This window comes from Nocardioides scoriae, assembly GCF_900104965.1.
Taxonomy (GTDB): domain Bacteria; phylum Actinomycetota; class Actinomycetes; order Propionibacteriales; family Nocardioidaceae; genus Marmoricola; species Marmoricola scoriae.
In genome coordinates this window covers 3,064,377-3,290,006 of sequence record NZ_LT629757.1, presented here as the reverse complement: position 1 = coordinate 3,290,006, position 225,630 = coordinate 3,064,377, and the positions used below count along the sequence as shown (strand labels likewise).

At 74.5% G+C, this 225,630-nt stretch carries 209 protein-coding genes, 2 tRNA genes, 1 pseudogene and 1 riboswitch (2 of these 213 running past the window's edge); of the genes and pseudogenes, 86 read left to right on the top strand and 126 right to left on the bottom strand.

Annotated features, from left to right (window positions below; translation table 11 throughout):
* On the bottom strand, positions 1-798 hold the 5' portion of the coding sequence (locus BLU55_RS15595) for an iron-siderophore ABC transporter substrate-binding protein (RefSeq protein WP_091731542.1). Its footprint begins 237 nt before the window's first position; 798 of the gene's 1,035 nt are visible here — the first part of the coding sequence; its start codon is at positions 796-798; its stop codon lies off the left edge, out of view.
* Positions 799-923: 125 nt separating this feature from the next.
* On the opposite strand from BLU55_RS15595, the gene dcd reads away from it, so the two are divergent.
* The 4 genes from dcd (at position 924) to BLU55_RS15575 (ending at position 3,092) form a co-directional block, all read left to right on the top strand.
* Positions 924-1,499 (top strand): dCTP deaminase, encoded by a 576-nt coding sequence (dcd, locus tag BLU55_RS15590; protein WP_091731540.1) that lies wholly within the window; start codon positions 924-926, stop codon positions 1,497-1,499.
* Positions 1,500-1,503: 4 nt separating this feature from the next.
* Positions 1,504-2,298 (top strand): SGNH/GDSL hydrolase family protein, encoded by a 795-nt coding sequence (locus BLU55_RS15585; RefSeq protein WP_091731537.1) that lies wholly within the window; start codon positions 1,504-1,506, stop codon positions 2,296-2,298.
* 41 nt (positions 2,299-2,339) lie between these two features.
* Positions 2,340-2,415: transfer RNA gene (locus BLU55_RS15580), tRNA-Gly, on the top strand.
* Positions 2,415-3,092, top strand: a complete 678-nt coding sequence (locus tag BLU55_RS15575; protein ID WP_091731535.1) for a DUF2461 domain-containing protein — start codon at positions 2,415-2,417, stop codon at positions 3,090-3,092. The genes BLU55_RS15580 and BLU55_RS15575 overlap by 1 nt, the downstream gene beginning before the upstream one ends.
* A 260-nt stretch (positions 3,093-3,352) precedes the next feature.
* Here BLU55_RS15575 and BLU55_RS15570 read toward each other — a convergent pair whose 3' ends face one another.
* A complete protein-coding gene (locus BLU55_RS15570) occupies positions 3,353-4,441 on the bottom strand; it encodes a hypothetical protein (RefSeq protein WP_091731532.1) in 1,089 nt (362 codons plus the stop codon).
* Positions 4,442-4,528: 87 nt separating this feature from the next.
* The gene (locus BLU55_RS15565) at positions 4,529-4,987 is read right to left on the bottom strand and encodes an RrF2 family transcriptional regulator (RefSeq protein WP_091731528.1); all 459 of its coding nucleotides are present in this window, start codon (positions 4,985-4,987) and stop codon (positions 4,529-4,531) included.
* Positions 4,988-5,232: 245 nt separating this feature from the next.
* Here BLU55_RS15565 and BLU55_RS15560 point away from each other — a divergent pair, with 245 nt between their 5' ends.
* The 7 genes from BLU55_RS15560 to BLU55_RS15530 all read left to right on the top strand — a co-directional run bounded on the left by BLU55_RS15560 (position 5,233) and on the right by BLU55_RS15530 (position 12,078).
* Positions 5,233-7,113, top strand: coding sequence for an acyl-CoA dehydrogenase (locus BLU55_RS15560; protein WP_091731525.1), 1,881 nt, complete (start codon positions 5,233-5,235; stop codon positions 7,111-7,113).
* A 153-nt stretch (positions 7,114-7,266) separates the two neighbouring features.
* Positions 7,267-7,494, top strand: coding sequence for a DUF6458 family protein (locus BLU55_RS15555; RefSeq protein WP_091731522.1), 228 nt, complete (start codon positions 7,267-7,269; stop codon positions 7,492-7,494).
* Positions 7,495-7,558: 64 nt separating this feature from the next.
* A complete protein-coding gene (locus BLU55_RS15550; protein WP_091731519.1) occupies positions 7,559-8,431 on the top strand; it encodes a maleylpyruvate isomerase family mycothiol-dependent enzyme in 873 nt (290 codons plus the stop codon).
* On the top strand, positions 8,428-9,456 hold the full coding sequence (locus BLU55_RS15545; RefSeq protein ID WP_091731517.1) for an SDR family NAD(P)-dependent oxidoreductase: 1,029 nt from the start codon (positions 8,428-8,430) through the stop codon (positions 9,454-9,456). The genes BLU55_RS15550 and BLU55_RS15545 overlap by 4 nt, the downstream gene beginning before the upstream one ends.
* Positions 9,453-9,956, top strand: a complete 504-nt coding sequence (locus BLU55_RS15540; protein ID WP_231916906.1) for a GNAT family N-acetyltransferase — start codon at positions 9,453-9,455, stop codon at positions 9,954-9,956. Before BLU55_RS15545 ends, BLU55_RS15540 begins: the two co-directional genes overlap by 4 nt.
* A gap of 49 nt (positions 9,957-10,005) precedes the next feature.
* Positions 10,006-11,007, top strand: a complete 1,002-nt coding sequence (locus BLU55_RS15535) for an NAD-dependent epimerase/dehydratase family protein (protein WP_091731514.1) — start codon at positions 10,006-10,008, stop codon at positions 11,005-11,007.
* 186 nt (positions 11,008-11,193) lie between these two features.
* Positions 11,194-12,078, top strand: coding sequence for a hypothetical protein (locus tag BLU55_RS15530; protein WP_091731512.1), 885 nt, complete (start codon positions 11,194-11,196; stop codon positions 12,076-12,078).
* Here the strand turns inward: BLU55_RS15530 and BLU55_RS15525 are convergent.
* From BLU55_RS15525 to BLU55_RS15480, 11 genes are all read right to left on the bottom strand, one after another.
* Positions 12,071-12,874, bottom strand: a complete 804-nt coding sequence (locus tag BLU55_RS15525) for a hypothetical protein (protein WP_197681016.1) — start codon at positions 12,872-12,874, stop codon at positions 12,071-12,073. The two genes, BLU55_RS15530 and BLU55_RS15525, sit on opposite strands and share 8 nt — an antisense overlap.
* Complete coding sequence (locus tag BLU55_RS15520) at positions 12,871-13,833, bottom strand: ABC transporter ATP-binding protein (protein WP_091731509.1); 963 nt, start codon at positions 13,831-13,833, stop codon at positions 12,871-12,873. Before BLU55_RS15520 ends, BLU55_RS15525 begins: the two co-directional genes overlap by 4 nt.
* A gap of 116 nt (positions 13,834-13,949) precedes the next feature.
* Positions 13,950-14,075: a hypothetical protein gene (locus BLU55_RS20065; protein WP_269457923.1), complete on the bottom strand. Its 126-nt coding sequence runs from the start codon at positions 14,073-14,075 to the stop codon at positions 13,950-13,952.
* The gene (locus BLU55_RS15515; protein WP_091731506.1) at positions 14,072-14,923 is read right to left on the bottom strand and encodes a DUF4097 family beta strand repeat-containing protein; all 852 of its coding nucleotides are present in this window, start codon (positions 14,921-14,923) and stop codon (positions 14,072-14,074) included. The genes BLU55_RS20065 and BLU55_RS15515 overlap by 4 nt, the downstream gene beginning before the upstream one ends.
* A gap of 107 nt (positions 14,924-15,030) precedes the next feature.
* Complete coding sequence (locus tag BLU55_RS15510; protein ID WP_091731504.1) at positions 15,031-15,576, bottom strand: toxin-antitoxin system HicB family antitoxin; 546 nt, start codon at positions 15,574-15,576, stop codon at positions 15,031-15,033.
* A 179-nt stretch (positions 15,577-15,755) separates the two neighbouring features.
* Positions 15,756-17,318, bottom strand: coding sequence for a dihydrolipoamide acetyltransferase family protein (locus BLU55_RS15505; RefSeq protein ID WP_091731501.1), 1,563 nt, complete (start codon positions 17,316-17,318; stop codon positions 15,756-15,758).
* A 26-nt stretch (positions 17,319-17,344) separates the two neighbouring features.
* A complete protein-coding gene (locus tag BLU55_RS15500) occupies positions 17,345-18,325 on the bottom strand; it encodes an alpha-ketoacid dehydrogenase subunit beta (RefSeq protein WP_091731499.1) in 981 nt (326 codons plus the stop codon).
* Positions 18,322-19,479, bottom strand: a complete 1,158-nt coding sequence (gene pdhA / locus BLU55_RS15495; RefSeq protein ID WP_091731497.1) for a pyruvate dehydrogenase (acetyl-transferring) E1 component subunit alpha — start codon at positions 19,477-19,479, stop codon at positions 18,322-18,324. Before pdhA ends, BLU55_RS15500 begins: the two co-directional genes overlap by 4 nt.
* A gap of 282 nt (positions 19,480-19,761) precedes the next feature.
* Positions 19,762-20,385 (bottom strand): hypothetical protein, encoded by a 624-nt coding sequence (locus BLU55_RS15490; RefSeq protein WP_091731494.1) that lies wholly within the window; start codon positions 20,383-20,385, stop codon positions 19,762-19,764.
* Between the two features lie 95 nt (positions 20,386-20,480).
* Positions 20,481-21,245 (bottom strand): SDR family oxidoreductase, encoded by a 765-nt coding sequence (locus BLU55_RS15485; protein WP_091731492.1) that lies wholly within the window; start codon positions 21,243-21,245, stop codon positions 20,481-20,483.
* A complete protein-coding gene (locus BLU55_RS15480) occupies positions 21,242-22,222 on the bottom strand; it encodes a DMT family transporter (RefSeq protein WP_091731490.1) in 981 nt (326 codons plus the stop codon). The genes BLU55_RS15485 and BLU55_RS15480 overlap by 4 nt, the downstream gene beginning before the upstream one ends.
* A gap of 33 nt (positions 22,223-22,255) precedes the next feature.
* Here BLU55_RS15480 and BLU55_RS15475 point away from each other — a divergent pair, with 33 nt between their 5' ends.
* Entirely contained in the window at positions 22,256-22,777 is a 522-nt protein-coding gene (locus tag BLU55_RS15475; protein ID WP_091731488.1) for an SRPBCC family protein, read from the top strand.
* On the top strand, positions 22,774-22,986 hold the full coding sequence (locus BLU55_RS15470) for a hypervirulence associated TUDOR domain-containing protein (protein ID WP_091731485.1): 213 nt from the start codon (positions 22,774-22,776) through the stop codon (positions 22,984-22,986). The genes BLU55_RS15475 and BLU55_RS15470 overlap by 4 nt, the downstream gene beginning before the upstream one ends.
* A gap of 11 nt (positions 22,987-22,997) precedes the next feature.
* Here the strand turns inward: BLU55_RS15470 and BLU55_RS15465 are convergent, their stop codons facing one another.
* Entirely contained in the window at positions 22,998-23,879 is an 882-nt protein-coding gene (locus BLU55_RS15465) for a MarR family winged helix-turn-helix transcriptional regulator (protein WP_091731482.1), read from the bottom strand.
* A 116-nt stretch (positions 23,880-23,995) separates the two neighbouring features.
* Here BLU55_RS15465 and BLU55_RS15460 point away from each other — a divergent pair, with 116 nt between their 5' ends.
* Entirely contained in the window at positions 23,996-25,615 is a 1,620-nt protein-coding gene (locus BLU55_RS15460) for an MFS transporter (RefSeq protein WP_091731480.1), read from the top strand.
* Positions 25,616-25,654: 39 nt separating this feature from the next.
* Here BLU55_RS15460 and BLU55_RS15455 read toward each other — a convergent pair whose 3' ends face one another.
* The 3 genes from BLU55_RS15455 to BLU55_RS15445 form a co-directional block, all read right to left on the bottom strand.
* Positions 25,655-26,662 (bottom strand): glutathione S-transferase family protein, encoded by a 1,008-nt coding sequence (locus tag BLU55_RS15455; protein ID WP_091734062.1) that lies wholly within the window; start codon positions 26,660-26,662, stop codon positions 25,655-25,657.
* 151 nt (positions 26,663-26,813) lie between these two features.
* Positions 26,814-27,929, bottom strand: a complete 1,116-nt coding sequence (gene hisC / locus BLU55_RS15450) for a histidinol-phosphate transaminase (RefSeq protein WP_091731477.1) — start codon at positions 27,927-27,929, stop codon at positions 26,814-26,816.
* 77 nt (positions 27,930-28,006) lie between these two features.
* On the bottom strand, positions 28,007-28,903 hold the full coding sequence (locus tag BLU55_RS15445; protein WP_091731475.1) for a dimethylarginine dimethylaminohydrolase family protein: 897 nt from the start codon (positions 28,901-28,903) through the stop codon (positions 28,007-28,009).
* 171 nt (positions 28,904-29,074) lie between these two features.
* Here BLU55_RS15445 and BLU55_RS15440 point away from each other — a divergent pair, with 171 nt between their 5' ends.
* The 9 genes from BLU55_RS15440 to BLU55_RS15400 all read left to right on the top strand — a co-directional run bounded on the left by BLU55_RS15440 (position 29,075) and on the right by BLU55_RS15400 (position 37,026).
* Positions 29,075-29,758 carry a GntR family transcriptional regulator gene (locus tag BLU55_RS15440; RefSeq protein WP_091731472.1) on the top strand — a complete coding sequence of 228 codons (684 nt, stop codon included), beginning with the start codon at positions 29,075-29,077 and terminating at the stop codon, positions 29,756-29,758.
* Positions 29,759-29,781: 23 nt separating this feature from the next.
* Positions 29,782-30,165, top strand: coding sequence for a phage holin family protein (locus BLU55_RS15435; RefSeq protein ID WP_091731469.1), 384 nt, complete (start codon positions 29,782-29,784; stop codon positions 30,163-30,165).
* Positions 30,162-30,716, top strand: coding sequence for a low molecular weight protein-tyrosine-phosphatase (locus BLU55_RS15430; protein ID WP_231916905.1), 555 nt, complete (start codon positions 30,162-30,164; stop codon positions 30,714-30,716). The genes BLU55_RS15435 and BLU55_RS15430 overlap by 4 nt, the downstream gene beginning before the upstream one ends.
* A 63-nt stretch (positions 30,717-30,779) precedes the next feature.
* Entirely contained in the window at positions 30,780-31,826 is a 1,047-nt protein-coding gene (locus tag BLU55_RS15425; RefSeq protein ID WP_091731466.1) for a sigma-70 family RNA polymerase sigma factor, read from the top strand.
* Between the two features lie 4 nt (positions 31,827-31,830).
* Entirely contained in the window at positions 31,831-32,427 is a 597-nt protein-coding gene (locus BLU55_RS15420; protein WP_197681015.1) for a TIGR03086 family metal-binding protein, read from the top strand.
* 57 nt (positions 32,428-32,484) lie between these two features.
* Positions 32,485-33,342, top strand: a complete 858-nt coding sequence (locus BLU55_RS15415) for a fructosamine kinase family protein (RefSeq protein WP_091731464.1) — start codon at positions 32,485-32,487, stop codon at positions 33,340-33,342.
* 147 nt (positions 33,343-33,489) lie between these two features.
* Positions 33,490-34,203 (top strand): response regulator transcription factor, encoded by a 714-nt coding sequence (locus tag BLU55_RS15410; protein WP_091731461.1) that lies wholly within the window; start codon positions 33,490-33,492, stop codon positions 34,201-34,203.
* A gap of 13 nt (positions 34,204-34,216) precedes the next feature.
* Entirely contained in the window at positions 34,217-35,623 is a 1,407-nt protein-coding gene (locus tag BLU55_RS15405) for a sensor histidine kinase (RefSeq protein ID WP_091731459.1), read from the top strand.
* Between the two features lie 44 nt (positions 35,624-35,667).
* On the top strand, positions 35,668-37,026 hold the full coding sequence (locus tag BLU55_RS15400; RefSeq protein ID WP_091731456.1) for a S1C family serine protease: 1,359 nt from the start codon (positions 35,668-35,670) through the stop codon (positions 37,024-37,026).
* Positions 37,027-37,217: 191 nt separating this feature from the next.
* On the opposite strand, the gene BLU55_RS15395 is transcribed toward BLU55_RS15400, so the two are convergent.
* A complete protein-coding gene (locus tag BLU55_RS15395) occupies positions 37,218-37,673 on the bottom strand; it encodes an SRPBCC family protein (RefSeq protein ID WP_091731453.1) in 456 nt (151 codons plus the stop codon).
* 64 nt (positions 37,674-37,737) lie between these two features.
* Complete coding sequence (locus BLU55_RS15390) at positions 37,738-38,991, bottom strand: anthranilate synthase component I family protein (protein WP_091731450.1); 1,254 nt, start codon at positions 38,989-38,991, stop codon at positions 37,738-37,740.
* A gap of 49 nt (positions 38,992-39,040) precedes the next feature.
* Here BLU55_RS15390 and BLU55_RS15385 point away from each other — a divergent pair, with 49 nt between their 5' ends.
* Complete coding sequence (locus BLU55_RS15385) at positions 39,041-39,775, top strand: matrixin family metalloprotease (protein ID WP_157682903.1); 735 nt, start codon at positions 39,041-39,043, stop codon at positions 39,773-39,775.
* A gap of 3 nt (positions 39,776-39,778) precedes the next feature.
* On the opposite strand, the gene BLU55_RS15380 is transcribed toward BLU55_RS15385, so the two are convergent.
* From BLU55_RS15380 to BLU55_RS15350, 7 genes are all read right to left on the bottom strand, one after another.
* Complete coding sequence (locus BLU55_RS15380) at positions 39,779-40,348, bottom strand: anthranilate synthase component II (RefSeq protein WP_091731445.1); 570 nt, start codon at positions 40,346-40,348, stop codon at positions 39,779-39,781.
* 6 nt (positions 40,349-40,354) lie between these two features.
* Positions 40,355-42,274, bottom strand: a complete 1,920-nt coding sequence (locus tag BLU55_RS15375; RefSeq protein ID WP_091731441.1) for an anthranilate synthase family protein — start codon at positions 42,272-42,274, stop codon at positions 40,355-40,357.
* 334 nt (positions 42,275-42,608) lie between these two features.
* The gene (locus tag BLU55_RS15370; RefSeq protein WP_172833923.1) at positions 42,609-44,765 is read right to left on the bottom strand and encodes a HelD family protein; all 2,157 of its coding nucleotides are present in this window, start codon (positions 44,763-44,765) and stop codon (positions 42,609-42,611) included.
* A 110-nt stretch (positions 44,766-44,875) separates the two neighbouring features.
* A complete protein-coding gene (locus BLU55_RS15365; RefSeq protein WP_091731438.1) occupies positions 44,876-46,312 on the bottom strand; it encodes a VWA domain-containing protein in 1,437 nt (478 codons plus the stop codon).
* A 7-nt stretch (positions 46,313-46,319) separates the two neighbouring features.
* Entirely contained in the window at positions 46,320-47,189 is an 870-nt protein-coding gene (locus BLU55_RS15360) for an AAA family ATPase (protein WP_091731436.1), read from the bottom strand.
* 139 nt (positions 47,190-47,328) lie between these two features.
* Positions 47,329-49,041 carry a phosphatidylglycerol lysyltransferase domain-containing protein gene (locus tag BLU55_RS15355; RefSeq protein ID WP_197681014.1) on the bottom strand — a complete coding sequence of 571 codons (1,713 nt, stop codon included), beginning with the start codon at positions 49,039-49,041 and terminating at the stop codon, positions 47,329-47,331.
* Entirely contained in the window at positions 49,038-50,042 is a 1,005-nt protein-coding gene (locus BLU55_RS15350; RefSeq protein WP_091731434.1) for an aldo/keto reductase, read from the bottom strand. The genes BLU55_RS15355 and BLU55_RS15350 overlap by 4 nt, the downstream gene beginning before the upstream one ends.
* Positions 50,043-50,181: 139 nt before the next feature.
* Here BLU55_RS15350 and BLU55_RS15345 point away from each other — a divergent pair, with 139 nt between their 5' ends.
* From BLU55_RS15345 to BLU55_RS15330, 4 genes are read left to right on the top strand one after another with little or no spacing between them, the layout of a single operon-like run.
* Positions 50,182-51,219, top strand: coding sequence for a lysylphosphatidylglycerol synthase transmembrane domain-containing protein (locus BLU55_RS15345; RefSeq protein WP_157682902.1), 1,038 nt, complete (start codon positions 50,182-50,184; stop codon positions 51,217-51,219).
* The gene (locus tag BLU55_RS15340) at positions 51,219-52,439 is read left to right on the top strand and encodes a glycosyltransferase family 4 protein (protein WP_157682901.1); all 1,221 of its coding nucleotides are present in this window, start codon (positions 51,219-51,221) and stop codon (positions 52,437-52,439) included. The genes BLU55_RS15345 and BLU55_RS15340 overlap by 1 nt, the downstream gene beginning before the upstream one ends.
* Positions 52,436-53,263 (top strand): PIG-L family deacetylase, encoded by an 828-nt coding sequence (locus tag BLU55_RS15335; RefSeq protein WP_197681013.1) that lies wholly within the window; start codon positions 52,436-52,438, stop codon positions 53,261-53,263. The genes BLU55_RS15340 and BLU55_RS15335 overlap by 4 nt, the downstream gene beginning before the upstream one ends.
* Entirely contained in the window at positions 53,244-54,392 is a 1,149-nt protein-coding gene (locus BLU55_RS15330; protein ID WP_157682900.1) for a phosphatase PAP2 family protein, read from the top strand. Before BLU55_RS15335 ends, BLU55_RS15330 begins: the two co-directional genes overlap by 20 nt.
* Before the next feature lie 56 nt (positions 54,393-54,448).
* On the opposite strand, the pseudogene BLU55_RS19960 reads toward BLU55_RS15330, so the two are convergent.
* The 4 genes and pseudogenes from BLU55_RS19960 to BLU55_RS15310 form a co-directional block, all read right to left on the bottom strand.
* Positions 54,449-54,874: pseudogene (locus BLU55_RS19960) on the bottom strand (DedA family protein); the annotation flags it as partial.
* A gap of 229 nt (positions 54,875-55,103) precedes the next feature.
* Positions 55,104-56,516, bottom strand: coding sequence for a sensor histidine kinase (locus tag BLU55_RS15320; RefSeq protein ID WP_091731420.1), 1,413 nt, complete (start codon positions 56,514-56,516; stop codon positions 55,104-55,106).
* Between the two features lie 42 nt (positions 56,517-56,558).
* Complete coding sequence (locus BLU55_RS15315; RefSeq protein WP_091731417.1) at positions 56,559-58,490, bottom strand: KUP/HAK/KT family potassium transporter; 1,932 nt, start codon at positions 58,488-58,490, stop codon at positions 56,559-56,561.
* Between the two features lie 74 nt (positions 58,491-58,564).
* Complete coding sequence (locus BLU55_RS15310; RefSeq protein WP_091731414.1) at positions 58,565-59,266, bottom strand: response regulator transcription factor; 702 nt, start codon at positions 59,264-59,266, stop codon at positions 58,565-58,567.
* 167 nt (positions 59,267-59,433) lie between these two features.
* On the opposite strand from BLU55_RS15310, the gene BLU55_RS15305 reads away from it, so the two are divergent.
* Positions 59,434-60,654: a S1C family serine protease gene (locus tag BLU55_RS15305; RefSeq protein ID WP_091731411.1), complete on the top strand. Its 1,221-nt coding sequence runs from the start codon at positions 59,434-59,436 to the stop codon at positions 60,652-60,654.
* 172 nt (positions 60,655-60,826) lie between these two features.
* Here BLU55_RS15305 and araA read toward each other — a convergent pair whose 3' ends face one another.
* The 12 genes from araA to BLU55_RS15245 all read right to left on the bottom strand — a co-directional run bounded on the left by araA (position 60,827) and on the right by BLU55_RS15245 (position 74,844).
* Entirely contained in the window at positions 60,827-62,332 is a 1,506-nt protein-coding gene (araA, locus tag BLU55_RS15300) for an L-arabinose isomerase (RefSeq protein WP_091731409.1), read from the bottom strand.
* A gap of 67 nt (positions 62,333-62,399) precedes the next feature.
* Positions 62,400-63,077, bottom strand: a complete 678-nt coding sequence (locus BLU55_RS15295) for an L-ribulose-5-phosphate 4-epimerase (protein WP_091730056.1) — start codon at positions 63,075-63,077, stop codon at positions 62,400-62,402.
* Positions 63,074-64,879 carry a ribulokinase gene (gene araB, locus BLU55_RS15290; RefSeq protein ID WP_091731406.1) on the bottom strand — a complete coding sequence of 602 codons (1,806 nt, stop codon included), beginning with the start codon at positions 64,877-64,879 and terminating at the stop codon, positions 63,074-63,076. The genes BLU55_RS15295 and araB overlap by 4 nt, the downstream gene beginning before the upstream one ends.
* Complete coding sequence (locus tag BLU55_RS15285) at positions 64,876-65,961, bottom strand: LacI family DNA-binding transcriptional regulator (protein ID WP_197681012.1); 1,086 nt, start codon at positions 65,959-65,961, stop codon at positions 64,876-64,878. The genes araB and BLU55_RS15285 overlap by 4 nt, the downstream gene beginning before the upstream one ends.
* A complete protein-coding gene (yjfF, locus tag BLU55_RS15280; protein ID WP_091731403.1) occupies positions 65,958-66,989 on the bottom strand; it encodes a galactofuranose ABC transporter, permease protein YjfF in 1,032 nt (343 codons plus the stop codon). Before yjfF ends, BLU55_RS15285 begins: the two co-directional genes overlap by 4 nt.
* Positions 66,986-68,146 (bottom strand): ABC transporter permease, encoded by a 1,161-nt coding sequence (locus BLU55_RS15275; RefSeq protein ID WP_231916904.1) that lies wholly within the window; start codon positions 68,144-68,146, stop codon positions 66,986-66,988. Before BLU55_RS15275 ends, yjfF begins: the two co-directional genes overlap by 4 nt.
* Positions 68,139-69,788 carry a sugar ABC transporter ATP-binding protein gene (locus BLU55_RS15270; protein ID WP_091731400.1) on the bottom strand — a complete coding sequence of 550 codons (1,650 nt, stop codon included), beginning with the start codon at positions 69,786-69,788 and terminating at the stop codon, positions 68,139-68,141. The genes BLU55_RS15275 and BLU55_RS15270 overlap by 8 nt, the downstream gene beginning before the upstream one ends.
* Positions 69,789-69,874: 86 nt before the next feature.
* Positions 69,875-70,876 carry an ABC transporter substrate-binding protein gene (locus BLU55_RS15265; RefSeq protein WP_091731398.1) on the bottom strand — a complete coding sequence of 334 codons (1,002 nt, stop codon included), beginning with the start codon at positions 70,874-70,876 and terminating at the stop codon, positions 69,875-69,877.
* A 208-nt stretch (positions 70,877-71,084) separates the two neighbouring features.
* Positions 71,085-72,131 (bottom strand): aldose epimerase family protein, encoded by a 1,047-nt coding sequence (locus BLU55_RS15260; protein WP_091731395.1) that lies wholly within the window; start codon positions 72,129-72,131, stop codon positions 71,085-71,087.
* A 25-nt stretch (positions 72,132-72,156) separates the two neighbouring features.
* Positions 72,157-73,206: a LacI family DNA-binding transcriptional regulator gene (locus BLU55_RS15255; protein WP_197681011.1), complete on the bottom strand. Its 1,050-nt coding sequence runs from the start codon at positions 73,204-73,206 to the stop codon at positions 72,157-72,159.
* Between the two features lie 31 nt (positions 73,207-73,237).
* Positions 73,238-73,843: a cysteine dioxygenase gene (locus BLU55_RS15250; protein WP_231916903.1), complete on the bottom strand. Its 606-nt coding sequence runs from the start codon at positions 73,841-73,843 to the stop codon at positions 73,238-73,240.
* Positions 73,825-74,844, bottom strand: a complete 1,020-nt coding sequence (locus tag BLU55_RS15245) for an amidohydrolase family protein (RefSeq protein ID WP_091731392.1) — start codon at positions 74,842-74,844, stop codon at positions 73,825-73,827. Before BLU55_RS15245 ends, BLU55_RS15250 begins: the two co-directional genes overlap by 19 nt.
* A gap of 176 nt (positions 74,845-75,020) precedes the next feature.
* On the opposite strand from BLU55_RS15245, the gene BLU55_RS15240 reads away from it, so the two are divergent.
* A complete protein-coding gene (locus BLU55_RS15240) occupies positions 75,021-76,091 on the top strand; it encodes an NADH:flavin oxidoreductase/NADH oxidase (RefSeq protein ID WP_091731390.1) in 1,071 nt (356 codons plus the stop codon).
* A gap of 17 nt (positions 76,092-76,108) precedes the next feature.
* On the opposite strand, the gene BLU55_RS15235 is transcribed toward BLU55_RS15240, so the two are convergent.
* Positions 76,109-77,353, bottom strand: coding sequence for a glucose-1-phosphate adenylyltransferase family protein (locus BLU55_RS15235; protein WP_091731387.1), 1,245 nt, complete (start codon positions 77,351-77,353; stop codon positions 76,109-76,111).
* 58 nt (positions 77,354-77,411) lie between these two features.
* Here BLU55_RS15235 and BLU55_RS15230 point away from each other — a divergent pair, with 58 nt between their 5' ends.
* Entirely contained in the window at positions 77,412-77,807 is a 396-nt protein-coding gene (locus BLU55_RS15230; RefSeq protein ID WP_091731384.1) for a low affinity iron permease family protein, read from the top strand.
* Positions 77,808-77,831: 24 nt separating this feature from the next.
* Here the strand turns inward: BLU55_RS15230 and BLU55_RS15225 are convergent, their stop codons facing one another.
* Complete coding sequence (locus BLU55_RS15225; protein ID WP_091731380.1) at positions 77,832-78,320, bottom strand: DUF427 domain-containing protein; 489 nt, start codon at positions 78,318-78,320, stop codon at positions 77,832-77,834.
* A 48-nt stretch (positions 78,321-78,368) separates the two neighbouring features.
* Between BLU55_RS15225 and BLU55_RS15220 the strand changes: the two genes are divergently transcribed.
* On the top strand, positions 78,369-79,160 hold the full coding sequence (locus BLU55_RS15220; RefSeq protein ID WP_091731377.1) for an MBL fold metallo-hydrolase: 792 nt from the start codon (positions 78,369-78,371) through the stop codon (positions 79,158-79,160).
* Here BLU55_RS15220 and BLU55_RS15215 read toward each other — a convergent pair.
* Positions 79,157-80,224, bottom strand: coding sequence for an ArsO family NAD(P)H-dependent flavin-containing monooxygenase (locus BLU55_RS15215; RefSeq protein ID WP_091731374.1), 1,068 nt, complete (start codon positions 80,222-80,224; stop codon positions 79,157-79,159). The genes BLU55_RS15220 and BLU55_RS15215 overlap by 4 nt on opposite strands.
* Before the next feature lie 68 nt (positions 80,225-80,292).
* Here BLU55_RS15215 and BLU55_RS15210 point away from each other — a divergent pair, with 68 nt between their 5' ends.
* The 3 genes from BLU55_RS15210 to BLU55_RS15200 all read left to right on the top strand — a co-directional run bounded on the left by BLU55_RS15210 (position 80,293) and on the right by BLU55_RS15200 (position 81,955).
* On the top strand, positions 80,293-80,706 hold the full coding sequence (locus BLU55_RS15210) for a DUF302 domain-containing protein (protein ID WP_091731372.1): 414 nt from the start codon (positions 80,293-80,295) through the stop codon (positions 80,704-80,706).
* Positions 80,707-80,809: 103 nt separating this feature from the next.
* Positions 80,810-81,283 carry a DUF6153 family protein gene (locus tag BLU55_RS15205; RefSeq protein ID WP_091731369.1) on the top strand — a complete coding sequence of 158 codons (474 nt, stop codon included), beginning with the start codon at positions 80,810-80,812 and terminating at the stop codon, positions 81,281-81,283.
* A 90-nt stretch (positions 81,284-81,373) separates the two neighbouring features.
* A complete protein-coding gene (locus tag BLU55_RS15200) occupies positions 81,374-81,955 on the top strand; it encodes a DUF305 domain-containing protein (protein ID WP_091731367.1) in 582 nt (193 codons plus the stop codon).
* Positions 81,956-82,000: 45 nt separating this feature from the next.
* On the opposite strand, the gene BLU55_RS15195 is transcribed toward BLU55_RS15200, so the two are convergent.
* The 7 genes from BLU55_RS15195 to BLU55_RS15165 all read right to left on the bottom strand — a co-directional run bounded on the left by BLU55_RS15195 (position 82,001) and on the right by BLU55_RS15165 (position 86,885).
* Positions 82,001-82,582: a hypothetical protein gene (locus BLU55_RS15195; protein ID WP_091731364.1), complete on the bottom strand. Its 582-nt coding sequence runs from the start codon at positions 82,580-82,582 to the stop codon at positions 82,001-82,003.
* 163 nt (positions 82,583-82,745) lie between these two features.
* Positions 82,746-82,835, bottom strand: a tRNA-Ser gene (locus BLU55_RS15190).
* Positions 82,836-82,949: 114 nt separating this feature from the next.
* Complete coding sequence (locus BLU55_RS15185; RefSeq protein WP_091731362.1) at positions 82,950-83,540, bottom strand: LutC/YkgG family protein; 591 nt, start codon at positions 83,538-83,540, stop codon at positions 82,950-82,952.
* Positions 83,537-84,994, bottom strand: a complete 1,458-nt coding sequence (locus tag BLU55_RS15180; RefSeq protein WP_197681010.1) for a LutB/LldF family L-lactate oxidation iron-sulfur protein — start codon at positions 84,992-84,994, stop codon at positions 83,537-83,539. Before BLU55_RS15180 ends, BLU55_RS15185 begins: the two co-directional genes overlap by 4 nt.
* Positions 84,991-85,776, bottom strand: coding sequence for a (Fe-S)-binding protein (locus BLU55_RS15175; protein ID WP_091731359.1), 786 nt, complete (start codon positions 85,774-85,776; stop codon positions 84,991-84,993). The genes BLU55_RS15180 and BLU55_RS15175 overlap by 4 nt, the downstream gene beginning before the upstream one ends.
* Positions 85,777-85,831: 55 nt before the next feature.
* Complete coding sequence (locus BLU55_RS15170) at positions 85,832-86,326, bottom strand: nucleoside deaminase (protein WP_091731356.1); 495 nt, start codon at positions 86,324-86,326, stop codon at positions 85,832-85,834.
* A 55-nt stretch (positions 86,327-86,381) separates the two neighbouring features.
* Entirely contained in the window at positions 86,382-86,885 is a 504-nt protein-coding gene (locus BLU55_RS15165) for a tRNA adenosine deaminase-associated protein (RefSeq protein ID WP_091731351.1), read from the bottom strand.
* A 96-nt stretch (positions 86,886-86,981) separates the two neighbouring features.
* On the opposite strand from BLU55_RS15165, the gene upp reads away from it, so the two are divergent.
* Positions 86,982-87,623, top strand: coding sequence for a uracil phosphoribosyltransferase (gene upp, locus BLU55_RS15160; protein ID WP_091734023.1), 642 nt, complete (start codon positions 86,982-86,984; stop codon positions 87,621-87,623).
* 1 nt (position 87,624) lies between these two features.
* Here upp and BLU55_RS15155 read toward each other — a convergent pair whose 3' ends face one another.
* The 6 genes from BLU55_RS15155 to BLU55_RS15130 form a co-directional block, all read right to left on the bottom strand.
* Positions 87,625-89,718 carry a sensor histidine kinase gene (locus BLU55_RS15155; protein WP_091731348.1) on the bottom strand — a complete coding sequence of 698 codons (2,094 nt, stop codon included), beginning with the start codon at positions 89,716-89,718 and terminating at the stop codon, positions 87,625-87,627.
* A gap of 190 nt (positions 89,719-89,908) precedes the next feature.
* Positions 89,909-91,306: an NAD(P)(+) transhydrogenase (Re/Si-specific) subunit beta gene (locus tag BLU55_RS15150; protein WP_091731346.1), complete on the bottom strand. Its 1,398-nt coding sequence runs from the start codon at positions 91,304-91,306 to the stop codon at positions 89,909-89,911.
* The gene (locus BLU55_RS15145) at positions 91,303-91,635 is read right to left on the bottom strand and encodes an NAD(P) transhydrogenase subunit alpha (protein WP_091731343.1); all 333 of its coding nucleotides are present in this window, start codon (positions 91,633-91,635) and stop codon (positions 91,303-91,305) included. Before BLU55_RS15145 ends, BLU55_RS15150 begins: the two co-directional genes overlap by 4 nt.
* Positions 91,632-92,858, bottom strand: a complete 1,227-nt coding sequence (locus BLU55_RS15140; RefSeq protein ID WP_091731341.1) for an NAD(P) transhydrogenase subunit alpha — start codon at positions 92,856-92,858, stop codon at positions 91,632-91,634. Before BLU55_RS15140 ends, BLU55_RS15145 begins: the two co-directional genes overlap by 4 nt.
* A gap of 79 nt (positions 92,859-92,937) precedes the next feature.
* Positions 92,938-93,696, bottom strand: coding sequence for a VIT1/CCC1 transporter family protein (locus BLU55_RS15135; protein ID WP_091731338.1), 759 nt, complete (start codon positions 93,694-93,696; stop codon positions 92,938-92,940).
* A gap of 84 nt (positions 93,697-93,780) precedes the next feature.
* Positions 93,781-94,716, bottom strand: a complete 936-nt coding sequence (locus tag BLU55_RS15130; protein ID WP_091731335.1) for a 1,4-dihydroxy-2-naphthoyl-CoA synthase — start codon at positions 94,714-94,716, stop codon at positions 93,781-93,783.
* 61 nt (positions 94,717-94,777) lie between these two features.
* On the opposite strand from BLU55_RS15130, the gene BLU55_RS15125 reads away from it, so the two are divergent.
* Positions 94,778-95,221, top strand: coding sequence for a nitroreductase family deazaflavin-dependent oxidoreductase (locus BLU55_RS15125; RefSeq protein WP_091734021.1), 444 nt, complete (start codon positions 94,778-94,780; stop codon positions 95,219-95,221).
* Positions 95,222-95,242: 21 nt separating this feature from the next.
* Here the strand turns inward: BLU55_RS15125 and BLU55_RS15120 are convergent, their stop codons facing one another.
* Positions 95,243-95,875 (bottom strand): ACT domain-containing protein, encoded by a 633-nt coding sequence (locus tag BLU55_RS15120; protein WP_091731332.1) that lies wholly within the window; start codon positions 95,873-95,875, stop codon positions 95,243-95,245.
* Between the two features lie 96 nt (positions 95,876-95,971).
* Here BLU55_RS15120 and BLU55_RS15115 point away from each other — a divergent pair, with 96 nt between their 5' ends.
* Complete coding sequence (locus tag BLU55_RS15115) at positions 95,972-96,865, top strand: NAD(P)H-binding protein (protein ID WP_091731328.1); 894 nt, start codon at positions 95,972-95,974, stop codon at positions 96,863-96,865.
* A 19-nt stretch (positions 96,866-96,884) separates the two neighbouring features.
* On the opposite strand, the gene BLU55_RS15110 is transcribed toward BLU55_RS15115, so the two are convergent.
* Positions 96,885-97,631, bottom strand: coding sequence for a CPBP family intramembrane glutamic endopeptidase (locus tag BLU55_RS15110; protein WP_091731325.1), 747 nt, complete (start codon positions 97,629-97,631; stop codon positions 96,885-96,887).
* Between the two features lie 68 nt (positions 97,632-97,699).
* Between BLU55_RS15110 and BLU55_RS15105 the strand changes: the two genes are divergently transcribed.
* A complete protein-coding gene (locus BLU55_RS15105) occupies positions 97,700-99,049 on the top strand; it encodes a cryptochrome/photolyase family protein (RefSeq protein ID WP_091731321.1) in 1,350 nt (449 codons plus the stop codon).
* Here the strand turns inward: BLU55_RS15105 and thpR are convergent.
* Together thpR and BLU55_RS15095 are read right to left on the bottom strand one after the other, a co-directional pair.
* On the bottom strand, positions 99,028-99,636 hold the full coding sequence (gene thpR, locus BLU55_RS15100) for an RNA 2',3'-cyclic phosphodiesterase (protein ID WP_091731319.1): 609 nt from the start codon (positions 99,634-99,636) through the stop codon (positions 99,028-99,030). The genes BLU55_RS15105 and thpR overlap by 22 nt on opposite strands.
* A gap of 22 nt (positions 99,637-99,658) precedes the next feature.
* The gene (locus BLU55_RS15095; RefSeq protein WP_091731316.1) at positions 99,659-100,171 is read right to left on the bottom strand and encodes a VOC family protein; all 513 of its coding nucleotides are present in this window, start codon (positions 100,169-100,171) and stop codon (positions 99,659-99,661) included.
* Between the two features lie 80 nt (positions 100,172-100,251).
* Between BLU55_RS15095 and BLU55_RS15090 the strand changes: the two genes are divergently transcribed.
* From BLU55_RS15090 to treZ, 4 genes are all read left to right on the top strand, one after another.
* Positions 100,252-101,049, top strand: a complete 798-nt coding sequence (locus BLU55_RS15090) for an AraC family transcriptional regulator (RefSeq protein WP_091731313.1) — start codon at positions 100,252-100,254, stop codon at positions 101,047-101,049.
* 102 nt (positions 101,050-101,151) lie between these two features.
* Entirely contained in the window at positions 101,152-103,383 is a 2,232-nt protein-coding gene (gene glgX / locus BLU55_RS15085) for a glycogen debranching protein GlgX (RefSeq protein ID WP_091731310.1), read from the top strand.
* The gene (gene treY / locus BLU55_RS15080) at positions 103,380-105,755 is read left to right on the top strand and encodes a malto-oligosyltrehalose synthase (RefSeq protein WP_091731307.1); all 2,376 of its coding nucleotides are present in this window, start codon (positions 103,380-103,382) and stop codon (positions 105,753-105,755) included. The genes glgX and treY overlap by 4 nt, the downstream gene beginning before the upstream one ends.
* Positions 105,755-107,560, top strand: a complete 1,806-nt coding sequence (treZ, locus tag BLU55_RS15075) for a malto-oligosyltrehalose trehalohydrolase (RefSeq protein WP_091731305.1) — start codon at positions 105,755-105,757, stop codon at positions 107,558-107,560. Before treY ends, treZ begins: the two co-directional genes overlap by 1 nt.
* Before the next feature lie 103 nt (positions 107,561-107,663).
* Here treZ and BLU55_RS15070 read toward each other — a convergent pair whose 3' ends face one another.
* The 6 genes from BLU55_RS15070 to recC form a co-directional block, all read right to left on the bottom strand.
* Positions 107,664-108,350: a CE1759 family FMN reductase gene (locus BLU55_RS15070; protein WP_231916901.1), complete on the bottom strand. Its 687-nt coding sequence runs from the start codon at positions 108,348-108,350 to the stop codon at positions 107,664-107,666.
* Entirely contained in the window at positions 108,347-109,384 is a 1,038-nt protein-coding gene (locus BLU55_RS15065) for a CE1758 family FMN-dependent luciferase-like monooxygenase (RefSeq protein ID WP_091731303.1), read from the bottom strand. Before BLU55_RS15065 ends, BLU55_RS15070 begins: the two co-directional genes overlap by 4 nt.
* Positions 109,385-109,565: 181 nt before the next feature.
* Positions 109,566-111,188, bottom strand: a complete 1,623-nt coding sequence (gene betC, locus BLU55_RS15060) for a choline-sulfatase (RefSeq protein WP_197681009.1) — start codon at positions 111,186-111,188, stop codon at positions 109,566-109,568.
* Positions 111,185-113,005, bottom strand: coding sequence for an exodeoxyribonuclease V subunit alpha (gene recD, locus BLU55_RS15055; RefSeq protein WP_091731301.1), 1,821 nt, complete (start codon positions 113,003-113,005; stop codon positions 111,185-111,187). The genes betC and recD overlap by 4 nt, the downstream gene beginning before the upstream one ends.
* Positions 113,002-116,340 carry a UvrD-helicase domain-containing protein gene (locus BLU55_RS15050; RefSeq protein ID WP_091731298.1) on the bottom strand — a complete coding sequence of 1,113 codons (3,339 nt, stop codon included), beginning with the start codon at positions 116,338-116,340 and terminating at the stop codon, positions 113,002-113,004. Before BLU55_RS15050 ends, recD begins: the two co-directional genes overlap by 4 nt.
* A gap of 47 nt (positions 116,341-116,387) precedes the next feature.
* Positions 116,388-119,705, bottom strand: a complete 3,318-nt coding sequence (gene recC / locus BLU55_RS15045; protein ID WP_091731296.1) for an exodeoxyribonuclease V subunit gamma — start codon at positions 119,703-119,705, stop codon at positions 116,388-116,390.
* Positions 119,706-119,799: 94 nt separating this feature from the next.
* On the opposite strand from recC, the gene BLU55_RS15040 reads away from it, so the two are divergent.
* On the top strand, positions 119,800-120,363 hold the full coding sequence (locus BLU55_RS15040; RefSeq protein WP_231916900.1) for a PH domain-containing protein: 564 nt from the start codon (positions 119,800-119,802) through the stop codon (positions 120,361-120,363).
* A complete protein-coding gene (locus BLU55_RS15035) occupies positions 120,360-121,931 on the top strand; it encodes a PH domain-containing protein (protein WP_091731293.1) in 1,572 nt (523 codons plus the stop codon). Before BLU55_RS15040 ends, BLU55_RS15035 begins: the two co-directional genes overlap by 4 nt.
* A gap of 27 nt (positions 121,932-121,958) precedes the next feature.
* Here the strand turns inward: BLU55_RS15035 and BLU55_RS15030 are convergent, their stop codons facing one another.
* A complete protein-coding gene (locus tag BLU55_RS15030; RefSeq protein ID WP_197681008.1) occupies positions 121,959-122,720 on the bottom strand; it encodes an SDR family oxidoreductase in 762 nt (253 codons plus the stop codon).
* A 33-nt stretch (positions 122,721-122,753) separates the two neighbouring features.
* Positions 122,754-123,206 carry a MarR family winged helix-turn-helix transcriptional regulator gene (locus BLU55_RS15025; RefSeq protein ID WP_091731287.1) on the bottom strand — a complete coding sequence of 151 codons (453 nt, stop codon included), beginning with the start codon at positions 123,204-123,206 and terminating at the stop codon, positions 122,754-122,756.
* A 50-nt stretch (positions 123,207-123,256) separates the two neighbouring features.
* Here BLU55_RS15025 and BLU55_RS15020 point away from each other — a divergent pair, with 50 nt between their 5' ends.
* Positions 123,257-125,341, top strand: coding sequence for an MMPL family transporter (locus BLU55_RS15020; RefSeq protein WP_091731284.1), 2,085 nt, complete (start codon positions 123,257-123,259; stop codon positions 125,339-125,341).
* Positions 125,342-125,413: 72 nt separating this feature from the next.
* On the opposite strand, the gene BLU55_RS15015 is transcribed toward BLU55_RS15020, so the two are convergent.
* The 11 genes from BLU55_RS15015 to BLU55_RS14970 all read right to left on the bottom strand — a co-directional run bounded on the left by BLU55_RS15015 (position 125,414) and on the right by BLU55_RS14970 (position 138,122).
* Entirely contained in the window at positions 125,414-126,097 is a 684-nt protein-coding gene (locus BLU55_RS15015) for a class I SAM-dependent methyltransferase (RefSeq protein WP_231916899.1), read from the bottom strand.
* Between the two features lie 25 nt (positions 126,098-126,122).
* On the bottom strand, positions 126,123-126,803 hold the full coding sequence (locus BLU55_RS15010; protein WP_157682899.1) for a histidine phosphatase family protein: 681 nt from the start codon (positions 126,801-126,803) through the stop codon (positions 126,123-126,125).
* 5 nt (positions 126,804-126,808) lie between these two features.
* A complete protein-coding gene (locus BLU55_RS15005; protein WP_231916898.1) occupies positions 126,809-127,915 on the bottom strand; it encodes a phosphotransferase family protein in 1,107 nt (368 codons plus the stop codon).
* Positions 127,912-128,691 carry an SDR family NAD(P)-dependent oxidoreductase gene (locus tag BLU55_RS15000; protein WP_091731279.1) on the bottom strand — a complete coding sequence of 260 codons (780 nt, stop codon included), beginning with the start codon at positions 128,689-128,691 and terminating at the stop codon, positions 127,912-127,914. The genes BLU55_RS15005 and BLU55_RS15000 overlap by 4 nt, the downstream gene beginning before the upstream one ends.
* Positions 128,688-129,968: an acyl-CoA dehydrogenase family protein gene (locus BLU55_RS14995; protein WP_091734009.1), complete on the bottom strand. Its 1,281-nt coding sequence runs from the start codon at positions 129,966-129,968 to the stop codon at positions 128,688-128,690. Before BLU55_RS14995 ends, BLU55_RS15000 begins: the two co-directional genes overlap by 4 nt.
* 77 nt (positions 129,969-130,045) lie before the next feature.
* The gene (locus BLU55_RS14990) at positions 130,046-131,734 is read right to left on the bottom strand and encodes a DUF4012 domain-containing protein (protein ID WP_157682898.1); all 1,689 of its coding nucleotides are present in this window, start codon (positions 131,732-131,734) and stop codon (positions 130,046-130,048) included.
* 107 nt (positions 131,735-131,841) lie between these two features.
* A complete protein-coding gene (locus tag BLU55_RS19545) occupies positions 131,842-132,126 on the bottom strand; it encodes an LPXTG cell wall anchor domain-containing protein (RefSeq protein ID WP_157682897.1) in 285 nt (94 codons plus the stop codon).
* A 190-nt stretch (positions 132,127-132,316) separates the two neighbouring features.
* Positions 132,317-133,852, bottom strand: a complete 1,536-nt coding sequence (locus BLU55_RS14985; protein ID WP_091731273.1) for a hypothetical protein — start codon at positions 133,850-133,852, stop codon at positions 132,317-132,319.
* On the bottom strand, positions 133,827-134,540 hold the full coding sequence (locus tag BLU55_RS14980; protein ID WP_091731271.1) for an ABC transporter ATP-binding protein: 714 nt from the start codon (positions 134,538-134,540) through the stop codon (positions 133,827-133,829). The genes BLU55_RS14985 and BLU55_RS14980 overlap by 26 nt, the downstream gene beginning before the upstream one ends.
* 117 nt (positions 134,541-134,657) lie before the next feature.
* Positions 134,658-136,838, bottom strand: a complete 2,181-nt coding sequence (locus tag BLU55_RS14975; RefSeq protein ID WP_091731268.1) for a 3-hydroxyacyl-CoA dehydrogenase NAD-binding domain-containing protein — start codon at positions 136,836-136,838, stop codon at positions 134,658-134,660.
* Between the two features lie 69 nt (positions 136,839-136,907).
* Complete coding sequence (locus BLU55_RS14970) at positions 136,908-138,122, bottom strand: acetyl-CoA C-acetyltransferase (RefSeq protein WP_091731265.1); 1,215 nt, start codon at positions 138,120-138,122, stop codon at positions 136,908-136,910.
* A 180-nt stretch (positions 138,123-138,302) separates the two neighbouring features.
* Between BLU55_RS14970 and BLU55_RS14965 the strand changes: the two genes are divergently transcribed.
* Positions 138,303-139,733 carry a serine hydrolase domain-containing protein gene (locus tag BLU55_RS14965; RefSeq protein ID WP_157682896.1) on the top strand — a complete coding sequence of 477 codons (1,431 nt, stop codon included), beginning with the start codon at positions 138,303-138,305 and terminating at the stop codon, positions 139,731-139,733.
* Between the two features lie 38 nt (positions 139,734-139,771).
* Here BLU55_RS14965 and aroE read toward each other — a convergent pair whose 3' ends face one another.
* Entirely contained in the window at positions 139,772-140,659 is an 888-nt protein-coding gene (gene aroE / locus BLU55_RS14960; protein ID WP_197681006.1) for a shikimate dehydrogenase, read from the bottom strand.
* 69 nt (positions 140,660-140,728) lie between these two features.
* Here aroE and BLU55_RS14955 point away from each other — a divergent pair, with 69 nt between their 5' ends.
* Complete coding sequence (locus BLU55_RS14955; RefSeq protein ID WP_197681005.1) at positions 140,729-142,270, top strand: FAD-dependent oxidoreductase; 1,542 nt, start codon at positions 140,729-140,731, stop codon at positions 142,268-142,270.
* Between the two features lie 15 nt (positions 142,271-142,285).
* On the opposite strand, the gene BLU55_RS14950 is transcribed toward BLU55_RS14955, so the two are convergent.
* From BLU55_RS14950 to BLU55_RS14930, 5 genes are all read right to left on the bottom strand, one after another.
* Positions 142,286-143,068 carry a pentapeptide repeat-containing protein gene (locus BLU55_RS14950; RefSeq protein WP_091731260.1) on the bottom strand — a complete coding sequence of 261 codons (783 nt, stop codon included), beginning with the start codon at positions 143,066-143,068 and terminating at the stop codon, positions 142,286-142,288.
* Positions 143,065-144,234 (bottom strand): CaiB/BaiF CoA transferase family protein, encoded by a 1,170-nt coding sequence (locus BLU55_RS14945; RefSeq protein WP_091734003.1) that lies wholly within the window; start codon positions 144,232-144,234, stop codon positions 143,065-143,067. Before BLU55_RS14945 ends, BLU55_RS14950 begins: the two co-directional genes overlap by 4 nt.
* Positions 144,235-144,391: 157 nt before the next feature.
* Complete coding sequence (locus BLU55_RS14940) at positions 144,392-145,150, bottom strand: amino acid ABC transporter ATP-binding protein (RefSeq protein ID WP_231916897.1); 759 nt, start codon at positions 145,148-145,150, stop codon at positions 144,392-144,394.
* Positions 145,147-146,016, bottom strand: a complete 870-nt coding sequence (locus tag BLU55_RS14935) for an amino acid ABC transporter permease (protein WP_091731257.1) — start codon at positions 146,014-146,016, stop codon at positions 145,147-145,149. Before BLU55_RS14935 ends, BLU55_RS14940 begins: the two co-directional genes overlap by 4 nt.
* Positions 146,013-146,888 carry an ABC transporter substrate-binding protein gene (locus BLU55_RS14930; protein WP_091731255.1) on the bottom strand — a complete coding sequence of 292 codons (876 nt, stop codon included), beginning with the start codon at positions 146,886-146,888 and terminating at the stop codon, positions 146,013-146,015. Before BLU55_RS14930 ends, BLU55_RS14935 begins: the two co-directional genes overlap by 4 nt.
* A 149-nt stretch (positions 146,889-147,037) precedes the next feature.
* Between BLU55_RS14930 and BLU55_RS14925 the strand changes: the two genes are divergently transcribed.
* Positions 147,038-147,655: a PadR family transcriptional regulator gene (locus BLU55_RS14925; protein ID WP_091733999.1), complete on the top strand. Its 618-nt coding sequence runs from the start codon at positions 147,038-147,040 to the stop codon at positions 147,653-147,655.
* On the top strand, positions 147,652-149,667 hold the full coding sequence (locus tag BLU55_RS14920) for an NADPH-dependent 2,4-dienoyl-CoA reductase (RefSeq protein ID WP_091731252.1): 2,016 nt from the start codon (positions 147,652-147,654) through the stop codon (positions 149,665-149,667). Before BLU55_RS14925 ends, BLU55_RS14920 begins: the two co-directional genes overlap by 4 nt.
* 126 nt (positions 149,668-149,793) lie before the next feature.
* Here the strand turns inward: BLU55_RS14920 and BLU55_RS14915 are convergent, their stop codons facing one another.
* The 5 genes from BLU55_RS14915 to BLU55_RS14895 form a co-directional block, all read right to left on the bottom strand.
* Positions 149,794-150,789, bottom strand: a complete 996-nt coding sequence (locus tag BLU55_RS14915; protein ID WP_172833922.1) for a glycine betaine ABC transporter substrate-binding protein — start codon at positions 150,787-150,789, stop codon at positions 149,794-149,796.
* Positions 150,790-150,794: 5 nt separating this feature from the next.
* Positions 150,795-151,601 carry an ABC transporter permease gene (locus tag BLU55_RS14910; RefSeq protein WP_231916896.1) on the bottom strand — a complete coding sequence of 269 codons (807 nt, stop codon included), beginning with the start codon at positions 151,599-151,601 and terminating at the stop codon, positions 150,795-150,797.
* Positions 151,598-152,869 carry an ABC transporter ATP-binding protein gene (locus tag BLU55_RS14905; RefSeq protein ID WP_091731249.1) on the bottom strand — a complete coding sequence of 424 codons (1,272 nt, stop codon included), beginning with the start codon at positions 152,867-152,869 and terminating at the stop codon, positions 151,598-151,600. Before BLU55_RS14905 ends, BLU55_RS14910 begins: the two co-directional genes overlap by 4 nt.
* Positions 152,866-153,507 carry an ABC transporter permease gene (locus BLU55_RS14900; protein ID WP_091731246.1) on the bottom strand — a complete coding sequence of 214 codons (642 nt, stop codon included), beginning with the start codon at positions 153,505-153,507 and terminating at the stop codon, positions 152,866-152,868. Before BLU55_RS14900 ends, BLU55_RS14905 begins: the two co-directional genes overlap by 4 nt.
* A gap of 203 nt (positions 153,508-153,710) precedes the next feature.
* Positions 153,711-154,643 (bottom strand): cation diffusion facilitator family transporter, encoded by a 933-nt coding sequence (locus tag BLU55_RS14895; RefSeq protein ID WP_091733993.1) that lies wholly within the window; start codon positions 154,641-154,643, stop codon positions 153,711-153,713.
* Between the two features lie 52 nt (positions 154,644-154,695).
* On the opposite strand from BLU55_RS14895, the gene BLU55_RS14890 reads away from it, so the two are divergent.
* Positions 154,696-155,427 (top strand): pirin family protein, encoded by a 732-nt coding sequence (locus tag BLU55_RS14890; RefSeq protein ID WP_157682895.1) that lies wholly within the window; start codon positions 154,696-154,698, stop codon positions 155,425-155,427.
* 22 nt (positions 155,428-155,449) lie between these two features.
* Here the strand turns inward: BLU55_RS14890 and BLU55_RS14885 are convergent, their stop codons facing one another.
* The 5 genes from BLU55_RS14885 to BLU55_RS14865 all read right to left on the bottom strand — a co-directional run bounded on the left by BLU55_RS14885 (position 155,450) and on the right by BLU55_RS14865 (position 161,654).
* On the bottom strand, positions 155,450-156,712 hold the full coding sequence (locus BLU55_RS14885; RefSeq protein WP_091731240.1) for an NAD(P)/FAD-dependent oxidoreductase: 1,263 nt from the start codon (positions 156,710-156,712) through the stop codon (positions 155,450-155,452).
* Positions 156,713-156,879: 167 nt separating this feature from the next.
* On the bottom strand, positions 156,880-157,791 hold the full coding sequence (locus BLU55_RS14880) for an alpha/beta hydrolase fold domain-containing protein (protein WP_091731236.1): 912 nt from the start codon (positions 157,789-157,791) through the stop codon (positions 156,880-156,882).
* Between the two features lie 9 nt (positions 157,792-157,800).
* Positions 157,801-158,757, bottom strand: a complete 957-nt coding sequence (locus tag BLU55_RS14875) for an oxygenase MpaB family protein (protein WP_197681004.1) — start codon at positions 158,755-158,757, stop codon at positions 157,801-157,803.
* A gap of 53 nt (positions 158,758-158,810) precedes the next feature.
* Positions 158,811-160,739, bottom strand: coding sequence for a penicillin-binding transpeptidase domain-containing protein (locus BLU55_RS14870; RefSeq protein ID WP_231916895.1), 1,929 nt, complete (start codon positions 160,737-160,739; stop codon positions 158,811-158,813).
* A gap of 204 nt (positions 160,740-160,943) precedes the next feature.
* On the bottom strand, positions 160,944-161,654 hold the full coding sequence (locus tag BLU55_RS14865) for a GAF and ANTAR domain-containing protein (RefSeq protein WP_091731232.1): 711 nt from the start codon (positions 161,652-161,654) through the stop codon (positions 160,944-160,946).
* Positions 161,655-161,759: 105 nt separating this feature from the next.
* Between BLU55_RS14865 and BLU55_RS14860 the strand changes: the two genes are divergently transcribed.
* Both BLU55_RS14860 and BLU55_RS14855 read left to right on the top strand, forming a co-directional pair.
* Complete coding sequence (locus BLU55_RS14860) at positions 161,760-162,278, top strand: hemerythrin domain-containing protein (protein ID WP_091733989.1); 519 nt, start codon at positions 161,760-161,762, stop codon at positions 162,276-162,278.
* Positions 162,275-163,561: an MFS transporter gene (locus tag BLU55_RS14855; protein WP_091731229.1), complete on the top strand. Its 1,287-nt coding sequence runs from the start codon at positions 162,275-162,277 to the stop codon at positions 163,559-163,561. The genes BLU55_RS14860 and BLU55_RS14855 overlap by 4 nt, the downstream gene beginning before the upstream one ends.
* Before the next feature lie 13 nt (positions 163,562-163,574).
* On the opposite strand, the gene BLU55_RS20060 is transcribed toward BLU55_RS14855, so the two are convergent.
* Entirely contained in the window at positions 163,575-165,203 is a 1,629-nt protein-coding gene (locus BLU55_RS20060; protein WP_091731226.1) for a phospholipase D family protein, read from the bottom strand.
* A gap of 65 nt (positions 165,204-165,268) precedes the next feature.
* On the opposite strand from BLU55_RS20060, the gene BLU55_RS14845 reads away from it, so the two are divergent.
* Positions 165,269-166,243, top strand: a complete 975-nt coding sequence (locus tag BLU55_RS14845; RefSeq protein WP_091731223.1) for a YihY/virulence factor BrkB family protein — start codon at positions 165,269-165,271, stop codon at positions 166,241-166,243.
* Between the two features lie 24 nt (positions 166,244-166,267).
* Here BLU55_RS14845 and BLU55_RS14840 read toward each other — a convergent pair whose 3' ends face one another.
* Both BLU55_RS14840 and BLU55_RS14835 read right to left on the bottom strand, forming a co-directional pair.
* Positions 166,268-166,729, bottom strand: coding sequence for a DUF6328 family protein (locus tag BLU55_RS14840; protein WP_091731220.1), 462 nt, complete (start codon positions 166,727-166,729; stop codon positions 166,268-166,270).
* Positions 166,730-166,753: 24 nt separating this feature from the next.
* Positions 166,754-167,725, bottom strand: a complete 972-nt coding sequence (locus BLU55_RS14835; protein WP_091731216.1) for an SDR family NAD(P)-dependent oxidoreductase — start codon at positions 167,723-167,725, stop codon at positions 166,754-166,756.
* A gap of 80 nt (positions 167,726-167,805) precedes the next feature.
* Here BLU55_RS14835 and BLU55_RS14830 point away from each other — a divergent pair, with 80 nt between their 5' ends.
* Positions 167,806-168,615, top strand: a complete 810-nt coding sequence (locus BLU55_RS14830; RefSeq protein WP_091731213.1) for a TspO/MBR family protein — start codon at positions 167,806-167,808, stop codon at positions 168,613-168,615.
* A 220-nt stretch (positions 168,616-168,835) separates the two neighbouring features.
* Here BLU55_RS14830 and BLU55_RS14825 read toward each other — a convergent pair whose 3' ends face one another.
* Genes BLU55_RS14825 through BLU55_RS14815 form a run of 3 tightly spaced genes read right to left on the bottom strand, consistent with a single transcriptional unit; the run spans position 168,836 to position 172,075 of the window.
* Entirely contained in the window at positions 168,836-170,350 is a 1,515-nt protein-coding gene (locus tag BLU55_RS14825) for a cryptochrome/photolyase family protein (protein WP_091731211.1), read from the bottom strand.
* Positions 170,351-170,365: 15 nt separating this feature from the next.
* On the bottom strand, positions 170,366-170,794 hold the full coding sequence (locus BLU55_RS14820) for an SRPBCC family protein (RefSeq protein WP_091731208.1): 429 nt from the start codon (positions 170,792-170,794) through the stop codon (positions 170,366-170,368).
* Positions 170,795-170,803: 9 nt separating this feature from the next.
* Positions 170,804-172,075, bottom strand: a complete 1,272-nt coding sequence (locus BLU55_RS14815; RefSeq protein ID WP_157682894.1) for an FUSC family protein — start codon at positions 172,073-172,075, stop codon at positions 170,804-170,806.
* A 269-nt stretch (positions 172,076-172,344) separates the two neighbouring features.
* Here BLU55_RS14815 and mdo point away from each other — a divergent pair, with 269 nt between their 5' ends.
* The 4 genes from mdo to mftM all read left to right on the top strand — a co-directional run bounded on the left by mdo (position 172,345) and on the right by mftM (position 177,470).
* The gene (gene mdo / locus BLU55_RS14810) at positions 172,345-173,637 is read left to right on the top strand and encodes an NDMA-dependent methanol dehydrogenase (protein ID WP_091731201.1); all 1,293 of its coding nucleotides are present in this window, start codon (positions 172,345-172,347) and stop codon (positions 173,635-173,637) included.
* A gap of 96 nt (positions 173,638-173,733) precedes the next feature.
* Entirely contained in the window at positions 173,734-174,981 is a 1,248-nt protein-coding gene (locus BLU55_RS14805) for an AAA family ATPase (protein ID WP_091731198.1), read from the top strand.
* 9 nt (positions 174,982-174,990) lie between these two features.
* Entirely contained in the window at positions 174,991-176,532 is a 1,542-nt protein-coding gene (locus BLU55_RS14800; protein ID WP_091731195.1) for a VWA domain-containing protein, read from the top strand.
* Complete coding sequence (gene mftM, locus BLU55_RS14795; protein WP_091731192.1) at positions 176,529-177,470, top strand: mycofactocin oligosaccharide methyltransferase MftM; 942 nt, start codon at positions 176,529-176,531, stop codon at positions 177,468-177,470. Before BLU55_RS14800 ends, mftM begins: the two co-directional genes overlap by 4 nt.
* A gap of 473 nt (positions 177,471-177,943) precedes the next feature.
* Here the strand turns inward: mftM and larA are convergent, their stop codons facing one another.
* From larA to BLU55_RS14770, 5 genes are all read right to left on the bottom strand, one after another.
* Positions 177,944-179,242 (bottom strand): nickel-dependent lactate racemase, encoded by a 1,299-nt coding sequence (larA, locus tag BLU55_RS14790; RefSeq protein ID WP_091731189.1) that lies wholly within the window; start codon positions 179,240-179,242, stop codon positions 177,944-177,946.
* Between the two features lie 70 nt (positions 179,243-179,312).
* On the bottom strand, positions 179,313-180,008 hold the full coding sequence (locus BLU55_RS14785; RefSeq protein WP_269457921.1) for a MadR family response regulator transcription factor: 696 nt from the start codon (positions 180,006-180,008) through the stop codon (positions 179,313-179,315).
* Positions 180,005-181,462: a MadS family sensor histidine kinase gene (locus BLU55_RS14780; protein ID WP_231916894.1), complete on the bottom strand. Its 1,458-nt coding sequence runs from the start codon at positions 181,460-181,462 to the stop codon at positions 180,005-180,007. The genes BLU55_RS14785 and BLU55_RS14780 overlap by 4 nt, the downstream gene beginning before the upstream one ends.
* 37 nt (positions 181,463-181,499) lie before the next feature.
* Positions 181,500-182,834: an iron-containing alcohol dehydrogenase gene (locus BLU55_RS14775; RefSeq protein WP_231916893.1), complete on the bottom strand. Its 1,335-nt coding sequence runs from the start codon at positions 182,832-182,834 to the stop codon at positions 181,500-181,502.
* A gap of 61 nt (positions 182,835-182,895) precedes the next feature.
* Positions 182,896-183,165, bottom strand: coding sequence for a DUF4242 domain-containing protein (locus BLU55_RS14770; RefSeq protein ID WP_091731187.1), 270 nt, complete (start codon positions 183,163-183,165; stop codon positions 182,896-182,898).
* Positions 183,166-183,349: 184 nt separating this feature from the next.
* Here BLU55_RS14770 and BLU55_RS14765 point away from each other — a divergent pair, with 184 nt between their 5' ends.
* The 3 genes from BLU55_RS14765 (at position 183,350) to BLU55_RS14755 (ending at position 185,052) form a co-directional block, all read left to right on the top strand.
* Positions 183,350-183,859 carry a pyridoxamine 5'-phosphate oxidase family protein gene (locus BLU55_RS14765; RefSeq protein WP_091731184.1) on the top strand — a complete coding sequence of 170 codons (510 nt, stop codon included), beginning with the start codon at positions 183,350-183,352 and terminating at the stop codon, positions 183,857-183,859.
* A gap of 50 nt (positions 183,860-183,909) precedes the next feature.
* A riboswitch (cyclic di-AMP (ydaO/yuaA leader) is annotated at positions 183,910-184,085 on the top strand.
* 8 nt (positions 184,086-184,093) lie between these two features.
* Positions 184,094-184,579, top strand: coding sequence for a C40 family peptidase (locus BLU55_RS14760; RefSeq protein WP_091731181.1), 486 nt, complete (start codon positions 184,094-184,096; stop codon positions 184,577-184,579).
* Positions 184,580-184,608: 29 nt separating this feature from the next.
* The gene (locus BLU55_RS14755) at positions 184,609-185,052 is read left to right on the top strand and encodes a hypothetical protein (protein WP_091731179.1); all 444 of its coding nucleotides are present in this window, start codon (positions 184,609-184,611) and stop codon (positions 185,050-185,052) included.
* A gap of 64 nt (positions 185,053-185,116) precedes the next feature.
* On the opposite strand, the gene BLU55_RS14750 is transcribed toward BLU55_RS14755, so the two are convergent.
* Positions 185,117-185,512 carry a PPOX class F420-dependent oxidoreductase gene (locus BLU55_RS14750; RefSeq protein ID WP_091731176.1) on the bottom strand — a complete coding sequence of 132 codons (396 nt, stop codon included), beginning with the start codon at positions 185,510-185,512 and terminating at the stop codon, positions 185,117-185,119.
* 33 nt (positions 185,513-185,545) lie between these two features.
* On the opposite strand from BLU55_RS14750, the gene BLU55_RS14745 reads away from it, so the two are divergent.
* A complete protein-coding gene (locus BLU55_RS14745) occupies positions 185,546-187,363 on the top strand; it encodes a DUF429 domain-containing protein (protein ID WP_091731173.1) in 1,818 nt (605 codons plus the stop codon).
* A gap of 15 nt (positions 187,364-187,378) precedes the next feature.
* On the opposite strand, the gene BLU55_RS14740 is transcribed toward BLU55_RS14745, so the two are convergent.
* Positions 187,379-188,161 carry a hypothetical protein gene (locus BLU55_RS14740; protein ID WP_157682893.1) on the bottom strand — a complete coding sequence of 261 codons (783 nt, stop codon included), beginning with the start codon at positions 188,159-188,161 and terminating at the stop codon, positions 187,379-187,381.
* Positions 188,162-188,277: 116 nt separating this feature from the next.
* Here BLU55_RS14740 and BLU55_RS14735 point away from each other — a divergent pair, with 116 nt between their 5' ends.
* Positions 188,278-188,553 carry a GlsB/YeaQ/YmgE family stress response membrane protein gene (locus tag BLU55_RS14735; protein ID WP_231916892.1) on the top strand — a complete coding sequence of 92 codons (276 nt, stop codon included), beginning with the start codon at positions 188,278-188,280 and terminating at the stop codon, positions 188,551-188,553.
* Positions 188,554-188,631: 78 nt separating this feature from the next.
* Here the strand turns inward: BLU55_RS14735 and BLU55_RS14730 are convergent, their stop codons facing one another.
* From BLU55_RS14730 to BLU55_RS14715, 4 genes are read right to left on the bottom strand one after another with little or no spacing between them, the layout of a single operon-like run.
* Entirely contained in the window at positions 188,632-189,039 is a 408-nt protein-coding gene (locus tag BLU55_RS14730) for a hypothetical protein (RefSeq protein ID WP_091731167.1), read from the bottom strand.
* 25 nt (positions 189,040-189,064) lie between these two features.
* Positions 189,065-190,567 carry a fused MFS/spermidine synthase gene (locus BLU55_RS14725; protein WP_172833920.1) on the bottom strand — a complete coding sequence of 501 codons (1,503 nt, stop codon included), beginning with the start codon at positions 190,565-190,567 and terminating at the stop codon, positions 189,065-189,067.
* An 18-nt stretch (positions 190,568-190,585) separates the two neighbouring features.
* On the bottom strand, positions 190,586-191,017 hold the full coding sequence (locus BLU55_RS14720; RefSeq protein ID WP_091731164.1) for a VOC family protein: 432 nt from the start codon (positions 191,015-191,017) through the stop codon (positions 190,586-190,588).
* A gap of 32 nt (positions 191,018-191,049) precedes the next feature.
* The gene (locus tag BLU55_RS14715; RefSeq protein ID WP_091731162.1) at positions 191,050-192,261 is read right to left on the bottom strand and encodes a TerC family protein; all 1,212 of its coding nucleotides are present in this window, start codon (positions 192,259-192,261) and stop codon (positions 191,050-191,052) included.
* A 533-nt stretch (positions 192,262-192,794) separates the two neighbouring features.
* On the opposite strand from BLU55_RS14715, the gene BLU55_RS14710 reads away from it, so the two are divergent.
* Entirely contained in the window at positions 192,795-192,989 is a 195-nt protein-coding gene (locus BLU55_RS14710; protein WP_091731159.1) for a hypothetical protein, read from the top strand.
* Positions 192,990-193,183: 194 nt separating this feature from the next.
* A complete protein-coding gene (locus BLU55_RS14705; protein WP_091731156.1) occupies positions 193,184-193,840 on the top strand; it encodes a dihydrofolate reductase family protein in 657 nt (218 codons plus the stop codon).
* On the opposite strand, the gene dnaB is transcribed toward BLU55_RS14705, so the two are convergent.
* Complete coding sequence (dnaB, locus tag BLU55_RS14700) at positions 193,834-195,138, bottom strand: replicative DNA helicase (protein ID WP_231917189.1); 1,305 nt, start codon at positions 195,136-195,138, stop codon at positions 193,834-193,836. The genes BLU55_RS14705 and dnaB overlap by 7 nt on opposite strands.
* A 713-nt stretch (positions 195,139-195,851) precedes the next feature.
* On the opposite strand from dnaB, the gene BLU55_RS14695 reads away from it, so the two are divergent.
* Positions 195,852-197,207: an MATE family efflux transporter gene (locus tag BLU55_RS14695; RefSeq protein ID WP_091731152.1), complete on the top strand. Its 1,356-nt coding sequence runs from the start codon at positions 195,852-195,854 to the stop codon at positions 197,205-197,207.
* A 6-nt stretch (positions 197,208-197,213) separates the two neighbouring features.
* Here BLU55_RS14695 and BLU55_RS14690 read toward each other — a convergent pair whose 3' ends face one another.
* The gene (locus BLU55_RS14690; RefSeq protein ID WP_091731149.1) at positions 197,214-197,909 is read right to left on the bottom strand and encodes an SDR family NAD(P)-dependent oxidoreductase; all 696 of its coding nucleotides are present in this window, start codon (positions 197,907-197,909) and stop codon (positions 197,214-197,216) included.
* Positions 197,910-198,051: 142 nt separating this feature from the next.
* On the opposite strand from BLU55_RS14690, the gene BLU55_RS14685 reads away from it, so the two are divergent.
* The gene (locus BLU55_RS14685; protein WP_091731146.1) at positions 198,052-198,651 is read left to right on the top strand and encodes a hypothetical protein; all 600 of its coding nucleotides are present in this window, start codon (positions 198,052-198,054) and stop codon (positions 198,649-198,651) included.
* A gap of 33 nt (positions 198,652-198,684) precedes the next feature.
* Here the strand turns inward: BLU55_RS14685 and rplI are convergent, their stop codons facing one another.
* The 5 genes from rplI to BLU55_RS14660 form a co-directional block, all read right to left on the bottom strand.
* A complete protein-coding gene (gene rplI / locus BLU55_RS14680; RefSeq protein ID WP_091731143.1) occupies positions 198,685-199,128 on the bottom strand; it encodes a 50S ribosomal protein L9 in 444 nt (147 codons plus the stop codon).
* Positions 199,129-199,145: 17 nt separating this feature from the next.
* On the bottom strand, positions 199,146-199,382 hold the full coding sequence (rpsR, locus tag BLU55_RS14675) for a 30S ribosomal protein S18 (RefSeq protein ID WP_091731140.1): 237 nt from the start codon (positions 199,380-199,382) through the stop codon (positions 199,146-199,148).
* Positions 199,383-199,489: 107 nt separating this feature from the next.
* Positions 199,490-200,107, bottom strand: a complete 618-nt coding sequence (locus BLU55_RS14670) for a single-stranded DNA-binding protein (RefSeq protein ID WP_091731137.1) — start codon at positions 200,105-200,107, stop codon at positions 199,490-199,492.
* Between the two features lie 56 nt (positions 200,108-200,163).
* Positions 200,164-200,454, bottom strand: a complete 291-nt coding sequence (gene rpsF / locus BLU55_RS14665; protein WP_091731135.1) for a 30S ribosomal protein S6 — start codon at positions 200,452-200,454, stop codon at positions 200,164-200,166.
* Positions 200,455-200,556: 102 nt separating this feature from the next.
* Positions 200,557-201,015 (bottom strand): hypothetical protein, encoded by a 459-nt coding sequence (locus tag BLU55_RS14660; protein WP_091731132.1) that lies wholly within the window; start codon positions 201,013-201,015, stop codon positions 200,557-200,559.
* A 52-nt stretch (positions 201,016-201,067) separates the two neighbouring features.
* Between BLU55_RS14660 and BLU55_RS14655 the strand changes: the two genes are divergently transcribed.
* Genes BLU55_RS14655 through BLU55_RS14640 form a run of 4 tightly spaced genes read left to right on the top strand, consistent with a single transcriptional unit; the run spans position 201,068 to position 205,076 of the window.
* A complete protein-coding gene (locus tag BLU55_RS14655) occupies positions 201,068-201,874 on the top strand; it encodes a deoxyribonuclease IV (RefSeq protein ID WP_091731129.1) in 807 nt (268 codons plus the stop codon).
* Positions 201,850-202,758, top strand: coding sequence for an alpha/beta hydrolase family protein (locus tag BLU55_RS14650; protein WP_197681003.1), 909 nt, complete (start codon positions 201,850-201,852; stop codon positions 202,756-202,758). The genes BLU55_RS14655 and BLU55_RS14650 overlap by 25 nt, the downstream gene beginning before the upstream one ends.
* A 9-nt stretch (positions 202,759-202,767) precedes the next feature.
* Entirely contained in the window at positions 202,768-203,970 is a 1,203-nt protein-coding gene (locus BLU55_RS14645) for a lipid II:glycine glycyltransferase FemX (RefSeq protein ID WP_091731126.1), read from the top strand.
* On the top strand, positions 203,970-205,076 hold the full coding sequence (locus tag BLU55_RS14640; protein ID WP_091731123.1) for an alanine racemase: 1,107 nt from the start codon (positions 203,970-203,972) through the stop codon (positions 205,074-205,076). Before BLU55_RS14645 ends, BLU55_RS14640 begins: the two co-directional genes overlap by 1 nt.
* Here BLU55_RS14640 and BLU55_RS14635 read toward each other — a convergent pair.
* The gene (locus BLU55_RS14635; RefSeq protein ID WP_091731120.1) at positions 205,037-206,485 is read right to left on the bottom strand and encodes a glycosyltransferase family 87 protein; all 1,449 of its coding nucleotides are present in this window, start codon (positions 206,483-206,485) and stop codon (positions 205,037-205,039) included. The two genes, BLU55_RS14640 and BLU55_RS14635, sit on opposite strands and share 40 nt — an antisense overlap.
* Complete coding sequence (locus tag BLU55_RS14630) at positions 206,482-208,593, bottom strand: transglycosylase domain-containing protein (RefSeq protein WP_231916891.1); 2,112 nt, start codon at positions 208,591-208,593, stop codon at positions 206,482-206,484. The genes BLU55_RS14635 and BLU55_RS14630 overlap by 4 nt, the downstream gene beginning before the upstream one ends.
* Positions 208,594-208,950: 357 nt before the next feature.
* Between BLU55_RS14630 and BLU55_RS14625 the strand changes: the two genes are divergently transcribed.
* The 4 genes from BLU55_RS14625 (at position 208,951) to BLU55_RS14610 (ending at position 212,191) form a co-directional block, all read left to right on the top strand.
* Positions 208,951-209,616: a PadR family transcriptional regulator gene (locus BLU55_RS14625; RefSeq protein WP_091731114.1), complete on the top strand. Its 666-nt coding sequence runs from the start codon at positions 208,951-208,953 to the stop codon at positions 209,614-209,616.
* Between the two features lie 51 nt (positions 209,617-209,667).
* Positions 209,668-210,759: an inositol-3-phosphate synthase gene (locus BLU55_RS14620; RefSeq protein ID WP_091731112.1), complete on the top strand. Its 1,092-nt coding sequence runs from the start codon at positions 209,668-209,670 to the stop codon at positions 210,757-210,759.
* Positions 210,760-210,854: 95 nt separating this feature from the next.
* Complete coding sequence (locus BLU55_RS14615) at positions 210,855-211,757, top strand: hypothetical protein (protein WP_091731109.1); 903 nt, start codon at positions 210,855-210,857, stop codon at positions 211,755-211,757.
* Between the two features lie 11 nt (positions 211,758-211,768).
* Positions 211,769-212,191 (top strand): GntR family transcriptional regulator, encoded by a 423-nt coding sequence (locus tag BLU55_RS14610; RefSeq protein ID WP_231916890.1) that lies wholly within the window; start codon positions 211,769-211,771, stop codon positions 212,189-212,191.
* Here BLU55_RS14610 and BLU55_RS14605 read toward each other — a convergent pair.
* Both BLU55_RS14605 and BLU55_RS14600 read right to left on the bottom strand, forming a co-directional pair.
* Entirely contained in the window at positions 212,169-212,636 is a 468-nt protein-coding gene (locus BLU55_RS14605; protein WP_231916889.1) for an SRPBCC family protein, read from the bottom strand. The two genes, BLU55_RS14610 and BLU55_RS14605, sit on opposite strands and share 23 nt — an antisense overlap.
* Positions 212,637-212,761: 125 nt before the next feature.
* A complete protein-coding gene (locus tag BLU55_RS14600; RefSeq protein WP_091731105.1) occupies positions 212,762-214,189 on the bottom strand; it encodes a CCA tRNA nucleotidyltransferase in 1,428 nt (475 codons plus the stop codon).
* 101 nt (positions 214,190-214,290) lie between these two features.
* On the opposite strand from BLU55_RS14600, the gene BLU55_RS14595 reads away from it, so the two are divergent.
* From BLU55_RS14595 to BLU55_RS14550, 10 genes are all read left to right on the top strand, one after another.
* Entirely contained in the window at positions 214,291-216,534 is a 2,244-nt protein-coding gene (locus BLU55_RS14595) for a DUF6049 family protein (protein WP_091731103.1), read from the top strand.
* Positions 216,535-216,541: 7 nt separating this feature from the next.
* A complete protein-coding gene (murJ, locus tag BLU55_RS14590) occupies positions 216,542-218,254 on the top strand; it encodes a murein biosynthesis integral membrane protein MurJ (RefSeq protein ID WP_091731100.1) in 1,713 nt (570 codons plus the stop codon).
* Between the two features lie 43 nt (positions 218,255-218,297).
* Complete coding sequence (locus BLU55_RS14585; protein ID WP_157682892.1) at positions 218,298-220,322, top strand: protein kinase family protein; 2,025 nt, start codon at positions 218,298-218,300, stop codon at positions 220,320-220,322.
* Positions 220,319-220,990 (top strand): RNA polymerase sigma factor SigM, encoded by a 672-nt coding sequence (sigM, locus tag BLU55_RS14580; RefSeq protein ID WP_091731095.1) that lies wholly within the window; start codon positions 220,319-220,321, stop codon positions 220,988-220,990. Before BLU55_RS14585 ends, sigM begins: the two co-directional genes overlap by 4 nt.
* A complete protein-coding gene (locus BLU55_RS14575; RefSeq protein ID WP_091731092.1) occupies positions 220,987-221,763 on the top strand; it encodes a hypothetical protein in 777 nt (258 codons plus the stop codon). Before sigM ends, BLU55_RS14575 begins: the two co-directional genes overlap by 4 nt.
* An 11-nt stretch (positions 221,764-221,774) precedes the next feature.
* Complete coding sequence (locus tag BLU55_RS14570) at positions 221,775-222,587, top strand: transglutaminase-like domain-containing protein (protein WP_091733969.1); 813 nt, start codon at positions 221,775-221,777, stop codon at positions 222,585-222,587.
* A gap of 59 nt (positions 222,588-222,646) precedes the next feature.
* Positions 222,647-223,675: a thioredoxin-disulfide reductase gene (gene trxB, locus BLU55_RS14565; protein WP_407938433.1), complete on the top strand. Its 1,029-nt coding sequence runs from the start codon at positions 222,647-222,649 to the stop codon at positions 223,673-223,675.
* A 106-nt stretch (positions 223,676-223,781) separates the two neighbouring features.
* Positions 223,782-224,108 (top strand): thioredoxin, encoded by a 327-nt coding sequence (gene trxA / locus BLU55_RS14560; protein WP_091731087.1) that lies wholly within the window; start codon positions 223,782-223,784, stop codon positions 224,106-224,108.
* Between the two features lie 47 nt (positions 224,109-224,155).
* A complete protein-coding gene (locus BLU55_RS14555) occupies positions 224,156-225,304 on the top strand; it encodes an N-acetylmuramoyl-L-alanine amidase (protein WP_091731083.1) in 1,149 nt (382 codons plus the stop codon).
* Positions 225,304-225,630, top strand: the 5' portion of a protein-coding gene (locus BLU55_RS14550) for an SRPBCC family protein (RefSeq protein ID WP_091731080.1). It continues 159 nt past the right edge of the window; only the first 327 of its 486 coding nucleotides appear in the window; it begins with the start codon at positions 225,304-225,306; its stop codon lies beyond the right edge, outside the window. Before BLU55_RS14555 ends, BLU55_RS14550 begins: the two co-directional genes overlap by 1 nt.

Here is a 225,630-nt window from a genome sequence, read left to right as displayed (position 1 = left end):
CTCGGCCGAGACGGTGGAGTAGAACTCGCCGGGCTTGATCGCGTCGCCGACCGCCGGGGCGTCCTCGAGGCCGAGGTCGTGCATGAAGGAGACCCGCGGGTCCTGCGGGGCGTAGATGCCGATCGTCGACAGGTCGGTGGTGGCGACGTAGCCGAAGATCATCGACGCGCCCTGGAGGTCGGGGTTGTCCTCCTTGGCCTGGTCGATCTCCTCCCCGACCTGCGCGGCGACCTCCTCGGCCTGCGAGGTGCGTCCGAGCGCCTCGCCGACGGTCTCGAGCGAGGTCTGCCACGGCGTCGTCCACGGGGCCTCGGGGTAGGCCACGACCGGGGCGATCTTGGAGAGCTTCTCGTACTCCTGCTCGGTGATCCCGGAGTTCGTGGCCAGGATCAGGTCGGGCCGCGTCTGGGCGACCTCCTCGATCGGGGCACCGTCGGCGTCGTCGTAGCGCACCGGGGCCTCGCCGCCGAGCTCCTCGACGGCCGCGTCGAACCAGTCCGAGCTCCCGGTGTCGTTGCCGCCCCAGGTCAGCTTGGTCGCGCCGACCGGCACCACCCCGAGCGACACGGCGACGTCCTGGTCGGCCCAGCCGAGGGTGGCCACGCGCTCGGGCTCCTCGGTGAGGGTGGTCTCGCCGAACGCGTGCTGGATCGTCACGGGGTAGGCGTCGGCGTCGGTCTCGGTGGTGGCGCTGGAGGCCGCGGCGTCGCCGCCGTCCTCGGTCGAGCCGGTCGAGCAGCCGCTGAGGGCGAGCGCTCCGAGACCGGCGGCCAGGGCGAGGTGCCGCAGTCGCTTCATCAGGGTGTTCCTTCGGGAAGGGGGTCGGGGTCAGGTAAGCCTTGGCTTACTTAGGGCACCCTAATCTGCCCCCACGGCCCGGACGCAAGGGGTGCCCCCGACCCGGCTGGGTTAGGTTGGCGCCCGTGCTGCTCTCCGACCGCGACATCCTCGCCGAGATCGACCAGGGACGGATCGCGCTCGACCCGTACGACGCGGCGATGATCCAGCCCTCCAGCATCGACTTCCGGCTCGACCGCTACTTCCGGGTCTTCGAGAACCACCGCTACCCCCACATCGACCCGGCGGCCGACCAGTCCGACCTCACCCGCGAGGTGGTGGCCGAGGGCGAGGAGCCGTTCATCCTGCACCCGGGCGAGTTCGTGCTCGGCTCGACGTACGAGACCGTCACGCTGCCCGACGACGTCGCCGCCCGCGTCGAGGGCAAGTCGTCGCTGGGCCGCCTCGGCCTGCTCACCCACGCGACCGCCGGCTTCGTCGACCCCGGGTTCAGCGGCCACGTCACCCTCGAGCTGGCCAACGTCGCGACGCTGCCGATCAAGCTCTACCCCGGCATGAAGATCGGTCAGCTGTGCTTCTTCCGGCTCTCCTCCCCGGCGCAGCACCCCTACGGCTCGGCGAAGTACGGCTCGCGCTACCAGGGCCAGCGCGGCCCCACGCCGTCGAAGTCGTTCGCGAACTTCCACCGCACCCAGATCTGAGCGGATGACCCTGCAGCGCTACGTCGCCCTGGGCGACTCCTTCACCGAGGGCGTGGGCGACCACGACCCGGCGCGGCCCCACGGCCTGCGCGGCTGGGCCGACCGGGTCGCCGAGGTGCTCGAGGCCGAGGCGCGCTCCGAGGGGCTCGACTTCGGCCACGCCAACCTCGCGATCCGCGGCCGCAAGCTGCTGCCGATCCTGGCCGAGCAGCTCGAGCCGGCCCTGGCGATGGCGCCCGACCTGGTGACGATCCACGCCGGCGCCAACGACGTGCTGCGGCCCCGGGTGGACCTCGACGGTCTCGCTGCGGCGTACGACGAGGGCGTCGGCCGGCTCGCCGCGACCGGCGCCCGGGTGGTCGTCTTCACCATCTGGGACCCGGGCGGCTCGGGCATCTACGGCCCCCTGCGCGGCCGGATGGCGGTCTTCAACGAGCACGTCCGCGAGATCAGCGACCGCCACGGCACCGCGCTGGTCGACATGTGGCGGATGCGCGACCAGCCGGTCTCCGAGCTCATGGACACCGACCGGATGCACCTCAACGCCCGCGGCCACGACGCCATCGCCCGGGCCGTGCTCGCGGCCCTCGGCGTGGGCCACGCGATGCCGCCGCCGGAGCCGTTCGTGGCACCGTCGCTGTCGCGGCGCGAGCAGCTGCGCGCGGACGCCGCGTGGACGCGGGAGTTCCTGGTGCCGTGGGTGCACCGACGCCTGACCGGCCGCTCCTCGGGCGACGGCCTGGCCCCGCGCCGGCCCACCCTCGCACCGGTGCTGACCCCGGCCGACCGGGTCGGGTAGCCTTCCCTGCGGCGGCTCCCCTCGCGTGCGAGGACCGCCACGCGGATGTAGCTCAGTTGGTAGAGCGCGACCTTCCCAAGGTCGATGTCGCGAGTTCGAGTCTCGTCATCCGCTCCATGTCACCCTCACCCGCCCCCGCCGCTGCGTCCGGGCCGGTCCCGGTCGGCTTCCCCGAGGCCGCGCTCGACTTCTACGACGACCTCGAGCTCGACAACACGCGCTCCTACTGGGAGGCGCACCGCCACGTGTACGACGCCGCGGTCCGGGCGCCGATGCTGGCCCTCACCGAGGCGCTCGCGCCGGAGTTCGGCGCCGCGAAGGTCTACCGGCCCCACCGCGACGTGCGCTTCTCCAAGGACAAGACGCCCTACAAGGACCACCAGGGCGCCTTCGTCGCGGCCGGTCCCTCCACCGGCTTCTACGTCCAGGTCGGCGCGCCCGGCGTGCGCGTCGGGGCGGGTTTCTACCACGCCTCCAGCCCCGACCTGGCCCGGATCCGCACCGCCATCGACGTCGACCACTCCGGCCGCGAGCTGGAGCGGATCGTCGGGGGCCTGGTCGCCGAGGGCTTCGAGGTGCACGGCGAGAAGCTCAAGACCACCCCCCGCGGCTACGACCGCGACCACCCCCGCCTGGAGCTGCTGCGCCACAAGTCGCTCGCCCTGGGTCGCCCCTACGGCTTCGAGCCGTGGATCCACACCCCGGACCTGCTCGAGCACGTCCGCGACGACTGGCGCCGCCTGCGCCCCCTCATCGATTGGCTCACCACCCGCCTGGGAGCCCTCGGCAGCTGAGCCCGACCCTCCGGGCCCTGAGGTAGGACGAGGTCCTGTCTCGAAGGGGCCCCCGGTCCCTGAGGAAGGACGGAGTCCTGTCTCGAAGGGCCCCTCGGTCCCTGAGGAAGGACGAAGTCCTGTCTCGAAGGGCCCCTCGGTCCCTGAGGAAGGACGAAGTCCTGTCTCGAAGGGCCCCTCGAGACGGTCGCCAGGGCGACCTCCTCGGGGACCGAGCCGTCCGCGCCCCTCGCGGGGGCGACCTCCTCGGAGACCGAGCGTCAGGCGGTGGCCCGGGCGGCGCGCTTCCACTTGCGGCGCTTGCGGTCGAGGCGGTCGTTGTCGGCCTCGAGCTCGGCGACGCGCAGGCGCAGGGCGGAGTTGTCGGCGAGGGCCTCCCCGAGGGCGTCGACGGTGACGCCCAGCTGGTCGCGGGGACCCGGCAGCGGGGTGGGGTCGGCGTCGTCGAGCAGCGCCGACAGGTCGCCGCGGACGTCGTGGCCGGCGGCGGCGAGCCCGGTGCGCCAGCGGGCCACGAGCGGGGCCAGGGCCGACGTGGCGACCGTGGGCATCATCGCCCGCTCGGGGTCGGCGGCCGTCCCGGGGCGCACGGGGGCGGCGAGCAGGTCGGAGGTCGCGCGGGCCAGCGGGGCCTCGAGCTGGCGGTTGACGGTGCGCAGGACGGCCACGCCCGCGGGATCGGCGTACGCCGGGACGTGCGCGGGCAGCGCCGCCCGCAGCTGCGGCGTGGCGCGGGCGACGTCGAGGAAGGCCTCCCACTGGACGGCCGGGTCGGGGTCGACGACGACGTGCAGCCGGTCGGCGTGGAAGGTCCAGCCCCAGCGGGCGAGCAGCGAGGCCAGCTCGTGACCGGCCCAGAACGCCTCGGCCTGGCGGTGGCTGCGCTCGCCGCCGGTGGCGTGGTCGAGGACGCGGGCGGCGTACTTCTGCCAGCTGGTGGTGCGCCCGGCGCGGAGCTCGGCCAGCCAGGCGCCGTACAGCTGGGACGAGAAGGTGTCGAGCGAGACGACGAGGTGGACCTCGATGCCGATCAGCGGGTCGAGCGCGAGCCGCAGCTGGTCCTTGTCGGCCACCCCGAGGTCGGGGGTGGACAGCAGCGAGACGCCACGGTGGGCCCAGACCCGGTCGCAGATCCGCGCCCAGCGGCCCTCGACGTCGCGGCGACGCAGGTCGGCGTCGCGGTGGGTGCGCAGCAGCTCGTGGGTGGCGTGCGCCGCCTCCTCGGCGTCCGCGACCACCGGCAGGCCGGCCGCGGCGAGCGCGTCGGCGTGGTGGTCGAGGTTGGCCGGCAGCACGAGCCGGGCGGCCTGCGGGAGCCCGATGTGCCAGATCAGGGTGCGTCGAGACATGCACCCAGGGTGGACGGGCGCGACGACCCCCGCGTGAACACGGGGTGAAGCCGCGTCAGCGGCCCGCCCGCAGGTCTGCGAGCCGGCTCAGTGCGGCTGCCAGGCGTCCTCGTCGCGGGTGCGGACCTCGACCTCGTCGGGCAGCGACCGCGCGGCGAGCGCCTCGATGGTGACGTTCTCGAACACGTCGCGCAGCGCGCTGCGGGCCGCGATCCAGACGTGCTGGAGGATCTGCGCCGACTCGTTGTAGGAGACCGCCTCGGGCCGCAGGCCGTAGACGCTGACCAGCGGGCCGTCGACGGCCCGGATCACGTCGGCCACGGTGATGTCGGCGGACCGGCCGGCGAGCCGCCAGCCACCCGACTGGCCCCGCTGGCTGACGACCAGGCCGGCCCGGCGCATGTCGGCGAGGATGGCCTGCAGGAACCCGTGGGGGATCTCCTGCAGCTTGCCCAGCTCCTCCGCGCTGACGGGCCGGCTGTCGTCACGGTGGGCGATCTCGATGAGCGCCCGGAGGGCGTAGTCGGCTTTGGCGGAGACGCGCATGGCCCAAGTTTGGCAGATCGATCGTCTTGGCCGAGCTGATCGAGTTGGTCGTCCTTGTCCGCGGACGCTTCCGGACCCCTCCGCGGGCGGGTTTCGCCCTGCGGGCAGGGCGAAAGTCCGCCACGCGCCATCTGGGCGGTTCGCTTGCGCGGAGCGTCGGCGCGGCGGATACTTATGTTACTGGCTGGTAGAACCGGTCGGTAGCACCTCCCGACGACGGGTCCCCAGAACGAGAAGGTGGGTCAGTGAGCCACTACAAGACCAACATGCGCGACATCGAGTTCAACCTCTTCGAGGTGCTCGGCCGGGACGAGGTCCTGGGCCAGGGCCCGTTCGAGGCGATCGACGGCGAGACCGCGCGCTCCATCCTGGGCGAGGTCGAGCGGCTGGCGCGCGAGGACCTCGCGGCGTCGTACGAGGACAGCGACCGCAACCCGCCCGTCTTCGACCCCGAGACCCACACCGCCCCCGTGCCCGCGAGCTTCAAGAAGAGCTACGAGGCGTGGCGCGACGCGGAGTACTGGCGGCTGCAGCTCAGCGAGGAGCTCGGCGGCACCCCCGCGCCGGCCAGCCTGATCTGGGCCCTGGGCGAGATGGTGCTCGGCGCCAACGCCCCCATCTGGATGTACGGCGCCGGCCCGGCCTTCGCGGGCATCGTGCACCGCAACGGCAACGACCGCGACAAGCAGATCGCCCAGCACATCGTGGACCGCCAGTGGCACACCACGATGGTGCTCACCGAGCCCGATGCGGGCTCCGACGTGGGCGCCGGTCGCACCAAGGCCACCCCCAACGACGACGGCACCTGGAACATCACCGGCGTCAAGCGCTTCATCACCTCGGCCGAGAGCGACCTGACCGAGAACATCATCCACCTCGTGCTGGCCCGCCCCGCGGGCGTCGAGGGCGTCGGTGGTCCCGGCACCAAGGGCCTGAGCCTGTTCATCGTGCCGAAGACCCACTTCGACGTGGAGTCCGGCGAGCTGACCGGCGAGCGCAACGGCGTCTACGTCACCAACGTCGAGCACAAGATGGGCATCAAGGTCTCCAACACCTGCGAGGTCACCTTCGGCGACCCGTCGGTCGGCGGCGGCGAGCCCGCCCGCGGCTGGCTGCTCGGCGAGGTGCACGACGGCATCGCGCAGATGTTCCAGGTGATCGAGAACGCCCGCATGATGGTCGGCTCCAAGGCGATCGCGACGCTCTCGACCGGCTACCTCAACGCGCTGGAGTTCGCCAAGACCCGCGTCCAGGGCGCCGACCTGACCCGCGCGGCCGACAAGACGGCCCCCCGCGTCACCATCACCCACCACCCCGACGTGCGCCGCTCGCTGATGGTGCAGAAGTCCTTCTCCGAGGCGATGCGCTCGCTGGTGCTCTACACCGCCTCCTGGCAGGACCGGGTCCAGCTGGCCGAGCACCGCGGCGAGACCGACGAGCTGGCGATGCGGGTCAACGACCTGCTGCTGCCGATCGTCAAGGGCTACGGCTCGGAGCGCTCGTGGACCCTGCTCGGCACGGAGTCGCTGCAGACCTTCGGCGGGTCCGGCTTCCTCGCGGAGTACCCCCTCGAGCAGTACGTCCGCGACGCCAAGATCGACACCCTCTACGAGGGCACCACCGCGATCCAGGGCCAGGACTTCTTCTTCCGCAAGATCGTCAAGGACCAGGCCGTCGCGCTGGGCCACCTCGCCGGCGAGATCGAGGCGTTCCTCACCAGCGAGGCCGGCAACGGCCGGCTCAAGAACGAGCGCGGGCTGCTGGGCCAGGCGCTGCAGGACGCCCAGGCGCTGGTCGGCCTCATGATCAACACCCTGATGAGCGCCGACGAGTCGGCCGAGGGCGGCGACATCCGCAACATCTACAAGGTGGGGCTCAACACCTCCCGCCTGCTGATGGCGCTGGGCGACGTGGTGTGCGCGTGGCTGCTGCTGCGCGGCGCCGAGGTGGCGCTGCACGCGCTCGACGCGGGCGGCCACGGCCCGAAGGACACGGCGTTCTACGAGGGCAAGATCGCGGCCGCGCAGTTCTTCGCGCAGCACAACCTGCCGCGGCTGAGCGCCGAGCTCGCCATCGCCGAGGCGACCGACCTGTCGCTGATGGACCTCGACGAGGCGGCCTTCTAGCCCGCGGCTCCCACCCGCACCGGGCCCGTCCTCCTCCGGGAGAGCGGGCCCGCGGCCGTCGTACGCCCGGTTTCGGCGCATGGCGGGGGTCGCGATGGGGCACACTCCGAGCAGCCCCTGCTCCAGGCGGGCACACACACGAAGGAGATCGTCATGGGAATCGGACTCGGAATCGTCCTGCTGCTGGTGGGCCTGATCTTCGCGTTCGGCGTCATCGACCTGCCGGCCAGCGTCGACAACGCCATCGCCACCGAGACGCTCGGCTGGATCCTCATCGTCGTGGGCGCCCTGGCCATCGTGCTGGCCCTGGTGATGAACGCCCAGCGCAGCCGCACCACCACCCGCGTCGAGCACGACCGCACCGACGGCCCGCGCTACTGACGCCCTGCACCTGACGACCCGCTCCGCCTGCCCGGCGGGGCGGGTCGCCTCGTATCTTGGGCCCATGACCTCCCCCCGGACCCCTGCGGACGTCCCGGCAGACCCGCCGTCCGGCACCCCCGCCGGGGCCGACCCCGACCTGTGGCAGCTGGTGGAGACCTGGCGCGGCGCCTGTGCCGACCTCGTGGCGCTGGTCCGCGACCTCGACCCCGCGGTGGCCGACCTGCCGACCGACCTGCCCGGCTGGTCGGTGCGCGACAACGTCGCCCACACCGCCCACCTCGAGGCGGTCCTGGCCGGGACGCCCGAGGAGACGATCGAGGTCGCGCCCGCGCCGCACCTGCGCGGCGCGATGGGCCTCTACACCGAGGCCGGGGTGCTGGCCCGTCGTGACCGGAGCCTGGCCGAGCTGGCCGACGAGCTCGAGACCGCCGTCGCGACCCGGCACGCCGCCCTGGTCGCCGACCCGCCCCGCGACCCCGCCGCTCCCGCCCCCAAGGCACCCGCCGACGCCGGGTGGCCCCACGGCCTGCTGCTGCGCAACCGGCCCTTCGACGTCTGGCTCCACGACCAGGACGTGCGCCGCGCCGTCGGCCGCCCGGGCGGCTACGACACCCCGGCGGCCGCGCTCGCCCTGCACGTCCTGGGCCTGGGCCTGCCCATGGTCGTCGGCAAGCGGGTCGCACCGCCGCCGGGCACCACCGTGCGCGTGGTCGTCCCCGAGGCGGGCCGCACCTGGACGGTCGCGGTCGGGCAGGACGGCCGGGCCGCGCCGGGGGCCGACGACGTGCCCGCCACCACGACCGTGACGCTCAGCCCCGAGGACTTCGTGGTGCTGGGGGCCGGCCGACGACCGCCCGCGGCCACCCGCCCGGTCGTCGAGGGCGACGCCGAGGTCGCCGAGCGGCTGCTCGCCTCGATGGCGATCACCCCGTGAGCGACGAGCTCGGCTCGGGTCCGGACGGTCGGGGCGGTGGCGGCCGGCGCGGCTGGTCGCCCGACGAGGTCCCCGACCTGGCGGGTCGTCGCGCCCTGGTCACCGGCGCGACCGGCCCCACCGGCCGCGAGGTGGTGCTCACCCTGGCCCGTCACGGCGCCGAGGTCGTGGTGGCCGACCGCGACCTCGACCAGCTGGCGGCCCTGGTCCGCACCGTCGACGCCGACGAGCAGGTGCAGCGCCGCGGCACCGCCCGCCCGGTCGCGCTGCGGCTCGACCTGGCCGACCTCGACTCGGTCCGCGACGGGGCCGAGGAGGTGGGCCGGCAGGTGTCCGACCAGGTCGGTGGGGCCGCGCTCGACCTGCTGGTGCTCGACGAGGGCCACCGCGACCGCTCGGCCAGCACCACGGCCGACGGCTTCGACGCCGCGCTGGCGGCCCGCTTCCTGGGCCCGTTCGCGCTGGTCGGCCGGCTGCTCCCGCTGCTGACGGCCGCGCGGTCGGGCCGCGTGGTCACCGTCGTCAGCCCGACGCACAAGCTGGCCCGCGAGCTGTCCGCCGACGACCTGGCCGGCGGCGCCCACGGCGCGCTGGAGCGGCGCACCGCCTGGGCGGCCCCGGCCGAGGCCGCCCTGGCCGGCCTGCTGCTGGCCCTGGAGCTGGACCGCCGCGCCCGCGACCAGCGCGTCGGGTCGCTGCGCAGCGTGGCCGCGCTCGCCGGGCTCGACGCCTCCTCGGCGCTCGACCAGGCCGACGGCCTGCGGCAGCGCGTCCGCCGCGGCCCGAGCATCCTGCAGGCCGCCCTGGGCGCGGTCGAGCAGCGCAGCGCGCTGGCGCCCTGGCCGGTGCTGATGGCCGCCACGGCCGACCTGCCCGGCGGCACCGTCGTGGGACCGGGCGGACCGCTCGGCCTCAACGGCGGTGCCCGCATCGTGAACCCCCCGCGCACCGCGCGCGACCGCGAGCTGCGCGCGCAGCTGTGGACCCAGGCCGAGGAGGCCACCGACGTGAGGTACCTGTCGTGAGCGACCTGCGGCTGCGGCCGATCACCCCCGCCGACCACGCCGACGTGCTCGCGCTCAACGAGCGCCACGTCGAGCTGCTCGCCCCGCTCGACGAGCCCCGGCTGGTGCAGCTGCTCGGCTGGGCCGACCGGGCGCTGGTGCTCGACGTCGACGGCCGGTTCGCCGGCTTCGTGCTCACCTTCACCGACGGGTCGGCGTACGACGGGGAGAACTTCGGGTGGTTCTCCGAGCGCCACGACCACCTGGCCTACCTCGACCGGGTCGTGATCCACGACGACTTCCGGCGACGGGGCCTCGCGACCGCGCTGTACGACGACCTCGAGGCCGCCACCGACCGCCCGGTGCTGGCCCTGGAGGTCAACCTCGACCCGCCCAACGAGCCGTCGCTGGCCTTCCACCGCGCCCGCGGCTACGTCGAGGTCGGGCATCGCGAGTCCGGCGGCCACCTGGTCTCGATGATGGTCAAGGACCTGTCGGCGCCGACCGACGACCCGGCCTGAGACGCAGCGGGAGGTTGTGCCCGACGCCCTGACCAGGAAGGTTGTCCCCATGAAGCTGCTGGTGCTGGGAGGGACGCTGTTCCTGTCGCGGGCCGTGGCGGCCGAGGCCGTCGCCCGGGGCCACGAGGTCACGTGCGCGGCGCGCGGGCGCTCGGGCGAGGTCCCGGAGGGCGCGAGTCTGGTCTGCCTCGACCGCGACCGGCCCGACTGGGCGGGTCTCGACGACGACTGGGACGCCGTCGTCGACGTCGCGCGCTCGCCCCGCTGGGTCCGCGAGGCGCTCGAGCAGCTGGCCGGCCGCGCGCCGCACTGGACCTTCGTCTCGACCATCAGCGTGTACGCCGACACCACCACCCGCCACGGCACCCCCGACACCCTGCCGCTGCTCGAGGCGGCCCACGACGAGGCCGAGCAGGACACCCCGGAGGCGTACGGCGCGGCCAAGGTCGCCTGCGAGGAGCTCGTCCGCGAGCGGGCCGAGGAGGCGCTCGTGGTGCGCCCCGGGCTCATCGTCGGGCCCGGTGACCCGACCGGGCGCTTCAGCTACTGGCCCGAGCGGCTGGCCGAGGGCGGCGACGTCCTGGCCCCCGACTCCCCCGACCGCGACACCCAGCTGATCGACGTGCGCGACCTGGCGGCCTGGCTGGTCGGCTGCGCCGAGCAGCGGCGCACCGGCACCTACGACGCCACCGGCTACGTCACCACCCTGGGCGAGCTGCTCGAGGACGTGCAGCGCGGCGTCGAGGACGTCGGCACCCGCGGGCCGGCCACGCTCTACTGGGCCGCGCCCGCCTTCCTGCGCCGCCACCACGTCGAGCCGTGGGCCGGTCCACGCTCGCTGCCGCTGTGGCTGCCCGAGGAGGCCGCCGGCCTGGTCACCCACGACGTGGGCGCCGCCCACGAGGCCGGTCTCACCACCCGACCGATCGCCGAGACCGCCGCGGACACCCTGCGCTGGCTGCGCTCGGAGCAGGGCCGCGCCACCGTGACCGGCATGACCCGTGCCGAGGAGCAGGACCTGCTCGACGACTGGCACACGATCACCGGCTGACCGCCCGCCCACCGGTCCACCTGCGGCTCCCACCTGACCGCCGCCTGACTCCCCGCTCGGGCCCCGGCCGTGGTCTGGTCCAGGCGGTTTCCGGACTGCCCGGTCCCGCACGCGTGCGCCATGATCCGGTGGGCTCCCCCGTGGCCCACCCGGCCGTCCCGTCCGACGTCGAAGGAGCCCCGTGCCGTGCTGAAGCGTGTGCTGCGCCGCCTGCTGTCACCGCTGCTGGCGCTGGTCGTCGGACGGGCGGGTCGGGCCTACGTCACCGGCCGCACCCGCGACAGCGCGCTGCTGGTCGCGATGCGCCTGCTCGGGGCGGGGTACGCCGTGACGCTGGCCTACTGGGACTCCGGTGAGAGCCCTCGGCAGATCGAGGCCGAGGTGGCCGGGTGCATCGCCGCCCTCGCCGGCTGCGGGCGCGCCCCGCGGGTGGCGGTCAAGGCCCCGCAGCTCGGCTTCGACGCCGACGCGCTCGGCCGGCTCGCGACCCAGGCCCGCGAGGCCGGCGTCGGGCTGGTGCTCGACTCGCACGGCCCCGACGAGGCGACCCGCACCCTCGAGCTCGCCCGGGTGGTCCGCGACCACGGGGCCGACACCGGCGTGGCCGTCGCCGCCCGGTGGGACCGCAGCCCGGACGACGCGCGTGCCGCGGCGGCCGACGGGCTCGGCGTACGCGTCGTGAAGGGGCAGTGGGCCCAGCCCGGGCGGCGCGAGGACGACCCCCGGCTGCGGGAGGCCTGCGACCGGGTCCTGGCCGCCCTGCCCGCCGGGGCCGCCAGCATCGCCACTCACGACACCCGGCTGCTGGAGCGGGCCGTGGGCGACCACCGGCCCGCGGGCGTCGAGCTGCTCTTCGGCCTGCCCGCGCGCCGGGCCCTGGCGCTCGCCCGGCGGCACGACCTGCCGGTGCGCTTCTACGTGGCGTACGGCGCGCCCACGACCGGCTTCAGCCCCAGCGAGGTGCTGCGACGCCCCCGCCTGGGCCGCGACCTGGCTGGCGGGGCGGTGACCGCCGGCCTCAACCCGCGACGCCGCCTCGCCGAGGCGCTGCGCGGGGCGCGGGTCAGCTGACGTCGCGCCGGGTGGTCAGCAGCGACCCGATCCCGGCCAGCACCAGCGCCCACGCCGCGAGCGCGAGCGCGCCGGCCCACCACGACAGCCGCACGTCGTCGGGCGAGTTCTGGACGGCGTTCACGATCGCGCTGGTCGCCTGGCTGGGCAGGTACGGCGCCACGTGCTCGCGGCCGAAGTCCCAGGTGCCGAGCAGCAGCCCCAGCAGCGGCTCGACGATCCACGCGACCCCGACGCCGATGAGCAGCGCGGCCACCTGGTTGGGGATGAGGATGCCGACGCCGAGGCCGATCAGCGCCCACAGGCCCAGCACGAGCAGGCTGAGCGCGATGGTGCGCACCACCTCCGAGGACGGGAAGGCGTCCTGACCCCGGGCACCGAGCACCACCGCCCCCACGGAGACCGACCCCACCAGGCTGACCAGCCCGTAGCCGACGCCGATCACCAGCAGCGCCAGCACCTTGGCGACCATCGCCCGCCAGCGACGCGGCTGGGCCAGGAAGGTCGAGGTGATGGTGTGGTGGCGGTACTCCGCGCCGATCTGGATGACGCCGATCGTCAGCATCAGCAGGTAGCCGATGCTCAGGCCCCCGGTGTAGACGCTGTTGGCGACCTGGGTGGCGTCGCCCGTGGGGATGCCACCCGGACCGCCCTGGCCGGCCGCGTCGCCGGTCAGGACGATGCCGAACAGCAGCGCGAAGGCGGCGCCGGAGACCAGCACGCCCAGGGCCATCCCCCACCACAGCCGGGTGGTGAACAGCTTGAGCAGCTCGGCACGGACGCTGCGCGCGATCATGCGATCCCCCGTCCGGTCGTCGGGACGGCGTCCGGGGCGGGTGGTGCCCCCGCCTGGTTGCGGTTGGTGCCCTCGGTGAGCGAGAAGAACAGCTGCTCGAGGTCGGCACGCTGCGGGGTCAGCTCCCAGACCGGGAGGCCGGCGGCCAGCGCGGTGTCCCCGACCAGCCGCGGGTCGGCCGTGGTCGCCGAGAGGGCACCGTCGGGACCGGGCGTGGTGGCCACGCCCGCCGCCCCGAGAGCCCGGGCGAGGGCGTCGGGGTCGGAGGTGCGGACCAGCACGCTCGGCTCGCCCTGGAGCTCGGCCATGGTGCCCTGCCGGACCAGCCGTCCGTTGGCGATGATGACCACGTCGTCGGCGGTCTGGGCGACCTCCTGGAGCAGGTGGCTCGAGACCAGGACGGTCTTGCCCTGGTCGCGGCTCAGCATCCGCAGGAAGCCCCGCAGCCACCGGATCCCCTCGGGGTCGAGGCCGTTGGCCGGCTCGTCGAGCACCAGCACCGACGGGTCGCCCAGCAGCGCCGCAGCCAGCGCGAGCCGCTGCCGCATGCCCATCGAGTAGGCGCCGGCCCGGCGGCGCGCGAAGGCCGGGATGCCGGTCAGCTCGAGCAGCTCGTCGACCCGGGTGGTCGCGATCCCCGCCGTGGCGGCCAGCACCCGCAGGTGGTCCCGGCCCGAGCGGCCGGGGTGGAAGCTCGTCGCCTCGAGGGCCGCACCGACGGTGCCGAGGGGATCGGCGAGGTCGACGTACGCCTGGCCGTCGATGGTGACCCGGCCCGCCGTCGGCCGCACCAGACCCAGCGCCATCCGCAGCGTGGTCGTCTTGCCGGCGCCGTTGGGGCCCAGGAAGCCCGTGATGCGTCCGGGCTCCACCACGAAGCTCAGGTCGTCCACCGCGGTGAACCCACCGAACCTCTTGGTCAGCCCGCTGACCTCGACCCGTGCTCCTCGTCCCTCCACGTGCCCCTCCCCAGGTCCGCCCCGGCGTCCTCCCCGCCCGAGGTCTCCACACGGAGACCCTGGCACGAAGGCCGGGCGGGGCGCCAACCGGTGGCGTCCGTGCGGGTCGTCGTGGGCTAGCCGGTCCGGCGGCGGCTCGTGCGGGTGCCGGGCACCCAGCCGGGGCGTCGGCGACGGGCGGGCAGGTCCTCGGGCACCAGCCGCCGGGTCGGCCCGCCGGTCTCGAACATCGCCATGCTCATGCCGTCACCTGCTCGAGCCGGATGTCGCCGCTGACGGTGGTGGCCCGCACCTCGAGGTGGCCCTGGCCGGGCTCGGGGCGGCCGACGCTGTCGAGGGCGGAGCTGACGCGGCCGCTGACGGCCTGCAGGTCGGTCCACACCGGGGTGCCGGGAGGTACGCCGACCCGCAGGCCGCCCGAGACGGCGGTCGAGGTGATCGTCACGACGGTGGCGACCGCGTCGTCCCGGGGGCCGGCGTGGTCGACCCACTGCCGGCCGCTGGCGCTACTCAGCACGACGTCGGACTCGGCGCGCTCGACCCGCAGGTCGCCCGAGCCCGACTTGAGCGAGACGCGGCCGCGGGCGAGACCGAGGTGGACGTCGCCGGAGCCGGTCGTGACGGCGCTGGTGCCCTCGACCTCGCCGACCGAGACGTCGCCCGAGCCGCTCTTGACGCGCAGGTCGCCGCCCACGCGGTGCAGCCGCACGTCGCCGGACCCGCTGTCCACGGCGGCCGGGCCGTCCACCTGCTCGACCTCGACGTCGCCGGAGCCCGAGCGGAGCCGGACGAGCGCGTAGTCGCCCCGTGCCGTGGTGTCGGCCGACCCGGTCCTGGTCGAGAGCGAGCTGCCGGGCGGCAGGCCGACGCGGACGCGGTGGGCGTGGCTGGGCCCGAAGACGCCGCGACCGTGGGGGGCCACGACCGTGACCTGGTCGCCTGACTGCTCGACGACGAACTCCTCGGCGCGGGGGCCGGTCACCTCGACGGTGGTGGTCGCGGTGGTGCCGGTCGTCTCGGTGCGGAGGTCACCGCTGCCGAGCTCGACGTGCAGCTCGACCGGGTGGGGGGTCTCGAAGGTGTGGTGCATGGCGGTGCTCCCGTCGTGAGGGTGTGCTCGTCCGCGGCACCGCGTGGCGTGGGGCCGTGCCGTGTCGTGACAGGGGTGGGGGGGTGGGACCGGACGGACCCGGGGGGTCAGGTCCAGCCGGTCATGCGGCGCTGGCCGCGGGCGCGCCGCGATCCCGGGAAGCCGTCGAGGAACGGCACCTCGGGCAGGTCGACGTCGATGTGCAGGCCGGTGTCGCTGGTGGCCCGGCGCAGGGCCTGGACGATCCAGGTGTTGAGCGACTGGCCGGACCCGGCGGCGAGCTCCTCGGCGCGGGTCTTGACCGACTCGGGCAGCCGGAGCGTGATCCGGGCGGTGCCGCCGTCCACGTCGTCGTCGACCGCCGGGGGCGGCGGGGGCGCGGGCGGTGCCGGCGCGCTCGGCGGGACCGGCAGGTCCTGGTCGACCACGAAGTCGAGGTCACGGCCGACGAGCCGCACCTCGACCGAGCCCTCGCGCATCTCGGTGGTGATCTCGGAGGTCGCCTGCGACAGCGCCTCCATCAGGGTCAGGCGCACCGCCGGGTCCAGGGCCGAGGCGAGCCGCTCGGCGGCCGCCCGGGTCTGCTCGTCGGTGGCGGCGGCCGACCGCGCGAGGTCCTCGCGCAACCGGTCGACGAACGGGGTGATCTCCATGCGCACCACTGTGACACCACTGTGGTGTCACGTCAAGGGTCAGTGGTGTCACGGTGGTGTCGCGCGCGGCGAGGAATCGGTAGTCCGCGACGTTCGGCACCCCCCAGCGGGCTTCTGACATGCCGAACGTCGCGGACTACCCGTCTCTCGGGGGCAGGCGGACCCGGTGCCCGCGAGACCTAGAGGAGCAGGGCGTTGGCGGGGTCCTCCATGACCGAGGCGACGTCGGCGAGGAAGCGCGAGCCGGCCTGGCCGTCGACGTGGCGGTGGTCGAAGGACAGCGCCAGCGTGCACACGTCGCGGATCTCCAGCCGCTCGTCGGCGCCGGTGCCGACCACCCAGGGCTGCCGCCTGGTCGCGCCGAAGCACAGGATCGCGGACTCGCCCGGGTTGATGATGGGCGTGCCCGCGTCGACGCCGAAGACGCCGACGTTGGTGATGGTGAAGGTGCCGCCGCTCATCTCGGCCGGCTGGGTGCGGCCCTCGCGGGCGGTCGCGGTGAGCGCGGCCAGCGCCTCGGCGAGCTCGCGCAGCGAGAGCCGGTCGGCGTCCTTGACGTTGGGCACGACGAGCCCGCGCGGGGTGGCGGCGGCGATGCCGAGGTTGACGTAGGACTTGTAGACCACCTCCTGCGCCTGCTCGTCCCAGGTCGAGTTGATCTCGGGCGTGCGCCGCACGGCCAGCACGGCCGCCCGGGCCAGCATTAGCAGCGGGCTGACCTTGACGTCGCGGAACTCGCGGTGGCCACGCAGCCGCTCGACCAGCTCCGTGGTGCGCGTGACGTCGACGGTGATCCACTCGGTCACGTGGGGGGCGCTGAACGCCGACCGGACCATCGCCTGGCCCATCATCCTGCGCACGCCCCTGATCGGCTCGCGGACCTCGCGACCGGCCGGGACGTCGTGCGGACCGGCCGCCCCCGCGACCGGTTCGTACGACGTCCGCACGGCCGGCTCGCCGTCCGCACCCGCGCTGGCACGCGACGCCGCGGCCTGCACGTCGTCGCGGCTGACGGTGCCGTGGGGGCCGGTGGGCGCCAGCGAGGCCAGGTCGACGCCGAGGTCCCGGGCGAGCTTGCGCACGGGCGGCTTGGCCAGGGTCCGGGCGCGCTCCCCGGTCAGCGCCTGCGCCGGCACGAACGCGTCGGGCACCACCGGGGCGGGCGCCTCGCGGGCCGGCACGGCCGGCTCGTCGGACTCCACGACGTCGTCGGACTGGGCGCCGCCCTGCGAGAAGGCGCCCTGGAGCTGCATCTGGGTGGCCGCCGCGGACTCCGTGGCGGGCGAGGCGGAGCCCTTGCGGGGGCGGCGCACGGGGCCGCGGTCGGCCTTGTTGCGCCCGACCAGGCTCTCGCCCTCCCCGCCGCCGCTGGCGGCCGGGTTGGACAGGTCCATGTCGCTGAGGTCGACCCCTCGAGACGGTTGCCGAGGAGCCGACGAACGAGGCGTCTCGGAGGACGGTTGCTGCGCGACCTCCTCGGGGGCCGCGGTGACGGGACGCGCCCCGACCGGGTCGCCGATCGCGATGATCGGCACGCCGACGGGCACGGTGTCGCCCTCGGCGACGAGCAGGGCGGTGACCGTGCCGGCGTACGGCGAGGGCAGCTCGACCAGCGACTTCGCGGTCTCGATCTCCACCACGATGTCGTTGATGGCGACGGTGTCGCCCTCCTGGACCCGCCAGCTCACGATCTCGGCCTCGGTGAGGCCCTCGCCGACGTCGGGCAGCTTGAACTCGGACATGTCTCTCCTGTCGGGGGCTGGTCGGCTCAGAAGGCCAGCGAGCGGTCGACGGCGTCGAGGACGCGGTCGAGGTCGGGGAGGAAGTCCTCCTCGATGCGGCTCGCGGGGTACGGCGTGTCGAAGCCGCCGACCCGCAGCACCGGCGCCTCGAGCGAGTAGAAGCACTCCTCGGTGACGCGCGCGGCCACCTCGGCACCGAGGCCGAGGTTGACGTGGGCCTCGTGGCACACGACCAGCCGGCCGGTGCGGCGCACGGACTCCATCACCGGGCCCATGTCGAGCGGCGAGAGCGTGCGCAGGTCGATCACCTCGAGCGAGGTGCCGTCGTCCTCGGCGGCCGTCGCCGCGGCCATCGCGGTCTTGACCGTGGGTCCGTAGGCCACGACCGTCGCGTCGGTCCCGCGCCGCACCACCCGGCTGCTGAACAGCGGCTCGGGGGCCAGCGACTCGTCGAGCTCGGCCTTGTCGGCGTGGTACTGCCGCTTGGGCTCGAGGAAGATCACCGGGTCGTCGGAGGCGATCGCCTGCTGGATCATCCAGTAGCCGTCGACCGGGTTGGAGCACGCCACCACCTTGAGCCCGGGGGTGTGCGCGAACTGCGCCTCCGGGCTCTCGGAGTGGTGCTCGACCGCGCCGATGCCGCCGCCGAAGGGGATCCGGATGACCATCGGCATCGGGGAGCGGCCCTTGGAGCGGTAGTGCATCTTCGCGACCTGGCACACGATCTGGTCGTACGCCGGGTAGACGAACCCGTCGAACTGGATCTCCACGACCGGCCGGTAGCCCCGCAGCGCGAGCCCCACGGCCGTGCCGACGATGCCCGACTCGGCCAGCGGCGAGTCGATGACGCGGTCCTCCCCGAAGTCCTTCTGGAGGCCGTCGGTGATCCGGAAGACGCCGCCGAGCTTGCCGACGTCCTCGCCCATGACCAGGACCTTGGGGTCGTCCTCCATGGCCTTGCGCAGCCCGGCGTTGAGACCCTTGGCCAGGGTGATCTTCGTGCTCACGAGTGGCTCCCCTCGAAGGACTCGAGGTAGGCGGCGTAGCCCTCGCGCTGGCGGCGCAGCTCGTCGGTCTCCTCGGCGTAGACGTGGGCGAACAGGTCGAGCGGCTTCGGGTCGGGCAGCGCCTTGCAGCCCTCGCGGAGCCGGTGGCCGAGGTCGTCGGCCTCGGCCTTGAGGTCGGCCACGAACGCGTCGTCGACCAGGCCGTTGCGCCGCAGGTAGACCTCCAGGCGCGCGATCGGGTCCTTGAGCTTCCAGTGCTCGACGTCGTCGGAGAGCCGGTAGCGGGTGGGGTCGTCGGTCGTGGTGTGCGCGCCCATCCGGTAGGTGTAGGCCTCCACCAGGGTCGGGCCGCTGCCCTCGCGGGCGCGCTGCAGGGCGGCCTGCGTGACGGCGTACGTCGCCAGCACGTCGTTGCCGTCGACGCGCACGCCGGGGAACCCGAAGCCGAGCGCCCGCTGGTAGAGCGGGATCCGCGACTGCCGCTCGATCGGCTCCGAGATCGCCCACTGGTTGTTCTGGCAGAAGAACACGACGGGGGCGTTGTAGGACGCCGCGAAGATGAAGGCCTCGTTGACGTCGCCCTGGCTGCTGGCGCCGTCACCGAAGTGCGCCACCACGGCGGCGTCGCGGTCGGGGTCGCCGGTGCCGACCGCGCCGTCGCGCTGGATGCCCATGGCGTAGCCGGTCGCGTGCAGCGCCTGCGCGCCGATGACGATCGTGTAGAGCCCGAAGTTGTTCTCGCGCGGGTCCCACGCGCCGTGGTCGACGCCGCGGAAGAGCCCGAGCAGGTCGAGCGGGTCGACCCCGCGGCACCAGGCGACGCCGTGCTCGCGGTAGGTCGGGAAGACGTAGTCCTGGGGGCGCAGCGCCCGGCCGGCGCCGATCTGCGCGGCCTCCTGGCCCAGCAGCTGCGCCCAGATCCCGAGCTCGCCGTGTCGCTGCAGGGCGGTGGCCTCGGTGTCGATGCGGCGGGTCAGCACCATGTCGCGGTACATGCCGCGCAGCTGGTCGGCCGGGAAGTCGAGGTCGAACTCGGGGTGGTGCACGCGCTCCCCCTCGGGGGTCAGCAGCTGCACCAGGTCGGGGCCGCCGTCGCGCTGCGAGGGGCCGAAGACCTCGACGAGATCGGGTCCGAAGGCGGAGGGTTGACTCAACGCTTCACTCCTGTCTGGTGGAGACCGCGCGGGGTTGCCGCGGCGGCGTCGTGCTCGTCGCCGGCGGAGGGGTGGCCCGACGTGCGACGCAACAGTGACGCTCGTGTGACCGGGGCCACACGAGCAGCGTCAACGTACCGTGCCGCCCGTCGCGCCCGCCAACCGGACGCACCCGTGCGGCGCCGACCCGGCACGCGGCTCCGGTGCGCCGCGCCGGACGCACGACGGCCGCAGCCCGGGGTGCGGGCTGCGGCCGTCGAGGCGAGCGTGGGGCGGGGTGGCTCAGAGGGCGCGGTCCACGCGGCGGTGGTAGCGCTGGCCGACCTTGCCGCCGGCCATGGCGGCCAGCAGGGTGCCGACGAGCAGCACGACGGCGCCGACCACGCCCGCGGTGGTGACGTCGCCACCGGGCAGGCCGAGGCGGGGCACGTCGACGCGGTCGAGCACGTTGTACTGGTCGCCGGCGAGGACGCCGAGCACGGCCGCCACGACGGTGACGACGAGGGCGATCACCCACACGAGCAGGCCCTGGCGGCCGCCGTCGAAGCGCGACATCCGGCCGGCGACGTAGCCGCCGGAGTAGTAGGCCAGCAGCAGCACGACGAACAGCGCGATGGCCACGCCGAGGCCGACGCTCTCGGCGTTGTCCTGCGCCTGGTTGAGCGAGACGGTGCCGGAGTAGCCGACGGCCGTGGCGACGGCGGCCAGGATGCCGGTCAGCAGCACGGTCATGCCGACCGCGACCAGCCAGCCGAAGAAGGCCGCCCCGATGTTGGCGCCCCCGAACTTGTCGCGGGCCAGGCGGTCGTCGCCGCGGCGCAGCTCGCCGTCGCGCGGGCCCTCCCCGGGGACGTGGGTGCGGTCCTGCTGGTCAACGACCGGTTCCTGCTTGCGTCCGAACGCCATGGGGTCCTCCTCGATCCGTGGGCACGACGGGTGTCCGCCACTTGGGGTGTGCCCCCTGGGGCGCGTGTGAAACCCGAGGCTGACCTCGGGGGACCTCAGACGACGGCGGTGATGCCCCCGTCGACGACGACGTTCTGGCCGCAGACGAAGCTCGACGCGTCCGAGCAGAGGTAGACCAGCGTGCCCACCAGCTCCTCGGCGCGGCCCCAGCGCCCGGCCGGCGTGCGCGCCCGGACCCAGGCGTCGAACTCGGGGTCGGCGACCAGCGCCTGGTTCATCTCGGTGGCGAAGTAGCCCGGCGAGAGCGCGTTGACCTGCACGCCGTGCGGCGCGAGGTCGGCGGCCATCCCCTGGGCCAGCAGCACCAGCCCACCCTTGGCCGCGGCGTACGGCGCGATGGTGCGCCGCGCCAGCCGCGACTGCACCGAGGCGACGTGCACGATCTTGCCCGAGCCCCGCTCGACCATGCCGCCCGCCAGGGCCCGCGAGACGTGGAACGCGCTCGACAGGTTGGTGGCGATGACGTCGTCCCAGGCCTCGGCGGTCACCTCGGGGAAGGGGGCGCGGCTCTGGGTGCCGGCGTTGTTGACCAGCACGTCCGGCACGCCGTGGGCGGCGACCAGCTCGTCGAGCCGGGAGCGCACCTGATCCGGGTCGGTGACGTCGAAGACGACGGTGAGGGGCGCGCGGCCGGTCGCGGCCTCGTGGCGCTCGGCCGCGGCGGCCAGGGTCGCCGGGTCGCGCCCGTGCAGCACGACCTGCGCCCCGGCCTCCCCCAGCCCGCGCGCGAAGGTCTCCCCCAGCCCGCGGGAGGAGCCGGTGACGAGCGCGAGGCGCCCGGTCAGGTCGAACAGGGTCATCGGGGTGCCTCCGTCGGTCGGGTGCCGGGCTCGGGTGGGACGGGCGCGACCGGCGTGCCCGAGCGGGTGGCGGCGGCGACCGCCACGATGGTGACGACCAGGCCGAGCACCTCGCGCACCCCCAGCGTCTCGCCCAGCGCCAGCCAGGCCATCACGGCGGTGACGGGCGGCATCAGGAAGAACACGCTCCCGGCCGCCCCTGCCCCCCGCGCCCGGACCAGGACGCCGAGCAGGAACAGCCCGACGAGCGAGTTGACCACCACCAGGAGGGCCAGGGACGCGCCCGCCTGCAGCGGGTCGCGCACCACGTCGGTGCCCTCGACGAGCAGGGCCAGCACGACCAGGGGCGGCGCCGAGACCCCGAACTGGATGGCCGCCGACCACAGCGGGTCGGGCGCGTGGCCGATCCAGCGCTGGCCGAGCGTGCCGAGGCTCAGCCCCAGCACGCTGACCACGCCGAGACCCACCGCGACCGGGCCGCCCGCCTCCTGCAGGTCGGGACCGAGCACGAGCAGCACCCCGGCGACGCCGACCGCGAACCCGAGGACCTGCACCGGGCGCAGCCGCTCGCGCAGCAGCGCGGCGGCCAGCACGGCCGTCAGCACCGGGCTCAGCGAGTGCATCAGCGACCCGAGGGTGGCGCCCATGCCCCGGTCGAAGGCGAGGTACATCGCGGCGAACTGCACGCCGTTGAGCACGAAGCCGCTCAGCCCGATCCGCAGCACGTCGCCGCGCGAGACGCGCAGCGGTCCCCGCAGCACCCGGGCCACCACGGCGGCCAGCACCGCGGCGAGGACGAAGCGTGCGGCGACCAGCGCCAGCGGCGACATCGCCTCGACGCCCCAGGGTCCGACGATGTAGCCCGAGGACCAGATCAGCACGAACCCGACCGCGGGCACGAGCGGGAGCCGGGCGCCCGGACGGACAGCCGCCGAGGGCGGTGCCGAGGGGGGCGCGGGCGGGGTCCGGTTCGTCATCGCCCGTCACGCTATGCCTGCTTGACTCGGCCCATGACCTCCCCGTCCGGCCGGTCCACGCCCGGCCAGTCCCCGTCCGACCAGTCCCCGTCCCCGCGCGTCGTCAGCGACTCGGTCGTCGTGGCCGCCCCGCCCTCGGTGGTCTTCGACATCCTGGCCGACCCGCGCCAGCACCAGCGCATCGACGGCTCGGGCTCGCTGCGGGGCTCGGTGACCGGTCCGGTCCGCCTGGTGAAGGGCTCGCGCTTCGGGATGGACATGAAGATGTTCGGCCTGCCCTACAAGATCCGCAACACGGTCGTGGAGCTCGAGGCGGACCGCCGGATCGCGTGGCGGCACTTCGGTGGCCACCGCTGGCGCTACGTGCTGGAACCGGTCGAGGGGGGTACGAAGGTCACCGAGTCGTTCGACTACAGCCGCTACGGGCGCCTGCCCCGGCTGGTCGTCGAGCTGGCCGGGTTCCCCGAGCGCAACCGGCGCGGCATCGCGGGGACCCTGACCAAGCTGCGACAGGCCGCCGAGCACGACGCCCCGACCCAGGGAGACACCGCATGAGCATCCGCACGGGCAGCACCGTCACGTGGAAGTGGGGCGACAACGAGGCCGAGGGCAAGGTCACCGAGGTCCACCACGAGAAGGTGACCCGGAAGTCCAAGGGCAAGGAGATCACCCGCAACGGGTCGGACGACGACCCGGCGTACGTGATCGAGCAGGAGGACGGCACCACGGTGCTGAAGCTCCAGAGCGAGGTCGAGAAGGGCTAGCCGCGCTCGGCTCAGGGCGCGGTGACCAGCCGCTGCAGCAGCGACACCACCCGGGACACCTCGGCCGGCGACAGCGTCGCGAGCACCTGCTCGACCTGGGCCCGGACGACGCGGCCGGCCTCGTCGAGGACGTCCTCGGCACCGGGCTGCAGGTGGAGCACCTGGACCCGACGGTCGGCCGGGGGACGGCGGCGCTCGACGAGCCCGCGCTGCTCGAGCTCGTCGGCGATCTGCACCATGCTGGCGCCGCTGAGGCCCAGGCGGCGGGCCAGCTCGGCCTGCGGCACCGGCCCGGTCGCGGTGAGCGCGGTCAGGGTGGCGTAGTGGCGCGGCTCGACGCCGACCGGCTCGAGCGCCCCGAGGGCCTCGCGGTGGGTGCGGGCGTGGACGCGGGTGACGAGGAAGCCGATGCTCTCGCGCAGCGGCGCGGGCACCTCCGGGGACAGCTCGTCCTGCGCCACCCGGCCGAGCAGCGCCCGCAGCTCGTCGCGCTCCGCGTCGCTGAACCCCGCGGTCACCTGGGCCTCGACGGCGTCGGCGTGGCGACGCCAGCGCCGGGCCGCCGCGGCGCCGGCCGGCGTGCGGGTCAGGGCGTAGGACCGGCGGTCCTCGGGGCTGCGGACCCGCTCGACGAGCCCGTCCTCGGCCAGCGCCGAGGCCACCTTGACCATGGTGGTGCGGCTGACGGAGATGGTCTGCGCCAGCTCCTGCTGCGACCGGGTGGCCCCGCCGCCGAGGGCGAGCAGCGCGGCGTACGCGTGCAGGTCGACCCCGGGGGGCAGCACCTCGGCGAGGGCGGCGTGGACGCGCGCGGCCGAGCGCCACAGCAGGTGGCCGGGCAGGACCGCGAGCTCGGGCAGCAGCTCACGGCTGTCGGTCGCCCCGCTGCCCATCCCGCACCTCCTCGTCGGCCGGGGCGTCCCCGCTTGACGACCGGCCCGGTCGGCGTATCGTACACAGGGTCATCGTTAACCTCTTGACGATTACGTCCCTGACGATCGAAGGACCCATGAGCCACGACACCGCCGCCGAGCCCACCGCCGGGCGCCACGCCGCGACGCCGGCCCGCGACCCCAAGTGGTGGACGCTGGTCGCCGTCTGCACCGGCGTGTTCATGCTGCTGCTCGACATCACCATCGTGAACGTCGCGCTGCCCGACATCCAGCGCGAGCTCGACGCCTCGCTCTCGGACCTGCAGTGGGTGATCGACGCCTACGCGCTCAGCCTGGCGGCGCTGCTGCTGACGGCCGGGTCGCTGGCCGACCTCTTCGGGCGCCGCCGGGTCTTCGTGATCGGCGTCGTGCTGTTCACCCTCGGCTCGATCGCCTGCGGGGCCGCACAGGACATCACCCTGCTGACGGTGTCGCGGGCGTTCCAGGGCATCGGCGGCGCGGCGATGTTCGCCACCGCGCTCGCCCTGCTCGCGGGCGCCTTCCACGGCAAGGACCGCGGCACCGCCTTCGGCGTCTTCGGCGCGGTGACCGGCGTCGCGGTCGCCATCGGCCCGGTGCTGGGCGGCGTGCTCACCAGCGGGCTGTCGTGGCGCTGGATCTTCTTCGTCAACATCCCGATCTGCCTGGTCGCCATCGCCGTCACGGTGCTGAAGGTGCAGGAGTCGAAGAACCCGCGGGCCGGCCGACCCGACTGGATCGGGTTCGTCACGTTCTCGATCGCCCTGGGCGCCCTGGTCTACGGCCTCATCGAGGCCGGCCAGAAGAGCTGGGGCGACACGGTCGTGGTGACCTCGCTGGTCGTCTCGGCCGTGCTGCTGGCGGCGTTCGTGGTCAGCCAGCTGCGGCAGAGCAGCCCGATGTTCGACCTCGGCCTGCTCCGCAAGCCGACCTTCGTCGGCGGCCTGGTGGCGGCGTTCGGCGTCTCGGCGTCGATCTTCTCGCTGCTGACGTTCCTGGTGATCTACGTCCAGAACGTCCTGGACTACTCGGCCGTGGGCACCGGCGTCCGCTTCCTGTTCCTCTCCGGCGCCTCCTTCGTGGCTGCCGCGATCGCCGGCCGGCTCACCGAGCGGATGCCGGTCAAGTGGCTCATCGGCCCGGGCTTCCTCGTGCTCGGCGTCGGCCTGCTGCTGATCCTGGGCATCCAGGACGACTCGTCCTGGACCCACCTGATCCCCGGGCTGACCGTCGCCGGCGTGGGCATCGGCATGATCAACCCGCCGCTGGCCTCCACCGCGGTCGGCGTCGTCGAGGTCGAGCGCTCGGGCATGGCCAGCGGCGTCAACTCGACCTTCCGCCAGGTCGGCATCGCCACCGGCATCGCGGCGCTGGGCTCGATCTTCGGCCAGCAGGTCGCGGACGCCGTGCGGCCCGCGCTGCGGGGCGAGGTCCCGACGGCCGCGCTGGAGCCGCTCACCGCGGCCCTGTCCGGCGGCCAGGTCAACGCCGCCGCCCAGGGGGCCCAGGCAGCGGCCACGCAGGGCGGCGGCGCGTCGGCCGGCCAGCAGGCCTTCGACCTCGTCACCCGGGTCGGCACGTCGGGCGTGGTCGACGCGCTCAACCACATCACCGCGATCGCCGCCGGCATCGCCTTCGTGGCCGGCGTGCTGTGCCTGGTCCTGATCCGGCAGCGCGACTTCGTGGTGCGCGGGGGCCCGCGACCGCCTGCGGAGTGAGGCGCCGACGGGCCGCTCGCGCGGCCCGTCGGGCGCGGCTCAGCCCAGCTGCTCGCGACCGTGGGGCGTGGTCCAGCCGGACAGGTCCGGACCCTGGGGCACGACCTGGCTGGGGTTCACGTCGGTCTGCACGACGTAGTAGTGCTGCTTGATCTGCTCGAAGTCGGTGTTGGAGCCGAACCCGGGCGTCTGGAACAGGTCGCGGGCGTAGCCCCACAGGTGCGGCAGCTCGACCAGCTTCTGCCGGTTGCACTTGAAGTGGCCGTGGTAGACGGCGTCGAAGCGCGCGAGAGTCGTGAACAGGCGCACGTCGGCCTCGGTGATCGTCGACCCCATCAGGTAGCGACGGTCGGCCAGCCGCTCCTCCAGCCAGTCCAGCGCGGTCCAGAGCCGGTCGTAGGCCTCGTCGTACGCCTCCTGCGAGCCGGCGAACCCGCAGCGGTAGACACCGTTGTTGACCTCGGTGAACACGCGCTGCATCACCTCGTCCATCTCCTCGCGGACGTCGGCCGGCCACAGGTCGGGCGCCCCCGGCTTGTGGTGCTCGCGCCACTCGAAGAACAGGTCGTGGGTGATCCACGGGAAGTCGTTGGTCACGACCTGCCCCGTCGGCACGTCGACCATCGCCGGCACCGTGATGCCGCGGGGGTAGTCGGGGTAGCGCGCGAAGTAGGACTGCTGCAGCCGCTCGACGCCGAGCACCGGGTCGACGCCGTCGGGGTCGAGGTCGAAGGTCCAGCTGCGCTTGTCGTGCACCGGCCCGGCCAGCCCGAGCGAGATGACCTCCTCGAGGCCGAGCAGCTCGCGCACGATGATGGCGCGGTTGGCCCACGGGCACGCCTTGGCGGCGACCAGGCGGTAGCGGCCCGGCTCGACCGGCCACTGCGGCGGGTCGGCCCCCTCCTCCGGCTCGCGCACGATGCGGTCCGGGATGTAGTTCATGTCGCGGTCGAAGGACTTGCCCTCCTCCACGTAGCTCCCGCTCGTGTCGGTGCCGCTGTCGTCCGCGCCGTCGTTCGCGCTGTCGTTCGCGCTGTCCTCGCTCATGACGCCCATGTTCCCGGATGGGACAACGTTCAACGGGTGGGGGCGGTGGTCGGGGCAGTTTCCCCGGTCGACCGGGGAAACTGCCCGCGGGTGGGCGACATGTCGGGTTCAGCGGGCAGTTTCGCCGGACCAGAGCGCCCGTTTCGTCCGCTCAGGCCGTGCCCTCGCCGTCGCCGCCACCCCGGACCCAGGAGGCGGCCACCTCGAGGAAGACGTCGTTGCCCTCGGGCTCGCCGATGCTGACCCGGACGCCGTCGCCGGCGAAGGGGCGCACCGAGATGCCGGCGCGGTCCGCCTCCGCGGCGAAGTCGAGCGCCCGGTCGCCCAGCGGCAACCAGACGAAGTTGCCCTGGGCCTCGGGCACCTGCCAGCCCAGGTCGGTCAGGGTCGCGACGACCCGGTCGCGCTCCTCGACCAGCGCGTCGACGCGCTCCAGCAGTGCGGCCTCCGCGTCGAGGGAGGCGACCGCCGCGGCCTGGGCGACGGTGGAGACGCCGAAGGGCAGGGCGCACGCGCGCACGGCGCCCGCGACGACCGGGTCGGCCACGAGGTAGCCCACCCGGAAGCCGGCCAGGCCGTAGGCCTTGGCGAAGGTCCGCATCACCGCGACGTTGGGGTGGGCGGCCGCCAGGGCGAGGGCGTCGACCGGGTCCTCGGCGCGGACGAACTCGCGGTAGGCCTCGTCGACCACCACCAGCACGTGCGCCGGCACCCGGTCGACGAAGGCCCGCAGCTCGGCGTCGCTGACGGCCGTGCCGGTGGGGTTGTTGGGCGTGCACACGACCACCACCCGGGTCCGGTCGGTGATCGCGGAGGCCATCGCGTCGAGGTCGTGGCGGCCGTCGGGCCCGACCGGCACGCGCACCGAGGTGGCGCCGTTGGCCGAGACCGCGATCGGGTAGGCCTCGAAGGAGCGCCAGGCGTAGACGACCTCGTCGCCGGGCTCGCAGAAGGCCTGCAGCAGGTGGTAGAGCACGGCCACCGACCCGGTCCCGGCGGCCAGCTGCTCGGGGCGCACGCCGAGCCGCTCGGCGAGCGCGGCGTACAGCTCGCCGTTGCCCATGTCGGGGTAGCGGTTCATCCGCTGCACGGCGGCCTCGGCGGCCTCGACCACGCCGGGCAGCGGCGGGTAGGGGTTCTCGTTGGAGGAGAGCTTGAAGACCTGCTGGCCGGGTCGCGGCACGGGCGGCTTGCCGGCGACGTACGCCGGGATGGCGGCGATCGTCGCGCGGGGGCGGGGGGCCGAGGAGGGCGTGTCGGTGCTCACGCGAGGACTCTAGGACGCCCCGCCGCACGCGGCGGGCCAGCAGGAGTCGAACGGGGTCCGCTGGGGTCGGCCGGGCCTCAGGCCAGGGTGACCCGGCCGCCGGGGACCAGGTCGAGGTCGCGGCCGAGGCGGACGTCGAGCGGGTTGGTGAGGCACCGGATCGCGCCGCCCCCCTTGAGGAACTCGCCGACCTCGACGACCACGACCTCGAAGCCCCACTCCTCGAGCCGGGCGCGGACCCGGTCGGGGCAGGCGGGCATCACGACGGTGCGGCCCACGACCACGGAGTTGGCGCAGAACGTCATCGCCTCCTCCTCGCTCAGCACGAGCGGCTCGGGCACGAGGTCGAGCAGCGCGGCGGCCGAGGCGTCGTCGTACGCCGCGGGGCAGACCATCGCGCGGGTCTCGTCGAGGGGGCAGAAGCCGAGGTCCATGTGGTACATCCCCGGGTGCACGATCCGGAAGCCCCGGACGCTGACGCCGAGCTCGGTGGCGAGGTGCTTGAGGGCCAGCTCCTCGGTGCGGGGGCCGTAGCCGACGACCAGCTCGCCGCCGAACGCGAAGGCGTCCCCGGCCTCGAGGTGGGCACCGACGCCGTCGCGGCCGGTGCGCTGCACCGACGCCCCGTGGTCGGCGAACCAGCGCTCGGCGACGGGGGTCTCCATGCGGCGCTCGGCGTACCTCATGTGGGACAGCACCACGTGGGCCTCACCGGTCGGGCGCTCCAGCGCGAGGCCGAGGTTCATCGCGTAGACCATGTCGGGCGCCTCGGCGAGCTGCGGCAGCACCTCGACGGTGGCACCGGCCGCCTCGATCGCGGCGAGCATGGCGTCCCACTGCTCGCGGGTGCGGACCGGGTCGGGCTGGTCGTCAAGGTGCATGAACGGGTTGATGGCGTAGTCGACGCGGAAGTGGTCGGGCGAGACCGCCAGGTAGCGGCGGCCCCACGCGAGGGGGGCGGGTCGGGTGCTCATGCGAACCTCCTCGGTCAGCTCTGGTCCTCCATCTCTCGGGAGGAGCCGTCAGGGCGTGGTGACGGACGACGACGTGTCGTGCGTCACGATTGCCCGATTGTCGGACAATCTGTGGCCAGTGTGCCGCACGCGGCTGTCTTTCGCCAACGAACTGTCGGACAATCAGGGGTCATGTCCGCCACACCGCCCTTCGCCGGCCTCTCCATCGAGCCGATGACCACGGTGGAGCGGGTCGCCGAGGAGCTGCGCCGCTCGCTCTTCGAGGGTGAGATCGAGCCGGGCACCCCGCTGCGCGAGGTGGCGCTGGCCGCCGCCCTCGGGGTCTCGCGCTCGACGGTCCGCGAGGCGTTCGGCGTGCTGGTGGCCGAGGGCCTGGCCGACCGGCTGCCCAACCGCGGCACCCAGGTGCGCCGGCTCGACGCCGCCCAGGTCGCCGACGTGTGCCGCGCCCGGCTGGTCGTCGAGACCGCGGGCGTGCGCCGCTGGGCGGTCGCCGACGAGGAGGCCCGGGACGAGCTGCGGTCCGCCCTGGCGGCGTACGCCGAGCTCCGCGGGTCGGACTGCACCACCGCCCAGTTCGTCGCCGCCCACTTGCGGATCCACCGGGCGCTCGCCGGGCTGGCGGGCTCGGCCCGGTTGCTGGCCTTCGTCGACGGGCTGCACGCCGAGGTGCGCCTGGCCCTGGCCGAGGTCGACCGCGCCCGGGGCAACGCCGCCGAGCAGGTGCACTCCCACTCCCACCTGCTCGACCTGCTCGAGGCCGGCGACACCGAGGCGGCCGTGGCCGAGCTCGCCGCCCACCTCGAGGACGCCCAGACCTCGATGAGCGACGAGGTCGCGCGCCGGGCGACCTGAGGCGGGCTCACTAGGCTGCCGCCATGAGGATCCTCGTCTTCCTGGTCGGCAACGCCCTGGCCCTGGGCGCGGCGGTGTGGCTGCTCGACGGCATCACCCTCGCCTCCTCCTCCGACAGCGAACTGGCGCTGGAGCTGGTCGTGGTCGGGGCGATCTTCGGGCTGGTCAACGCCGTGGTCCGCCCGGTGGTGCGGCTGCTGTCGCTGCCGCTCATCATCCTGACTCTGGGGCTGTTCTGGGTCGTGGTCAACGCCGCGATGCTGCTGCTGACCAGCGCGATCGCCGACGGCGTGGGGCTGGGGTTCCGGGTCGACGGCTTCGTCACCGCGCTGCTCGGCTCGGTGGTCATCTCGGTCGCGCTGCTGCTGCTCGACGTCGTGCTGCCCGACCCCGACCGACGCCGGTGAGCGCCTCCGAGGCCGGTTCGCCGAGCGGGTCCACCGCGGGCCCGCCACGGCTGCCGGCGCCGCGGGGCGCGCCGTACCGGATCTCGTTCGTGTGCCTGGGCAACATCTGCCGCTCCCCCATGGCCGACGTGGTGATGACCCGGCTGGTCGACGACGCGGGCCTGGCCGGGCGGGTCGCCGTCCGCTCCAGCGGCACCGGCGGCTGGCACGTGGGCGAGCCGATGGACCCGCGGGCGGCGGCCGAGCTGGCGGCGGAGGACTACGACCCCTCGGCCCACCGCGCCCAGCAGTTCGACGCCTCGTGGCTCGAGGACGACCTCGTGCTGGCCATGGACGCCGCCAACCTCGACGCGGTCAGCGACGGCCGCGGCGCGAGCGAGCGGGTGCGGCTGCTGCGGTCCTTCGACCCGCTCGCGAAGACGGGCGACCTCGACGTGCCCGACCCGTACTACGGCGGCCCCGACGGGTTCACCGACGTCCTCCGCATGGTCGAGCGCTCCTGCGCCCGCCTCCTCGCCGGTCTGGAGGCCCTCGACCTGCCTGACCGATGACTTCGGGGGTGCCGCGGGGTCTCCTCCTCCGCCTAGAGTGAGCAACCCTCGCGAGGAGGACCCATGACCCAGACCGACGCACCCGAGATCCCCGCGCCGCGCGCGGCCGCGGAGGGCAGCCCGGCGGCCCCCGAGGGGGCGGAGTTCCCCGAGGTGGCCGACCGCTACCGCCGCGAGCTGACCGCGCACTGCTACCGGATGACCGGGTCGGTGTACGACGCCGAGGACATGGTCCAGGAGACCTACCTGCGGGCCTGGAAGGCCTTCGACGACTTCGAGGGTCGCTCCAGCGTGCGGACCTGGCTCTACCGGATCGCCACCAACGTCTGCCTGACCAACCTCGAGAGCAAGGGCCGGCGGCCGCTCCCGACCGGCCTGGGGATGCCCGACGCCCAGGCCCGCGACGAGCTCGTCGAGGCGACCGAGGTGCCGTGGCTGCAGCCGGTGCCGGACGTGATGGTCGACGTGGCCAACGTCGACCCGGCCCAGGTCGTCGGCAACCGCGACGCGATCCGGCTGGCCTTTGTCGCCGCGCTGCAGCACCTGCCCCCGCGCCAGCGCGCGGTGCTGGTGCTGCGCGACGTGCTGCGGTGGAGCGCCAAGGAGACCGCGACCGCCCTCGACACCACGGCCGCCGCGGTCAACAGCGCCCTGCAGCGGGCCCACGCCCAGCTGGCGGAGAAGCAGCTGAGCGAGGGCACCGTCGAGGACGACCTGAGCCCCGAGCACGAGGCGATGCTGGAGCGCTACGTGCGGGCCTTCTGGGCCAAGGACATGGACGCCCTGGTGACGATGCTGGCGCACGACGCCGTGTGGGAGATGCCGCCGTTCACCGCGTGGTACCAGGGCTCGCAGACCATCGCCGAGCTGATCGAGCACAACTGCCCCGGCCAGCGCCACGACATGCCGATGGTGCGCACGTCGGCCAACGGCCAGCCGGCGTACGGCCTCTACATGCGGGTGCCCGACGGCTCCTTCGTGCCCTTCCAGCTGCAGGTGCTGCAGATCGTCGACGGACGGGTGCAGCACGTGGTGGCGTTCTTCGAGGAGGGCCTGTTCGAGCTGTTCGGGCTGCCGTCCTCGCTGCCGGCCTCGCACCAGGCCGGGTAGTCCCGTGCTCGCGCCACCCGTCGCGGTGGCTGCGTTCGACGCTGCCCTGGACTGGACCCACGGCCGGCTCGAGCGCGCCCGGGACACCTCCCCGACCGCGCCCACTCCCTGTCCCGGCTGGGACCTGCGGGCGCTGCTCGTCCACATGGACGACTCCCTGGCCGCGCTGGCCGAGGCGGCCTCGCTGGGCCGCGTCGGCGTCGACCCCGGGGCCGCGCCGCCCGCGGCGACCACCTCCGAGCTGGTCGACCGCGTGGTGCGCCGCGCCTGCGCCACCCGCGCGGCCTGGTCGGCCCGACCCGGTGGCGGCCCCGTCGAGGTCGGGACGCTTGCGCTCGACCGCGACACCGTCGCCCTGGTCGGGGCCGTGGAGGTGACCGCCCACGGGTGGGACGTGGGCGTGGCCGTCGGCGACGCGACGCCCCTGCCGGAGCCGCTCGCCGCCCGGCTGCTCCCGGTGGCGCTGAGCCTGGTCGGCCCCGAGGACCGACCGCGGCGCTTCGGTCCGGCGCTCCCGGTCACGCCCGGGGCCGGGCCGGCGGAGCGGCTGCTCGCGCACCTCGGACGGGGTCCGGTGCGGCCCGAGGAGCTCCGCACCTGACGGTGATCCGCCACCGCTCCGCTGGTCTGGACGGCACGGCGACGGCAGGCTGGGGTGATGGCACGCATGCGCGGCACCGCCGAGCGGGTCGAGCAGCTGCTCGGCAGGCCCGTCGTGGCCACCAGCCCGGTCGCCGGCGGCGACATCTGCGTGGCGACCCGCGTCCGCCTCGCCGACGGCAGCTCCGCCCTGGTCAAGTCGCGCCCCGGCGCCCCCGCCGGCTTCTTCGAGGCCGAGGCCCGAGGGCTGCGCTGGCTGGCCGAGCCCGGCGTGGTGCCGGTCGCCGAGGTGCTCGCCGTCGAGGCCGACTGCCTGGTGATCGGCTGGATCGAGCCCACCCGCCCCTCCCCCGAGGCGGCGGCCGACCTCGGGCGCGGGCTGGCCCGGCTGCACGCCGGCGGAGCGGCGGCGTACGGCGCGGAGCAGGACGGCTTCGTGGGCTCCCTCCCGCTGCCCAACCGGACCGCGCCGAGCTGGCCGGAGTTCTACGCCACCCGCCGGGTGCTGCCCTACCTCAAGCTCGCCGTCGACCGGGGCCACGTCGACCGGGAGGACGCGACCGCGGTGGAGGACGTCGTGCGCCGCCTCACCTCGCTCGCCGGCCCCGACGAGCCACCCGCCCGGCTCCACGGCGACCTCTGGTCGGGCAACGTCGTGTGGGGCCACGACGGCGCCGTCCTGGTCGACCCGGCGGCCCACGGCGGCCACCGCGAGACCGACCTCGCGATGCTGGCGCTCTTCGGGCTGCCTCACCTGCAGCGGCTCGTCGACGCCTACGACGAGGAGCGCCCCCTCGCCGACGGCTGGCAGGACCGCCAGCCGCTCCACCAGCTCTTCCCCGTGCTCGTCCACGCCGCGATGTTCGGGTCGGCGTACGGCCGGCGGGCGGGGGAGCTGGCGCGGCGGTTGCGGTGACGGTTTCCCAGGGGCCCTTGGGAAACCGCTGCTCCCCGGCCGACGCGAACCCGGGGGAGTGACGGTTTCCCAAGGGCCCTTGGGAAACCGGGAGCCACACGCCCGCCATCTCAGCCATCCCTCAGGCCGTGGTGGCAACCTGGGGCGGTGAGCTCGGATCCCAGCGCCCAGGGTGGCCGTCAGCACGTGCTCGTCGTCGAGGACGACCGAGCGGTCCGCGAGTCGCTGCGGCGCTCGCTGGAGTTCAACGGCTACCAGGTCTCGACGGCCTCCGACGGGGCCGAGGCCCTGGCCGGGATCAGCGGGGTCAACCCCGACGCCGTCGTGATGGACGTGATGATGCCGCGGCTCGACGGGCTCGAGACGACCCGGGCGCTGCGCAAGGTCGGCAACAGCGTGCCGATCCTGGTCCTCACCGCGCGCGACGCCGTGGGCGACCGGGTGGAGGGGCTCGACGCGGGGGCCGACGACTACCTCACCAAGCCGTTCGCGCTCGAGGAGCTGCTGGCCCGGCTCCGGGCGCTGCTGCGCCGCGTCACGCCCGTCGAGGGCGACCCCGACGAGCAGCTGGCGTTCTCCGACCTGCGGATGGACCTCGCCTCCCGGGAGGTACGCCGCGGCGACCGCCTCATCGAGCTGACCCGCACCGAGTTCGCCCTGCTCGAGCTGTTCATGCGCCGCCCGCGGCGCGTCCTGGAGCGGTCGTTCATCCTCGAGGAGGTCTGGGGCTTCGACTTCCCCACGACCGCCAACAGCCTCGAGGTGTACGTCGGCTACCTGCGCCGCAAGACCGAGGCCGACGACGAGCCGCGGCTGCTGCACACCGTGCGCGGCGTCGGCTACGTCCTGCGCGAGTCGTGAGCTCCGGGCCGCGATGAGCTTCCTCGTCCCGCTGCGCTACCGACGGTCGCTGGCCAGCCGGGTCACCCTGCTGACCACGATCGCGGTCGGCCTCGCGGTGACCGGGGTGGCCTTCGCGGCGTACGCCACGGTGCGGATGCAGAGCCTGGACAGCCTCGACGAGTCGCTGCGGCAGCGGGCCGCCGGCGTCGCCCACATCGACACCCTGCAGGCGCTGCAGCAGCAGCAGGTCCCGACCTGGGCGCTGGGCGCGGCCGACGTCAAGATCCTGTTCCTCAACACGACCAGCGGCAGCGTCTCGGAGAACGGCGGGCAGAGCAACACCGCCGACCGCTACACCCCCGAGGCGCAGGTCGCGCTGGGCAAGGCGTCGTGGTCGGCGCGCACGGTGATGATCGAGAAGCAGCGCTACCGCGTGGTCGCCGTCCCCGCGCAGCCCGGCCAGGCGCTGATCCTGGCGCAGTCGCTGCAGCCCACCGACCGGATGCTCGACCGGCTCGGCCTGGTGATGCTGCTGTTCGGGTTCGCCGGCATGGTCACCGCCGGTCTCGCCGGCTGGGCCGTGGCCCGCAACGGCCTGCGCCCCGTGCGTCGCCTCACCACCGCCGTGGAGCAGATCGCGCGCACCGAGCGGCTCAACCCGATCAGCATCGAGGGCAACGACGAGGTCGCTCGGCTCGCGGTCGCGTTCAACTCGATGCTGACCGCGCTCTCGGCCTCCCAGACCCGGCAGCGCCAGCTCGTCGCCGACGCCGGCCACGAGCTGCGCACCCCGCTGACCTCGCTGCGCACCAACCTCGACCTGCTCGCCCAGGCCGACACCTCGGCCCACCTCAGCCCCGAGATGCGCCAGGAGCTGCTGAGCGACGTCCGCGCCCAGATCGCCGAGATGACGACCCTCATCGGCGACCTCACCGAGCTGGCCCGCGAGGACCCCGCCACCCCGGCCGTCGAGGCCGTGGAGCTGGCCGCCGTGGTGTCCCAGGCCGTCACGCGGGTACGCCGCCGCACCACCACCGTGGGCTTCGAGGTCCGCACCCAGCCCTGGTGGGTCACCGGCGACGCCGCCGCCCTGGAGCGGGCCGTGACCAACCTGCTCGACAACGCGGCCAAGTGGAGCCCCGAGGGCGGCACCGTCACCGTCGAGATGGACCACGGCACCGTCATCGTCACCGACGATGGTCCCGGCATCTCGGCCGCCGACCTGCCCCACGTGTTCGAGCGGTTCTACCGCTCGGCCGAGTCGCGCACCATGCCCGGCTCGGGCCTCGGCCTGTCCATCGTGCGCGCGGTGGCCGACCGCCACGGCGGCACGGTCACGGCCGGCAGCGGTCCCGACGGTGGCGCGGCGTTCTGGCTGAGCGTCCCCGGCACGATGGCGCCCCCCGAGTCCGCCGCCCAGGTCTTGGCCAGGCCGTAGCCCGCTCCAAGCGCGCTCTCAGGTCCCGCCCACAGACTCGTGGCATGACCGAGAACGACCGCGACCCGCACGACCCCGCCTCCTGGCAGGGTCCGACCCAGGGTGCCCAGCCGGGTGCTCAGCCGTCTTTCCAGCCGGGCCCGTCGACGGGCTCCGGCGAGGAGACCCGCCCGCTCCCGCCGTACCCCGCCCCCTGGCAGCAGTCCTACGGCGACCCCGGTGCGCAGCAGCCCCCGATCTGGCAGGGCCAGCACGCCCCCGTCGCGACCACCACCGCCCCCCGCAACCGCCGCTTCGCCGCGGCGGTCATGGTCGGGGCGCTGCTGGTCGGCGGCGGCGCGGGCGTGGGCGGCGCGGCGCTGTACGGCGCGCTCGCCGACGACGGCGGCACCGGCACGACGTCCTCGGCCGGCGACTTCGAGGCCACCAAGACCGCGGCCGTCGAGGACGGGACGGTCGAGAAGGTCGCCTCCACGGTGCTGCCCTCGGTCGTCAAGGTCAACGTCGCCGGCCAGGACGGCGCGGGCTCCGGCTCGGGCATCGTGCTGAGCAAGGACGGCGAGATCCTCACCAACAACCACGTCGTCTCCGGCGTGGGCGGCGACGAGTCGATCAGCGTCAGCTTCAACGACGGCACCACCAAGCGCGCGACCGTGGTCGGCACCGACCCGCTCGTCGACATCGCCGTCATCAAGGTCGAGGGCGTCAGCGACCTGACCCCCGCCTCGATCGGCAGGTCCGGGGCGCTCGACGTCGGCCAGACCGTGGTCGCGATCGGCTCGCCCTTCGGCCTCAACGCCACCGTCACCTCGGGCATCGTGAGCGCGCTCAACCGGCCGGTCTCGGTCGGCACGACCGAGGGCGACCAGGGCCAGGCGCTGTCCACGACGTACCCCGCGGTCCAGACCGACGCCGCCATCAACCCCGGCAACTCGGGCGGCCCGCTGGTCGACATGTCGGGCCGCGTGGTCGGCATCAACTCCTCGATCCGCACGGCCAGCAGCCAGAGCCAGAGCAGCCAGGGCGGCTCCATCGGCCTGGGCTTCGCGATCCCGATCGACGAGGTGCTGCCGATCGTCAACCAGATCGTCGACGGCCAGACGCCGACCCACGCCCGGCTGGGCGTCTCGGTCGGCGACGCCACCCAGAACACCACCAGCCCCGCCCAGGGCGCCCTGGTCAGCCAGGTCGAGAGCGGCGGAGCCGGGGCGTCGGCCGGCCTGCGCGACGGCGACGTCATCACCAAGGTCGACGACCAGGTGATCGAGGGCTCCGAGGCGCTGGTGGCCACCATCCGCGGCCACCGGCCCGGTGACGAGGTCACCCTGACCTACACCCGCGACGGCCAGACCTCCACCACCCGGGCCACCCTCGGCTCCGACGCCGGGACGCCCACCAGCTAGCCCCCGCACCACCCCGACCCGGGCCCGCGCCCCCTGCGGGCCCGCCGGTGGCGCCGCCCCCCGGTCCCGGACCGACCGGGTCGGCGGCGCCACCACCCGTCCCGCCCGCGGCGGGTCGGCCACCGAGAACCCGAGAGCTCGGTGCGTCGGCCCGTCGTGGGCGGGACCCCTGCGTGGGGCCGGTCCGCGCCTCAGGCCAGGTGGTCGGCCAGGCGGACCAGGCAGTCGGTCCACCCCTGGCGGTAGCCCTCGCCCGCCTCCGGGGCGGCCAGGTGGTGGCGCACCACGACGCGCGTGCCCCCGTCGTGCGCCGCGAACAGCACCTCCACCCGCTCCGGCGGCCCGTCGACGTAGCCGTCCTCCCAGACCCACGTCAGCTCCAGCCGGTCCGGTGGGTCGACGGCCACGAACCGGCCGTGCACCCCGAACCCCGCCTGGTCGGCGCGGATCCGGTAGTCGCCGCCCTCGCGCGCGTCCACGTCGTACGTCGTCCCGGGCAGCTGCGGCCACCACCACCGGGCCAGCTCGGCGGGGTCGGTCCACGCGGCGTGCACCCGGGCGGGCCCGGCTGCGACCTCCTGGCGCACCTCCAGCACGTCGGGGTCGGGGGCTCCTGGCTCGGTCGTGTCGGTCGTGTCGGTCGGCATGCTCCCGATGGTCCACGACGATCGGCACCACCGCAGCCCCTGACGAACTGCCGGACGTCGCGGACTACCGCCCCCGCACGCTGGCCAGCAGCCGCTCGGCCTTCCACCGGGTCTCGGCCCACTCCTCGGCGACCTCCGAGCGCACGGTGATGCCGCCGCCGGTGCCCAGCAGCCAGGGGGTGCCGGGGGCGGCGTACAGCGAGCGGATCACGACGCCGAGGTCGGCGCGGCCGTCGGCGCTGATCCAGCCCAGGGCGCCGGCGTAGAGCCCCCGCGGCTCGGCCTCGACCGCGTCGACGACCTCCATCGTGCGGCGCTTCGGCGCACCGGTCATCGATCCGGCCGGGAACAGCGCGCGCAGGGCGGCGACCGTGCCGACGTCGTGGCGCAGCCGCCCGGTGACCGTCGAGACCAGCTGGTGCACGCTGGCGTAGGTCTCCACCGCCATCAGGCTCGGCACCGCCACGCTGCCGACCTCGCAGACCTGGGCCAGGTCGTGGCGCAGCAGGTCGACGATCATGAGGTTCTCGGAGCGGAACTTGGCGTCGGTGGCCAGCCGCTCGCGGGCCGCCTCGTCCTCGCCCCGGTCGGCGGCCCGCGCGGTGGTGCCCTTGATCGGGCGGGTCTCGACGGTGCGGTCGCGCCCGATCGTGGCGTAGCGCTCGGGCGAGCTGCTGAGCAGGTGGGTGCCGCGGTGGCTCAGCAGGCCGGCGTACGGCGCGGGGTTGCGACGGCGCAGCCGGAGGTACGTCGCGAGCGGGTCCGTCGCGTCGCGCTCGACGCGCTCGCGGTAGGTCAGGTTGACCTCGTAGGAGTCGCCGGCGTGCAGCCGCTCCTGGACCTCGGCGAAGGCGGCGGCGTACCACCCGGGGGGCGTGCCCGTGTCGCCCTGGACGGGCCCGGTCGTGGCCGTGACGCCGTCGCCGGGCGCACGGGGGTGGTCGAAGAACGAGATCCGGCGGGTGCGCATCCACACCGCGTCGGGGCCCAGGCCCCAGGGGCGGGCGGGCAGGTCGGGCCGGGCGGCGTACCCCAGCACGCCGACCCAGTGCACGTCCGGGTCGCCGGCGTCGCGCGCCACCTCGGCCTCGAGCACGGCGAAGACGTCGTCGCCCACCACCTGCGAGCGCGCGCCCCGGTGGCGGACCACCTCGCGCCGGCCCGCGTCGTAGGTCAGGGAGACGTCGTCGGCGTCCAGCACGCCGACCAGCGACCGCCGACCGGACCAGTCGCGGGCGCCGCCGCCGTCGAGCCAGAACACCCGGTCGTTGCGACGCAGGCCCGCTCGGACCACCTCCACGACGTCGTCGGTGACCATTTCGTCCGTTCTGCTCCCTCTGCCCGGTCCGGTTGGGCACCATCGGACGGTGCACCCCAGCCCCGCCCTCGTCCCGGCGCAGCGTCTCACGCGCCCGCGACCGCGACGGCGGGTGCAGGTGGTCCGGGCGGTGTCGGTGCTGGTCGTCGTGGCCGCGCTCGCGGGTCGGTGCTCGGACCGGCTCGAGCCGCTGCCCGACCGGCCCACGTTCTACGAGGACGGCAGCTACTCCTTCCTCAGCACCCAGACCTACGACGCGGGCGTCCCGGTCACCTGGGACCACTGCCGTCCGATCGAGGTGGTGCTCAACCCCTACGACGCGCCGCCCGGCGCCGAGGCCCTGGTGCGCGACGCGCTGCGCGACCTCGAGCAGGTCTCGGCGTTCCGCTTCGCCTGGGGCGGGCTCCGGTCGCAGCGGCCCGCTCCCGGACGTCGGACCGGTCCCGTCCTGGTGTCGTTCTCCACGGCCGACGAGACCACCCGCATGACCGAGGGGGTGGCCGGCCTGGGCGGCAGCAGCTGGTCGGAGCTGGAGGGCACGCGGGCGTGGTTCCGCACCGGCGAGGTGACGCTGAGCGCGTCGTACTTCGCCCTGCTGCACGACCGGGGCGAGACCGGGCTGATGCGGGCCGTGGTGCTCCACGAGCTCGGCCACGTGCTGGGGCTGGACCACGTCGCGAGCACCGAGGAGATCATGAACGGCGAGGCCGGCGGCACCCTGCAGCTCGGCCACGGCGACCTGACCGGGCTGGCCAAGCTCGGCTCGCAGCCCTGCCGGACCTGAGGCTCAGCCCGCGAGGAAGTTCCGGACCAGCTGCTCGCCGTGCGTCGAGAGCACCGACTCCGGGTGGAACTGCACGCCCACGAGCGGCAGGTCGGGATGGGCCACGGCCATGACGACGCCGCTCGGCCCGTCGTGGGCCGTGCGCACCAGCACCGGCCCGAGGTCGACCGCCGCCAGCGAGTGGTAGCGCACCGCCTCGAACGGGTCCGGCACCCCGGCGAACAGACCGGTGCCGTCGTGGTGCACCACCGCCAGCTCGCCGTGGGCGGGCTCGACGCGCGCGACCGTGCCGCCGTGCGCCGTGACCAGCGCCTGCATGCCCAGGCACACCCCGAGCACCGGCCGGCCGAGCGCGAACACGTCGCGGCCGAGCGCGAAGTCGTGCGCGTCCGCGGGGTGGCCGGGGCCGGGCGAGAGCACCACGTGGTCGGCGGCGGCCGCGCGCTCCAGCGTGCCCGGGGCGTCGTGCTCCACGACCGTGGGCAGCACGCCCGTCACGGCGGCGACGAGGTGGACGAGGTTCCAGGTGTAGGAGTCGTAGTGGTCCACGACGAGCACGTCGGGCGCGGCCACGGGCTCCTACTCCCCCAGCAGGTCCAGCAGCAGGGTGCGCAGCAGCGCGAAGCCGTTCTCGGTGAGGATCGACTCGGCGTGGAACTGCACGCCGCGGAAGTGCGCCCCCTCGACCTGGTGGACGTCGCCGGTGGCCGGGTCGGCCTGGACGCGCACGCCGTCGGGCAGCTGCTCGCCGGGACGCGCGACGAAGGTGTTGTAGAAGCCCACCGGCTCCACCCGGCCGTCGATCTCGACCGAGGACTGGGTGCCCTGGAAGACGATGTCCTTGAACCCGAGCGGCAGCCCGAGCACGTCGCACAGCACCTGGTGGCCCAGGCACACCGCGAGGAACGGCTGCTCGGTCTCGAGCAGGTCGCCGACGGCCCGGCGGTAGGCCGCGATCTTCGGGTGCCCGTGGTCGCGGGGGTCACCCGGTCCGGGACCCACCACGACCAGGTCGGCGCCGTCGAAGGCACCGCGGCGGTAGTCCTCGTGGCGGACCACGGTCGAGGTCATCCCCAGCACCGAGAAGACGTGGGCCAGCATGTTCACGAAGTCGTCCTCGCCGTGGAGGATGACGATCCGCTTGCCCCGCAGCGACGGGGCCGCGGCGGCACCCGACTGGTCGGTCAGCCAGAACTTCGCGAGCCGCTGGTTGCGCGAGCCGAGGGCGATCAGCACGTCCTCGTCGGCGATCAGGTCGGCGACGTCGGTCGGCGTGGCCGTCGCGCCCGGGACCAGCCCGAAGGCCGACAGGATGCCGCCGGCCTTGGCCACCGTCTCGGCGACCTCGTAGTGGGGGTCGGAGTCGCGCACCAGCGTGGCGCCGGCCGTCACCTTGAGGTGGCCCTCGGGGCTGACGTCGGCGGTGCGGATCACGATCGGCGAGTCGGCGGTCGGGGCGCCGTCGGGGTCGCGGCCGATGAGCGCCAGCGCGCCGGCGTAGTAGCCGCGGCCCTCGGACTCGTAGCGGTGGATCAGCCGGCAGGCGTTCTCGACGGGGGCGCCGGTCACGGTCGCGGCGAACATGGTGTCGCGCAGCACGTCGCGGACGTCGGCGCGGGTGCGGCCGGCCAGGAGGTACTCGGTGTGGACGAGGTGGGTCATCGGCTTGAGGAAGGGCCCGAGCACCTGGCCGCCCTCGTGGCAGATGTCGCACATCATCTTCAGCTCCTCGTCGACGACCATGAAGAGCTCGAAGATCTCCTTCTCGTCGGCCAGGAACTCCAGCAGCCGCGGCTTGAGCTCTGCCAGCCCGGACGGCTGGCCGGGCGTGCCCGTGGCGGCCCCGCCCAGCCGGAAGGTGCCGGAGATGGGGTTCATCCGGACGTCGCCGCCGTGGACGCTCACGTGGCGCTCGGGCGAGGCCCCGATGAGGAAGCGGTCGCCGGTCCAGAACGCGTAGGTCCAGTAGGCGCCCCGCTCCTGGGTGAGCAGCCGGCGCAGCACGCTCAGCGCCCGGGTGTGGTCCCAGTCGCGCAGCGTCGCCCGGTAGTGGCGGCCGACGACCAGGTTGGCGCCCTCCCCCTGGCCGATCTCGTCGCGGATGATCGCGTCCACCATCTCGGCGTACGCCTCGTCGGAGGTCTCGAACCCGCCCTCGTCCTCGAAGTCGAGTGCGACGTCGGGCAGGGCGGCGACCAGGTCGTCGTACGGCACCTCGCGCTCGGTGACCACCTCGACCACGGCCAGCGGGGTCCCGTCGTCGTGCGCGGTGAACCCGCGCTCGGCGACCTGGCGGAACGGCACCGCCACCAGCCGGTCGAAGCGGCGCCCCGGCTCCGGCGGCCCCTCCTCGAGCGGGACGTCGCGCAGCGTCGCCAGGTGGCTCACCGGCCCGCCGACCAGCGTGACCGTGCTGCTCTCCCGGATCCGGACCACCGCCCACGCCTCGTGCCCCAGCAGCTCCTCGAGAGCGGCACGGGCGTCGATCGGCGCAGACATGGGCCGAACGCTACCTGCGCCCGACCCCGCCCCCGCCGACCGGGCGATCGCGGCACGCCCCGGGCCGCCGAGCGGGCGATCGCAGCACGCCGTGCGCCGCCGAGCGGGCGATCGCAGCACGCCCCGGGCCGCCGAGCGGGCGATCGCAGCACGCCCCGGGCCGCCGACCGGGCGATCGCAGCACGCCGTGCGTCGCCGACCGGGCGACTGCAGCACGGGCCGGGCTGCCGAGGCGTGCGACAAGTGCCCGCTCGGTGTTCCCCGGCGTACGACGAACGCCCGCTCGGCGTTCCCCGGCGTACGACGATCGCCCGCTCGGGGATCGCTCGGGCACCTACCGGGCCGTGAGGGTGACCATCCGCTGGGTGGCACGGGTGTAGACGACGTAGAGGGTGGCGCGGCCGGTGGAGGCCTCGTCCTCGATCTCCTGGGGCTGCACGACGACGATGCCGTCGAACTCCAGCCCCTTGGTGTCGAGGCCGGGGAGGACGACGATGCGGCTGTCGGGGCTGCCGGACTCGCCGGCGAACTCCGGCCAGGACGCCAGCCAGCGGCGGACCTCGCCGAGCCGGGCGGCGGGCACTACGACCCCGACGGTGCCCTCCAGGGAGCCGGCCAGGTCGGCCAGCTGCTCGTGGACGGCGGTCTCGAGGTCGTCGACGGCCAGCTCCAGCGGGGGTACGCCGGTCGACCGGACCGCGTCGGGCAGGTCGGCGTCGAGGCCGACCCGCTCGGCGTACGCCGCGGCGAAGTCGTAGATCTCCGAGGAGTTGCGGTAGTTGGTCGACAGGTGGAAATCGTGGACCTGCTTGTCGCCGAGCGCCTCGGCGCGGGCGCGACGGGCCTCCTCGGGCACCGGCCACGACGACTGGGCGGCGTCGCCGACGATCGTCCAGGTGGCGGTGCGGCCGCGGCGACCGACCATGCGCCACTGCATCGGGGTGAGGTCCTGGGCCTCGTCGACGAGCACGTGGGCGAAGCCGTCGTCCTCGACCCGGTTGGTGGGCGGGGTCCAGCTGCGGTGGCCGGCGTACTCCCGCTCGGAGGCGGTGGTGACCTCGACCAGCGAGGAGTCGGCGGCGCTGAGCCACTCGTCGTCGACCGAGCCGGTGTTGACGATCGGCGGGTCGCCGAGCAGGTAGCGCAGCTCGTCGACCAGCGGCACGTCGTCGACCGAGAGCGCGGGGGCCTCGACGCCGGGGTCGGTGGAGCCCCACGACTTGGAGAGCACCCGCACGGCCTCGTCGTCGAGGACGCCCTCGCCGACCCGGGCCAGCAGCTCGGGGTCGCGCAGCCAGCCGAGCACGGTCGGGGCGTCGAGCACCGGCCACCAGGCGGAGGCGAAGGCCAGGAAGTCGTCGCGGCCCCGCATCTCCTCGACGAAGTCCTCCTTGGTGCGCTCGCGCGCCCGCTCGCTGCGGACGCGGCGCCACAGGGCGTCGATGAGCGTCGAGGCCACCTTGGTGGTGGAGCGGTTGCGGTGGCCCATGCCGAGGAGCTGGCGGCGGATCTGGGCCAGCTCGCGACGCCCGAGGACGAGGTTGTCGTCGCGGTAGAACACGCGGAACTCGGTCGGGGCGTCGGGCACCGCCTGGCGCGCCAGGCGCCGCAGCACCTCGGCCATCGCGGCCGAGCCCTTCACCTCGGCCACGGACGGCTCCTCGCGACGGGTGGCCCGCAGCCCGTCGACGACCTCGCCGAGGGAGCGCAGCGCGACCGCGGTCTCGCCCAGCGAGGGCAGCACCCGCTCGATGTAGCGCATGAAGACGCCCGACGGGCCGACCACGAGCACGCCGCCGCGCTCGTAGCGGCGCCGGTCGCCGTAGAGGAGGTACGCCGCGCGGTGCAGCGCCACGACCGTCTTGCCGGTGCCGGGGCCGCCGGAGATCGACACGACGCCCTTCTGCGGGGCCCGGATGGCCTTGTCCTGCTCGGCCTGGATGGTCGCGACGATGGAGTGCATGGAGCGGTCGCGGGCGCGCGAGAGCTGCGCCAGCAGGGCGCCCTCCCCGACGATCGGCAGGTCGGTCTCGGCCTCGGCGTCGAGCAGGTCGTCCTCGACGCCGAGCACCTTCACGCCCTTGGACCGCAGGATCCGGCGGCGCACGACGCCCTGGGGGTCGTGCTGGGTGGCCTGGTAGAACACCGCGGCGGCCGGGGCGCGCCAGTCGATGAGCAGCGTGTCGTAGGCGTCGTCGCGCAGGCCGATGCGCCCGATGTAGCGCGGCGGGGCGTCGAGCTCGGTGCGCAGGTCGAGCCGGCCGAAGACCAGGCCCTCGTGGGCGGCGTCGAGCGTGGCCATCCGGCGGGCCGCCTGGAAGACCATCGCGTCGCGCTCGACGAGGCCGCCCTCGTTGCCGATCCGACCGCGTTCGAGGCCCTCCTGGGCCAGCTGCTGCGCGGACGCCGCGGCCTTCTCCATCTGGGCGTAGACGGTGTCGACGTATGCCTGCTCGCGCGCGACCTCGCGCGCGGCCACGTCACTGTTCAACGCGGTGCCTCCAGGGGAGATGACCGAAAAGGGGGAGTCGCAACTCTACTCGCGCGGCGCCCGGCCCGTGGACGTCGGCCCGAACTGCGGAGGGCGCCGCGAGACCGCCGTCACGCCAGGTCGTGGACGAACTCCCCCAGCTGGGTCAGGTTGCGGCACTCGACCATCGGCGCGATCCGGCCGTAGTCGCCCGCCGCCGAGTCGCCGGTGTCCCAGTTGCGCACGTGCTCGGGGTTGAGCCACCAGGTGTGGCGGGCCGCGTGGACCAGGTCGCGGAAGACCGGCAGCGCCAGGTCGCCGTGGTTGGAGCGGGCGTCGCCGAGGACGAGGAAGTGGGTCTTCGGCGTCAGCGCGTCGGCGTGCTGCTCGGCGAAGCGGGTGAAGGCGCGGCCGTAGCTGGTGCGGCCCCACAGGCTCGCGTGGCGCGCGCTGGCCGCCAGCTCGGCCATCGTCGTGGCGGGGTCGGCGCCCGGCCGGAAGCGGTCGGTGACCTCGTGGACCTCGTCGACGAAGGTGAACGCCCGCACCCGGTCGAACTGCTCGCGCAGCGCGAAGACGAGCATCAGCGTGAAGCTGGCGAACCCCGCGACCGAGCCGCTCACGTCGCACAGCACGACCAGGTCGGGCCGGGCCGGGCGTCGCGGCCGGTGGTGGGTCTCCAGGGGCACGCCACCGCTGCCCATCGAGGCCCGCACCGTGCGGCGGAAGTCGAGCGGCCCGCGGCGACGGCTGTGCTGCTCGCGCGCCAGCCGCGTCGCCAGCCGGCGCGCCAGCGGGGCGATCTCGCGGCGCATCAGCTCCAGGTCGGCGCGGCGGGCGGAGCCGAAGTCGATCTGCTCGACGGCCTGCCGCACGGTGTGGCGGGCGACGTGCTGGGGCCCGCGGACCTCGGCGGCGCGGCGGCGTACGTCGGTCTCCACGAGGTCCTCGAAGCGCCGCGCCTGGGCCTCGACCAGCCGGCGCAGCGAGGGGTCCTCGTCGGGCGAGGCCACCCCGAGGCCGGCCAGCGCGCGGGCGACCAGCTCGTCGGGGCTGACACGGTTCATCACGTTGTACGCCGACCACCGCTGCTCGCCGGGACCCCTCCCCCGGATCCGGCCGAACCGCTGCACGGCGTCGCGGGCCAGCGCCGTCAGCGCGTCGGGGTCGCCCAGCGCCATCGCGGTCGCCAGCGCCTCGCGGAAGTCGGCCAGCGCCTGCGGACCGTCGGCCAGCGGGCCGGGGTCGTCGGCGGGGCCGGGTAGTCCGAGACGTTCGGCAGCCGATTCGTCCCGATCCGGCCTGTCGAACGTCTCGGAGTACCCCTCCCGGTCGGCCCCGTCCCCCACCAGCGCCGGCCAGTAGAGGTCGAAGACCTGGTCGAAGCCGGGGCGGTGGGACTGGCGGGTCAGCAGGGTCGCGGCGTACGCCGCCCGGAGCGTCTCGCGCTCGCCCAGCCCGAGGGCGTCGATGGCGCGCACCGCGTCGAGGCCCTCCGACAGCGCCACCGGGAGGCCGGCGTCGCGCAGCGCCCGGAGGAACGCGAGGTGCCGGTCGAGGAGCGTCATCGCGGGGTCACCGGGTCCGGAGCCGGAGCTCCTCGACCGCCCGCTCGTGGTCGGAGTGGTGCTTGAGCACGACCCCCAGCGTCGCCGCGATCGCGTCCTCGTCGAGGGTGCCGGTGCCGAGCGCGACCAGCGTGCGGGCCCAGTCGACGCTCTCCGCGATCGACGGCGACTTGCGCAGGTCGAGGCCCCGCAGCCGGGCGACGACCTCGACCAGCTCGCCGGCCAGCCGCTCCTCGACCTCGGGGACCTGGGAGAGCACGATCTCGCGCTCCCGCTCGGAGTCGGGGTAGTCGATGTGGAGGAACAGGCAGCGGCGCTTGATCGCCTCGGAGAGCTCACGGGTGGCGTTGGAGGTCAGCACGACCAGCGGCCGGCGGACCGCCTCGACGGTGCCGAGCTCGGGGATGGTGACCTGGAAGTCGCTGAGCACCTCGAGCAGCAGGCCCTCGACCTCGACGTCGGTCTTGTCGACCTCGTCGACGAGCAGCACGGTCGGCTCGTCGCGCCGGATGGCGGTGAGCAGCGGCCGGGTGAGCAGGAACTCCTCGCTGAAGATGTCGTCGTGGGTCTCGTCCCAGGCCTGGTCGCCCGCGGCCTGGATGCGCAGCAGCTGCTTCTTGTAGTTCCACTCGTAGAGCGCCCGGGCCTCGTCGAGCCCCTCGTAGCACTGCAGCCGCACCAGCCCGGCGCCCGTCGCACGGGCCACCGCCTTGGCCAGCTCGGTCTTGCCGACGCCGGCGGGACCCTCGACGAGCAGCGGCTTCTCGAGCGCACCGGCGAGGTACGTCGTGGTGGCGGTCGCCGTGTCGGCGAGGTAGCCGACCGCGGCCAGCTGCTTCTCGGCGTCGGCCGGGGACTCGAACCACGGGGAGGTCACCTCGACATCGTGCCAGCCGCGGTGGCAGCGCGGGCGGGGTGCCAGCAGCCGACCCCGCCCACGGGCGGTGGCGCGAGCAGCCCGGCGGCGTCGAGGTGGCCCTGGCCAGCGGCGACGAGGGCGATGCGACCGCCCCGGGTCAGGAGTGCGTGCGCGACTCGCTGAGCCGGCGCCACCAGGACGGCGCGACCAGGAAGGCCTCGGCCCGCAGCGCCGCCACCGAGACCTGCGGCAGCTCGGCGCTGGAGCGGAAGCAGGCGAACCGCGGCACCCACTCGGGCGCGAACTTGGCGTTGGCGCGGTAGAGCGACTCGATCTGCCAGAACCGCGACGCCTGGAGCAGCACCCCGCGCCACAGCCGCAGCACCGGTCCGGCGCCGAGCCGCTCGCCGCGGGCGAAGACGTTGCGGAAGACCGCGAAGTTGAGCGAGACGCGGCGCACGCCGAGCGCGCCGGACTGCGCCATCAGGGTCGTGACCATCAGCTCGATGACGCCGTTCTCGCCGGCGCGGTCGCGGCGCATCACGTCGAGGGACAGGCCGTCCTCACCCCACGGCACCAGCTGGAGCAGCCCCCGCAGCCGCCCCGCCTCGTCGCGGCAGGTGACCATGACGGCGCGGGCGTCGGCCGGGTCGCAGAGCCGGCCCAGGGCCATCGAGAAGCCGCGCTCGACCTCGCCGTCGCGCCACGCGTCGGCGCTGGCGAGGATCTCGGCGCGCTCGGCCTCCCCCAGGTCCTCGACCCGGTGGCAGTCGGCGGTGAGCCCGGCCCGCCGGCAGCGGGAGACGGCCTGGCGCACCACCCGCATGCTGCGGCCCTCGGTGGTGAACTCGGAGGCGTGCAGGACCGCCTCGTCGCCCAGCTCGAGGGCGTCGAAGCCGGCGCGGTGGTAGGCCTCCGCGCCCTGCTCGCTCGAGCCGAGCACGCCCGGCACCCAGCCGTAGGAGGTGGCCTCCTCCAGCCAGCTCGCGATCGCGCCGGGCCACGCCTCGGGGTCGCCGAGCGGGTCGCCCGCGGCGAGCGAGACGCCGCCGACGACGCGGTAGCTCACCGCCGCCTTGCCGGTCGGCGAGAGCATCACCGCCCGGTCGTCGCGCAGTGCGAACCAGGACAGCGAGTCGACCGCGCCCCACCGGCCGAGCAGCTCCTCGACGCGACCGCGCTCGCCGGGCTCGAGGCGGTGCGGGCCGGTCGCCGGCTGCAGCGCCACCACCACGAGCAGCAGCACCAGCGCCGCGCCCAGCACGACCAGGCCGACCGCGGACCGGGTCGCCACGTCGGGCTCCACGAAGTCGACCGGGCCGGGCACGCCCACCAGCCCCAGCAGCGCCTGCAGGAACCGGTCGAGGAGCGTGGTGCCGGGGGCCAGCCCGTCGACGTCGACGCTGATCCAGACCATGCCGAGCAGTGTCGCGAGCGGCACGCCCAGCACCACCACCGCCAGCAGCCGGCGCCGGGAGCGCGGGTCGGGCCGCGCGGTGAAGCGCGCGCGGGCGGCGAGCAGCAGCACCAGCACGACGCCGGTCAGCACGGCCTCCTCGACGTCGAGGCCCTTGAGCAGGTGGCTGAGCACGGCGAAGCCCGAGAGCACCACGGCCAGCAGCCAGGCCCGGAACTTGCCGCGCCGCAGTCCCCCGCCCAGCAGCACCAGCACCACGCCGGCCGCGAGCGTCCCGGTCGTCGCGGCGGCCGGGAAGACCGGCGGCACCACGCCCGCGACGATCCGCGCCCGGTCGTGGACGGCCGGGAACAGCGCGCTCGCGACGGCCACCAGGCCCACGAGGCTGACCAGCCGCGCGAGCGTCCGCGGGGAGGTCAGTCGCGACCACCGCCCCCGTGGGTCGGTGCTCACCAGCGGTCGTGGACCAGCGCGCGCACCCGGGCGTCGTAGATCTCGCGCACCCCGGTGAAGAACCCGCCGTCCAGCGGCGGCACCCGTCCGGCCGCGGCGTTGGAGACCGCCTGGCCGCGGTTGCGCGCCCCCGGGATGACGGTGCTGACGCCCGGCTGCTGCCAGATCCAGGCGATCGCCGCCTGGGCGGAGCTGATCGTCCCGTCCGGGCCCGGCGGCAGGTCGCGCACCAGGGCGGCGAAGTCGGCGGCGGCGGCCAGGCCGACGTCGTACGGCACGCCGGAGAAGGTCTCGCCGACGTCGAAGGCGCTGCCGTCGCGGTTGTAGCTGCGGTGGTCGTCGGCGGCGAAGGTCGTCGAGGCGTCGTACTTCCCCGAGAGCAGCCCGGAGGCGAGCGGCACCCGCGCGATGATCCCGACGCCGGCCTCCTGCGCGGCGGGCAGCACCTGCTCGAGCGGCTTGAGGCGCAGCGCGTTGAGGATGATCTGGACGCTCGCGAGGTGGGGCCGGGCGATGGCGGCGAGGGCCTGGTCGACGGTCTCGACGCTGACGCCGTACGCCGCGATGGTGCCGTCCTCGACCAGCGCGTCCAGCGCGTCGTAGGTCCGGTCGTCCTCGATGGTGGCCGACGGCGGGCAGTGCAGCTGGACGAGGTCGAGGGTGTCGACGCCGAGGTTGCTCCGGGAGCGGTCGGTCCAGGCGCGGAAGTTCTCGGCCGTGTAGTTCTCGGGCTGCTGGTCGACCCGGCGGCCCATCTTGGTGGCGACCGTGAAGCCCTCGCCGGCGTGGTCGGCCAGGAAGCGGCCCACGACCTTCTCCGAGCGGCCGTCGCCGTAGACGTCGGCCGTGTCGTAGAACGTCACGCCCTCGGCGGCCGAGGCCTCCAGCACCTCGCGCGCGTCGGCCTCCGACACCTCGCCCCAGTCGGCGCCGAGCTGCCAGGTGCCCAGGCCGACGACCGAGACCTCTCGTCCGGTGCGGCCGAGCGGGCGCTGCTCCATGTCGTTCCTCTTCTCCTCGGGACGGACCGGCTCCGCTGCCGGTCCTGCCCCTGTTTCTACAGGGCATCGGGGCGGGGTCCGGTCCGCCGCCCACCACCGAGTCAGGTTCTCGGCAGGTCTCGCGCGCCACGGTGGTGGGGTGAGCAACCGGGTGTCGTCAGCCGTGTCCTACCTCGGGCGCGCGCTGCTCGTGGCGGTCGTCGCGGGCGGCGGCCTGTGGACGGCCACCCACGGGGTGGCGGGGGTGGCCTGGGGCGCGGTCGTGCAGGTGCTGGCCGGGGTCACGCCCGGCAACCTGGCGGTGCTGGCGCTGGTGTGGGTCGCCGGGCTGCTGGTGTACTCCACCGTCCTGGCCCACGCCCTGCCCGGCCTCGGCATGCGCCGCGGGCTGCTGCTCAACCTCACCGGCAGCGCCGTGTCCAACGTGATGCCGCTCGGCGGGGCCGCCGGGAGCGCGCTCAACTGGCGGATGCTCCGCTCCTGGGGGCACAGCCACCAGGCCTTCGCCCGCTACTTCGTGGTCACCAACGCCCTCGACGTGCTGACCAAGCTGGTGCTGCCGCCGGTCGCGGTGGTCGCGTTGCTGGTGCTGTCGGTGCACGTGCCGACCACGGTCTGGGCGGTCGTCACCGGGTGCGTGCTGGCGCTGCTGCTCGCCGCGGCCGTGCCGGCCTGGGTGGGCCGGCTGGCCCCCGCTCCCGAGGCGACGGGAGCGTCGGGGAGCAGCCGCCTGGCCCGGCTGCGGGCCCAGACCGTCGAGGTGGTGGCCGGGGTCCGCGAGGTGATGGCCCGCGACTGGCAGTGGCTGGTGCCTGCGAGCTTCGCCTACCTGGCCGCCCAGGTGCTGCTGCTCTCGCTGAGCCTGCACGCCGTCGGGCTGGCGGCGCCGCTGGCGCTGGTCGTGATGGCCGCGGCGATCGAGCGGGTCGCCTCGCTGGCCCCGATCACCCCCGCGGGCACCGGCATCGCGGAGCTGGGCGCCGTGACCTGGCTGGTCGTCAACGGGCTCGACCCGGTCGCGGTGGTGGCCGGGGTGCTGCTCTACCGCGTGTTCCTGGTCGCCTTGGAGATCCCCGTCGGCGGGCTGATGCTCACCGGCTGGGCGGCGTGGCGGCGCAGCGCGGCCCGCACCGTCGGGGCGCACGCCCGGGCGGCCGCGCCGGCCCGGGTGGCGTGATGCGGGTCGTGCACCTGAGCGACCACTACCTGCCCACGCTCGGCGGGATCGAGACGCACGTCGGGGCGCTGGCGCAGCGGCAGGCCCACGCGGGTGATGATGTGACCGTGCTGACCTCGACCCCGACGACCGCCGACGGTCGCTGGGACCGCGGCCGGCCGGGCCCGCGGGGCGACCGGCCGGGCGTCCGCTGGGACGACCGGGAGCGCGTCGAGCCGGGCCCGGTGCGGGTGGTGCGCCGCCGCTCGGCGCTCGACGGCCCGACGCTGCACCCCGACCGGGTCGACCTGGTCCACGCCCACGTGTCGGTGGTCTCCACCTTCGCGGCGCCGCTGGCGGCCGCGGCGGCGCACGACGGGATCCCGACGGTCGTCACCGTCCACTCGCTGTGGGACGGCACCGGCCCGACCGCCCGCCTGGCCGCCGCCCTCACCGGCCTGCGACGCGCGCCGGTCACCTGGACCGCGGTGAGCGAGGTCGCGGCCGAGCAGGTGCGCCGCCGGCTCCCCGCCGGCACCGAGGTCGCCGTGCTGCCCAACGCCGTCTCGGTGGCCCCGCGGGCCGCCACGCCGGTGCGCGGGGACGACGAGCCGGTCCGGCTCGTCAGCACCATGCGGCTCGCCCGCCGCAAGCGGCCCGAGGCGCTGCTCGACGTGGTGGCGCAGGTGTGCGAGCGCAGCACCCGTCCGGTCACCCTCACCCTGGTCGGCGACGGCCCGCTGCGCCGACGGGTCGAGGCCCGCGCCACCCGGCTGGGGCTCGACGACGTCGTCACCGTGACCGGCCGGCTCGCGCCGGGCGAGGTGCAGCGGCGGCTCGCCGAGGCGGACGTGTACGTCGCCCCCGCCGTCCTCGAGTCCTTCGGCCTGGCCCCGCTCGAGGCCCGCTGCGTCGGCCTGCCCGTGGTGGGCCGCACCGGCACCGGGCTGGCGGAGTTCGTCGTCGACGGCCGCCACGGCCTGCTGGTGCCCAGCGACGCCGCGATGGTCGACGCGCTGGTGCGGCTGGTGGAGGACCCCGCGCTGCGCCACCGGATGGCCGAGCACGACCGCACCACGCCCTCGGCGCACACCTGGGAGGCCGCCCTGGCCCGCCACGAGGCGACGTACGCCGCGACCCGCGCGCGCCGCGCCACCCGAGCTGCCGGTCGGAGCGGTGAGGAAGCCCGCTCCGACCGGCGTACGACGCGCGCCCCCGGCCGCCGGGCGGGCACGCCGTGAGCGCGGACCGGACCGCGGGGCCGCGCACGGTCGTGTCCTTCCACGCCCACCCCGACGACGAGTCGCTGCTCACCGGCGGGACCCTGGCCCGGCTCTCCGCCGAGGGCCACCGGGTGGTGCTGGTGACCGCCACGCTCGGCGAGGCCGGCCTGGCCGGCGAGCAGGACGGTCGGGGCGGCGTGCTGGGCCGCACCCGCGCCGTCGAGCTGCAGCAGGCCGCGCGGGCGCTGGGCGTGCACCGCGTGGAGACCCTGGCGTACGCCGACTCCGGCCTCGCCCCGGGCACCGCCCGGCCCGCCCACGCCTTCGCCGACGCCGACGTCGAGGAGGCCGCCACCCGGCTCGCCGCGCTGCTCGTGGAGGAGGGCGCCGACGTGCTGACGGTCTACGACCGCCACGGCGGCTACGGCCACCCCGACCACGTGCAGGTGCACCGCGTCGGCACCCGCGCCGCGCAGCTGGCCGGCACGCCCGTGGTGCTCGAGGCGACCGTGCCGGACCGGGCGTTCCGCGCCGTGCTGGCGGTGCTGCGGCTCGCCCGGCAGCGGCTCGGCAGCTCCGCTCCCCTGGGCACCGACGCCGTCTTCACGCCCTCGCGCCAGGTCACCCACCGGGTCCGGGTGGGCCACCACCTCGACGCCAAGCGCGCCGGGATGCGGGCCCACGCCTCCCAGCAGCGGGGCGGCTGGCGCTCGCTCGACGTGCTGGTGCGGCTGCCGCGGCCGGTGTTCGCCCTGGCCCTGGGGCACGAGTGGTTCGTCGAGCAGGGCCGCACGCCCCGGCGCCGTCGCGAGGGGGACGTCCTTGCGTCGCTCCGAGGCTGAGCCTGCCGCCGGTCCCGACGTGGCCGCGGCCGGTGCGGGCGGGCGGCGACGGGTGCCGGCGTACGTCTGGCGCACCTGGGCCGTCGTGGTCGTCTTCGCCGCGGTCACCCTGTGGCGCTCCCACGTCGTCGGGATCGGGCTGCGCGACCCCCACCTGGCGATCGTCGGGCGCCGGCTGCCCGCGGCGGTGGGGATGTGGGCCCTGCTGGTCGCGGGCCACGCGCTGTGGCGCACGCGGCACGGCGAGGGTCCCCGCCTGCGACGGGCGGTGGCGGCGGTGCGCGAGCGGTGGACGCCGGGGCGGCTCGGGCTCGCGGCGAGCGCGCTGCTGGCCTACCACGTGACCTACTTCTGCTACCGCAACCTCAAGAGCTGGGACGTGCTCAACGCCCCCCGCGACCGGATGCTGCTCGGCTGGGACCGCTGGCTGTTCGCCGGCCACGACCCCGCCGCGCTGCTGCACGCGGCGCTGGGCGAGCACGTGTCGGCGTACGTCCTGATCGTGGTCTACGAGTCGTTCTCCACCGTGGTGGCCGTCTCGTTCGTGGCGGCGGTGGCCCTGCCGCGCCGGATGCGGGAGACGTACGCCGCGACGCTGTCGGGGATGCTCATCTGGATCCTCGGGGTCGCCAGCTACTACGCCATCCCGTCGCTGGGGCCGTTCTGGTCGGCGCCGCAGCTGTTCTCCGGGCTGCCCGACACCATCGTCACCGAGACGCAGGCGCTCTTCCTCGAGCAGCGGGCCCAGCTGCTCGCCCACCCCGAGCTGCCGAGCTCGGTCGCGCAGGTCTCGGCCTTCGCGAGCCTGCACGTCGGGGTGCTGACCGTCCTGGTGCTGATGGCCCGCCACCTCGGCCTGCGGCTGCTGACCCGGCTGCTGGCCCTCGACCTGGCGCTCACGCTGGTGGCCACGGTCTACCTCGGCTGGCACTTCGCGGTCGACGACGTCGCCGGGCTGGCGATCGGCGCGCTCGCGGTGGCGCTCGGCACCCGGATCGCGGGCTCCCCGCCCGCGCGGCGCCGCTCGCGCCACCACGACAGCCCCGCCGGCACCAGCGACAGCGCGACCAGCACCAGGCTGACGACCTCGATGTGGTCGGCCACCAGCGGCACCCCGCCCAGGAAGTAGCCGCCCAGCACCATCAGCACCGTCCACGCCACCGCGCCGACGACGTTGTACGCCGTGAACCGCCGCCGCGACATCCGCCCGATCCCCGCGACCGTCGGCGTGAAGGTGCGCACCACCGGCACGAACCGCGCCAGGATCACCGCCTTGGGCCCGTGGCGCTCGAAGAAGGCCTCCGCCCGGTCGGCGTGCCGCGGGTCGAGCACCCGGCTCCCCGACCGCGAGAACACCCGCGGCCCGAACCGGCGCCCCAGCAGGTAGCCCACCTGGTCGCCCAGCACCGCCGCCACCGCGGCCAGGAGCAGCACCAGCCACAGCGGGTACGCCAGCGCGCCCGCGGCCACCAGCACCCCCACCGCGAACAGCAGGCTGTCGCCCGGCAGGAAGAACCCCACCAGCAGCCCGGTCTCGGCGAACACCAGGCCCACGAGCACCACGAGCGCCACCGGCCCCAGGTCGGTCAACCAGCTCGTCAGGACGGACATCACGGGCGATCAGCTCCAGGGGGTGGGGCCGCGGGGTGCGGCGGGGTCCGGCGAGGGGCCGGGCGGGAGGGGCGGCCGGCGGACCGGCCTGCGCCCAGGGTGGCGGGCCCGACCTGCCGCTGGCCTGACCACCCGGTGTGACCCACCGGTGAGCCGAGCCGCATGCAACGCTCCGTCACCAGCGGCGTACACCCGTCCTGGGGGGGCACTCACCGACAGGGACGGAGCGTCACGTGCGCGCCGGTGCCGACGCCGGCGCCGCCGCCGGGAGCGTCACGGTGAAGGTGGTCGGGGCGGAGGGCGAGGTGACGGCCAGGGTGCCGCCGAGGCCGTCGGCGACCCGGCGGGCCAGGGAGAGGCCGAGCCCGGCGCCGTCGTGGGCGGTGTCGGTGACCCCCGAGGCGAAGATGTCGTCGACGTCGTCCAGGTCGGCGAGGTCGATGCCGGGGCCGTCGTCGCGCACGTCGATCCGCACCACGCCCGGCCCGCCCACCACGCCCGGCCCGCCCGCCACGCCGGGCCCGCTCGCCACGACGACCACGCCGACCCGGGCCGCGGCGTACCGCGCGGCGTTGTCGAGCACCGGGGCCAGCACCCGCTCGACGAGGTCGGCCGAGGCGGCGACCCAGACCGGGCCACGGGGCAGCTCGAGGTCCCACTCCGGCGGTCGGCGGCGGTCGGCGACCTGGCGGCCGACCACCTCGACGAGGTCGCTGCGGTGGCCGGGACCGTGCTCGTGGCGGGCCAGGGCGATCAGGGTGGTGATGGTGGCGTCGAGGCGGTCGACCTGCTCGACCACGGTGCGCAGCGGCGCGCCGAGCTCGGCGGCGGCCGGGTGGGTCATGGCCAGCTCGGCCTCCATCCGGATGGTCGTCAGCGGCGTGCGCAGCTCGTGGGCGAGCTCGGCGGTGAGCCGCTGCTCGCCGCGCAGCGCGGTCGCCACCTTGGCCAGCAGGCCGTCGAGGGTGCGGGCGAGCTCGCTGAGCTCGTCGTCGCCCTCGTCGAGGTCGAAGCGCCGGTCGAGGTCGCGCTCGGACCACTCGGCGGCCGAGACCGTCATCTCGTGGACCGGCCGCAGCGTGCGGCGCACCGTCCACGCCGTGCCGAGCGCGGCACCCACCGCCAGCAGCAGCCCGACCGTGCCGAGGCCGATCAGCAGGGCGTCGCGGGAGGTGCGGTACGGCGCCAGGCTCGCCGACGCGACCGCCACCCCCACCGCGTCACCGCCGCGGGAGAGCACCAGCGGCCGCGCGAGGTACGCCGTCCCGCCGGCCACCTCGCCCCGCTCGGTGCCCGTGCGGGACAGCGCGCGCACGGGGTCGGGCGGTTCGGTCGTGCCCGAGCCGGCCACCAGCGAGCCGCCGCGGTCGAAGACCCAGACGTCGCCGACCAGCTGGGCGCTGCCACCGCCGACGACCACGTCGCCCGAGGAGTCCAGGGCCAGGGCCGTCTGCACCGCGGAGAGCCGCGAGGCCAGCTCGGCGTCGACGACGTCGCGGGTCTGGTGGGTGACCACGAGCGAGACCACGCCGAGCATCACCAGCACGGCGACGGCGGTCGCCACGGTCGCGCTGCGGACCAGCCGGGCCTGCACCGTGCGGGCACCCCCGGAGGTGGAGCGGGGCCCGGACGCACGCAGCACCCGCCCATTGTGGGCCCGCCGACCCGTGGCACCGGACACCGCTCAGAGGGTGACCTGGCGGCCGATCACCACGGTCCGCTCCGACGGCAGCCGGAACAGGTCGACCGCGTCGGGCGTCACCCGGTCGAGGGCGAGGTAGACCCGCTGCCGCCAGCGGGCCATCGACGCGCCGCGGTCGAAGACCACGACGGGGTCGGAGACGAAGAACGTCGTGGTCGCGGGGTCGAGCCCGTCGAGCTCGCCGTCGGAGAGCTCGACGGCGCGGGCGAGCAGGCCGGCCAGGTCGACGTGGTCGGCGTACCCGTAGGTCGCGGTCGCCTGGCAGACCCCGTCGTGCTCGTCGCCGAGCCGGTCGAGCTGCAGGCGGTCCTCGTCGGTCACCGAGGGCCGGTCGACGGTGGCGATGGTCAGCAGCAGCACCACCCGCTGCAGGGTGTGGACCTGCTCGACCATGGTGCTGAGCGCGCCGGGCGTGACGTCGGGGTGGCGGCTGAAGAAGACTGCCGACCCGGGCACCCGCTCCACCGCCGACCCGGGCGCGGCCACCTCGGCCAGCAGCTCCAGCAGCGGGGGCGAGTCGGCCCGGCGGCGCTGGTCGATGGTCGCCCGTCCGCGCGCCCAGGTCGTCATCACCACCACCAGCACGAGGCCGATGCCGATCGGCAGCCAGCCGCCGCTGGCGATCTTGGGCAGGTTGGCGGCCAGGAAGACCAGCACCAGGGCCAGCACCAGCCCGGCCGCGGCACGGCTGGCGCGGCTCGCCGTCCCCGTGACCTCGCCGATCGCGGCCTGGCGGGTGCGCAGCGCGAGGAACATCGTGGCCGTGACGGTCACCGTCACCGTCACCGCGAGGCCGTACGCCGACGCCAGCGCGGCCGAGCTGCCGAAGAGCACCACCAGCGCCAGCACGGCCGCCGCGACCAGCCAGTTGACGGCCGGCACGTAGATCTGGCCCGCCTGCTCCTCGGAGGTGTGGCGCACGTGCACGGTCGGCAGCAGCCCCAGCCGCGAGGCCTGCTGCACCACCGTGAAGGCGCCGGAGATGACCGCCTGCGAGGCGATGATCGTGGCCAGCGTCGCCAGCACGACCATCGGCAGCGTCAGCCAGCCGGGCACCAGCGCGTAGAACGGGTTCGCCGCGGCCGCGGGGTCGGCCGCGACGGCGGCCGCCTGGCCGAGGTAGGCCACGACCAGCGCCGGCAGCACCACGAACGACCACGCCCGGGCGATGGCCTCGCGCCCGAAGTGGCCGAGGTCGGCGTACAGCGCCTCGGCGCCGGTGAAGGCCAGCACCACCGCCCCGAGCGAGAGGAACGCCGTCAGCGGCTCGGTGGCGACGTAGCGCACGATCCAGTGCGGCGAGAGCGCCTGCAGCACCCCGGGGTGGTGCGCGATCGAGACGGCGCCGAGCACCGTGAGCGAGGCGAACCACACCACCATCACCGGGCCGAAGAAGCGCCCGATGCTGCCCGTGCCGAACTGCTGCACGACGAAGAGCACCGCCAGCACGACCAGCGCCATCGGCACCACGAACCGCCCCAGGCCCGGGTCGCTGACCTCGAGGCCCTCCGCGGCCGAGAGCACCGAGATGGCCGGGGTGATGACGCTGTCGCCCAGGAACATCGCCGCCCCCAGCGCCGCCACCACCGACAGCACCGCCAGGCTGCGGGCCCGGCCGCCGTCGGCGGTGCGCCGCAGCAGCGCGAGCAGGGCCAGCAGGCCGCCCTCGCCGTCGTTGTCGGCGCGCAGCAGCAGCCGGACGTAGAGCAGCGAGACCACCAGCACCATCGACCAGATCACCGTCGAGGTCATGCCGTAGACCAGCTCGGGGGTGAGCCGCGCCGGGCCCCTGGCGCCGTCGGCCAGCACCGTGGTGAAGGCGTACAGCGGGCTGGTGCCGATGTCGCCGAAGACGACGCCGAGCGCCCCGAGCAGCAGCACCGGCCCGCCGGCACGTGCGGGGCCGGAGCTCATGCGGCTCACCCTAGGGGCGCCCGGCCCCGCCGGGTCCGGACGCCGCGATGCTCCCGAGGGGCGGGACGGCGTCCTCACCCCGCCGCGGCGACCGGGGTCGGGACGGTCGCGTCGACCAGCCTGTAGCCCACCCCGCGCAGCGTCTCGATGCTGCGGACACCGAAGGGCAGGTCGACCTTGGTGCGCAGGTAGCGCACGTAGACCTCGACGGTGTTGGGGTCCGGCTCCGCCGCCGGGTCCCAGACCTCGGCGAGCAGCTGGGCCTTGCTCAGCACCTGGCCGCGGTGGCGCATCAGGTGCTCCAGCAGCGCGAACTCCCGCGCCGTCAGGGCGACGTCGACCCCGGCGCGCGCCACCCGGTGGGTGCCGGGGTCGAGCGTCAGGTCGCCGGCGGCCAGCACGGCCGGGAGCGAGGCGGGCCCGCGGCGCACGACGGCCCGGATCCGCGCGAGCAGCAGCACGAACGAGAACGGCTTGGTCACGTAGTCGTCGGCCCCCAGGTCCAGCGCGTCGGCCTGGTCGAGCTCGCCGTCCTTGGCGCTCAGCATCACCACGGGCGTGGCGATCCCGCGCCGACGCAGCTCGCGCAGCACCTCGTAGCCGTGCAGCCGCGGGAGCACCACGTCGAGCAGCACCACGTCGTGCTCCCGCTCGACCGCGCGCGAGAGCCCCGCCAGCCCGTGCCGGGCGAGGTCGACGCTCCATCCCTGCTGCCGCAGCCCCCGGGCCAGGGTGTCCCCCAGCGTCCGCTCGTCCTCGACCAGCAGCACCCGCACCGGGCTCGCCCCCTCGTCCTCCGGTCGTCCTCCGGGCCCGCTCGCCGGGGCCCTCCTCCAGCGTGCTCCGCCCCGCGCGCGGGCGCGAGGCCGCCGGCCCCCGTGGTCAGGTGGCGGTCAGGATCGCGGCTCAGCGGGCTCCAAGGTGGGCGGCGCACGGTGGGGCCATGACCGACCACCAGCCCTCGGACCCCGTCCCCACCGCCGCCACGACGCCCTCGGGCGCCCCCGCCCCCACGGCGTACGCCGCTCCCGCCCCGCCGCGCCACCGCTGGCGCGGGGTGGCCGCGCTCGCCGTCGTCGGCCTCGTCGCCGGCGGCGCCGGTGGTGCCCTCGGCGCCGGCCTGACCAACGCCGCGGCCGCCCCCGCCCCCGCCTCGGCACCGGTCAGCCACGCCGCGGCCTCGGCGGCCTCCGCCGGCGCGCAGGACGTCGAGCAGGTGGCCCGCGCCGTGACCCCGAGCGTGGTGCTGCTCAAGGTGCAGGGCGCCGCCTCCTCCTCCGAGGGTGCGCTCGGCTGCTCCGGCGCCACGCAGGAGGACGAGGGCAGCGGCATCGTGCTCTCCGCCGACGGCACCGTGCTGACCAACGACCACGTCGTGGCGGCCGGCGCGCAGGGCGGCCGGATCGAGGCGGTGCTGAGCGACGGCTCCACCCACCGCGCCCGGATCGTGGGGGCCGACCCCGTGACCGACCTCGCCGTGGTGCGGATCTCGGGCGTCAGCGGCCTCACCCCCGCCACCATCGGCTCCTCCTCCCACCTGGTCGTGGGCCAGCCCGTCGTGGCCGTCGGCGCCCCGCTCGGCCTCCAGGGCACCGTCACCACCGGCATCGTCAGCGCGCTCGACCGCCCGGTCAGCACCTCGGGCGAGTCGGGCTCGCAGGGCACCGTCATCGACGCCGTCCAGACCGACGCCCCCATCAACCCCGGCAACTCCGGCGGCCCGCTCGTCGACGCGGCGGGCCGCGTGATCGGCATCAACTCCGCGATCGCCTCGCTCGGCTCGTCCTCCCCCGCGGGCGGCCAGTCCGGCAGCATCGGCCTCGGCTTCGCGATCCCGGTCGACCAGGCGATGCGCGTGGTCCACCAGCTCGAGGCCGGCCGCACCGCCACCCACGCCCAGCTCGGCGTCAGCGTCGGCGACTCCACCGACCCGGCCGGCGCCGCCCTCGAGGACGTCACCGCCGGCTCCGCCGCCGCCCGCGCGGGCCTGCGCACCGGCGACGTCGTCACGGCCGTGGACCACCAGCCCGTCGGCGACAGCACCTCGCTCGTCGCCGCGATCCGCTCCCAGGCCCCCGGCGACCGGGTGGCCGTCACCTACGTCCGCCACGGCTCCACCCACACCGTCGAGGTCACGCTCGGGAGCGACGCCGCGACCACCTGAGCGGCGTACGGGCGGGGCGGGCGGGGCGGGGCGGGGCGGCGCATGTAACGCTCCGTTGCTGTGTCCGAGTGCCCGCCGCGACGGGTGTACGCCGCTGGTAACGGAGCGTTGCATGCGCCGCCGGGTCCCGCCCCGCCCGCCTGCCCCGCCCGCCTGCCCCGCCCGCCTGCCCTCAGAGACCCCGGGCGAGCCGGTGGTACGCCGCGTTCCAGCGCAGCTCCTTCTGGAACCGCCGGGTGGTGGTGTCCTCGTCGATGACGAGCAGCTCGGTGCGGCTCATCTCGGCGAAGTCCTCGAGGACCTCGGTGTCGAGGGCCGTCGAGAGGACGGTGTGGTGGGGGCCGCCGGCCATCAGCCACGACTCCGCGGAGGTGGACAGCGAGGGGTGGGGCTCCCACACCGCGCAGGCGACGGGGAGCTTCGGCAGCGCCTCGTCGGGCTCGACCACGTCGACCTCGTTGAGGGTGAGGCGGAAGCGGTCGCCGAGGTCCGAGATGCCGACCACGACGGCGGGGCCGGGGTCGGCGGTGAAGCGCAGCCGCACCGGGTCCTCGCGGTCACCGATGGAGAGCGGGTGGATCTCGAGGGTCGCCCGGGCGGTGCTGATGCTGGGGCAGACCTCGAGCATGTGGGCGCCGAGGATCTTCTCCTCGCCCGGGACCAGGTGGTAGGTGTAGTCCTCCATGAACGACGTGCCGCCCGGCATCCCGGTGGCCATCGTCTTCATGCCGCGCAGCAGCACCGAGGTCTTCCAGTCGCCCTCGCCGCCGAAGCCGAAGCCGTCGCCCATGAGGCGCTGCACGGCCAGGCCGGGGAGCTGGCGCAGGCCGCCGAGGTCCTCGAAGTTGGTGGTGAAGGCCCCGAAGCCGCCGTCGGTGAGGAAGCGACGCAGGCCGAGCTCGACGCGGGCGCCGTAGCGCAGCGACTCGTGGCGCTCGCCGCCCGGGAGCAGCTCGGGGGCGACGCGGTAGAGGTCGGCGTACTCCGTGACCAGCTTGTCGACGTCGTCGTCGCCCTGGGCGTCGACCACGGCCACCAGCTCGCTGACGCCGTAGGTGTTGACCGAGACCCCGAAGCGGTGCTGTGCCTCCACCTTGTCGCCCTCGGTGACCGCGACGTCGCGCATGTTGTCGCCGAACCGGGCCAGGCGCAGCTGGCGCAGCTCGTGGCGTCCGAGGGCCGCGCGGGCCCACGCCTCGACGCGGTGGCGCACCGACGGCGAGTCGACGTGGCCCGCGACCGTCTTGCGGGCCACGCCGAGGCGCGACTGCATGTAGCCGAACTCCCGGTCGCCGTGGGCGGCCTGGTTGAGGTTCATGAAGTCCATGTCGATGGACGACCACGGCAGCGCCATGCCGGCCTGGGTGTGCAGGTGGAGCATCGGCTTGGCCAGCGCGTCGAGGCCCGCGATCCACATCTTGGCCGGCGAGAAGGTGTGCATCCACACCACGACGCCGACGCAGTCGGGGTCGGCGTTCGCGTCCAGCACCTGGCGGTGGATGGCGACCGCGTCGAGCAGCACCGGCTTCCAGACCACCTCGACCGGGAGCTCGGAGCCGGCGAGCCGGGCCGCGATCCCCTGCGACTGGGCGGCGACCTGGTCGAGGGTCTCGGGACCGTAGAGGGACTGGCTGCCGGTGAGGAACCACACCTGCGGCGTGGAGGGGACGGACGTCATGGGGGACCTCGTTCTGGTGGTGACGGGAGCGGGGGCGTGCGGGACGGGGTGGGGCGGGAGCCGGCGCTCAGCGCTGGCCGTAGACGTTCTGGTAGCGGTCGAAGAGCGCGTCGACCTGCGGCTGCGAGATCGGCACCGGGGCGCCGAGCTGCCGCGAGACGTGCACCGTGCGGGCGACGTCCTCGCACATCACGGCCGCCTTGACGGCCGCCCGGGCGGTGGGCCCGATGGAGAAGACGCCGTGGTTCTGCATCAGCACGGCCGGCGAGCGGCTGCCGCGCAGGGTGTCGACGATGCCGCGGCCGATCGAGTCGTCGCCGATGACCGCGAACGGCCCGACGGGGATCTCCCCGCCGAACTCGTCGGCGCCCATCGTGAGCACGCACGGCACCGGCTCGGCGCGCGCCGCCCACGCCGTGGCGTACGTCGAGTGGGTGTGCACCACGCCGCCCACCTGGGGCATCTCGCGGTAGACGTAGGCCTGCGCCTCGGTGTCCGACGACGGCGCGTGCTGGCCGTCGACGACCCGGCCCTCGAGGTCGCACACGACCATGTTCTCGGGCGTGAGGTCGTCGTAGGACACCCCGCTGGGCTTGATGACGAGCAGGTCGTGGCCCGGCACCCGGGCCGAGACGTTGCCGGCCGTCCAGACCACGAGCTGGTAGCGGGTCAGCTCGGCGTGCAGCGCGCACACCTCGCGGCGCAGCGTGCCGATCGTCGACTGGACCTCGGTGACCGCGGTCATGCCAGCGCCCCCTCGGTCTCGCGAGCCGCCTCGGGAACCCCGGCGCCCGACCCGGCGCCCGACCCGTCGTCCGACCCCGCACCCGATCCGGGGGCGGAGCCACGGGACGCCACCGCCTCGCGGCGCAGCGCCCGGAGCCGGCGCATCAGGCCGTCGCCGCGGCCGAAGTGGTCGTGCAGCGCGACGTACTCCGCGTAGAGCCGGTCGTAGCGCAGCGCTGCAGCCTCGTCGGGCAGGAACGCGCCGCGGCGCACCCGGCCCATCCGCTCGGCGGCCGCGGTGACGTCGGCGTACGCCCCGGCCGCGACCGCGGCGTGGATGGCGGACCCCAGTGCCGGGCCCTGGGCCGAGCCGATCACCGACAGCGGCAGCCGCAGCACGTCGGCGTAGACCTGCATGAGCAGGTGGTTCTTGGCCAGGCCGCCCGCCACCACGAACTCCTCGACCGGCACGCCGGCGTGGCGGAAGGTCTCCACGATCACCCGGGCGCCGAAGGCGGTGGCCTCCAGCAGCGCGCGGTAGACGTCCTCGGGCCGGGTGCTGAGCGTCAGCCCCACGACGGTGCCCGAGAGCTCGTGGTCGACCAGCACCGAGCGGTTGCCGCTGTGCCAGTCGAGGGCCACCAGCCCGTGCTCGCCCACCTGCTGCGCCGACGCCAGGCGCGTCAGCAGCTCGTGGACGGTCTCCCCCGCCGCACGCGCCTGCTGCGCGTACGACGGGGGGACGCCGTGGTCGACGAACCACCCGAAGATGTCGCCGACGCCGCTCTGCCCGGCCTCGTAGCCGTAGCGGCCCGCCACGATGCCGCCGTCGACGACCCCGCACATGCCGGGGACCTCCCGCAGCACGTCGGCGTTCATCACGTGGCACGTCGAGGTGCCCATGATCGCGACCATCTGGCCCGGCTCGGTGGCGCGGGCCGCGGGAGCGGTCACGTGGGCGTCGACGTTGCCGACGGCGACCGCGATGCCCTCGGGCAGGCCGGTCCAGGCGGCGGCCTCGGCCGTGAGACCGCCCGCGCGCTCGCCCAGCTCGCCGATCGGGTGCTCGACCTTGTCGACGACGAAGTCGGCGAAGCCGGGATCGAGCGCGGCCAGGAAGTCGCGCGAGGGGTAGGCGCCGTCCTGCAGCATCCCCTTGTAGCCCGCGGTGCAGGCGTTGCGGACGTAGCGGCCGCACAGCTGCCACACGATCCAGTCGGCGGCCTCGACCCAGCGCTCGGTGCGGGCGTAGAGCTCGGGGTCCTCCTCGAGCAGCTGCAGCCCCTTGGCGAACTCCCACTCCGAGGAGATCAGCCCGCCGTAGCGCGCCAGCCAGGTCTCGCCCCGCTCGGCCGCCAGGGCGGTGATGCGGTCGGCCTGCGGCTGCGCGGCGTGGTGCTTCCACAGCTTGGTGTAGGCGTGCGGACGGCCCTCCAGGCCCGGCACCTCGTCGAGCGGGGTGCCGTCGGCGAGCGTCGGGACCATGGTGCAGGCGGTGAAGTCGGTGGCGATGCCGACCACGTGCGCCGGGTCGACGCCGGCCTCGGCCAGGGCCGCCGGGACGGCGGTGCGCAGCACGTGGCGGTAGTCCTCGGGCACCTGCAGCGCCCAGTCCGGGGGCAGGCGCACCTCGGACCCGGGGAGCGTGGTCTCCAGGACCGCGTGGGGGTACTCCGTGGTGGCCGTGCCCAGCTCGGCGCCGTCGCTGACCCGCACGACGAGGGCACGGCCCGAGAGGGTGCCGTAGTCGACGCCGACGACGTAGGTCTCGTGCTCCCCGGGGGCGCCGCTCGGCGGCGGCTGGGGGGTGTGGCTGGTCATCGGGTCCTCTTCCTGGTGGTGGGTCGGGGGGTACGCCGCGCAGCGGTGCTGCGGCGCACGACGAGCTCGGGTCGGACCAGCCGGTCGTGGCGTCGCGACAGGGAGCCGTCGACGCCCTCGAGGCGCTTGGCCGCCTCGAGCTCGATGGCGCGCTGGAGCACCTGGATGGCGCGGCGCCCGACGGTGACGAAGTCCTGCCGCACGGTCGTCAGCGGTGGGATCAGGAACTCCGACTCGGGCAGGTCGTCGAAGCCGACGACGCTGACGTCGCCCGGGACCGAGCGGCCGGCCTCGTGCAGGGCGTGCAGCACGCCGATGGCCATGTGGTCGTTGGCGACGAAGACGGCGGTGACCTCGGGGTCGCGCGCCAGCCGGGTGCCGGCGTCGTACCCGCTCGCGACGGTCCAGTCGCCCTCGAGCGGGGTGGGCGGCCGCAGGCCGTGGGCGTGCATGGCCGTGCGCCAGCCGGTGAGCCGCTCGCGGGCCTCGGTCCAGTGCTGGGGGCCGGCGACGTGCTGGATGCGGGTGTGGCCCAGGCCCAGCAGGTGCTCGGTGGCGAGCAGCGCGCCGCGCAGCTGGTCGACGCCCGCGGTCAGCGCGGCCCGGGTCAGGTCGCCCTCCACCACCACGACGGGCGTGCCGGTGCTGGCCTGCGCCTGGACCACCTCGAGGGCCTCGTCGTTGGCCGCGACCAGGACGATGCCCTCGACGTGCTGGTCGCGCAGGTGCTCGACGGCCTCGGCGACCGCCCGCCGGGTGACCTCGACCAGCTCGACCGAGCTGACGAAGTAGCCCGCGTCGCGCGCCGCGCCCTGCACCGTGCGGTGGATCGTCGAGGGCCCCCAGAACTCGCTCTTGGTGCCGATCAGGCCGATGGTCCCGGACCGCTTGGTCACCAGCGCGCGGGCCGCGACGTTGGGCCGGTAGCCGAGCTGGCGGATCGCCTCCTCCACCCGCTCCCGGGTGCTGGGCCGCAGCTGCGGCGCCCCGTTGACCACCCGCGAGACGGTCTGGAGCGACACCCCGGCCAGGCGGGCGACGTCGGCCATCACCGGCGCCCGCTCCGGGAGGGTGCCGGTCACGGCTGGCGCCGCGTGATCAGCCGCTGCACCACCACGAAGAGCAGCAGCAGCGCGCCGATGGTGATCTTGGTCCACCACGAGCTGAGGGTGCCGTCGAAGGAGATGAAGGTCTGGATGGCGCCGAGCACCAGCACGCCGAGCAGGGAGCCGAGGACCAGGCCGCGCCCACCGGTGAGCAGGGTGCCGCCGATGACGACCGCGGCGATGGCGTCGAGCTCCATGCCCACGGCGTGCAGGCTGTAGCCCGAGAGCATGTAGAGCGAGAACAGCAGCCCGGCCAGCGAGGCGCAGAAGCCGCTGATGGCGTAGACCGCGACCTTGGTGCGGGCCACGCGCAGGCCCATCAGCAAAGCGGAGCTCTCGCTGCCGCCGAGGGCGTAGACGGTGCGGCCGAAGCGGGTGCGGTGCAGCACCCAGGCCGCGATCGCCACGACCACCAGCGCCACCACCGCCGTCGGGGTGGTCGAGAGACCGCCCGGCAGCGGGATCGACGCAGCCGCGATGCTGTAGAAGGTCTCGTCGCGGATCGGGATCGACTCGACGCTGATGAGGTAGCACAGCCCGCGGGCCAGGAACATGCCGGCGAGGGTGGCGATGAACGGCTGGATGTCGAAGTAGTGGATGACCAGGCCCATCAGCAGGCCCAGCACCGTGCCCGTCAGCAGCACGACCAGCACCGCCAGTCCCGGCGACCAGCCCGCCTCCAGCGTGCGGGCGGCGACCATCGTCGAGAGCGCCACCACCGAGCCGACCGAGAGGTCGATGCCGCCGGTGAGGATGACGAAGGTCATCCCGACCGCGAGCACGATGAGGAACGCGTTGTCGACGAGCAGGTCGAGCACGACGTCGGGCGTCGCGAAGCCCTCGTAGCGCACGCCGCCGATCGTGAACAGGCTGACGAACACGACCGCGGTGGCGATCACGGGCAGGTACTGCGACGGCGGCGACCAGGTCCGCACCCGCTCCCAGGTGGAGGGCGCACCGGGCCCGCCGGACGTGCGGGGCGCGGTGGTCGTGGGGGCGCTCATGCCGCACCTGCCTTCGCGTCGGTGGGGCCGGTCGTCGTGCCGGTCGTGGGGCCGGGCGTGGAGCCGGGCGGGGAGCCGGGTGCGGGGCGGCGGCGCACGCGCAGGGCGTGGCGCACGCGCGGCGACTGCAGCAGGCACACGAGGATCACCACGACGGCCTTGAACAGGTAGTTGGTCTGGGCCGGGATCCCGAGGTTGGGGATGGTCGTGGCCAGGGTCTGGATGAACAGCGCGCCCAGCAGGGTGCCGGCCAGGGAGAACCGGCCGCCGGCCAGCGAGGTGCCGCCGATGACGACGGCCAGGATCGCGTCGAGCTCGATCCACAGTCCGGCGTTGTTGGCGTCGGCGGCGCTGGTGTTGCCGGCGATCATCAGGCCGGCCAGCCCGGCGCAGAGGGCGGCGAAGACGTAGACGGTCCAGATGATGGTGCGGGAGCGGACCCCGGCGAGCCGGCTGGCCTCGGGGTTGATGCCGACGGCCTCGATGAGCATGCCGAGCGCGGTGCGCCGCACCAGCAGCGCGGTGAGCCCGAAGACGCCCAGCGCCACCAGCACCGCGATCGGCAGCGTGGCGACGAACCCGACCCCGAGCCCGGCGAAGGTGTCGTTGTTGACGGTGGTGATCTGGCCGTCGGTGACCAGCATCGCCAGGCCGCGGCCGGCGGTCATCAGCACCAGCGTCGCGATGATCGGCTGGATGCCCAGCACCGAGACGAGGAAGCCGTTCCACAGGCCGAGCGCGACGCAGGCGGCCAGGGCCAGCGAGCAGGCGACGATCGCGGTCGCGGCCCCGCCCTCGTCGGGGGCACCGGCGATGTAGACGCAGGCCACGGCGCCGGCGATGGCGGCGACCGCCCCGACCGAGAGGTCGATGCCGCGGGTCGCGATCACCAGGGTCATGCCGAGCGCCACCAGCATCACGGGGGCGCCGTTGCGGGCGATGTCGACGAGGTTGCCGTAGAGGTGGCCGTCCTGCATCCGCAGCGAGAGGAAGCCGGGGTTGGCCACGGTGTTGAGGACGAGCAGCGCCAGCAGCGCGAGCGCGGGCCACAGCAGCGGGTGGCGGCGCAGCAGCGCCATCCGGCTGGGGGCCGCCGGGCCGGCGGGCGGCGGCTCCGCGGGCGGGGCGACGGGCGTCAGCGTGGTGGTCTCAGGCACGGGTCGCTCCCTGCGGCTCGGTGGTCGGGCCGTCTGTCTGGCCGGCGGTCTGGCCGGTGGTCTGGCCGGCGATCAGCTCGAGGACGTCGGCGATGCTGACGTCGTCGTTGGGCCGCTCGGCGATCTTGCGGCGCTCGCGCATCACCACCAGGCGGTCGGACAGGCGCAGCACCTCCTCGAGCTCGGCGGAGATGAAGACCACCGCCATGCCCTTCCGGGCGAGCTCGGCCACCAGCTGCTGGATCTGCGCCTTGGCGCCCACGTCGATGCCGCGGGTGGGCTCGTCGAGGATCAGCAGGTCGGGCTCGGTGAGCAGCCAGCGGGCGAGCAGCACCTTCTGCTGGTTGCCGCCCGAGAGGTGGCGCATCGTGGCGTTCGGGTCGGCGGGGCGGATGTCGAGCGCCTCGACGTACCTGCTGACCAGGGCGGTGCGCTGGGCCTGCGGGATCGGGCGCAGCCAGCCGCGGGAGGCCTGCACCGCCAGCAGCATGTTGTCGGCGACGCTGAGGTCCTCGATGACGCCCTCGGCGCGGCGGTTCTCGCTGGAGAAGGCGAGCTTGCGGTCGATGCCGTGGCGCGGGCTGCGCAGCCGGGCGGCCCGGCCGCGCACCCGGACCTCGCCGGTGTCGGCGGTGTCGGCGCCGAAGAGCAGCCGGGCCAGCTCGGTGCGGCCCGACCCGAGCAGGCCCGCGACCCCGATCACCTCGCCCTCGTGCACGTCGAGGTCGGTGGCCTCGAGCGACCCCTGCCGCCCGAGCCCGAGCACCTGCAGGACCGGGGTGGCGTCCCGGACGACCGTGTCGGTCGCGGCCACCTCGCGGTCGAGCTGCTCGAGGGTCTCCAGCTCGCGGCCCAGCATCAGCCGGACCAGCTCGAGCTGGGTGGTGTCGCGGACCAGGCGCTCGCCCACCAGGCGGCCGTTGCGCAGCACGGTGAGGCGGTCGCTGATCTCGAAGACCTGGTCGAGGAAGTGGGAGACGAACACGATCGCGGTGCCCTGGTCGCGCAGCGTGCGGACCACCTCGAACAGCCGGGCCACCTCGTCGGTGTCGAGGCTGGAGGTCGGCTCGTCGAGGATCAGCACCTTGGCCTCGACGTCGACGGCGCGGGCGATGGCGACCAGCTGCTGGACCGCGATCGGGTGCTCCCCCAGGACCGAGGCGGGGTCGATGTCGAGCCCGAGGCGGTCGAGGGTGGCGCGGGCCTGGCGGCGCATCGCGCGGGTGTGGATGCCGCCGAGGCGGCGGGGCTCGCGGCCGAGCAGCATGTTCTCCGCGACCGTGAGGTTCGTGCAGAGGTTGACCTCCTGGTAGACCGTGCTGATCCCGGCCGCCTGCGACTCGGCCGGCGAGGCGAAGGAGACCTCGCGCCCCTCGACCAGGACGGTGCCGGCGTCGGGGGTGTAGACGCCGGTCAGGGTCTTGATGAGGGTGGACTTGCCGGCGCCGTTCTCCCCCATGAGGGCGTGGACCTCGCCCGGGAACAGCCGCAGGGCGACGTCCTGGAGGGCCGGGACGCCACCGAAGGCGATGCTGGTGCCGCTCAGCTCGACGACGGGGGCGGGAGCCGGCCGGTCGGGCGCGGCGGCCGCGTCGTCGTACGGCTGGGGCAGCCGTGGCGCAGGGGTCTGGGTCTGGGTCATCGTGGTGCGTTCCGTCCGTGGGGCGAGCGTCGGTCGGGATCCGCGAGGGCCCGGCCCGGTCGGGGCCGGACCCTCGCGGGGAGCGGTCAGTACTGGCGGTCCGCCAGGACCTCCTTGGCCTGCGCCTGGTCGAAGGCGGACTCCTCGGTGACGACGCGCTTGGGCACCTCGTCGCCGGCGACGACCTTCTTGGCGAGGTCCATCAGCTGGGGGCCGAGCAGCGGGTTGCACTCGACGATGTAGTTGATCTCGCCCTTCGACAGGGCGGTCATGCCGTCCTTGACCGCGTCGATGGTGATGATCTTGACGTCGGTGCCCGGCTTGAGACCGGCCGCCTTGATGGCCTCGATGGCACCCAGGCCCATGTCGTCGTTGTGGGCGAAGACGACGTCGATGTCCTTCTGGGACTTCAGGAAGGTCTCCATCACCTTCTTGCCGCCGTCGCGGGTGAAGTCACCGGTCTGCGAGGCGACCACCTCGATGGAGCTGTCGGCTGCGATCTTCTCGTCGAAGCCCTCCTTGCGGTCGATCGCCGGGGCGGCGCCCGTGGTGCCCTCGAGCTCGACGACGTTGATCGTGCCGTCGCCGTTGACGTCGGAGTCGTCGGCGTTGTCGACCAGCCACTGGCCGGCCTTCTGGCCCTCCTCGACGAAGTCCGAGCCGAGGAAGGTCTCGTAGAGGGAGTCGTCCTTGGAGTCGACCGAGCGGTCGGTGAGGATCACGGGGATCTTCGCGCGCTTGGCCTCGAGGAGCACGGTGTCCCAGCCGGTCTCCACGACCGGGCTGAAGGCGATGACGTCGACCTTCTGCTGGATGTAGGACCGGATCGCCTTGATCTGGTTCTCCTGCTTCTGCTGCGCGTCCGAGAACTTCAGGTCCACGCCGTCGGCCTTGGCGGTGTCCTGGATGGACTTGGTGTTGGCGCTGCGCCAGCCGCTCTCGGCACCGACCTGGGCGAAGCCCATCGTCAGCGCGCCGTCACCCCCACCGCTGCTGCTGCCGCTCCCGGAGTCGGAGCTGCCGCAGGCGGTGAGAGAGGCGGCGCTCAGGGTGATCGCACAGGCGGCGACCAGGCTCTTCTTCAGCACTGCATTCCCTCTCGTTCTCGGGGCCGCGTCGCCCCTGTGACCCTCGTCACTGAGGTGAGTGTGAGCGTTCACATAACGGCGAGTCAAGCATCTCGACCCGACTTTCTGACCAGCGGCGACGGCGCGTGGCCAGGAAATGTGAACGCTCACTCTCGGAGCGGGACAAACCGGACCTGGACGGAGGGGACCGCCGGTGCGGCCCGACCGGCTACGGCCCCAGCGCCTCGAACCGCCAGCCGACGTGGCAGCGGTAGGTCTGGCCGGGGCGCAGGGTGGCGTCGCCGAAGTCGGGGCGGTTGGGGGTGTCGGGGAACAGCTGGGGCTCGAGCGCGAGGCCGTCGCCCTGGCGGTGCCAGCCGCCGGTCGACGACTGCTCGGTGCCGTCGAGCCCGTTGCCCGTGTAGACCTGCAGTCCGGGCTGGTCGGTCGAGAGCACCAGCCGGGTGCGGGTGCGCGGCGAGTCGAGGGTGGCGACCGGGCGGACGGTGCCGTCACCGGGAGCCAGCACGTAGTTGTGGTCGATGCCGCCGGCGCCGCGCAGCTGCGGGTGGTCGAGGCGTACGACGTCCCCGAGCCGGCGGGGCTGCCGCAGGTCGAAGGGCGTCCCGTCGACGGGGGTCGGCGGGCCGGGCAGGGGGATGCCGGTCGCGTCGATCCCGACGTACGCCGGGGCGTCGACCTCGAGGACCTGGTCGTCGATCGTGCCCGAGCCCTCGCCGTCGAGGTTGAGGTAGACGTGGCTGGTCAGGTTGACCGGGGTCGGCGCGTCGGTGGTCGCCTCCAGCGTCAGCCGGACCTCGTCGTCGCCGACGTCGAAGCGCGCGCTCACCGTGACCTCGCCCGGGAAGCCCTGGTCGCCGTCGGGGCTGGTCAGGGTGAGCACGGCGTGGTGGTCGTCGTGCTCGACGAGCGTCCAGATCCGCCGGTCGAAGCCGTCGGGACCCCCGTGCAGGTGCTGCCCGCGGTCGTGGGTGCCGACCTCGACCGGCCGGCCGTCGAGCTCGAAGCGGCCGGCCGCGACCCGGTTGGCGTAGCGACCGATGGTGCCGCCGAGGTAGGACGTCGAGGCCAGCATCGCCGCCGGGTCGGGGTGGCCCAGCACGACGTCGCGGCGGGTGCCGTCACCGCCGGTCACCCACAGCCGGTGGACGGTGGCGCCGAGGTCGAGCAGCTCGAGCACCGGGCCGGGGGCGTGGCCCAGGACGATCGCGGTGACGTCGCCGAGGGGCGAGGGGCCGAAGGGCTGCGTGGGCATGACGGCACCGTAGTCGGGGCGGGGCTCAGCCGGGGACGCTGGAGGTCCGGACCACGAGCTCGGGCGCCACCAGGTCGAGGGTGGCGTCGCGCTCGCCGTCGAGCGCCTGCAGCGCGAGCGCGACCGCCCGGCGACCCAGGGCAGCGAAGTCCTGGCGCACGGTCGTCAGCGGCGGCCAGTAGCAGGCCGAGTCGGGGGCGTCGTCGAAGCCCACGACGGCGACGTCGGAGGGCACCCGGCGGCCGGTCTCGTGCAGGGCGCGGAGCACGCCCAGCGCCATGGCGTCGTTGCCGGCGAAGACGGCCTCGACCTGGGGGTCGGCGGCCAGCTCGAGGCCGGCGGCGTACCCGCTTGAGGACGACCAGTCGCCCACCACCTCGCGGCCCGGCACCACGCCACGCTCCTGGTGGGCCTGCAGCCAGCCCTCGCGCCGCATCACCGCCTCGATCCAGTCGAGCGGGCCGGTCACGTGGGCCACGCCCCCCGGCGCGCCCCCCGACACACCCCCGGCCTCGCGCAGGTCGAGCAGGTGGCGCGTCGCCAGCAGCCCGCCGGCGGTCTGGTCGACCCCGGCGGCCATCGACTGGCCGGGCCGCACGCCCTGCACCAGCACGACCGGCACGGGCAGGTCGAGCGAGGCCACGACGTCGAGCGCCTGGCGCTGCGCGACCGCGACCACGACCGCCTCGACGGCCTGGTCGAGGAGCCGGTCGACGGTGCTGCGCAGGGCGTCCGCGCTCAGGTCGGGCAGGCCGACCTGGGCCACGGAGTAGCCCGCGTCGTGGGCGGCCTCCTGCACCGCGCCGGCGATCATGCCCGGCCCGTGCAGCCCCAGGTGCGCCCCCACCAGCCCGATCAGCCCCGAGCGGTTGGTGACCAGCGCCCGGGCCGCGTTGTTGCGGCGGTAGCCGAGCTGCTCGATCGAGGCCTGCACCCGGTCGCGGGTCTCCTGCTTGACCATCGGGTGGTCGTTGAGCACCCGGGAGACGGTCTGGTGCGAGACCCCCGCCAGGGCCGCGACGTCGGCCATCGAGGGCGCCCTGCGCGCCCGGGGCGGGCGCGCAGAGCCGGTCATGGCGTCATCGTAGGGGTGGGGGTGCCCGGTCTCAGTCGATCGGGCGCAGCTCGTCGGCGTACGACACCGAGACCCGGCGCAGCACCCCGCTGTCGCTGACGGCGTACTGCCCCATCCGCCACAGCGGCGGGCTGTAGGCGTGCACGCTCACCGAGCCGTGCCGGGCGCCGTTGAGGCGGTGGATGTGGTCGGGCCCGAACGAGAACACCGACCCCGACGGCACGTGGGTCTCCCGCGCGCCGTGCGTCAGGGTGAGGTTGTTCTCGACCAGCTCGCCCGCCACCACTGCGACCGCCCCCGAGGAGACGTCGTGGTCGTGCCAGCCGGTGTCGTTCTCGGGCGTCCAGCACAGCAGCCACACGTCGACGTGGCTGTCGCGGTGCAGCGACGCGTAGACCCGCTCCTGCCCGTCGAAGGCCACCAGGTGACCCCACGTCTGCGGCTGCTGGGCGACGCTGGCGGCCAGCTCCTCCAGCTCGGCCGGCGTCAGGTCGCGGTCGGGCAGGTCGCTGACCAGCAGGTCGTCGGCGTACGACGCCAGCGCGGCCGGGTGCTCGGCCGGCACGCCGGCACCGCTGGCCGGCCCGTCGCCGGCCACCTCGGGGTGGACCTCGGGGCTCAGCTCGCTGCGCGCCACGACGCCACCCCCGTCCCGTCGGTCCCGTCGGAGGCGGTCGGGCCGTCCCCGAGCAGGCGCCGCGGGTTGGTGACCCGCACCGCCCGCGTGGCGGCCTCGCCGAGCAGCTCGGCGAGCGGCTCGCCGTAGGGCCGGTCGCTGCCGAGCACGAGCGCGTCGACGCCGAGCACGCGCACGACCGACTCGAGCGCGCGGGCGCCGATGCCGGAGGTGTCGACGAAGACGTCGGGGTCGACCCCGGTGCGCTCGCCGCCGCGCAGCACGTGGCGCTCGGTCAGCAGCGGCGCCAGCCCGGCGCCGGCCACGAACAGCAGCCGCAGCCGCGGGAGCACCGCGCGGCCGCCGAAGGCCTGCCAGGCCCACCACGCGGCCTGGAGCTGCGCGGTGTAGCCGACGACCGGTGCCCACCAGGCGGGCAGCCGACCGGGCAGCAGAGGGGCCGGCTCCGGGCCGGGGTGGACCAGGACGGGCGCGTCGGCCTGCTCGGCGGCGCGCAGCAGCGGGGCGGCGGCCTCCCACCCGTGGGGGGTGACGAGGTCGCTGGCCGCGAGCTGGAGCCCGACGAACCGGTCCTCGGCGAGCAGCGCGGCCAGCCCGGTCACGTCAGGGTCGTCGACCCCCGGCGCCGGCACGGAGGCCCAGGCGCGGAAGTGGTCGGGCAGCTCGCGCACGCCGCGGTGCCAGGCGTCGAGCAGCGGTCGCGACGAGGAGGGCCGCAGGCGCTCGATGCCGAGGGGTGCGGAGAGGCTGAGGCAGGCCGAGGTCACCCCCGCGTCCGTGTCGGCCGCGATCCTGGTCGCGACGTCGTGTGCTGCCGGGTCCACGTCGTAGGGCGGTTCGCCGTCGGTGTGCAGGGTCCAGTCGCGCAGGTACGGCGCGCGGGACCGGGCGCGCAGCCGGTCGACGAGCTCGTCCGGCCACAGGTGCTGGTGCACGTCGATCGCGCCCGGGACGGGGGCGACCGCGGCGCTCGTGCGGGGGGTGTCGTGGTGCTCGGTCATGTTGCTCAGCCTCCTTCCAAAGGTAGTAAGTGACTCGACATTATCCGATAACTTCGTCGGCGGTGAGGGATCTCGCACGCCGGATCGCCGCGGCGGCGGAACAGCGCGGGCGCGCGGTCGGTTGGGCCCGACGTACGACGTCCGGTCCTTCCCCCGATCCCCTCCAGGAGCCCCACGTGTCCGCCCTCTTCGAGCCCGTCACCCTGCGCGAGCTGACCGTGCGCAACCGGGTGTGGCTGGCCCCGATGTGCCAGTACTCCTCCACCGACGGCATGCCCGGCGACTGGCACCTGGTCAACCTGGGCGCCCGCGCGTCCGGCGGTTTCGGGCTGGTGCTGACCGAGGCGGCCGCCGTGGTCCCCGAGGGCCGGATCACCCCCGAGGACGCCGGGCTGTGGAACGACGAGCAGGCGCAGGCCTGGGGCCGGGTCGTCGACTTCGTGCACACCCAGGGCGCGGCGATCGGCGTCCAGCTGGCGCACGCCGGCCGCAAGGCCTCGACGTACCGCCCCTGGGCCGGCGCCGAGGGCACCGTCCCCGCCGACCGGGGCGGCTGGACCACGCAGGGTCCGTCGCCCGTGGCCTTCGAGGGGTACGCCGCCCCCGAGGCCATGGAGGTCGAGGACGTCGCCGCCGTGGTCGAGGCCTTCGCGGTCGCCGCCCGGCGCGCCGTCGCGGTCGGCTTCGACACCGTCGAGGTCCACGCGGCCCACGGCTACCTGCTCCACGAGTTCCTCTCGCCGCTGTCCAACCACCGCACCGACGGCTACGGCGGCACCTTCGAGGGGCGCGCCCGGTTCGTGCTCGAGACCGTCGACGCGGTCCGCGCCGCGATCCCCGAGGGCATGCCGCTGCTGGTCCGCATCTCGGCCACCGACTGGCTCGAGGGTGGCTGGGACCTCGAGCAGAGCACCCGGCTCGCGGGCGAGCTGCGCGAGCACGGCGTCGACCTCGTCGACGTGTCGTCCGGCGGCAACGCGCAGGCCTCGATCCCGGTGGAGCCGGGCTACCAGGTGCCGCTCGCGGCCGGGGTCCGCACCGCGGGCGTGCCCACTGGCGCGGTCGGCCTCATCACCGAGCCCGCCCAGGCCGAGAAGGTCCTGGCCAACGGCGAGGCCGACGTCGTGCTGCTCGCCCGGGCCGCCCTGCGCGAGCCCAGCTGGCCGCTCCGCGCCGCCCACGAGCTCGGCGTGCCCGACGCCGACGCCCCCTGGCCCGTCCAGCACGCCCGGGGCGCCTGGCGCTGAGGGAGCCGGCCGCCCCCTCACACCACCCCGCCCGGGGGCACCCGGCCACCGGGGGCGACGTCGCCGCTGACCTGCGCGTCGCGGCCGAGGATGGTGATGGCGTCGGGGTCGTCGAGGGCGGTGTCGGGCCCACCGACGTGCGCCCCGCCGCCGATGTCGCAGGCGGTGTCGACGATGGTGCGGGTGACGGTGGCGCCGGAGCGGACCACCGTGCCGGCCGAGACCACGCTCTCGACCACCTCGGCGCCGGCCTCGACGACGACGTCGGGGCCCAGGACGCTGCGGGTGACGGTGCCCGACACGTGGCTCCCGGCGCTGAGCAGGCTGTCGGCGACCTGCGCGCCGGCCGCGACGTACGCCGGGCGCCGCTCGGGCTGCTGGGTCCGCACCGGCCAGTCGCCCTCGAAGAGGTCGGTCTCGTCGGCCAGCAGCTCGAGGTGGGCGTTGAGGTAGTGGTGGGGCTGGCCGAGGTCGCGCCAGTACCCCTCCAGCCGGTGGGAGTACGCCGCCCCGCGCTCCACCAGGCGGGGCACCAGCAGGTCACCGAAGTCGCCCAGCCCGGAGTCGCCGGCCTCGCGCTCGGAGTCGGCGCCGGAGACCGAGCGGTGCAGCTCCTCGAGGAGCTCCACCAGCACCCCGGTCCGGTAGGCGAACACCTCGGTGGCGACCAGCGAGCCCGACGGCGACTCGGGCTTGTAGGCGAAGCCGGTCACGCGACCGAGCCGGTTCACCTCGACCACGGCGTGGTCGGCCGGGTCCTCGCCGTGCACCCCGGCGAGGTCGGTGACCAGCATCGTCACCTCGGCGTCCTTCTCCAGGTGGGTGGCGACCAGCTCGCGGTAGTCGAAGCGGTAGACGTGGTCGGCGCTCATCACCAGCACCACGTCGGGGGCGGCCCGGCGCAGGTCGTCGCGCAGCCGGTAGAGCTCGTCGGCGTTGCCCTGGGCGAAGCCCTCCTCGTCGAGCGACCCGCTGCCCTGGCGCGGCACCAGCAGCCGCAGCCCGCCGCGGGTGCGGTCGAGGTCCCACGGCCGGCCGTTGCGGACCTGCTCCTCGAGCGACTCGGCCTGGTACTGCACCGAGAGCCACACGTCGCTGATGCCGGAGTTGACGATGTTGGACAGCGGGAAGTCGAGCAGCTGGTAGGACCCGGCGAAGGGCAGCGCGGGCTTGGCCCGCTCCGCGGTGAGCACGTCCATGCGGCCGCCCGCTCCGCCGGCCTGGATGATCGCGAGGACGCGGGGGGTGGTGGTGAGCTCCATGGGTCAGGGTCTCACCGTCCCGGTGCGCCGGACGCCACCCGGGCCCTAGCCTGCGGCCATGGAACGCAACGACGCGGCACGGGACCGGCACGAGGGCGACGGCCGCTCGGGCTTCGAGAAGTTCGTGGAGGCGACGTACGCCCAGGTCAGCCGGGCGCCGTTCTTCGGCGTCTGCCTCGTCGTCGTGGTCGCCTGGGGCGCCAGCGCGCCGCTGTGGCCCGACCTGAAGCAGTGGCAGGTCGCGATCCACACGGTGGCCAGCGTGGTCTCGCTGCTGCTGCTCGTGCTGCTGGAGAACGCCGGCCGGCGCTCCGAGGAGGCCGCGCAGGAGAAGCTCAACGTGCTGGCGGAGGCGCTGGCCGCGCTGATGGACTCGTCGTCGGCGCACGACCGCGACCTGCAGGACGCCACCCGGAGGCTGCGCGAGGCCGTGGGGCTCGAGGAGCGCCACTGACCGGCCGGGCCAGGCCCGGGCGGCTCACCAGCCGAGCGTGCCCGGCGCGCCCTTGAAGGGGCCGACGACGTCGTCGGTGATCCAGCCGCCGTAGAAGCCGCCGTCCTGCGGGCGGACCCGCTCGTCGTCGACGAAGCACTCCAGGCGGCCGGGCGAGAAGGCGAGGTAGCCGCGCAGGTCGGTGAACCCCGGCGTCGGGTCCTCGTAGGACCACGCACCGGAGGACAGGCCCAGGACGTCCCAGTAGGTCGCCGCACCCTTCCACTCGCACCACGTCGACCGGGCGTCGGAGCGGGCGATCGCGCCCGGGACGACGTCGGCGGGGTCGACGTACCAGGTCGGCGGGTGGCTGGTCTCCAGCACCCGGAAGGCGTGCGTGGTCTCGGCGACCAGCTCCCCCTCGCGTCGTACGACGACCCGGCGGTCCGAGCGCACCAGCGCCGGTGGGCGGGGGTAGTCCCACACCGACTCCTGGCCGGGCCCGGGCACCTCACGTCGCAGCTCACGCCTCATGGCCCCAGTCTGTCCGGGCCCTGGTGAGGGCTCCCTAGGCTCGGTCGCGTGACGGATCCCGCGACCGAGCCGCTCGCGCCCCTGGCCGTCACCTGGTGGGGCCACGCGACGACCACGGTCGAGCTCGGCGGCACCCGGCTGCTGCTCGACCCGGTGCTGTGCGACGACCTCGCGCACCTGCACCGGCGGGCGCCCACGCCGGGGCCCGAGGCCGCGGCGGCCGACGTCGTGCTGGTCAGCCACCAGCACCTCGACCACCTCCACCTGCCCAGCCTGCGGCGGGTGCCGACGGACGCCGTGCTCGTGGTGCCGCCCGGGGCCGAGCCGGTGGTGCGCGACCTGCCCCACCGCACCCGGGTGGCCCGGCCCGGGGAGGTGCTCGAGGTGGGCGGCCTGCACGTCGAGGTGCACCCGGCCGAGCACGACGGGCGCCGGCTGCCGTGGTCGCGACGGGCCGGCACCGCGGTCGGCTACCGGGTGGCGGCGGCCGGGCGCTCGGTGTGGTTCCCGGGCGACACCGGTCCGGGCGCCGACACCGCCCAGGTGGCGCCGGTCGACCTCGCGCTGCCGCCCGTCGGTGGCTGGGGTCCGACGCTGGGCGAGGACCACCTCGACCCGGTGCAGGCGGCCGAGGTCGTGGGGCGCGTCGGCGCGCGCTGGGCGCTGCCCGTCCACTGGGGCACCTTCTGGCCCCGGCTGCTCGACCGCGTCGCCCCGGACAACCACCGCCGGCTGTTCGTCGAGCCGGGGTCCCGCTTCGCAGCCGCGGTCGCCGACCTCCCCGGGACCACCACCGCGCTGCTGTCCGGCCACGGCCGGCGCGTGGTGCTCCGGGCCTAGGCGCGGCCGAGGGCGGCCACGACCTCCGCCGCGGTGTCGCGGGCCGAGCGGCCGACGCCGACGAGGGTGGCCGACGCGGGGCCGCACCAGTCGCCGTACCCGACCAGCCACAGCCGCGGCTCGACCTCGCTGCGGGTGCCCGCGGGGCCGCCGACCGCGACCCGGCCCCCCGAGCCACGCACCCCGAGCGGGGCGAGGTGGCGCAGCGCGGGCCGGAAGCCGGTGCACCACACGATGGTGTCGACCGCCTCCTCGCGCCCGTCGTCCCAGGCCAGCCCGGTCGGGGTCAGCCGATGCGCCATCGGGTGGGCCACCAGCGCCCCGCGCTCGCGGGCCTCGCGCACCGAGGCCACGGCCACGACGTCGCCGAGCCCGCCCACGCCCGGGTGCTCCCGGCCCGCGCGCGCCGCCCGCACCCGCGCCGTCGCGGTCTCGAAGAGCACCCGCCCGTCCACGTCGTCGGGCAGCAGCCGCGGCTCGTCCCGGGTCAGCCACAGCGTGTCGGCGACCCGCGAGACCTCCGCCAGGACCTGCGCGCCGGTGTTGCCGCCGCCGACGACGGCGACCCGGCCGACGAGGTCCTCGGGCCGGCGGTACGCCGCGGCGTGCAGCTGCAGGCCGTCGAAGCGGCCGGGGCTCGCCGGCCAGAACGGCTGCTCCCAGGTGCCCGTCGCCGAGACGGCGCACGACGCCTCCAGCCGCAGGCCGGGGCCCTCGAGGAGCAGCCCGTCACCGGCGCGCGACACGGAGGTGACCCGGCACGGGCGCCGCACCCGCAGGTCGTAGCGCTGCTCGTAGTCGGTCAGGTAGTCCACGACGTGGTCGCGCGGCGGGAAGCCGTCGGTCCACGGCGGCATCATCCGCCCCGGCAGCGAGGAGTAGCCCGCCGGCGAGAACAGCCGCAGCCCGTCCCACGCCCGCGGCCACGAGCCGCCCGGGCGGTCGGCCGCGTCGAGGACCACGACGTCCTCGCCGGGCACGAGGCCGAGCCGGCGCAGGTGGTACGCCGTCGCCAGCCCCGCCTGCCCGCCGCCGACGACGACCACCGGCACGCGCTCGACCACCCTGCTCCTCACTGATACCCTGGGGGGTATCCAGTCCACCCCTCCACCACCCTGACCGAGGCGGCCCGATGTCCGGATCGACCCTGACCACCACTGTGCACCAGCCGTACGCCGAGGCGCTGGTCGCGGTCCGCGCCGCCCTGGCCGAGGTCGGCTTCGGCATCCTCACCGAGGTCGACCTGCAGGCCACCATGAGGGCCGAGCTGGGCGAGGACATCGCCCCGCAGGTGATCCTCGGCGCCTGCCGCCCGCCGCTGGCGTTCCGGGCGCTGCAGGCCGACCCGTCGGTGGCCACGATGCTGCCGTGCAACGTCGTGGTGCGGGCGGTGGACGCCACCACGACCCAGGTCGAGGCGCTCGACCCCGACGCGATGCTGACCTTCTCCGACAGCGAGGCCGTCTCGGAGGTCGCCGCCGACGCCAAGGAGCGCCTCAGCGAGGCCCTCGACGCCCTCGACGCGCTCGCCACCCTCCCGTCCTGAGGCCGGGCCACCCGTCGTGCGGCCGAGGCGGGGGCCGTCCTGCCCGCGGAGCCGGGACCTCCGACCGGTCCCACGGGTGGTCCCGCCCTCCTACGCTGGAGCCATGACCACGCCCCGGCGCCGCCGCCGTCGGGCCCGCCCCTGGGCCGCCCGGCTGCTGCTGCTCGGTGCGCTCGAGGGGCTGTTCGCGATGCACGGCCTCGGCGGCCACGGGACCGCGATGTCCGAGGACGCGATGGCCGCGATGTCGACCACCGCGCCGGCCACCACCGCGTCGCCCGGTCACCACGCCGCCGGCGAGGCAGTGGCGGACGGGTCGGCCGGGTCCGCCGTCCTCGTCGCGGTCTCCGCGGCGGTGCTGTCGGCGGCCGACCCCCTGGGCGGCACGCTCCTCGACCACGCCTCGATGGTGATGTGCCTGGCGATCCTGCTGCTGGCCGCGGCGCTCGCCCTGGCCCGCGCGGCACCGGCCCTCGCCCCGGCCGCCCACCTGCGACCGGCCGCGAGCGTGCTGCCGCGCCGCACCCGCTCCTCCGACCCGCCCGACCTGTCGCGCCTCTGCGTGCTGCGCTGCTGAGCAGCCCGGCGCCCGGTCCACGCCCCCGGCGTGGGACCGGTGCGCCCGCCTGCCCACCTCCCCGCACGCACCCACAGATCGGACCACCCCATGCACAAGCTCGCCCTCGCCACCGCCTCCCTGCTCCTCCTGGCGGGCTGCGGCACCAGCACCGGCTCCACCACCTCGGGCAGCGACCACAACCAGGCCGACGTCGCCTTCGCGCAGCAGATGATCCCCCACCACGCCCAGGCCGTGCAGATGGCCGAGATGGCCCTCGACCGCACCTCGGACCCCGCGCTCGAGCGGCTGGCCCAGGAGGTGGAGGACGCCCAGGACCCCGAGATCGAGACCATGACCGGCTGGCTCGAGGACTGGGACGCCGAGGTGCCCTCGACCCGCGGCACGATGTCCGGCTCGGGCGACGGCGGCACGACGTCCGGCGACCCGTCCTCGGGCGGGTCGATGGCCGGGATGATGAGCGGGGCCGACATGCGCCGCCTCGACGACGCCACCGGCTCCGGCTTCGACCGGATGTGGCTGCAGATGATGGTGCAGCACCACGAGGGGGCCGTGGAGATGGCGAAGGCCGAGCAGGCCGACGGGGAGAACCGCGCGGCCAAGCGCCTGGCCGCCTCCATCGAGGAGTCGCAGACCGGGGAGATCGCCCGGATGCAGGAGATGCTGGGCTGAGCCGGCGTCAGCCCCGGAGCGGGTACCGCCCCGGGGTGGCCCGCGTCAGTAGACGATCCCGTTCCACCGCGTGCCGCAGGCGTGGCAGGTGTCGGGGCTGAGCAGCTGCTCCGGCGCGCAGTGGCTGCGGCAGTAGCGGCACCAGCGGAAGGTGCGGTGCCGGCTGCGCAGCAGCACCGCGATCACGGCCCCGGCTGCCTGGTCGTGGTCGGGGCCGTCGGGCACGTGGTGGCGGTCGCGGACCTCCCACTCCAGCGAGCCCGCGCCGGTCCACCCACCCACCGGCACGCCGAGCTCGACGCCGTCGGCCACGGGACGCAGGGCCAGCTGGAACGGCTCGCCCGCGACGTACCACCCGCCCTCGTCCCAGGTCGGGGCGGCGAGCACGTCGTGCAGCGCGTCCAGCCCGGCCCGCAGGTCGGGGTCGGTCGGGCGCCGGGGCAGCTCGCGCCACCCCGCGCCGTACACCTCGACGAGGCGCTGCACGCCCACCCCGCGCGCGGCCGCCAGCAGGTCGAGGACCGCGGGGTCGCCGGCGCCGTCGTACGCCGTGCGGCCGTCGTCCGGCCCGGACCAGTCCTCCAGCGCCGCCCCCAGGTCGATCGACCGCTGCCCGTCGTCGCTCACGACGCCACCTCCTCCTCGCCGGGCGTGGGCCACCCGTCGGCGCCCGACCCTGTCCCCTCCCCGGGGCCGGGTCAAACCGGGGCCGCCGGCGGGCCGGTGGGGGCGCCGGGACGCAGATCAGCCCCCGACCCGGCGTCGTCGCAGGTCAGGGGCTGATCCGGTGTGGCGGTGGCGGAGGGATTTGAACCCTCGGTTGGCTTGCACCAACAAACGCTTTCGAGGCGTTCTCCTTAGGCCGCTCGGACACGCCACCGCGGGAGAGGCTACCGGACACCGGGCTCGGCCCTCAAAACGCCCCCGGAGCACCGGTCGTGGGGGTGAGGGGGCGCCCTGGCGCCCGATCACCCGCACGACCCTGGAGGGCGGGTCAGCCGACGACGAGGACGTGCAGGGTGCGGGGACCGTGGACGCCCTCGACCCGGTCGAGCTCGATGTCGCTGGTGGCCGAGGGGCCGCTGATCCAGGTGTGGGGGCGGGCCGGGTCGAGCCGGGCCACGGCGTCCTGGACGTCGGCGACCACCTGGTCGGTGCGCACCACGCACACGTGCAGGTCCGGCACCAGGCTGAGGGCCCGACGTCCCTGGCCGGGCCCGTGGTCGAGCACGATGGTGCCGGTCTCGGCGATGCCGACCCCGGCCAGCGTGACCACCGCGTCGAGGTCGTCGAGCTGGAGCGCGCTCAGCCCGTCGTCGGGCACCGAGCCGGGCACCTCGAACCCCAGGCCGTCCGGCACGACGGCCCGCCGGCCGTCGAGCACGGCCGCGACCCGGGCGGCCAGGTCGGCGGGGTCGAGGGGGCCGAGCCGCTCGACGACCGCCCGGTAGTCGGCCACCCGCTCCACGAACAGGTCGAGGTCGCCGGGGCGCGGGTCGACCACCACGGGCTCGGGCGGCGGCGCGGTGTACCCGGCCGTCGCCTCGCGCACGCGCCGCAGGATCTCCTCGCGGGCGCCGCTCACCGCCGGCCCCCGTCGGTGCGCTTCCACCAGGCCCGGAAGGACTCGGCCGGGGCGGTGGGCAGGTCGCGGGCGCCGGACCACGCCGTGGCCAGGCCGAGCCTGCGGGCCAGCGTCGTGCCGAGGCCCGTGAAGCGCTCGGCCAGGCGCAGCCGGCCCGAGGACGCGAAGGTCGCCGCCGCCCCCTTCATCGCCACGGCCTCCAGGGAGGGCCGACCGCCGCGGTGGGCGTCGACGACCTGGGACCGGAGGTCGACCAGGATCGAGGGGATGTCGATCTTGACGGGGCAGACCTCGTAGCAGGCGCCGCACAGCGAGGAGGCGTACGGCAGCGAGTCGACCTGCTCGTCGACCCCGACGCCCTTCATCAGCGGGTTGAGGATCGCCCCGATCGGGCCCGGGTAGACCGAGCCGTAGGCGTGGCCCCCGGTGCGCTCGTAGACCGGGCAGTTGTTGAGGCACGCCGAGCAGCGGATGCACCGCAGCGCCGAGCGCCCGACCTCGTCGGCGAGCGCCCGGGTGCGGCCGTTGTCGAGCAGCACGACGTGCAGCTCCTGGGGGCCGTCGCCGGGCGTGACGCCGGTCCACGTCGAGGTGTAGGGGTTCATCCGCTCGCCCGTCGACGAGCGCGGCAGCAGCCGGAGGAACACGTCGAGGTCGGCGAAGGTCGGCACCACCTTCTCGATGCCGACCACGCTCACCAGCACGTCGGGCAGGGTCAGGCACATCCGGCCGTTGCCCTCCGACTCGACCACGACCAGGGTGCCGGTCTCGGCGACCGCGAAGTTGGCGCCGGAGACGGCCATCTTGGCCCGCAGGAACTTCTCGCGCAGGTGCAGCCGGGCCGCCCCGGCGAGCTCGGCCGGCTGCTGGGAGAGGTCGTCGGGCGCCGGGCGACCGGCCGAGGCCATCTTGTCGAGGAAGATCTGGCGGATCTCGGCCCGGTTGCGGTGGATGGCCGGCACCAGGATGTGGCTGGGCAGGTCGTCGCCGAGCTGGACGATCAGCTCGGCCAGGTCGGTCTCCCAGGCGGCGATGCCCTCCTCGGCGAGCGCCTCGTTGAGACCGATCTCCGCGGTCGCCATCGACTTGACCTTGACCACCTCGTCGAGGCCGTGGCGGTGGGCCACCTGTGCCACGACGGCGTTGGCCTCGGCGGCGTCGCGGGCCCAGTGGACGGTCGCGCCGGCCTCGGTCAGGCGCTGCTCGAGGGTGAGCAGGTGCTGCTCCAGGTCGGCCAGGGCGGCGTCCTTGAGGGCCGCGCCGCGGGTGCGCAGGTCCTCCCAGTCGGGCACCTCGGCGACCACGCGGTTGCGCTTGTCGCGGATGGTGTGGGTGGCGTGCTCGAGGTTGTGGCGCAGCTGGCTGTCGGCCAGGGCGGCGCGCGCGGCGACGGGGAAGGCCGGCATCCCCACGAAGGTGGCGGCGGTGGCGATCGGGTCGGGGGCGAGCGTCATGCGGGCTCCTCGCTGTGCTTCGTGGCGGCGCCCGGACCGGTGTCGGCCCCCAGGCCCTCGGTCGAGGCCAGCACCTCGGCCAGGTGCATCGTGCGCACGCCGGAGCGCTGGCGACCGAGCAGGCCCCCGACGTGCATGAGGCACGACGCGTCGCCCGCCACCAGCACCTGGGCGCCGGTCGCGCGGACGTGGCGCGCCTTGTCGGAGCCCATGGCGATCGAGGTGTCGGCGTTCTTGACCGCGAAGGTGCCGCCGAAGCCGCAGCACTGCGTCGCCTCCGGCAGCTCGCGCAGGTCGATGTCGCGGACCTCGCGCAGCAGCCGCAGCGGCTTGTCGGCCACCCCCAGCATCCGCAGCGAGTGGCAGGTGGGGTGGTAGGTCACGGCGTGGGGGAACGACGCCCCCACGTCGGTCACGCCCAGCACGTCGACGAGGAACTCGCTGAGCTCGTGGACCCGCGGGGCGGTCTGCTCGACCGCCCGCTGCAGGCCCGGGTCGCCCGAGCGCCGCGCCACGATGGCGTGCTGGTGGCGGGCCGCCCCGGCACAGGAGCCCGAGGGCGTGACGACCGCGTCGTACCCCTCGAAGGCGCTGACGAAGGACCGCAGCGCCGGCACCGCCTCGTCGAGGTAGCCGGAGTTGATCATCGGCTGGCCGCAGCAGGTCTGCTCGGGCGGGAAGTCGACCTCCACCCCGAGCCGCCTCAGCAACCGCACCGTGGCCTGCCCGACGCCCGGGAACAGCGCGTCCCCCAGGCACGTGGCCTGCAGTGCGACCCTCATCCGCGACTCCCCTCGTCGGCGACGCCCGACGTGACGGACGACACCTCCCAATCTGTCACGGATGCGGCGACGCGCCGAGGGCCCCGCCCCCTGCGGGCCGGGACCGATCGCCGCCGCCGTCGCGGTGGGCGGCGAAGAACTCGTCGAGCAGGCGGCCGCTCTCCTCGGCGAGGACGCCGCCGACGACCTCGGGCCGGTGGTTGAGACGGCGGTCGCGCACCACGTCCCACAGCGATCCCGCGGCGCCCGCCCGGTCGTCGTAGGCCCCGAAGACGACGCGGGTCACCCGGGCGAGGACGGCCGCCCCGGCGCACATGGTGCAGGGCTCGAGGGTGACCACGAGGGTGCAGCCGTCGAGCCGCCACTCCCCGCGGGCGCGGGCCGCGTCGCGCAGGGCCACGACCTCGGCGTGCCCGGTCGGGTCGGCGTCGCGCTCGCGCAGGTTGGCGCCGCGTCCGACCACCGTGCCGTCCCCGTCGAGCACGACGGCACCGATCGGGACGTCGCCGTGCCCGGCAGCGCCGGAGGCCAGCGCCAGGGCGTCGCGCATCGGCCCCACCCAGGCCCGGGCGGCAGGAGGCCCCAGGGGGTCGCCCACGGGTCGCTCAGTCCTCCAGGCCGGCCAGCAGGTCGAAGCGCGGCCCGAAGCCCGCGGCGTCGGCCACCTCGCTGAGCACCTCGTCGGGGAACAGCTCGTCATCGTCGAGCAGCTCGCCCATCTCGGTGGCGTCGACGCCGAGGTCCGAGACGATGCCGAGGTCGCCCGCGGGTCCGACCTCGTCCTCGTCGTCCTCCTCGACCTCGAGGCCGAGGTGGTCGGTGGCCGAGCGGGCGAGGTGCCAGTCGGTCGCGGCCGAGGCGTCGCTCAGCAGCACCCGCACGCCGGCGCCGGCGCCGCGCGAGCGCACCAGCAGCGAGAAGTCCTCCGCCACCGAGATCAGCGCCAGGGCGCCGTCGCGGTCGGGGTAGCGACGCAGCTCCTGGCCGATGCTCTCGACGCTGCCCAGGGCCTCGTCCGGCAGCTCGGCAAGGTGCCAGGTGCCCTCGTCGCGGTAGGCCACGACGGCCACGTCGATCTCCTGGACCTCCGCGTCGGTGATCTCCACCATGGCCGCGCCTCCCTGCCTCCTGACGATGGTGACAGACCCGGGCGGCGAGGACCACCGGCGGGGCTCGCTGACCTGCCGGACGACTACCGTGTGCGCATGCGCCTGCACGTCGTGGACCACCCGCTGGTCTCCCACAAGCTGACCACGCTCCGCGACCGCGACACGGCCTCCCCGGAGTTCCGGCGGCTGACCGAGGAGCTGGTGACGCTGCTGGCCTACGAGGCGACCCGCGACGTGCGCGTCGAGCCGACCCGCATCCAGACGCCGGTCTCTCCCGCCGAGGGCATCGTGCTGAGCCGGCCCCGACCGCTGGTGGTGCCGATCCTGCGGGCCGGTCTCGGCATGCTCGAGGGGATGATGCGGCTGGTCCCGACCGCCGAGGTCGGCTTCCTCGGCATGGTGCGCAACGAGGAGACGCTCGAGGCCTCGACGTACGCCGAGCGCCTCCCGGCGGACCTGTCGGGCCGGCAGTGCTACGTCCTCGACCCGATGCTGGCCACCGGCGGCACCCTCGCCGCGGCGATCCGCTTCCTCACCGACCGCGGCGCCGACCACATCACCTGCATCTGCCTGCTGGTCGCGCCCGAGGGCGTGGCCAACCTGGAGCAGGGCCTGGAGGGCCTCGAGGTGCCGGTCACCGTGGTGACGGCGGCCCAGGACGAGCGGCTCGACGAGCGCGGCTACATCGTGCCCGGGCTCGGCGACGCGGGCGACCGCCTCTACGGCCTGGCCCACTAGCTCAGGCGGGCTCCAGCCAGCGGCCCGCGTGGGGCCCCGGGGCGTCGTCGCCGCCGTCCAGGACGGCCAGGCCCGGCGCGTGCGCCGTGCCCGGCGCCGCGGAGGAGTCGCTGCGGGGCAGCAGCACCGTCACCGTGGTGCCGCGGTCGACCTCGGAGTCGATGGTGACCTCGCCGCCGTGCAACGCCACGATGGCCCGGATGATGGTGAGGCCGAGCCCGGTGCCCTGGGCCTCGTCCTCGGTCGCCCGGCGGCCCCGGGCGAAGCGCTCGAACACGCCGGCCTGCTCGGTCGGCTCGATGCCGATGCCGGTGTCGCGCACCACCACCTCGCAGCCGCTGGACCACCCCGTCAGCAGGACCTCGACGGCCCCACCGTCGGGGGTGAACTTGACCGCGTTGGAGACCAGCCCGGTCACCATCCGCTCGAGGTGGCGGGGGTCGACGGCCTGCACCAGCGGCTCCTCCGGCAGCGAGACCTCGACGCTGAGCTGGCGCCCGGCCACGACCTCGTCGAGCGAGGCGAGGGCCCGGCGGACCACGGCACCGACGTCGACCGCCTCCAGCCGGATCGTCAGCCGCGACGACTCGATCTCCGAGAGCGTCAGCAGGTCCTCGACCAGGTTCTGCATCCGGCGGCCGTTGCGGTCGATCTTGGCGACCACGGCGAGCTGGTCGTGGCTGAGCGGGCCGATGAGGCCGTCCTCGAGCACCTCGGTGTAGCCCACGATGCTGGTGACGGGGGTGCGGAGCTCGTGGCTGACGGTGGCCACGAAGTTGCCCTTGACCCGCTCGAGCTCGGCGCCCCTCTCGAGGGCGTCGCGCTCGCGAGCGAGCGAGATCTCCAGCGCGAGCCGGGCCTCTTCGCGCTCGGTGACGTCCTCGGCGGTCGCCAGGTAGCCCGAGAGCGCGCCGTTCTCGTCGCTCACGGCCGAGAGCGTCATCCGCAGGGTGCGCTCCTGGCCGTCGCTGCGCCGGCAGTGCCACAGCCGGGCCTGGTCGTCGTCGCGGGCCGTCGAGGCGTTGCAGATGCTCGCGAAGGTGGCCAGGGTGCCGAGCTCGGCGGAGTGGCGCCGCAGCTCCGACTCGGGCAGGAACAGGTCGGGGGTGCCGCCGAGCACGTCGGCGGCCCGGTGGCCCAGCATCTCCTCGGCGCCGGGGTTGAACACGGTGATCTGGCCGTCGGGACCGGTCGCGATGATCGCGGTACCGCGGGCGGCGTCGACCAGGCGGCGCAGCGTCTCGCGCTCGGCGGAGACCAGGGCCGCCGACATCCGCTGCTGGGTCAGCATCACCGACAGGGGCAGCAGGATCAGCGCGCAGTCGACGACGAACAGCTGGAGCACGCCGTGCACCAGCTCCGGGGGCAGGTCGTAGCGCTGGCCCAGGCCCCAGATCGGGCCGGTGTCGAGGGCAGTGACCCCCACGCCGACGGCCGAGACCAGGGTGAGCAGCAGCGTCGCCTCCCGCAGGGTGCCGCGGAAGGCGTACCAGGCGAACATCGGCATCACGGCGAACACGACGGGCGGGATGTCGGTGGCGGTGAAGATCGCCAGCGTGGTGCCGACGGTCAGCAGGGCCTGCACGACCCGCTCGCGCGGCCCGGACACCGGGGCGAAGTGCGGCACCGGCAGGAACAGCGGCAGCAGCACCATCAGGGCCGCGGCGTGCGCGCCGAAGCCCGGGGCGAGCGCCAGCCAGGGGTTGCCCAGACCGGTGAGCGCGACGGTCGCCGCACTGCCGAGGCCGGCGACCAGGCTGCCCGCGGCGACGGCCCCGATGAGCCGGGAGACGTCTCCCTGGTCGCGCAGCGCGACCCGTTCGGAGCGGCCGGCGACCAGCGAGCGCCGCACGACCCAGGCGGCCACCAGGTAGGTCAGGGTGAGCCCGAGGGTGGCAGCCGGGGAGAACCCGATCAGCAGGTGCGCCAGCGCGACCAGCAACCCGCTGACGAGCAGCAGCCAGGGGCGGGCCTGGCGGGGCGAGGTCAGCAGCAGCCCGGCGAGCAGGCCGCCCGCGGGCCAGATGGTCGGCAGGGCGCTCTCGCCGGCCGGGTCGGGCACCCCCGCGAGAGCCGCGAGGGCGAGCAACGCCATGAGCAGCGTGATGCGGACCAGCTGTGCGCGCGTCAGACTCTTCGTCGGTGCCGTGTGGATCCGGTGGAGGGACGAAGAGTGTCCGGGCTGCACTGCCCCCTCGAGAGACGGTCGGTGGTTGACCGCTCCAGTATGTGCAAACCGTTGTCCGTTGTGGGCGTTTTCGAAGGAAAAGGGCGATCGTCGGGCGCTACAGGGCCTTGACGGCGTTGAGGAGCTTGGACATCGAGTCCTTGGCGTCGCCGAAGAGCAGCGTGGTGTTGTCCTCGAAGAGCAGCTCGTTCTCGATGCCGGCGAAGCCGGGCCGCATCGAGCGCTTCATGAACACCACCTGGCGGGCCTCGTCGGCGTTGAGGATCGGCATGCCGTAGATCGGCGCGCCGGGCGTCGTCTTGGCCGCCGGGTTGACGACGTCGTTGGCACCGACCACCAGGACGACGTCGGCGTCCTTGAAGTCGCCGTTGATCTCGTCCATCTCCTTGAGCTGCTCGTAGGGCACCTGGGCCTCGGCGAGCAGGACGTTCATGTGGCCGGGCATCCGGCCGGCGACGGGGTGGATGGCGTAGTCGATCTCGACCCCGCGGCCGGCGAGCACGTCGACCAGCTCGCGCAGGGTGTGCTGGGCCTGGGCGACCGCGAGGCCGTAGCCCGGCACGATGATGACGCGCTCGGCGTACGCCAGCATGATCGCGACGTCCTCCGGGCCGGCCGAGCGGACCGGCCGGTCGGACGCCACGCCGCTGCCCAGCGTCGAGCCGCCCTTGAGCGCCCCGAAGAGGATGTTGGCCACCGAGCGGCCCATCGCCCGGGCCATGAGCAGCGTGAGGAAGGTGCCCGAGGCCCCGACCAGGGTGCCGGCGACGAGCAGCACGACGTTGTCGAGGACGTAGCCCCCGGCCGCGACCGTGAGGCCGGTGAAGGCGTTGAGCAGCGAGATCACGATCGGCACGTCCGCGCCGCCGACCGGCAGCACCAGCAGGGTGCCGAAGACCAGTCCGACCAGCGCCAGCACGATGCCGACCCACAGCAGCGGGCTGATCGTGAGCTGGGTGGCCAGCCCGACGCCGGCGACCAGCGAGACGCCGAAGGCCAGGGCGAGCCCGGGGAAGACCACCGGCGCCGAGGTCATCAGCTCCTGGAGCTTGGCGAAGGTGACGACCGAGCCCGCGAAGGAGACCGAGCCGACGAAGACGGTGAACGCCGTGGCGAGCAGCACGAACCACTCGACCAGGTCGCCGCCGCCGGGGACGGCCAGGATCTCGTGGAGCTCGAGCAGCGCCACCAGGGCGGCAGCGCCGCCGCCGACGCCGTTGAACAGCGCCACCATCTGCGGCATCTGGGTCATCTGCACCCGGCGGGCGCCGACGACGCCGCCCACGGAGCCGATCAGCACGGCGCCCAGGATGAGCGGCACGTGGCGCAGGTCGAGGTAGAGGAAGGGGACGACGCAGGCGACCACCGCGGCGCCGGCGCCCACCAGGTTGCCCGTGCGGGCGGTGCGCGGCCCCGAGAGGCCCTTGAGGGCGAGGATGAAGCAGACGGCGCAGGCCAGGTAGACCAGCTGCACCCAGACCGGGGTGGCGCTCACCGGGTGCCCCCCGTCGGGCCGGAGGCGTCGGTCGGGGCGGCCGGGACCCGCTTGCGCCGGGTGAACATCTGCAGCATCCGGTCGGTGACCACGAAGCCGCCGACCATGTTGACGGCCGCGAGCACGATCGCCACCAGCCCGACGACCAGGGCGACGGTGCTGTCGGTCGAGCCGGTCACCAGGATGGCCCCCAGCAGGATGATCCCGTGGATGGCGTTGGCGCCCGACATCAGCGGGGTGTGCAGCGTCGAGGAGACCTTGGCGATCACCTCGATGCCCACGAACACGCTCAGCACGAAGATCGTGAGCCAGACGACGGCGTCGTTCACTGCTGCTCCTCGGGGTCGTGGGAGGGCTGGGCGACCGGGGGCCCGTCGGCCAGGTGCTCGTCGCGGACCGGGGCCGGGGCGACGTCGACGTCGGGCGCCGGCGCCGGTCCCTCGATCGCCTCGCGGGTCGGCTCGTGCAGGATCCGGCCCTGGTGGGTCACGCAGGCGCCGGCCACGACCTCGTCGTCCAGGTCGGGGGCGAAGGCGCCCTCGTGGGTCATCAGGGTCAGCAGGTTGACCACGTTGGTGGCGTAGAGCCGCGAGGCGGGCCCGGGCATCTGGGAGGGGACGTTGTCGCCGCCCCAGACCTGGGCGTGGCCGATGCGCACGACCTTGCCGGGCACCGACCCCTCGACGTTGCCGCCGGTCTCGGCGGCGAGGTCGACCACGACGGAGCCGGGCGGCATCGCCTCGACCATCTCGCGGGTGACCAGCAGCGGCGCCCGGCGGCCGGGCACGGCGGCGGTGGTGATGAGCGCGTCGGCCGCCGCGATGTAGGGCGCCAGGGCCTGCTTCTGCTGGGTGGCGCGGTCCTCGGTCATCTCGCGGGCGTAGCCGCCGGTGCCCTCGAGCGTCTCCAGCTGCAGGTCGATGGCCTTGGCGCCGACCGAGCGGATCTCCTCCGCGGCGGCGGCACGCACGTCGTAGGCCTGGACCACGGCGCCGAGGCGCTTGCAGGTCGCGATCGCCTGGAGGCCCGCGACCCCCGCGCCCAGGACCACGACCTGGGCGGGCTGGACGGTGCCGGCGGCGGTCATGTTGAGCGGGAAGAACCGGCGCAGCAGCCCGGCGGCCACGACCGCGCCGCGGTAGCCCGAGACCAGGGCCTGGGAGGACAGCGCGTCCATCGACTGGGCCCGCGAGATCCGCGGCACCAGCTCCATGGCGAAGGAGGTGACCCCGAGGTCGCGCAGGTCGCCGACGAGGTCGTGGGAGGCGGCCACGGGCAGGAACGACACGGTCGCCGCGCCGCTGCGCAGCTGGCGGAGCCGGTCGGGCGCGAGCGGGTTGACGCTCACCACCACGTCGGCCCCCGGGAGCAGGCCGTCGACGAGGGCGGCCCCCGCCTCGGCGTACTCCTCGTCGGCGAAGCCGGCCTGGGCGCCGGCGCCCGGCTCGACCCCGACCTCGTAGCCGAGCCCCGTCAGCTTCGCGACGAGGTCGGGCACCAGGGCGACGCGGGTCTCCCCCGGCCTGGACTCCTGTACGACGGCGATCCTCACGTGGCGAACCTAAGGGACGTCACCGACAGGATCGGGGATTGTGACGGTCGCCTCACCGGCCGACCGGCCGGAGGCGGGCTCAGGCCATCCCGGTGCCGATGAGCGCCCCGATGACGTAGGTCACCGCCATCGCCAGCAGCCCGCCCGCCACCACCCGGGTGATCGCCGGCCGCACCGGCGAGTCGCCGGCCCGCGCGGAGAGGTAGCCCGCACCGGCCAGCGCGAGCGCCACGGCCGCCACCGTCACGACCACGCGCAGCCCGGGCGCGAAGACCAGGATGGTCAGCAGCGGCAGCAGCGCGCCCGCCGTGAAGGCGAGCATCGAGGCCCAGGCGGCGTGCCAGGGGTTGGTCAGCTCGTCGGGGTCGATGCCGAGCTCGATGTCGAGGTGGGCCCGCAGCGCGTCCTTCTCGGTCAGCTGCACCGCGACCTGGCGGGCCAGGTCGTCGTCGAGGCCCTTGCCCCGGTAGAGCTCGATCAGCTCGGCCAGCTCGTCCTCGGGCTCCTCGCGCAGCTCGCGGGTCTCCTTGGCGACCAGGGCCTTCTCGGTGTCGCGCTGGGTGCTGACCGAGACGTACTCCCCGGCAGCCATGCTCAGCGCCCCCGAGACCAGCCCGGCGACGCCGGCCACCGCGATCGTGTGCCGGTCGGTCGTCGCGCCCGCGACGCCCATCACCAGGCCCGCGACCGAGACGATGCCGTCGTTGGCCCCCAGCACCGCGGCGCGCAGCGCGTTGAGGCGGCTGTTGAGGCCCTCGCCGTGGGGCTCGTCGGCGTGCTGACCCGGCTCGGGAAGGTCGGACGGCGAGGGGGCGCCGGAGGCGACGGGGGTGCTCATGGGGCCATGGTCGCCGCCCGCAGCCGGACATTTCAACGAAGGGGAGGCTGCCCTACCGGGCGTGCGGCGCGGGGCCGTGGCGGCTCAGTAGTACCAGGGGAAGGGCGACCAGTCGGGCTCGCGCTTCTCGAGGAACTGGTCGCGGCCCTCGGCGGCCTCGTCGGTCATGTACGCCAGCCGGGTGGTCTCGCCGGCGAAGAGCTGCTGGCCGACCAGGCCGTCGTCGATGGCGTTGAAGGAGTACTTCAGCATCCGCTGCGCGGTGGGGCTCTTGCCGTTGACCAGCCGGCCCCACTCCAGGGCCGCCAGCTCCAGCTCGGTGTGGGGGACGGCGCGGTTGACCGTGCCCATCCGGACGCCCTCGGCGGCGTCGTACTCCTGGCCGAGGAAGAAGATCTCGCGGGCGATCTTCTGGCCCACCTGGCGCGCGAGGTACGCCGACCCGAACCCGCCGTCGAAGCTGCCGACGTCGGCGTCGGTCTGCTTGAAGCGCGCCTCCTCGGCGCTGGCGAGGGTCAGGTCGCACACCACGTGCAGGGAGTGGCCGCCACCGGCCGTCCAGCCGGGGACCACGCAGATGACGACCTTGGGCATGAAGCGGATCAGCCGCTGCACCTCGAGGATGTGCAGCCGCCCGAGCCGGGCCTGGTCGGCGGGGGTGCGGGCGTCGCTGGTCGCGCCGGCCGTGCCGTCCTCGTACTGGTAGCCCGCCCGGCCCCGGATCCGCTGGTCGCCGCCCGTGCAGAAGGCCCACTTGCCGTGGCGCTCGCCCGGCCCGTTGCCCGTGAGCAGCACGCAGCCGACGTCGCTGGTCGTGCGGGCGTGCTCCAGGACGCGGAGCAGCTCGTCGACGGTGTGGGGCCGGAACGCGTTGAGCACGTCTGGCCGGTCGAAGGCGACGCGCACCGTGCCGTGGGCACGGGCCCGGTGGTAGGTCAGGTCGGTCAGGTCCTCGAAGCCGGGGACGGCGTCCCACAGCTCCGGGTCGAAGATCTCGCTGACGCCCTCGATCGCACTCATGGGGCGACCCTAGAGGCCGCGATGCTGGCGTCGGGGCGGCAGGTCTGCTGTGCTGGGTGGCATGGCGATCACCGGCGAGTACGTCCCCAGCAAGGCCCAGTGGGTCCGCGACCAGGTCGAGGAGTTCGAGGCCTCCGACGGGCAGCGGGCCAACACCCTGCCCGGCACCGACGACCCGATCGTGGTGATCACGAACCTCGGGGCGAAGTCGGGCCTGGTCCGCAAGACGCCCCTGATGCGGGTCGAGCGCGACGGCACCTACGTCGCGATCGCCTCCAAGGGCGGCGCCCCGGAGCACCCCGAGTGGTTCCACAACTTCGTGGCCCACCCCGAGGTCGACCTCCAGGACGGGTCGGTGAAGAAGAGCTACCGCGCCGAGATCGTCGAGGGCGCCGAGCGCGAGGACCTGTGGCAGCTCGCGGTCGACACCTGGTCGACGTACGCGTCGTACCAGGAGAAGACGGACCGCCAGATTCCCGTCTTCAAGCTGACGCCGATCGACTGACCGGTGCCCGGCCCCGAGGGGTCAGCGGGTGATCGAGGAGGCCAGCGCGGCCAGGTGGCGCAGCCGGGCGATCTCGGAGTCGAGGATCTCGGGGCCGCCGCGCCGGGCGATGACGACCAGCTCGTCGGCCTCCAGGGCACAGCCCGCGACCAACAGCTCGCTGAGGTGCTCGGGCACGTCGATGCGACGGCCGCGCTCCATGTCGCGCGGCCAGTGGATGTCGGCCGGGATCTCGGTCGGGGCCGCGGGCGAGCGGTGCACGACCCGGACCGCCGTGCCCTCGCGGCGCACCCGCGCGGCCCAGTCCACGACGAAGGCCGCCGGGAGCAGGTCGACCAGGGTGTCGGGGGCCCGGGAGGGGTCCGAGGTCATCGACTCGACGACCTCGAGGTCGCGGGTCAGGTTGGAGCCCGCGCCGTAGCGCGAGATCCACAGCACGTCGACGCCCTCCAGCGAGGTGCACGCCGAGACGATGCTGTCGGGCATCACGCCCTGCTCGTTGGCGAGGAACACGTCGTCAACGGCACGACCGTCGGCCGTGCGCTCGACGATCTCGATCGCGTCGATGTTGCCGCCCGCCGAGCCGATCGCCGACGCCAGGCGTCCCAGGGAGCCCGGGACGTCGGGCAGCGCGACCCGCAGCAGGTACGACATGGCGCTGACCCTAGCGCCAGCAGGTTTCGGGTCCGTGTCGTCCGCCGCCGCCGTGCGCCCCGCGCGCGGCGGGGACCGACTGCCTAGGCTTCGAGCATGAGCCGCATCCTCGTCACCGGCGCCACCGGCTTCATCGGCCGCCGCCTGGTCCCCGCCCTCGTCGAGCAGGGCCACCAGGTGCGCGCCATGACACGACGCCCCGAGTCGTACGACGGCCAGGGCGAGCCGGTCGCCGGCAACACCGACGAGCGCGACTCGCTGGTCGGCCCGCTCGAGGGCGTCGACGTGGCCTACTACCTGGTCCACTCCCTCGACGACGAGGACTTCGAGCGTCGCGACGCCGCGGCGGCCCGCAACTTCGGGTCCGTCGCCGCCGAGGCGGGCGTGAAGCAGATCGTCTACATGGGCGGCCTCGGCGACGACGGCGACCTCTCGGCCCACCTGCGCTCGCGCCGCGAGGTCGAGACCCTGCTCGGCGAGGCCGGCGTGCCGGTCACCGTGCTGCGGGCCGCGATCGTGGTCGGCCACGGCGGCATCTCCTGGGAGATCACGCGCCAGCTGGTCAAGAACCTGCCGGCCATGGTCGTGCCCAGGTGGGCCGCCACCCGCACCCAGCCGATCGCCCTCGACGACGTGGTCCGCTACCTCGTCGGCGTCGCCGGCCAGGACCTCGCGCTCGGGCGGACCTTCGAGGTCGGCGGTCCCGACCAGCTGACCTACATCGACATGCTGCGCGTCGCCGCCGAGATCGAGACCGGCCGGCGGGTGCCGATCATCAAGGTCCCGGTGCTGACCCCCGGCCTGTCCTCGCACTGGCTGGCGCTGGTGACCGACGTCGACGTCACCACCGGGCGCAACCTGATCGACTCGATGGGCATCGAGGTCGTGGTGCGCGAGCAGTCGATCCGCGAGGTGGTCCCGGGCGAGCCGATCGGCTACACCGAGGCCGTGCGCCGCGCGGTCGCCGACCGCGCCGCCGCCGAGGCCTGAGGCCCCGGCCCGACCTGGTCTACGTCGGGCTGCCGAGGAAGATCGCGGGCAGCGCGTAGAGCATCGTCACCGACCAGGTCAGGTGGGTGATGATCGGCGCCAGGATGCCGCCGGTCGCGCGGCGCTGCAGCCCCACGATGAGACCGAGCACGATGGCGGCGAAGCCGAGCATGACGTTGCCGGTCGCCAGGGTCGCCACGGTGTAGGCCACCGTCGTGATCGCGACCTGGTGCTTGCGGATCGCGGCGTACATCGCGCCGCGGAAGAACAGCTCCTCGGCGATGCCGTTGAGCACGGTCACGACCAGCAGGATCCAGCCGTTGCCCTCCTGGGCGTACTCCAGGACGGTCTGGATGAACGGCGTCAGGTGGTCGTCGAGGAAGGGCACGGCGCGGATCAGGAAGGCGCCCGCCACGAACACGCCCGCGAGGGCGGCGCCGAGCAGGAACGGCTGCACCACGGGCCGCGGCGCGGTCAGGTCGGGCTCGGCCGGGGTGCCGATGCGGCCGAGGTGCAGCGGTCCCGACGCGAACGCCCCCACGGCCCACACGCCCGCGAGCACGGCGGTGGCGGCGTAGAAGCGGTTGCTGTCGGTCGGCTCGATGAAGCCCAGGGTGTAGCCGAGGACGACGGCACCGACGAGCACGACCACGACGCTGACCACCTGGCGGCGGCGGAACTCGTGGTCGGACTGACGGTGGTCCCGAGGGGTCATGTCCCACAGGCTCGAGCGCAGCGTGGTGCGCAGGCCCCGGACTGAACGCATGACCAGACCCTAACGGGAGGAGCCTCACGCACGGTCGGCCGTCAGGGGCGGATCGTAGGGTCGCTCGCATGACCTCGCTGATGTGGTTCCGACGCGACCTGCGCCTGCGCGACCACCCCGCCCTGCGCGCCGCCGCCGCCCACGGCCCCGTCCTGGGCCTGTTCGTCCTCGACCCGGTGCTGTGGCGCGGCGCCGGGCCCGCCCGGCGGGCCTGGCTCGCGGCCACGCTGCGCTCGCTCGACGAGTCGATGGGCGGCCGGCTGTGCATCCGCATGGGCGACCCGGCCTCCCTGGTGCCGTCGCTGGCCCGGGAGGTCGGGGCCGACGAGGTCCACGTGACCAACGACCACTCCCCCTACGGCCGTCGCCGCGACCAGGCGGTCGTCGACGCGCTGCCCGAGGGGGTCCGCGGCGTCGCCACCGGCACGCCGTACGCCGTGGCGCCGGGGACGGTGAAGAACGGCTCGGGCAGCCCCTACAAGGTGTTCACGCCCTTCAGCCGCGCCTGGCGCGACGTCGGGTGGGAGGAGCCCCAGCAGGCGCCCCGGGGCGTCGAGTGGGTCGAGCACGACAGCGACGGGCGCGTCGCCGCGATGCTCGACAAGGCGCTGGACGAGGCCCCCGCCTCGATGCCCACGGCCGGTGAGGACGCCGCCAAGCGACGCTTCGAGGACTTCCTCGACGCCGACGTGGCCGACTACGACGACGTGCGCGACGACCCGGGAGCCGACCGCACCTCGCGGCTCTCGGCCTACCTCAAGTACGGCGTGGTCCACCCCCGCCAGCTGCTCGCCCGCACCCGTGACCACTCCGGCTCGGGCGCGGCGACCTTCGAGACCGAGCTGTGCTGGCGCGACTTCTACGCCGACGTGCTGCACCACCACCCCCGCTCCGCGTGGCACGACCTGCGCCCGGTCAAGGGCCTGACCTACGACGACCCCGGAGACGCGGTCGACGCGTGGAAGCAGGGAACGACGGGCTTCCCGATCGTCGACGCCGGCATGCGCCAGCTCCTCCACGAGGGCTGGATGCACAACCGGGTGCGGATGATCACCGCCAGCTTCCTCACCAAGGACCTGCACGTGTGGTGGCCGGTGGGCGCGCGCCACTTCCTCGACCACCTCGTCGACGGCGACCTCGCCTCCAACAACCACGGCTGGCAGTGGGTCGCCGGCACCGGCACGGACGCCTCGCCCTACTTCCGGGTGTTCAACCCCATCACCCAGGGCCAGAAGTTCGACCCGTCGGGCGACTACGTGCGCCGCTGGGTCCCCGAGCTGCGCCACCTCGAGGGCAAGCACGCCCACGCGCCGTGGGACGCCGAGGGTGGCTACGACCACGACTACCCGCAGCGCATCGTCGACCACGCCGCCGAGCGGGAGGTCGCCCTCGAGCGCTACGGCCGCGGTCGCGACTGAGCCCGCCGGCCCTCCCGGCCGCCCAGGGGGAACGTCGCCAGCACCTCGTGGCGCGCCCGGCGCCGCGGGCCCTCGCCGAGGTACGACGCCACCAGGGCCAGCTCGTCGAGCGGCCAGGAGGGGCCGGCGTACGTGTCGAGCACCCGGACCCACCGGGTGAGGTCGGCGGGTCGGCGCAGCCGGGCCAGCGTCACGTGGGGCCGGAAGCGGGCGCCGTCGACCTCCGTGCCCGCGGCGACCGCGGCGTGACGCGCTCCGGTGGCCGTCCGGTCGAGCTCCTCGTCGTCCCCCGCCTCGCCGCCGAGGTCGAGGCCGGCGTGCAGCAGCCGGCCGCGAGCCACGTCGGGGAAGGCACCGCCGCCGGCGATCCGCGCCACCAGGGGCCGCCGCCGCGACGCGGCGGTGGCCAGCCGCTCGCCGAGCTCGTCGAGGAGGTGCTCGGCCACGTCGGGCAGGAACGCCAGCGTCACGTGGGCCTGGTCCGGCGGCGACCAGCGGAAGTCGCCGTGCTCGCGCCGGGGCTCCAGGAACTCCTCGAGGTGCTCGACCGCCTCGACGGGCGGCAGCACGGCGACGAACAGGCGCACCCCGGCAACCTACCGGCGGGGCTCAGCCCTGCGAGGCGGCCCAGGCGGCGACGCGAGCGGCGCTCTCCTCCTCCGAGAGGTCCTCGACCCGGGTCATGATGCTCCAGCGGACGCCGAAGGGGTCCCGCACGCTGGCGAAGCGGTCGCCCGAGACGAAGGTGGTGAGCGGCTCGCGGACCACCGCGCCGGCGGCCTCGGCGCGGGCGACGAGGGCGTCGGCGTCCTCGCAGTAGAGGCCCAGCGAGTAGCAGTCGTCCTCGCCCGCCGGCGGGGGCACGAGGTGGTGGTCGGGCGACGGCTCGCCGAGCTGCAGCTGGCCGTGGCCGAGGTCGAGGACCGCGTGCACGACGACGCCGCCCATCTCGGTCACGTCGACGACGCGGGCGCCCAGCACGTCGCGGTAGAACGCGATCGCGCCGCGGGCGTCGGGGATGGCCAGGAACGGCGTCAGGCTGGTCGAGCCGTGGGGGACGCCGCGCGTGGTGTGGGCGCCGTCGGCGGCCCGTGGGGTGCTGGTGGAGGGGGTCTCGGTCATGCCTCCCACGCTAGGAGCGGCGCCGGTCCGGCGGCTTGGAGATTCGCGACAGGCCCGGGACCGCTGGCTACGCTGCCCCCGTGGGCACGACGGACCGCGGGATCCTCTACCCGACCAGGCTGCCGACCTTCCGCCGGGTGCCACCGCCGGAGGCCGTCGCCGACCGGGTCCGCTGGTTCTGGATCCCGGAGTGGGACCTCGCGCCGGGCCGCGTCTCGCGCCAGCACGTGATCGCCTTCCCGGCCTGCAACCTGGTGGTCGAGCCCGACCTCGTCGCCCTGGCCGGGCCGGCCACCCGCGCCGGCGTGCGCGACCTCGTCGGTCGGGGCTGGACGGTCGGTGCGCTGCTGCGTCCGGCGGCCGTCCCGGCCCTGAGCCAGGACCCGACCACGGAGCGCGACGCCTACCGCACCCTCGAGCTGCCCGACCTGCACGCGGCGGTGGCCGGCCCGATGCGGGTCGCGCCCGGCGACCCGGGCCACGCGGAGCGCCACGACCGCGCGGTGGCCGCCTTCACGACCTGGTTGCTCGCGCACGTCCCGCCCGCCGACGCCGACGGGCTGCTCGCCAACGCGATGGCCGACGCCGTCGACGGGGACCCGGGGCTGGTGCGGGTCGAGCAGGTCGCCGAGCGCCTGGGTGTCGGCGTGCGCACCCTGCAGCGGCTCGCCCGGCGCCACGTCGGCCTGCCGCCCGCGGCGATGATCCGGAGACGGCGCCTGCAGGAGGCCGCCGAGCTGGTGCGGACCCGCCCCGACACCGACCTGGCCGCGCTGGCCGCCGACCTCGGCTACGCCGACCAGGCCCACCTGGCCCAGGACTTCCGCACCACCCTGGGCTCCACCGCGAGCAGCTACCGCTCGGCGGCGCGCGGGTGACGAGGGCCTCACCCCGGTGAACTCCTGCCGAACCCGGGTACTAGCCCCACCGTCACCCAGTAGTTTGAACGATCTAACGACCCCCGCAACGAGGAGCACCACGTGGAGATCTGGCCCGGCAAGGCGTACCCCCTGGGGGCGACGTTCGACGGCAGCGGCACCAACTTCGCCCTGTTCAGCGAGGTCGCCGAGCGCGTCGAGCTGTGCCTGTTCCAGGTCGAGGCCGGCGGCGCGCTGCAGGAGACCCGCATCGAGCTGACCGAGGTCGACGCCTACGTGTGGCACTGCTACCTCCCCACGGTGCAGCCCGGCCAGCGCTACGGCTACCGCGTGCACGGCCCCTGGGACCCCGCCAACGGCCTGCGGTGCAACCCCAGCAAGCTGCTGCTCGACCCCTACGCCAAGGCGACCGCCGGCGAGATCGACTGGGACCAGTCGCTGTTCGGCTACGACTTCGAGGACCCCGAGTCGCGCAACGACGACGACTCCGCGGAGCACATGACCCACGGCGTGGTCATCAACCCCTTCTTCGACTGGGAGGGCGACCGCGCGCTGTCGATCCCCTACAACGAGTCGGTCATCTACGAGGCCCACGTCAAGGGCATGACCCAGCTGCACCCCGACGTGCCCGAGGAGCTGCGCGGCACGTACGCCGGCCTGGCGCACCCCGCCGTCACCAGCCACCTCAAGCGGCTCGGCATCACCGCCATCGAGCTGATGCCGGTCCACCAGTTCGTCCAGGACAACACGCTGCTCGAGAAGGGCCTGCGCAACTACTGGGGCTACAACACCCTGGCGTTCCTGGCCCCGCACGCGTCGTACGCCGCGACGGGCGACCTGGGCCAGCAGGTCCAGGAGTTCAAGCAGATGGTGAAGTCGATGCACCAGGCGGGCATCGAGGTGATCCTCGACGTGGTCTACAACCACACCGCCGAGGGCAACCACCTGGGCCCGACGCTGAGCTTCAAGGGCATCGACAACCCGGCGTACTACCGCCTCGTCGACGACGACCAGCAGTACTACATGGACTACACGGGCACCGGCAACACCCTCAACGTGCGCCACCCGCACTCGCTGCAGCTGATCATGGACTCGCTGCGCTACTGGGTGACCGAGATGCACGTCGACGGCTTCCGCTTCGACCTGGCCGCGGCGCTGGCCCGCGAGTTCTACGACGTCGACCGCCTCGCGACCTTCTTCGAGCTCGTGCAGCAGGACCCGATCGTCAGCCAGGTCAAGCTGATCGCGGAGCCCTGGGACGTCGGCCCCGGCGGCTACCAGGTCGGCAACTTCCCGCCCCAGTGGACCGAGTGGAACGGCGCCTACCGCGACACCGTCCGCGACTTCTGGCGCGGCGAGCCCGACCTGGGCGACTTCGCCTCGCGCCTGGCCGGCTCCTCGGACTTCTACGAGAACTCCGGCCGGCGCCCCTTCGCCAGCATCAACTTCGTCACCGCCCACGACGGCTTCACGCTCAAGGACCTGGTGTCCTACAACGAGAAGCACAACGACGCCAACGGCGAGGACAACAACGACGGCGAGAGCCACAACCGGTCCTGGAACCACGGCGCCGAGGGCCCGACCGACGACCCGGAGGTGCGGGCGCTGCGGGCCCGCGACCAGCGCAACGTGCTGGCCACGCTGCTGCTGAGCCAGGGCGTGCCGATGATCCTGCACGGCGACGAGATGGGTCGCTCCCAGGACGGCAACAACAACACCTACGCCCAGGACTCCGAGATCTCCTGGATGCACTGGGACCAGGCCGACAAGCCGCTCATCGACTTCACCGCCGCCCTGATCCGGCTGCGGCTGCGGCACCCCACCTTCCGCCGCAAGCAGTTCTTCACCGGTGAGGCCGTCAAGGACGGCGAGCGCCTCGACGACATCGTCTGGCTGCACCCCGACGGCCGCGTCATGGAGGACGGCGACTGGGACGACAGCGGCCGCAGCGTGGGGATGTACCTCAACGGCGACGGCATCGCCGGTCGCGACTCCCGGGGCAACCCGGTCGTCGACGACGACTTCCTGCTGTTCTTCAACGTCGGCGAGCCCGTGACGCTGACCCTCCCGCCGCAGGAGTACGCCCAGGCCTGGGACGTCGTGGTCGACACCGGCGGGGTGGCCGACAACGGCCGCTCCTACGCCGCCGGCGACACCGTCGAGCTGCACGAGCGGTCCGTGCTGGTGCTGCGCGAGCACCGTGAGCCCGAGCGCGAGCCCGACCACTCGGTCGCGGCGTCGCTGGCGGTCCAGGGCGGCGGTGCCAGCAACATCGACACCAGCGAGAACGCCCCGCTGGCCGGCCCCGGTCAGCAGGCCGGGTCGCTGCTGTGAGGACGCCCGCCAGCACCTACCGGGTGCAGGTGACCGCGGACACCGACCTGCCCGCGGTCGCCCGGCTGCTGCCCTACCTGCACGACCTGGGGGTCGACTGGGTCTACCTGTCCCCGCTGCTCCAGGCCGAGCCCGGCAGCGACCACGGCTACGACGTCGTCGACCCCACCCGGGTGGATGCGTCGCGGGGCGGGCCCGAGGGCCTGGCGCTGGTGGCCGAGGAGGCCCACCGGCTCGGCATGGGCGTGCTCGTCGACGTCGTGCCCAACCACGTCGGGGTGGCGACCCCCGTCGAGAACCCCTGGTGGTGGGACCTGCTCCAGCACGGCCAGGAGTCGGCGTACGCCGCCAGCTTCGACGTCGACTGGGACTTCGGCCTCGGCCGGCTGCGGATCCCCGTGCTCGGCGACGACGACCTGCCGACCGACGGCGGCCCGATCGGCCACCTCGAGGTCCGCGACGGCGAGCTGCGCTACCACGACAACCGGTTTCCGCTGGCCCCCGGGACCGCGGCCGACGGCGACGACGTCATGGCCGTGCACGAGCGCCAGCACTACGAGCTGGTCAGCTGGCGCCGCGCCGATTCCGAGCTCAACTACCGCCGCTTCTTCACCGTCACCACCCTCGCGGGCGTGCGCGTGGAGCTGCCCGAGGTCTTCCGCACCGCCCACCTCGAGGTCCGGCGCTGGTTCGACGAGGGCCTGGTCGACGGGCTCCGGGTCGACCACCCGGACGGCCTGCGCGACCCCGGCGCCTACCTCGACGACCTCGCCCAGCTCACCGGCGGCGCCTACGTCCTGGTCGAGAAGATCCTCGAGCCCGGCGAGGAGCTGCCCACCTCGTGGGCGACCGCCGGCACGACCGGCTACGACGTCCTCGGCCTGCTCGACCGGGTCCTCACCGACCCCGCCGGCCGGGCACCGCTCGACGCCCTCGAGGCGCGGCTGCGCGGCACCGGCCCCGACGGCGCGGAGGTCTTCGCCGAGCTGGTGCACGCGAGCAAGCGCGACGTCGCGACCGGCAGCCTGCTCGCCGAGACCCGCCGCATCGTGCGCGAGCTGCCCGACCTGCTCCCGGCCACGCCCGAGCAGCTCGAGGACGCCGTCGCCGAGCTGCTCGCCTGCTTCGGCGTCTACCGCTCCTACCTGCCGCTCGGCTCGGAGCACCTCGACCACGCGCTCGAGGAGGCCCACCGCCGTCGACCCGACCTCGCCGGCGTGCTCGGCGAGCTGGCGCCGGTGCTGCGCGACCCCGAGGGCGACGCCGCCCGGAGGTTCCAGCAGACCAGCGGCATGGTGATGGCCAAGGGCGTCGAGGACAGCTCGTTCTACCGCTTCTCGCGCCTGACCTCCCACAACGAGGTCGGCGGCGACCCGGCCACCTGGTCGGTGACCCCGGAGCAGTGGCACGAGGCGATGGCGGTGCGCCAGGCCGCGTGGCCGCACGCCATGACCACGCTGACCACCCACGACACCAAGCGCGGCGAGGACACCCGGGCGCGGATCACCGCCCTCGCGGAGGTCCCCGAGCGCTGGGAGCAGACGCTCACGCAGCTGCTCGCGATCGCCCCGGTGCCCGACGAGGGGTTCGGCCAGCTGCTGTGGCAGGCCGTCGTCGGCGCCTGGCCCGCCCGGGTCGACGGCGAGCTGCCGTCCGACCTGCGCGAGCGGCTGTCGGCGTACGCCGAGAAGGCGATGCGCGAGGCGGGCGACCGCACCACCTGGACCGACCCCGACGAGGACTACGAGCGGGCCGTGCACCGGGCGGTCGACGCCGCGCTGGACGACCCCGAGGCGCACCGCCTGGTGACCTCGCTCGTCGCGGACCTCGCCGACGCCGGGTGGAGCAACGCGCTGGCGGCCAAGGCCGTCGCGATCACGGCGCCCGGCGTGTGCGACGTCTACCAGGGCAGCGAGCTGTGGGAGCAGAGCCTGGTCGACCCCGACAACCGGCGCCCGGTCGACTTCGAGCGGCGCGCCGCCCTGCTGGCCTCGCTCGACGGCGCGACCGCCGCCCCGTCGGCGCCCTCGGGCCCCGACGACGAGGGCGTGGCCAAGCTGTGGGTGACCGCGACCGCGCTGCGGCTGCGTCGCGACCGGCCCGAGCTGTTCGACTCCTACCTGCCCCTCGCCGCGACCGGCGAGGCCGCCGAGCACGCGCTGGCCTTCGGCCGGGGCGGCGCCCTCACGGTGGCCACGCGGCTGCCGCTGGGCCTGGCCGCGTCCGGCGGCTGGCGCGGCACGACCCTGACCCTGCCGATCGGGACCTGGCGCGACGCGCTCGACCCCGCCGGCCCGACGTACGACGGTCAGGTCGCGCTCGGCGACCTGCTCCACGCGCTGCCCGTGGCGGTGCTGGTCAAGGAGGACTGATGGTCTCGACGAGCCCGACCGGTGCACGTCCGGTCGACCGGGGGCGCTTCGACGTCTGGGCGCCGGACGCCGAGCGGGTGCGGCTGCGCGTCCGCCTGCCCGAGGTGGACGGCGTCGAGCAGACGCTGGCCATGACCCGGGGCGACGACGGCTGGTGGACCCCCGAGCAGCCGGTGACCGGCGGCTCGGTCGACTACGGCTACCTCGTCGACGACGACGAGACCCCCAAGCCCGACCCTCGCTCCCAGTGGCAGCCCGACGGGGTGCACGGGCTGACCCGCACCTTCGACGCCGGCGACTTCGCGTGGACCGACCAGGCCTGGACCGGGCGCCAGCTCGCCGGCGCGGTCGTCTACGAGCTCCACCTGGGCACCTTCACGCCCGAGGGCACCCTCGACAGCGCGATCGAGCGGCTCGACCACCTCGTCGACCTCGGGGTCGACCTCGTCGAGCTGCTGCCGGTCAACGCCGTCAACGGCACCCACAACTGGGGCTACGACGGCGTGCTGTGGTTCGCCGTCCACGAGCCGTACGGCGGCCCCGCGGCGTACCAGCGCTTCGTCGACGCCTGCCACGCCCGCGGCCTGGGCGTGGTCCAGGACGTCGTCTACAACCACCTCGGACCCTCCGGCAACTACCTCCCGGTGTTCGGGCCCTACCTGCACGCCACCGGGCAGAACAGCTGGGGCTCCTCGCTCAACCTCGACGGCGAGGGCAGCGACGAGGTGCGCCGCTACGTGCTCGACAACGTGCGGACGTGGCTGCGCGACTTCCACGTCGACGGGCTGCGGCTCGACGCGGTGCACGCCCTGGGCGACACCTCGATCACCCACCTGCTCGAGGAGATGGCGGTCGAGACGGCCGCGCTGAGCGCCCACCTGGGCCGCCCGCTGACGCTGGTCGCCGAGAGCGACCTCAACGACGCCCGCATGGTCACCCCGCGCGAGGCCGGCGGCCGCGGGCTGGACGGCCAGTGGAGCGACGACTTCCACCACGCCGTCCACGTCGCGCTGACCGGCGAGACGAGCGGCTACTACGGCGACTTCGAGCCGCTGGCCGCGCTGGCCAAGGTGTGCGAGCGCGGGTTCTTCCACGACGGCACCTGGTCGACCTTCCGCGGTCGTCGCCACGGACGCCCGGTCGACACGGCCGCGATGCCGACCTGGCGCCTGGTGGTGGCCAACCAGAACCACGACCAGGTCGGCAACCGGGCCACCGGCGACCGCCTCGCCGCGACGCTCGACGACGACCAGCTGGTCTGCGCCGCGCTGCTGACGCTCGCCGGCCCCTTCACCCCGATGCTGTTCCAGGGCGAGGAGTGGGCGGCCTCGACGCCGTTCCAGTTCTTCACCTCCCACCCGGAGCCCGAGCTGGCCGAGGCGGTGCGCAACGGTCGCCGCTCGGAGTTCGCCAGCCACGGCTGGGGCACCCAGGAGGTCCCGGACCCCCAGGACCCGGAGACGTTCCTGCGCTCGAAGCTCGACTGGTCCGAGCTCGGGACCGGCCGCCACGCGGTCGTGCTCGACGCCTACCGCCGCCTCGGCCGGCTCCGGCGCGAGCTCCCGGCCCTGACCGACCCGGCGTTCGGGTCGGTCTCGTGCACGGCCGACGAGGAGTCGCGGGTCTTCACGCTGCGCCGCGGCGACACCCTGCTGGTGGTCAACTTCGGGGACTCCCCCGCCGAGCTCGCGCTCGACCCCACCGCGACGGTCGCCTTCGAGACCCCCTCGGGCGTCACGGTGGAGGGTGGGCGGCTCGTCGTCCCCGGGCACGGTGGTGCGCTGATCACCCGGACGTCCGGGTGATCAGCTGCTGGACGTCTGTTGCAACAGACGTCCAGCAGCCGAAAAGGACGTCCAGCAGCGCCACCAGCCGGGCCGACGCGTCGGGTCCACCCGGGTGCCGGCCTCAGCGGTCGAGCAGGTCCTCGAAGGAGCCCATCGCGGCGACGTCGCGGTCGAACTGGTCGAGCCGTTCCGGTCCCCGTCGTACGCCGGCCAGCTGGTCGACGAGCTCGCCCGCGGCGCGCTCGACGCGGCTGCGCAGCGCCTGCGGGCCGTCGCCGGGCAAGGTGTCCTCGCCCGCGGCCCAGTCCTCGCTGGCGGCGAACACCCCGGTCGGCAGGACCACGGCGTGGAGGTAGGCGAACAGCGGTCGCAGCGCGTGGTCGAGGACCAGGCTGTGGCGGGCCGTGCCCGCGGTCGCCGCGACCAGCACGGGCACGCCGTCGAGGGTGCCGGGCTCCAGGACGTCGAAGAAGGTCTTGAACAGCCCGCTGAAGGACGCGCTGAAGACCGGGGTCACGGCCACGACGGCGTCGGCCGACGCCACCGCTGCCTGCGCAGCGGCGACCTCGCCGCTGGCGAAGCCGGTGAGCAGCGCGTCGGTCAGGCCGTGGGCCAGGGCGCGCAGCTCGACGTGGGTCACCTCCACGTCGAGGTCGCGCTCGCCCCCGAGCCGCTGCACCGCGCCGGCGACGAGGTCGGCCAGCAGCTTCGTGGACGAGGGGTCCGACAGGCCGGCGGAGACGACCGCGACCCGGCGCACGTCGTGGCCGGCGGGCAGCGGCGGCCGCAGCGGGACCGGGGCGCTCACGCCGCGCTCCCGGCGGTGGCCCGGGTGTCGTCGACCTCGGCGCGCAGCTTCTCGACGGCTTCACCGAGGAAGTCGAGCTGGTGCAGCACCGTGCTCAGCGGCAGGCCGGCGTGGTCGACCAGGAAGAGCTGGCGCTGGTAGTCGCCGGCGTACTCCCGGAAGGACAGCGTGCGCTCGACCACCTGGTCGACGGTGCCGACCGTGAGCGGCGTCTGGCGGGTGAAGTCCTCCAGCGACGGGCCGTGGCCGTAGACCGGGGCGTTGTCGAAGTAGGGCCGGAACTCCCGGACGGCGTCCTGGCTGGTGCGGCCCATGTAGACCTGGCCGCCGAGACCGACGATCGCGTCCTCGGCCCGGCCGTGGCCGTGGTGCTCGAAGCGCTGGCGGTAGAACTGCACCATCCGCGCGGTGTGCGAGGCCGGCCAGAAGATGTGGTTGGAGAAGAAGCCGTCGCCGTAGTACGCCGCCTGCTCGGCGATCTCGGGGCTGCGGATCGAGCCGTGCCACACGAACGGTGCCTGACCGTCGAGGGGGCGCGGGGTGGAGGTGAAGCCCTGGAGCGGGGAGCGGAACTTCCCCTGCCAGTCGACGTCCTCCTCGCGCCACAGCCGGTGGAGCAGCGCGTAGTGCTCGACCGCCAGCGGGATGCCCTGACGGATGTCCTGGCCGAACCACGGGTAGACCGGACCGGTGTTGCCGCGGCCCAGCATCAGGTCCATCCGGCCGTCGAGCAGGTGCTGGAGCGTGGCGTAGTCCTCCGCGATCCGCACCGGGTCGGTGGTGGTGATCAGCGTCGTGCTCGTGGAGAGCTTGATGCGCTCGGTCTGCGCGCCGATGTAGGCCATCGTGGTGGTCGGGGAGCTGGCCACGAAGGGCGGGTTGTGGTGCTGGCCCACGGCGACGACGTCGAGGCCCACCTCCTCGGCCTTCTTCGCGATCTCGACCGTCGCCTTGATCCGCTCGTGCTCGGTGGGCGTCCTGCCGGTGGTCGGGTCGGTGGTGACGTCGCCGACGGTGAAGATGCCGAACTCCATGATGTGCCTCCACGTGCTTGGTAGTTGAGGGGTCAACTACGTGACACGTCACCCTATTCCACGATCCGGTCGCCGTCGAGCCGACGGCGCCCGAGGTCCGCAGACGCGCGGACACAAGTCCCGCGGCGCGCCGTACCGCCCGCCTGGAGGACCGGGGCTGACCGGACTTGTGTCCGCGCGTCTACGAGGTCGGAGCGGTGTGGGGAGCGGCGTCGGGATCCAGGAACCGGTCGGGCACCTCGGTGGGCCGGGGATAGCGGGCCCGACGCTCGACCTCGTTGAGGTCGAGGTGGTTGCGCATGTAGAGCTGCCGGCCGTCCCCGGGCGGGTCGTACTCCCACGGCGTGACCGTGCCCTGGCGCAGCGCGTGCCCGACGAGGCGTCGTCGCGCCTGGTCGGCCAGGACGTCGGCGTGGACGGCGTCGAGGTCCCAGCGCGCGGCGACCTCGGTGCGCAGCTGGCTCACCCGCGAGGCGTACGCCGGGTCGTCGGCCAGGTTGACCCGCTCGTCCGGATCGTCGGCGAGGTCGTAGAGCTGGTCGGGATCGACGGGCGAGTGCACGAACTTCCAGGTGCCGCGCCGGATCATCACGATCGGGGCGACGGCGCCCTCGCCCATGTACTCGCCGACCACCTCCCGATCCTGCGGCGGGCCCGCCTCCTCGTGGGGCGCGCGGGTCAGGTCCAGCAGCGAGCGGCCGGGCATCATCAGGTCGCCGATGGTGGGCACGCCCTCCCCGATCAGGTCGGTCAGCGTGGGCAGCACGTCGACCAGCGACACCGGCGCGGGCACCCGGTCGGCCGCGAACCGCTGCGGGCTGTGGATGATCAGCGGCACGCGCGCCGAGCCCTCGAAGAAGTTCATCTTGTACCAGAGCCCGCGCTCGCCGAGCATGTCGCCGTGGTCGGCCAGCACCACCACCACGGTGTCGTCGCGGACCTGGAGGCCGTCCATCGTCTCGAGCAGCCGGGCGGTCCAGTCGTCGAGGTAGGCGACGTTGCCGTAGTAGGCGCGGCGGGCCCGGCGCACGTCGCGCTCGGTGATCTCCACCTCGTCCATCGCGCTGATGTGGCGCAGCCGGGCGGTGTGCGGGTCCAGCGCCACGTCGCCGGCCTGCAGCCGGGGCATCGGGATGTCGACGCCCTCGAACCGGTCCCAGTAGCGCGACCGCGTGACGTAGGGGTCGTGCGGGTGCGTGAAGGAGACCACCAGCAGCCACGGCCGCTCGTCGTCGTCGCGGGCCAGCTCCTGCAGGGCGCGGACGCCCTGGTGGCCCACCTCGTCGTCGAAGAGCAGCTGGTTGGTGACCTCGGCGACGCCGGCCTGGGTGACGGCGTCCATGTTGTGCATCCACCAGTCGATCCGCTCGTCGGGCTGCAGCCAGTCGGGCGTCCAGCCGAAGTCGGCGGGGTAGATGTCGGTGGTGCGCCGCTCCTCGAAGCCGTGGAGCTGGTCGGGCCCCACGAAGTGCATCTTGCCGTCGAGGACCGTCCGGTAGCCCGCCGACCGCGCGAGGTGGGCGAAGGTCGGCACCGTGCTGGCGAGGTACGCCGCGTTGTCGTAGCCGCGGGTGGCCGAGGGCAGCTGGCCGGTCATCATGCAGTAGCGGGCCGGGGTGCACAGCGGGCTGTTGGAGTACGCCGCGTCGAACACGACGCCCTCGCGGGCCAGCCGGTCGATGGTCGGCGTGCGCGCGGCAGCGTTGCCGTAGCACCCGAGCGCGTCGGGAGCGACCTGGTCGAACATGACGACGAGCACGTTGGGGCGGTCCGCGGGCGGTCCCGCGGCAGGAGGGACGGTCACTCCCGGAGTGTGACACCTCCGGAGGGGGGTTCCGCCAGCGCGGCACGCAGCCGCTCGCGCAGCCCGCTGGCGCGCTGCACCTCGCGCGAGACCGCGGCCCGCACCGCGGCCTCGGTGCCGACCACCCGCACGCGCTCCTGGGCCCGTGTCACGGCGGTGTAGAACAGCTCGCGGGTGAGCAGCCGGGACTGCTCGTCGGGCAGCACCACGCTCACCACCCGGGCCTGGGAGCCCTGCGACTTGTGCACCGTCATCGCGTGCACCGTCTCCACCCCGGCCAGCCGGCTGGTGGCCAGCTCGCGGGTGGCGCCACCGACTTGGACGACCACGCGCAGCCGGCCGTCCCCGTCGCGGACGGTCGCGCCCATGTCGCCGTTGTTGAGCAGCTGGTCGTAGTCGTTGGCGGTGACGAGGATCGGGCGACCGGCGTACCACTCGTCGTAGTGGGTGACGCCGGTGCGCTCGGCGACCAGCCGCTCGACCAGGCGGTTCCAGCCGCCGACGCCGTAGGGGCCCTCGCGGTGGGCGCACAGCAGCCGGTGGCCGCCGAGCGCCGCCAGCGCGCCGGACCGGTCGCCCGCCTCGCCGGTGCGTCGCAGCTCGACCGCCACGTCGGCGACCTCGTCTCGGAACCGCGTCATCGCCGCCTCGTCGGCGGCGTCGACCAGCTCGACCTCGCCGCCCCCGGCGCGCAGCTGAGCCAGGGCCGCGTCGCCGTCGCCGGTGCGGAGCGCGTCGGCGAGGGCGCCGATGCGCGCACCGAAGCGGTGCGTCCGACGCAGCGCGGCCACCGGGGAGCTCTCGCTGTCCTCGAGGCCCGCGACCAGGTCGGCCAGGACGGCTCCGGCCTCCACCGAGGCCAGCTGGTCGGGGTCGCCGACCAGCACCAGCCGGGCGTCGGGCCGCATCGCCTCGAGCAGGCGGGCCATCATCGTCAGCGAGACCATCGAGGTCTCGTCGACGACCACCACGTCGTGGGGCAGCCGGTTGCCCCGGTGGTGGCGGAACCGCACCCGGCTGTCGGGCCGCCAGCCCAGCAGCCGGTGCAGCGTGGAGGCGTGGAGCACGCCGAGGCGCTGCTGGTCGCCCGGCGAGAGCCGCTCGGTCGCCTCCTGCACGGCCTCCTGCAGCCGCGCCGCCGCCTTGCCGGTCGGCGCGCTGAGCGCCATCCGGGGCGGCCGTCCGGTCAGCAGCTCGTGCTGCTCGGCGACCAGGGTGAGCAGTCCGGCCACCGTGGTGGTCTTGCCGGTGCCGGGACCGCCGGTGAGCACGGTGGTCCAGCGGACGGCGGCGCCACGCGCGGCGTCGCGCTGCTCGGCGTACCCCTCGCCCGGGAAGACCCGCTCGAGCCCGGCCTCGAGCAGCGCGGCGTCGACCTCGGGCGGGTCACGGCGCACGCGTGCGACCAGGTCGTCGCAGACCTGGCCCTCCTCGCGCCAGTAGCGGTCGAGGTAGAGGCGGGTCCCGTCGAGGCGCAGCAGCTGCTGGGCGACCAGGGCGCTGCGCCCCACCGCCGCGGTCCACGCCGTCGGCTCGGGCCACGGCAGCTCGAGGTCGTCCTCCAGCGGCAGCGCCCCGATGGTCGCCAGGTCGAGGCACACCGAGCCGGTGCGCACCGCGCGGACGGCGAGCGCGACGGCGAGCAGCACCTCGTCGTCGGTCTCCTCGGCGAGCGACCCCAGCCGCTGGGCGACGTGGACGTCGGCGGCGGCCAGCACCTCGGGGTGGTTGAAGCGCGCCAGCAGCCCGGTGGCGCCGAGCACGCGACGGCGGTCGCCCGGGTCGGCCCAGGGGCTCGTGGTGGTGACGGCGGTCATCGCGGACCTCCCGGGGTCGGACGGCCGTCGAGCACCTCGGAGAGCTCGACCACCAGCGCGGCCGGCGGCCGCCAGCTGAAGACGCCGCACGGCACGCCGTCCACGCGGGGGGTCTCGGGCCCGCAGAGGCCGCGCAGGTAGAGGTAGAGGATGCCGCCGAGGTGGACCTCGGGGTCGTAGCCGGGAAGCCGCCACCGCAGGTAGCGGTGCAGCACCACGGAGTAGAGCAGCGCCTGCAGCGGGTAGTGGGAGTGCAGCATCGCAGCGTCCAGCGCGGCCGGGGCGTAGTCCAGCGCCCTGATCGGAGCCCCCGGCTCGCCCAGCCGGTTGGTCTTGTAGTCGACGACCACGAAGCGCTGCTCGGCCCCCTCGCCGACCCGCAGCACCACGTCGATCGAGCCGCTGAGGTAGCCGCGCAGCAACTGGTCGCCGAGCCCCGGCGCCTCCAGCCGGTCGGCGTAGGGCCGCAGCGGGTCGTCGGCGGGCAGGTGACGCCGCAGCACGTCGGCCATCGCCGAGAGCGGCACCTGCGCCCCGGGCCGGTCGCCGCCGGCGAGCGGGATCTCGAAGTCGAGCTCGCGGAGCCGGTCGCGCAGCCCGATCTCGGCCAGGGTGCGGTCGCCGACCAGCGGACCGAGCGGCGTGTGTTGAGACGGCAGCAGCGCCTGCGCCAGCTCGGGGGTCGGCGTCTCGACCGCCCACCAGCGGCGCTCCTGCTCCACCCTCAGCTCCAGCTCGGCGAGCAGGTCGGGGGCGGCCGGGTCGGCGTGCTCGAGGACGCCGTGGACCAGCGAGCCCAGCGTCGCCCCGGCCGGCAGGCCGTCCATCGGCGAGGGCAGGTCGTCCTCGCCCGCCCGGGGTGCCGCGGGGGTGGCGGGCAGGTCGTCGTCGGCCCCGTCGCGCTCGTCGGTGGTGCCGGCCAGCTCGGGCTCGGTCTCGGTGGTGGCGCCGTCGGTGCCCGTGGTCGCGGCCTGCTCCTCGGCGCGGATCAGTCCGGAGTAGGAGGTGCGGCGCCAGTCGGTGTCGACGTCGCGGTCGAACCGGCGTACGTCGAGGCGGGGGGTGGCCCCGTCGGGCGGCAGCGCCGCGGCACCGGTGGGCACGGAGTCCTCGACGACCAGCGCACCGGCCTGCTCCCAGCGCTCGAAGGCCTGGCGCGCCTCGCGCGGACCGGGCACCGCGTCGAGCCGGGTCGCGACCGTCGGGCTGCCGGGCGTGCGACCGAGCAGCAGCCGTGACCAGCCGGCGTTGACGCTGTCGCGGGTCGGCGCCCACCAGGCGACCACCTGGCTCTGGGCCCGGGTCAGGGCGACGTAGGTGAGCCGCAGCTCCTCGCCGGCCTGCTCCTCGCGGTGGCGCCGCACCGAGCGACCGTCGCGGGTGCCGCCGACGTCGCGGGTGCGGTGACCCTCGGCGTCGTGGAACAGCGGCACCTCGTCGTCGGGCACCCACTTGTTGAAGGCCAGGGGGAGGTAGACGACGGGGTACTGGAGGCCCTTGCTGGCGTGGATCGTCACCAGCTGCACCGCTCGGGCGTCGGTGTCGAGGCGTCGGGTGCGGGCGTTGCTGCCGACCGCGGCCCGGCGCTCGCTGCGCAGCCACTCCAGCAGACCGGTGACCCCGAGGCCCTCGCGGTGGGCCACGTCGTGAAGCACCTGACCGAGGTGGTGCAGGTCGGTGAGCAGCCGCTCGCCGTCGGGCCGCGCCAGGACGCGCTCGGCGAGACCGTCGGCCACCACGGCCTCGTGGACCGCGGCGATGCCGCGCGCCCGGACCAGGTCGAGCCAGCGGCGCACCCGTTCGCCGACCTCGTCGGTGACGTCCTCCCCGCCGGCGTCGAGGGCGGCGGGCGTCAGGCCGACGAAGGGGCCGAGCGCGACCGACCGGACCCGCGCGGCGCGGTGGGGCTGCTCCAGCGCCTCGAGCAGGGTCAGCCACTCGCGGCCGGCCTCGGTCAGCAGCACGCTGCTGCCGCCGTGCACCACCGACGCGACGCCCTTGGCGGCCAGCGCCCGCTGGAACAGCTCGACGTGGCGCAGGCTGTAGACGAGCACGGCGAGGTGCTCGGGCTGGAGCGGCTCGCCGTCGTGTCGCGCACCCGAGCCGAGGAGCGCTGCGACGTCGTCGGCCAGGTCGGTGGCGACGTGACGACGGGCGGCGTCGACCGAGAGCGTCCCCGCCCCGGTCTCCCCGGACGGGCCGCCGACCACCCGGAGCCGCAGCGGCGCCGGGCGCGGGGCACCGGTCAGCCGCGAGTCGGCGTGGTGGGCCGCCACCGGGTGCACGGTGATGCGGGGGTCGCCGAGCTCGGCCCCGCCGAGCAGCGCCTGCAGCGCGTCGACCAGCGGGGCGTCGCTGCGCCAGTTGGTGGCCAGGGTGCGGTGCTCGACCGCGGTGCCGGCGGCATCGAGATAGGTGACGACGTCGCCCCCGCGGAAGGCGTAGATCGCCTGCTTGGGGTCGCCGATGAGCACCATCGTCGCCACGCCACCGAAGGCGAGGTCGAGCACCTGCCACTGCACGGGGTCGGTGTCCTGGAACTCGTCGACCAGCACGGTGTGCCAGCGGTGCTGCATCCGCGCCCGCGCCGGGGAGTCGGGGTGGCGCAGCGCGTCGCGGAGTCGGGACAGGAGGTCGTCGTAGGACAGGACGCCGCGGCGACGCTTGCGGCGCTCGAGCTCGGCACGGACCGCCTCGCCGAAGTCGCGCCGCTCCACCGCCGGCGAGCCCTCCGCGCCCTCGGCGACGAGGAGCGACTGGGGGTCGCCGGTGGCGACACGGGCGACCCCGAGCGCCACCTCGCGGGTGAAGGGGGGCTTGGCCAGGTCGCCGTAGCGGGCCAGGAAGAAGTCGTCGACGACCTCGACCACCAGGTCGTCGAGCGTCTCGACCAGCTCGGCGCCGGTGTCGGTGTCACCGGCGACCCCGAGCGAGCGCAGCACCTGCTGGCAGAACTGGTGGGTGGTGGCGATGGTGGCGCCGTCGAAGTCGGCCAGCGCCTGGCGCAGCCGCTCGCGCCGCAGCGCCACCTCCTCCTCGCCGGCACCGGCCAGCAGGCCGGCCAGCCCGCCGGACGCCCGCGCCGCGTCGGGGTTGGCGAGCGCACGCTCCGCGGCCACCAGCTGCTCGCGGACGCGCTCGCGCAGCTCCTGGCTGGCGGCGCGTCCGAAGGTGATGACGAGCAGCTCGTCGAGCCGGGCCCGGCCCTCGGCGACGTAGCGCGTGACCAGGGCACCCACGGCCCAGGTCTTGCCGGTCCCGGCGCTGGCCTCGAGCAGCGCGGTGCCGGTCGGCAGCTCGCCGAGCGGGTCGAAGGGCGTGGGCGCGACGCGCACCGGCGCATCCGTCGTCGGGCCCGTGGCCGAGCCTGTCGTCGGGGCGCTCACGACCGCGCCCGGTCCAGGACGGGCCGCCAGAGCGTGGTGGCCAGCGCGCCGAGCCGTGTCGTCTGGCCCTCCCGCTCCTCGCCGGGCAGCGGGCGCTGCTCGAGCAGCCGCGACAGCGGCGCGTCGGCGCCCCACACCCGGACGTGGGCCTCGTCCTCGCACTCCGGGCCGAACCGCGCCCGCGACCACTCCGCCTCGGCCTTGGGCCGGGCCGCGCGCGGGTTGGCGGCCCAGGCGTGGCCGGTCCGCAGCGGCAGCGGCAGCGGCTCGGCAGTGCCTGCGTCGTAGATCGCGACCAGCTCGCGCAGCCGGTCGGTGGCCTCCTCCACGGGCGCGAAGGCGGCCCGTGCCGTCGGCTGGCTGCGGAATCGACCTCGTCCCACCGACCCCGCCGTCCAGCCCCGGCCGGGACTGTCGGCGCAGAGCGCGAGCAGCGGGACCCAGGCGTCGAGGTAGTGCCGTGGACCGAGCCGGGAGTAGCTGTGGCGCACCACCCGGGTGCCGTGGAGGCCGGTGACCGTGCCGCGCAGCCGTCGGCCGTCGCCGAGGTCGACGTCGACGTCGCGGGCGGTCGCCCGCTGGCCCTGGGTGACGGAGTCGACCAGCTCGGCGACCGGCAGTGCCTGGTCGGCGAGCCGCTTGGCGAGGTCCCAGCCGAGGCGACCGGGCGGCAGCACGCCCCGACGCCACTCGCGGTCGCGCGCCTGGCCGGGGGTGCGGCCGAGCAGGAGGTCGGCCAGCAGCCGCTCACCCACCTGCCATTGCTGGAGACCGTCGAGGTCGACGGGCAGCCCGTCGGTGACCTCCTCGCCCTCGTCGGGCAGGGCGACCTCGAGCCGCCGGCGCAGGAAGTGGCGGACCGGGTGGCGCAGGAAGGCCGACAGCTCGGCGAGCTCGACGTCGCCCCCCGGGCGTGGCAGCACCGCTCCGGCCAGCGCCGGCGGAGCCTCGCGCGGCCGGGCCGCGGCGCGGGCGCCGGCGAGGGCGGCACCGTCGAAGGAGAACGGCCGCGGGGGCACCAGGTTGTCCTGGTCGAATGCCTGCAGCGGGTGGGAGCGCAGCACGTGGTCGCGCCCGCCCGGGACGGTGAGCTCGACGGCGTCGAGCAGCTCGCCCAGTGGCACCGCGGGGGGACGGGGGGCCCCGGTCGTCTCGTGGGCGCCGGTGTAGGTCACGACGAGGTGCTCGGTGGCCGCGACCACCGCGTCGAGCATCAGCTGGCGGTCCTCGCTGCGGACGTCCCGCTCCCCGGTGAGCGGGCGCCGGGCGAGCACGTCGTCGCCGTCGACCGCGCCGACGCGGGGGAAGGAGCCGTCGTCGAGCCCGAGCAGGCACACCACCCGGTGGGGCACCGACCGCATCGGCACCATGGTGGCGACGGTGAGCGTGCCGGTGCGGAAGTTGGCGCGCGTGGGGCGACCGGCCAGCCGCTCGGCCATGAGCGAGCGCACGTCGGGCAGCCGCAGCTCGAGGTCGCCGGCCCACGACCGGGCGCTGGCGTCGAGCACCTGCGCGAGCTCGCGGTGGACCTGCGCGGTCTGCCACTCCTCGCCGCGAGGCACGAGCGTCAGCTCCTCCACGGCGCGGCCGATCGTGCTCAACCAGTGGTCGACCGGATGGCTGCCGGTGAGCGCCCCGGCCAGCCGCTGCACCCGGTCGAGGGCCTCGGCCAGCCGACCGGCGAGGTCGATGCTGGTGGAGCCGACGTCGTCGAGCGGCAGCGTGGCGCCGAAGTAGCGGTCGGCGTCGTCGCTCACCGCCACCCCCGTCAGGACCCGGTCGAGCCCGAACCGCCAGGTGTTCTGCACGAACCGCTCGAGGCCGAAGTCGCGCCGGTGCTCGCCGTCGAAGGCCCAGCGCACCCCGGCCTTCTCGACCCAGTCGGTGAGGGTCTCCAGGTCGCTCTCGGTGAGCCCGAACCGGCGCCGCACCGGCTCGGTCGCCAGCAGGTCGAGGACGACGCTGGCCTCGGCCCGGCCCCCGGCGAGGTCGAGGAGACGCTCGACCACGGCGAGCAGCGGGTTGGTCTGCGTCAGCGACCGGTCGGCCAGCCGCACGCGCAGCCGGTGACCGGGGTGGGCACCGATCTCGCCCATCCCGAACGCGGCGGAGACGAGCGGGGCGTAGGCCTCGATGTCGGGGCACATCACCACCACGTCGCGCGGCTCGAGGGTCGGGTCGTCGGCGAGCAGCCCGAGCAGGACCTCGCGCAGCACCTCGACCTGGCGGGCGGGCCCGTGGCAGGCGTGGACCTGGACGCTGCGGTCGTCCTCGCGCAGCACCCGGGCGCGGTCGGCGTCGTCCGGGGACCGGTCGGCGGCGAGGTCGTCCTGCAGCCAGCCCAGCAGCGTCGGGGCACCGGGCCCGCCCGCGCCGTCGGTCGGCCCGGTGGCGTCGAGGGGGCCGACGTCCTGCAGCGAGCGTTGCAGCTCGCGCAGGTCACGGCCGAGGGAGGCGAGCAGCGGGTGGCGCACCCGGCGCCTGGCCGGGTCGTCGTCGCGGGCCACCGACCCGGCGAGGTCGGTGAGCGACGCCCAGGAGGCCGGGGAGGGATGGGGCAGCCACAGGTGGACCTCGCGGCGCTCGCCGAGCGCGGCCAGCAGCCGCACCTCGGTGACCGGCACCCGGGTGTGGCCGAAGAGCGAGAGCCGGGCCGGCAGGTCGGGGTCGAGCCCACCGGAGCGCAGCGCGTCGCAGACCTGCTCGTGCCGGACCACCGGTGACGGCACGCCCACCTGGGCCCCCACCTGCGCGACCAGCCGACGCCACAGCTCGGGCTGCCAGGTGAGGTCGGGATCGAGCGCGCCGCCGGCCCCGTCGGTGTCGTGGCCGGCCTCCCAGTCGGCGAGCAGCGACGGGCGCTGCACGGCGTAGGCCGCGAGGTGGCGCGCGAGCCGCCGCGCCGTGGCGTAGCGACGGCCCCGCCGCAGCTCGCGCTCCTCGCCCTCGTGCTCGTGGCCGAGGTGCAGGCTCAGCGCCCGGCACCAGGGCTCACCGGCCGCGTCGTCGACGACCTGGAGCAGCGGCCACACCAGCGCGTCAGGTGACCAGGGATCGTCGTCGGCGGTGCCGAGCACCTCGCCGACCAGGCTGGCGGGCGAGCGCAGCTCGACGCCGGCGCACAGGCCGTCCTCCCGGCCCGGGGCGGCCCCGATCCGGTGCGAGAGCCGCTGGCTGAGCCACCGCTCGACGCCGCGCGCCGGCACGATCACCAGCTCCGGGACGAACGGGTCCGCCGGCGGCTCGGCCAGCAGCGCGGCCAGGCCGTCGGCGAGCGCGTCGGCACGCGGGGCGCGGTGGAGGAGCAGGGGCACGGGCGGACCTGGGGGTCGGGGGCTGGCACTGGGACGCAGCGACCCTAGCCCCGACCACCGACGGGGTCGGGGCCGTGTCTGACAGGCTGGTCACGTGAGCACGACGGAGCCTGCCGAGGACCCCTTCGCCGCCCCGGAGGCCGGCCGGGACGCCGGGTCGGCGACGGACGCGGCCCCGGTCCTGCGCCTGCGTCCCCCGCGCCACCGGGTCTCCTCCCGTGCCCCCGTGATGTGGGCGCTGGGCTCGCTCCTCGGCGACCTGGTGCTGCTCGCGGGCCTGCTGGTGGTCGACTGGTTCGACTGGTTCGACCTGGCCTGGTGGGTCTGGGTGCTGTACGCCGTGGGCGTCGTCGTCGGCGTCGTGGTCTCGCCTCTCGTGCGCTACCGCGTCCACCGCTGGGAGAGCACCGACTCGGCCGTCTACACCCAGTCGGGCTGGCTCTCCCTGGAGCGCCGGATCGCCCCCATGGCCAAGGTGCAGACCGTCGACGTCGAGCAGGGCGCCCTCGCCCGGCTCCTCGGTCTGGCCACCGTCACCGTCACGACCGCCTCGGCCGCCGGGCCGGTCAAGATCGAGGGCATCGAGTCGGCCACCGCGGACCGGCTGGTCGCCGAGCTGACGCGGCGTACCACCGCCGAGGCGGGCGACGCGACGTGACGGAGCCCGGACCCGGGTCCCCGTTCGAGGGACCGCCCGCCGGCCCGCCCCCGGTCCCCGAGCAGCCCTGGAGGCGGCTCGACACCAAGATGCTGCTGGTGCACCCCGTGCAGCAGGTGCTGCGGTTCCTGCCGGTGCTGGTCGGGCTGGTCGTGGTCGGCGGGTCGCGTGGCACGTGGTGGCAGGTCGCCGGCGTGGTGGTGCCGATCCTGCTGGGCGTCGCGACCTACTTCTCCACCCGGTTCCGCATCACCCCCGACCAGCTGGAGCTGCGGCGCGGCCTGGTGCAGCGCACCACCCTCAGCGCGCGCCTCGACCGGGTCCGCTCGGTGGAGGTGACCGCGCCGGTGATCCACCGGCTGCTGGGCCTCACCCAGGTCAGGATCAGCACCGGCAGCGCCTCGGTGACCGGCGACGACGGCTTCGCGCTCGACGGGCTCGCGGCCTCCGAGGCCCGGGAGCTGCGCGCGCTGCTGCTGCACCGCTCGGAGGCGGTCCCCGACGCCCCGACCGGCCCGCTCCCCGTCCCGTCCCCGACGGGCGACCCTGCCGCCTCCCCCGTGCCGCCCGTCGTCGAGCCCGACGAGGTGCTGCTGCGCTTCGACCCGCGCTGGGCCCGGTTCGCGCCACTGACCGCGTCGGGCGCGGTCATCGCGAGCGCGGTGGTCGCGATCGGCTCGCAGGGCATCGACGCCCTGGGGATCGACCCGGTGAGCGACCTGGGCCTCGACGAGCGGCTCGGCGACGTGCGCGTGCTGCCCCTGGTCGGCGTCGGGCTGCTCGTGTTCCTGGTGCTGACCGCGGTCTCCGGGGTGCTGGGCTACCTCGTCACCAACTGGGGGTTCACGCTGACGCGCGACCGGCAGGGCCGCTCGCTGCAGGTACGCCGGGGGCTGACCACCACCTCGGAGACGAGCGTCGAGATCGCCCGGGTGCGTGGTGCCCGCCTGACCGAGCCGATCGGGCTGCGGCTCACCGGCGCCGCCGGCACCGAGGCGCTGCTCGCGGGCGGGTCGGTGCTGTCGGGGGGGACCGCGACCGTCGCCCCCGCTGCTCCCCGCGAGGTCGCGCTGGCGACCGCCGCCCGCGTCCTGGGCCACCGCGGCCTCGAGTCGCCGCTGCGCCCCCACGGCCCCGCCGCCCGCCGTCGACGGCTGCTCCGCGCGGTCGTCGGCGCCGCCGCGCCGACCGCGGCGCTCGTGGTGGCGGCGGCGCTCGACCGGCTGCCGTGGTGGCCGGCCGTCACCGCCGCCGTGGTGCTGCTGCCGCTCGGCGTCGCGCTCGGGGCCGACCGCTACCGGCGCCTCGGCCACGCACTGGTCGAGGACCACCTCGTGGTGCGCTGGGGCACCGTCAGCGGCCGCCACGTCGCCCTGCACACGGGCGGGATCATCGGTTGGAACCTCCAGCAGACGTGGTTCCAGCGCCGCGCCGGCCTGGCCACGCTGGTGGCGACCACGGCCGCCGGCGGCCAGTCGCTCGAGGTGGTCGACGTGCCCGCGGACCTGGCGGTGGCCCTCGCCGACGCGGCCACCCCGGGCCTGCTCACGCCGTTCCTGGCCGCCTGACGCAGTGTCCGGGCGGGTCGCGTCGGGTCAGATCAGCCGCTTCAGCACCGGCAGCGGCGCGTGCCGCATCACCACGCTCATCGGCGCCCACGGCAGCGGCGGCACGCACGCCGAGGCCTTCTCCTTCTCGATCGCGTCGACCATCGCGCGCACGCCCACCTCGGTGGAGACCATGCCGCGCACCTTGCTCGGGTCGACCTGGTCGTTCATCTCCGAGGAGATGTAGCCGGGGTAGATGACGCTCACCTTGATGTCGGTGCCGTACAGCTCGGTGCGCAGCCCCTCCGCGAGGTGCGCCGCCCCGGCCTTGGTCGCGGCGTACGTCGTCATCGACTTGGGCATCCCCCGCATGGCCGACATCGAGCTGACCATCACGAAGTGACCGCGCCCCCTCGCGCGGAACAGCTCCATCGCCGCCTCGGACTGCGCGAGGGCGGCGACGAAGTTGGTCATCGCGGTCTCGCGGTTGGCGTCGTAGCGGCCCGTCCCCAGCGCCGCCCCCTTGCCCAGCCCGGCGTTGACGACGACCCGGTCGATGCTGCCGAAGTCCGCGGCGAACGCCCGGAACACCTCGAACACCTGGTCGTCGTCCGTCACGTCGAGCGCCCGCACCTCCACGCGCCGCTCGGGGTGGTGGGCGGCGAGCTCGGCCCGCAGGGCGTCGAGCTTGTCGGTGCGTCGCGCGCACAGCGCCAGGTCGTGCCCCTTGGCGGCGAACTGCCGGGCCATCTCGGCGCCGAGCCCGCTGCTCGCGCCGGTGATCAGGATCGTCTGTCGGTGAGGTGCCATGCGGCTCATCCTGCCGGGCAGGTGGACGGGGTCCTACGTCACCCGCCGCATCGCCGCGGCAGCCCCGCGCAGGTAGCGCGTCACCACCTCGCGCTCGGCCTCGGTCAGGCTGGCGTCGAGCTCGGCCAGCTCGCGGAACATCGGCATCAGGTGGCCGACGACCTCGGCGCGGCCGGAGTCGCTGATCGTCACGGACGTACGACGGCCGTCGCTGGCGTGGCTGACGCGCCGGGCGTGCCCGCGGGCCTCGAGCCGGTCGATGATGCCCGACGAGGCGGCCGAGCTGACGCCGAGCACGCGGCTCAGCTCGCCCGGGCCCATCGGGCCCTCGACCAGGTGCTCGAGCGTGCGCAGCTCGTTGTGGGTCAGCCCGGCCCGGTTGGCCACCGCCGGGGCGACCTGCTCGGAGAGCCGGGTGAGCTCCCGCAGCGCCAGCAGCGAGGAGGTCTGCTCCCAGGCGTCGGCCCACCTGCTATCTTCACTCACTAGATTGCTCACTTAGTTAGTCATCAACCGAGACACCAGGAGCCTACTCCGTGGCCACCCTCCGTCGGTTCCTCGTGAACCGTGCCAGCTTCCTCGTCGGCCTGCTGCTGCTCGTGCTCGGCGCCCTGACCATCGCCGGCCTCGGCCAGGCGACCCGCGACAGCGCGGTCGACGACGCCCTGCCCGCCGGCACCGACAGCACACGCGCCGCGCAGGTGCGCGACACCCTGCCCCAGGAGGACGGGTCGACCGCGATCGCGCTGTTCACCCGCGACGACGACGGCGACCTGGACGACACCCAGGTCGACGCGCTGCGCGAGGCCGTCGGCGGGCTCGACGTCGACCGTGTCGAGGTGCCCGAGGGACCCCAGGCGCTGGTCACCGCGGAGGACGGCACCGCCGCGATCAGCGTGCTGCCGGTCCGCGCGAACGACGCGACCGGCACTGCCGAGGCGGTCGGCGACCTCCGCAGCGCCCTCGACCGGGCGGTCCCCGGCGGGGTCACGGCCCAGGTGACCGGCCCGGCCGGCATCCAGGCCGACCTGGCGGCCGTCTTCGACGGTGCCGACATCCGTCTGCTCGCGACCACCGCGGGCGTGGTCGCCATCCTGCTCGTGATCACCTACCGCAGCCCGGTGCTGTGGCTGGTGCCCCTCAGCGTGGTCGGCATCGCCGACCAGACCGCCGCCGTGCTCGCGACCCGGGCGCTTGAGGGGCTCGGCGTCCCCTGGGACGAGTCCACGACCGGCATCCTCTCGGTGCTCGTCTTCGGCGCCGGCACTAACTACGCGTTGCTGCTGATCTCGCGCTACCGCGACGAGCTGCGGTCCCACGAGGACCGCTACGAGGCGATGCGGCTCGCGCTGCGCCGCACGGCCGAGGCGGTCTTCGCCAGCGCCACCACGGTCGTGGTCGGCGTGCTGTGCCTCGCGCTGTCGCTGGTCCCGACGACACGCGGCCTCGGCATCGCCTGCGCCGTCGGCATCGTCGTGGCCGTCGTCTTCGTGCTGGGCGCGCTGCCCGGCCTGCTCGTCGCGTGCGGCCGCTGGGTGTTCTGGCCCAAGGTGCCCCACGTCGGCACCGCCTCGCTGGCCGAGGGCCACTCGCTGTGGCGCCGGGTGGGCGACGCGGTGGCGCGGCGTACGGCACTCTTCGCCGTCGGCACCGTCGTCGTCCTCGCCGTGCTCGCGTCCGGCCTCGGCGCCGCGCGGCTGGGGCTGCCGACGGCCGAGCAGTTCCTGCAGACCCCGGAGGCGATCTCCGCGGGCGAGCGCCTGGCCGAGTCCTTCCCCGCCGGCAGCTCCGACCCCGCGACCGTCGTCACCAGGGACCCCGAGGCGGCCGAGTCCGCCCTCGACGGCCTCGAGGGCGTGCAGACCGTGACACCCGGCGGCGAGGGCGACGGCTGGACCGAGCTGAGCGTGGTGCTCGCCGACGCCCCGGACTCCGACGCCGCGGAGGCGACGGTGGAGCGGATGCGCGAGGCCCTGGCCGGCCAGCCCTCGACCTACGTCGGTGGCGCGACCGCCGAGGCCGTCGACCTCGCCGACGCCTCGGCGCGCGACCGGCTGGTCATCTTCCCGCTCGTGCTGCTGCTCGTCCTCGGCGCGCTGCTGCTCCTGCTGCGCGCGGTGGTGGCGCCGGTGCTGCTGGTGCTCACCGTCCTGGCGACGTACGCCGCGGCGCTGGGCGTCGGCTGGTGGGTCTTCTCCGCACTGCTCGGGTTCTCGGGGATCGACCAGGGGATGCCGCTGCTGGCGTTCCTCTTCCTGGTCGCGCTGGGCGTCGACTACAACATCTTCCTGGTCACCCGGACCCGCGAGGAGGCACGGCTGCACGGTCCCCGCGAGGGGACGCTGCGGGCGCTGGCCGCGACCGGCGGCGTCATCACCAGCGCCGGCGTGCTGCTGGCGGCGGTCTTCGCCGTGCTCGGCGTGCTGCCGCTGGTGGTGCTCGCCCAGCTCGGTGTGGTGATCTGCATCGGCGTGCTGCTCGACACGCTGCTGGTCCGCACGGTGCTGGTGCCCTCGCTCGCGCTGCTGCTGGGCGACCGGTTCTGGTGGCCGCGGAAGGTCGGCCCGGACCACGCGGCGGAACGCGCCGACGACGACGTCGTGGCTGGGTCGCGCAGCTAGGAGACCTCGGCGGGGACGAAGCCCGGGCACGCTCGCAGGCGGCTCCGGTCAGCAGCCAGGTCGCCGTGGCTCCTAGACGAGGCCGAGGGCGACGAACCCCGGCCGGCGACCGAGCTCGGACGCGACGTCGGGGTGGGCGGCGGACATCGAGGGTGCGGGACGCGGCTCGACCAGACGGTCGAGCCGCCACCCCGCCTCGGCGACCTCGGCCAGCCAGTCCTGGAGGGGCTGGCGCCAGTAGCGCACCGGCCAGCCGTCCGCCCAGGTCTCCTCCACCCAGCCACGCTCGAAGTAGCCCCCACCCAGGTGCAGCCAGTCGCTGGTGGGGTGCGGGGTGGACAGCACCAACCGCCCACCCGTCCGTACGACGCGACGCAGCTCGCGCAGCAGCGGGACCCGAGCGGTGACGTGGTGCAGCACCAGCGCCATCACGGCCACGTCCACCGCGTCGTCGGCGAGCCAGGTCAGGGGCCGCTCCACGTCCCAGACCCGGAGGTCCGCCGCCGCGCCCACCCGGGAGCGCGCCAGCTCCACCATCCGCGGGCTGGCGTCGCAGCCGACCACCTCGGCTCCCCGCGCGACCAGCTCGGCGGCGTAGAGGCCCGGTCCGCACCCCACGTCGAGGACGCGCGACCCGGCGACGTCACCGACGAGCTCCAGGACGGCTGGGCGGTCGTAGTGGGCGTTCCACGCGCTGTCCGTCGCGTGCGTCTCGAAGTCCTGGGCGAACGCGTCGTACATCGGGTCGTCGGCCACGTCGGCAGCCTGCCACGTGAGCGGCTCAGCGGTAGGTCGTCAGCTCCGGCAGCCCGTCGAGGTGGGCGTGGTCGTTGAAGGTGACCAGCGTCGTGCCCCGGCGGCCGACCACCAGCCGGGTCAGGCCGGAGTTGACGCAGACCACGTTGAGCTTGCGCCACAGCCGGGTCGCGAGCTCGGGGTCGCCGTCGGCGAGCAGGCTCGCGGTCACCCAGGCGATCACACCGCCGGAGGTGACGACGGCCGTGGTGCCGGGCGCGCCGTCCTGCGTCGTACGCCGCAGCGCCTCGTCGACGCGCCCGGTGAACGCGGCGAACGGCTCGGCGTAGCGGTCGGCGTGCTCGGGGAGCATCCACGACTCCAGCGCCTCCTCGAGCAGCGCCTGGTAGCCGCGCTTGTCGGTCGGCGCCTCCGTCGGCGGCTCGGGCATCCCGTCGAGCACCGCGACGTGGTCGAACTCGTCCCACGCCGGGTCGACCGGGACCTGCGCCGCCGCGGGAGCGCCCGGGAGCTCGCCGAGCGCCGCCTCAGCGGTCTCGCGGTGCCGGCGCATCGACCCGCGCACCACCCGGTCGGGCACGACGCCGCGAGCAGCGAGGGCTCGGCCCAGCACCCGCCCCTGCTCCCAGCCGGTGGGCGAGAGCACGTCGTAGTCGTCGGCGTCCCAGGACGCCTGGCCGTGCCGGACGAGCAGCAGCTGTCCCACGCGCCTCAGCCCGCGTCGGGCGCGTCGGAGGCGGCGATGATCCGCTCGCAGCGCTGCTCGAGGTAGCGCGCCGCGGGGCCGAAGATGGCGTAGGCCTCGTTGGTGGTCTGCCCGTGGAAGTAGCGGTAGTAGATCTGCTGGGCGATCACCCCGAGCCGGAACAGCCCGAACACCTCGTAGAAGCGCCACTGCTCGGCGCTGACCTCGCGGCCGGTGCGCTCGAGGTAGTGGTCGACGACCTCCTGGCGGGTCAGCATCCCCGGCGCCGTCGTGGGCTGGCGACGGAACTGCAGGTAGAAGTCGTCGTCGTCGGCCTGCACCCAGTAGGCCAGGGTGCCGCCGAGGTCCATCAGCGGGTCGCCGACGGTCGCCATCTCCCAGTCGAGGACGCCGACCACCCGGGTGGGGTCCTCGCGGTCGAGCACCAGGTTGTCGAAGCGGAAGTCGTTGTGGATCAGGCAGTGCCCGACGTCGCCGGGCCGGTGGGCCTCCAGCCAGCCCATCACCTGCTCGTAGTCGCCGACGTCCTCGGTGCGGGCGTCGCGGAAGCGCCGCGACCAGCCCGAGACCTGGCGCTCGACGTAGCCGTCGCCCTTGTTCATCGACGCCAGCTCGGTGTCGTCGACGTCGACCGAGTGCAGGTCGACGAGCACGTCGAGCGCGTGCAGGCACAGCTCGCGGGTCTGCTCGGGGCTCAGGTCGACCCCGGGCGGGAAGTCGCGTCGCGGGATCACGCCGTCGACGCGCTCCATGACGTAGAACTCCGCGCCGATGACCGACTCGTCGGTGCAGTGCGCCAGCATCCGCGGCACCAGCGGGAACACCTCGGCCAGGCCAGACTGCACCCGGAACTCCCGCCCCATGTCGTGGGCGCCCCTGGCCTTCTGGCCCGCCGGGGGCCGCCGCAGGATCAGGTCGTGCCGGCCGTCGCGCAGCGAGTAGGTCAGGTTGGAGGCGCCACCCCCGAACTGCTGCACCTCGACGTCCTCGCCGAGCTCGGTGCCCTGGCCGGCGAGCCACGTCCGCACGGCGTCGAGGTCGAAGGCGTCCTCCTCGCGGACCGGGGTGGCCCCGTCGATGGGCCCGTCGATCCCGCTCTGCTGCTCGCTCACTGCTGCTGCTCCCGTCCGAGCGCGTGCAGGCGGGCTGCCTGCTTGCGCATCACCTGGTCGTACGCCGCCCGGTCCGTGCGCTTGAGGTCGTACGCCGCCCGCGCCGCCGGGTCGGGCAGGATCACCTCGTCGCCGCGGTCGAGGCCCTCCAGCACCGCGGCCGCGATCTCCTCGGCCCCGAGCGGGGCGCCCTCGACGAGCCGGCGCATCACCGGCTCCAGGGTGGCGTCGGCGCCGCGGAGGCTGCTGACCAGGCCGGTGCGGAAGTAGGACGGGCACACCACGGCGCACCGCACGCCCCACTCCGCCAGCTCGTGGCCCGTGGTCTCGCTGAGCGCGACCACCGCGGCCTTGACGGCGTTGTAGGACCCCATCCCCGCCGGGTGCACCAGCCCGGCGAGCGAGGCCACGTTGACGACCAGCCCCGAGCCCTGCTCCTTGAGCAGCGGGGTGAAGGTGCGGGTGCCGCGGACCGCGCCGAAGAGGTTGACCTCGGTGATCCACTGCCACTCCTCGAGCGTGCAGACGTCGAGGCGGCCGCCCCCGGCGACACCGGCGTTGTTGACCAGCACGTCGAGGCCGCCCCACTCGCGCACGACCCAGTCGCGGGCGGCGGCCCAGTCGTCGTCGGAGCGGACGTCGAGGTGGACCGAGGGCCCGGGGCCGTCGACGTCCACGAGGTCGGCGACCAGCACGTCGTCGCCCCGCGCCCGGAAGGCCTCGACCAGGGCCGCGCCCAGGCCGCCGGCCCCGCCCGTGACCAGCACCCGGCTCATCGGGTGCCCCCGGCCGCGTCCCGGTGCTTGCCCAGCTCGAGCCGGGCCACCACGCCGCGGTGGACCTCGTCGGGTCCGTCGGCCAGCCGGAGCGCCCGAGCGGTGGTCCACATCCCCGCCAGGGGGAAGTCGTCGGACAGCCCGCCGCCGCCGTGGAGCTGCATCGCCATGTCGATGACGTCCTGGGCGACCCGCGGCACCACCACCTTGATCGCGCTCACCTCGCCGAGCGCGTGCGCCGAGCCGGCGGTGTCGAGCTTCCAGGCGGCGTGCTGCACCAGCAGCCGGGCCTGGTCGATCGCCATCCGGGCCTCGGCGACGCGCTCGCGGTTGCCGCCGAGGTCGATGATCGGCTTGCCGAAGGCGCGGCGCGCCAGGCCGCGGCGCACGGCGAGCTCCAGCGCCACCTCGGCCTGCCCGATCAGCCGCATGCAGTGGTGGACCCGGCCCGGGCCGAGGCGGCCCTGGGCGATCTCGAAGGCGCGGCCCTCGCCGAGCAGCACGTTCTCCCGCGGCACCCGGACCTGGTCGAAGCTGACCTCGGCGTGGCCCACGGGCTCGTCGTGCACGCCCATGGTGGTGAGCAGCCGCTCGACCTTCACGCCGGGCGCGTCCAGCGGCACCAGCACCATGGTGTGGCGGCGGTGCCGGTCGGTCGTGGTGTCGTCGGCGGGCACCGAGCGGCCCATGAAGACCAGCACCCGGCAGTCGGGGTGGCCCACCCCGCTGGTCCACCACTTGCGCCCCTCGATCACGACCTCGTCGCCGTCGACGATCGCCGAGGCGTCCATGTTGGTGGCGTCCGAGGAGGCGACCTCGGGCTCCGTCATCGCGAACCCCGAGCGGATCCGGCCGTCGAGGAGCGGCCGCAGCCAGGTGTCCTGCTGCTCGGGGGTGCCGTAGCGGACCAGCACCTCCATGTTGCCGGTGTCGGGCGCGTGGCAGTTGAAGACGTACGGCGCCAGGTGCGAGTGGCGTCCCATCAGCTCGGCCAGCGGCGCGTAGTCGGCGTTGCCGAGCCCGGTGCCGCCGTGGGTGCCGAACTCCGCGGCCCAGGCGTCGCCGTGGCCGGCGGGCAGGAACAGGTTCCACAGGCCCTGCGCGCGCGCCCTCTCCCGGAGCTCGCCCAGCACGGGCGACTCCACCCAGCGTTCCGGGTCGGCCTGGTGGGCGACCTCCTGCTGGTACGCCGCGGCGACCGGCTCGACGTGCGCGGTGATGAACTCCCGCACCAGTCCGGTCAGCTCGGCGGCCCGCGGGGAGGGGGAGAAGTCCATGCCGGCGACCCTACCCACCGTGGTGCCGGTCACAGGGGCGGGCGGCAGCGGGTGCGCCCGCGAGGCGTCGTCGGGGGTCAGCCGCAGCGGCTGCGGGCCACGACCGAGGTGGGGGCCCACTCGATCCCGGGGGTCCAGGAGAGCCGCGGTGTGCCGTCCTGGCCCGGTCGGGTGGTGAAGGTCGCCTTGACCACCATCTCCTGCCCGGGCGCGAGCAGCACCGGCAGCACGGAGACCTGGCGGCCGTCGTGGACCACCTGCTGGATGTCGGCGGCCTTGCCGTCGCGGGTCAGCGCGGTCAGCTTCCCGCCGGTGGGGGCGTACATCCGCAGGTTCATCCGGTCGTCGCCGCGCGGCGCGTAGTCGCCGTACCCGGTGACGAAGTCGGTCAGCTGCGACACCGGCCGCGGCACCCGCGAGCGCAACCGCATGGTGGCCTCGACGACCTGCTGGCCCCGGTCGGTGCAGCCGAGCGAGGCCAGGTCGAGGTCGTAGCGCAGGAAGTACTGGATCTTCGCCGCCGTCGCGTCGTTGAGGTAGAAGCCGACGGCCGGGTGGGTGCCGGTGTCGCGGGGCAGGGCGCCGGCGACGGGGTAGCGCGCCAGCACCTCCTGCTCGGCCGGCGTCGCGCTCCACACCAGCAGCCGTCGCTGGCGCACCGCCTCGGAGAGCACCTGCACCAGCGCCACCTGGTCGCCGCTCGCGGACAGCACCGCGTCGAGCATGCCGCGGCTGACCTGGCGGAAGTAGGCGTCCTGGGCGTCGTTGTCCGGCAGCGTCTGATAGGGCTGGTGCAGCAGCTTGTCCACGGCGTTGTCGGCGGTCAGCTGCTGCCCGGCCACCTCGACCGGGCCGATGGCCCGCAGCACCTGGGCCAGGGTGACCGGGTCGATCGAGATGACGCCGTCGACCGGACGCGCCAGCACGCGGTCGGCGATCCTGGACATGAGCGAGGCGGTGCGCGGGAAGTCCGGCGTCAGGTTGGTGTCGCGCAGGTCGGTGGCCAGGGTGGTGCCGTAGAGCTGCTTCTCGGCCGGGCTGAGCGGCGCGACGGGATCGACGCTGAAGCCGAAGGCGCCGGCGTTGCCCTGGTTGCCGAGGCTGACCTCGCCGTCGCGCACGGTGAGGACCGACGTGGACCCCGGCAGCCCGCCCGTGGCGCGGATCTCGGCGTTGTTCTGCACGACCAGCAGGTAGTCGCGGCGGCCGTCGCCCCCGGCCATCGTCGGCAGCAGCCGCAAGGCGCTGTCGGCGGAGCCCATCATCGAGGCCACGGAGTCGAGCTGGTCGACGAACTCCTCGGCCGGCCCGGCCAGGGGCGGCACGAGGTCGTCGGGACGGACGTCGGCGACGTCGGCCCGGGCGGTGTCGACCGCCGCGGCGAGCCGGCCGACGGGCTGGCGCAGCCCCTCGACGACGCCGAGGTCGATGGCGCCGTCGGGCGTGCGCAGGCCGCCCTTGACGGCGTCGAGCAGCGCGAGGGCGTCGGGCGTGCGGCCGGCGAGGGCGTCGAGGCCCTGGGCGAGGTCGCGCACGGCGGCGAGGTCGTCGCCGACGACCGGGGTGAGGGTCGCGGCCGACCACAACCAGCCGTCGGAGTGGCGACGCGCGACCGACGCGTCGTCGGCCAGGGACCGAGCCGTGGACCGGGCCTGCTGCAGCTCGCCGTCGGAGACCTGCGTGCGCAGGTCCTGGGCGGAGGCAGCGGCCGAGCGCAGCGCCAGGGCGGTGCGCACCCCCTGGTACGCGAGGACTCCGAGTGCCACCACCACGAGGGTGAGCAGCACCCGGAGCGCCAGGCGACGAGGAGATCTATGTGGTGCCTGAGCGACCGGGACGGTGTCCCCGTCGCTCAGGCGTGGCACACCTGTGCTCAGGCGGCAGCGGTGCGGCGACGCGCGCCGACGACCGTGGCGCCACCGACGGCGAGGAGGGCCACGCCACCGACGAGCAGGAGGGTCTCGGGACCACCGGTGGAGGGCAGCACGCCGCTGCCGGTGCCGGCGGAGGCGCCCGAGCCGAGGGTGCCCGAGCCGGTGCTCGGGGTGGTGTCGGTGGGCGGCGTGACGTCGGGGTAGGCCTGCGCGGTGCCCGCGAAGCCGAAGGACATCAGGGCGACGGCGAACATGACGCCGACGGCGGCAAGGAACTTCTTCATGGAGATCTCCCCCGTTAGGAATGGGTCTGGTCAGCGACCAGGTGGACATATGGTGACACATTTTTGCGGTGGCCGTGGGAATCATCTCCCCCACAGCCGTGACAGGCGGTGGTGATGGTCTAGACACCGCCCCCCGAGGATGACCGCACCGCCCGGGTGCCAAACCCCCGGGTCCGGTGGACGGACCGCCTCAGCCCGCGACGGTGGCCACGACGCGCGAGCGCTCGACCGGGTCCTGCCACACCTGGGCGGTGCGCTCGAGGCGGTAGCCCGACCAGAGCACCATCGCCAGTGCCACCAGCGCGACCAGGGTCACCGACCCCAGCAGCGCCAGCGAGGAGAACAGCAGCCCGGTCACCGTCGTCACCAGGGCCAGCCGGGCGCTGTAGCCGACCATGACGACCGGTGGGGCGGGCGTGGCCCGGGCGCTGCGCAGGTCCACGGCGTACGGCCGGGCGACGCTCCACCGCAGGGCCCCCGCCACGACCTGCACGGCGACCACCACCGTGCCGAGCACGACCGCGGCCAGCTCGCCGGGCGTCGGGGCGCCGGCCCGCACCGCCCCCAGCACGAGGGTGACCACGGCCGAGCCGAGCAGCAGCTCGAGCAGCACGTAGGCACGGGCGGCGAAGACCGTGCGCGGGGCCACCGGCAGGCTGTCGCGCCACAGCGCCCCGCGGGCGTCGAGGCACCAGGCGTTGACGCCGAAGAGCAGCGCCCCGCCCGAGGCCACCAGCCCCGGCAGGATGGTCAGCGAGCGCCACTCCATGGCCCCGGCCAGGGCCACCAGCCCGGGCATGACGGCGAGCACGCCGACGCCGCGGCGCAGCGGCACCGAGCGCCACACCGACGCCCGGTCGAGGCGCACCAGCATCCGCAGGTCGCTCCCCGGCAGGGGGCGCGGACGGTGCTGGCCCCCCTCGAGCCGCAGCTCCTCGCGCATCGGCCGGAACAGCGCCCAGCGGGCCGGCAGCGAGCCGAGCACCACGGCCGCGACCGTCGCGGCCAGGGTCGCGCCCACCCGCCAGGCCAGGCCCCAGCCGTCCCCACCGGCGCCGGCCAGCACCCCGAGGAGCACGAACCGGGTCGGGCTGCGGTCGAGCACGTCGGTGACGTGGCCGCTCGCCACCAGGGCGATCCCGGAGGCGAGCACGACGGCGAGCAGCACCCGGAAGACCGTGGTGCCGCGCGGGCCGCGCCGCACCCCCTCGACCACCCAGCCCAGCGCCTGCGCGAGGGCGGTGGCCAGCAGCACCCAGGCGACGACCGGCAGCACGTAGACGGGCAGCAGCGTCGGCCCCAGGGCGTACGACGTGACCCCGAGCAGCGTCCAGACCTGCAGCACCCAGGCGATGTTGAGCGGGGCCAGCAGCAGGGCGCCGAGGTGGTCGGCGGCCGTCGAGACCGGGAACGCGACGGCCTGGTCGCGGGGCACGACCTCGCGCCCGCCCGCGGAGGCGACGGCGGAGAGCACCGAGAGACCGAGGAAGCCGAGGCACAGCGAGGGCAGCAGGGCGAGCATGCGGCCGCCGTACTCCCGGGGGACGGGGCCGGAGAGGTACGCCGGACCGACGAGCACCGCGAGCGTCAGCAGCAGCACCAGCGCCCCGGCCCACCGCAGCCGCCGCCGCGAGCCCGTCGTCAGGCCCGAGCGGCGGAAGGCGAGCAGCGCGGCCAGGTCGCGGACGGCGCCGCGCTGGTCAGTCCAGGAGAGCCCGGTAGACACCCGCACCCTCCTCGCCGGCCAGGTCGGAGGCCGCCAGCGACGCCACCCGGGCGCCGCCGCGCAGCACCAGCGCCTCGGTGCACGCCTCCATGGCGAGCTCGCGCAGGTGGGTGCTCACCAGCACCGCCGCACCCCGGGCCCGGGCGTCGGCGATCGCCTCCAGCGTCGCCTCGACGCCGAGCGGGTCGACCCCGTCGAACGGCTCGTCGAGCAGCAGCACCGCCGGCTCGTGGAAGGCCGCGAGCAGCACCGAGAGCCGGCGCCCCATGCCGTGGCTGAAGCCCGAGGTCACCCGGTGGGCGACGTCGCCGAGGCCGAACCGCTCCAGCTGGTCACGGCCGCGGGCCTCCCAGCCCTGCAGCCCGCGCAGCCGTGCCGCCAGCTGGAGGTGCTCCCACGGCGTCGCCCGCGGCACCAGGCCGCCGACGTCGGGGCAGTAGCCGGTCAGCCGCTTGACCGCGAGCGGGTCGCGCCGCACGTCCACGCCGTCGACGGCCACCAGGCCCTCGGTCGGCGGGATCACGCCCGCGAGCACCCGCATCGTCGTCGACTTGCCGGCGCCGTTGCGCCCCAGCAGCGCGGTCGCCCACCCGGCGTGGGCGGCGACGTCGACGCCCTGGACGGCCGCCACCTCGCCGAACCTGACCCACAGCCCGCGTACGTCGACCCGCGGATTCGTCTCCTGCACCCGCCCATGGTCCCCGAGCCGGCCCCCCGACGTGTCCGGTTTGCGGACTTCGGGGGGCCTGGCCGGGTCAGGCGGGGTCAGGCGGGGCCAGACGGGGTCAGACGGGGTCAGGCGGGGTCAGGCGGGGAAGGTCTCGCCCTTCTCGGCCATCTCGCGCAGGCGGTCGGTGGGGGCGAAGCGGTCGCCGTGGAGCTTGGCGAGCTGGTCGGCGCGCTCGACGAACCCGCGCAGGCCCTGGCCGGTCGCGCCGTCGTACCCCTGCATGAACTGGACGGTGCCGCCGGTCAGGGGCGGGTAGCCGATGCCCATGATCGAGCCGATGTTGGCCGCGGCGGCCGACTCGATGACGCCCTCCTCGAAGCACTTCGCGGTCTCGAGGGCCTCGATGAACAGGTAGCGGTCCTTGAGGTCGTCGAGGTCGGCGGGGTCGTCCTGGGGCGGGAAGAGGTCCTTCAGGCCCGGCCACAGCGTGGTGCGCCGGCCGGACTCGTCGTAGTCGTAGAAGCCGGCGCCGCGCAGCCGACCGGAGCGGCCCTCGGCGAGCATCGTCTCGATCACCGTCGAGGCGGGGTGGGGGGTGAACGCGTCGCCCTCGGCCTCGGCGGTGGCCTTGGCGATCTTGGCCATCAGCTCCATGTTGAGCTCGTCGGAGAGCTGCAGCGTGCCGACGGGGTAGCCCGCCTGCGTCGCGGCCCGCTCGACCGAGCTCGGGTGGACGCCCTCGCCGAGCATGGCGAGGCCCTCGTTGACCATCGTGCCGATGACGCGGCTGGTGTAGAAGCCGCGGCTGTCGTTGACCACGATCGGGGTCTTGCGGATCGCCTGCACGACGTCGAGGGCGCGGGCCACCGACTCGTCGGAGGTCTGGTCGCCCTTGATGATCTCCACCAGCGGCATCTTGTCGACGGGGCTGAAGAAGTGCAGGCCGATGAAGTCGGCCGGGCGCGAGACCGCGTCGGCGAGGCCGGTGATCGGCAGCGTCGAGGTGTTGGAGCACAGCAGCGCGTCGGGCTGCACGACGTCCTGGATCTCGGCGTACACCCGGGCCTTGAGCGCGGGGTCCTCGAACACGGCCTCGATGACGAGGTCGACCCCGGCGAAGTCGGAGGCCTCGGTCGTGGCGGTGATCCGGTCGAGGACCTCGGCCTTGGCCGCCTCGGTCATCGAGCCGCGCTCGACGGCCTTGGACAGGATCTTGTCGCTGTAGGCCTTGCCCTTGTCGGCCGACTCCTGCGCGACGTCCTTGAGCACGACCTGCATGCCGGCGCGGGCGCAGGAGTAGGCGATGCCGGCCCCCATCATCCCGGCGCCCAGGACGCCCACCTTGGTCGGCGCGAACCGCGGCACGCCCGCGGGTCGCAGCGACCCGCCGTTGATGGCCGAGAGGTCGAAGAAGAACGCCTGGATCATGTTCTTGCTGTTGGAGCCGGTGATCAGCTCGGCGAGGTAGCGCGACTCGATGCGGGTCGCGGTCTCGAAGTCGACCTGGGCGCCCTCGATGGCGGCCGCCATGATCGCGCGCTGCGCGGGGTAGTCGGCGCCCTTGACCTGCTTGCGCAGCATCGCCGGGAAGGCCGGCAGGAACGCCGCGAGCTTGGGCGTGCTCGGGGTGCCGCCGGGCAGCCGGTAGCCCTCGCGGTCCCACGGCTGGCCGACCTGGCCGGCCTCGTCGTCGGCGTGGGCCAGCACCCAGGCGCGGGCGGCGGGGAGCAGCTCCTCCTGGCTCGGGACCAGCTCGTCGACCAGGCCCTTGTCCTTCGCGGCCGCGGGCTTCATCCGGGGACCCTGGAGCAGCAGGTCCATGAGCGCGGTCTGGATGCCGAACATCCGCACCGTGCGGGTGACGCCGCCGCCGCCGGGCAGCAGGCCCAGCGTGGCCTCGGGCAGGCCGATCTCGTAGCGGCCGTCCACGGCGATGCGGTGGTGGCAGGCCAGCGCGATCTCGAGGCCGCCGCCCAGCGCCGCACCGTTGATCGCGGCCACGACGGGCTTGCCGAGGGTCTCGAGGCGACGCAGGTCGGCCTTGACCTGCTCGACCTCGTGGAAGACGCGCTCGGCGTCGGCGGCGGTCGTGGTGACCATGCCCTTGAGGTCGCCGCCGGCGAAGAAGGTCTTCTTGGCCGAGGCCACGACCACGCCGCGCACGTCGTCCTTCTCGGCGACGAGGCGCTCGACGGCCGCGTGCATCGAGGCCTTGTAGCGCTCGTTCATGGTGTTGGCGCTCGACTGCGGGTCGTCGAGGGTGAGGGTCACGATGCCGTCGGCGTCGCGGTCGTAGGTCACTGCGGAGTCAGTCATCGGTGTCTTCCTGGGAGAGGTGGGGTGCGGTGCCCCGAGGAGGTCGCTCTCGCGACCGTCGGCGGAGGGTCAGACCAGCTCGACGATGGTGGCGATGCCCATGCCGCCGCCGACGCACAGCGTGGCCAGGCCGCGCTTGAGGTCGCGGCGCTCGAGCTCGTCCACCAGGGTGCCGAGGATCATCGCGCCCGTGGCGCCCAGGGGGTGGCCCATGGCGATCGAGCCGCCGTTGACGTTGGTGATCTCCTCGGAGATGCCCATGTCGCGCATGAAGCGCATCGCGACGGCGGCGAACGCCTCGTTGATCTCGAACAGGTCGATGTCCTCGACCTTGAGCCCGGCCTTGGCCAGCGCCTTGCGGCTCGCGGGGGCAGGGCCGGTCAGCATGATCGTCGGGTCGGCGCCGGAGACGGCCGCCGCGACGATGCGGGCGCGCGGGGTCAGGCCGAGGTCGCGGCCGACCTGCTCGTTGCCGATGGCGACCAGGGCGGCGCCGTCGACGATGCCCGAGGAGTTGCCGGCGTGGTGGACGTGGTCGATCTCCTCGACCCAGTGGTACTTCTCCAGCGCCACCGAGTCGAAGCCGCCCTGCGCGCCGATGCCGGCGAACGACGGGCGCAGCCGCGCCAGCCCCTCGACGGTCGACTCGGGCTTGATGAACTCGTCGTGGTCGAGCACGGTCATGCCGTTGCGGTCGCGGACGGGCACGACCGAGCGGCCGAAGCGGCCGTCGGCCCAGGCCTTGGCGGCGCGGGCGTTGGACTCCACGGCGAAGGCGTCGACGTCGGCGCGGCTGAAGCCCTCGAGGGTGGCGATCAGGTCGGCACCGATGCCCTGGGGCACGAAGTCGGTGGCGAACGCGGTCGCGGGGTCCATGGCCCAGGCACCGCCGTCGCTGCCCATGGCCACGCGGCTCATCGACTCGACGCCGCCGGCCAGGATGAGGTCCTCGAACCCGCCGCGCACGCGCGAGGCGGCCTGGTTGACGGCCTCGAGGCCCGAGGCGCAGAAGCGGTTGAGCTGGACGCCGGCCACGGTGTCGGGCAGGCCGGCCGCGAGCGCCGCGGTCTTGGCGATGTCGCCGCCCTGGTCGCCCACGGGCGAGACCACGCCGAGCACGACGTCGTCGACGCGGTTCACGTCGAGCGAGGGGTTGCGCTCCTGGACGGCGTCGAGGAGGCCCACGACCAGGTCGACGGGCTTGACCTCGTGGAGGCTCCCGTCCTTCTTGCCCTTGCCGCGCGGGGTGCGGATCGCGTCGTAGACGAATGCTTCTGCTGCCATGGGACATCCCAACTACTCGTGCCGTGGTGACGGGAGGGCCGACGCCACGCACGGCTCGGCCGGGGGCGTCGATGTCACGGTCATTGTGACAGTACTGCTGTCATCGTCAATGGCGGACGGCCTGTGGGCCAGGTCACGTGGGGGCGGGGCACGTCGGTGCCGGCGTCTAGGTTCGGGGGCGTGACCCTCCCCCGCAGCACGCCCCGCGACCAGGGCGTCGACGCCGCCGGCCTGCTGGCCTTCCTCGACGCGGCCGAGCGCGAGGAGCTCGGCCTGCACGGCCTGGTCGTGGCCCGGCACGGTCACGTGGTCGCGGAGGCCCACTGGGCGCCGTACGCCGCCGACCGGGTCCACCTCGCCTACTCGCTGTCCAAGACGCTGACCGCGACGGCGGTCGGGGTGCTCGTGGGCGACCGCGTGCTCGGCCTCGACGACCTCGTGCTGGAGCGGCTGCCCCGGCAGCCGGCCGGATCGGTGGCACCCGGGTGGGAGCGGGTCCGGGTGCGGCACTGCCTGTCGATGACGGTGGGCCACGACGTCGACGCGTGGGACCGGGTCGGGAGCCGTGGCGCCGCCTCCCCGGTCGGCGAGGACTGGCTGCCCCGCGTGCTCGCGGTCGCACTCGACCACGAGCCGGGCACGACGTTCACCTACGACCAGGTGGCGACCTACCTGCTGGCCCGGGTGGTGCACCACGTCACCGGTCGGGGCCTGTCCGAGCTGCTGGCCGACCGGGTGCTGGGGCCGCTCGGGCTGCCCACCCCGCCGTGGCACCGCGACCCGCTCGGCCACGAGATCGGGTTCAGCGGCGCCCACCTGACGACCGGCACCATCGCCTCCCTCGCCCAGCTCCTGCTCGACGGCGGCGTGCGCGACGGCGTGCGGCTGCTCGACGCGGCGTACGTCGAGGAGGCGCTGCGCCCGGTCGGTCCCCGCAACCGCGAGGAGTCGGCCGGCCCCGACTGGCGGCGGGGCTACGGCTTCTCCTTCTGGGCGCAGCGGCACGGCTGCCGCGGCGACGGCGCCTTCGGCCAGTTCCTCGTGGTGCTGCCCGAGCAGGACGCCGTGGTCGCGATCACCTCCGAGAACGACGTCATGCAGGCCACCCTCGATGCCCTGTGGGCCCACGTCGTGCCCGCGCTCGGCGGCCCCGGCGCCTCCTCGGACGGGTCGTCGGACCGCGCGCTCGCGGCCCGGCTGGCGGCCGTGGAGGTGCCGCCCCTGCGCGCCGGTGCGGGCGCCACGCTGCCGGAGGGTGACGTGGTGGTGCAGCGGCGCGGCGGCGACGTCGCGCCGGCGTACGACGAGGTCCGGGTCGACGCCGACGGCACCCGGCTCGCGCTGCGCCGCGACGGCGAGTGGCACGAGGTGGCCGTCAGCGACGGCACCTGGGCCTCCTCGACCTGGACCGGCGACCGCGCCCGCCTGCCCCTGGTCGCCAGCGGCGGCTGGGTCGACGAGCACGTCCACCGCACCCGGGTGCTCGTCGTCGAGACCCCGCACTCCTTCAGCGTCGAGGTCGACCGGCGCACCGGCTCGGCCGACCTCGCCTGGCGTCGGCTGCCGCTCTCGGGCGCCGACCCCTGGGCGCTGGCCGTCCGCCCCGCCTGACCCGCGGCTCCCGACCTCCAGCGGATCGGCCCGCGACCTCAGCCGAAGATGTCGGTGAGCGCCTGGCGCATGACCGCGCGGTCGGGGTCGACCCCGGTCCACAGCCGGATCGCCACGGCGCCCTGCTCGACGAGCATCCCGAGGCCGTCGAGGGTGCGGCAGCCCCGCTGCTCGGCCTCGCGCAGCAGCCGCGTGCGGGGCGGGTTGGGCACCACGTCGGCCACCACGACCGACGCGTCGAGCGAGTCCAGGTCGAGGTCGACGACGTCCTCGGTGCCGGGGAACAGGCCGACCGAGGTCGCCTGCACCACGATGTCGGTGCCGGCGGGCACGGCCACCCGGCCCTCCCAGGGCAGCGACACGCCCTCGGCCGGGGTCGACCCGTCGACCAGCGCCGCCACCTCGCGGCCGCGCTCGCCCGAGCGGTTGAGCACCGTGACCCGGGCCGCTCCCGCGAGCGCGGTCTCGACGGCCACGGCCCGGCCGGCACCGCCCGCGCCGACGACCAGGACCGAGGCACCCGCCGGGTCGACGACGGTGCGCAGCGACTCGACGAAGCCCTTGCCGTCGGTGTTCTCCCCGACGAGCCGGTCGCCGTCGCGCACGACGCAGTTGACCGCGCCGATCAGCCGCGCGGCGTCCGTGAGCTCGTCGAGCAGCCCGATCACGGCCTGCTTGTGCGGCAGCGAGCAGTTGAAGCCGACCCAGCCCATGGCCACCGCGCCGCGCACCGCGTCGGCCAGCGAGCCGGGAGCGACGTCGCAGTTGAGGTAGCGCGCGTCGAGCCCGTGGTGGGCGTACGCCGCCTCCACCATCGCCACCGTCGGGTTCTCGGCCGCCGGCGTCGCGAACGACCCGGTCAGCAGGGACAGGAAGCCGCGCTCGTCGGCGGGCGGTGCGGGGGTGCGGGGCGGTTCGACGCTCACTGTCGGTCCTCCGTGGTCTACTCGGCCTCCCACCCTCTCAGCCCCTCCCCCCGACCACCAGGAGCGCCCGTGGCCGAGCCGCACGCCCAGCCGCACGCCCAGCCGCAGGCCGAGCTGCACGCCGAGGTGGTCGTCGTCGGCAGCGGCATGGGCGGCGCCACCACCGCCTGGGCGCTGGCGCAGCGCGGGGTGGACGTGCTGGTCCTCGAGCGGGGCGAGCGACTGCCCCGCGAGCCGCAGAACTGGTCGCCCGAGGCGGTCTTCCTCGAGCGCCGCTACAAGCCGACCGAGACCTGGCTCGACCGCGACGGGCGGGCCTTCGTGCCCGGCGTGCACCACGTCGTGGGCGGCAACACCAAGGTCTACGGCGCCAGCCTGCCGCGCTTCCGGGAGTCCGACTTCGGCGAGGTGGAGCACCTCGGCGGCCGCTCGCCGGCCTGGCCGTTCTCCTACGACGACCTCGAGCCCTACTACGGGCAGGCCGAGCAGCTCTACCGCGTGCACGGCCTGGCCGACGGTGACCCGACCGCCCCCCGGCGCAGCACCGACTTCCCGTTCCCGGCCGTGCCCCACGAGCCCTACGTCGCGGACCTCGCCGACCGGCTGCGGGAGGCCGGCGTCCACCCCTCCAGCACGGCGATGGGCATCGACCTGCGCGAGGGCGGCGCCTGCGTGCGCTGCGCGACCTGCGACGGGTTCCCGTGCCGGGTCGACGCCAAGAGCGACGCCGAGACCTGCGCGCTCGACCCCGCCCTCGCCACCGGACACGTCCGGCTGGCGACGGGCACGCTCGTGCGCCGCGTGGTCACCGACGCCGCGGGCGGCCGCGTCACCCACCTGCTGGCCGACGGCCCCGAGGGCCCGGTGACGGTGCGGGGCGAGCGGTTCGTGCTGTCGGGCGGTGCGGTGGCCTCGGCGGCGCTGCTGCTGGCCTCGGCCGACGGTCCGCACCCCCACGGGCTGGCCAACTCCAGCGACCAGGTCGGGCGCCGCTTCATGATGCACAACAACGCCCACATCGCCGCCGTCGACCTCGACCGCCGCAACGACGTGGTGTTCCAGAAGACGCTGGGCGTCAACGACTGGTACGACGACGGCGGTGCGGGCCACCCCCTCGGCAGCCTGCAGCTGCTCGGCAAGGTGCAGGGCTCGATGATGAAGAGCCACGCCACCCGGGTCCCCCGCCGCGTGCTCGACGCGGTCGCCGCCCGCTCGGTGGAGTGGCTGGTCATGGGCGAGGACCTGCCCGACGCGGACAACCGGATCACCCTGGAGGCCGACGGCACCCTGCGCTGCACCCGCCGGGCCCGCAACACCGAGCAGCACGCCCTGCTGCACCGACGCGCGAAGAAGCTGATGCGCCGGGCGGGCTACGACGTGGTGGCCACCCAGCACTTCGACATCAGCATGAACAGCCACATGTGCGGCACGGTCGTGGCCGGCCACGACCCCGCCACCAGCGTCCTCGACCCGTGGTGCCGCAGCCACGACCTCGCCAACCTGTGGGTCGTCGACGGCGGCTTCTTCCCGTCCTCGGCCGCGATGAACCCCGCCCTCACCATCGCCGCGCAGGCGCTCCGCGTCGTCGCCGAGTCCACGCTCGCCGGCTGACCTGCCGCCGGGCGGTCAGGCCGGGAGGTCCGGCAGCCGGGTCGTCGTGTCGGTGCGGGCGGCGCGCAGCTGCAGCCGGGTCCAGAACAGCGCGCCGGACGCGTCGGCCCCCCGCAGGTCGGCCCCGCGCAGGTCGGCGCCCAGCAGGTCGGTCCCGGTGAGGTCGACGCCGCGCAGGTCGGCCCCCAGCAGCACCGCGCCCCGCAGGGTCGCGGCGACCAGGTCGTGCCCGCGCAGGTCCTGGCCGGCGAGGTCGTGGCCGCGCAGGTCGACCCCGGCCGGCTCCCGGACCGCGTCGCTGACCTCGCCCAGCAGCGGGTCGGCGCGCAGCTGCAGGCGCACCACCTCGACGTCGCGCGGCGACGCGGCGGCCCGCTCGACCTGCTCGAGCAGCCCCTCCGCCTCGTCGACCAGGGCCGGGTCGGGGCAGCGCTCGACGGCCTCGAGGAGGTACCACTGCAGCTCGTGGAGCCGCTCGACCACCTCGAAGTCGGCGAACATCGCCGGTCGCACGTCCGGGTCGCGCCAGTCGTGGCCGGCGTACGACGGGGCCTGCGCCACCCGCTGGCCGGCGCCGAAGCAGTCGTAGACCGTGCATCCGGCGAACCCGCGCTCGGGCAGCTCGGTGTGGATGGTGCAGCCGAAGTGCTCGGCCGGGTGGAGGCCGAGGTGCGGGCACGGCACGCCCGCCGGCTTGTCGAGCGCGAAGTCGGCGGACGGGGCGAAGGCCGGGACCACGCAGCACAGGCCGACGCAGCGGGAGCAGTCGGCGACCAGGTCCGCGCGGGACGGGCTCACGTCTGGACCGCCACCCCGTCCTCGAGGAGCCCGTCGACGCCCGCGATCCCCCAGGCGGCCAGCGCGGCGCGGGTGTGGGCACCGGCCGTGGGTGCGGGCGGGAGCGACAGGCTGGCCGGCGTACGGCTGAAGCGGGGGGCCGGAGCCGGCTGCCGCACGCCCTCGTGGTCGACGAACACCTCGCGCGCCGCCACGTGCGGGTGGTCGGGCGCCTCGCTCAGCGGCAGCACGGGCGCCACGCAGGCGTCGGTGCCGTCGAAGACCTGGGTCCACTCCGCCTGGGTGCGGGTCGCGAAGACCGCCGCGATCCGGGCGCGCAGCTCCTCGGAGCGGGCCAGGTCGTAGCGGTCGGGCGCGTCCTGGAGACCCAGCAGCTCGACGAGGACGGCGTAGAACTGCGGCTCCAGGGGGCCGACCGACATGTGGCGGCCGTCGGAGGTCTCGTAGAGGTCGTAGAACGGCATCCCGCCGTCGAGCAGGTTGGCGCCGCGCTCCTCGCGCAGCTGGCCGCCGGCGGCGAACGCCGAGGTCATGGCGTTGAGGTGTGCGGTGCCGTCGACGATCGCCGCGTCGACGACCTGGCCCCGGCCGCTGAGCCGCGACTCGAGGAGGGCGGCGAGCAGGCCGATGACGAGGTACGTCGAGCCGCCCCCGAAGTCGCCGACCAGGTTGGCCGGGAAGTGCGGCCGGGCCTTGTCCTGGCCCATCCCGAACAGCGCCCCGGTGAGCGCGACGTAGTTCATGTCGTGCCCGGCCGAGCGCGCCAGCGGGCCGGTCTGGCCCCAGCCGGTCATCCGGCCGTAGACCAGCCGCGGGTTGCGCGCGAGGCACTCCTCGGGCCCGAGGCCGAGCCGCTCGGTGGTGCCCGGCCGCAGGCCCTCGACCAGCAGGTCGGCGTCGGCGACGAGGTCCAGCACGGTGGCCACGGCCCGCGGCTGCTTGAGGTCGAGCGCGACGCTGGGCCGGCCCCGGTTGAGCAGGTCGGTGGGACCGCCGGTGAGCGGCTGGCCGCCCGGTCGCTCCACCCGGATCACGTCGGCCCCCAGGTCGGCCAGGATCATGCACGCGTGCGGCCCCGGCCCGATCCCCGCGAGCTCGACCACCTTGACCCCGCGCAACGGCCCCGTGCCCTGCCCCAGCTCGATCCTCGGCTGCTCCTGCGTCATGGCCGCGATCATGACAGAACCACTGTCACGGTGGGGAGGGGCGGAGCGCTCGGCGGCGGCGAGGTCATGCAACGCTCCGTTACATGCGGCGTACACCCGTCCTGGCGGGCACTCACTGACATGAACGGAGCGTTGCATGCGCCGACCAGCCCCCGGCCTAGGTCGGGAGGACGCGGCGGAGGAACTCGCGGGTGCGGGGCTCGCGGGGGGCGGAGAGGACCTGGTCGGGCGGGCCCTGCTCGAGGATCCGGCCGCGGTCGAGGAAGCAGACCCGGGTGGCGACCTCGCGGGCGAAGGCCATCTCGTGGGTGGCGAGCACCATGGTCATGCCCGCCTCGGCCTCGGCACGCACGACGGCCAGCACCTCGCCGACCAGCTCCGGGTCGAGGGCCGCGGTGATCTCGTCGAGGAGCAGCACGCGCGGCTCGGTGCACAGGGCCCGGACGAGGGCGACCCGCTGCTGCTGGCCGCCGGAGAGCTGGTCGGGGTGGGCCTGGGCCTTGTCGCCGAGGCCGAAGCGCTCGAGCAGCCGCACCGCCCTGGCCTGCGCCTCGTCGCTCCCGACCCCGTGGACGCGGGTGGGGGCCAGGGTGCAGTTGGCCAGCACGCTCAGGTGGGGGAACAGGTTGTAGGCCTGGAAGACCATCCCGATCTCTCGGCGCACCTCGCGGGGGTCGACACGCGGGTCGGAGACCTCGCGACCGTCGAGCTCGATGACGCCGTCGTCGATCTCCTCGAGCAGGTCGAGGCAGCGCAGCAGGGTCGACTTGCCCGATCCCGAGGCGCCGATCAGGCAGACCACGTCGTGGGCGTGGACGTCGAGGTCGATGCCGTCGAGGACCACGCGGTCGGCGTACGTCTTGCGCAGGCCGCGGGCGGAGAGCACCGGCACCCGGCCGTCGGTGGGCGCGCTCACCGGCCCCGCTCCCGTCGTGCGGCGCGCCGGCCGAGCCAGTCGGTGAACCGCGCCAGCGGAATCGTCAGCGCCACGAAGAACGCCGCCGCGACGAGCAGCGGCGTGTAGTTGAAGTTGTAGTTGCCGTAGTCCTGCGCCGCGAACAGCGCCTCCGTCACGCCCACCGCCGAGACCAGGGCGGTGTCCTTCTGGAGCGAGACGAAGTCGTTCATCAGGGGCGGTACGACGCGCCGCAGCGCCTGCGGGAGCACCACGAACCGCATCGTCTGGCCGCGCGAGAGCGCCAGCGCCTGGGCGGAGGCCAGCTGGGAGGGGTGGATCGACTCGATGCCCGAGCGGACCACCTCGGCGACGTAGGCGCCGTACGACAGCACCAGCGCGACCAGCGTGAGCCAGAACAGGCTGGTGGTGATGCCGGTCAGCCGCAGCGCCGGCACGCCGAGGGCGAGCAGCACGACCACGAGCAGGGTCGGCACCCCCCGCAGCAGGTCGGTGTAGAGCACCGCGAGGCCGCGCAGCGGGGTCAGCCAGGGCGATGTGGTCGAGCGCACCACGGCGACGCTGGTGCCGAGCAGCAGGATCAGGGGCTCGGCGACCATGAACATCGCCACGTTGACCAGGAAGCCGCGCGCGATCGCCGGCAGCGACTCGCGGGCGTGGTAGCCGGAGAAGAAGGTCTCCTGCACCCGCGGCCAGCCGGCCGAGCCCGTGATCGCCCAGCCCGCGACCAGCACGACCGCGACGGTGACGGCCGTGGCGACCAGGCCGCGGCGCTGCCGGTCGCGCCGGCGGACCCGACGCCGCTCGAGCTCGCGGTCGCTGGGCGTCCAGGGCTCGACCGCGGCGGAGCCGGCCGTCCGGCTCACTTCAGGACGGGCACGTCGACCGAGGTCGAGAGCCACTTCTGCTCCAGCCCGGCCAGGGTGCCGTCGTCCTCCAGCGCGGTGAGGGCCTCGTCGACGCAGGGCGTTAGCTCCGAGCCCTTCTCCAGGAGCAGGCCGAACTCCTCGGTCTCGCCGCTCACGGGCTGGAACTGGCCGATGATCTCGGAGCCCTCGATCTCGGCCGCCGTCACGTAGAACGCGGTCGGCAGGTCGGTCACGATGGCGTCGACCTGCCCGTTGAGCAGCGCCTGCTTGGCGGTGTTGGTGTTGTTGAACACCAGCGGCGCCTGGTCGGGCTCGATGACGTCGCGGATCGCGGTCAGGCTGGTGGTGCCGGTCTGGGCGCCGAGCTTCAGCCCCTTGAGGTCGGCCATCGAGCCGGGCGTCAGCTTGCTGTCGTCGAGCGCCACGACGGCCTGCGCGGCGGAGTAGTAGCCCGTCGAGAAGTCCACGACCCGCTGCCGCTCGGGCGTGATCGAGACCTGGTTGATGTCGAAGTCCCACTTCTTGGCGCCGGGCGCGTAGGAGGAGTTGAACGGCTGCTTGACCCAGGTGACCTGGTCGCGGTCGAAGCCGAGCTGCTGCGCGACGGCGTACGCCACGGCCGACTCGAAGCCCTTGCCGTTGGTCGGGTCGTTGTCGGCGAACCACGGGTCGTACGCCGGGGTGTCGGTCGCGATGGTCAGCTGCCCGGCCTGCTTGAGCGCCAGGTCGCCGGTGGCGCAGCTGCCGGCCGAGGCGCTCGACGAGCTGCCCGAGGAGGCGCTCGAGGAGCCGCTGTCGTCCTGCGGGGCGCAGGCCAGGGCGGTCAGCAGGAGCGGGGAGAGCAGCAGCGCGGCACGGGTCTTTCGCATGTCGAGATCGTAGGTCCGCACCCCGGGACGACCGCACCGCCACGGCGCCGTGAGACGACCGGTCCAGGCCGGGGCCGGGCGCCTCGTGTGATCCAGCCCACTCGTGCAACGCGTTGCACAACGGCCGGTCGACCCGGATGATCCTGGGCATGTCCCTCGAGCACGCCCTGCTGGTCTCGCTGCGCGAGCGGCCGGGCAGCGGCATCGAGCTGGCCCGGCGCTTCGACCGCTCGATCGGGTTCTTCTGGCAGGCCACCCACCAGCAGATCTACCGCGTGCTGCGCCGCATGGAGGTCGACGGCTGGGTCCGCGGCGAGGTCGGCGACTCCCGGAGCACCGAGCGCCGCTGGAGCGTCACCGCCACCGGCCGCGAGGAGCTCGCCCGCTGGATCGCCACCCCGACCGACGCGGTCTCGCTCCGCTCGGAGGTCGCGGTGAAGATGCGCGGGGCGTCGTACGCCGACCGCGCGGCGCTGCTCGACCACCTCCGTGGCCTGCGGCTGGAGCACCAGGCCCGGCTGGCCCACTACGAGCAGCTCGAGCGCGAGCAGTTCCCCGATCCGCCCGGCCCCGGGCGCGAGCGGGGTCCTGCGCAGGGGGCCGACCACGAGCACGCCCTCGACGTCTGGCTGGTGCTGCGCGGCGGCATCCGGCAGGAGCGGTTCTGGGTGGAGTGGCTCGGCGAGTACCTCCAGGCGTGGGAGCCCGACCCGACCGACGCCGGCACCACCCGCAGCGACCGACACCAGAGAGCAGGGACGCCATGACCGACTCCCCCTTCCCCCACCTGCTGGCCCCGGTGCAGGTCGGCGACCTGACGCTGCGCAACCGGGTGGTGATGGGCTCGATGCACACCGGGCTCGAGGACCACACCTGGGACCTGCCCAAGCTGGCGGCGTACTTCCGCGAGCGGGCCGCGGGCGGTGTCGGCCTGATCGTGACCGGTGGGTTCGCGGTCTCCAAGCGGGGCTGGCTCAAGCCGCTGGCCGGGGAGATGACGTCCCGGCTCGACGCCGCGCGGCACCGCCAGGTGACCGACGCGGTGCACGAGGAGCAGGGCGCGATCGCGCTGCAGCTGCTGCACGCGGGGCGCTACGGCTACACGCCGTTCAGCCAGTCGGCGAGCGCGATCAAGTCGCCGATCACGCCGTTCCGGCCCAGCGCGATGACCACCCGCCAGGTCGACCGGGCGGCGACGTCGTTCGCGGACGCCGCGGCGCTGGCGCAGAAGGCGGGCTACGACGCCGTCGAGGTGATGGGCTCCGAGGGCTACCTCATCAACCAGTTCCTCGCCGCGCGCACCAACCAGCGCGAGGACCAGTGGGGCGGGTCGGCCACCCGTCGGATGCGCTTCGCCGTCGAGGTCGTGCGCCGCACCCGCGAGCGGGTCGGCGAGGGCTTCCCGATCGTCTACCGGCTCTCGCTGCTCGACCTCGTCGAGGACGGCCAGACCTGGGAGGAGACCGTCGAGCTGGCGCTGCTGCTCGAGCACGCCGGCGCCAGCGTCATCAACACCGGGATCGGCTGGCACGAGGCCCGGGTGCCGACGATCATCACCCAGGTCCCCCGCGGCGCCTGGGCCTGGACGACCCGGCGGCTGCGCGAGGAGATGACCATCCCGGTCTGCGCGTCCAACCGGATCAACACCCCCGAGCTCGCCGAGCAGCTGGTCGCCGACGGCACCGCCGACCTGGTCTCGATGGCACGCCCGCTGCTCGCCGACCCCGACTTCGTCGCCAAGGCCGCCGCCGGCCGAGCCGACGAGATCAACACCTGCATCGCCTGCAACCAGGCCTGCCTGGACCACGCCTTCGCGAACCAGAGGGCGAGCTGCCTGGTCAACCCGCGGGCCTGCCGCGAGACCGAGCTGGTGCTGCTGCCGCTGCCGTCGGCCGCACCCCGCCGACCCACCGCCGCGGTCGTCGGCGCCGGTCCGGCGGGGCTGAGCGCGGCCGCGTCGTACGCCGAGCGCGGGTTCGCCGTGACGCTCTTCGAGCAGGCGCCCGAGATCGGCGGCCAGTTCCGGCTGGCGATGGCGGTCCCCGGCAAGGAGGAGTTCGCCGAGACGCTGCGCTACTTCACCCGCCGACTCGACGTGCTCGGCGTCGAGGTGCGCCTGGGCGTCCGGGCCACCCCCGCCGACCTGGAGGCGTACGACGAGGTGGTCGTCGCGACCGGCGTCGAGCCCCGCATCCCGACCATCCCGGGCATCGAGCGCGCGCTGTCGTACGCCGACGTGCTCTCCGGCGCGAAGGTCCCCGGCGAGCGGGTGGCCGTCATCGGCGCCGGCGGGATCGGCGTCGACGTCTCGGTCTGGCTGACCCACGTCGAGGAGGACCTCGAGGACTGGCTCGCGCACTGGGGCGTCGGCGACCCCGACCTGCACCGCGGCGGGCTCACCGAGAAGAAGCCCCGCGAGGCCGCCCGTCAGGTCTACCTCGTGCAGCGCAAGAGCACCCCGATCGGGATCCACCTCGGCAAGACGTCGGGCTGGGCCCACCGCGCCGTGCTCAAGCAGTCGGGCGTCGAGCAGGTCAGCGGCGCGACGTACGACCGGATCGACGAGCGGGGCCTGCACGTCACGGTCGACGGCACCCCCCGGCTCCTCGAGGTCGACGACGTCGTCGTGTGCGCCGGCCAGGAGTCGGTGCGCGGCCTCTACGACGAGCTCGTCGCCGCCGGCGTCACCGCCCACCTCATCGGCGGTGCCGACCTCGCCGCCGAGCTCGACGCCAAGCGCGCCATCGCCCAGGGGGTGGAGCTCGCGGCGTCGCGGTGAGCGGAGGGGCAGTTTCCCCGGTCGACCGGGGAAACTGCCCGCCGAACCGGACGAAGCGGTCACCGCCGGGCAGTTTCCCCCGTCCGCCCCACCCGTTTCGTCCGCACCGCACGGTCCGCGGGCGGCCTACTGGTCCTCGACGAAGCCTTCCTTCTTGAGCCACTCGTAGGCGACGTCGGCGGGCTCGCGGCCGTCGACGTCGATGGCGGCGTTGAGCTGCAGCAGGACGTCGTCGGTCAGCTTGGCCGCGACGGGCGCGATCAGGTCGGCGATCTGGGGGTACTTCTTCGCGGTCGCCTCGTTGAGCACGAGCGAGACGTTGTACTTCGGGAAGAAGTTGCGGTCGTCCTCGAGGACCTTGAGCTTGAGGGCCACGATGCGGCCGTCGGTGGTGAAGACCTCGCCGAAGTTGCAGGCGCCCTTGGCGGTGGCGTCGTAGATCGCGCCGGTCTGGAAGGTCTTGAGGTTGTCGGTCGGCACGCCGTCGGCCGTGCCGAGCGGGATGTCGTACTTCTGCATCATCCCCTTGAGGCCGTCGGGGCGGTTGAGCAGCTCGGACTCCACGCAGAAGGTGCGCTCCTCGACGGGGATGTCCTTGATCTGCGAGAGCTTGGTGATCTTGAGCTTCGCGGCCGTCTTCTCGGTGATGGCGAAGCCGTAGGTGTTGTTCATGGGCGCCGGGGGCAGCCAGACCAGGTCGTTCTGCTTCAGGTCGGCGTCGCGGACGGCGACGTACTGCTTCTCCTCGTTCGGGATCGCCTTGGTCTCGCCGAGGTAGACGATCCAGCCGGTGCCGGTGTACTCCCACTGCGCCTGGATCTGGTCGTCGAGCTGGGCCTGGCGGGCGGCGGCGGACCCGGGGATGTTGGTCAGGTCGGTGACGGTGGCGCCGCTGGACTGCATCAGGATGATCGCCATCTTGCCGAGCAGCACGCTCTCGGAGAAGTTCTTCGAGCCGACCGCGATGGTGGCGCCGTCGAGGGGCTTCACCTCGGCCAGCTCGCCGGTGAGCCGGCCGGTGGGCACGAAACCGCCGGCGGTGGGCAGGCTGCAGCCCGCGAGCAGCGCCGAGGCGGACAGCAGCAGCCCGGCGAACAGGGTGGGACGGGTGGGACGGCGCACGGCGATCACACTCCCTTGGGTCGTACGACGAGCTCGAGCACGCGCCCGAGCCACTCGATGAGCAGGGCGAGCAGCGCCACGAGCACGGCCCCCCAGACGATGACGGGGTAGCGCAGCAGCGAGATGCCGGTCTGCAGCGTGCCCCCGAGACCACCGCCGTTGATGAAGGTCGCAAGCGTCGCGGTGCCGACGAGCAGCACCAGCGCGGTCCGGACGCCGGCCATGATGACCGGCAGGGCGAGGGGCAGCTCGACGCGCAGCAGCACGGCGACCGCCGACATGCCGACGCCGCGGCCCGCCTCGACGAGCGTCCTGTCGACGCCCTCGAGCCCGACGATCGTGTTGCGCAGCACGGGCAGGATCGCGTAGAGCGTCAGCGCGATCACGGCCGTGCGGAAGCCGAAGCCCAGCCACATCGCGAACAGCACGATCAGGCCCACCGACGGCGCCGCCTGGCCACCGTTGGCGATGCCGACCACGACCGGGGCGACGGCCTTGGCGCGGCCGCGGGTCAGCAGCACGCCGAGCGGGACGGCGATCACGACGGTGGCGATCGCGGAGACGAAGGTGAGCTTGAGGTGGCCGCCGATCTGGTCCCAGACGGTCGGCCACGCCAGGGCCCCCTCGACCACGGAGTCCTTGGTGGCGGTGGCGTTCCAGATCGCGAACGCCGCGAAGCCGATCGCCACGATGACCGGGATCGCGAAGATGACGATCGCGGTCTCGGCGTTCATGCGGTCCCGCAGCCGCGGGCGCCGGGGCCGGGTCGCCTCCCCGCTCGCGGTGTCGGCGGCCGGCGCCGGCGTGCTCACCGGGCCCTCCCGGCGTCGTGCGAGTCGTCGGTCACCGTCTCGGGGTGCTCGTCCTCGGGCGCGGAGCGCGCCGGGACGTCGCTGCCCGAGGCCTGCTCGAGCGCCTCCTGCTGCTGGCGCATGTGGTCGGTGACGGCCGTGAAGTCGACGACCCCGAGGTAGCGGTCGCGGTCACCGGTGACGACGGCACCGCCGTGGCTGTTGGTCAGCATGGTGTCGAGGGCGTCGTTGAGGGTGGCGCGGTGGTCGAGGTTGATGAGGTCCTCGGTGCCGGCGTGGATGGTCTCGCCCTTGAGCTGGCGCAGCCAGGGCCACGCGGTCGGGCGCCCCTGGCCGTCGAGCACGACCACGGCCCGGTCGCCGGCGGCCTCGGCGCGACGGCGCACCTCCTCGGTGGGCTCGCCGATGGTCGCGGTCGTGGGCGTCTTGAGGTCCAGGTCGGAGATCCGCGAGAGGGTCAGCTGCTTGAGCGAGGACCCGGCCCCGACGAAGTCGGCCACGAAGTCGTTGGCCGGGCTGGCCAGCACGGCCTCGGGGGTGTCGTACTGCCCGACCTGCGCGCCCTCCTGGAGGATCAGGATCCGGTCGCCCAGCTTGATGGCCTCGTCGATGTCGTGGGTGACGCACACGATGGTCTTGCGCAGCTCGCGCTGGATCGAGAGGAGCTCGTCCTGCAGCCGCTGCCGGGTGATCGGGTCGACGGCGCCGAACGGCTCGTCCATGAGGATGACCGGCGGGTCGGCGGCCAGGCCACGGGCGACGCCGACGCGCTGCTGCTGGCCGCCCGAGAGCTCGCGCGGGTAGCGGTCGCGGTAGCGCTGGGGGTCCAGGCTGACCAGCTCGAGCAGCTCGTCGACCCGGCTGTCGATGCGGCTCTGGTCCCAGCCGAGCATCTTGGGCACGATCGCGATGTTCTTGGCCACGGTCATGTGGGGGAACAGCGAGCCGCCCTGGATGACGTAGCCGATGGTGCGCCGCAGCTGGTCGGCGCTCTGCGCGCTGATGTCCTGGTCGCCGATGTGGATGGTGCCCGAGGTCGGCTCGATGAGCCGGTTGATCATCTTGAGCGAGGTCGTCTTGCCGCAGCCCGAGGGGCCGACGAACATCACGATCTCGCCGGCGGGGATGACCAGGCTGAGGCCGTCGACGGCGGCGGCCTCCTGGCCGGGGTACTTCTTGGTGACGTTCTCGAGCCGGATCTCGGCCCCGCTGATGGAGCCGCTCGTGGCGGAGGCGCCGGAGCCCGTGGAGGAGGTGGTGGCGGTCATGCCCGGATTCCCTTCGAGATGGTGGCTCGGCCCAGGGCGAGCAGGAGGAGGTCGAAGACCAGGGCGATGACGACCACCCCGAGCGTCGCGGTGAGGGCGTAGTTGGTGCCGTTCTTGCCGCCGGCCTGCGCGAGGCCGGTGAAGATCCAGCTGCCGAAGCCCGGCCCCAGGACGTACGCCGCGATGGCGGCCACGCCCATCGACATCTGGGTCGAGACGCGGACGCCGGCGAGGATGACCGGCCACGCGAGCGGCAGCCGGACCTTGAGCAGCGAGGCCCGCTCGCTCATCCCCATGCCGCGGGAGGACTCCACGAGCGTCGGGTCGACGCCCTGCAGCCCCACGACGGCGTTGCGCATCACCGGGAACACCGCGTAGAAGCCGACGCACAGCAGCGCGGTCCAGAAGCCCAGGCCGAGGAAGGGCAGCAGCAGACCGACCAGCGCGAAGGCCGGGATCGTCAGGCCGATCGAGCTGATCGCGTTGGCGACCGGCTCCAGCCTCGGCACGCGCGTCACCACGACGGCGACGGCCACCCCGATGACGCTCGCGATCAGCACGGCCAGGAGCACCAGCAGGGCGTGTCCCCAGGCCAGCGTCCAGAACTGGTCAGCACGGTCGACGAGGAACTCCCACACGGCCTGCCCCCTTCGGTCAGTCGCCGGTGGGCGCGGACCGCACCCGTCGACACAGCGTGTCCGGGAGAGTACCCACGATGTGTAGTCCGGTACAGGCATTCACTGGCGGGTCGCCGCCTGCGTGTCGTCGCAGGTCGGAGGCCTGCGGGGTGCTCCCGGGGCGTTCTCGACGGGCCCTCGGGGCGGCCCGGGAGCCGGCCGGCTCAGGCGTGCGCCTCGCCCGGCTCGTGCGCCCGGTGGCTCACGGGCTCGACCTGGAAGGTGGCGTGGTCGATGCCGAAGTGGGTCGCCACGCACGCCCCGAGCTCGTCGAGGACCGCCCCGACGCCCCGCTCGGCGAGCGCCTCGTCGGTCACCGTGACGTGGGCCGAGAGCGCCGGCATGCCGCTGGTGATGAGCCAGGCGTGCAGGTCGTGGACGTCGACCACGCCGTCGCTGTGCATCAGGTGGTGGCGCACGACCTCGACGTCGACGCCCGGGGGCGCCGACTCCAGCAGCACCCGCACGCAGTCGCCCAGCAGCGACCACGCCCGGGGCAGGATCAGCACCGCGATCACCAGCGAGGCCAGCGAGTCGGCCCGGTCGAAGCCGGTGGTCAGCACCACCACGCCGGCGACGATGGCGGCCACCGACCCGACGGCGTCGCCCAGCACCTCGAGGAAGGCGCCGCGCATGTTGAGCGACTCGCCCCGCCGCGCGGCCAGCAGCGCCAGGGAGACCAGGTTGGCCGCCAGCCCGCCCACCGCGAAGACCAGCATCAGGCCGGCCTCGACCGGCACGGGGTCCAGCAGCCGCCGCACCCCCGCCACCGCGAGGTAGCCGCACACCCCGAGCAGCACCACCGCGTTGACCAGGGCGGCGAAGATCTCGGCGCGGTGGTAGCCGAAGGTGCGCCGCGGGCTGGCCGGGAGCGTCGCGACGTACGACGCCGAGAGCGCCAGCACGATCGCCGCGGTGTCGGTGAACATGTGGCCCGCGTCGGCCAGCAGCGCCAGCGACCCGGAGAGCAGCGCCCCGACCAGCTCGACCACGGCGACCGTGAGCGTCACGCCCAGGACCAGCCACAGCCGGCGCCGGTCGTCGGACCGACCCTCGGCGTGGCCGTGCGTGTGGCCGTGCCCGTGACCTGCGCCCATGCCCGCCAGCGTACGGAGGGGGCGCCGCCCGCCCACCTGCGACCATGGCCGGGTGATCGAGGTCCGGGAGGCAGCGCAGCGGTCCTGCACCCGCGAGGAGGGCCGCACGACCTGGCACTCCTTCTCGTTCGGGGCCCACTACGACCCCCGCAACGTCGGCTTCGCCCGGCTCGCGGCGCACAACGACGAGCGGCTGCCGCCGGGCACGGGGTACGCCGACCACCCCCACGCGGACGTCGAGGTCGTCAGCTGGGTGGTCTCCGGGAGCCTGCGCCACGCCTCGACGGTCGGCTCGGGCGTGCTGGGCCCCGGGTCGGTGCAGCGGCTCTCGGCCGGCTCGGGCGTGGTCCACTCCGAGGTCGACGACCAGACGGCCGGCGGCACCCGGTTCGTGCAGGCCTGGGTGCGGCCCGACGAGAGCGACCTGGACCCGTCGTGGGTCCACGAGCCGGTGGACCTGGGCGAGGGCTGGACCTGCGTGGCCGACGGCCGTGGCGCCGGGCTGGTGCCGATCGCCGCGCGCGGGGCGTCGCTGCACGTCGCCGACCTGGCCGACGGCCAGCGCCTGGAGCTGCCCGACCTGCCCCGGCTGCACGCCTTCGTGGTCGCCGGGCTGCGCGCGGAGCAGGAGGGCCGCGACGAGCCCGACCGGTCGGCCGGGGTGATGCTCGGCGAGCGGCGGTTGGTCGACGGTGACGTCGCGCGGCTGCTCGACGAGGGCGGCCGCTCGGTGACCGGCGTCGGCTCGGCCCAGCTGGTGGTCTGGGGCTTCGACGCGCCCTGACCGGCCGACGCCCGACCCGGGCTCACCGCTCGGCGGGCTCCCCGAGGTGCTCGCGGACGGCGTGGGCCGCGCGCAGGCCCGAGGAGGTGGCGCCGGCGATGCCGGGCAGCTCCCGGTGGTCGCCGGCGACGAAGAGGCCGTCGCCGAGGTCGACGTCGCGCCCGCTGAGCAGCGGCGGCCGGGCCGTGGGCCACGCCGCCGAGCTGGCGTGGCGGGCCACCAGCCGCCACGCGGTGGTGTCGGTGTGGAAGACCTGGCCGAGGTGGCGGCGCACGTCGGCCTCCGACTCGGTGCCGGCGTCGGTCCCGGGCAGCGGCAACGAGCACGCGGCGACCAGCACCGACCCCGGCGGGGCGTAGCGCGGCGCCACGTTGGACACGACCAGCGCGTGGGACAGCGGCCCGCCGGCCGGGCCGAGCGGGTTGACGAAGACGGTCTTGAGCGTGGTGGGGGCCACCGGGGCGGCGAACCACCAGGTCGCCTGGCCGCGCATGGCGGGGCTGCCGATGCCGAGCAGCCGGGAGGCCCCCACGGGGTCGGTGGCCACCACGACGGCGCGCGCGGCGATGTCCTCGCCGTCGGTCATCACCCCGACCCCCTGGCCCCGGTCGCGGCGCACGCCGAGCACGTCGACGCCGTGCTCGACCCGGCGCTCGAGGCCGTTGGCCAGCTGGTTGGGCAGCACCTGCATCCCCAGGGCCGGCAGCGACGGCCGGCCCTCCTGGCGCAGGGAGTGGAGCACGAGCATGGCGTACTGGTAGGAGGTGCGCAGGTCCTCGTCGCCGAACAGCAGCCGGAACGCCGGGCGCAGCACCTCCTCGGCCACCCGGCCCGAGATGCCGTTGCGCTCCAGGCTCTCGCCCAGGGTCATGTCGGCCACGGTGCGGATGCGCTCGGGAGAGCGCCGCATCGGGTCGCTCCAGCGGACCAGCCGCGCGACGTCCTGCGGCTGGCCGAGCCCCGAGCGGATCACCGAGATCAGGGCGGGCTGGGAGCCCGACAGCACGCGGTAGCCCTCGGGGTGCGCCAGCACCATGCCCCGGTCGATGGGGCGCGGGTTGAGCGCGGCCACGTCGAGGACCTGCCGCAGCACCGGGTGGCCGGCGTCGAACCACGAGAAGCCGCGGTCGCAGCGGTAGCCGTCCACCAGGTCGGTGCCGACCCGGCCGCCGACCCGGGCCGAGCGCTCCAGGACGCGCACGTCCAGGCCCGACTCCTCCAACGCCCGTGCGCAGGTGAGCCCGGCGATGCCGGCGCCGATCACGGCCACGTCCGTGGCGTCCATGGCTGCTGAGTATCACCCCCGCCCCCCGCGGGCGACATCGTCGCCGAGCCCGGCCGGCGTTGGTCTGGACCAGGGGCCCGCCCAGGGAGACGGTCCGGCTCCCCGTGTCCGACCCACGGCCGACGGGGTAGGCACCTCGACCGCCGCCCGCCCCGGTCGCGACCTCCTCAGGCTGCGGTGGCCGGCCCGCCGAACTCCACGAGCTGGCGCAGCGCCAGCCGCGCCTCGGGCACCGGCAGCAGGGGGTAGACGTGCAGCAGGCCGCGCGCGACGGCGTACGTCAGGTCCCAGCCGGCCGCCTCCCCGCGGTCGAACAGCGCGTCGCAACCCGGCTGGAGCAGGTCGCGGGTGCCGCAGCACATCCAGGTCGGCGGCAGCCCGGCCAGGTCGCCCAGGCCCGGGCTGACCCGCGGGTCGGACAGCGGCACCGACCCCGCCCACATCCGGGCGTAGACCTCCAGGTGCGGCAGCGAGAGCCAGGGGTCGCGCGCCGCGGCGGCGGTGGTGCCCGGCGCGGAGGTGGTGAGGTCGACCCAGGGCGCCAGCAGCACCATCCGCCGCGGCCCGGGCAGCCCGCGGTCGCGCAGCGCCTGCGCCACCGCCAGCGCGTAGCCGCCGCCCGCCGAGTCGCCCGAGAGCACCAGCCCGCCCGGCGAGGACGCCGCGGTCTCGGCCACGAGGTCGACCACGGCGTCGAAGGAGTCCTCGACCGTGTGCTCCGGGGCCAGGGGGTACGCCGGGAGCACGACGTCGGCGCCCAGGGCGTCGCCGAGCCGGGTGGCGAACAGCCAGTGCCGCGGGTCAGCCGCGCTGGTGTAGGCCCCGCCGTGCAGGTGCAGCAGCGTCCGGCGGGGCCCGCTCGCCGCACCGCCACGGGGGCCGAGCCCGAAGACCGGGAAGCCGCGGTCGTTGGCGATGTGGCCGGTGCGACCGCGACGCAGCCGGGCAGGGGGCCCCTCCTGCGCGCGCCGCTGGGCGTCGACGAGGTCGCGGTGCAGCGCCTCGCGGTCCTCCAGCGGCCGGGGCGGGCGCAGCCGTGGCAGCACCCGGGCGACGACGGCGTGCTGCAGGCTCGGCATCGCCGCAGCCTACGAGGCGGCGGGCTGCTGGCCCTCCGGCGCCGCGCCCCGACCGACCGGGCAGCCGGGCCGCGGCGCCCCGGTCGGGCCCCGGAAGGTGCCGAGCGCGGAGATGGCGTAGCCACCGGGGTAGGAGCGGAACCAGCCCAGGTCGCTGGCCCAGCGCGGCTCGGTGCGGGCCGGCAGCAGCGCCAGCACGCGGGCGCGCAGCCGCAGGCCGCCGCGCACCAGGCGGCGTTCGAGCCGGGTCGGGTGCGGGTAGCCGAAGGCGTCGAGGAGCGGCTCGTCCATCAGGGCGTACGCCGCCCGGCGCACCACCCGGCGCGGCAGCAGGTGGTGGGGCGGGAAGGTGGTCATCAGGTCGAGCGTCGCGTCGGCGACCCGCCGGCCGCCGGGATCGGGCGCGAAGTGCTCCTGCTCGTAGGCGTCGAGCAGCCGCTCGAAGCCCGCGAAGTCCTCGGGCAGGTCCGGGATGGCCATGTGCCGGCCGAGCTCGCGGTAGTAGTGCACCGAGGCGATCACCTCGTGCGGCGTCAGCGGGCGGAAGCCGTGGTCGTCGATCCAGCGCTTCGGCACCACCACGAAGGTCGCCAGGACGTAGCGCATGTCGGCGTCGGAGATGTCGTGCATCGCGTGCATCTGGTTGATCCGACGCACGGCGTCGCGGCCGCGGGAGCTCTCCAGGCCGTGGCGCTGGATCTCCTCGAGCAGCAGGCCGGTGTCGTCGTACCGCTTCTGGACGCGGCCGGTGAACTCCCCCGTCCGGTCGAGCAGGCCACCGATCGAGGGCACGGCGTAGGTCCGGAACAGCGCGAACGACAGCGCCTGGACGGTGTCCCAGGGGTAGTCGTGGGCGGCGACGCCCAGCAGGACCTCGCGGTGGTCGCGCACGGGGTCGAGCTCCATGCTGCGCTCGGCGTGGACCATCCGGGACCGGGACCGGGGGAACGGCAGCGTGCGGCTCATGGCGCCTCCAGGGGTGCGTCGACGTTGACAGTGTCACTGTCACAGTCAGCACCCTAGGGGGTCGGGGCCCCCGCGAGGAAGGCTCGCAGCACCGGGCCGGCGGTCTGGGAGCCCGAGGCGCCCTCCTCGACGAAGACGGCGACGGCCAGGTCGCCGCGGCCCGCCACCATCCACGCGTGGGTCTGCAGCGGCTCGGCGTCGCCGAACTCGGCGGTGCCGGTCTTGGCGATGACCGGCTGCCCGGGCAGGTCGGCCAGCAGCCGCCCGCTGCCGCGCTCGACCACGGCGCCGAGCATCGTGCGCAGCTGCGCGGCCTCGCGGTCGGTCAGCGGCGCGGCGGGCGGGGTCGCGGTGCTCTCCAGCCCCGGCAGCAGCCGTGGCACCACGACCTGGCCACGCACCACCGAGGCCACCACCGTCGCCATCGCCAGCGGCGAGGCCAGCACCGTGCCCTGGCCGATCAGGGCCGCGGCCTCCTGGGTGGCGGTGCCGGAGCGGTCGACCCGGCCGAGGTACGCCGGGAACCCCAGGTCGCGGTCCACCCCCAGGCCCAGCGCGGCCGCGGCCGAGGCCAGGTCGCCGTCACCCAGCTCGTCGCCCGCGCCGATGAAGGCGGTGTTGCACGAGCTGGCCACCGCGTCCTCGAGGGTGATCTGACCCGTGGCGTCGGCCGGGTAGTCGTCGTAGTTCTCGAAGACCTTGCCGTCGACGGTGAGCGTGGGCGGGCACGACACTGCGGACGCGGGCGTCAGGCCGGCGCGCAGCAGCGCCAGCGAGGTCACGACCTTGAACGTCGACCCGGGGGCGTAGCGGCCCTCCGTGGCCGTCCCGAGCCCACCGCCGCCCGGCCCGCTCGCCACCGCGAGCAGGTCGCCCGTCGAGGGCCGGACCGCGACCAGCGCGCTGGCGGGACCCACGTCGGCGAGCACCCGCTGGGCCTGCTCCTGGAGCCCCTGGTCGAGGGTGGTGCGCAGGGGTCGACCCGGCACCGGGTCGACGGAGAGGAGCGTCCGGCCCTCGGAGGCGACCACCGCGTCGGCCGGGGCGGCGCTCACCTCGACGCCACGGGTGCCGCGCAGCTCGGCGTCGTAGCGCCGCTGCAGCCCCGAGAGCCCCACCTCGTCGCCCGGGACGACCTCGCCGTCGCTGGCGTCGACGACCTCCGCGGTCGCCGGACCCACCGTGCCGAGCAGCGGGGCGGCGAAGTCGCGGGTGGGGGCGAGCGGGAGCTCGTCGTCGACCAGCAGCGCTCCGTCGACCGCCTCGAGCGCGCTGCGCTGCCGGTCGTCGAGGTCGGCGGCGCGCAGCACGATCGCCTCGACGAAGGCGCGGGGGCCCGCGGCGGCGACCTGCTCGACGTACGGCCCGGGGGCGACGTCGACGACCTCCGCGACCGCGCGGGCCGCCCCGGCGGCGGCCTCGTCGTCGAGGCCGTCCTTGCCGACGCCCACCCGGACCACCGGCCGGGGCCGCACCAGCACCTGGCCGCCGGCCCCGCTGATGACGCCGCGCCGGGCGGTCACGGGCCGCGCGTCGAGGACCTCGCCGCGCTCCAGCGAGGGCTCCACCAGCGCCGGGGTCCAGCCCACCTGCCAGGTGTCGTCCGCGGTGCGGCGCAGCCGGGCGGTGGTGTCGTAGCTCCAGACCTCGTCCCCCACCGACCACCGCCAGCCCAGCCGCGCGGTGGCCCGGTCGTCCTCGGTCTCGACCTCGTCGACGGCGACCTGCGGGCGACCCAGGAGGTCGAGGTCGGCGACGACCGCGGCGAGCTGCTCCTGCGCCGCGGCGCGGTCGCCCGCGACGGCGACGTCCTCCAGGCTGCCGCGCGCCAGCCCCCGGGCGAGCACGTCGGCGGCGTCCTGCGCCCCCGAGCCGGACCAGGGCGGGGTGCAGGCCGACAGCGCGCCCACGGCCAGGGTGCCGGCGAGCAGGCCGGCGAGGGCGCCGCGCGGCACGCGTCGCGACGACGGGATGGGGGTCACCACCCGATCCGACCACAGGGCTCCCCGGTGGGTGGTCTGTGCCGCGCCGGACAGCCGACGGCGGAGTTGGGCTGCCGGCGCGACACAGGTACGGGGGGCTGGTCGCCGGTGGTGCCCACCCGGCCGACCGGCCATGGAGGTCGTACCCCGGCGCCCCGGGACGACACCAGCGTCTCGGCGTCCGGACGGGGGGCGCGGCGCGGGTCAGGCCGAGCGGGGACCGTGGGTCTCGATGACCTGGGCGGCCACCTGGGCCAGCTTGAGGTTCATCTCCTGCGAGACCTGCGACAGCATCCCGAAGGCCTGCTCGTCGTCGATGCCGTGCATCGCCATCAGCAGGCCCACGGCCTTGCCGATCTCGCGGTTGCTCTCCAGCCCCCGTCGCAGGGTCGCGGCCTCCTCGCCGCGGTGCAGCGCAGCCAGGCCCACCGAGGCGAAGGCGACGAGCAGCGTGGCCTGGTCGAGCGAGGCGGTGGTGAGCGCGCCCGGGGTGTCGCTGAGGACGTTGAGGGAGCCGAGCTTGGTGCCGTCCTGGCGCAGCCGGAACCCCGCCAGCCCGTGCACCCCGAGCTCAGCGGTCAGCCGACGGCCCAGCTCGGGCCACTCGCACCCGTCGCGCAGGTCGGCGCAGATGTGCTGGTGGGGCGCGTCCTCGTCGAGCACGTCCAGGCACGGTCCCCGGCCGACCTCGCGCTCCACCTCGTCGCTGGCCCGCGCCACGTCGTCCGACGCCGCGACGGTGACGACCTGCCCGTGCCGGCGCACCATCAGCGACGCGTGGTCGCACCCGTCGACCAGCCGCACGGCTGCCTGGCACACCGCGAGGTGCACGGCCTCGAACGACTGCCCGCGGTAGACGACCTCCGCCATGGCGCGGAACGTCGTCACCAGCTCGGGGTGCGGGGTGCTGGACATGGGGCGGGACCTCGTCGTTCTCGGCAGCCCGGGCCTCGGTCGTCCGGACCCGGCGGGGCAGCATCATGGCACGCCTCCTGCGACCCGGTGCCTAGAGTGCTGCCCATGACGAGCGCCCTCCCCGAGATCACCCGGCCCGAGTCCGGCGACGTCGTGGAGCTGATCCTCGACGACCACCGGACCTTCGAGGCGCTGCTGCGCGAGCTGCGCAACGACCAGAACGACCGCGACCTGCTGCGGGGGCGGCTGGCGGAGCTGCTGGTGGCGCACGGGGAGGCCGAGGAGAGCGACGTCTACCCGCAGCTGCGGCGCACGGACGCCATCGACGAGCACGAGGCGGAGCACGGCGAGGAGGAGCACCGCGAGATCTACGAGGCGCTGCTCCGGCTGCTCGAGGCCACCGACCTCTACACCAAGGAGGCCGGCCACGACCTCCACGAGCTCAGCGAGACGCTGCTGCACCACCTCGACGAGGAGGAGCGCGACATCCTCAACCCGGCGCGCAGCGACGTCGCCGAGGCCGACCGGGCCCGGCTCGGTGCGGCGTGGGCCGCCCGCCGCAACGAGCTGCTGGCCCGGGGCTGCGGAAGCCTGGAGCAGGTGCGCGCGTTGCTCGACGCGTGAGCTCCCTCCTCGCCGACACCCGACCGCTGCGCAACCCGCACTTCCGGCGGCTGTGGCTGGCCAACATCGTCACGGTCGTCGGGGCGCAGCTGACCGTCGTGGCGGTGCCGGCGCAGATCTACCAGATGACCGGCTCGTCGGCGTACGTCGGCCTCACCGGGGTGTTCGGCCTGGTCCCCCTGGTCGTGTTCGGCCTGTGGGGCGGCGCGCTGGCCGACGTCATCGACCGCCGCACCCTGCTCGTCTGCACCACGATCGGCCTCATCGCCACCAGCGTGCTGTTCTGGCTGCAGGCCTGGAGCGGGGTCGGCAGCGTGTGGCTGCTGCTGGGGCTGTTCTCGGTGCAGCAGGCGTTCTTCGCGGTCAACCAGCCCACCCGCAGCGCCGTGCTGCCGCGGCTGCTGCCGATGTCGCTGCTGCCGGCGGCCAACTCGCTCAACATGACGGTGATGCAGGCCGGCGCCATCGGCGGGCCGCTCATCGCCGGTGCGCTGATCCCGGTGTTCGGGTTCTCCTGGCTCTACCTGCTCGACACCCTCACCCTCGTGCCCACGCTGGGGGCCGTGCTGCTGCTGCCCGCGCTGCCGATCGAGGGCGTCACGGGCAGCCTCGGCCTGAGCGCGGTGGTCGACGGGCTGGCCTACCTCAAGGGCCAGCCGGTGCTGCTGATGTCGTTCCTCGTCGACCTGATCGCCATGGTCTTCGGGATGCCGCGGGCGCTGTTCCCCGAGATCGCCCACCTCGACTTCGGCGGCCCCGAGGGCGGCGGGCTCGCCTTCGCGCTGCTCTTCGCCGGCATCCCGATCGGCGCCGTGCTCGGCGGCGTCTTCTCCGGCTGGGTCTCGCGCGTCGAGCGCCAGGGGGTGGCCGTGCTGGCGTCGGTCACCGTGTGGGGCCTGGCCATGGTCGGCTTCGGCGGCGCGGTCGCGCTGGCCGACAGCTGGCGCTGGCCGATGCTGGTGGTGGCCGTGCTGATGCTCGTGGTCGGCGGTGCGGCCGACATGGCCTCGGCCGCCTTCCGCACCAGCATGCTCCAGAGTGCGGCGTCCGACGCCGTGCGCGGACGGCTGCAGGGCGTCTTCACGGTCGTGGTGGTCGGCGGGCCCCGGATCGCGGACGTGGCCCACGGCGCGGCGGCGGTCGGCATCGGGGCGGCGGCCGCCGCCTCGGGCGGCGGCGTGCTCGTGCTGGTCGGCACCGTGCTGGCCGCGGTCGCCTTCCCGGCGTTCGTGCGCTACCGCGTGGTGGCGGCGGTCCAGGACCGCGACGCCCGACCGGCGTAGGGCCCGGCCGGGCTCAGAACCCCCCGAGCCGACCCAGCTTCTTCAGCGGCCGCGGACGCCCGTCGGGGTCGTGGACGGTCAGGTAGGGCAGCGTCGAGGCCAGCTTCTCGAGCCGGTTGAGCTCGGGGGCGCGCAGCCGTCGCAGCCGCCCCGGCGGGCGCGGGCCGACGCGGCCGCCGGCGTGCCAGGCGTCGAGCCGCTCCGCCGCACCGACGTACGCCGCGAAGAAGCCGGCCGGGTCCACGCAGTCGGCCATGGCCTCGAGCAGCGCGTCGGGGTCGGCCGGGTCGAGGCCGCCCTCGACGGTGCGGTCGAGGTGCTCGGCCGCCAGCCGCAGCCGGAGCCGGCGCGCGTAGGGGCTGTGGTCGGCGGCGGAGGGGTCGACCACGACGGCGGACAGCTCCGAGTCGTGGGTCCACGAGCGGCGGTTGAAGTTGTCCGAGCCGACGGTGGCCCACACGTCGTCCATCACGCACACCTTGGCGTGCACGTAGACGGGCGTGCCCTGGTGGTTCTCGATCCCGAAGATCGCGACCCGGCCCGGCGCCGCCTCGGTGATCTCGCGCATGGCGCGGGCGCGGCCGAGCATCTGCGGCACCCGGTTGAGGAAGGCCGCCTGGTCGGTGTGGATCGGGACGACCGCCACGACGTGGAGGTCCTTGTTGCGGTGCAGCGCCTCGACGAAGACCTCGCCGACCTGGTTGCCCCACAGGTACTGGTCCTCGATGTAGACGACCCTGCGCGCCCGCGAGAGCGCCTTGCTGTAGCCGCGGGCGACGCTGCGCTCGCCGCCCTGCGCGAAGGGGTAGTCGCGGCCGTGGCGCAGGTTGGGGTAGGTCCGCAGCAGCTGGACGTGCTGGGTCCCGCCCTCGACGGGCGGGGGCGGCGGGGTCTGCTCGGGCAGCGCGTCGGGCGTCATGTCGAGGCGGAGCAGCTTGTCCTGCGCCCAGTAGAAGGGGTGGCGGGTCAGCGGCGTGGGGTCCTCCCAGCGCTCGCGGAACACCGTCTCGACGTCGTGCACGGCCGGGCCGGAGATGGCGGCCTGGACGTCGTGCCAGGCCGGGGTGGGGCCGTACTCCGGCGCCAGGTCGAGGGCCTGCGGGTCGCCCTGGTGGTGGCCGTCGTCGCGGCGCGAGTGGCACAGGTCGATGCCGCCGACGTACGCCACGTCGCGCTCGGGCCGGTCGCGGTAGCGGATGACGACGAGCTTCTGGTGGTGCGAGCCCCCGCTGCGCACCCGCATGTCGAGCAGCGCCTCGGCGCCGCGCGCCTGCAGCTGCCGGCCGAGCAGGCGGTTCTCCTCGGCGTTGAAGTTCATCTTCTCCATGTGGGAGCGCCAGATCAGCCCGCGCACGTCGACCCCGCGCTCGTCGGCGCGGGCCAGCACCTCGACGACCTCGCTGCCGGGCTCGCCGGTCAGCCGCTCGTCGGCGTCGCCCTGCCAGTCGGTGAACAGCACCAGGTCGCCGCGGCGGGTCTCCTCGAGGCGCTCGTGGAGCTCGGCGAAGTACGTCGCCCCGTGCACCAGCGGGCGCACCAGGTTGCCCTCCGACCACGCGACCTGGCCGGGGTGGACGTCGTCGAGACGGGTCTGCGGGTTGCCTCGCTCGGCCTGCGTCAGCAGCCAGTCGGTGTGGTGCACGTCGCCACTGTGCCACCCCGGGGCATCGCCCGGCGCGCGGCCGGCCACGCCCCTAGACTGCGCCGGTGACCACCGCCCGCACCGTCCCGGTGACCACGGAGATGGACGGCGAGGAGCTCGACGCCGAGGACGCCTGGCACACCGTGCGCCGCGTCGGGGTCCGGCGGCTCGCGGTCGACTCGTTCGTCCGGTTCCGCTACGGCGACGGCTTCTCCAGCTCGCGGGCCCTGGCCCTGCAGGGGGCGCTGGCGGTGGTGCCGTTCCTGCTCGCCCTCACCGGCCTCGCCGCCGACATCGACGAGGAGAAGCCGGCCCGGGTGCTGGCCGCCGTCATCGACGCGATCTCGCCCGGCAGCGGCAACGGCGACGCGATGGTCTCGGCCGTCAGCGGCAGCCGCACCAGCGAGCAGGCCGGCGAGGTGGCGCTGTGGTTCGGCCTGGTCTTCGCGCTGTTCTCGATGACGACCGCGATGGCGCAGGTCGAGCGCGGCACCAACCGGATCTACGGCATCAAGCGCGACCGCCCGGCCAGGTACAAGTACGGCCGCGCCGCGGTCATGACCGCCCTGCTCGCCGGCCCGGTGGGCCTGGGCTTCCTGCTGCTCGTGGCCGGCAGCGCCTTCGCCGACGCCATGGCGCGCGAGTACGGCTGGGGCGACACCCTGACCGACACCTTCGACTGGGTCCGCTGGCCGCTGGGCATCGCGCTGCTCGTGCTCACCATCGCGGTGGTGCTCGACCACGCCCCGCGGCGGCGCCAGCCCGGGCTCTCGTGGCTCGCCCTCGGCTCCGGCATCGCCGTGGTGCTCAACCTGCTCACCACCGCCGCGCTGGCGCTCTACGTCGAGCTGAGCCCGTCGTTCGGCGACATCTACGGCCCCCTGGCCGGGGTGTTCGCGCTGCTGCTGTGGTCGCTGCTCTCGGCGATGGGCCTCTTCTACGGCACGGCGGTGTGCGCGCAGCTCGAGGCGGTGCGGGCCGGCCACCCCGACCCGGCGTACGACGACCCGGGCCGGCCGCACGGGGTCGTCGTCGACTGAGCGCCCGAAGGCCAGCGGCGGGGCTCAGCCCCGGCGCAGCAGGCTGAGCGGCAGCACCACCCACGCCAGCAGGTAGAGGGCCAGCACGACCGCGCCGGCCACCAGGCCCGCGACGTCGCCCACCACGACGCCGAAGATCAGCACCACCACGGTGACCAGGGTCAGGCCCATGGTGGTGAGGCCGGCCTTGGCGTACCACCCGCCGGCCCGCACCAGCGTGTCCTTCTCGTGGTGGCCGAACAGGAAGCGGTGCAGCGCGGCCGGCGCCGTCATCAGGCCCACGGTCGCCACCGCGAGCGAGAACGCGACCAGGTAGATCGACCGGTGCCACGACGAGATGTCGGCGAACTGCGCGGTGAAGGGCAGCGTCAGCAGGAAGCCCGCCAGCACCTGCACGCCGGTCTGCGCCACCCGCAGCTCCTGGACCAGCTCGATCCAGTTGCGGTCGTAGCGCTCGGCCTCGGACTCGGAGCGCTCGACCTCCACCCGCCCAACCTAGGGCGGCGGGGCTCAGCCGTCGAGGCCGGTCGTGGCGCGCACCCAGTCCCACATCCGGTCGCGCTCGGCGTCCGGCGTGCGGGTGCGGCGCAGCAGGTGCGTGGGCCGCGCCCGCCGGTCGTGCCACAGCTGGCCCGAGCGCGGCGCCGGCTGGACGGCCGAGAGCCACACCGTGGTGTCGGCGCCCTCGGCCGGGTCGCGCAGCAGCCGCCCGACCACGCGGTGGAAGCCGGGCAGGGACTCGACCACGCCGGGGGTGTCGGCCCAGCCGGGGTGGCTCGCGTGCACGCCGACCTGCTGGCCCGCCCAGCGCGAGGCCAGCAGCGGCAGCAGCTCGACCTGCGCGCGCTTGGACCGGGCGTACGCCGTGGTGCCGGAGTAGTCGCCGCAGCGGTACGCCGGGTCGTCGGCGCGCAGGCCCTGGGCGTACATCCCGCCCGAGGTCACCAGCACCACCCGGGCGTCGTGGCCGGCGAGCCGCTCGCGCAGCAGCTCGGTCATCAGCACCGGTCCGAGCACGTGCACCGCCATCGTCAGCTCGTGGCCCTGCGGCGACTCGGTGCGCTCGGCCGGCAGCGCGCCGGCGTTGTGGACCAGGACGTCGAGGCGGTCCACGTCGAGCTCGGCCGCGAAGCGGCGCACGTCGTCGAGGTCGGCCACGTCGCAGCGGTCGACGGCGACGTCGGTGCCGGGCACGTCCGCGAGCAGCTGCGCGCGCACCCGCTCGCCCTTCTCGACGTCGCGCACCACCAGCCGGACCCGCGCCCCCAACCGGGCCATGCCCTCCGCGGCGGTCAGGCCGAGCCCGGAGGTGGCGCCGGTGACGGCGACCGTGCGCCCGGCGAGCGCCCCGGGGGCCGGGTCGTCGGGCCAGGTCGGCAGCCGCCGGCGCACGGCCGGGCCGACCCGGGTGAAGCCGGGGGCGACGGTGCGGTCGAGCAGGGTGTCGACGCCGCGGGCGAGGACGTGGGGAAGCGGGGTCATGCGCGTCACCGTAGTCAGCGGCCCCCACCGGGGTCCCGGCGTCGCCACGTCCGCTTGGTGGCGAGCGTCACCATGACCGCATGGAGCCCACCGCGACCGCCACCCGGCCCCTCCCCTCCGACCGCGTGCGCCAGGTCGGCGTCACCCTGGCCGAGGTGTTCTGCGTCCTCGGCACCCTCGTGGGCGTGGGCGTGCTCGGCACCCGGGTCGCGGAGTCCTCGGGCGGTGCGCTCTCCTCCGAGGCCACGCTGCTCGCCCCGGCCGGCCCGGCGTTCTCGATCTGGTCGGTGGTGTACGCCGGTCTCGCGGCGTACACCGTCTGGCAGTGGCTGCCCGGCCGCGCGAGCGACCCGCGTGCCCGCTCGGTCGGATGGCTGGCCGCCGCCTCGATGGTGCTCAACGCGGCCTGGTTGCTGGTCACCCAGCAGGGCTGGATCTGGGTCAGCGTCGGCGTCATCGTGGCGCTCGTGGCCACGCTCGGCGTGCTGGTGCGCCGCCTCAGCGGCCGTCCTGCCGGCGGGACCGTGGAGCGGGTCGTGGTCGACGGCACCTTCGGCCTCTACCTCGGCTGGGTGTGCGTCGCGGTGTGCGCCAACGTCACGGCGGCCCTGGTCGCCAGCGGGGTCGAGCCCTCCCGGCTGGTCGCCGAGGTCGCCGCCGTCCTCGTGCTGGCCGTCGTCGCCGCGCTCGGCGTCGTGCTCGCCGGCCGCCTCGGCGCCCGCTGGTCGGTCGCGGCCGCCAGCGCCTGGGGCCTGGTCTGGATCGCCGTCGGCCGCACCCAGGCCTCGCCCGCGTCGACCCCGACCGCGGTGGCGGCAGTGGCCGCCGCCGTGGTCACGGTCGGCGCCGCCCTCCTCCTCCGCCGAGCGGGCGGTCCCGGCACGCGCTAGCCCGCCGACCGGGCGATCGTCGTACGCCCCACGACACCGACCGGGCGATCGTCGTACGCCGCACGACGCCGACCGGGCGATCGTCGTACGCCGCGCGTGCGGCAATCGCCCGCTCGGCGCGCCACAGCGTGCTGCAATCGCCCGATCGGCGTCTCCCGGCGGGCCGCAATCGCCCGCTCGGCGTCTCGCGGCGGGCTGCCATCGCCCGCTCGGCGGCGGCTCAGGGCGCGCTGCTGCCGCGCCGCTCCTCCTGCTCGACGAGCTCGGGCAGGTCCTTGAGGCGGCCGAGGCCGTTGACGGCGCGCGCCATCCGCTGGTTGGCACCGAGCTCCTCGCGGTGGCGGTCGAGGAACCACCAGTAGCCGGCGGTGAAGGGGCAGGCGTCGTCCCCGACGCGCACCGTCGGCTTCAGCTCGCAGGACCCGCAGTGGTCCGACATCTTGTTGAGGTAGGCGCCGCCCGAGGTGTAGGGCTTGGTGGCCAGCACCCCGCCGTCGGCGTGCTGCGACATCCCGACCACGTTGGGCACCATCACCCAGTCGTAGCCGTCGACGAAGGCGCGGTGGAACCAGTCGGTCAGCTCCTGCGGCGACCAGCCGCGCTGCAGGCCGTAGCTGCCGAGCACCATCAGCCGCGGGATGTGGTGCACCCAGCCGCGCTCGGCGACGCCGTCGAGGGTGTGCGAGAGGCAGCGCGCCCGGGTCGCCGACCCGTCGAGCTCGGCGAACCAGTCGGGCAGCTCGCGGCGGTGCTGCAGGGCGTTGCCACGGCGGTAGTCGGGCCCGAGGTGCCAGTAGAGGTGCCAGATGTAGTCGCGCCAGCCCATCACCTGGCGGACGAAGCCCTCGACCGACGCGAGCGGGACGTCACCCGAGCGGTAGACCTCCTCGGCCCGTCGTACGACGTCGAGCGGGTCGAGCAGGCCGAGGTTCATGGGCGCGGACAGCATCGAGTGCGACATCCAGGGGTCGCCCTCGAGGATGGCGTCCTCGTGGGCGCCGAAGGTCGCGAGCCGGTGGGCCAGGAAGTGGTCGAGCACGGCCTCGGCCTCGGCCCGGGTGGCGGCGAACAGCCGGGGCCCGTCCTGGCCGAGGAAGGACACGTCGCCGTCGGCCTCCCAGCGGTCGAGGTCGGCGCGCACCTCCGCGTCGATCTCGTCCTCCTCGGGCCACGGCGGCGGGTCGACCCCGAGGGTGGTGGCTCCCTTCGGCGGGGGCTCGCGGTTCTCGTGGTCGAGGTTCCACCGGCCGCCCTCCGGGTCGGGGGACGAGCCCTCGAGCAGCACGCCGTGGCGGCGCCGGGCGTCGCGGTAGAAGTCCTCCATCAGCAGCCGCTTGCCGCCGCGCCCCTCGGCCCAGTGGGCGAAGTCGGCCTGGCTGGTGACGAAGCCGCGGGCAGCCAGCCGCTCGATGTCACGGGGCCGGTCGGGGTCCGCGACGAGCCGGTCGACCAGGTCGCGGGCGGCGTACGACGTGGGCGCGACCACCTGCAGGTCGCGGGTGCGCCGACCCAGCCCGCCGACGTAGGTGTCGGACTGCACGTAGCGGACGCGGTCCCCGAGCTCGACCGCGCGGTGGCGCATCGCCGAGAGCACCAGGTGGGCCTTGGCGCGGTGGTAGCGCTTGCGGGCGAAGACCCGGCGCGACTCGATCAGGAGGAAGTCGCCGTCGTGGTCGTCGGCGAAGTGCGGTCCGAGCTGGTCGCCGAACAACCAGCGGGTGGTCTGCCCGGCCACGGTGCCCGGCCCTGCTCAGAGCCGGCCGAGGTGGGTGCGCAGGCCGGCCTCGGCCTCGTCGCCGAGCTTCTTCAGCGCCGGGCGCAGCAGCGGCGCGACGTACCTGGCCACACCGCTGAACTCGAAGTCGGCGGTGTAGGTGACCGTCGACCCGCTGCCGTGCGGGGCGATCTCCATGGTGTCGAGGGCCGTCACGGTCTTGTTGCGGCCGCGCAGCTGCACCACGCGGTCGGGCTCGTGGCGCAGCACCTCGTAGGTCAGGTCGGTCTCGCGGCCGAGGAACCTCGAGGTGTTGGCGTACGTCGTGCCGACGCCGCCGTCGCCGGAGACCCGGTGGGTGCGCACGGTGCCGGGGTCCCACTCCTCGGTGTGGGTGAAGTCGGCCAGGTAGGCGAAGACCCGCTCGGGCGGTGCGTCGGTCTGCACGGTGCGTCGCAGCTGCATGCGCCGAGCCTACGAGCCGGACCGCGAGGCCCGGCGCTGGGCGGAGCGGCGCTCGCGGCGCAGCAGCTCCTGCGGCGAGAGCTGGCGCTTGCTCCGGCGCCGGTCGGGGGTGGACTCCAGCTCCCACTCGACGGCCCTGGTGAGGGCGTCGTGCACGTTGCGCAGGTTCATCACCAGGCCGGCGTACTCGCGCCACTCGTCGGCCGAGAGCCGCGCGTCGGCGAACTCGTGGGTGATCTCCTCGAGGTCGTCGCACAGCCCCTTGAGGGTCTCGAGGTCCTGGTCCTGCACCGCGTCGGCCGTGCTCAGCGCGATCGCCCGCCACCGCTCGCGGAAGGCGGGGTCCCAGTCGGTGCGGTCCTCGGCGCTGCTGGCCACGTTGCGGGCCATGCTGAGCGAGTCGGCCACGCCCTGCTCGAGCTGGTGGAGCACCTTCTTCAGCTCGCGGGTGCCGGTGGGCTGGGAGCGGCGGGGGTTCATCCGGCCGCTCTCCTTGGCCTGCCACAGCAGCCGCCAGGCCTCGTCGATGTGGACGTCGACGCGCCGGATGTCGCGGACCCAGGCCTTGGTCTCCCGGGGGTCGAGGTCCTCGCCCAGCCCCTCGGCCGTCTTGCGCAGCACCTCGGCGAGCTCACCGGGGAGCTGCTCGGTGTGCGACCACGCCGCCCGGTCGCGCAGCGGCGGCCAGACCAGCAGGTTGACCGCGAGGCCGACGCCGACGCCGACCGCGGTGTCGATCAGCCGGCTGGCCAGCAGGTCGGGCTGGGCGATCGAGCCGGTGGCCAGCGTCACCAGGCCGGTGGTGGCGATGGTGCTGGCCTCCTCCTTGACCCAGCGCAGCTGGCCGATGAGGTAGCCCACGAGGATGAGCAGGCCCAGCGCCCAGGGGCCCGAGCCGAGCAGGGTGCCGAGCGCGAAGGCGAGGAAGACCGCGAAGAAGGTGGCCGCCACCTGCTGGGTGCCGCGCGTGACCGCCTTGTAGATCGTCGAGTGGACCACCAGCACGGCCGCCCACGGCGCCAGGAACGCCTGGTCGAGGTGGGCCAGGTCGGTCGCCACCCACCACGCGAGGCCGCCGGCCAGGGCGGTCTTGACGGTCTGCACCAGGTCGACGACCCGCACCGGGTCGAGGTGCGCCAGCCGCGAGCGCAGCCGGCCGAGCACGCCGCCCCCGGAGTCGGCCCGCGCCTGCCCGCGGGCGCGGGCGCCCGCCATCGGTCCTGCCGGGTCCGTGGACCCCGCCGCGCCGGTCGACGCGGCCCCTGCCTCGTGCTGCTTCACCGCACCGTCGTACCCCGATCGCCCCCCGGGCACCAAGCGGGCACCGCACCGGGCACCTCACCGGGCACCTCACCGGGCACCCCACCTGGCACCCCTGCCTGCCCGGTCGGGGAGGTCCCGGGTGGCCGGGTGGCGGGCCCGGGCACCGGCGTACGCACGGTTTGTGGGTCCTCGTCTGTGCGGTGCGTCACCCCCGGTCCTAGCGTCGCTGGGGTCAGCCCACCGAGCGGCCCACCGACCGTCGCTCGGACGCCAACCAGGAGGCATCCATGCAGGTAGACGAGCTGCTCAAGCCGTTCCCGATCAAGGAGTTCCACCCGTTCCCCAGGGCCTTGATGGGGCCGGGAGCCCACGAGCTGATCGGCCCGGAGGCCCTCAAGCTGGGCTTCAGGAAGACCCTGGTGATGACCTCGGGCCTGCGCGGCACCGACATCGTGAACAAGATCGTGGAGTCGATGAAGTACCACGGCCTCGAGGTGGTGGTCTACGACAAGGTGGAGTCCAACCCCAAGGACTACAACGTCATGGACTCGGTGGCGCTCTACCAGGAGAACGCCTGCGACTCCTTCGTCTCGATCGGCGGCGGCTCCTCCCACGACGCCTGCAAGGGCGCCCGCGTCTCGGTCGCCCACGACGGCCGCAACGTCAACGAGTTCGAGGGCTTCAACATGTCCGAGAACCCGAAGAACCCGCCGCACATCGCGGTCTCGACCACGGCCGGCACCGGCTCGGAGACCTCCTGGGCCTACGTCATCACCGACACCACCACCGACCCCGACAACCCGCACAAGTACGTCGCCTTCGACGACGCCTCGGTGACCTCCCTGGCCATCGACGACCCGGTGCTCTACTTCGACTGCCCGGTCGACTACACCGCCCAGTGCGGGTTCGACGTGCTGGCCCACGCCTCGGAGCCGTACGTCTCGCGCCTGGACTTCCAGCCGTCGCTGGGCAACGCGCTGCACGCCATCAAGCTGACCAACCAGCACCTGCGGGCGGCCGTGTGGAACGGCCAGGACCTGGCCGGCCGCGAGGGCATGATGTACGCGCAGTACATCGCCGCCCAGGCCTTCAACTCCGGTGGCCTGGGCATCATCCACTCGATCTCGCACGCCGTGTCGGCCTTCTACGACACCCACCACGGCCTCAACAACGCGATCGCGCTGCCGCGGGTCTGGGCGTTCAACATGCCGGCGCAGTACAAGCGCTTCGCCGACATCGCCCGGGCGATGGACATCGACACCCACGGCATGACCGACGTCCAGGCCGCCGAGGCCGCGCTCGCCGCCTCGATCCGGCTGCTGCGCGACGTCGGCATCACCGAGAAGTTCACCGAGGTCACCAGCGACACCTACTCCAAGAACCGCCTCGGCACCGGCCCGACGAAGTTCTACGAGGACGCCAAGGTGATCAGCGGCGACGACGCCGACGTCGACCGGATCACGAACCACGTGCTGGGTGACGCCTGCACCCCCGGCAACGCCAAGGAGTGCACGTTCGAGACGGTCCGCCCCGTCGTGGACCACTGCATGAACGGCGACCTGGACGACCTCCTGCAGTAGGACGTCCCTCCCCTGCGCCGGTCGGGCGCGTCGAGACCCCCTCTCGACGCGCCCGGCCGGCGACCCGCCTCACCCGACGACGCGCAAAGGACACCCGTGGCCGACTCCGCCGCCCCCCGCCCCGCCGACTTCGACAGCGTCGCCCAGACCCTCGAGCGCTTCGCCGACGCGGGCTACTTCGCCGACGAGCGCCTCGCCACCACCGTGTTCCTGCAGACCCGGCTGGACAAGCCGGTGCTGCTCGAGGGCCCCGCGGGGGTGGGCAAGACCCAGCTGGCCACCAGCCTGGCGGCCGTGACGGGCCGACGGCTGCTGCGGCTGCAGTGCTACGAGGGGCAGGACGAGACCAAGGCGCTCTACGAGTGGGACTACGGCAAGCAGATGCTCTACACGCAGATCCTGCGCGAGAAGATCGGCCAGGTGGTCGAGGACGCCGCCGACCTGCACGAGGCGGTCGAGCGGATCGCCGCGCAGGACAGCGTGTTCTTCTCCGAGCGCTTCCTCGCGCCGCGCCCGCTGCTGGAGGCCATCGACTCCGACGAGCCGGTCGTGCTGCTCATCGACGAGGTCGACCGGGCCGACGAGGCCCTCGAGGCGGTGCTGCTGGAGCTGCTCTCGGAGTTCCAGATCTCCATCCCCGAGATCGGCACCGTCCGGGCCAAGCACCTGCCCTACGTCGTGCTGACCTCCAACAACACCCGCGACCTCTCCGCGGCGCTCAAGCGGCGCTGCCTGCACCTGTTCCTCGACTACCCCGACGCCGAGCGCGAGCTGGCCATCATCCGCAGCAAGGACACCGGTCTGGCCGAGTCGCTGGCCGTGCGTCTGGTCGAGATCGTGCGGGGCCTGCGCGAGCTGGAGCTGCGCAAGTCGCCCAGCATCTCCGAGACCGTCGACTGGGCCCGCACCCTCGCGGTGCTCGGCGTGGAGGAGCTGACGGCCGACGTGCTGTCCTCGACGCTCAACGTCGTGGTCAAGTACGAGCGCGACCTCGAGAAGGCCCGCCGCGCCATCCCGCTGCTGGTGGACCCCAACCGCACCGTCCCCGACAGCCGCGGCGGCCACGGCCACGGGCACGGCCACGGCCACGGGCACGACGCGGACCACTCCCACGACGAGCCGGAGGCGACCTCGTCGGCGGCGCCCGCCGCCCTGCTCGACGACGGCGACGTCGACGGGCGGGCCAAGCGGGCCGCGAAGGACCGGCCCGGACGTCACGACGGGGCGTACGGCGGGGTCGGCGGCAGCTCGGACGACTCGCGCTCGGCCGACGGCAAGAAGGTGAGCGCCAGCCAGGGCCAGCGCTCCTTCGCCGCCCGCGCCGCTCGCAAGCGACCGGTCTAGGGGCCGGGCGTGGAGGGCGCCGTCCACCGGTTCATCCGGCTGCTCCGGCTGCACGGCCTGCGCGTCAGCACCGCCGAGGCGGTCGACGCGATGCACGCCGTGGCGCAGCCGAGCGTGCTCGAGGACCGGGCCGTGCTCAAGTCGGCGCTGGCCGTGAGCCTGGTCAAGGACCGCCGCGACCTGGCCTCCTTCGACCTGGTCTTCGACCGGTTCTTCGGCCTGGAGGCCGTGGTCCCGACCGAGGACGACACGGCGCACTCCCACTCCCACGACGACCTGTCCGACGAGGGCGAGCTGGAGCAGTTCACGCTCTCCGAGGAGCCCGGCGACGTGCCCGAGGACGGCCACTCCCACGGCAAGCCCGACGACATCAAGGAGTACTTCCGGCCCGAGGACATGGCCCAGCAGTACAACCTGCACCAGGAGGCCAACAAGATCGACATCGCGGCGCTCACCGACGAGATCGTGCTCTCCAACGACACCGAGGGCAGCGCCGGCGAGGCCGCGCGGGTCCAGATCAGCACCAGCCGGATGCACAACCCGGGCAACCCCGGCGACCTGGTCAGCGCGCCCGGCCTGCAGCTGGACACCGAGCTGTCGGTCGCCGAGGAGATGGCCCTGCTGGCCTGGCTCGACGAGCGCGACGACGGCGACCCGATGGTGGACGAGGTGCGCGAGGCCGACACCCTGGCCGCGCTGCGGCAGGCGCTGGCGCCGTTCCTCGACCAGCTCCCGGCGCGCCTGAAGGAGCACCTCGAGAAGCTGATGTCGATGGAGCGCGAGATCGAGGAGCGGGAGTTCGAGCAGGCCCAGGCCGAGACCGTCGACGAGACCGAGCGCGCCCAGCTCGAGGAGGCGATCCGCCGGCTGGTCAGGAGCCTGCACGGCGCCCCCCGCCCGCGCCGCAAGGCCTCGACCCGCGGGGTGGTCGACGGGGCGCGGACGATGCGCGCCAACATGAAGTACGACGGGGTGCCGTTCCGCCCGGTCACCGTCAGCAAGGTCGAGGACCGACCGCGGCTGCTCGTGCTGTGCGACGTGTCGCTCTCGGTGCGCTCCGCGGCCCGCTTCACCCTGCACCTGGTGCACAGCCTGCAGTCGGTGACCTCCTCGGTGCGGACCTTCGCCTTCGTCTCCGACCTGGTCGAGATCACCGACCTGTTCGCCGAGCACCGCACCGAGGAGGCGCTCTCGCTCGTGCTGGCGGGGCTGCCGGCCAACGGCGTCCTCGACGTCGACGCGGACTCCGACTACGGCACCGCCTTCGAGGGGTTCCTGGAGCGCTACGGGTCGGCGGTCAACCGTCGCACGACGCTGATCGTGCTGGGCGACGGCCGCAGCAACGGCCGCGACCCCGGCCTGGCGGCGTTCGCCGAGCTGAGCCGGCGGGCGCGCGAGACGGTGTGGCTGACGCCCGAGCCGCGGTACTCCTGGGGGCTCGGCCGGTGCGACCTCCCGGCGTACGAGGAGCACTGCAGCCGCGTCCAGGTGGTCCGCAACCTCTCGGGCCTGGACCGCGCCACCCTCGCCGCGAGCCCCGGCGCCCGATGAGCGTCCAGCCCCTCCTGGGCGCCGCCGGGCCGGCCCCCATCGACCCGCTCGGGCCCTCGCGGGCCGTCGGGTGGTACGTCGACGACCTGGTGCAGGTGCGCGCCGTCGCCGCGCTGCGGCAGTGGAACCGCGACAGCGTGCGCACCGACCACTTCGAGGTGCGCCACGTCGGCGCGCGCGTCCACGTCGACCACTGGGTGCCCACCGGCCGCGTCGACGACGACGTCGCCGGCCTGCTGGCCGACGAGCTGTTCACCCCCGGCTGGGTGCGGGGCTCCGAGCTGTTCGAGCGGATCTTCACCGGCGTGGTGCGCAGCAGCGCCCCCGACCCCCTCGAGGCGTGGCTGGTCTTCTACCGCAACAGCCTGGTCCAGATCGAGGAGGCCGTGCGCCACCCCCACCTCCGCTCCCGGCCGCACGCGCCCAGCGGCCACGGGACCATCGGCGACTACGCCCCGGTGCACGCCCACGCGGAGCAGCTGCTCGCCGCCGGATCGGTGCTCGACCTCGGCAGCTGCTTCGGCTTCCTGCCGCTCCGGCTCGCCGGCCGCGGCCGCCAGGTCACCGCCTCCGACGTCTCGGCCGGCACGATGCGCCTGCTCGGCACCGTGGCCCCGCTGCTCGGCGTGAGGCTCGGCACCCGGGTCGCCGACGCCGCCCGCTTCCCCGCCCCCGCCGGCAGCGCCGACACCGTGCTCGCCATCCACCTCCTCGAGCACCTCGACCACGCCCACGGCGCCCGCGTCCTCGCCGAGGCCCTCCGCCTCGCCCGCCGCCGCGTCGTCGTCGCCGTCCCGCTGGAGGACGAGGCCGACGCCACCTGGGGCCACGTCCGCACCGTCACCCTCGACGACCTCCGCGCCTGGGGCCGCGCCACCGGGCTGCCGCACGACGTCCACGAGCACCACGGGGGGTGGCTCGTGGTGGAGACGGGGTGAGGGGCCGGGCCGGGGCGGGGGCCGCCGGGGCCGGGGCCGGGGCCGGGGCCGGGGCATGTAACGCGGAGTTGTTGATTCTGGACAAGGGCGACACGCCGGGGTTCGGCGCAACCGCACCGCGGTAGATGGGTGGTGGCTCGCGGACGGCCCGCCGTGTCGGGTGGTCGGGCTGGCCGGTAGGCCGGGGGTGCGTCATGCGAGGTGGCGGCCGGGGCGACCGGCTCGGATGACGTCCGGCGGGACGTCGTACGACCTGGCCGTCCGGGCGACCACCTCGCATGACGTCCGCCCGAGTCGCCTGATGTCCGACGGCACCTGAGACCCTCGGCGCACGAGCAGCTCGCCAGCCGACGACCCGCGCCGCCGGCCACCCCGGCACTCCCGCCCCACTGGACGTCCTTCTCGGCTACCTGACGTCTGTTGCAACAGACGTCAGGTCACCAATTACCCGGACGTCCGGGTAATCAGCGCCCTCACCCCGCGACGTACGGGATCGTCTGCGGCCCCTCGGGCAGGACGCACACCCGGGAGTCGGGGCCGGAGTCGTGGAGGGCCCGGAGGACGGTCTCGGCGACGTCGTCGGTGTGGCCGAGGTGGGCGGAGGCGAGGTCGGGGGCGCTGAGGTACGACGAGTGGACGACCACGTCGGCGTGCGACTGCACCTTGGCCTGGACCTGCACCTGCCACTGGTCGGGCACGGTGCGCTCGCGGGCGGCGATGGTGGCCAGCAGGGCCTCGGGGGAGGACTCGGAGGCGAGGACCTCGCGGTAGGAGCCGTGGTCGGGGAAGCCGTCGCGGCACTCGGCGGCGCACACGATCGTGCCGCCCGGGCGCACGACGGTCATGCCGGCCGACATGCCCTTCACGGCCTGGTAGAGGTTCTGGTCGAGCGGGTAGCCCGCGTTGGTCGTCACCACGACGTCGAACAGGGCCGGCACCGGCTGCATGGCGAGGCGCTGGGAGGCGGCGCGGGCGGCGGCGTGCATCTCGGGCAGCGAGCCGCCGAAGGCCTGGACGATCCTCTGCTCGCGGTTGAGGACCACGTCGAGCCCGAAGTGGACGTCGCCGACGGCGGCCACGACCGCGCGGATGTCGTCGTGGACCGGGTTGCCCTCGCAGACCGCCCAGGTCGCGCGCGGGTCGCCGATGCGGGCGGCGTCGTGCAGGGTCAGCACCGTCTCGAGCCCGGCCAGGCCGGGGGCGACCAGCTTGGGGCCGCCGCTGAAGCCGGCGAAGAAGTGCGGCTCGACGAACCCGGTGGTGATCCGGACGTCGGCCTCGACCCAGAGCCGGTTGAGGAAGACGGGCACGTCGCGGCCGTGGCGGCCCAGCCACACCAGCGACGCGTCGTCGCGGGCGTCGTGGTTGACCACCCGCACCTGGTCGGCGACGTCGCCGAGCATCGCGCGGACCTCCTGCTCGGTGTTGCCGCGGTGGGTGCCGGTGGCGACCAGGACCACCACGTCGGCGAGGTCGACGATCCCGTCGAGCTCCTCGAGCACGGCCGGGATCATCAGGTGCCGAGGCTGCGGCCGGGTGCCGTCGCACATCGAGATCGCGACCGTCTGGCCCGGGCGGACCAGCTCGCGCAGGGGTGGGCCCGCGACCGGCTCGCGCAGGGCGGTGCGCAGCGCGGCCCGCTCGTCGGCGGCCGCGTCGGCGTACGTCGGCTCGACCACGGTCGTGCGGTCGGCCGGGAGCTCCACCTCCAGCCCGTCCTCGCCGTACGCCAGCCGGACGGTCACGGTGCTGCTCGCGGGATCGGTGCTCATGCCCTCCACCCTGCCACCGCCGCAGGTGCGTCGGGCCGGCCCGGCCGGTGCGGGTGCGGGTGCGGGTGCCTCAGCGGATCAGCCCGAGCTTGCCGCCCTGGTAGACCGCCTCGGCCCGGCTGGCCACCCCGAGCTTGCGCAGGATGTTGCCGACGTGGAACTTCGCGGTCGTCTCGGAGACGAACAGCTCGCGCCCGATGTCGCGGTTGGACAGCCCGTGGGCCAGCAGCACCAGCACCTCCTCCTCTCGCTGGGTCAGCCGCGCCGACTCCTCCACGGCGGGCGCGTTGAGGCCCCGCACCATCGCGGCGGCGGACCGGGCGTCGAAGGCGCTCTCGCCGCGCGAGACGTCGCGGATCGCGCGGATCAGCGCGGAGGTGTCGACGTCCTTGACGACGTAGCCCCTCGCCCCGGCCCGGATCGCCCGCAGCACCAGCTGGTCGTCGAGGAAGGTCGTCAGCACCAGCACGCCGACGCCCGGGTGGGCGCGGGTCAGCTCGGCGCACAGGTCGATGCCCTCGCTGTCGGAGGAGGCCGAGAGCTTGAGGTCCATCAGCACGATGTCGGGGCGGGTGCGCTCGACCTCGGCCATCGCCTGCCGCGGCGAGGACGCCTCGGCGACCACCCGCAGGTCGGGCTCGCGCTGCAGGATGCTGCTCAGGCCCTGGCGGACGATGGCGTGGTCGTCGACCAGCATGATGTCGACGTACGCCGCGCCGCTCGCGGCCGCGGTGCCCTCGGCGGGGCGGGTGGGCGTGTCGATCACGAGGCCTCCTGGGTCGGGTCGGACGGGTGGGACGGACCGGTCACCTGGTCGGCCAGGTGGTCGGCCAGGTGGTCGGCCAGGTCGGGCGGGGCACCGGCGAGGGCACCGAGCGGCGTCTCGGCCAGCGGCAGCGGGAGCCGCAGCTCCACCCGGACGCCGCCGAGGCGGGCCCGCCGGAACGCGACGGTGCCGCCGAGGTCGACGATGCGCGACTCGATGTTGGCCAGCCCCCGGTGCCGGCCGTCGGCGGTGCCGCGGCGCTCCAGCTCGAGCAGCCGGCGCAGCGCGACGGGGTCGCCGTGGCCGTCGTCGGAGACCGACACCAGGAGCTCGTCGTCGCGGTAGCGCAGCTGCACCGCCGCCCGCGCCGCCCCGGAGTGGGCGACGACGTTGAACAGCGCCTCCCCGATGGCCCGGGCGAGCTCGTGGTCGGCGTCGGCCTGGAGGGCGCGCGCCTCGCCGTGGGTCCGGACCGAGACGTCCAGGCGGCCGCGGTGGTGCACCGCGACCTCACGGGCCAGCTCGGGGAGCGTGGCGACGGTCTGGCCGTGGGGCTGGTGGAGCGCCCAGATGGCGCGGCGCAGCTGCTCGACCGCCTCCTGCGAGAGCCGCTTCGCCGTCTCGAGCTCGGCCACCACCGAGCGCGCACCGGACCCGAGGTCCTCCGCGTCGAGGCGGGCGATCTCGACGGACATGCCGGCCGAGAGGACGTACTGGGTGACGCTGTCGTGCAGCTCGCGGGCGATCCGGTGGCGCTCGGTGTCGAGCAGCTCGCGCTGGTGGGCGACCTGCAGCCGCTCCTCGACGGCCCGGAGCTCGCGGGTGCGGTCGGCGAGGTCGCGCGACTGGGCGGTGGCCTCGTCGTACAGCTGCTGGGCGCGGCGGTGCAGGCTGAGCCCGGCCTGGTACTGCTCGGAGGTGTGCAGCGAGACCGCGGCCTGGTTGGCCAGGATCCGCAGCACCGACAGGTCGCCCTGCTCGGGTTCCTCGGCCAGCCCGTGCTGGGCGACCAGGTCGCCGATGCGGCGGCCCTCCAGCGTCATCGGCACCCGCACCCAGCCCGGCTCGCCCACCTCGGCCAGCCGGCCGGCCCGCAGCTCGGCCAGCACCCGCCGCACCTCGGTCGGCAGCACCGACTCCTCGACCACCGCCCGGCCCTCGTTGTCGGCCACCACGAAGCGCGGGCGGGCGCCGCTCAGCTGGCCGTCGTGCAGCGCGAGCAGGGTCCAGCGGGCGTCGAGGTGCGCGGCGGCCGCGCGCACGACCTCCTCGAGCAGGCCGCGGGGACCCTCGACCGTGCGCACCAGCGCCCGCGAGATCGAGTCCATCGCGGTGACCGCGCGCTGCATCCGCTCGTCGGAGGCCACGTAGGCGCGGTAGTAGGAGCGCTTGCCCGACCGCACCCCGGTGAGCCGTGCGAGGTCGGGCCGCGGGTGGAGCGGGCGGGAGGTCACGTCGGGCCCGGCGTCGCGCGGCCGGCGGGGTGCCGGCTCACAGGGCGTCCAGGAACAGCCGGCGCACGTCGGCCTCGTCGGCTTCGCGCGGGTTGGTGGTCAGGCAGGCGTCGTCGAGGGCGGTGTGGGCCATCTGGTGCACGTCGGCCTCGGTGACCCCCAGGTCGCGCAGCCCCCGCGGCACGCCGACGTCGTCGGCCAGCCGCCGCACGTGGTCGGCCAGCAGGTCGGCCGCCTCCTCGCCCGGCATCCCCTCGACGCCGATGCCGGCGGCCTGGGCGAGCGAGACGAACCGGTCGGGGGTGGCCCGGGCGTTGTAGCGGATGACGTGCGGCAGCAGCACCCCGTTGACCACGCCGTGGGGGGCGTCGAGCAGCCCCCCGACCTGGTGGCTCATCGCGTGGGTGGCCCCCAGGATGGCGTTGGTGAAGGCCAGCCCCGCCTGCAGGCTGGCCTGCGCCATCTTGGTGCGGGCGCGCTCCTCGTCGGGGTGGGTGATGGTGGTGCGCAGGTGCCCACAGACCAGTCGCACCGAGCTCAGCGCGTGGATGTCGGCGAGCGGGTTGTGGGCCAGCGAGACGTAGGACTCGATGCCGTGGGTCAGCGCGTCGAGCCCGGTGGCGGCGTTGAGCGCGTCCGGCATCGTGGTGAGCAGCCGCGGGTCGGTCAAGGAGATGTCGGGCACGAGCGCGCGCCCCATGATGGTGATCTTCACCGAGCGGTCGGTGTCGGTGACGATGCAGAACTGCGAGACGTCGGCCCCGGTCCCCGAGGTGCTGGGGATCATCAGCATCGGCGGGATCGGCCGCGTGACCTGGTCGACGCCCGCGTAGCCGAGGATGTCGCCGTCGTTGCCCGACAGGATCGCCACGCCCTTGGCGGCGTCGATGCACGAGCCGCCGCCGATCGCGATGATCACGTCGCACTGCTGCTCGGCGTACCAGTCGTACGCCGCGCGGACCTCGTGGTCCTTCGGGTTCGGCGTCACGGCCGACCACACCCGGGGCGTCAGCCGGGCCTCGCGCAGGTGGCCCAGCAGCACGTCGACCCAGCCCGCCTCGATGATGCCGGGGTCGGTCACCACCAGCGGCCGTCGGGCCCCGAGCCGGGCGGCGGCGAAGCCCGCCTCGTCCAGCGCCCCGATGCCGAAGACGACCTCGGGGGCGTGGAACTTCACGACCGCGTCGGGGGCCATGTCCTCGGTGCCGGCCTGGACCGGGTCGCCACCCGCGAAGGGGTCGGGCCGCCGGGGTCGGGCGACGGCCTCGGGCGCCTCGCGGCGAGCCGCCGGGACCCCCCGCTGCGGCGCGAGCCTCGGGGCGGACGCGACCGACCTGGGCGGGGTGGAGGCGGGGCTCGAGGTCGGGCTCACGACTGCGTCCAATCGGTGGTCGGGCCGAGGCTACCCCGCGGCCGGCGTCCTGGGCAGGGCGTCACCGACCGCTCTGCGGCGAGATCGTGCTCCTCACCGCCGAGACGCGGTCGCAGGGGAAGCCACCCCTCGCCGCGTGCTCCTCGATCAGGGCCGGGTCGTCGGCGTCGTAGACGCAGTAGAGCTTGTCGTCGGTGACGTAGGACTCCACCCACGTCACGTCGGACATCTCGGCCAGCACCTCGTTGGACCTCGCACTGATGTCGTGGAGCTCCTGCTCGCTCAGGCGGCCTGCACCAGGCAGGTCGCGCTCGATCACGTAGCGGTCCATGGGCACCCCTCCCGGGTCACGGCCTCCCCGTGGCCGGCGGGCCACGCCCCACAGGCTAGGCGTGACCCCCGTCACGATCACCCCTCCGATCGGACGGGCGGTCCCGGCACCCCGTGGCCCCGCGACCGTGTCGCGGCGCGCGCTGCGGGTACGCGGGCGGCACACCACCAGGGAGGGAACCCCGATGAGCGACACCCAGCACGACGACGGCTCCGGCAGCGAGCTCGCCCAGGACAAGGTCCTCGAGATCATGCGCAGCGACCGGTTCTGCATGCTGACCTCGGTCGGCGAGCAGGGGCGCCTGCAGTCCCACCCGATGACGCCCCAGGAGGTCACCGACGACGGCGACGTCTGGTTCTTCATCAACGTCACCAGCCACCACGCCGACAACATCCGGGCCGAGAAGCGCGTCAACCTCGCCTTCGCCGACGGCTCCACCTGGCTCTCGGTGGCCGGCCACGGCGACGTGCGTCGCGACCAGGCCAAGATCGACGAGCTGTGGAACCCGATGGTCGCGGCGTGGTTCCCCGACGGCAAGGAGGCCCCCGAGGTCGGCCTGCTCCTCGTCGAGTCCGACTCCGCGCAGTACTGGGACAGCCCCGGCGGCGGCCGCGTGGCCAGCGCCCTGTCCTTCCTCAAGACCCGCGTCACGGGCGGGCGACCGGCCGGAACCAGCGCAACGGTGGACCTGTAGGCCCTGCGCCCCCTACTCTTCTGGGGCGCATCGCACACCTCCCCCGGGTACGCCGAGTCCTGCCCACCGGGGGCGGACCCACCGAGAACGTTCGGGCAGGAGTGGGGGAACCACACGTTCCACGCGGACGGCCCGACCAGGTCGACCGCTCGGGGTGAAGTCACCGCCAGGTGGCAGGGCACTTTCCAGCCCTAACCCGACAGCTCACCTCGCAGGCGTGGGAAAGGCCCCACCATGCCCGTACGCCTGTCCGCACGCCCCCTCGCCCGGCTGGTCAGCTTCCTGACCCTGCTGCTCGCCGTCTCCGGCGTGCTGCTCCTGGGCCCCGCCAGCGGTGCCGAGGCCGCCACCCGCGGCAAGATCGACCGCGCCACCACGGTCGCCCTCAACCAGAAGGGCGACCCCTACCGCTACGGCGCCGCCGGCCCCAGCGCCTTCGACTGCTCCGGCCTCATCTACTACAGCTTCCGCAAGGCCGGGCTGTCGGTGCCGCGCACCTCCTCGGCGCAGTACTCCCGCACCAAGCACATCGCCAAGAAGTCGCTGCGACGCGGCGACCTGATGTTCTTCCACAACGGCGGTCGGGTCTACCACGCGGCGATCTTCCTCGGCTGGGACCACGGCCGGGCCAAGATGCTGCACTCCCCCCGCACCGGTCAGGACGTGCAGGTCGCCCGGGCCTGGACGTCGAGCTGGTACGCCGGCACGTTGCGCGGCTGATCGAGTCCCGCCCGGCCTAGCATCGGGCCATGACCACGCAGCGTCTCGACCGCGATCCTGCTGCTCCCGGCCCCGCTGGCGCCGGTGCCTCCGCCGGTCCTGAGGGCGGGCCCGACCTCGACGAGCTGTTCGAGGCCTCACCGGCCCGCACGGCCCGCACCTCGGCGGCGGCCGCGACCTCCCTGTTCACCGGGGTGGTCGCGGTCGTCGCCTCGCCGTTCTCGCTGCTGCTCGGCGCCGTCCTGGTGCTCGCCGCGGTCGGCCTCGTGACGGCCGTCGTCGGCCTGGCCCGGGCCAGCCGGCCCGGCGTCTCCGGCACCACGATGGCGGCGCTCGGCATGGTCCTCGCGCTGGGCGCCGGCGCCGTGGTCGGGCTGCGCTACCTCGGCGTCGACACCTCCGTCGGCGACGGGGTCGTCCCCGAGCTCCGCGACGCCCTGGCCGCCCTCACGGCCCTGTTCCCCGCTCCCTGATCCCCGCGTCCTGACGCCGTTCCGGGTCGCCGACGGGCGGTTCCACGTGGAACCCGGCCTGCGCCTACGCGGGGCGGATCGCCACGACCGCGCGCTCGGCACCGCGCCCGCGGCGCGCGATCCGCTCGACGAGCCCGACGATGCGGAACTCGAGGCGGTACTTCGCCCGCAGCAGGCCCTCGACGCGGTCGAGGTCGGAAGGCTCGGTGCTGACCCCCGCCCGGGCCTCGACGGTGGGGGCGTCGTCGGCGACGCGACCGCGGCGGTCGCAGGGGCGCAGGGTGACGCGCTCGTCGCGGCGCAGCCGCTTGACCTTGCCGCTGCCGGCCGGCGTCCAGACCGCGGCGCCGTCCACGCCGTCGGGCACGACCCACACCGGGGTGGGCACGCCCTCGCCGGATCGGCGGTGCGTGGTGAGGGAGACGAAGCGTTCGTCGGCGAGATCGCGCAGGGTGGTCATGGCCCGAGCCTGACAGGTGGAAGGCTGGGGGGCATGTTCCACATCGGTGTCGACCTGGCCTGGGGGACGCGCGCGCCCACCGGTGTCGCCGTGCTCGACGACACCGGCCGGCTCGTCGAGCTCGCCGGCGTCCGGACCGACGAGGAGATCCTCGCCCTGGTCACGCCGTACGCCGCGGGCCCGGTCACCGTCGCCTTCGACGCCCCGCTGGTGGTCACCAACGCGACCGGCAACCGCCCCGCCGAGGCGGCGCTGAACCGCGACTTCGCCCGCTTCGACGCGGGCGCCCACCCGAGCAACACCGGCAAGCAGGAGTTCGCCGCCGGCACCCGCGGCGGCCGGCTGGCCGAGGCGCTGGGCCTCGACCTCGATCCGCACGCCCACGCGCCGCGGGCCGCGCTCGAGGTCTACCCGCACGCCGCCACGATCTCGCTGTTCCGGCTGGGCCGGACGCTGAAGTACAAGAACAAGCAGGGTCGCGACCTCGAGCAGCTCCGCGGCGAGCTGCTGGTGCTGATGGGGCTGCTCGAGGGTCTCCAGGGCGCCACGCCCGCGCTGCTCCTCACCGGCCCCGGCACCTGGGGCTCGGACGGCGACGCCGGAGCGGGGTGGCAGGCGCTGCGCCGCCAGGTCGAGCAGGCCGGCCGCAAGAGCGAGCTCCGGGTCGTCGAGGACCAGGTCGACGCGGTCGTGTGCGCCTACGTCGCGCTGTTCGCGGCCCGGCGGCCCGACGAGATCGCGTCGTACGGCGACCCGGCCTCCGGCGTGATCGTCACGCCCGCGCTGCCCGAGGGACACGTGCCGACGCCGCGGCCGCGACGCACCCGCGACGGCACCTCGCCCGCCCCCGTCGACCCGGTGCGGGCGGTGCGGGAGTACGCCCTGCGGCACCCCCGCCTCGAGCGCGCCGGCGAGCAGTTCCTCGCCCTGGTCACCTCGGTGCTCGACGACGGCGGCATCAACTACCTCTCGGTCACTGGCCGCACCAAGACGGTCGCGTCGTTCGCGGAGAAGACCCGACGGCTGCGCCCCGACGGCACCCCGCTGTACGCCGACCCGCTCACCGACATCACCGACACCATCGGCCTGCGCGTCATCACCTACGTCCACAGCGACGTCGCCGCGGTCGCGGGCCTGCTCGGCGACGAGGTGGTGGTCCTCGACGACCGCGACATGGGCCGCGAGACCGCGCAGGAGGGGCGCTTCGGCTACGCCAGCCGGCACCTGCTGATCTCGCTCGACCCCGCGGCCGAGGTGCCAGACGGGCGCGAGGAGCTGCGCGGCCTCACCGCTCAGGTGCAGATCCGCACCGTGCTGCAGCACGCGTGGGCGGAGTTCGAGCACGACATCCGCTACAAGGGCACCATCCCGGAGGAGCACGCCAGCGACTTCGACCGCCGCTTCACCCTGGCCGCCGGGCTGCTCGAGCTCGCCGACCAGGAGTTCTCCACCATCCGCGACACCCTGCACTCGCGCACCTCCGCCCGCCGCGACGAGCCGGTCGAGCGCGGCGACGAGCGGCTCGGCATCGAGCCGCGGGAGCTGGCGGCGTTCCTGGCCGGGCAGTACGCCGAGGCCGGCTGGTCGCGCACCGACCACTACGCCTGGATCGCGGGCCTGATCCACGAGCTCGGCCTCACCACCCTGGCCGACCTCGCCGAGACGCTCCGCGAGGTCGACGAGACGCGGATCGCCGAGCGGATGGACTACCGCTACCCGCCGGGTGCGGTGCGCCGTCTCGACGACGCGCTGCTGCAGGCGTTCGGCACGGCGTACGTCGACCTCAGCGGCAACGCCCACCGCACCGACCTGCTGCGCGCCCGGCTGGCCCGGCTCGTCGACCCGGGCTGAGCCCCCCTCGGGCGCTCAGTCCGCCACGTCGACGTGCACGTGGTCGCGGTGCTCGAGCACGGCGGCCACCTCGGCTGAGCGGCCCGAGGTGTCGGGCGGGTAGTCGCGCCAGCCCTGCAGCGAGCGCCGCGCCGTCCAGATCCGGCCGTCGTAGATGACCGTGGCGACGTCGAGGCGCTCGGCGTGGGCGACCAGGTAGTGCGCCGTCGCCCACCCCCGCGCCTTGGCCGCCGGGGTGACGGGACGGTAGAACACGTCGATCGCCCGCCCCTCGTAGTGCGCCGACCCGGGCATGTGGCCGGTGGTGACGCCCCCCGGCGCGTAGCCGCCGAGGGCCTGGCGGCCGAAGGCGTCGACCAGGTCGGTGCGCACGGTCGCGGCCCGGGCCGTGAGGCCGCGGGCGTCGAGCCCGTCGGGCTCCTCGGCGACGCGGCCCGCGTGGACGCAGGTGAGCGCGTGCCGCGCCCGTCCCCGCACGGCGGCCGCGACGACGGCGGCCTCGTCGTCGGCGAGCCGCAGCTCACCGCCCACGGCCGCGGTGGTGGTGCGCAGCGGCAGGTCGAGACGCAGCGACCGGGCCCCCACCCGCGTCGCGCGCTCGGCCTCGGCGGTGCTCAGACCCACCTCGGTCCCGCCGCGGGTGGCGGTGCAGTCCGACGTGCCGGGGAACAGCCCGGTCACCGACCCGGGGCCGGCGACGAGCGCGACGGCCCCCACGACGAGCACCGCGAGCGCCAGGACGCCGGCCACGACGGACGCCGCCCGCCGAGCCGGGCTGCTGCGCTGCACCCGTGACATGACGCCAGTGTCCGGACGCGCCCAAGCAGGTCGGGCCGGACGCGCCTGCGACGAGGGTTGAGACATGTGACGGATGGGTACCGTGTGACTTCAAGGGGACCTAGGGAGGACACCACATGTTCAACATCATCGGCCTGCTCGTCGTCGGGCTCATCATCGGCGCGATCGCACGGCTGCTCAAGCCCGGTCGTCAGGCCCTCGGCATCGTCGGCACGCTGCTGCTCGGCGTCGCCGGCGCACTCATCGGCGGACTCGTGGCCAGCTTCCTCGGCACGGGGGAGATCTTCGAGCTCAACATCATCGGCTTCATCGTCGCCGTGATCGCGGCCTTCTTGCTCATCGGCGTCGCCGAGGCGACCGTCGGCAAGAACAAGGGCGCCGTCAACCGCTGACCACACCAGCGACCGACCGGCAGCCGACCGGCTGACCAGGCAGGGTGCCCAGCCCGCCGACCAGTCGCTCGACCAGCCTCACCCGGCCGCCGCGAACGCCCCCACCAGGGCGATCGCGGCGGCCGCGGTGCGTCCGCGGTCGACCCACAGCAGCCGGCGCACCAGCACCGGGTCGTGGCCCCGCCCCAGGCGGCCGTGCAGCGGGGCGGCCAGCGCGGCGGTGAGCGCCAGCGCAGCGCCGTTGCCCGCGACCGCCAGCACCGCGGCACCCGACGGCCCCGCGAGCAGGGTGCCGACGCAGGCGAGCAGCACCGCGGCGTACACCACCACGACGAGGCCGACGATGCGGCGCGAGTGGGCGTCGTGGGCCGCGGCCCAGCGCTCGGGCGTGACCTCGGCGAGGGCCGGGTAGGCGAGCACCGAGACGCCCAGCTGGAAGCCGAGGTGCAGCGCCGAGGACGCGAGCAGGGCGTCCGGCCAGCTCACCGGGGACCGACCCGGGGACGACGGCTCATGCGTGCGGCGTGAGGAGCTGGTCGACCGGCGCGTCGTCGTCGGTCAGCACCTGGGCGTCGCCGATCCAGCGGGTCAGCGCCTCGCCGTCGATGACGTCCCAGTCGAGGCCCTGGGTCTCGAAGCCCACCTCGACGGCCGCCAGGTCCAGCGGTCGGTCGGAGGCGATCGCCACCAGGTTGCCGCCCCCGTCACGGGTCAGGGTGTCCGGCTCGGCGGCCAGCGCGACGTGGTCGAAGACCTGGCGCAGGGTGGCCAGCTCGGCGCGGGCGAAGCCGAGGGGCGCGAAGTCGATGAGGTTGGCGGCGTACACCCCGGTCGGCGTGAGCACGCGCTCCACCTGGGCCACCGCCTCGCGGGTGGTGAGGTGCCACGGCACGCTGACGCCGCCGAAGGCGTCGCCGACCACGAGGTCGCGGCTCGCGTCGGGCAGCCGGGTGACGCCGCGGCGGCCGTCCTCGACCCGCACCTCGAGGTCGGGGCCGGTGCGTGCGCCGAGGCGCTCGGCGTCGACGCGCAGCACGCCGGGGTCGATCTCGGAGACCACGCTGGTGGTGCCCGGGCGGGTCGCGGCCAGGTAGCGCGGGAAGGTCAGCCCACCGCCGCCGAGGTGGTAGGCGCGCAGCGGCTCGTCCCCGGGCAGCAGGCCGTCGACCACCCCCGCGAGCGCCTGGGTGTAGCCGAACTCGAGGTGGGTCGGGTCGTCGAGGTCGACGTAGGAGTGCCGCAGCCCGTCGAGGACGAGCAGCCGGCCGCTCGGACGGTCGGGGTCCTCGACCACCTGGGCGCAGTGGTACGTCGTCTCCGCGTCGCAGCTGCCGGGCGCCACGACCGCGCCGAGGCCGCCGAGCAGGACCAGCACGAGGGGCTGCACCGGCGGGCGGCGGCGCACGCCGACCTCGACCACGACCGCGGCCAGCAGCAGCACCACGCCGAGGCCCACCATGATCCAGCTGACCGGCACCCGCGAGATCAGCACGAAGCCGGTCACCACGGTGCCGACGATGGCGCCGGCCGTGCCGATGCCCGAGAGGCGCCCGACCACCGAGCCGGTCTCGTGCAGGTCGGTCAGCACCAGCTTGGTGACCATCGGCGTGACCGCCGAGAGCAGCGCGCCGGGCACGATGATGCACAGCCCCGCGGCCAGCAGGAGCAGGCTGCCGTCGCCGAGGGCTCCGGCCCCGCGGACCACGAAGGGCGTCAGCGCGACCGCGGCGCCGCTCACCGAGAGCAGCGGCGCGATCGCGCGCCGGGGCAGCACCACGTCGGCCGAGCGTCCGCCGAGCCAGGACCCCAGCGCGATCGCGGCCAGGGCGACCCCGATGACCAGCGTGCTGGTCTCGAGGGTGAGCCCGAGGTACGGCGCCAGCAGGCGCAGCGCGACCAGCTCGACGACAAGCACGGCCGCCGACGAGCCGAAGACCAGCGCGCCCGCCGCCCAGCCGGCCAGGGGGGCGCTCGCGCGGCCCGTCGTGCTGCTGGTCGGGCCGGCGTCGCTCACGCCAGGATCATGACAGGGTCAGGAAAGCGGCGCGGTGAGCTCGATGTTGATGTCGTCGGGGTCCTGGAAGGACAGGATCGCCAGGCCGGCGTCGGTGAGGTCGATGACCTCGCCGTGGGCGATGCCCTGCTCGTCGAAGCCCTTCGCGGCCGCCTCGAGGTCCTCGCGGCTCTCGACGGTGAAGCTGACGTGGTCCAGGCCCGTGCGGGTGGAGTCGAAGCCGTCGGAGCCGACGGGACGCAGGCCGAAGAGCGTGCCCTGGGGAGTCTGGTAGACCACCCCGCCGTAGAACCGCTGCGGGTCCTCGGTGACCCCCGGCTGGTCGACCGAGTCCGACGTGTCGATGGCGCGGGGCCAGCCGAAGACCTGGTCGTAGAAGGCCGCCGAGCGCTCGATGTCGGTGACGGTGATGCGGACGTGGGCGTAGCCGTTGCTCGTGACGATTGCCATGGGCTCCTCGTACCCCGCACGTCCGCTCTCAACTAGATCCGCGACGCGGACTCCTCGCCGACGGTCTCCGCGTGGCGGGCCTTGGCCTGCTCGAAGAGCTCCATCAGCTTGTCGTCCTCGCGGGCCAGCGCCTTGCCCTTCTCGCCCTGCGCCCGGATCTGCTCGACCTCGCCGACCAGCAGGCCGTAGATGCGCTCGCGCTCGCCCTCGTCCTGGGTGTAGCCGAGGTCCATGTAGTCGCGGGCGTGGCGCTTGGCGTTGCCCATCGCGGTCTTCGCCCGGCCCTTCTTCGAGGTCAGCGAGGCCACCACGGTGATCACCAGGACGCCGATGATGACGCCCAGCGAGAGGCCGGTGCTGATCTCCACGACGTCGACGTGCTCGCCGTTGTTGATGAACGGCACGTTGTTCTCGTGGAGCGCGTGGATGATCAGCTTGACGCCGATGAAGGCCAGGATCGCGGCGAGGCCGTAGGACAGGTAGATCAGGCGCTCGAGCAGGCCCTCGATGAGGAAGAACAGCTGGCGCAGGCCGAGCAGCGAGAACGCCGTCGCGGTGAACACGATGAAGGTGTTCTGGGTGAGGCCGAAGATCGCGGGGATCGAGTCGAGCGCGAAGAGGATGTCGGTGCCGCCGATGGCCACCATCACCAGCACCATCGGGGTGAGGACCTTCTTGCCGTCGACGACCGTGGTGAGCTTGTCGCCGTCGTACTCCTCGGAGGTGCGGATGAACTTCTGGGCGATCTTGACCACGAAGTTCTGGTCCTCGTGGCTGTCCTCGTCGCTGACCTCGCCCTTGAGCATGTTGCCGGCGGTCATGATGAGGATCAGGCCGAACAGGTAGAACACCCACGCGAACTGGTTGATCAAGGTGGCGCCCAGGAAGATGAAGCCGGTCCGGGCGATCAGCGCGAACACGATGCCGAACAGCAGCACCTTCTGCTGGTCCTCGCGGGGCACCCGGAAGCTGCCCATGATGATGAGGAAGACGAACAGGTTGTCGACCGAGAGCGCCTTCTCGGTGATGTAGCCCGCGAAGTACTCCCCGCCCATCGTGCCGCCCCCGAAGACCAGGACGCCGAGGCCGAACACGATCGCGATGCCGACGTAGAGCGCCGACCAGATCGACGCCTCGCGCAGCGTCGGCACGTGGGCCTTGCGCACGTGGAAGACGAAGTCGAACAGCAGCATCCCGAGGATGCCGACGACGGTCGCGATCCAGACCCACGTGGGAACGGTCATGTCTCCTCCTGGACGGCCCCTCCCCACGAGGGCGCCGTCGTCCTCGGGGCAGGCCAGCCCGGCTGCCGGGCCTCCCCCGCGCACCAGGGTGCCAGGTGCGACCACATCCGTGGCGCCCCGCGTCCCGCCCGGCCCGGCGCCTCGTTGACCCCGTCAACCGAAGCGGTTGCGGGGGTCAACCGAGGGGCTCGCGGGTCGTCCGGGGGGTCGTCCGGCAAGGTCGTCAGGCCGGGGGCGTCCGGCCGGGGGCGTCGCGGCCGGTCGTGGTGACCGGGGCGTGTTGGCCGGGGCGTGGTGACCGGGGCGTGGTGACCTGGGAGCGTCATGCGAGGTGGTCGCCGGAGCGGCCAGTCCGCATGACGTCTGGGCGGACGTCATGCGCCCTGGTCACCCCGGCAGCCGGATCGCATGACGTCCCGCACCGGTGCACGTCGCGGGCGACCACCGGACGGATGCTCCCGCCGGGGCCTATCGTCGGGGGCTCGCGGGCCCGCCGACCGGGTGACCGCCCGCGCTCGACGAGGAGGCCGCCCGTGCCGACGTACGCCTGGGTCCTGCTGTGGGCGGTCGCGATCGCCGTGCTCGTCGTCCTCGCCGTCCGGGAGCGCAGGCGCGGCGGCCCCGGGGTCGCGCCGGACGCCCTGCGCCGCCGCCGCGAGGACACCGCCCGGATGCGGGCCGCGGCCGAGCGCTACGACCTGCCGAAGAAGGACCCCCACCACGGCTGAGCCGACCACCGGCCGCTTCTCCGACCGCACGGCACCCGACGTACGGCGTGTCGCGTGCGGGGCGTTCGGACAGCTCGGAACCCCCGGGGCCCCTGGGAAACCGCGTCGCCCCCCCCACCGATGACAACCGCCCGCCGGCCGGGTCCACCCCACGAGCCGCGCCGCACCCCGCCCACCACCACAGGAGCACCGGCATGTCGCTGACCCGGGTCCACAACTTCTCCGTCTCCCTCGACGGCTTCGCGACGGGCGAGCCGCAGAGCCGGGAGGCGCCCTTCGGTCATGCCGGGGGCCGGCTGCACGAGTGGATGATGGCGACCCGGTCGTGGCGGGAGCTGGCGGGGCTGCCTGCCGCGGACGTGGCGGCGGGGACGACCGGCGTCGACCACGCGTTCGCCGACCGGTTCGCGCCCGGGATCGGGGCCGAGGTGATGGGCGCCCACAAGTTCGGACCGCCCGGGTGGCAGGACGACCCCGGCTGGACGGGGTGGTGGGGTCCGAACCCGCCGTTCCACACCCCGACCTTCGTGCTGACCCACCACCCGCGCGAGCCGCTGGAGATGGAGGGCGGCACCACCTTCCACTTCCTCGACGCCTCGCCCGAGGAGGCGCTGCGCCGCGCGCGGGAGGCCGCCCACGGGCTCGACGTCCGGATCGGCGGCGGCCCCAGCGTGGTCCGCGACTTCCTGGCCGCCGGACTGGTCGACCACCTCCACGTCGTGGTGGTCCCGATCCTGCTGGGCCGCGGCACCCGGCTGTGGGACGGGCTCGAGGGCCTCGAGAGCGGGTACGCCGTCCAGGCCACCGCGTCGCCGAGCGGCGTCACCCACGTGACGTTCGAGCGTCAGTGAGCCATGTCCACGAAGCGGGAGTAGTGGCCCTGGAAGGACACCACGACGTCGCGCGTGGGGCCGTTGCGGTGCTTGGCCACGATGATGTCGGCCTCGCCGGCGCGCGGTGACTCCTTCTCGTAGGCGTCCTCGCGGTGGAGCAGCATCACGATGTCGGCGTCCTGCTCGATCGAGCCGGACTCGCGCAGGTCGGACATCATCGGGCGCTTGTCGGCGCGCTGCTCGGGACCACGGTTGAGCTGCGAGAGGGCGATCACGGGGACGTCGAGCTCCTTGGCCAGCAGCTTGATCTGCCGGGAGAACTCCGAGACCTCCACCTGTCGGGACTCGACCTTCTTGCCCGAGGTCATCAGCTGCAGGTAGTCGATGACGATCAGCTTGAGGTCGTGGCGCTGCTTGAGGCGCCGCGCCTTGGCCCGGATCTCCATCATCGTCATGTTGGGGCTGTCGTCGATGAACATCGGGGCGCCCGACACCTGGCCCATCTTGGGCACCAGCTTGGCCCAGTCGTCCTCGGTCATGGGGCCCTTGCGGATGTGGTTGAGCGGGATCTTCGCCTCGGCCGAGAGCAGCCGCATCGTGATCTCGCTCTTGGACATCTCCAGGCTGAAGAAGCAGCTGGTGAGGTTGTTGTGGATCGACGCGGCGCGGCAGAAGTCGAGGGCCAGCGTCGACTTGCCCATGGCAGGACGCGCGGCCACGATCACCATCTGGCCGCCGGAGAAGCCGTTGCACAGCTCGTCGAGCTCGGCGAAGCCGGTCGGGACGCCGTTGGCGGTGCCGTCGTTGTTGGAGATCGCCTCGATCTCGTCGAGCGTGGACTCCATGATCGCCGAGAGCGGCGCGTAGTCCTCCTGCTGCCGCTTCTCGCCGATGGCGTAGATCTCCTGCTGGGCGACGTCGACGACGGTGTCGATCTCGCCCTCGCCGGCGTAGCCCATCTGCGCGATCCGGGTGCCGGCGTCGACCAGCTTCCGCAGGATCGACTTCTCGCGCACGATCGAGGCGTAGTAGCCGGCGTTGGCCGCGATCGGGACGCTGGCCTCGAGGGTGAACAGGTAGGTCGCGCCGCCCACCTTGTCGAGCTGGCCGCGCCGCTCGAGCTCGGCCTTGACGGTCACCGGGTCGGCCGGCTCCCCGCGGCCGTAGAGGTCGACGATGACGTCGTAGATCATCTCGTGCGCCGGCTTGTAGAAGTCGCCGCCGCCGATCTCCTCGTTGACGTCGCCGATGGCGTCCTTCGACATCAGCATCGAGCCGATGACGCTCTGCTCGGCGTGGAGGTCCTGCGGGGGCATCCGGCCCGACCAGTGCTCCTGGTTGCCCCCCTGCCCGCCGGCACCGTCACCGGGGTGGCCACCGCCGAAGGGGGCCTCGGGGTAGGGCGCGAAGGCGTCCGAGCCCCAGGAGTCGCCGACCATCGTGGGACCGGCCCCGAGGGCGGCGCCGAGACCGGACGCCAGGCCCGCGGCCAGGCCGCCGTCGAAACCGCTGCCGCTGCTCATCCGGGCCCTCCTCCGCGTCGTCGTGCCGTCCTGTCGGCTGCCGCCGGAGCCGAGGCTAGGCGGGCCCTCCGACAGTGACGGGAGACGGTCACGGGACCGGTCGGGATCCGTCGGGCGAGGCACCGAGTGCTGGACAGTACGACCCGTGGCGGTGAGCCACCAAGCCCGGAGTCCACAGGTAGTTGTGGATAACCCTGTGCACGGTGTGGAACACGCCGTGGGCAAGTCCCCCAGCCTGTTGGTCCACCTGTGGACAGAGAAAAATGTTCACCTGGGGCCAGGCCGCTGACCTGGCACTTGTCCCCTTTGGGGGTTGTGGAGGAAAGAAAGTCGGGTGTGGGTAGTTCACCTCTGCGTCATCTGCCACGGCCGGGTCATTTTGTCGACATGGCGTCTGGGGGCCTCGTGAACCCACAGATTTTCCGAGTTATGCACAGGTTTTCGAGCGGATCTGGTCCGATCAGGGCTGGTCACGCGACCGACCGTCGTGCTAGTAGCCTCGTCCGGTGACGCAGCAGGACCGGGCCCAGCGCCGGGCCCACGACCGGGTCCAGGACCGCGCCCAGGACCGGGAGATCCTGCGGCTCGCCGTGCCGGCCTTCCTGGCCCTGGTCGCCGAGCCGATGTTCCTGCTCGCCGACGCCGCCATCGTGGGCCACCTGGGCACGCCCGAGCTCGCCGCGCTGGGCATCGCCTCGGCGGTGCTCGGCACCCTGGTCAGCCTGTGCATCTTCCTGGCCTACGGCACCACGGCCTCCGTGGCCCGCCAGGTCGGGGCCGGCCGCGGCCGCGAGGCCCTGGCGCAGGGGGTGGACGGCCTCTGGCTGGCCACCGGCCTGGGCGTGGTGGCCACCGTGGTGACGGTGGCGCTGACGCGACCGATCGTGCGGCTGTTCGGCCCCGGTCAGGGGGTGGAGGACCAGGCGGTCGTCTACCTGCGGATCGCGCTGCTGGGCGCCGTCCCGCTGCTGCTGATGCTGGCGGCCACCGGCGTGCTGCGCGGCCTCCAGGACACCCGTACGCCGCTCGTGGTGGCCGTCGCGGCCAACGCCGCCAACGTCGTGCTCAACCTGGTCCTCGTCTACGGCGTGGGCTCCTGGGCCGGGATGGGGCTGGCGGGCTCGGCCCTGGGCACCCTGGTCGCGCAGCTGGGCGCCGCGGTGGCCCTGGTGGCGGTGGTGGTGCGCGCCGCGCGCCACGAGCAGGCTTCCCTCGCCCCCGACCTGTCCGGCATCCGCCGCGCCGGTCGCGCCGGGGTGCCGCTGATCCTGCGCACCCTGATGCTGCGCGCCTCCCTGCTCGTCATGACGTACGCCGCGGCGCGCCTCGGCGAGGCCGACCTGGCCACGATGCAGCTGGCCCTGACCATCTGGACCTTCCTCGCCTTCACCCTCGACGCGGTCGCCATCGCCGCCCAGGCCATCACCGGTCGCCACCTGGGCGCCGGTGACGCCGCCCGCACCCGTGCCGTCACCCGGCGGATGCAGCGCTGGGGCTGGGCGAGCGGGGTCGTGACGGGCCTGGCGCTCGCGGCGCTGGCGCCCGTGCTGGGCGGCGCGTTCACGAGCGACCCCGCGGTGCTCGACCTGCTGGTCCCCGTGCTGCTGGTCGCCGCGCTGGCGCAGCCGCTGGCCGGCATCGTGTTCGTCCTCGACGGCGTGCTCATCGGTGCCGGCGACGCCGTCTACCTCGCCTGGGCGCAGCTGGTCACGCTGGTGGTCTTCGCGCCGGCGGCGCTGCTGCTCGGCGACCGCGGCCTGACGTGGCTGTGGGCGACGTTCGGCGTCGCGTTCATGGGCGGGCGGGCCGTCACCCTGGTGCTGCGGGCCCGGGGCGACCGCTGGCTGCGCCTGGGGGCCTGAGCAGGCTCAGCGCCGGACCAGCGCACCGGCCTTCGCGTCGAGCACGACCTCGCGGCTGCCCTCGGCCAGGCCCTGCACCAGGGCCTCGACCACGTCGGCCGAGGGGAAGGGAGCCGGCAACTTCGGCGGCTCGCCGGCCAGGGCGCGGCCGTCGAGACCGGTGTCGAGGTGCGGCGGGCGCACGTCGAGGACCGTCAGTCGCCGCCGCTCCTCGCGCCGCAGCACCCCGAGCCAGGTGGCCAGGGCGCTCTTGGCGGCGGAGTACTCCGCCATGCCGGCGGTGGGCAGGTCGGCCAGGATCGCCGAGACGACCGCCACCGCCCCCTGGTCGCCCATCGCGGCCGAGGCGGCGCGGACCAGGGCCATCGGCCCCAGGACGTTGACGGCGAAGAGCTCCTCCACGACGGCGTCGTCGGCCTCGGCGGCGCGGCCGAACCCCGCGACGCCGACGCACACGACGAGGACGTCGAGCCCGCCGAGCTGCTCGACGGCAGCGGTGACCGTGGCCTGGCACGACTCGGTGTCGACCGCGTCGAAGAGCACCGGCTCGGTCCCGCACCGCGCGGCGACCGCGCCCACGCGGTCGGCGTCGCGTCCCGCGGCCACCACCCGGGCCCCCCGCGCCAGCAGCGCGTCGGTGATCTGTCCGCCGAGGGCGCCGGAGGCCCCCGCCACCAGCACCCGTGCGTCGGTGAGCTCCACGTGTCGTCCTCTCGTCGTGCGCCGCGACCGGTGCTGCCCGGTACGCCGGGGCCGGCTCGTCGTGCCCATCCTGACCGCCCCGTGGTGACGGACCCGCCCCGGTCACCGCCCGCGCCGTGCACCAGGACCTACCCTGGCCGCCATGTCACCCCTGCAGCGGATCGGCCTGGGACTCGTGGTGGTCGTGGCCTCCGCGACGGTCGGGCCGAGCGCGTCGCAGCGCTACGACCTGCTGGCCGACCCGCTCGGCTGGGCGCTCGTGCTCTGGGGCGTGCTGGCGCTGGGCCGGGTGGACGGGACGGGCGAGCGGCTGGCCCTGCTGAGGTGGCCGGCACTGCTCGCCGGGATCGTGAGCGTGCCGATGTGGCTGCCGCAGCTGCGCCACCGGCTCGACGCGCCGCTGGAGTGGACCGCCTCGCTGCCCCAGCTGCTGTTCTGCCTGCTGCTGTGCCGGCTGGTGGCCGAGCTGGCCCGGGAGCGGGGCGAGCGTGGGCTGGGGACGCGGTTCGGCCTGCTCGGCTGGGGCTTCGTGGTGGTGGCGCTGCTGCCGGCCGTCACCCTGGGCGGTGACGTGCCCGCCCTGGCCCCGACCACCGCACTGGTCGCGCTGGCCGTCGCCCTGGGCCTGGTCTGGTCGCTGTTCGCGGTCCACCGCCGCCCCTGGCTGGGCGGCCCCGGCGATGCGGGCACCGGACGGCAGCACCCGGCACGGACGCACGGAGGCCGCCCGCCCTCGAGCTGAGGGGGACGGCCTCCGGGTGGAGCGGGTGGTGCGTCAGGCGGAGACGACGTTGAGCGAGACCTGCGCCTCGACCTCGTCGTGCACCTTCACCGTGACGGTGTGGTTGCCCAGCGACTTGATGGGGTTGCCCACCACGATCGTGCGCTTGTCGACCTCGCCACCGCCGGCGACGATCGCCGCGGCGATGTCGGCGACGGTGACCGCGCCGAAGAGACGACCGCCGTCACCGGCACGCACCGGGACGTTGAAGGTCGAGGCCTCGAGGGTCGACTTGACCTGCTTGGCGTGGTCGGCGTCGCGCACCGAGCGCGCGTCGCGGGCCTTCTTGATGGACTCGATGGTCTTCTCGCCACCGCGGGTCCAGCGGATGCCGAAGCCACGGGGGATCAGGAAGTTGCGGCCGTAGCCGTCCTTGACCTCGACGACGTCGCCGGGAGCACCGAGGCCGGTGACCTCCTGCGTCAGGATGAGCTTCATCTCTCAGGTCCCCTTTCTCAGCGAGCCGTGGACGTGTAGGGGAGCAGGGCGACCTCACGGGCGTTCTTCACGGCCGTGGCGACGTCGCGCTGGTGCTGGACGCAGTTGCCGGTGACCCGACGCGCGCGGATCTTGCCGCGGTCGGAGATGAACTTGCGGAGCAGGGTGGTGTCCTTGTAGTCGACACCGGTCGCCTTCTCCTTGCAGAACTGGCAAACCTTCTTCTTGGGCTTGCGCATCACTGCCTTGGCCATTGTGGAGCTCCTCTCGAGAGCCCGGTCGGGCGTGGTGGCCCGGACCGGAATGGGGGTGATGGAGGGGGTGCGTCCCCGGGACCGGGGACGGGTGGATCAGGGGTGGATCAGAAGGGGGGCTCGTCGTTGCCGGTGGCCCAGGGGTCGTTCTGCTGGGGCTGGCCGGAGCCGCCCTGCTGACCGCCCCAGGAGCCACCCTGGTTCGAGCCGCCCTGCCCGCCGCCGTAGGACCCGCCCTGGCCGGAGGACGCCGGGGCGCCCTGCTGGCCGCCGGACTGGGCCGGGCTGGAGGCCCACGGGTCGCCGCCCTGGCCGCCGGAGCCGCCCTGGCTGCCGTAGCCCCCGCCGCCGCCGTTGCCGCGGGAGACGCGGGCGACCTTGGCGGTGGCGTACTTCAGGCTGGGGCCGACCTCTTCGACCTCGAGCTCGACGACCGTGCGCTTCTGGCCCTCACGGTCCTCGTAGGAGCGCTGCTTTAGGCGCCCCTGGATCACGACGCGCATCCCCTTCTGCAGGGACTCCGCGACGTTCTCCGCCGCCTGGCGCCAGACCGAGCAGGAGAGGAACAGCGCCTCCCCGTCCTTCCACTCGTTGGTCTGGCGGTCCAGCGTGCGCGGGGTCGAGGCGATCCGGAAGTTGGCCACCGCGGCACCCGACGGGGTGAAGCGCAGCTCGGGGTCGTCGACGAGGTTGCCGACGACGGTGATGACTGTCTCGCCTGCCATGTGGTCTCCCTGGTGGTGTCCGGATCGGTCGAGCGGGTGGTGCGTGGTGCGGTGGGTCAGTGCGCGTCGGGACGCAGGACCTTGGTGCGCAGCACCGACTCGTTCAGCGACAGCTGGCGGTCGAGCTCCTTGACGGTCGCAGGCTCGGCCTGCAGCGACACCACGGCGTAGATGCCTTCGGCGTTCTTGTCGATCTCGTAGGCGAGCCGACGACGGCCCCAGACGTCGACGTTGTCGACGCTGCCTCCGTCGTTGCGGACCACGTTGAGGTACGTGTCGAGCGACGGGGCGACGGTGCGCTCCTCGAGGTTGGGATCGAGGATGACCATGAGTTCATAGGTACGCATAGCGTTCTCCACCTCCTTCGGACTAAGGGCGGCCACGGCACTTCCGTGACAGGAGGGCTGTGCGACGTCGTCGCTCCCATCGGGGGAGGACGACGCGCAAGGCTAACGCGCGGGCGGCGTCGCGGGGAAATCGTCGTCCACAGGCACCGCACCGGCTTGCAGCAGCGCGCGACGCCGCCGCCGCTCCACCAGCGGCACCACGGACAGCCGGCCCAGCGCGGTGGCGCCACCCACCACCACGGGCGCGGCCGACCACAGCCCGAGCACGAGGACCACCAGCCCGGAGACGACGCCCGCGAGTCCCGCCGCGAGCACGTGCACCGCCTGGTGGGGCACGCGGCGGCAGCACAGGTGCACCAGCGCGACCCCGGGCACCGCGAAGGGCAGGGCCAGGACCACCAGCAGCGCGACCAGGTCCAGGCCGGCCTCGACGGTGGCGGTCACGGTGGTCTCGCCGCCCTCGACCAGGCCGAGGACCACCACCACGACCACCACGCTCACCAGCACGGCGAGGAGGTAGCCCAGCAGGCCCGGGGTGTGCGGCCCCCGCTGCTCGTCCATGGCCGCGAACCTACGCGCGGCGGGCGTCGGTGTCCGCTCGTAGGCTGCCCGCATGAGCCCCAGCCAGATCGCCATCGGCGCCCACGTCGACCAGACCGACCCGGTCGCGGAGGCCGCGGCCCGCGGGACGACGGTCGTGCAGTTCTTCCTCGGCGACCCGCAGTCCTACAAGGGCCCCGAGCTGCGGTACGCCGGCGGCGCGGCCGCCCTCCGGTCCGCCGCCGAGGCCGCCGGGGTGGACCTCTACGTCCACGCGCCCTACATCGTCAACGTCGCCACGACCAACAACCGGGTCCGGATCCCCAGCCGCAAGCTGCTCCAGCAGCACCTCGACGCCGCGGCCGAGATCGGCGCCAAGGGGCTGGTGGTGCACGGCGGCCACGTCGGCAAGACCGACGACCCCGCGACGGGCTTCGACAACTGGCGCAAGGCGGTCGAGGCGACCGACCTCAAGATCCCGCTGCTGCTGGAGAACACCGCCGGGGGCGAGAACGCCATGGCCCGCCACCTCGAGCGCATCGAGGGCGTCTGGGAGGCGGTCAGCCGCGCGGAGGGCGCCGAGCACGTCGGGTTCTGCCTCGACACCTGCCACGCCTGGGCCGGCGGCATCGAGCTCGGCACCGCCGTCGCGCGCGTCCGCGCCATCACCGGGCGCATCGACCTCGTCCACGCCAACGACAGCCGCGACGGGTTCGACTCCGGCGCCGACCGCCACGCCAACTTCGGCGCGGGGCAGCTGCCCCCCGACGAGTTCGCCGACGTCGTGCGCCAGGCGGGTGCACCCGTGGTGTGCGAGACCCCCGGCGGCGCCGAGGAACACGTCGCGGACTTCACGTGGCTGCGCGAGCACGGCGTCTGACCCGCCGCGGCCTGCTCGGCGGGGGTCTCGTCGGCGCCGCGGCGGCACTCGCGGGCTGCGGCGGCCGGACGTCGGGTGCCGGCGACCCCTCCGGCACCTCGGGCGGGCCCGACGCCTCGTCCTCGCCACCGGCTCGGGCCCGCCGCACCCCCTACGGCGACGACCCGTCCCAGTTCGTCGACCTGCGCCGCCCCGCGGACGGCACGGAGGTGCTCGGGACGGTCGTCCTGCTCCACGGCGGCTACTGGCTGCCGTCCTACGGCCTCGACCAGCTCGACCCGATGGCCGACCGCCTCACCGGCGAGGGCTGGGTCACCGCCAACGTGGAGTACCGCCGCACCGGCCAGGGGGGCGGGGTCCCCGCCACCCTGGAGGACGTCGCCGCCGCGGTGGACGCCCTGGCCGACCAGGACGTCCCGCTGGACCGGGTGGTCGCGGTCGGGCACTCGGCGGGCGGCCACCTCGCGGTGTGGCTGGCCTCGCGCACCGCCTCCACCCCCGGCGGTGCGCCCGCCGTGCCGCTGAGCGGGGCGATCTCGCTCTCGGGCGTCCTCGACCTCACCACGGCCGCCACCGCCGCCGGGTCGAGCGCCCCGGTCACGGCCTTCGTCGGCGGCACGCCGCAGCAGCGGCCCGAGGCCTACCGGCAGTCCGACCCGACGCTGCTCGTCCCGGCCGCCTGCCCGGTGTGGGCGGTCCACGCCGAGGACGACCAGGTGGTCCCGCTGTCCCAGAGCACGGCGTACGTCGCCGCCGACCGGGCCGCGGGCGGCCGCGCCCGCCGCGTCCTGGTCCCGGGGGACCACTTCTCGATCATCGACGTGGGGGCCGACTCCTTCTCGACGGTGGAGCGACTGCTCGGGGCCGCCCCCCGTCTTCGTTAGGCTCGGGCGGTGGTCTCCCCCAGCAGCACGTCGGTCCTCACCGTCCGCACCCTCGGTCCGGGTGAGCACCGCGCCTTCGTGGACGACCTGGCCTCCCGGGGCGGCTCGGCGAGCTTCCTCCAGACGCCCGGCTGGGCCGCCGTCAAGCCCGACTGGCGCCCCGAGTCGATCGGCTGGTTCGACGGCGACCGGCTCGTGGGGGCCGGCCTCGTGCTCTACCGCCAGCTGCCCAAGGTGCGCCGCTACCTGGCCTACCTGCCCGAGGGACCCGTCCTGGACTGGGACGCCGCCGTCGAGGGGGGCCGGCTGCAGGCCGTGCTCGACCCGATGGTCGAGCACCTGCGCCGCCAGGGCGCCTTCGGCATCCGCATGGGACCACCGGTGGTCACGCGCCGCTGGAGCGCCGCGCAGGTCAAGGACGGCATCGCCGACGCGTCGGTCACCTCGCTGACCAGCCTCCCGCCCACCGAGCAGCACCCCACCGGGACCCGCCTGACCGAGCAGCTGCGCGCCCTCGGCTGGCGGCCGCAGGCCGTCGAGGGCGGGTTCGCCGCGGGGCAGCCGCAGTACAACTTCCAGGTGCCGCTCGCCGACGCCTCCGGCACGCCCCTGGCCGAGGACGACGTCCTGCGCGGCATGAACCAGCTGTGGCGCCGCAACATCAAGAAGGCGGCCAAGCTCGGCGTCGAGGTCCGCTGCGTGCCGGGTGCGGCCACGCTCGACCCCGAGCTCGAGCAGGCGCTGGCCGACTTCCACGCGCTCTACGTCCACACCGCCGAGCGCGACCACTTCACGCCGCGCCCGCTGGCCTACTTCCGCACCATGGTGACGGCGCTCGGGGCCGACGACCCCGACCGGATCCGGCTCTACCTCGCCCACCACGAGGGCGACCTGGTGGCCGCCACCATCTGGATCCGCGTGGGCAGCCACGCGTGGTACTCCTACGGCGCCTCCTCCACCGACAAGCGCGAGGTCCGCGGGTCCAACGCGGTGCAGTGGCAGATGGTCCGCGACGCCCTCGCCGCCGGGGCCCGGGTCTACGACCTGCGCGGCATCACCGACACCCTCACCGCCGACGACAGCCACGTGGGCCTGATCCAGTTCAAGGTCGGCACCGGCGGCGAGGCCGTCGAGCTCGCCGGCGAGTGGGACCTGCCGCTCAGCAAGCCGATCTACGCCGCGTTCGACCTCTACATGAGGAGGAGGGGCTGATGGCCCTGGTCCTGCACGTCGACGGCGACCGCTGGCGCGCGCACCTGCGCGGCACCGTGGAGCGCCAGCCCGGGCTGGTCCCGGTCATCAAGGGCAACGGCTACGGCCTGGGCCTGCACCGGCTCGCCCGGCGCGCGCAGTGGCTCGGGGTCGACACCGTCGCCGTCGGCACCCACCACGAGCTGCCCGAGCTGCACCAGCGCTTCGACGGCGACCTGCTCGTGCTCTCCCCCTGGCGACCCTTCCAGCCCACGCCCGAGGAGCTGGAGATCGACCCCGCGCGGGTGGTCCACACCGTGGGCCGCCTGCAGGACCTCGAGGCGCTCGACGAGCAGGGCCGGACCGCCGGCCGGCCGGTGCGCGTGGTCCTGGAGCGGCTCACCTCGATGCTGCGCCACGGGCTCCCGGCGGTCGACGTGCGCGACGCGCTGCGCGTGGTCGGGGACGGCCGCGGCGTGCGCCTCGAGGGCGTGGCCCTGCACCTGCCGCTGCCGGTGACCCGCCCGACGCTGCTGACCAAGCCGTCGCACGTCCCCGAGGTCGAGCGCATCCTCAGCGACCCGCAGCTGGCCGACCTGGCCCGCTTCGGCGAGCGCGCCACGCAGGTCTGGGTCTCCCACCTGACCGAGTCCGAGCTGGAGATCCTGGCGCTGAAGTTCCCCGGCGCCCGGTTCCGGCCGCGGGTGGGCACCGGCCTGTGGCTCGGCGACCGGGGCGCGCTGCGCGTGACCGGCACCGTCCTGGACGCCCACCCCGTCGAGCGCGGCGACACCTACGGCTACCGCGGCCGGTCCGCGCCCCGGCGCGGCACCCTGCTCGTCGTCTCGGGCGGCACCTCCCACGGCATCGGCCTCGAGGCACCCACCGGGGAGGCCACCCTCAAGGCGCGCGCGGCCTCGATCGCGCGGGGCGGGCTCGACGCGGCCGGGTTCGTGCGCTCGCCCTACAGCGTCGGCGGAAAGCAGCGGCTGTTCGCCGAGCCGCCGCACATGCAGGTCTCGATGCTGTTCATCCCCCACGGCGCGCCGGTGCCGGTCGTCGGCCAGGAGCTCGACGTGCGGGTGCGCTACACCGCGACGGCGTTCGACCGGGTCGAGATCAGCTGAGCGTCCTGTCGGACGGGGTCCCGCGCGGGCCGCAGCACGTCGCGCACCACCAGGGCGGCCAGCGCCAGCTGGCCGAGCACGCGCACCCAGATCGCCACGTCGTACGTCGGCGCCTGGCCCTCGACGGCACCGTCGAGGTAGCCCGCCAGGTAGGCCCACACCATCGCGACGTAGAACACCTCGGTCGCCTGCCACGCGAGCTGGTCGCGCCACCGGGGCCGGGCCAGCACGGCCAGGGGCAGCAGCCACAGCACGTACTGCGGTGAGTAGACCTTGTTGACCAGCAGGAACCCGACCACGACGAGGAAGCCCAGCTGAGCCAGCCGGGGCGGTTCGGGCGCCACCAGGCCGAGCACCGCCACGCCCAGGCAGACGGCGCCGAACACGACCCACGACCACGTGTTGATGGTCCCGGGCGTGAACTCGAGCCCCGCGTGGGTCAGCGCCAGCCACACCGAGCCGAGGTCGGCCCCGCGGTCGGCGTTGAAGACCCAGAAGACGCGCCACCGCTCCGGGCTGGAGAGGTACGCCGGGGCGTTCACCACCACCCAGCTGACCAGCGCCCCCACCAGGGCCGAGCCGAACGGCCGCAGGTCGCGCCGGCCCGAGGCGTCACGCCGCAGGCACAGCACCAGCACCGGCCCCAGCAGGAACAGGGGGAACAGCTTGCTCGCCGTGCCGAGGCCGATCATCACGCCGGTCAGGCCCGGCCGGCCGCGCGCCCAGGCCCACAGCGCCCCGGCGACGAAGAGCACCGCGAGCAGGTCCCAGTTGATGAGGGCGGTCGCCAGCAGGGCCGGGGAGAGCGCGAGGAGCAGCGCGTCCCACGGGCGGCGGCGGTCGACGCCGCTGAGGAACCACGCCGCGCCCAGGGCGCACATCGCCAGCAGGATCGCGGTGAGGAGGAAGTAGGAGCTGGTCTCGGTGCCCATCCCGGGCATCCCCCAGACCGACGCCGGGTCGGCGAGGCGGCGCTCGGCCAGGCTCGGGCCGTCCATCGCCACCAGCTGCGTCAGGCGGGCGGCCCCCCAGGCCAGGTAGGAGATCCCGACGGGGTACTCCATCGTGCGGTAGCGACCGCCGCTCTCCTCGCCCTCGCCGGCCGCGTAGGGCCACAGCCCCTCGGCCAGGCCGCGCCCGGTGTAGAGGTAGGGGACGTCGGAGTAGCACCCCTTGCCGTAGCGGGCCTGGTCCGAGGCCCAGCCGGTGTCGAGGCACGGCACGTGGTGCACCACCGAGAGCGCCATCACCACCGCGACCAGCGTCAGCACGACCCTCACGGGCGACCACCAGCGGTGCGGCCGGGCGTGGCGACCCGGAGGTCCGCCCGCGACCTCGCTCAGCGCCCGGGCGACGGGGTCGACCGCGGTGGGCGCGACGACCGCCGGCCGGGTCGCGTCGTCGGTCACGGGGTCGGCGAGGGACGTCCCGGCCCGCTGGTGCCCGCGCCGCCACCCGTCTCGTCACGGCCGCCCGGCGGGGTGGTCGGCTGGCCCAGGTCGGGGCCCGGGTCGGTCGGCTCGCCCGGGGCGGGGGTCGTGGGCGCGGGGGTCGGCGTCGGGGTGGGCGTCGGGGTCGGGGTCGGGGTCGGGGACTCGCTCGGCGTCGGTGTCGGGGTGGCCGTCGGGGAGGGCGGCGGCGTGTAGGGCTCGTGGCCCGACTCGGGCGGCGAGCCCTCGACGAAGACCGGCGGCGGGAAGTTCTCGACGTCCGTGCCGTCCATGACCCGGCCCATGATCGCGGCCCAGGTCCGGGCGGGGTACTCGCCGCCGTAGAACGTGGGCAGGAAGCCGTTGAGCGCCTCGTTGCCCTTGCCGCGGACGTACATCACCGCGGTGGCGACCTGCGGGGTGTAGCCGACGAACCAGGCCGACGACACGTCGCCGTCGGCGTTGGTGGCGGTGCCGGTCTTGCCCGCGACCGGACGGCCCAGGACGTTGGCGTTGCGGCCGGTGCCCGCGCTCGCCACCTGCTGCAGGGCGTAGCTGGTGTCGGCGGCGATGTCCTCCGACAGCACCCGGTCGTTCTTGCGCGGGGCGCGGTAGAGCACCTCGCCGTCGACGGCCCGGGTGACCTTCTTGACCGTGAAGACGTCGTGGTGGACGCCGCCGTTGGCGATGCTGGCGTAGGCGTTGGCCATCGAGATCGGGCTGACGGTGGCCGAGCCCAGGGCGATCGCGTTGTTGGGCTCCAGGCCGGGCGAGCGCCGCGGGACGCCGAGGGCGATCGCCATCTTGCGGATCGCCTCGGGGCCGTCGTCCATGGCGTCGGTGAGGTCGGCGTACGCCGTGTTGACGGAGTTCTCGGTGGCCGTGAGCAGGCTGATCGCCGAGCCGAAGTTCTCGCCGGTGCCCTCGCCCTGGTTGTCGACCGAGCCGCTGCCGTCCTCGAACTCGTACGGCGAGTTGCCGTCGAAGGTGGACTTGAGGCTGAAGCCCTGGTCGAGGCCGGCCGCGAGCGCGAACGGCTTGAACGCCGAGCCCGGCGAGCCACCGAGGGAGGCCCAGTCGAGCTGGGAGGCGAGGTAGTCCTGGCCGGCGTAGAAGCCGAGCAGGGCCCCCGAGCCGACGTCGACCGACGCGGTGGCGACGTGGAGGCCCTTGAGGCCCTCGGGCCTCTGCTCGGCGACCCCCTCCTCGGCGGCGGCCATGGCCTTGGGCGTGAAGGTCGTCTCCACGCGCAGCCCGCCCGTGTCGATCTCGGTCTCGTCGAAGCCGAGCCGCTGCAGCTCGTCCTTGACCATCGCCAGCATGAACCCGCGCTGGCCGGCGAACTGGTTGCTGTTGCCGCGCTTGGCGAACTTCGGCAGCCGGCCCTTGAGCCGGTCGGCCTCGGAGGCGTCGAGCGCCCCCGCCTCGACCATGCCGTCGAGCACGTAGTCGTGTCGGGCGATCAGCCGCTGCCGCGCCTCGCGGCCCCCGTCGGGCGACAGCGCGGTCGGCGAGTTGAGCACCGAGGCCAGCACGGCCGACTCCTGGACGGTGAGCTTGCGGGCGGGCTTGGCGAAGAAGGCGCGCGAGGCGGCCTGGACGCCGTAGGCGCCGCGGCCGAAGTAGATGGTGTTGAGGTAGCCCTCGAGGATCGACTCCTTGGACCGCTCCTGCTGCACCTTCAGCGACAGGAACGCCTCCTTGACCTTGCGCGAGAGCGTGCGCTCCTGCGAGAGGTAGAGGAGCTTGACGTACTGCTGGGTGATGGTCGAGGCGCCCTGGGTGGCGTTGCCGGTGGCGTTGGAGAACGCCGCCCGGAGGATGCCCTTGGGGTCGATGCCGCTGTTGGTGTAGAAGCTGCGGTCCTCGGCCGCGACCACCGCGTCCTGCATCGACTGCGGGATGTCGGCGAGCGGGATGGACTCGCGGTTCTGCTCCGCGAAGGTGCCGATGCGCTGGTCACCGCCGTTGTAGGTGACGTACGTCGACTGCGACTCGAAGGCCTTGTTGGCGCTCGGGATCTCGGTGTTGCGGTAGGTGAAGTAGAAGATGCCGCCGGCCACCAGGGCGAGCACGAGCCCGACCACCAGCGTCCACTTGGCGACGGCCCTGAGCCGGCGCCCGAAGCCGCCGGACTTCCCGCCCGACCTCCCGGCCGACGTACCGCCGGACTTCCCGGCCGACCTGCTCGCTCCCCCGCCGGACGACTTCCGGGGTGGGGTCCCTTGCGCGCTCACTGAGCCGTTACCTCCTGGTTGGGCACCCCGCGGACGGGTCGGTCACGGTCACGAAGAGTACGGGGTCCGGCTGAGCGGGCGGGTCGAACCGGGACGGACGCCGCCCGCCGGCGTGCCGGGTGCACGGTTCGATATATCGCTGCGATATGTTGGGGCGAGACACGGCGCCCCGGCGCCCGACGGCGACGGACCGACGAGGAGGACGCGATGGCCAGCAAGGCCGCCACGCTCGAGCTCGCCGTCCTCGGCCTGCTCCACGAGTCGCCGCTCCACGGCTACGAGCTGCGCAAGCGGCTCAACCTGCTGATGGGCTGGACCCGGCTGCTGTCCTACGGCTCGCTCTACCCGGCCCTGAAGCGGATGCTCAAGGCCGGCCTGGTCGCCGAGGACACCGCCACCTCCACCGGGGTCTCGCGCCGGCAGCGCATCGTCTACCGGATCACCCCGGCCGGCGAGGCGTTCTTCGCCGAGCGGATCACCGACGCCGGGCCCTCGGCGTGGGAGGACGAGGACTTCCACACCCGCTTCGCCTTCTTCTCGCGCACCGACCTCGACGTGCGGCTGCGGATCCTCGAGGGCCGGCGCGGCCGCCTCCAGGAGCGGCTGGACCGGGCCCGCGACGACCGGACCCCCACCGGGCCCGTCGACCGCTACGTCAGCGAGCTGCACCGCCACTCCACCGAGTCGGTCGAGCGCGAGGTCCGCTGGCTCACCGACCTGATCGAGGCCGAGCGCGGCTTCTCGCGCCCGGCGCCACCGGACGGCGTCCCCACGCCTGCACCCGTGGACCCGCCGGCCCGCGGCGCGCGGACCCGGCCCAACCGCCCGACGAAGGCGTCGCGGCGGCGGGTCGACCCGCCGGGCCCGACCTAGACACCCCCACCACCCCGAGCCACCGAACCAACCCCCGCAGAGGAGAACCACATGGGATCGATCAGAGTCGCGATCGTCGGCGTCGGCAACTGCGCCAGCTCGCTCGTCCAGGGCGTCGAGTACTACCGGGACGCCGACCCGTCGGCCACCGTGCCCGGCCTGATGCACGTGCTGTTCGGCGAGTACCACGTCAGGGACGTGGAGTTCGTCGCCGCGTTCGACGTCGACGACAAGAAGGTCGGCAAGGACCTCTCCGAGGCCATCGGCGCCTCCGAGAACAACACCATCACGATCGCCGAGGTCCCGACGCTCGGCGTCGAGGTGCAGCGCGGCCCGACCCTGGACGGCCTGGGCAAGTACTACCGCCAGACCATCGAGGAGTCCGGCGCGGACCCGGTCGACGTCGTCGCCGCGCTCCGCGAGGCCGAGGTCGACGTCCTCGTCGCCTACCTGCCCGTCGGGTCCGAGCAGGCCGACAAGTTCTACGCCCAGTGCGCCATCGACGCCGGCGTGGCCTTCGTCAACGCGCTCCCGGTCTTCATCGCCTCCGACCCCGAGTGGGCGGCCAAGTTCGAGGCCGCCGGCGTCCCGATCATCGGCGACGACATCAAGAGCCAGGTCGGCGCGACCATCACCCACCGCGTCATGGCCAAGCTGTTCGAGGACCGCGGCGTGGCGCTGGACCGCACCTACCAGCTCAACGTCGGCGGCAACATGGACTTCAAGAACATGCTCGAGCGCGAGCGCCTGGAGTCCAAGAAGGTCTCCAAGACCCAGGCCGTCACCTCCAACCTCACCGGATCGCTGGCCGGCCTGACCGACAGCAAGAACGTCCACATCGGGCCCTCCGACTACGTCGCCTGGCTCGACGACCGCAAGTGGGCCTACGTGCGCCTTGAGGGCCGCGCGTTCGGCGACGTGCCGCTCAACCTGGAGTACAAGCTCGAGGTGTGGGACTCCCCCAACTCGGCCGGCATCATCATCGACGCCATCCGGGCGGCGAAGATCGCCAAGGACCGCGGCATCGGCGGCCCGCTGCTGTCCGCCTCGTCGTACCTGATGAAGAGCCCGCCGGTGCAGCGCCCCGACGAGCAGGGCCGCGCCTCCGTCGAGGCCTTCATCGCAGGTGACGTCGAGCGCTGAGCCTGCTCGTCCCACCAGTTTGTGTCATCTGGTTGACACAAGCCACCACGACCTCCAGTCTTGTGTCACTCATCTGACACAAGCTGGAGGTCGTCGTGATCGGAGTCGGGCTGGTCGAGCTGGCCGTGCTGCTGGCGCTGGTCGTGGGGGCCGCGGTGGTCCTGTCGCTGGTGCTGCGGACCGGCGGCCGGCGGGTGCCCCCGACGCGCGAGTCGCGGTGGGTGGCCGCGACCCGGCTGGCCGGTCTGGTGGTGGGGCTGGTGGCGGCCGGGCAGGTCTGGCAGCGCGGGTCCTACGGCACCGGCCCGATGCTCGCGCCCGCCGTGCTCGGCCTGTGCGTCCTCGTCGCCGTCGCCCTCGGCGAGACCGTCGTGCGGCCCCGTCGGGGGGCGGGGTCGCGCTCGGCGTCGCTGCGGCCCCGGCGGGTGCGCGACTACGCACCGCGCCCGCTGGCCTGGGCCGTGGCGACCCAGGTCGTGGTCGCGGCCGTGGTGCTGGCCCTCACCACCCTGACGGCCAGCCGCGACGCGTACACCGACTCGATGCGGGCGCTGGCCTGCACCACGGCGCAGGGCGGCTCCTCGCGGACGCCGTACCCCGGCTCCTACTACAGCGGGCCGCTCGCTGTGGCGCTGGTGCTCGTGCTGCTCGTGGCGGCCCTCGCCGCCCGCCAGGTGGTGCTGCGGCCCCGCGGCCTGGGGGCCACCGACGCCGACGACGCCCTGCGCCGCCGCTCGCTGACGGTCGTGCTGGCCGCCACCGGCCTGGCCACCAGCGCGCCGTACGTCGGGATCGGGCTGACCGCGGGCCTGGCGCTGCAGCAGCTGGGGGCCGACGGCGTCGACTGCGCGGCCGCCTGGACCGGGCCCGTCGGGCTGGTGATCACCCTCAGCCTGGTGCCGGCCGCCGCGCTGCTGCTCGTGTGCACCGCGCTGCTGCTCGCGGGCCGGCCCCGCACGCCGGCCCCGGCGTACCCGCCCGTCCCGGCACAGCGGTGAGCCCGGCCGAGGTGACCGAGGGACCCGCGCCCCCCGGCGACCCGGGCGGGCTCGCGCTGGTCGTCGAGCCGGACGACCCGACGCCGCCGTACGAGCAGCTGCGACGCCAGCTGGCCGGCCTGGTCGGCGCGGGCGTGCTCGCGGCGGGCGACCGGCTGCCCCCGCTGCGCCAGCTGGCCGGCGACCTGGGCCTCGCCGTCGGCACCGTCGCGCGCGCCTACCGCGAGCTGGAGGCCGAGGGCCTGCTGGTCTCCCGCCGCGGCGGCGGCACCCGGGTCGCCAGCGGCGTGGTCCCGACCCCTGCCGCCGAGCGCGAGGCGCAGCTCGACGCGTGGGCCGCGGCGTACGTGCAGCGGGCCCGGGCGCAGGGGCACCCGGACGACGCCGTCGCCGACGCCGTGGCGCGGGCGCTCAGCGCTCCGCGTCGGCCTTGATCCGGGCCAGCGTCTGCTGCATGCCCTGCTGAAGCTCGGCGGTGAAGGACTCCTGGCCGCCCAGCACCCGCTTGGTCAGGGTGACCGAGAGGTCGGAGATGCCCTTCGGCGCCTCGCGACGCTGGGTGACCCGGGTGCCGCCGTCGGCGGTGGGCTCCAGGTCGAAGGACCAGACGGTCCAGTTCTCCCTGATCCGGAACGCCACCCGCTTCTCGGGGGTCAGGTCGACGACCTGGCCCTGGGTCGGCCACACCAGCAGTCCGCGCCGGTTGACGTTGACCAGCTTGGCACCGACCTTCATCTCGCCGCCCCGGACGAACGTCTTGACGTTCTGGGGGCTCCACCGCGGCATGTTGCGCAGGTCGGAGACCAGCGCCCACACCTTCGCGGGCGGGGCCGCGATCTCGGTGGTGGCCTCGAGGGGGGCGACGTCGGTCAGCGGCACGGTGGCTCCTGGGGGTGCGGTCGGACGGGCGGACGGGGTCGGGCTCAGGGACTGTAACGGCCGATGTCACAGCGAGTTACCCCGATGTGGGGAGTCCCACGTGAGGCCTCGTCGGCCGCGAGCACTCAGAGCCCGCGCGCGGCCGCCCACTCGCGCAGCGCGGCCGCGGCGTCGGCCTCGGCCATCGGGCCGTGGTCCAGGCGCAGCTCCAGCAGGTGGCGGTAGGCCTCGCCGACCTCGCGCCCGGGGCCGATGCCGAGGATCGTCATGATCTGGTTGCCGTCGAGGTCGGGCCGCAGCGCGGCCCGCCCCTCCTCCTCGGCCAGCCGTTCGATGCGGGCCTCGAGGTCGTCGTAGGTGCGCCGCAGCCGCTCGGCCTTGCGCTTGTTGCGGGTGGTGCAGTCGGCGCGGGTCAGCACGTGCAGCCGCTGCAGCTGGTCGCCGGCGTCGCGCACGTAGCGGCGCACGGCGGAGTCGGTCCACTCCCCGGAGCCGTAGCCGTGGAACCGCAGGTGCTGCTCCACCAGCTGCGCCACCGCGTCGGTCTGGTCGCGCGAGAAGCGCAGCGCCTGCATCCGCTTGCGGGTGAGCTTGGCGCCGACGACGTCGTGGTGGTGGAAGGTCACGCTGCCGTCGTCGAGGAAGCGGCGGGTGCGCGGCTTGCCGACGTCGTGCATCAGCGCCGCGAACCGGGCCGTGAAGTCGGGACCGCCCCCGAGCCGGTCCTCCAGGTCGATCGACTGCTCCAGCACCGTGAGGGTGTGCTCGTAGACGTCCTTGTGCCGGTGGTGCTCGTCGCGCTCCAGCGCCAGGGCGGGCAGCTCGGGCAGCACGTGCTCGGCCAGGCCGGTCTCCACCAGCAGCCGCAGCCCGCGCACCGGGTCGGCGGCGCAGACCAGCTTGACCAACTCGTCGCGGACCCGCTCGGCCGAGACGATCGTGATCCGCTCGGCCATGTCGGTCATCGCGGCGACCACCTCGGGAGCCACCGCGAAGCCCAGCTGCGCGGCGAACCGGGCCGCGCGCATCATCCGCAGCGGGTCGTCCGAGAACGACTGCTCGGGCGTGCCGGGGGTGCGCAGCCGCTTCTCGGCCAGGTCGACGATGCCGCCGAAGGGGTCCTCGAGCTGCTCGCCCGGCAGCGAGAGCGCCATCGCGTTGACGGTGAAGTCGCGGCGCTCGAGGTCGCCGACGAGCGAGTCGCCGTACTGCACGGCGGGCTTGCGGCTGGACGCGTCGTACGCCTCGGAGCGGTAGGTGGTGATCTCGACCTGCCAGTCGCCGCGCCGGCAGCCGATGGTGCCGAAGGCACGGCCGATGTCCCAGGTGGCGTCGGCCCAGCCCTTGAGCAGGCGCTCGGTCACCTCGGGGCGGGCCGAGGTGGTGAAGTCGAGGTCGGTCTGCAGCCGGCCCAGCATGGCGTCGCGCACCGGGCCGCCCACCAGGGCGATCTCCTCGCCGGCCGCCGCGAAGCGCCGTCCCAGCTCGTCGGTCACGGGGGCCACGCGCCGCAGCGCCCGGACGGTCCGCTCCTGGACGTCGGTGATCAGCATGGGCTCCTCGGACACGGGAGACGAGTCTAGAGGTGCGGCGGGACGCGCCCGACCCTGCGCCGGGCCGGGGTCGGCGTCCCCGCGCTCGGTAGTCTCCCGGGGTGAGCCGCGCCCGTTCGTCGACCCGCGCCCTCGCCGCGGTGGCCCTGCTCACGCTCACCCTGCTGCCCGGTGCCGTGGTCGCCGCACCGACCCCCTCGCCCAGCAGCACGACCAGCTCCCCCAGCAGCTCCACCGGGGCCACTCCGACCGCCGACCCCACCGACAGCTCCGCCGGCGAGGCCACGCCGCTGACGGTCGAGCTCGCCTCCCTCTCCCCGTCGGTGCTCCCGCGTCGGGGGGCGGTGCGGATGCAGGGGACGGTCACCAACAGCTCCGAGGAGGAGTGGAGCGACGTCAACGTGGCCCCCTTCTCCTCGACCACCCCGATGACCACCCGCGACGAGGTGGCCCTGGCCGCCCAGACCGACGAGGCCGCCACCGTCGGGGAGCGCCTCGACGACGCCGGCACCTTCGTCTCCCTGGGCGACCTCGCCCCGGGCGAGCGGCTCTCGTTCAGCCTGCGGGTGCCGGTCTCCGAGCTCCCGATCAGCGGGGACCCCGGCGTCTACTGGATCGGCGTGCACGCGCTCGGCACCTCCTCCGCGGGCCGCGACAGCGTCGCCGACGGCCGGGCCCGCACCTTCGTCCCCCTGGTCTCGCGGGCGCGCGCCCGGGCCACCCGGGTCCCGGTCTCGGTGGTGCTCCCCCTGCGCGAGCCCGCGCGCCGCGCCGCCGACGCCAGCCTGGCGGCACCGCAGCGCTGGGTCCGGCTCACCGGCGACACCGGTCGCCTGGCCCGCCTCGCCGACTTCGCCGACAGCGCCGGCGACGACCCGCTGACCTGGGTGGCCGACCCGGCCGTGCTCGACGCCGTGGGCGACCTGGCCCAGGGCAACCCCTCGCTCTCGCTCGGGGGCAGGCGCCGGGTCGCCGACCCCGACGACGGGGACGGCTCCGACGGCGGGTCCGACGGCGGCTCCGGCGGCGGCTCGGCGTCCGGGTCCCCCTCGCCCTCCGCGAGCCCCACCCCCCGGGGCGACGGCGACGCCGGCGCCGGGATCCCGAGCGAGGCCGACAGCCAGGCCGCGCGGGCGCTGCTGACGCAGCTGGTCGACTCGCTGCGCGAGCACGACCTGCTCACCCTGGGGTACGCCGATCCCGACGCCGCCGGCCTGGCCCGCCGCAGCGTCGGCCTGCTCGAGCGGTCCTGGCGCCTGGCGGCCCGCCGGATGGGGGCCCGCGACCTCGAGGGGCCGCTCGTGGTCGCTCCCCCGAGCGGGTTCTTCGACTCCGACCTGCTGGGACGGCTGCCCTCGGACGCCGAGCTGCTCCTCGGTGACAACGCCGAGCTCGACGCGCCGGTGGCCTCCCGCACGGTCGAGGGCCAGCGGCTGACCCTCACCGACGCCCGCGCCTCCTCCGGCGGCCCGGCCCCCACCTCGCCCACCGACCCCCTCGCGCTGCGGCAGCGGCTGCTCTCCGAGACCGCGCTCGAGGCGGGGTCCGGCGCCGACCCGCGGCCGGTCGTGCTGGCGCTGCCCGAGCGGTGGGACCCCGGGGCACGCTGGCGCGAGGCCGACTTCTTCGGCGGGCTCGACGTGCCGTGGCTGCGCCTGGCCCCGCTGCCCCGCGGCGAGACGACGTACGACGCCGCACTGCCCTACCCCCGCTCGGAGGAGGACGACGAGATCCGCGCCACCAGCATCGACGTGGCCCGCGGCCTCGTCGGGGCGGCGCTGGTGCTCGACGGGATGCTCGCCAACGACAACGACGTGCTCGACCGGCTGCTCGGCGCCTCGCTCCAGTCGGTGTCGTACGCCGCCCGCTCGGCCCGCGGCGCGACGGCCGCGCAGGCGATCGCGATGCGCGACGCCGCCCAGCGCGAGATCGACCGCGTCGCCGTCACCGGGACCGACTTCGTGACCCTGTCCAGCGGTGCCGGCGAGGTCACCGTCACCCTGGTCAACGGCCTCGAGCAGCCGGTGACCGTCGGGCTGCGCGCGGCCACCGACGGCGAGGTCAGCGTCGAGACCCCCGACCCGGTCGACCTCGGGCCGGGCCAGCGCTACACGATGCGGCTGCCGGTGCGCAGTCCCGAGGGGGTCCACTCCGTGACGCTGCAGCCCGTCACGCTCTCGGGCGCCGACGCCGGCCAGGCCTTCACCTTCGCGCTGCGCACCAGCCAGGTCGGCATCTTCATCTGGGTCGTGATCGCCGCCGGCGGCCTGCTGCTCGCGGTGATGATCGCGCGCCGGATCGTGCTGCGGGTGCGCGAGCACCGCTGGCGCCGGGCCGCCGGGTGAGGCCCCGATGAGCGCCTCCGACCGGTCGCGGTCGCTGCTGTCGTCGAGCGCGGTGATGGCCGCCGGCACGATCTTTTCCCGGCTCAGCGGCTTCGTCCGCGGCATCCTGCTGGCCGCGGCCCTGGGCATCGGCCTGCACGCCGACGTGTTCACCATCGCCAACACGGTGCCCAACATGCTCTACGTGCTGCTCGCCGGCGGCGTCGTCAACGCCGTGCTGGTGCCGCAGCTGGTGCGCTCGATGAAGAACGACGCCGACGGCGGTGAGGCCTACCTCAACCGCATCGTGACGCTGGCGATCCTGTTCCTCGGCGTGGTCACGGTGCTGCTCGTCGTCGCGGCGCCGCTGCTGATGCGGCTGTTCCTCGACCCCGCCTACTACGGCCCCGACCGGCGGGCCCAGCTCGACTCGGTGGTCGCCTTCGCCCGGTTCTGCCTGCCGCAGGTGTTCTTCTACGGCATGTTCGTGCTGGTCGGGCAGGTGCTCAACTCGCGCGGCCGGTTCGGCCCCATGATGTGGGCCCCGATCGCCAACAACGTCATCGCCGTCGGCGTGCTGGTGGCCTACCTGCTCGTCTTCGGCGCGGCGAGCGGCGCGGAGAAGCAGGGCGGCTTCACGCCGGGCCAGGAGGCGCTGCTCGGCCTCGGCTCCACCCTCGGCATCGTGGTCCAGCTGCTGGTGCTGGTGCCGTACCTGCGCGCGGCCGGCGTGCGCTACCGGCCCCGCTTCGACTTCCGCGGCGCCGGCCTGGGCCACACCCTGCGGCTGGGGGTGTGGACGGTGCTGTTCGTGGTGGTCAACCAGGTCGCCTACACGGTCGTGGTCAAGCTCGCGAGCGGCGGCACCGTCGGGGAGAGCGCGACCGGCGGCGTCGAGGGCACCGGCTACACCGTCTACTCCAACTCCTACCTGCTCACGATCGTGCCGCACTCGATCATCACCGTCTCGCTGGCGACCGCGATGCTCCCGCTGCTGTCGAGGTACGCCGCCGACGGCGAGCTCACCTCGATCGGCCGCACGGTCGCCTCGACGCTGCGCTCGGCGTACGCCCTGGTGGTGCCGGTGGCCGTGCTGTTCGCCGTGATGGCCCTCGACCTGGCCCAGGTGATCTGGGGCTACGGCGCCGCGGCCTCCGACTACGGCAACTTCGCGCCGACGCTGACCCTGTTCGGGTTCGGCCTGGTGCTGTTCACCGCCCACTACCTGGTGCTCCGGGGCTTCTACGCCCTGGAGCAGACCCGGCTGGTGTTCTTCGTCCAGTGCGCCGTCGCCGCCACCAACATCGTGGCCGCCCTGCTGCTGACCCGCGGCGTGGACCCCAGCCAGGTGGCCCCGCGGCTGGTGATCGCCTACGCCTGCTCCTACGGCGTCGGGGCGGCGGTGTCCTACACCCTGCTGGTGCGCCGGGTCGGCGGCCTGTCGAGCCGGCTGCTGCTGCGCTTCCTGGTCCGGCTGGCGATCGCCGCGGGCCTGGCGGCGCTCGTCGCGGTCGGCGTCCGCGAGGCGGCGGGAGCGGTGCTCGACCTCGTGCTGCCCGGTCGCGGGCTGGTCCGCGCGGTCCTGGAGCTGGGGGCGGTGGGGCTGTGCTTCCTCGCGGCGTACGTCGGTCTCGCGCGGGTGCTGCGGATCACCGAGGTGAACGACGTCATGTCCCTGGTGCTGCGCCGTCTCCGTCCCGGCAGGGGCGGCCGGACGCCCGCCGGACCGGCCTCGGGCTGACCCACCGGGCCCTACGATGGGCCCCGACGCGGAGGAGGAGATCGTGACGAGCGGAGCCATCGGTCCCGGGACCCTGCTCGCCGGCCGCTACCGGCTCGAGGACCTCCTCACCGAGGACGACGGGGCCCGCTTCTGGCGTGCCACCGACACCGTCCTGGCCCGCAGCGTGGCCATCCACGCCCTCCCCAGCGACGACCCGCGCGCCCCCGCCCTGATGGAGGCGGCACGGCTGTCGGCCACCGTCAACGACACCCACCTGCTCCGCGTCCTCGACGCCGACGACGCCGACGGGGTGGCCTGGGTCGTCAACGAGTGGGGCGAGGGCCTCTCCCTCGACCTGATGCTCGAGCGCGGCACGCTGGCGCCCTCGCGCGCCGCCTGGCTGACCCGGGAGGTGGCCGAGGCGATCGCCCACGGCCACAGCCAGGGCGTGGCCCACGGGCGGCTCAACCCCGAGTCGGTGCTGGTCACCCACGCGGGCGCGGTCAAGCTGATCGGCTACGTCGTCGACGCCAGCCTGCACCACCCGCCGTCCCCCGACCCGTCGTACGGCGAGACCGACGCGCGCGAGGCCGACGTCATCAACCTCGCCGGCATCCTGTACGCCGCGCTCACCGGCCGCTGGCCCGGCATCGCCGAGTCCTCCGTCCCCCCGGCCCCCCGCGAGGGCCGCCGGCCGCTGCGCCCCCGTCAGGTCCGGGCCGGGGTGCCGCGCGTGCTGGACACCATCTGCGACCGGGTGCTCCACCAGGAGGCCGCGCAGCACGCGATGCCGATCGAGACCGCCCAGGAGATCGCCGCCGCGCTGGCCGACTTCACCGGCGACTCCGGCGCCGGGGCCCCCCTGACGCTGGCCTCGATGCACCACGAGCCGGCGAGCGACGACGAGCCCACCCTGGTCGCGGCCGACCCGCGCGCCGAGCCCGGGGTCGACCGCGAGACCACCCCCCCGGCGGACCCCGCCTGGGACCCGGAGGCGACCCAGGCCGCCACGCCGTTCCCGGCCGTGGGCCACGCGGCCGCGGCAGGCCTCGATGCCCCCACCACCCGCGTCGACGCGACCGGCAGCCCCACCGGCAGCCCCACCGGCAGCCCCACCGGCAGCCCCACCATCGGGCCCGCCATGGAGCAGACCGCGCTGCACCGCGAGCCCTACGAGGCCCCCGACTCGCTCTCGCCCCTGGCCGCCCCCGACCCGCTGCCGCCGCCCCCGCCGTTCGAGGACTCCCCGGAGCGACCGCTCTTCGCCACGACGGAGCGCCGGGTGCCGGCCGGGGCCGCCAGCCGGACGCAGGCCTGGTCCGACGACACCCAGGGCCACGGCCCCACCGCGAGCCAGGGTGGGCCGCCCACCCAGGGCGGCGACCGGTCCGGCGACACCCGCGGACCCGAGAGCCCCGAGCACTGGCTGTTCACCGACGACGGCGACGCCGGTCGTGGTGCACCCGCCGGCACGGAGGGGCGCGGCTGGCTCCGCACCGCGGTGGTGATCGCGGTGGTGATCGCCCTCGCGGTCGCGACGGCCGTGGCGTTCTCGCTGGGCCGCCAGGACGGCGCCCTGCTCGGCGGCTCCCCCGACCCCACCGACTCCCCGAGCAGCGCCGCGGCCAGCCAGGTGCTGAAGCCGGCCGGCGTCAGCGACTTCGACCCCGAGGGCGACCCGGCCGAGGAGAACCCCGAGGAGGCGCCCAACGCCATCGACGGCGACCCCGCGACGGCGTGGACGACGCTGACCTACCGCAACCGCCCCGACCTGGGCGGGCTCAAGGACGGCGTGGGCCTGATGCTCGACCTCGGCCGCGACCGCGAGGTCGGCTCGGTCACGGTCCGGTTCGCGACCAGCCCCACCAGCTACGAGGTGTACGCCGCCCCCGCCGGCGTCACCGAGATGCCCACCGACGTCTCCCAGCTCGACCAGGTCGGGGAGCAGGCCGACGCCCCGGCACGCACCACCGTCGAGCTCGACCCCAAGCCGACCACCCGCTACGTCCTGGTGTGGCTGACCCAGCTGCCGCCGACCTCCGGCGGCTACCGGGGGGAGATCGCCGAGATCACGGCCCGGTCGTGACGCCGCCCGCCCTCGAGGACGACCGCACCGACCACGAGCTGCTCCGGGCCCACGTCGCCGGTGACGGCGGGGCCTTCGGGGTGCTCGTCACCCGGCACCGCGACCGGCTCTGGGCCGTGGCGCTGCGCACCACCGGCGACCGCGAGGAGGCGGCCGACGCCCTGCAGGAGGCGCTGGTCAACGCCCACCGCCGCGCCGCGGGCTTCCGGGGCGACGCGGCCGTGACCACGTGGCTGCACCGGGTGGTGGTCAACGCCTGCCTCGACCGGATGCGTCGCGCCCAGGTCCGCCGGGCCGACCCGCTGCCCGACGACGTCGAGCACCGCGCCCGGCTCTCGCCGACCGGCGCGACGCCGGAGGACCCCGCCGCCGCGGCCGTCGACCACGAGCGCCGCGACCGCGTCCTGGCCGCTCTGTCCACCCTGCCCCACGAGCAGCGCGCCGCGCTGGTGCTCGTCGACATGGAAGGCTTCCCCGTGGCCGAGGCGGCCGAGATCCTCGAGGTGCCAATCGGCACCGTCAAGAGCCGCTGCTCGCGCGGCCGGGCCCGGCTCGCCGAGCTGCTGCGCGACGTGTGGCGCGAGCCCGCGTCCGAGGGCCCGGTGGGAACCACCGACGCCTCCGGCGCGTCCCACCCCGAGGCGACCCGAGGAGGTGAGCAGCCATGACCGGCCCCCACGACGGCACCCCCGGTGAGGTCCCCGAGGACCTGACGGACCCCGACGAGCGACGGGTGCGCGACCTGCTCGCCGACCTGGGGTCCGGCGGCGCGCACGCCCCCGGTCCCGTGCCCGCCGACGTCGCCGCCCGCCTGGACGCCGCACTGGACCCCGCACTGGACGCGGCACTGGACGCGGGCCCCGCCGCGAGCGGCACCCCGGCCAGCTCCGGTGCCGACGCCACCGTCACCCCGCTCCAGGGCCGGCGGCCCCGGCGACGCGCCGGGCTGCTCGCGGCCGCGGCGGCCGTGGTGGTCCTCGTGGGCGGCGGCGCCCTGGTCCTCGGCCGGGGCGACCCGCTCGGCGGTGCCGGCGGCTCCTCGCAGAGCAGCGCCGACAGCAGCGGCTCGAGCCGGTCCGACGCCGGGTCCGAGGCAGGGTCCGACGGCGGGAGCACCGGGGGCAGCAGCGAGCAGCCCGAGGCGGCACGCGGCGGCGTGCCCGACCTCGGCGCGGACACGCTGCGGCGCGACGTGCGCCGCCTCGTCGACGCCGACCGCTCCACGCTGCGCGGCGCCGGTCCCGACACCGGCCTCGACCAGACCGGCTGCGCCGCGCCCGACCGGCCGGGCCGCGCCCGGGCCGTCACCCTCGACGGCACCCCCGCGGTGCTGCTGGTGCGCACCCTGCCCGACGGCACCACGGCGGCCCAGGTGTGGTCCTGCGAGGGCGACCGGGTGCTGGCCGGCACGCGATTTCGCGCCGCGGCTCCCCGACCGTGAGAATGGGGCCCATGAGCAGCCCCGCGCGGACCCGCGCCGTCCGATCCTCCGTCGAGATGGACATCCGCGAGGAGGCCGAGCTCGTCTGGTCCGTCGCGGTCGCCGACGGGGCCGGCCGCAGCGACGAGCAGCTCTCGCTCACCGTCGACGGCAGCCCCGTCGCGGTGCGCGAGGTGGCGGTCGCCGACGGCGGCCGGCTGCACGTCTGCACCGCCCCGGTCGGTCGGCTGCGGCTCGACTACCGCGCCACCGTCACCAGCAGCGCCGCGCCCGCGGAGGTCGACCCCGTCGACGACATCGTCTACCGCCGTCCCAGCCGCTACGCCGAGTCCGACGAGCTCGGCCCCACCGCGTGGGCGGAGTTCCGCGACCTCGAGGGCAAGGAGCTGCTCGACGCCGTCAGCTCGTGGGTCGGCACCCAGCTCTACTACGTCAGCGGGTCCAGCCGCCCCACCGACGGCGCCACCCAGACCTTCCTGGCCCGCCAGGGCGTGTGCCGCGACTTCGCGCACCTCGTGATCGCGATGCTGCGGGCCCGCAACGTGCCCGCGCGCCTGGTCAGCGTCTACGCCCCCGGCCTGGATCCCATGGACTTCCACGCCGTGGTCGAGGCCGCGATCGACGGCCGGTGGTACGCCGTCGACGCCACCACGCTCGCCCCCCGCGGCACCCTGGTCCGCATCGCCACCGGTCGCGACGCCTCCGACACGGCGTTCCTCACGGTCCAGTCCGGTCGCGCCGACCTGGTCTCGATGTCGGTCGACGCCACCGCCTCGCCCGACCTGCCGGGCGACGACCTCACCAGCCTGGTCGCGCTGGGCTGAGGTCCGGGGACCGAGCCTCCCCCGGAACATCCGCCCGGACCGCAGCGTTGGGCCCTACGATCCGCACCACCGACGATTGGACACCAGCAGTGAGCGCCACCCCCGACACCCGCACCGAGATCCGCGACGTGATCATCGTGGGGTCCGGCCCTGCGGGCTACACCGCCGCGGTGTACGCCGCCCGCGCCGACCTCGCGCCCCTGGTCTTCGAGGGGTCGGTGACCGCCGGTGGCGCGCTGATGAACACCACCGAGGTCGAGAACTTCCCCGGCTTCCGCGACGGCATCCAGGGCCCCGCCCTCATGGACGAGATGCGCGCCCAGGCCGAGCGCTTCGGTGCGGAGCTGGTGGCCGACGACGTCGTCGAGCTCGACCTGACCGGCGAGACCAAGGTCGTCACCACCGCCGACGGCAGCTTCCGCGCCCGCGCGGTGATCCTGGCGACCGGCTCGGGCTACCGCAAGCTCGGCCTGCCCGACGAGGACCGCCTCTCCGGCCACGGCGTCAGCTGGTGCGCGACCTGCGATGGCTTCTTCTTCCGCGAGCAGCACATCGCCGTGGTCGGCGGTGGCGACTCCGCGATCGAGGAGGCCACCTTCCTGTCGCGCTTCGGCTCCAAGGTCACCCTGATCCACCGCCGCGACGAGCTGCGCGCCTCCAAGATCATGCAGGAGCGCGCCCAGGCCGACCCCAAGATCGAGTTCGCCTGGAACTCCGAGGTCGCCGCCATCCACGGCGACGACAAGCTCACCGGCGTCACGCTGCGCGACACCCGCACCGGCGAGGAGCGCGAGCTCGACGCCACCGGCCTGTTCGTGGCCATCGGCCACGACCCCCGCTCGGAGCTGCTCCACGGCCAGGTCCGCCTCGACGACGAGGGCTACGTGCTCACCGAGTCGGGCTCGACCCGCACCAACGTCTCCGGCGTCTTCGCGTGCGGCGACCTGGTCGACCACACCTACCGCCAGGCCATCACGGCGGCTGGCAGCGGTTGCGCCGCGGCCCTCGACACCGAGCGATTCCTGGCCGACCTCGACTTCGCCAAGATCACCCCGGCTGGTGCGGCCACCGTCGGCGCCGGCGCCTGAGCCAGCCCGCACGACGACCCACCCCTGGAACAATCCACCCCCGCGGGCTGTTCACACCAGACACATCCCGCACGACCACGAGTCTTCTCGATGAATGGAGCAACACATGTCGAACCTGCAGGCCGTCACCGACGACAACTTCGAGACCGAGGTGCTGAAGTCCGACAAGCCGGTCCTGGTCGACTTCTGGGCCGAGTGGTGCGGTCCGTGCCGCCAGGTCGGGCCGATCCTCGACGAGCTCAACTCCGAGCACGGCGAGAAGCTGACCTTCGTCAAGCTCAACGTCGACGAGAACCCCGTCACCGCCTCCAACGCGCGGGTCAGCGGCATCCCGACCCTCAACGTCTACCAGGGCGGCGAGGTCGTGAAGCAGATCGTCGGCGCCCGCCCCAAGTCGGTGCTGCTCAAGGAGCTCGCCGACTACATCGGCTGAGCCCCCGGCTCCCGCCCCCACGGCGCCCCAGCCACTAGGCTCGCGTCGTGGATGCGACCTTCCGGCCCGGTGACACCGGCCCTGCCGTCGCCCAGATCATCGCTCTGCTCCAGCGGATCGGTCTCCTGGACGGCCCCCAGGACGGAGTCGCCGGGCCGTCGTCGTACGACGCGCGCGTCGAGCTCGCCGTGCGTGCCTTCCAGCAGCAGCGCGGCCTGAGCGTCGACGGCGTGGTGGGCCCGCTGACCTACCGCCGCCTCGACGAGGCCCGCTGGCGGATGGGCGACCGGATCCTGACCCACCTGCCGGGCAGCCTGATGGCGGGCGACGACGTCTACGCCCTCCAGGAGCGGCTGCTCGACCTCGGGTTCACCGTGGGCCGGCTCGACGGCTACTTCGGGCCCGACACCGAGGGCGGCGTGCGCGACTTCCAGCGCAACGTCGGCATCCCGCCCGACGGCACCTGCGGCCCGGCCACGCTCAAGGCGCTGGCGCGGCTGCGTCCGCTGGTGCGCGGTGGCGCGCCCAACGCGATGCGCGCCGAGGAGTGGATCCGCGAGTCCGGCCCCCACCTGGGCGGCAAGACCGTGGTCATCGACGTCGGTCGCGGCGACAGCCTGCGCCCCGAGCACCTCTCGGCCAGCGACGAGGTGCTGCACGACGTCGCCGCCCGCATCGAGGGCCGCTTGGTCGCCATCGGCGTCCAGGCGTTCCTGGCCACCCCGCGGTGGGCCGAGCAGCCCGCGGAGGAGACCGAGCGGGCGGCCTTCGCCAACCGCGCCGGCGCCGACCTGTTCCTCTCGCTGGCCCTCGACGCCTCCGAGAACGCCGGGGCGTGCGGCGTCTCGGCGTACTTCTTCGGCGACGCCAGTCCCGCCACCTGGTCGTCCTCCGGCGAGCGCCTCGCCGGGCTGGTGCAGCGCGAGATCGTGGCGCGCACGCCCCTGGTCGACCTGCGCTGCCACCCCAAGACCTGGGACCTGCTGCGCCGCACCCGGATGCCGGCGGTGCGCCTCGACGCGGGCTACCTCACCAACCCCGACGACGCGGCCGCGCTGCACGACCCGGCCTTCCGCGACACCCTGGCCGCCGCGGTGGTGGTGGCGGTGCAGCGGTTCTACCTCTCCCCCGACGTCGACGCCCGCACCGGCGTCATCGACGTCCGCGAGCTGCGCGAGAGCTTCCTGAGGTCCTGATGCCGCAGGTGGTGGCGCAGGCGTGGGTGCCGCTGGCCCCGGCCCGCGCGTTCGCGCTGAGCCAGACCACCGGCGAGCTCCGGCTGCGGTGGGACCCCTTCATCCGGTCACAGCGGCTGCTGGACGCGGAGCGGCCAGGGGTCGGCGTACGCACCCTGACCCACGCGCGGGTGGGCCCGCGGATGGTGAGCCGCTACGTGTCGTACCGCCCGCCCACCTCGGTGGGGATGACGATGGAGCGCGGGCCGTGGTTCTTCGCCTCCTTCGGCGGCGGCTGGCGCTTCACCGACGAGGAGCGCGACGGCGTGGCCGGGACCCGCGCGGTC

What these genes read in the sequence shown, in the direction of transcription:
- BLU55_RS15030 (WP_197681008.1), bottom strand. Translation starts at nt 122,720, where the DNA reads ATGGCACCTCACCGACAGACGATCCTGATCACCGGCGCGAGCAGCGGG.
- BLU55_RS15575 (WP_091731535.1), top strand. Translation starts at nt 2,415, where the DNA reads ATGTCACCCTCACCCGCCCCCGCCGCTGCGTCCGGGCCGGTCCCGGTC.
- BLU55_RS14920 (WP_091731252.1), top strand. Translation starts at nt 147,652, where the DNA reads ATGACCGACTCCCCCTTCCCCCACCTGCTGGCCCCGGTGCAGGTCGGC.
- BLU55_RS15120 (WP_091731332.1), bottom strand. Translation starts at nt 95,875, where the DNA reads ATGTCGTACCTGCTGCGGGTCGCGCTGCCCGACGTCCCGGGCTCCCTG.
- murJ (WP_091731100.1), top strand. Translation starts at nt 216,542, where the DNA reads ATGAGCGCCTCCGACCGGTCGCGGTCGCTGCTGTCGTCGAGCGCGGTG.
- rplI (WP_091731143.1), bottom strand. Translation starts at nt 199,128, where the DNA reads ATGAAGCTCATCCTGACGCAGGAGGTCACCGGCCTCGGTGCTCCCGGC.
- trxA (WP_091731087.1), top strand. Translation starts at nt 223,782, where the DNA reads ATGTCGAACCTGCAGGCCGTCACCGACGACAACTTCGAGACCGAGGTG.
- BLU55_RS14970 (WP_091731265.1), bottom strand. Translation starts at nt 138,122, where the DNA reads ATGGCAGCAGAAGCATTCGTCTACGACGCGATCCGCACCCCGCGCGGC.
- mftM (WP_091731192.1), top strand. Translation starts at nt 176,529, where the DNA reads ATGAGCGTCCAGCCCCTCCTGGGCGCCGCCGGGCCGGCCCCCATCGAC.
- BLU55_RS15465 (WP_091731482.1), bottom strand. Translation starts at nt 23,879, where the DNA reads ATGGGCAGCGGGGCGACCGACAGCCGTGAGCTGCTGCCCGAGCTCGCG.
- BLU55_RS15515 (WP_091731506.1), bottom strand. Translation starts at nt 14,923, where the DNA reads ATGCACCACACCTTCGAGACCCCCCACCCGGTCGAGCTGCACGTCGAG.
- BLU55_RS14685 (WP_091731146.1), top strand. Translation starts at nt 198,052, where the DNA reads ATGTCACCCCTGCAGCGGATCGGCCTGGGACTCGTGGTGGTCGTGGCC.
- dnaB (WP_231917189.1), bottom strand. Translation starts at nt 195,138, where the DNA reads ATGCCCCCGCAGGACCTCCACGCCGAGCAGAGCGTCATCGGCTCGATG.
- BLU55_RS14625 (WP_091731114.1), top strand. Translation starts at nt 208,951, where the DNA reads ATGGCCAGCAAGGCCGCCACGCTCGAGCTCGCCGTCCTCGGCCTGCTC.
- BLU55_RS15350 (WP_091731434.1), bottom strand. Translation starts at nt 50,042, where the DNA reads ATGGAGCAGCGCCCGCTCGGCCGCACCGGACGAGAGGTCTCGGTCGTC.
- BLU55_RS14705 (WP_091731156.1), top strand. Translation starts at nt 193,184, where the DNA reads ATGTCGCTGACCCGGGTCCACAACTTCTCCGTCTCCCTCGACGGCTTC.
- BLU55_RS15395 (WP_091731453.1), bottom strand. Translation starts at nt 37,673, where the DNA reads ATGCCGACCGACACGACCGACACGACCGAGCCAGGAGCCCCCGACCCC.
- BLU55_RS20065 (WP_269457923.1), bottom strand. Translation starts at nt 14,075, where the DNA reads ATGAGCATGGCGATGTTCGAGACCGGCGGGCCGACCCGGCGGCTGGTG.
- BLU55_RS15550 (WP_091731519.1), top strand. Translation starts at nt 7,559, where the DNA reads ATGACCTCCCCCCGGACCCCTGCGGACGTCCCGGCAGACCCGCCGTCC.
- BLU55_RS14755 (WP_091731179.1), top strand. Translation starts at nt 184,609, where the DNA reads ATGACCACGCAGCGTCTCGACCGCGATCCTGCTGCTCCCGGCCCCGCT.
- BLU55_RS14760 (WP_091731181.1), top strand. Translation starts at nt 184,094, where the DNA reads ATGCCCGTACGCCTGTCCGCACGCCCCCTCGCCCGGCTGGTCAGCTTC.
- BLU55_RS15260 (WP_091731395.1), bottom strand. Translation starts at nt 72,131, where the DNA reads ATGCCCACGCAGCCCTTCGGCCCCTCGCCCCTCGGCGACGTCACCGCG.
- BLU55_RS15505 (WP_091731501.1), bottom strand. Translation starts at nt 17,318, where the DNA reads ATGTCCGAGTTCAAGCTGCCCGACGTCGGCGAGGGCCTCACCGAGGCC.
- BLU55_RS14865 (WP_091731232.1), bottom strand. Translation starts at nt 161,654, where the DNA reads ATGTCCAGCACCCCGCACCCCGAGCTGGTGACGACGTTCCGCGCCATG.
- BLU55_RS14570 (WP_091733969.1), top strand. Translation starts at nt 221,775, where the DNA reads ATGAGCAGCCCCGCGCGGACCCGCGCCGTCCGATCCTCCGTCGAGATG.
- BLU55_RS15485 (WP_091731492.1), bottom strand. Translation starts at nt 21,245, where the DNA reads ATGACCCTGTTCGACCTGACCGGGCGCCTCGCGCTCGTCACCGGCTCC.
- upp (WP_091734023.1), top strand. Translation starts at nt 86,982, where the DNA reads ATGCGCCTGCACGTCGTGGACCACCCGCTGGTCTCCCACAAGCTGACC.
- BLU55_RS15460 (WP_091731480.1), top strand. Translation starts at nt 23,996, where the DNA reads ATGAGCCACGACACCGCCGCCGAGCCCACCGCCGGGCGCCACGCCGCG.
- BLU55_RS14750 (WP_091731176.1), bottom strand. Translation starts at nt 185,512, where the DNA reads ATGACCACCCTGCGCGATCTCGCCGACGAACGCTTCGTCTCCCTCACC.
- BLU55_RS15245 (WP_091731392.1), bottom strand. Translation starts at nt 74,844, where the DNA reads ATGACCGAGCACCACGACACCCCCCGCACGAGCGCCGCGGTCGCCCCC.
- BLU55_RS15270 (WP_091731400.1), bottom strand. Translation starts at nt 69,788, where the DNA reads ATGACCCAGACCCAGACCCCTGCGCCACGGCTGCCCCAGCCGTACGAC.
- BLU55_RS14735 (WP_231916892.1), top strand. Translation starts at nt 188,278, where the DNA reads ATGTTCAACATCATCGGCCTGCTCGTCGTCGGGCTCATCATCGGCGCG.
- BLU55_RS15175 (WP_091731359.1), bottom strand. Translation starts at nt 85,776, where the DNA reads ATGAGGGTCGCACTGCAGGCCACGTGCCTGGGGGACGCGCTGTTCCCG.
- BLU55_RS15475 (WP_091731488.1), top strand. Translation starts at nt 22,256, where the DNA reads ATGACCTCCCCGTCCGGCCGGTCCACGCCCGGCCAGTCCCCGTCCGAC.
- BLU55_RS15305 (WP_091731411.1), top strand. Translation starts at nt 59,434, where the DNA reads ATGACCGACCACCAGCCCTCGGACCCCGTCCCCACCGCCGCCACGACG.
- BLU55_RS15205 (WP_091731369.1), top strand. Translation starts at nt 80,810, where the DNA reads ATGACCACGCCCCGGCGCCGCCGCCGTCGGGCCCGCCCCTGGGCCGCC.
- BLU55_RS14905 (WP_091731249.1), bottom strand. Translation starts at nt 152,869, where the DNA reads ATGACCGCCACCACCTCCTCCACGGGCTCCGGCGCCTCCGCCACGAGC.
- BLU55_RS14925 (WP_091733999.1), top strand. Translation starts at nt 147,038, where the DNA reads ATGTCCCTCGAGCACGCCCTGCTGGTCTCGCTGCGCGAGCGGCCGGGC.
- BLU55_RS15155 (WP_091731348.1), bottom strand. Translation starts at nt 89,718, where the DNA reads ATGGCGTTGCTCGCCCTCGCGGCTCTCGCGGGGGTGCCCGACCCGGCC.
- BLU55_RS15065 (WP_091731303.1), bottom strand. Translation starts at nt 109,384, where the DNA reads ATGGAGTTCGGCATCTTCACCGTCGGCGACGTCACCACCGACCCGACC.
- BLU55_RS15490 (WP_091731494.1), bottom strand. Translation starts at nt 20,385, where the DNA reads ATGGCGTTCGGACGCAAGCAGGAACCGGTCGTTGACCAGCAGGACCGC.
- recD (WP_091731301.1), bottom strand. Translation starts at nt 113,005, where the DNA reads ATGACCGCCGTCACCACCACGAGCCCCTGGGCCGACCCGGGCGACCGC.
- BLU55_RS15110 (WP_091731325.1), bottom strand. Translation starts at nt 97,631, where the DNA reads ATGCGTTCAGTCCGGGGCCTGCGCACCACGCTGCGCTCGAGCCTGTGG.
- BLU55_RS14835 (WP_091731216.1), bottom strand. Translation starts at nt 167,725, where the DNA reads ATGACCCCGCTTCCCCACGTCCTCGCCCGCGGCGTCGACACCCTGCTC.
- BLU55_RS15255 (WP_197681011.1), bottom strand. Translation starts at nt 73,206, where the DNA reads ATGACCGGCTCTGCGCGCCCGCCCCGGGCGCGCAGGGCGCCCTCGATG.
- BLU55_RS15415 (WP_091731464.1), top strand. Translation starts at nt 32,485, where the DNA reads ATGGCACGCATGCGCGGCACCGCCGAGCGGGTCGAGCAGCTGCTCGGC.
- BLU55_RS15115 (WP_091731328.1), top strand. Translation starts at nt 95,972, where the DNA reads ATGAGCCGCATCCTCGTCACCGGCGCCACCGGCTTCATCGGCCGCCGC.
- BLU55_RS15170 (WP_091731356.1), bottom strand. Translation starts at nt 86,326, where the DNA reads ATGCGCGACGCCCTGGCGCTGGCCTCCGGCGCTGCCGGGCACGGCGAC.
- BLU55_RS14620 (WP_091731112.1), top strand. Translation starts at nt 209,668, where the DNA reads ATGGGATCGATCAGAGTCGCGATCGTCGGCGTCGGCAACTGCGCCAGC.
- BLU55_RS15200 (WP_091731367.1), top strand. Translation starts at nt 81,374, where the DNA reads ATGCACAAGCTCGCCCTCGCCACCGCCTCCCTGCTCCTCCTGGCGGGC.
- BLU55_RS15340 (WP_157682901.1), top strand. Translation starts at nt 51,219, where the DNA reads ATGCGGGTCGTGCACCTGAGCGACCACTACCTGCCCACGCTCGGCGGG.
- BLU55_RS15400 (WP_091731456.1), top strand. Translation starts at nt 35,668, where the DNA reads ATGACCGAGAACGACCGCGACCCGCACGACCCCGCCTCCTGGCAGGGT.
- rpsR (WP_091731140.1), bottom strand. Translation starts at nt 199,382, where the DNA reads ATGGCCAAGGCAGTGATGCGCAAGCCCAAGAAGAAGGTTTGCCAGTTC.
- larA (WP_091731189.1), bottom strand. Translation starts at nt 179,242, where the DNA reads ATGAGCACCGATCCCGCGAGCAGCACCGTGACCGTCCGGCTGGCGTAC.
- BLU55_RS15095 (WP_091731316.1), bottom strand. Translation starts at nt 100,171, where the DNA reads ATGACCGAGACCCCCTCCACCAGCACCCCACGGGCCGCCGACGGCGCC.
- BLU55_RS14740 (WP_157682893.1), bottom strand. Translation starts at nt 188,161, where the DNA reads ATGTCACGGGTGCAGCGCAGCAGCCCGGCTCGGCGGGCGGCGTCCGTC.
- BLU55_RS15235 (WP_091731387.1), bottom strand. Translation starts at nt 77,353, where the DNA reads ATGGAGCTCACCACCACCCCCCGCGTCCTCGCGATCATCCAGGCCGGC.
- BLU55_RS14655 (WP_091731129.1), top strand. Translation starts at nt 201,068, where the DNA reads ATGAGCCCCAGCCAGATCGCCATCGGCGCCCACGTCGACCAGACCGAC.
- BLU55_RS14745 (WP_091731173.1), top strand. Translation starts at nt 185,546, where the DNA reads ATGTTCCACATCGGTGTCGACCTGGCCTGGGGGACGCGCGCGCCCACC.
- BLU55_RS14765 (WP_091731184.1), top strand. Translation starts at nt 183,350, where the DNA reads ATGAGCGACACCCAGCACGACGACGGCTCCGGCAGCGAGCTCGCCCAG.
- BLU55_RS15390 (WP_091731450.1), bottom strand. Translation starts at nt 38,991, where the DNA reads ATGGTCACCGACGACGTCGTGGAGGTGGTCCGAGCGGGCCTGCGTCGC.
- BLU55_RS14575 (WP_091731092.1), top strand. Translation starts at nt 220,987, where the DNA reads ATGACCGGCCCCCACGACGGCACCCCCGGTGAGGTCCCCGAGGACCTG.
- BLU55_RS14975 (WP_091731268.1), bottom strand. Translation starts at nt 136,838, where the DNA reads ATGACTGACTCCGCAGTGACCTACGACCGCGACGCCGACGGCATCGTG.
- BLU55_RS14600 (WP_091731105.1), bottom strand. Translation starts at nt 214,189, where the DNA reads ATGCTGATCACCGACGTCCAGGAGCGGACCGTCCGGGCGCTGCGGCGC.
- BLU55_RS15315 (WP_091731417.1), bottom strand. Translation starts at nt 58,490, where the DNA reads ATGAGCTCCGGCCCCGCACGTGCCGGCGGGCCGGTGCTGCTGCTCGGG.
- BLU55_RS15525 (WP_197681016.1), bottom strand. Translation starts at nt 12,874, where the DNA reads ATGATCGCGCGCAGCGTCCGTGCCGAGCTGCTCAAGCTGTTCACCACC.
- BLU55_RS14880 (WP_091731236.1), bottom strand. Translation starts at nt 157,791, where the DNA reads ATGCCGAGCCTGCAGCACGCCGTCGTCGCCCGGGTGCTGCCACGGCTG.
- BLU55_RS15470 (WP_091731485.1), top strand. Translation starts at nt 22,774, where the DNA reads ATGAGCATCCGCACGGGCAGCACCGTCACGTGGAAGTGGGGCGACAAC.
- BLU55_RS15130 (WP_091731335.1), bottom strand. Translation starts at nt 94,716, where the DNA reads ATGAGTGCGATCGAGGGCGTCAGCGAGATCTTCGACCCGGAGCTGTGG.
- BLU55_RS14945 (WP_091734003.1), bottom strand. Translation starts at nt 144,234, where the DNA reads ATGACGCAGGAGCAGCCGAGGATCGAGCTGGGGCAGGGCACGGGGCCG.
- BLU55_RS15405 (WP_091731459.1), top strand. Translation starts at nt 34,217, where the DNA reads ATGAGCTTCCTCGTCCCGCTGCGCTACCGACGGTCGCTGGCCAGCCGG.
- BLU55_RS15510 (WP_091731504.1), bottom strand. Translation starts at nt 15,576, where the DNA reads ATGGAGATCACCCCGTTCGTCGACCGGTTGCGCGAGGACCTCGCGCGG.
- BLU55_RS15125 (WP_091734021.1), top strand. Translation starts at nt 94,778, where the DNA reads ATGGCGATCACCGGCGAGTACGTCCCCAGCAAGGCCCAGTGGGTCCGC.
- BLU55_RS15555 (WP_091731522.1), top strand. Translation starts at nt 7,267, where the DNA reads ATGGGAATCGGACTCGGAATCGTCCTGCTGCTGGTGGGCCTGATCTTC.
- BLU55_RS15440 (WP_091731472.1), top strand. Translation starts at nt 29,075, where the DNA reads ATGTCCGCCACACCGCCCTTCGCCGGCCTCTCCATCGAGCCGATGACC.
- BLU55_RS14670 (WP_091731137.1), bottom strand. Translation starts at nt 200,107, where the DNA reads ATGGCAGGCGAGACAGTCATCACCGTCGTCGGCAACCTCGTCGACGAC.
- BLU55_RS15570 (WP_091731532.1), bottom strand. Translation starts at nt 4,441, where the DNA reads ATGTCTCGACGCACCCTGATCTGGCACATCGGGCTCCCGCAGGCCGCC.
- BLU55_RS19545 (WP_157682897.1), bottom strand. Translation starts at nt 132,126, where the DNA reads ATGAAGAAGTTCCTTGCCGCCGTCGGCGTCATGTTCGCCGTCGCCCTG.
- BLU55_RS15425 (WP_091731466.1), top strand. Translation starts at nt 30,780, where the DNA reads ATGACCCAGACCGACGCACCCGAGATCCCCGCGCCGCGCGCGGCCGCG.
- BLU55_RS14660 (WP_091731132.1), bottom strand. Translation starts at nt 201,015, where the DNA reads ATGGACGAGCAGCGGGGGCCGCACACCCCGGGCCTGCTGGGCTACCTC.
- BLU55_RS15295 (WP_091730056.1), bottom strand. Translation starts at nt 63,077, where the DNA reads ATGACCGCGGTCACCGAGGTCCAGTCGACGATCGGCACGCTGCGCCGC.
- BLU55_RS15000 (WP_091731279.1), bottom strand. Translation starts at nt 128,691, where the DNA reads ATGAGCCGGGTGCTGGTCACGGGCGGGGCCGGCGGCCTGGGCGCGGCC.
- BLU55_RS14770 (WP_091731187.1), bottom strand. Translation starts at nt 183,165, where the DNA reads ATGGACCGCTACGTGATCGAGCGCGACCTGCCTGGTGCAGGCCGCCTG.
- BLU55_RS15455 (WP_091734062.1), bottom strand. Translation starts at nt 26,662, where the DNA reads ATGAGCGAGGACAGCGCGAACGACAGCGCGAACGACGGCGCGGACGAC.
- BLU55_RS15565 (WP_091731528.1), bottom strand. Translation starts at nt 4,987, where the DNA reads ATGCGCGTCTCCGCCAAAGCCGACTACGCCCTCCGGGCGCTCATCGAG.
- BLU55_RS15365 (WP_091731438.1), bottom strand. Translation starts at nt 46,312, where the DNA reads ATGACGCTCCTCGACCGGCACCTCGCGTTCCTCCGGGCGCTGCGCGAC.
- BLU55_RS14830 (WP_091731213.1), top strand. Translation starts at nt 167,806, where the DNA reads ATGGAGCCCACCGCGACCGCCACCCGGCCCCTCCCCTCCGACCGCGTG.
- BLU55_RS14895 (WP_091733993.1), bottom strand. Translation starts at nt 154,643, where the DNA reads ATGGGCGCAGGTCACGGGCACGGCCACACGCACGGCCACGCCGAGGGT.
- BLU55_RS15135 (WP_091731338.1), bottom strand. Translation starts at nt 93,696, where the DNA reads ATGAGCACCCCCGTCGCCTCCGGCGCCCCCTCGCCGTCCGACCTTCCC.
- BLU55_RS15230 (WP_091731384.1), top strand. Translation starts at nt 77,412, where the DNA reads ATGGAACGCAACGACGCGGCACGGGACCGGCACGAGGGCGACGGCCGC.
- BLU55_RS15585 (WP_091731537.1), top strand. Translation starts at nt 1,504, where the DNA reads ATGACCCTGCAGCGCTACGTCGCCCTGGGCGACTCCTTCACCGAGGGC.
- BLU55_RS15445 (WP_091731475.1), bottom strand. Translation starts at nt 28,903, where the DNA reads ATGAGCACCCGACCCGCCCCCCTCGCGTGGGGCCGCCGCTACCTGGCG.
- BLU55_RS15480 (WP_091731490.1), bottom strand. Translation starts at nt 22,222, where the DNA reads ATGACGAACCGGACCCCGCCCGCGCCCCCCTCGGCACCGCCCTCGGCG.
- BLU55_RS15105 (WP_091731321.1), top strand. Translation starts at nt 97,700, where the DNA reads ATGACCTCGCTGATGTGGTTCCGACGCGACCTGCGCCTGCGCGACCAC.
- BLU55_RS14860 (WP_091733989.1), top strand. Translation starts at nt 161,760, where the DNA reads ATGACGAGCGCCCTCCCCGAGATCACCCGGCCCGAGTCCGGCGACGTC.
- BLU55_RS14995 (WP_091734009.1), bottom strand. Translation starts at nt 129,968, where the DNA reads ATGGACTTCTCCCCCTCCCCGCGGGCCGCCGAGCTGACCGGACTGGTG.
- BLU55_RS15180 (WP_197681010.1), bottom strand. Translation starts at nt 84,994, where the DNA reads ATGACGCTCGCCCCCGACCCGATCGCCACCGCCGCCACCTTCGTGGGG.
- BLU55_RS15225 (WP_091731380.1), bottom strand. Translation starts at nt 78,320, where the DNA reads ATGAGGCGTGAGCTGCGACGTGAGGTGCCCGGGCCCGGCCAGGAGTCG.
- BLU55_RS14640 (WP_091731123.1), top strand. Translation starts at nt 203,970, where the DNA reads ATGGCCCTGGTCCTGCACGTCGACGGCGACCGCTGGCGCGCGCACCTG.
- BLU55_RS15210 (WP_091731372.1), top strand. Translation starts at nt 80,293, where the DNA reads ATGTCCGGATCGACCCTGACCACCACTGTGCACCAGCCGTACGCCGAG.
- yjfF (WP_091731403.1), bottom strand. Translation starts at nt 66,989, where the DNA reads ATGAGCGCCCCCACGACCACCGCGCCCCGCACGTCCGGCGGGCCCGGT.
- BLU55_RS14885 (WP_091731240.1), bottom strand. Translation starts at nt 156,712, where the DNA reads ATGGACGCCACGGACGTGGCCGTGATCGGCGCCGGCATCGCCGGGCTC.
- araA (WP_091731409.1), bottom strand. Translation starts at nt 62,332, where the DNA reads ATGACGTCCGTCCCCTCCACGCCGCAGGTGTGGTTCCTCACCGGCAGC.
- rpsF (WP_091731135.1), bottom strand. Translation starts at nt 200,454, where the DNA reads ATGCGTACCTATGAACTCATGGTCATCCTCGATCCCAACCTCGAGGAG.
- treZ (WP_091731305.1), top strand. Translation starts at nt 105,755, where the DNA reads ATGGTCTCGACGAGCCCGACCGGTGCACGTCCGGTCGACCGGGGGCGC.
- BLU55_RS14875 (WP_197681004.1), bottom strand. Translation starts at nt 158,757, where the DNA reads ATGAGCCGCACGCTGCCGTTCCCCCGGTCCCGGTCCCGGATGGTCCAC.
- BLU55_RS15535 (WP_091731514.1), top strand. Translation starts at nt 10,006, where the DNA reads ATGAAGCTGCTGGTGCTGGGAGGGACGCTGTTCCTGTCGCGGGCCGTG.
- araB (WP_091731406.1), bottom strand. Translation starts at nt 64,879, where the DNA reads ATGACCAGCCACACCCCCCAGCCGCCGCCGAGCGGCGCCCCCGGGGAG.
- BLU55_RS14720 (WP_091731164.1), bottom strand. Translation starts at nt 191,017, where the DNA reads ATGGCAATCGTCACGAGCAACGGCTACGCCCACGTCCGCATCACCGTC.
- BLU55_RS14820 (WP_091731208.1), bottom strand. Translation starts at nt 170,794, where the DNA reads ATGCAGCTGCGACGCACCGTGCAGACCGACGCACCGCCCGAGCGGGTC.
- mdo (WP_091731201.1), top strand. Translation starts at nt 172,345, where the DNA reads ATGCAGGTAGACGAGCTGCTCAAGCCGTTCCCGATCAAGGAGTTCCAC.
- BLU55_RS15165 (WP_091731351.1), bottom strand. Translation starts at nt 86,885, where the DNA reads ATGGTGGAGATCACCGACGCGGAGGTCCAGGAGATCGACGTGGCCGTC.
- BLU55_RS14930 (WP_091731255.1), bottom strand. Translation starts at nt 146,888, where the DNA reads ATGCGAAAGACCCGTGCCGCGCTGCTGCTCTCCCCGCTCCTGCTGACC.
- BLU55_RS15435 (WP_091731469.1), top strand. Translation starts at nt 29,782, where the DNA reads ATGAGGATCCTCGTCTTCCTGGTCGGCAACGCCCTGGCCCTGGGCGCG.
- BLU55_RS15375 (WP_091731441.1), bottom strand. Translation starts at nt 42,274, where the DNA reads ATGTCTGCGCCGATCGACGCCCGTGCCGCTCTCGAGGAGCTGCTGGGG.
- BLU55_RS14715 (WP_091731162.1), bottom strand. Translation starts at nt 192,261, where the DNA reads ATGACCGTTCCCACGTGGGTCTGGATCGCGACCGTCGTCGGCATCCTC.